167 protein-coding genes, 4 tRNA genes and 11 pseudogenes (2 of these 182 cut by a window edge) are annotated in these 230,686 nt (G+C 42.2%); 82 read left to right on the top strand and 100 right to left on the bottom strand.

All coding sequences use genetic code 11. The features are described 5' to 3' along the window. From traJ to BACINT_RS24245, 10 genes are all read right to left on the bottom strand, one after another. A protein-coding gene (gene traJ / locus BACINT_RS17475; protein ID WP_085930043.1) for a conjugative transposon protein TraJ crosses the window boundary here: on the bottom strand, positions 1-603 show its 5' portion. The gene continues 393 nt to the left of window position 1, outside the view; only the first 603 of its 996 coding nucleotides appear in the window; the start codon lies at positions 601-603; the stop codon falls past the left edge of the window. Positions 604-624: 21 nt separating this feature from the next. After that, positions 625-1,254, bottom strand: coding sequence for a DUF4141 domain-containing protein (locus BACINT_RS17470; protein ID WP_007665449.1), 630 nt, complete (start codon positions 1,252-1,254; stop codon positions 625-627). Between the two features lie 4 nt (positions 1,255-1,258). After that, positions 1,259-1,612, bottom strand: coding sequence for a DUF3876 domain-containing protein (locus BACINT_RS17465; protein ID WP_041505361.1), 354 nt, complete (start codon positions 1,610-1,612; stop codon positions 1,259-1,261). An 11-nt stretch (positions 1,613-1,623) separates the two neighbouring features. Then, positions 1,624-4,137 (bottom strand): TraG family conjugative transposon ATPase, encoded by a 2,514-nt coding sequence (locus BACINT_RS17460; RefSeq protein WP_007665447.1) that lies wholly within the window; start codon positions 4,135-4,137, stop codon positions 1,624-1,626. Next, a complete protein-coding gene (locus tag BACINT_RS17455) occupies positions 4,134-4,460 on the bottom strand; it encodes a DUF4133 domain-containing protein (RefSeq protein WP_005800979.1) in 327 nt (108 codons plus the stop codon). The genes BACINT_RS17460 and BACINT_RS17455 overlap by 4 nt, the downstream gene beginning before the upstream one ends. A gap of 11 nt (positions 4,461-4,471) precedes the next feature. Further along, on the bottom strand, positions 4,472-4,768 hold the full coding sequence (locus BACINT_RS17450) for a DUF4134 domain-containing protein (protein WP_005800977.1): 297 nt from the start codon (positions 4,766-4,768) through the stop codon (positions 4,472-4,474). Between the two features lie 162 nt (positions 4,769-4,930). Then, positions 4,931-5,557, bottom strand: coding sequence for a hypothetical protein (locus BACINT_RS17445; RefSeq protein ID WP_007665445.1), 627 nt, complete (start codon positions 5,555-5,557; stop codon positions 4,931-4,933). A 3-nt stretch (positions 5,558-5,560) separates the two neighbouring features. Then, positions 5,561-6,004 (bottom strand): DUF3408 domain-containing protein, encoded by a 444-nt coding sequence (locus BACINT_RS17440; protein WP_007665444.1) that lies wholly within the window; start codon positions 6,002-6,004, stop codon positions 5,561-5,563. A 1-nt stretch (position 6,005) separates the two neighbouring features. Beyond that, positions 6,006-6,776, bottom strand: coding sequence for a ParA family protein (locus BACINT_RS17435; RefSeq protein WP_005800973.1), 771 nt, complete (start codon positions 6,774-6,776; stop codon positions 6,006-6,008). A gap of 14 nt (positions 6,777-6,790) precedes the next feature. Beyond that, positions 6,791-6,967: a hypothetical protein gene (locus BACINT_RS24245; protein ID WP_157448664.1), complete on the bottom strand. Its 177-nt coding sequence runs from the start codon at positions 6,965-6,967 to the stop codon at positions 6,791-6,793. Positions 6,968-7,379: 412 nt separating this feature from the next. On the opposite strand from BACINT_RS24245, the gene mobA reads away from it, so the two are divergent. The 8 genes and pseudogenes from mobA to BACINT_RS17400 all read left to right on the top strand — a co-directional run bounded on the left by mobA (position 7,380) and on the right by BACINT_RS17400 (position 16,710). After that, on the top strand, positions 7,380-7,802 hold the full coding sequence (mobA, locus tag BACINT_RS17430; protein ID WP_005800972.1) for a conjugal transfer protein MobA: 423 nt from the start codon (positions 7,380-7,382) through the stop codon (positions 7,800-7,802). Then, a complete protein-coding gene (gene mobB, locus BACINT_RS17425; RefSeq protein ID WP_007665440.1) occupies positions 7,787-9,022 on the top strand; it encodes a conjugal transfer protein MobB in 1,236 nt (411 codons plus the stop codon). Before mobA ends, mobB begins: the two co-directional genes overlap by 16 nt. A gap of 17 nt (positions 9,023-9,039) precedes the next feature. Further along, positions 9,040-11,052, top strand: coding sequence for a conjugal transfer protein MobC (gene mobC, locus BACINT_RS17420; RefSeq protein ID WP_007665437.1), 2,013 nt, complete (start codon positions 9,040-9,042; stop codon positions 11,050-11,052). Positions 11,053-11,171: 119 nt separating this feature from the next. Then, positions 11,172-12,227: a hypothetical protein gene (locus tag BACINT_RS17415; protein WP_007665435.1), complete on the top strand. Its 1,056-nt coding sequence runs from the start codon at positions 11,172-11,174 to the stop codon at positions 12,225-12,227. A 3-nt stretch (positions 12,228-12,230) separates the two neighbouring features. After that, complete coding sequence (locus tag BACINT_RS17410) at positions 12,231-12,797, top strand: hypothetical protein (RefSeq protein WP_005800967.1); 567 nt, start codon at positions 12,231-12,233, stop codon at positions 12,795-12,797. A 177-nt stretch (positions 12,798-12,974) separates the two neighbouring features. After that, positions 12,975-14,432: a DUF3945 domain-containing protein gene (locus BACINT_RS17405; protein WP_007665431.1), complete on the top strand. Its 1,458-nt coding sequence runs from the start codon at positions 12,975-12,977 to the stop codon at positions 14,430-14,432. Between the two features lie 4 nt (positions 14,433-14,436). Continuing rightward, positions 14,437-14,632 (top strand): annotated as a pseudogene (locus BACINT_RS24850) (hypothetical protein). Further along, positions 14,629-16,710, top strand: a complete 2,082-nt coding sequence (locus BACINT_RS17400) for a type IA DNA topoisomerase (protein WP_007665430.1) — start codon at positions 14,629-14,631, stop codon at positions 16,708-16,710. Before BACINT_RS24850 ends, BACINT_RS17400 begins: the two are co-directional and overlap by 4 nt. Positions 16,711-16,823: 113 nt before the next feature. Here the strand turns inward: BACINT_RS17400 and BACINT_RS17395 are convergent. From BACINT_RS17395 to BACINT_RS17320, 15 genes and pseudogenes are all read right to left on the bottom strand, one after another. Continuing rightward, positions 16,824-17,343: pseudogene (locus BACINT_RS17395) on the bottom strand (dihydrofolate reductase family protein). A 399-nt stretch (positions 17,344-17,742) separates the two neighbouring features. After that, positions 17,743-18,021, bottom strand: a complete 279-nt coding sequence (locus BACINT_RS17390) for a helix-turn-helix domain-containing protein (RefSeq protein ID WP_007665427.1) — start codon at positions 18,019-18,021, stop codon at positions 17,743-17,745. 12 nt (positions 18,022-18,033) lie between these two features. Further along, the gene (locus tag BACINT_RS17385) at positions 18,034-20,076 is read right to left on the bottom strand and encodes a bifunctional DNA primase/helicase (protein ID WP_007665426.1); all 2,043 of its coding nucleotides are present in this window, start codon (positions 20,074-20,076) and stop codon (positions 18,034-18,036) included. Then, complete coding sequence (locus tag BACINT_RS17380; RefSeq protein ID WP_044155343.1) at positions 20,039-20,398, bottom strand: helix-turn-helix domain-containing protein; 360 nt, start codon at positions 20,396-20,398, stop codon at positions 20,039-20,041. Before BACINT_RS17380 ends, BACINT_RS17385 begins: the two co-directional genes overlap by 38 nt. A gap of 210 nt (positions 20,399-20,608) precedes the next feature. Further along, positions 20,609-21,469 carry an RteC domain-containing protein gene (locus BACINT_RS17375; protein WP_007665424.1) on the bottom strand — a complete coding sequence of 287 codons (861 nt, stop codon included), beginning with the start codon at positions 21,467-21,469 and terminating at the stop codon, positions 20,609-20,611. A gap of 142 nt (positions 21,470-21,611) precedes the next feature. Beyond that, positions 21,612-22,658, bottom strand: a complete 1,047-nt coding sequence (arsB, locus tag BACINT_RS17370) for an ACR3 family arsenite efflux transporter (RefSeq protein ID WP_007216076.1) — start codon at positions 22,656-22,658, stop codon at positions 21,612-21,614. Positions 22,659-22,670: 12 nt separating this feature from the next. Then, entirely contained in the window at positions 22,671-23,099 is a 429-nt protein-coding gene (locus BACINT_RS17365) for an arsenate reductase ArsC (RefSeq protein ID WP_041505344.1), read from the bottom strand. Positions 23,100-23,103: 4 nt separating this feature from the next. Beyond that, positions 23,104-24,816 (bottom strand): arsenical pump-driving ATPase, encoded by a 1,713-nt coding sequence (gene arsA / locus BACINT_RS17360; protein ID WP_007665419.1) that lies wholly within the window; start codon positions 24,814-24,816, stop codon positions 23,104-23,106. A gap of 25 nt (positions 24,817-24,841) precedes the next feature. After that, on the bottom strand, positions 24,842-25,168 hold the full coding sequence (gene arsD, locus BACINT_RS17355; RefSeq protein WP_005655270.1) for an arsenite efflux transporter metallochaperone ArsD: 327 nt from the start codon (positions 25,166-25,168) through the stop codon (positions 24,842-24,844). Between the two features lie 34 nt (positions 25,169-25,202). Next, complete coding sequence (locus BACINT_RS17350) at positions 25,203-25,910, bottom strand: aromatic aminobenezylarsenical efflux permease ArsG family transporter (protein ID WP_007665416.1); 708 nt, start codon at positions 25,908-25,910, stop codon at positions 25,203-25,205. Between the two features lies 1 nt (position 25,911). After that, positions 25,912-26,355, bottom strand: a complete 444-nt coding sequence (locus BACINT_RS17345) for a nitrophenyl compound nitroreductase subunit ArsF family protein (RefSeq protein ID WP_007665414.1) — start codon at positions 26,353-26,355, stop codon at positions 25,912-25,914. Positions 26,356-26,364: 9 nt separating this feature from the next. Continuing rightward, on the bottom strand, positions 26,365-26,598 hold the full coding sequence (locus BACINT_RS17340) for a thioredoxin family protein (RefSeq protein ID WP_005800948.1): 234 nt from the start codon (positions 26,596-26,598) through the stop codon (positions 26,365-26,367). Between the two features lie 77 nt (positions 26,599-26,675). Then, complete coding sequence (locus BACINT_RS17335) at positions 26,676-27,002, bottom strand: ArsR/SmtB family transcription factor (protein WP_005800946.1); 327 nt, start codon at positions 27,000-27,002, stop codon at positions 26,676-26,678. Between the two features lie 477 nt (positions 27,003-27,479). Continuing rightward, positions 27,480-28,433, bottom strand: a pseudogene (locus BACINT_RS17325) (ISAon1 family transposase). Between the two features lie 25 nt (positions 28,434-28,458). Beyond that, positions 28,459-28,800, bottom strand: a complete 342-nt coding sequence (locus BACINT_RS17320) for an ISAon1 family transposase N-terminal region protein (protein ID WP_007665404.1) — start codon at positions 28,798-28,800, stop codon at positions 28,459-28,461. A 213-nt stretch (positions 28,801-29,013) separates the two neighbouring features. Here BACINT_RS17320 and BACINT_RS24790 point away from each other — a divergent pair. The 14 genes and pseudogenes from BACINT_RS24790 to BACINT_RS17250 form a co-directional block, all read left to right on the top strand. Next, positions 29,014-29,318: pseudogene (locus BACINT_RS24790) on the top strand (Arm DNA-binding domain-containing protein); the annotation flags it as partial. A gap of 397 nt (positions 29,319-29,715) precedes the next feature. After that, positions 29,716-33,675: a hybrid sensor histidine kinase/response regulator transcription factor gene (locus BACINT_RS17310; protein ID WP_007665395.1), complete on the top strand. Its 3,960-nt coding sequence runs from the start codon at positions 29,716-29,718 to the stop codon at positions 33,673-33,675. Positions 33,676-33,757: 82 nt separating this feature from the next. After that, on the top strand, positions 33,758-36,907 hold the full coding sequence (locus BACINT_RS17305) for a glycosyl hydrolase (RefSeq protein ID WP_021967435.1): 3,150 nt from the start codon (positions 33,758-33,760) through the stop codon (positions 36,905-36,907). Between the two features lie 47 nt (positions 36,908-36,954). Continuing rightward, on the top strand, positions 36,955-37,920 hold the full coding sequence (locus tag BACINT_RS23385) for a hypothetical protein (RefSeq protein ID WP_007665393.1): 966 nt from the start codon (positions 36,955-36,957) through the stop codon (positions 37,918-37,920). 256 nt (positions 37,921-38,176) lie between these two features. Next, entirely contained in the window at positions 38,177-41,374 is a 3,198-nt protein-coding gene (locus tag BACINT_RS17295) for a SusC/RagA family TonB-linked outer membrane protein (protein ID WP_007665392.1), read from the top strand. Positions 41,375-41,423: 49 nt separating this feature from the next. Continuing rightward, on the top strand, positions 41,424-43,238 hold the full coding sequence (locus tag BACINT_RS17290; protein ID WP_232288777.1) for a RagB/SusD family nutrient uptake outer membrane protein: 1,815 nt from the start codon (positions 41,424-41,426) through the stop codon (positions 43,236-43,238). A 51-nt stretch (positions 43,239-43,289) separates the two neighbouring features. Further along, on the top strand, positions 43,290-46,382 hold the full coding sequence (locus tag BACINT_RS17285) for a SusC/RagA family TonB-linked outer membrane protein (RefSeq protein ID WP_007665390.1): 3,093 nt from the start codon (positions 43,290-43,292) through the stop codon (positions 46,380-46,382). A 13-nt stretch (positions 46,383-46,395) separates the two neighbouring features. Beyond that, positions 46,396-48,195 carry a RagB/SusD family nutrient uptake outer membrane protein gene (locus BACINT_RS17280; protein WP_007665387.1) on the top strand — a complete coding sequence of 600 codons (1,800 nt, stop codon included), beginning with the start codon at positions 46,396-46,398 and terminating at the stop codon, positions 48,193-48,195. Between the two features lie 36 nt (positions 48,196-48,231). Then, positions 48,232-49,320, top strand: coding sequence for a DUF4959 domain-containing protein (locus tag BACINT_RS17275; protein WP_007665384.1), 1,089 nt, complete (start codon positions 48,232-48,234; stop codon positions 49,318-49,320). 15 nt (positions 49,321-49,335) lie between these two features. Further along, the gene (locus BACINT_RS17270; RefSeq protein ID WP_007665378.1) at positions 49,336-51,171 is read left to right on the top strand and encodes a beta-L-arabinofuranosidase domain-containing protein; all 1,836 of its coding nucleotides are present in this window, start codon (positions 49,336-49,338) and stop codon (positions 51,169-51,171) included. Between the two features lie 10 nt (positions 51,172-51,181). Beyond that, complete coding sequence (locus tag BACINT_RS17265) at positions 51,182-52,063, top strand: endonuclease/exonuclease/phosphatase family protein (protein WP_007665375.1); 882 nt, start codon at positions 51,182-51,184, stop codon at positions 52,061-52,063. A gap of 7 nt (positions 52,064-52,070) precedes the next feature. Further along, positions 52,071-54,149 (top strand): beta-N-acetylhexosaminidase, encoded by a 2,079-nt coding sequence (locus BACINT_RS17260; RefSeq protein WP_007665369.1) that lies wholly within the window; start codon positions 52,071-52,073, stop codon positions 54,147-54,149. Between the two features lie 27 nt (positions 54,150-54,176). Then, positions 54,177-56,756 (top strand): glycoside hydrolase family 3 C-terminal domain-containing protein, encoded by a 2,580-nt coding sequence (locus BACINT_RS17255; protein ID WP_007665368.1) that lies wholly within the window; start codon positions 54,177-54,179, stop codon positions 56,754-56,756. Positions 56,757-56,912: 156 nt separating this feature from the next. After that, a tRNA-Ser gene (locus BACINT_RS17250) sits at positions 56,913-57,000 on the top strand. Between the two features lie 20 nt (positions 57,001-57,020). Here the strand turns inward: BACINT_RS17250 and BACINT_RS17245 are convergent. After that, complete coding sequence (locus BACINT_RS17245; RefSeq protein WP_021967430.1) at positions 57,021-58,037, bottom strand: LacI family DNA-binding transcriptional regulator; 1,017 nt, start codon at positions 58,035-58,037, stop codon at positions 57,021-57,023. A gap of 177 nt (positions 58,038-58,214) precedes the next feature. On the opposite strand from BACINT_RS17245, the gene BACINT_RS17240 reads away from it, so the two are divergent. The 4 genes from BACINT_RS17240 to BACINT_RS17225 are packed head-to-tail and all read left to right on the top strand — an operon-like array spanning position 58,215 to position 62,403. After that, complete coding sequence (locus tag BACINT_RS17240; RefSeq protein WP_007665362.1) at positions 58,215-59,147, top strand: aldo/keto reductase; 933 nt, start codon at positions 58,215-58,217, stop codon at positions 59,145-59,147. Positions 59,148-59,164: 17 nt separating this feature from the next. Continuing rightward, a complete protein-coding gene (locus BACINT_RS17235; RefSeq protein ID WP_007665359.1) occupies positions 59,165-60,088 on the top strand; it encodes an amidohydrolase family protein in 924 nt (307 codons plus the stop codon). A 15-nt stretch (positions 60,089-60,103) separates the two neighbouring features. Beyond that, positions 60,104-61,363 carry an L-fucose:H+ symporter permease gene (gene fucP / locus BACINT_RS17230; protein WP_007665357.1) on the top strand — a complete coding sequence of 420 codons (1,260 nt, stop codon included), beginning with the start codon at positions 60,104-60,106 and terminating at the stop codon, positions 61,361-61,363. Between the two features lie 23 nt (positions 61,364-61,386). Further along, on the top strand, positions 61,387-62,403 hold the full coding sequence (locus tag BACINT_RS17225) for a zinc-binding alcohol dehydrogenase family protein (RefSeq protein WP_007665355.1): 1,017 nt from the start codon (positions 61,387-61,389) through the stop codon (positions 62,401-62,403). Positions 62,404-62,497: 94 nt separating this feature from the next. Here BACINT_RS17225 and BACINT_RS17220 read toward each other — a convergent pair whose 3' ends face one another. Continuing rightward, complete coding sequence (locus BACINT_RS17220; protein ID WP_044155340.1) at positions 62,498-63,196, bottom strand: NigD1/NigD2 family lipoprotein; 699 nt, start codon at positions 63,194-63,196, stop codon at positions 62,498-62,500. Between the two features lie 176 nt (positions 63,197-63,372). Between BACINT_RS17220 and BACINT_RS17215 the strand changes: the two genes are divergently transcribed. Beyond that, positions 63,373-63,921: an RNA polymerase sigma factor gene (locus BACINT_RS17215; protein WP_007665348.1), complete on the top strand. Its 549-nt coding sequence runs from the start codon at positions 63,373-63,375 to the stop codon at positions 63,919-63,921. A gap of 12 nt (positions 63,922-63,933) precedes the next feature. Continuing rightward, a complete protein-coding gene (locus tag BACINT_RS17210) occupies positions 63,934-65,217 on the top strand; it encodes a porin family protein (RefSeq protein ID WP_007665345.1) in 1,284 nt (427 codons plus the stop codon). Between the two features lie 126 nt (positions 65,218-65,343). On the opposite strand, the gene pflA is transcribed toward BACINT_RS17210, so the two are convergent. Continuing rightward, a complete protein-coding gene (gene pflA / locus BACINT_RS17205) occupies positions 65,344-66,069 on the bottom strand; it encodes a pyruvate formate-lyase-activating protein (RefSeq protein ID WP_044155091.1) in 726 nt (241 codons plus the stop codon). Between the two features lies 1 nt (position 66,070). Then, positions 66,071-68,299 carry a formate C-acetyltransferase gene (gene pflB / locus BACINT_RS17200; RefSeq protein WP_044155339.1) on the bottom strand — a complete coding sequence of 743 codons (2,229 nt, stop codon included), beginning with the start codon at positions 68,297-68,299 and terminating at the stop codon, positions 66,071-66,073. A 589-nt stretch (positions 68,300-68,888) separates the two neighbouring features. Between pflB and BACINT_RS17195 the strand changes: the two genes are divergently transcribed. After that, positions 68,889-68,973: transfer RNA gene (locus BACINT_RS17195), tRNA-Ser, on the top strand. Between the two features lie 122 nt (positions 68,974-69,095). Here the strand turns inward: BACINT_RS17195 and BACINT_RS17190 are convergent. The 12 genes from BACINT_RS17190 to BACINT_RS17135 all read right to left on the bottom strand — a co-directional run bounded on the left by BACINT_RS17190 (position 69,096) and on the right by BACINT_RS17135 (position 86,259). Then, entirely contained in the window at positions 69,096-71,711 is a 2,616-nt protein-coding gene (locus BACINT_RS17190) for a UvrD-helicase domain-containing protein (RefSeq protein WP_007665337.1), read from the bottom strand. A 15-nt stretch (positions 71,712-71,726) separates the two neighbouring features. Further along, positions 71,727-71,960: a hypothetical protein gene (locus BACINT_RS17185; RefSeq protein WP_007665334.1), complete on the bottom strand. Its 234-nt coding sequence runs from the start codon at positions 71,958-71,960 to the stop codon at positions 71,727-71,729. Positions 71,961-71,980: 20 nt separating this feature from the next. Beyond that, complete coding sequence (locus BACINT_RS17180) at positions 71,981-72,565, bottom strand: hypothetical protein (protein WP_157448663.1); 585 nt, start codon at positions 72,563-72,565, stop codon at positions 71,981-71,983. 38 nt (positions 72,566-72,603) lie between these two features. Then, a complete protein-coding gene (locus BACINT_RS17175) occupies positions 72,604-73,329 on the bottom strand; it encodes a hypothetical protein (protein WP_007665328.1) in 726 nt (241 codons plus the stop codon). A 284-nt stretch (positions 73,330-73,613) separates the two neighbouring features. Next, complete coding sequence (locus BACINT_RS17170) at positions 73,614-75,017, bottom strand: hypothetical protein (protein ID WP_044155090.1); 1,404 nt, start codon at positions 75,015-75,017, stop codon at positions 73,614-73,616. 205 nt (positions 75,018-75,222) lie between these two features. Then, positions 75,223-76,179 (bottom strand): toprim domain-containing protein, encoded by a 957-nt coding sequence (locus BACINT_RS17165; protein WP_007665322.1) that lies wholly within the window; start codon positions 76,177-76,179, stop codon positions 75,223-75,225. Between the two features lie 212 nt (positions 76,180-76,391). Then, entirely contained in the window at positions 76,392-77,474 is a 1,083-nt protein-coding gene (locus BACINT_RS17160; protein WP_007665320.1) for an AAA family ATPase, read from the bottom strand. A gap of 8 nt (positions 77,475-77,482) precedes the next feature. Next, positions 77,483-77,791, bottom strand: a complete 309-nt coding sequence (locus tag BACINT_RS17155; protein WP_007665317.1) for a DUF3853 family protein — start codon at positions 77,789-77,791, stop codon at positions 77,483-77,485. 223 nt (positions 77,792-78,014) lie between these two features. Next, positions 78,015-79,040, bottom strand: coding sequence for a hypothetical protein (locus tag BACINT_RS17150; protein WP_007665314.1), 1,026 nt, complete (start codon positions 79,038-79,040; stop codon positions 78,015-78,017). Between the two features lie 11 nt (positions 79,041-79,051). Beyond that, positions 79,052-80,341, bottom strand: a complete 1,290-nt coding sequence (locus tag BACINT_RS17145) for a PDDEXK nuclease domain-containing protein (protein ID WP_007665311.1) — start codon at positions 80,339-80,341, stop codon at positions 79,052-79,054. 65 nt (positions 80,342-80,406) lie between these two features. Beyond that, the gene (locus BACINT_RS17140) at positions 80,407-81,690 is read right to left on the bottom strand and encodes a site-specific integrase (RefSeq protein ID WP_007665309.1); all 1,284 of its coding nucleotides are present in this window, start codon (positions 81,688-81,690) and stop codon (positions 80,407-80,409) included. A gap of 576 nt (positions 81,691-82,266) precedes the next feature. Next, on the bottom strand, positions 82,267-86,259 hold the full coding sequence (locus BACINT_RS17135) for a hybrid sensor histidine kinase/response regulator transcription factor (protein WP_007665307.1): 3,993 nt from the start codon (positions 86,257-86,259) through the stop codon (positions 82,267-82,269). 561 nt (positions 86,260-86,820) lie between these two features. On the opposite strand from BACINT_RS17135, the gene BACINT_RS17130 reads away from it, so the two are divergent. After that, positions 86,821-87,366, top strand: a complete 546-nt coding sequence (locus tag BACINT_RS17130; RefSeq protein ID WP_007665306.1) for a hypothetical protein — start codon at positions 86,821-86,823, stop codon at positions 87,364-87,366. Between the two features lie 97 nt (positions 87,367-87,463). Next, positions 87,464-88,516: a class I fructose-bisphosphate aldolase gene (locus tag BACINT_RS17125; RefSeq protein ID WP_007665305.1), complete on the top strand. Its 1,053-nt coding sequence runs from the start codon at positions 87,464-87,466 to the stop codon at positions 88,514-88,516. Between the two features lie 89 nt (positions 88,517-88,605). Here the strand turns inward: BACINT_RS17125 and BACINT_RS17120 are convergent, their stop codons facing one another. Further along, a complete protein-coding gene (locus BACINT_RS17120; RefSeq protein WP_007665304.1) occupies positions 88,606-89,784 on the bottom strand; it encodes a contractile injection system tape measure protein in 1,179 nt (392 codons plus the stop codon). A gap of 619 nt (positions 89,785-90,403) precedes the next feature. Beyond that, positions 90,404-90,835: a helix-turn-helix domain-containing protein gene (locus tag BACINT_RS24645; RefSeq protein WP_225663012.1), complete on the bottom strand. Its 432-nt coding sequence runs from the start codon at positions 90,833-90,835 to the stop codon at positions 90,404-90,406. 938 nt (positions 90,836-91,773) lie between these two features. On the opposite strand from BACINT_RS24645, the gene BACINT_RS17110 reads away from it, so the two are divergent. From BACINT_RS17110 to BACINT_RS17065, 10 genes are all read left to right on the top strand, one after another. Further along, positions 91,774-94,350: a TonB-dependent receptor plug domain-containing protein gene (locus BACINT_RS17110; RefSeq protein WP_007665302.1), complete on the top strand. Its 2,577-nt coding sequence runs from the start codon at positions 91,774-91,776 to the stop codon at positions 94,348-94,350. Positions 94,351-94,382: 32 nt separating this feature from the next. Continuing rightward, entirely contained in the window at positions 94,383-95,558 is a 1,176-nt protein-coding gene (locus BACINT_RS17105; RefSeq protein WP_007665301.1) for a DUF4876 domain-containing protein, read from the top strand. 91 nt (positions 95,559-95,649) lie between these two features. Then, positions 95,650-97,107 (top strand): DUF6850 family outer membrane beta-barrel protein, encoded by a 1,458-nt coding sequence (locus tag BACINT_RS17100; protein ID WP_007665300.1) that lies wholly within the window; start codon positions 95,650-95,652, stop codon positions 97,105-97,107. Between the two features lie 46 nt (positions 97,108-97,153). Then, positions 97,154-97,381, top strand: a complete 228-nt coding sequence (locus tag BACINT_RS17095) for an ATP-binding protein (RefSeq protein WP_007665299.1) — start codon at positions 97,154-97,156, stop codon at positions 97,379-97,381. An 81-nt stretch (positions 97,382-97,462) separates the two neighbouring features. After that, positions 97,463-99,286 carry a helix-turn-helix domain-containing protein gene (locus tag BACINT_RS17090; protein ID WP_232288776.1) on the top strand — a complete coding sequence of 608 codons (1,824 nt, stop codon included), beginning with the start codon at positions 97,463-97,465 and terminating at the stop codon, positions 99,284-99,286. Positions 99,287-99,339: 53 nt separating this feature from the next. Beyond that, positions 99,340-99,996, top strand: a complete 657-nt coding sequence (locus BACINT_RS17085) for a flavin reductase (protein WP_007665297.1) — start codon at positions 99,340-99,342, stop codon at positions 99,994-99,996. A 172-nt stretch (positions 99,997-100,168) separates the two neighbouring features. Beyond that, a complete protein-coding gene (locus tag BACINT_RS17080; protein ID WP_007665295.1) occupies positions 100,169-101,173 on the top strand; it encodes a beta-ketoacyl-ACP synthase III in 1,005 nt (334 codons plus the stop codon). 210 nt (positions 101,174-101,383) lie between these two features. Then, the gene (locus BACINT_RS17075) at positions 101,384-102,886 is read left to right on the top strand and encodes a glutamine synthetase family protein (RefSeq protein ID WP_007665293.1); all 1,503 of its coding nucleotides are present in this window, start codon (positions 101,384-101,386) and stop codon (positions 102,884-102,886) included. 106 nt (positions 102,887-102,992) lie between these two features. Then, positions 102,993-103,385 carry a VOC family protein gene (locus tag BACINT_RS17070; RefSeq protein WP_007665291.1) on the top strand — a complete coding sequence of 131 codons (393 nt, stop codon included), beginning with the start codon at positions 102,993-102,995 and terminating at the stop codon, positions 103,383-103,385. Positions 103,386-103,422: 37 nt separating this feature from the next. Then, a complete protein-coding gene (locus tag BACINT_RS17065) occupies positions 103,423-104,925 on the top strand; it encodes a MutS-related protein (protein ID WP_007665290.1) in 1,503 nt (500 codons plus the stop codon). A 67-nt stretch (positions 104,926-104,992) separates the two neighbouring features. On the opposite strand, the gene BACINT_RS17060 is transcribed toward BACINT_RS17065, so the two are convergent. Then, complete coding sequence (locus BACINT_RS17060) at positions 104,993-105,289, bottom strand: hypothetical protein (protein WP_007213302.1); 297 nt, start codon at positions 105,287-105,289, stop codon at positions 104,993-104,995. A 309-nt stretch (positions 105,290-105,598) separates the two neighbouring features. Here BACINT_RS17060 and BACINT_RS17055 point away from each other — a divergent pair, with 309 nt between their 5' ends. After that, positions 105,599-106,612 (top strand): tyrosine-type recombinase/integrase, encoded by a 1,014-nt coding sequence (locus BACINT_RS17055; RefSeq protein ID WP_007665289.1) that lies wholly within the window; start codon positions 105,599-105,601, stop codon positions 106,610-106,612. A gap of 351 nt (positions 106,613-106,963) precedes the next feature. Continuing rightward, positions 106,964-107,197 (top strand): hypothetical protein, encoded by a 234-nt coding sequence (locus tag BACINT_RS17045; protein WP_118308124.1) that lies wholly within the window; start codon positions 106,964-106,966, stop codon positions 107,195-107,197. A gap of 86 nt (positions 107,198-107,283) precedes the next feature. Here BACINT_RS17045 and BACINT_RS24845 read toward each other — a convergent pair. From BACINT_RS24845 to BACINT_RS17025, 5 genes and pseudogenes are all read right to left on the bottom strand, one after another. Next, a pseudogene (locus BACINT_RS24845) lies at positions 107,284-107,403 on the bottom strand (cation transporting ATPase C-terminal domain-containing protein); the annotation flags it as partial. A gap of 87 nt (positions 107,404-107,490) precedes the next feature. Then, a pseudogene (locus BACINT_RS17040) lies at positions 107,491-108,095 on the bottom strand (arginase family protein). Between the two features lie 26 nt (positions 108,096-108,121). After that, positions 108,122-108,748, bottom strand: a complete 627-nt coding sequence (locus tag BACINT_RS17035; protein WP_007665283.1) for an NUDIX hydrolase N-terminal domain-containing protein — start codon at positions 108,746-108,748, stop codon at positions 108,122-108,124. Then, positions 108,745-109,650 carry a class A beta-lactamase, subclass A2 gene (gene bla, locus BACINT_RS17030; RefSeq protein ID WP_007665281.1) on the bottom strand — a complete coding sequence of 302 codons (906 nt, stop codon included), beginning with the start codon at positions 109,648-109,650 and terminating at the stop codon, positions 108,745-108,747. Before bla ends, BACINT_RS17035 begins: the two co-directional genes overlap by 4 nt. A 47-nt stretch (positions 109,651-109,697) precedes the next feature. Continuing rightward, on the bottom strand, positions 109,698-110,450 hold the full coding sequence (locus BACINT_RS17025; protein WP_007665279.1) for a response regulator transcription factor: 753 nt from the start codon (positions 110,448-110,450) through the stop codon (positions 109,698-109,700). Positions 110,451-110,563: 113 nt separating this feature from the next. Between BACINT_RS17025 and BACINT_RS17020 the strand changes: the two genes are divergently transcribed. Both BACINT_RS17020 and BACINT_RS17015 read left to right on the top strand, forming a co-directional pair. Then, positions 110,564-111,121: a sugar O-acetyltransferase gene (locus BACINT_RS17020; RefSeq protein ID WP_007665276.1), complete on the top strand. Its 558-nt coding sequence runs from the start codon at positions 110,564-110,566 to the stop codon at positions 111,119-111,121. 30 nt (positions 111,122-111,151) lie between these two features. After that, positions 111,152-111,802 carry a DUF1349 domain-containing protein gene (locus tag BACINT_RS17015; protein ID WP_007665272.1) on the top strand — a complete coding sequence of 217 codons (651 nt, stop codon included), beginning with the start codon at positions 111,152-111,154 and terminating at the stop codon, positions 111,800-111,802. A gap of 103 nt (positions 111,803-111,905) precedes the next feature. Here BACINT_RS17015 and BACINT_RS17010 read toward each other — a convergent pair whose 3' ends face one another. Then, on the bottom strand, positions 111,906-112,163 hold the full coding sequence (locus BACINT_RS17010) for a hypothetical protein (protein WP_007665270.1): 258 nt from the start codon (positions 112,161-112,163) through the stop codon (positions 111,906-111,908). 283 nt (positions 112,164-112,446) lie between these two features. Here BACINT_RS17010 and BACINT_RS17005 point away from each other — a divergent pair, with 283 nt between their 5' ends. From BACINT_RS17005 to BACINT_RS16990, 4 genes are all read left to right on the top strand, one after another. Continuing rightward, the gene (locus BACINT_RS17005) at positions 112,447-114,396 is read left to right on the top strand and encodes a heavy metal translocating P-type ATPase (RefSeq protein ID WP_007665268.1); all 1,950 of its coding nucleotides are present in this window, start codon (positions 112,447-112,449) and stop codon (positions 114,394-114,396) included. A 5-nt stretch (positions 114,397-114,401) separates the two neighbouring features. Continuing rightward, complete coding sequence (locus BACINT_RS17000; RefSeq protein WP_007665262.1) at positions 114,402-114,839, top strand: Fur family transcriptional regulator; 438 nt, start codon at positions 114,402-114,404, stop codon at positions 114,837-114,839. Between the two features lie 4 nt (positions 114,840-114,843). Next, entirely contained in the window at positions 114,844-116,580 is a 1,737-nt protein-coding gene (locus tag BACINT_RS16995; protein ID WP_007665259.1) for a helix-turn-helix domain-containing protein, read from the top strand. A 255-nt stretch (positions 116,581-116,835) separates the two neighbouring features. Then, a complete protein-coding gene (locus BACINT_RS16990; protein WP_227073422.1) occupies positions 116,836-118,332 on the top strand; it encodes a PAS domain-containing sensor histidine kinase in 1,497 nt (498 codons plus the stop codon). Here BACINT_RS16990 and BACINT_RS16985 read toward each other — a convergent pair. The 4 genes from BACINT_RS16985 to BACINT_RS16970 all read right to left on the bottom strand — a co-directional run bounded on the left by BACINT_RS16985 (position 118,309) and on the right by BACINT_RS16970 (position 121,615). Continuing rightward, complete coding sequence (locus BACINT_RS16985) at positions 118,309-118,866, bottom strand: pentapeptide repeat-containing protein (RefSeq protein WP_007665252.1); 558 nt, start codon at positions 118,864-118,866, stop codon at positions 118,309-118,311. The genes BACINT_RS16990 and BACINT_RS16985 overlap by 24 nt on opposite strands. A gap of 44 nt (positions 118,867-118,910) precedes the next feature. After that, positions 118,911-119,327, bottom strand: coding sequence for an HU family DNA-binding protein (locus BACINT_RS16980; protein WP_007665250.1), 417 nt, complete (start codon positions 119,325-119,327; stop codon positions 118,911-118,913). A 240-nt stretch (positions 119,328-119,567) separates the two neighbouring features. Further along, positions 119,568-121,205: a B12-binding domain-containing radical SAM protein gene (locus BACINT_RS16975; protein ID WP_044155085.1), complete on the bottom strand. Its 1,638-nt coding sequence runs from the start codon at positions 121,203-121,205 to the stop codon at positions 119,568-119,570. 113 nt (positions 121,206-121,318) lie between these two features. Next, positions 121,319-121,615 (bottom strand): hypothetical protein, encoded by a 297-nt coding sequence (locus BACINT_RS16970; RefSeq protein WP_115503007.1) that lies wholly within the window; start codon positions 121,613-121,615, stop codon positions 121,319-121,321. 265 nt (positions 121,616-121,880) lie between these two features. On the opposite strand from BACINT_RS16970, the gene BACINT_RS16965 reads away from it, so the two are divergent. The 4 genes from BACINT_RS16965 to BACINT_RS16950 are packed head-to-tail and all read left to right on the top strand — an operon-like array spanning position 121,881 to position 126,863. After that, the gene (locus tag BACINT_RS16965; RefSeq protein ID WP_007665242.1) at positions 121,881-123,206 is read left to right on the top strand and encodes a TolC family protein; all 1,326 of its coding nucleotides are present in this window, start codon (positions 121,881-121,883) and stop codon (positions 123,204-123,206) included. A gap of 24 nt (positions 123,207-123,230) precedes the next feature. Then, positions 123,231-124,322 (top strand): HlyD family secretion protein, encoded by a 1,092-nt coding sequence (locus BACINT_RS16960; RefSeq protein WP_007665241.1) that lies wholly within the window; start codon positions 123,231-123,233, stop codon positions 124,320-124,322. A gap of 4 nt (positions 124,323-124,326) precedes the next feature. Beyond that, positions 124,327-125,967: an MFS transporter gene (locus tag BACINT_RS16955; protein ID WP_007665240.1), complete on the top strand. Its 1,641-nt coding sequence runs from the start codon at positions 124,327-124,329 to the stop codon at positions 125,965-125,967. A gap of 29 nt (positions 125,968-125,996) precedes the next feature. After that, the gene (locus BACINT_RS16950) at positions 125,997-126,863 is read left to right on the top strand and encodes a helix-turn-helix domain-containing protein (protein ID WP_007665237.1); all 867 of its coding nucleotides are present in this window, start codon (positions 125,997-125,999) and stop codon (positions 126,861-126,863) included. 65 nt (positions 126,864-126,928) lie between these two features. Here the strand turns inward: BACINT_RS16950 and BACINT_RS16945 are convergent. From BACINT_RS16945 to rho, 8 genes are all read right to left on the bottom strand, one after another. Next, positions 126,929-127,005, bottom strand: a tRNA-His gene (locus BACINT_RS16945). A gap of 91 nt (positions 127,006-127,096) precedes the next feature. Then, the gene (locus BACINT_RS16940) at positions 127,097-128,233 is read right to left on the bottom strand and encodes a CapA family protein (protein ID WP_007665236.1); all 1,137 of its coding nucleotides are present in this window, start codon (positions 128,231-128,233) and stop codon (positions 127,097-127,099) included. A gap of 6 nt (positions 128,234-128,239) precedes the next feature. Continuing rightward, positions 128,240-129,877, bottom strand: coding sequence for a TlpA disulfide reductase family protein (locus BACINT_RS16935; RefSeq protein WP_007665233.1), 1,638 nt, complete (start codon positions 129,875-129,877; stop codon positions 128,240-128,242). Between the two features lie 71 nt (positions 129,878-129,948). Then, positions 129,949-130,830 carry a bifunctional methylenetetrahydrofolate dehydrogenase/methenyltetrahydrofolate cyclohydrolase FolD gene (folD, locus tag BACINT_RS16930; RefSeq protein ID WP_007665232.1) on the bottom strand — a complete coding sequence of 294 codons (882 nt, stop codon included), beginning with the start codon at positions 130,828-130,830 and terminating at the stop codon, positions 129,949-129,951. Positions 130,831-130,843: 13 nt separating this feature from the next. Further along, positions 130,844-132,163, bottom strand: coding sequence for a signal recognition particle protein (gene ffh / locus BACINT_RS16925; RefSeq protein ID WP_007665231.1), 1,320 nt, complete (start codon positions 132,161-132,163; stop codon positions 130,844-130,846). 96 nt (positions 132,164-132,259) lie between these two features. Next, complete coding sequence (locus BACINT_RS16920) at positions 132,260-134,224, bottom strand: ATP-binding protein (RefSeq protein WP_007665229.1); 1,965 nt, start codon at positions 134,222-134,224, stop codon at positions 132,260-132,262. Beyond that, positions 134,221-136,032: a tetratricopeptide repeat-containing sensor histidine kinase gene (locus BACINT_RS16915; RefSeq protein ID WP_007665227.1), complete on the bottom strand. Its 1,812-nt coding sequence runs from the start codon at positions 136,030-136,032 to the stop codon at positions 134,221-134,223. The genes BACINT_RS16920 and BACINT_RS16915 overlap by 4 nt, the downstream gene beginning before the upstream one ends. A gap of 177 nt (positions 136,033-136,209) precedes the next feature. After that, entirely contained in the window at positions 136,210-138,273 is a 2,064-nt protein-coding gene (gene rho / locus BACINT_RS16910) for a transcription termination factor Rho (RefSeq protein WP_007665225.1), read from the bottom strand. Positions 138,274-138,563: 290 nt separating this feature from the next. Between rho and BACINT_RS16905 the strand changes: the two genes are divergently transcribed. Beyond that, complete coding sequence (locus BACINT_RS16905) at positions 138,564-139,394, top strand: 4Fe-4S binding protein (protein WP_021967008.1); 831 nt, start codon at positions 138,564-138,566, stop codon at positions 139,392-139,394. A gap of 623 nt (positions 139,395-140,017) precedes the next feature. Here BACINT_RS16905 and tilS read toward each other — a convergent pair. Further along, positions 140,018-141,349, bottom strand: coding sequence for a tRNA lysidine(34) synthetase TilS (gene tilS / locus BACINT_RS16900; RefSeq protein WP_007665221.1), 1,332 nt, complete (start codon positions 141,347-141,349; stop codon positions 140,018-140,020). Between the two features lie 162 nt (positions 141,350-141,511). Between tilS and feoB the strand changes: the two genes are divergently transcribed. The 4 genes and pseudogenes from feoB to BACINT_RS16880 form a co-directional block, all read left to right on the top strand. Continuing rightward, positions 141,512-143,983, top strand: coding sequence for a ferrous iron transport protein B (feoB, locus tag BACINT_RS16895; protein WP_007665219.1), 2,472 nt, complete (start codon positions 141,512-141,514; stop codon positions 143,981-143,983). Continuing rightward, positions 143,980-144,195, top strand: coding sequence for a hypothetical protein (locus tag BACINT_RS16890; protein ID WP_007665218.1), 216 nt, complete (start codon positions 143,980-143,982; stop codon positions 144,193-144,195). The genes feoB and BACINT_RS16890 overlap by 4 nt, the downstream gene beginning before the upstream one ends. A 52-nt stretch (positions 144,196-144,247) precedes the next feature. Further along, positions 144,248-144,319: transfer RNA gene (locus tag BACINT_RS16885), tRNA-Cys, on the top strand. Between the two features lie 256 nt (positions 144,320-144,575). Then, positions 144,576-144,803 (top strand): annotated as a pseudogene (locus tag BACINT_RS16880) (hypothetical protein); the annotation flags it as partial. A gap of 60 nt (positions 144,804-144,863) precedes the next feature. Here BACINT_RS16880 and BACINT_RS16875 read toward each other — a convergent pair. Beyond that, entirely contained in the window at positions 144,864-150,656 is a 5,793-nt protein-coding gene (locus tag BACINT_RS16875; protein ID WP_044155333.1) for a DUF3320 domain-containing protein, read from the bottom strand. Between the two features lie 241 nt (positions 150,657-150,897). On the opposite strand from BACINT_RS16875, the gene BACINT_RS16870 reads away from it, so the two are divergent. Together BACINT_RS16870 and BACINT_RS16865 are read left to right on the top strand one after the other, a co-directional pair. Then, complete coding sequence (locus BACINT_RS16870) at positions 150,898-152,763, top strand: SLC13 family permease (RefSeq protein ID WP_007665215.1); 1,866 nt, start codon at positions 150,898-150,900, stop codon at positions 152,761-152,763. 24 nt (positions 152,764-152,787) lie between these two features. Continuing rightward, on the top strand, positions 152,788-153,327 hold the full coding sequence (locus tag BACINT_RS16865; protein ID WP_007665213.1) for a TlpA family protein disulfide reductase: 540 nt from the start codon (positions 152,788-152,790) through the stop codon (positions 153,325-153,327). Between the two features lie 23 nt (positions 153,328-153,350). Here the strand turns inward: BACINT_RS16865 and BACINT_RS16860 are convergent, their stop codons facing one another. Then, positions 153,351-154,082 carry a class I SAM-dependent methyltransferase gene (locus BACINT_RS16860; protein ID WP_007665211.1) on the bottom strand — a complete coding sequence of 244 codons (732 nt, stop codon included), beginning with the start codon at positions 154,080-154,082 and terminating at the stop codon, positions 153,351-153,353. A 110-nt stretch (positions 154,083-154,192) separates the two neighbouring features. On the opposite strand from BACINT_RS16860, the gene BACINT_RS16855 reads away from it, so the two are divergent. Continuing rightward, positions 154,193-154,375, top strand: coding sequence for a hypothetical protein (locus tag BACINT_RS16855; RefSeq protein ID WP_044155084.1), 183 nt, complete (start codon positions 154,193-154,195; stop codon positions 154,373-154,375). A gap of 85 nt (positions 154,376-154,460) precedes the next feature. Here BACINT_RS16855 and BACINT_RS16850 read toward each other — a convergent pair whose 3' ends face one another. From BACINT_RS16850 to BACINT_RS16830, 5 genes are all read right to left on the bottom strand, one after another. Beyond that, positions 154,461-154,838: a VOC family protein gene (locus BACINT_RS16850; protein ID WP_007665209.1), complete on the bottom strand. Its 378-nt coding sequence runs from the start codon at positions 154,836-154,838 to the stop codon at positions 154,461-154,463. Between the two features lie 19 nt (positions 154,839-154,857). After that, entirely contained in the window at positions 154,858-155,988 is a 1,131-nt protein-coding gene (locus BACINT_RS16845) for a DUF4468 domain-containing protein (RefSeq protein WP_007665208.1), read from the bottom strand. 12 nt (positions 155,989-156,000) lie between these two features. Next, positions 156,001-156,732, bottom strand: coding sequence for an MBL fold metallo-hydrolase (locus tag BACINT_RS16840; protein WP_007665207.1), 732 nt, complete (start codon positions 156,730-156,732; stop codon positions 156,001-156,003). A gap of 81 nt (positions 156,733-156,813) precedes the next feature. Continuing rightward, complete coding sequence (locus tag BACINT_RS16835; protein WP_007665206.1) at positions 156,814-157,518, bottom strand: pirin family protein; 705 nt, start codon at positions 157,516-157,518, stop codon at positions 156,814-156,816. A 103-nt stretch (positions 157,519-157,621) separates the two neighbouring features. Further along, positions 157,622-158,629 carry a 2-hydroxyacid dehydrogenase gene (locus BACINT_RS16830; protein WP_007665205.1) on the bottom strand — a complete coding sequence of 336 codons (1,008 nt, stop codon included), beginning with the start codon at positions 158,627-158,629 and terminating at the stop codon, positions 157,622-157,624. A 606-nt stretch (positions 158,630-159,235) separates the two neighbouring features. Here BACINT_RS16830 and BACINT_RS16825 point away from each other — a divergent pair. Beyond that, complete coding sequence (locus tag BACINT_RS16825; RefSeq protein ID WP_007665204.1) at positions 159,236-160,567, top strand: OmpP1/FadL family transporter; 1,332 nt, start codon at positions 159,236-159,238, stop codon at positions 160,565-160,567. 79 nt (positions 160,568-160,646) lie between these two features. On the opposite strand, the gene BACINT_RS16820 is transcribed toward BACINT_RS16825, so the two are convergent. From BACINT_RS16820 to BACINT_RS16785, 8 genes are all read right to left on the bottom strand, one after another. After that, positions 160,647-161,927, bottom strand: a complete 1,281-nt coding sequence (locus tag BACINT_RS16820) for a DcaP family trimeric outer membrane transporter (protein WP_007665203.1) — start codon at positions 161,925-161,927, stop codon at positions 160,647-160,649. A gap of 76 nt (positions 161,928-162,003) precedes the next feature. Then, positions 162,004-163,467 carry a TolB family protein gene (locus BACINT_RS16815; protein ID WP_007665202.1) on the bottom strand — a complete coding sequence of 488 codons (1,464 nt, stop codon included), beginning with the start codon at positions 163,465-163,467 and terminating at the stop codon, positions 162,004-162,006. Continuing rightward, positions 163,464-165,194 carry a DUF6057 family protein gene (locus BACINT_RS16810; protein ID WP_007665201.1) on the bottom strand — a complete coding sequence of 577 codons (1,731 nt, stop codon included), beginning with the start codon at positions 165,192-165,194 and terminating at the stop codon, positions 163,464-163,466. The genes BACINT_RS16815 and BACINT_RS16810 overlap by 4 nt, the downstream gene beginning before the upstream one ends. Next, on the bottom strand, positions 165,191-165,820 hold the full coding sequence (locus tag BACINT_RS16805) for a DUF4369 domain-containing protein (protein WP_007665200.1): 630 nt from the start codon (positions 165,818-165,820) through the stop codon (positions 165,191-165,193). The genes BACINT_RS16810 and BACINT_RS16805 overlap by 4 nt, the downstream gene beginning before the upstream one ends. A gap of 132 nt (positions 165,821-165,952) precedes the next feature. After that, positions 165,953-167,824 carry a glycoside hydrolase family 18 protein gene (locus BACINT_RS16800; protein WP_007665199.1) on the bottom strand — a complete coding sequence of 624 codons (1,872 nt, stop codon included), beginning with the start codon at positions 167,822-167,824 and terminating at the stop codon, positions 165,953-165,955. A gap of 6 nt (positions 167,825-167,830) precedes the next feature. After that, positions 167,831-168,733 carry a hypothetical protein gene (locus BACINT_RS16795; RefSeq protein WP_007665197.1) on the bottom strand — a complete coding sequence of 301 codons (903 nt, stop codon included), beginning with the start codon at positions 168,731-168,733 and terminating at the stop codon, positions 167,831-167,833. 22 nt (positions 168,734-168,755) lie between these two features. Then, the gene (locus BACINT_RS16790) at positions 168,756-170,561 is read right to left on the bottom strand and encodes a RagB/SusD family nutrient uptake outer membrane protein (RefSeq protein ID WP_007665195.1); all 1,806 of its coding nucleotides are present in this window, start codon (positions 170,559-170,561) and stop codon (positions 168,756-168,758) included. 12 nt (positions 170,562-170,573) lie between these two features. Further along, on the bottom strand, positions 170,574-173,792 hold the full coding sequence (locus BACINT_RS16785) for a SusC/RagA family TonB-linked outer membrane protein (protein WP_007665193.1): 3,219 nt from the start codon (positions 173,790-173,792) through the stop codon (positions 170,574-170,576). An 842-nt stretch (positions 173,793-174,634) separates the two neighbouring features. Between BACINT_RS16785 and BACINT_RS16780 the strand changes: the two genes are divergently transcribed. The 3 genes from BACINT_RS16780 to queF are packed head-to-tail and all read left to right on the top strand — an operon-like array spanning position 174,635 to position 176,445. Beyond that, entirely contained in the window at positions 174,635-175,315 is a 681-nt protein-coding gene (locus BACINT_RS16780; protein WP_007665191.1) for a queuosine precursor transporter, read from the top strand. A gap of 6 nt (positions 175,316-175,321) precedes the next feature. After that, positions 175,322-175,978, top strand: coding sequence for a 7-cyano-7-deazaguanine synthase QueC (gene queC, locus BACINT_RS16775; protein ID WP_007665189.1), 657 nt, complete (start codon positions 175,322-175,324; stop codon positions 175,976-175,978). An 11-nt stretch (positions 175,979-175,989) separates the two neighbouring features. After that, the gene (gene queF, locus BACINT_RS16770; RefSeq protein ID WP_044155082.1) at positions 175,990-176,445 is read left to right on the top strand and encodes a preQ(1) synthase; all 456 of its coding nucleotides are present in this window, start codon (positions 175,990-175,992) and stop codon (positions 176,443-176,445) included. 47 nt (positions 176,446-176,492) lie between these two features. Here the strand turns inward: queF and BACINT_RS24635 are convergent, their stop codons facing one another. Further along, positions 176,493-176,675, bottom strand: a complete 183-nt coding sequence (locus BACINT_RS24635; protein WP_225663021.1) for a hypothetical protein — start codon at positions 176,673-176,675, stop codon at positions 176,493-176,495. A gap of 250 nt (positions 176,676-176,925) precedes the next feature. Here BACINT_RS24635 and BACINT_RS16760 point away from each other — a divergent pair, with 250 nt between their 5' ends. After that, complete coding sequence (locus tag BACINT_RS16760; protein ID WP_021967185.1) at positions 176,926-179,253, top strand: sensor histidine kinase; 2,328 nt, start codon at positions 176,926-176,928, stop codon at positions 179,251-179,253. Between the two features lie 18 nt (positions 179,254-179,271). Here the strand turns inward: BACINT_RS16760 and BACINT_RS16755 are convergent, their stop codons facing one another. The 5 genes and pseudogenes from BACINT_RS16755 to BACINT_RS24630 form a co-directional block, all read right to left on the bottom strand. Then, positions 179,272-180,495 (bottom strand): glycoside hydrolase family 88 protein, encoded by a 1,224-nt coding sequence (locus tag BACINT_RS16755; protein ID WP_007665184.1) that lies wholly within the window; start codon positions 180,493-180,495, stop codon positions 179,272-179,274. 13 nt (positions 180,496-180,508) lie between these two features. Further along, a complete protein-coding gene (locus BACINT_RS16750; protein WP_007665175.1) occupies positions 180,509-182,158 on the bottom strand; it encodes a glycoside hydrolase family 43 protein in 1,650 nt (549 codons plus the stop codon). A gap of 145 nt (positions 182,159-182,303) precedes the next feature. Beyond that, positions 182,304-184,247 (bottom strand): glycoside hydrolase family 97 protein, encoded by a 1,944-nt coding sequence (locus BACINT_RS16745; RefSeq protein ID WP_007665174.1) that lies wholly within the window; start codon positions 184,245-184,247, stop codon positions 182,304-182,306. Positions 184,248-184,308: 61 nt separating this feature from the next. After that, a pseudogene (locus BACINT_RS24395) lies at positions 184,309-185,207 on the bottom strand (serine hydrolase domain-containing protein). Then, positions 185,205-187,118, bottom strand: a pseudogene (locus BACINT_RS24630) (beta-L-arabinofuranosidase domain-containing protein); the annotation flags it as partial. The pseudogenes BACINT_RS24630 and BACINT_RS24395, both read right to left, overlap by 3 nt. A gap of 206 nt (positions 187,119-187,324) precedes the next feature. On the opposite strand from BACINT_RS24630, the pseudogene BACINT_RS23820 reads away from it, so the two are divergent. Then, a pseudogene (locus tag BACINT_RS23820) lies at positions 187,325-187,770 on the top strand (glycoside hydrolase family 97 C-terminal domain-containing protein); the annotation flags it as partial. 50 nt (positions 187,771-187,820) lie between these two features. On the opposite strand, the gene BACINT_RS16730 reads toward BACINT_RS23820, so the two are convergent. From BACINT_RS16730 to BACINT_RS24625, 4 genes and pseudogenes are all read right to left on the bottom strand, one after another. Further along, positions 187,821-189,434 carry a hypothetical protein gene (locus BACINT_RS16730; RefSeq protein WP_007665169.1) on the bottom strand — a complete coding sequence of 538 codons (1,614 nt, stop codon included), beginning with the start codon at positions 189,432-189,434 and terminating at the stop codon, positions 187,821-187,823. Positions 189,435-189,544: 110 nt separating this feature from the next. Further along, a complete protein-coding gene (locus BACINT_RS16725) occupies positions 189,545-190,987 on the bottom strand; it encodes a redoxin family protein (protein ID WP_007665165.1) in 1,443 nt (480 codons plus the stop codon). Positions 190,988-191,080: 93 nt separating this feature from the next. Further along, positions 191,081-191,884, bottom strand: a pseudogene (locus BACINT_RS16720) (glycosyl hydrolase family 28 protein); the annotation flags it as partial. Positions 191,885-192,159: 275 nt separating this feature from the next. Further along, on the bottom strand, positions 192,160-194,505 hold the full coding sequence (locus tag BACINT_RS24625; RefSeq protein ID WP_044155081.1) for an alpha-L-arabinofuranosidase C-terminal domain-containing protein: 2,346 nt from the start codon (positions 194,503-194,505) through the stop codon (positions 192,160-192,162). A gap of 525 nt (positions 194,506-195,030) precedes the next feature. On the opposite strand from BACINT_RS24625, the gene BACINT_RS23380 reads away from it, so the two are divergent. Next, positions 195,031-195,276 carry a GNAT family N-acetyltransferase gene (locus BACINT_RS23380; protein WP_007665160.1) on the top strand — a complete coding sequence of 82 codons (246 nt, stop codon included), beginning with the start codon at positions 195,031-195,033 and terminating at the stop codon, positions 195,274-195,276. A gap of 155 nt (positions 195,277-195,431) precedes the next feature. Further along, complete coding sequence (locus BACINT_RS16705) at positions 195,432-196,367, top strand: hypothetical protein (RefSeq protein ID WP_007665159.1); 936 nt, start codon at positions 195,432-195,434, stop codon at positions 196,365-196,367. Positions 196,368-196,548: 181 nt separating this feature from the next. On the opposite strand, the gene BACINT_RS16700 is transcribed toward BACINT_RS16705, so the two are convergent. Then, on the bottom strand, positions 196,549-198,642 hold the full coding sequence (locus BACINT_RS16700; RefSeq protein WP_007665158.1) for a BT4734/BF3469 family protein: 2,094 nt from the start codon (positions 198,640-198,642) through the stop codon (positions 196,549-196,551). 445 nt (positions 198,643-199,087) lie between these two features. Here BACINT_RS16700 and BACINT_RS16695 point away from each other — a divergent pair, with 445 nt between their 5' ends. Then, positions 199,088-199,711, top strand: coding sequence for an HU family DNA-binding protein (locus BACINT_RS16695; protein ID WP_007665156.1), 624 nt, complete (start codon positions 199,088-199,090; stop codon positions 199,709-199,711). 542 nt (positions 199,712-200,253) lie between these two features. Continuing rightward, positions 200,254-200,589, top strand: coding sequence for a Spy/CpxP family protein refolding chaperone (locus BACINT_RS16690; protein ID WP_007665152.1), 336 nt, complete (start codon positions 200,254-200,256; stop codon positions 200,587-200,589). 147 nt (positions 200,590-200,736) lie between these two features. Here BACINT_RS16690 and BACINT_RS16685 read toward each other — a convergent pair whose 3' ends face one another. The 8 genes from BACINT_RS16685 to BACINT_RS16650 all read right to left on the bottom strand — a co-directional run bounded on the left by BACINT_RS16685 (position 200,737) and on the right by BACINT_RS16650 (position 216,175). Further along, positions 200,737-202,167: a glycosyl hydrolase family 28 protein gene (locus BACINT_RS16685; RefSeq protein ID WP_007665149.1), complete on the bottom strand. Its 1,431-nt coding sequence runs from the start codon at positions 202,165-202,167 to the stop codon at positions 200,737-200,739. A 152-nt stretch (positions 202,168-202,319) separates the two neighbouring features. Continuing rightward, positions 202,320-202,706 carry a hypothetical protein gene (locus BACINT_RS16680; protein ID WP_007665144.1) on the bottom strand — a complete coding sequence of 129 codons (387 nt, stop codon included), beginning with the start codon at positions 202,704-202,706 and terminating at the stop codon, positions 202,320-202,322. Positions 202,707-202,754: 48 nt separating this feature from the next. After that, complete coding sequence (locus BACINT_RS16675; RefSeq protein WP_007665143.1) at positions 202,755-204,758, bottom strand: RagB/SusD family nutrient uptake outer membrane protein; 2,004 nt, start codon at positions 204,756-204,758, stop codon at positions 202,755-202,757. Positions 204,759-204,781: 23 nt separating this feature from the next. Further along, positions 204,782-208,144, bottom strand: coding sequence for a SusC/RagA family TonB-linked outer membrane protein (locus BACINT_RS16670; protein ID WP_007665140.1), 3,363 nt, complete (start codon positions 208,142-208,144; stop codon positions 204,782-204,784). A 38-nt stretch (positions 208,145-208,182) separates the two neighbouring features. Continuing rightward, a complete protein-coding gene (locus tag BACINT_RS16665; protein ID WP_007665132.1) occupies positions 208,183-209,418 on the bottom strand; it encodes a DUF4959 domain-containing protein in 1,236 nt (411 codons plus the stop codon). Positions 209,419-209,457: 39 nt separating this feature from the next. After that, positions 209,458-209,973 (bottom strand): sigma-70 family RNA polymerase sigma factor, encoded by a 516-nt coding sequence (locus BACINT_RS16660; protein WP_007665129.1) that lies wholly within the window; start codon positions 209,971-209,973, stop codon positions 209,458-209,460. Positions 209,974-210,331: 358 nt separating this feature from the next. Continuing rightward, positions 210,332-213,118, bottom strand: a complete 2,787-nt coding sequence (locus tag BACINT_RS16655) for a two-component regulator propeller domain-containing protein (RefSeq protein ID WP_007665128.1) — start codon at positions 213,116-213,118, stop codon at positions 210,332-210,334. A 306-nt stretch (positions 213,119-213,424) separates the two neighbouring features. Further along, complete coding sequence (locus BACINT_RS16650) at positions 213,425-216,175, bottom strand: heparinase II/III domain-containing protein (RefSeq protein ID WP_007665127.1); 2,751 nt, start codon at positions 216,173-216,175, stop codon at positions 213,425-213,427. A gap of 161 nt (positions 216,176-216,336) precedes the next feature. On the opposite strand from BACINT_RS16650, the gene nrfH reads away from it, so the two are divergent. From nrfH to BACINT_RS16625, 5 genes are read left to right on the top strand one after another with little or no spacing between them, the layout of a single operon-like run. After that, positions 216,337-216,927 (top strand): cytochrome c nitrite reductase small subunit, encoded by a 591-nt coding sequence (gene nrfH / locus BACINT_RS16645; RefSeq protein ID WP_007665126.1) that lies wholly within the window; start codon positions 216,337-216,339, stop codon positions 216,925-216,927. 21 nt (positions 216,928-216,948) lie between these two features. Continuing rightward, complete coding sequence (nrfA, locus tag BACINT_RS16640) at positions 216,949-218,430, top strand: ammonia-forming cytochrome c nitrite reductase (RefSeq protein ID WP_007665125.1); 1,482 nt, start codon at positions 216,949-216,951, stop codon at positions 218,428-218,430. Positions 218,431-218,439: 9 nt separating this feature from the next. Next, positions 218,440-219,672, top strand: a complete 1,233-nt coding sequence (locus tag BACINT_RS16635) for a cytochrome c biogenesis protein ResB (RefSeq protein WP_007665124.1) — start codon at positions 218,440-218,442, stop codon at positions 219,670-219,672. Next, positions 219,669-220,460, top strand: a complete 792-nt coding sequence (ccsA, locus tag BACINT_RS16630; RefSeq protein ID WP_007665123.1) for a cytochrome c biogenesis protein CcsA — start codon at positions 219,669-219,671, stop codon at positions 220,458-220,460. Before BACINT_RS16635 ends, ccsA begins: the two co-directional genes overlap by 4 nt. An 8-nt stretch (positions 220,461-220,468) precedes the next feature. After that, positions 220,469-221,758 carry an alginate export family protein gene (locus tag BACINT_RS16625; protein WP_007665122.1) on the top strand — a complete coding sequence of 430 codons (1,290 nt, stop codon included), beginning with the start codon at positions 220,469-220,471 and terminating at the stop codon, positions 221,756-221,758. Positions 221,759-221,809: 51 nt separating this feature from the next. On the opposite strand, the gene BACINT_RS16620 is transcribed toward BACINT_RS16625, so the two are convergent. Continuing rightward, complete coding sequence (locus tag BACINT_RS16620; RefSeq protein ID WP_007665121.1) at positions 221,810-222,499, bottom strand: Crp/Fnr family transcriptional regulator; 690 nt, start codon at positions 222,497-222,499, stop codon at positions 221,810-221,812. A 45-nt stretch (positions 222,500-222,544) separates the two neighbouring features. Continuing rightward, the gene (locus BACINT_RS16615) at positions 222,545-223,183 is read right to left on the bottom strand and encodes a Crp/Fnr family transcriptional regulator (RefSeq protein WP_007665120.1); all 639 of its coding nucleotides are present in this window, start codon (positions 223,181-223,183) and stop codon (positions 222,545-222,547) included. Between the two features lie 197 nt (positions 223,184-223,380). Between BACINT_RS16615 and hcp the strand changes: the two genes are divergently transcribed. The 6 genes from hcp (at position 223,381) to BACINT_RS16590 (ending at position 230,473) form a co-directional block, all read left to right on the top strand. Further along, positions 223,381-225,033, top strand: coding sequence for a hydroxylamine reductase (gene hcp, locus BACINT_RS16610; RefSeq protein WP_181982181.1), 1,653 nt, complete (start codon positions 223,381-223,383; stop codon positions 225,031-225,033). Positions 225,034-225,101: 68 nt separating this feature from the next. Further along, on the top strand, positions 225,102-226,106 hold the full coding sequence (locus BACINT_RS16605; RefSeq protein ID WP_007665118.1) for a tyrosine-type recombinase/integrase: 1,005 nt from the start codon (positions 225,102-225,104) through the stop codon (positions 226,104-226,106). Positions 226,107-226,677: 571 nt separating this feature from the next. Beyond that, the gene (locus BACINT_RS16600; protein ID WP_007665117.1) at positions 226,678-227,460 is read left to right on the top strand and encodes a DNA-binding domain-containing protein; all 783 of its coding nucleotides are present in this window, start codon (positions 226,678-226,680) and stop codon (positions 227,458-227,460) included. Positions 227,461-227,647: 187 nt separating this feature from the next. After that, entirely contained in the window at positions 227,648-227,773 is a 126-nt protein-coding gene (locus BACINT_RS24730; protein WP_007665116.1) for a hypothetical protein, read from the top strand. A 55-nt stretch (positions 227,774-227,828) separates the two neighbouring features. Continuing rightward, positions 227,829-228,572, top strand: coding sequence for an LruC domain-containing protein (locus tag BACINT_RS16595; RefSeq protein ID WP_007665115.1), 744 nt, complete (start codon positions 227,829-227,831; stop codon positions 228,570-228,572). Positions 228,573-228,745: 173 nt separating this feature from the next. Further along, complete coding sequence (locus tag BACINT_RS16590) at positions 228,746-230,473, top strand: ATP-binding protein (RefSeq protein ID WP_007665114.1); 1,728 nt, start codon at positions 228,746-228,748, stop codon at positions 230,471-230,473. A 36-nt stretch (positions 230,474-230,509) separates the two neighbouring features. On the opposite strand, the gene BACINT_RS16585 is transcribed toward BACINT_RS16590, so the two are convergent. Continuing rightward, on the bottom strand, positions 230,510-230,686 hold the end of the coding sequence (locus tag BACINT_RS16585; protein WP_044155328.1) for a TetR/AcrR family transcriptional regulator. Its footprint extends 435 nt past the window's final position; 177 of the gene's 612 nt are visible here — the last part of the coding sequence; its start codon lies beyond the right edge, outside the window — the gene reads right to left on this strand; its stop codon occupies positions 230,510-230,512.

Genomic DNA, 230,686 nt, shown 5'->3' with positions numbered 1-230,686 from the left:
AGACAACACGATTAAAAAGAACGTGCGTAGCGTGTCGATAATCAAAGCCGCCGCCTGAAACATCAGTTCCAGCAGTTCCCTGAACCAGTCCCGGACTGATTTTTTTATATCGTATGCCGCCCTATCCATATACATTCCCGTCATGGTAATCATGTCGGAGGGCGACCACCCCAGTTCTTCCAGTTGTCGGTCAAATTCTTCATCCGAAGCAAGGTAAGCCGTTTCCGGGTTTCGCATCAGGGCTTCATATTCCAGTTTGTCTTTCTGCTGTCGATATTCGTTCATATCGAATGTCTGCGTTTGGAGCAGGTCGTTACAGCCCCGGACAACCGGGGAAAGCACGGTGTTGATAGTCCCCAGCACGAAAGTCGGGAAAAACATGATACACAGCCCCAGCGCAAAGGGACGCAGAAGCGGGTACACGTCTATAGGTTCGGCACGTGCGAGCGACTGCCACACTTTTGCCGCCACGTAAAACAAAGCCCCCAATCCGGCAATACCTTTCGCAACCCCGGTCATGTTGCTGCACAAGGGCATCATTTCATCATACAACGCCCTTAAAATCTGGTGCAGGTTGTCAAATTCGATAGCTGCTAATAACATAGGCATTTCTTTATCTTTATGTTACCAATAGCGTTCATTCGCCGAGCCGTAAAGAGCCATTACCCGGTCTGTATCGTTCTTCTTTTTTGCCCGCAGGTAGGAAACGGAAATATTTTTGCGGGTATAGTAGTTCACAAGATTGCGGTAATTCAGCAGGCTGGTATATGCCCGGTCAATCAGGGCGAGCCGTTCGGCATCGGTCATTGACATACCGCTGATGTTTACCACGTTTTTTAAATCCTGCAATACGTCTGCACTTTCTTCCAGTAATTTGGCATATCCGAAAGATATAGCGGTAAGTTCCTGCGGCGTATAATTTTTGTCGGACATCATTTTCTGAAAGTTGGTAACATAGATTTCCGATATTTCCGCTACCATCAGGATGCTTTTCTGTACTTTCTTTCCGCCCTTGACAATATCGTGTACTTTTTTCAGGGCATCGTAGTATTCTTTTCCCTGCTGGAAAATCTTCTGCGTTTCCTTGAAATTGCTCATTACATTGTTTGCCGTAGTGGACGTTTGTACTATCTGTTTGGCGGTATTGATGATACCTTGCGCCAAATTAGACGGGTCTGTAACGACCCATTGGGCGGAAGCCCTGCCGAAGCAGGACAGGCATACCGCCATCAGGATAAATAATTTTGTTTTCATACATTTACTGTTTTAATGATTTGTCACTTCTTTGGTATTCTCCACCGGGAGAAAGGGTAATCCGGTCGGTTTTGCCGTCATAGGTCAACACTACCGCAAAGCCCGTGTCGATGTACAGGCATCCGTCCGTTTGCCGGACGGCGTAGGTGTTTGTCAGTTCCCTGCCCCGGACTTTTACCGTGCGGGTGACCTTATATTGCCCGTTATCGTTCCAAAGGGCAAAAACGGTATTTCCGCTTTTGCTTACCCATTCGCCCCGCATCCGTTCCAGTTCTTTTTGCGTGTTGTCCTTGCAGGCTGCCATCGACAGCAGGCAGGCGCACAGCAATACCGGAAACAATCTTTTGAACCGTTTCATCTTGTTATCTTTTAGGTGGTTGTTTTATCGGGGTTTCTTTTACTTTCAGCAAGGCGTTTTATCGCCAGTTCGAGATTTCCGCCCAGCTTATCGGCGAGGGTGAACAGTTCCATTTTTTCGCTTTCTTCCGTTGTGTACGTGTAGTATTCTTCCAAACTAACTTCTGTTGCGTACACTGCCGACTGCGTGCCGCCCAGCGAAAAGAAAACTTCCTTGTACTTTCGTCCGGGATGGTTTGCCATGTTGATGGAAAGTATTTGCGCACGTTCCTTATCCGTCAGTCCCAGCAGGTTTTGGATGCTGTCGAATTTATTCAGGTATTTGCGCTGGTCTAACAAGATTTTACAATCGCTGTTGTTAATGATACTTTCTTTGACAACGGGCGAAGAAATTATATCTTCGACTTCTTGGGTGACTACAATCGCTTCCCCGAAATATTTGCGGACGGTTTTGTATAAATATTTTATGTAGTCCGCCATATTTGCACTTGCAATCGCTTTCCACGCTTCCTCGATTAATATCAACTTTCGGATGCCTTTTAACCTGCGCATTTTGTTTATGAAGGCTTCCATTATGATAATGGTTGTAATCGGGAATAAGATTTTGTGGTCTTTGATATTGTCCAACTCAAAGACTATAAAGCGTTTGTGCAGCAAATCCAGTTCTTGGTCGGAGTTTAGCAGGTAATCATATTCGCCACCCCGGTAGTAGGGTTCGAGGACATTCAGGAAACCGTCTATATCGAAGTCCTTTTCCCGAACGTTCTTTTCTGCCAGCTTTTGGCGGTATTCGTCCCGTACATACTCATAAAAGGTGTTAAAACAGGGCTTAACCGTCCGGTTGCTGGTAATCCGTTCGATATAGGCACTTACAGCGTTGGACAGGGCGACTTCTTCCGAACGTGTCGGTGCTTCATCGTTCCTTTTCCACAGGGTAAGTATTAACGTCTTGATGCTTTCCTTTTTCTCGATGTCGAAAATGCCATCTTCCACGTAAAACGGGTTAAAGGCTATCGGGTTTTCGTTGGTATAGGTGAAGTAAACCCCATCTTCCCCGTGTGTGCGGTTGTGTATCAACTGGCACAACCCCAAATAACTGTTACCCGTGTCCACCAAAAGCACGTGCGCCCCTTGCTCGTAATATTGCCTTACCATGTGATTGGTGAAGAAACTTTTGCCGCTACCACTCGGCCCCAAAATAAATTTGTTGCGATTGGTCGTAATACCTTTTTTCATGGGCAGGTCTGAAATGTCGATGTGCAGCGGCTTTCCGCTTACCCTGTCCACCATCTTGATGCCGAACGGCGACAACGAACTTTTGTAATTTGTTTCTTCGGTGAAGAAACATAGAGCCTGCCCCAAAAAAGTGTAGAAACTTTCTTCCGCCGGGAAGTCCGCTTCGTTTCCGGGTATTCCCGCCCAAAACAATGTCGGTGTGTCGGTGGTATTGTGGCGTGGTTTACATTCCATCAGTGCCAACTGGCTGCCTACATCGTTCCTGATACGCTTTAGTTCGTCCCGGTCGTCCGACCATGCCATAACATTGCAGTGGCAGCGCACAGAGATAAGCCCTTTGCTATGTGCTTCGTTTAGGTATTCTTCTATCCACTGTTTATTCACCTGATTGGCACGGGAGTAGCGGGAAAGCGAGTGCATATTCCTTGCGGTTTGCTCGAAGTTTTTCAGGTTTTCGGTGTGGTCGTCCAAAAAAATAAACTGGTTGTACACGTGATTGCAGGAGAGCAACACGCCAACGGGTGCGGCAAATGACAGGCGGCAGTCCGAACGGTCGGTGGACAGTTTTTCATAACGGCTGTCCGTACCGACCTTTCCCGGCAAATCTTCCACGTCCGAAAGGGTATGCAGGCATAGTATATCATCCCCGATACGCATATCTTCCGGGTTAAGCTGCATATCTTTCAGGGTGGTGGTGTCCGTTTGTGAAAGCGAGAAATATTTTTCAATAATTCCCGCTTGCCCGTTCTGTCCGGTGATTTCCGGCGTTTCCAGCCGTGTAAGGGTGATAAATCCGCTGTCGTTCATAATCTTTTCAAACTGTCCGACCGCTTCGAGGAACTTATTTACCGTTTCCTTATCTTCTATCTCTTTAGGTATAATCCTACCCCGGCAAAGGGTGGAAAAGTCGCTTTGTCGGCGGCTTTTCTCCTTTGTCGTTTTTGTAAGGAACAGGTAACAGTAATGGTTCAGGAACGGGCGTTCGTTAAAATGACGTTCAAACGAACGGCTTAAAAAACTAAGTTCATCCTTTTGTATATCCGGCTGGTAGTTCTCTTTGATGAAAAAATCCTGTTTGTGGATGATGGAGAAGTCCGGCAATACCTTGATAGCCTTGTACCAAGCCGAATGTATCGCTTCATATTCCGTACTGGTGACGGTGAACAGTTCCGGTAGTTCTACCGAGAAAGCGACCGTAATATCCGCATCTTTGGACACGATGCAGCCGTTTTCCACCGCCAAAAGCGGGAACTTCCGTTCCAATGTGGTAGCCTTTAATGTATTTCTCATTCTTTCTTGCTTTTATAGGTAAATAGTCGGGGAATAGTCCTGCGGTTGATGATAAAGCGGGGATGCCGTTTGCGGGCTGCAATTTTCATCAGCCCGTGTGTGCCGTAGCGTTCATTTAACCGAAAAGTCTGCCATACGAGCAGCAGGGCGGCAGTAACGCCGAACCCGATGCACACCCACTGGTTTACACCTGCCATGAACAGGATAATGAACACTACGAACACGGCAAGCAAGCCGCCCGCAAAGATGAAAAGGTACTGGCTTTTCAATCCTTTAAACTCCACAGGTTTTCCGATACCCCGGTTTACTGGATATTCAGACATAATACATTCTTTTATAAGAAGAAAGAACGTAGGATAGTGGCTGCCACGATAAGGAATATACAAGCCCCAAACCAGCTTGCGGCGACCTTGCTGGTGTCGGGGTCGCCTGATGAAAATTTGTTATAGACTTTTACGCCACCAATCAATCCGCAAACCGCACCCACGGCATACACCAACTTTGTTCCGGGGTCAAAGTAGCTGGTTATCATGTTGGTAGCTTCTGTTATACCCGCTTGTCCGTTTCCTTGCGCATACGCACCCATAACAGCGGCAAGGAGAGCCGCCGAAAGAAAGATTTTCTTTTTCATTTCAATTTTGTTTTTAAGCACCGGGCTGGCAGGTGGATAGTCCGCCATGCCCGGCAAGATGAATAAATAAGAATTTTAGTGGTTGGGATAAATCCCGTTTTTTTGCTGTTGGCTGCCAATCAACCGTAATCCCGTTCTTTCATGCTGTTGTACATTTAGAGGTTATAAAAACTCGTTCATATCGAATTTCCGGTATTCTTCGTTTGTCCCGGCTGTTTGCGTGTCGGTGGTCGGTATTGCCGCCGCTTCGTTCCGTTTCAGGAGTTCCGCTACCTTTTCCAATTCGCCGTTGATGTTTGCCACCACTGCATCGTAAAGGTTTGTTCCGGTTATTTGTCCGAGTGTTTCGGCTGCCTGCTGTTTGTCTGCTTCGGCAGGGTTCGGAGTATTTACCGTGCGTACAGCTTCGACCAGTTTTTCAAACTCTACACCCGTAGCCTGTCCCGTTTCATCGTCTGCCATGTACCCGGCGATTTCCTCGTCCTCGTAGTCCGGTTCTTCCGCCGCTTCAAAGGTCATTTCAAAGTCGGTTTCTTCGTTTTCTCCGCCAGCATCGGGCGCAAATGTAGTATCATTTTCAACCGCTTGCGGGAAGTGTCCCAAGATGTCCCCGTTTGTCCTCATTAGTCCACTGCGGAAATGGCTTTCACCCACCAGCGAAGCGGTATTTTCCCGCTTTTTCCTTTCCGGCTGGGGAGCTGTCCGGTTGTTTACAGCCACACGGCGATACCATCCCCACAGGGCAAGGTAATAAACCGCCAGTCCGATGATGATGCAGTATAAGACCATATGCTAAAAAGGTTTGTGAAAATGACTTTCGTACAAGGTGTTTATTTCATCCTGAAATTGCTCGAAATGGCGCAGCAGAATATTTTCCACGTAGCTGCTGGCAGTCGCTTTGCGCCCGCCGATAACCGTTACAATACGCATCAGCTTTTCATGCGTGGTGCGGCTGACGTACAAAGGCTGTCGGTCGGACAATTCCACTTTTTGGAAATAGGTTTCCCGATAGTCACCCGTTCCATTTTTCCGTTTGCGGGCGGCTGGTTTTTCCGTTTGCGGTTGTTCTGTCACCTGTACGACTTCTGCCTGCCTTGTTTCTTTCTCCACTTCCGGCGCATCTTCCTTTGGTGTTGCATCCGGCTGGTCATCCCGTTTAGCGGGTATGCCTTGCGAGATAATTTCTTTCATGAAATTTTCGTCTATCTGCGGTTTTCCGCTGTTCTGTTTTGCCATATCATTTCAATTTGATGTAATACGCTATTTCTGTTACCAGTTCTTCCAAGTTGCTGCCCCTTACCAGCATCCGGCTGGCAGGAAAGAGCGTGGAACGGAACACTGCTTTTTTATCCGTCACCAGTTCTTTTTTGTATCTTTTGGTATCGGGTATAAAAGTTTTCATCAGGGGCAGTTCCAATTCCCGTATAGTGTTGTCATACACGGTGTACAGGTCTGTTTTTTCCCTACCGTCCACCATGTTCCAAAAGAGGTACAGCCCGGCAAGGCGGCAGGCTTCGTTCCGTACCAGCAGCTTGTTGATAGCCACCGCAAACGACAGGCTGCTTTCCAGCACCACTTTGTCGGCGGCTATGGGGGTGAAAATGTAGTCCATACCGGACAGGGAGTTTATTACACCCTCACTGTTTACCGTTCCGGGCAGGTCGAAAAAGACAATATCCGGCACGTTTGCGGCAGCGGTTATATATTCGTCTGCCGTGGCTATCGCTTTTTCGGGGGAACTGCATAGCACGGGATAGGCTTTCTTTCCCAACCGGGTAAATTGTTCATACGCCATGCGCTTGTAATCTTCATCTTCGCCCACCATTTCAGCATCCCGTTTGCGCATCCCGGCGATGGAGTGCTGCGGGTAGTCGCAATCCACGACCACCACGTCATACCCTTTCAGGTAATACAGGTAACTTGCAGCCAGCACGGTAAAAGTGGTTTTGCCTACTCCGCCCTTTTGGGTGGAAAAGGCTACATAAAGGGGTGTTTTCTCGTTTTCCATAATGCTTTCACTTGTTAATGACTGATTATTATATTGTTTTCATTTTTCCTTTCCTGATTGACAGCTTTCTTTCTTGTGTTCACGCTTTCTTGCCATCCATCTTGCTTTGCAGCCATTGGGAAAGATTGTTTTCTTGCTTTCATTCTTTCCTGAAATCCTGCTATCCTGATGTCTTGAAATCTTGTTGCCAACCTTTTTTCCTATCCGGCTTCAAAGGCTGCTTTCTGTCTTTCAATCCAGCTTTCAATCTTGAAATCTGCTACAAATAAAAGAAGAAAAAACACCCGTTTCGAGAAGTGTCCGCAGATGTCCCCATTTGTCCTTATTTGTCCAACAATATGCTATTTTACAGCATTTTAAATCACCGTTACTTTGCAACGGAGTAACAAACCGGAAAGGGCAGGCAGGTGAAAACGGGCGTGTGTGCCGCAGGGTTTACCGTTGCACGCTAACCCCAATCCGTCCGTGACGGATTTTGATTTTCGCAGAGAAAATAGCAAGGTGTGTTTCGTGGCACACGAAACCGTTTTTCGTGCCTCAAAACGCCTTGCCCCTGTCGGGGATAAAAATTACTCCGAAGTCGTAATTTTTAAAGAAAGAAGTATGGAAACAAAGAAGCAAAACAAGGGCGGTCGTCCCACCCTTGATGACCCGGCGAAGCATCGCCATGTGTTGTACCTGAACGACCGGGAGAATGCCCGGTTTCTCTCCCAGTGGGAGCAGTCCGGCGTGACGAGTAAGTCCCGTTTTATTGCCGCCCGTCTTTTCGGCGAACCGTTCAGGGTGGTGAAAGTGGACAAGTCGGCAGTCGAATATTGCGCCCGGCTGACTGAATTTTACGCCCAGTTCCGGGCGGTGGCTGTCAATTACAACCAAGTGGTAAAGGCATTGCACAGCAATTTTTCCGAGAAAAAGGCACTGGCTTTTCTCTATAAATTGGAGAAAGCGACTACTGAACTGGCAGTGTTGAACCGCCAAGTGATTGAACTTACCAACGAGTGTAAAGAACTATGGTTGCCAAAATAAGCACGGGCAGTTCCATGTTCGGCGCACTTGCGTACAACCAAAACAAGGTGGATAACGAGGATGCCAAAGTGCTTTTTTCCAATCGTATGTTACTGAACGAAGATGGAAATTTCAGTATCGGCGAGTGTATGCACAGCTTTGAAATGCAGATGCCCGTTCAGCTTTCTACCAAGAAACCAATCGTTCATATCTCTATCAACCCGCACCCGGAAGATGTACTTTCCGACCAGCAACTTACAGACATTGCACAAGAGTATATGCAGAAATTGGGTTACGGCAATCAGCCTTATTTGGTGTATAAACATGAAGACATCGACCGCCACCATATACACATCGTAGGCTTACGGGTGGACGAGAACGGCAAACCGCTGAATGACAAATTCGAGCATCGGCGCAGCAAACAAATCACCCGTGAACTGGAAAAGAAATATGACCTGCATCCGGCAGAGCGAAAAGAGCGAACCGAACGCCCCGAACTTAAAAAGGTGGATTATGCAGCCGGGGACGTGAAGCACCAAATCGGTAACGCCGTGAAAGGTGCTTGTTACGGCTACCGTTTCCAGTCGTTCGGGGAATATAAAGCCCTGCTTGCCTGCTATAATGTTTATGCCGAGGAAGTCAAAGGGGAAATAAGCGGAAAGCCTTATCAGGGCATTGTTTATTCCGCCATGAATGACAAGGGCGAAAAGGTCGGTAACCCGGTGAAAGCATCCCGTATCGGTAAATCGGTGGGTTATGAAGCACTGGAAAGGCGTATGCAGAAATCCGGTGAAGTGATAAAGGACAAGAACCTGAAAGAGCGTACCCGCCGCACGGTCGCAGCCGTGATGAAAACTGCCGATAACCGTAAGGAACTGGAACGGCAGCTAAAGCAGCAAGGCATAGACGTTCTGTTCCGGCAGAATGACAGCGGACGTATTTACGGTGTTACGTTCATAGACCATGATAATCGGGTAGTGCTGAACGGTTCACGCTTGGGTAAGGAATTTTCGGCGAACGTGTTTAATGAAACGTATTCCGCCGATACCCATTCGCAAAAACCGGAACTTACCTTGCCGCAGGAACGGCAACCGTTTGCCCCCAAAGAGCAACCGACACCCGGTTTTTCCTCTGTCGGCATAGGTGGACTTTTAGGCGGAGCATCCGGCGGGGACGAGCCGCAAGATACCACCAGCCAAAAGAGAAAGAAGAAAAAGAAACGCAACAGACGAATTTACTAATTTAAAAAATTATAATTATGCAACAAGAAGATGATTTGCGGGGACTTGCCCGTGTGATGGACTTTATGCGTGCCATCAGTATTCTGTTTACCGTGATAAATGTTTACTGGTTTTGTTATTCCAGTTTGAAAGACTGGGGTATCACCATCGGCGTGGTCGATAAAATCCTGTTGAACTTCCAGCGGACAACCGGGTTATTCTCCACTATCCTTTGGACGAAACTTTTTGCAGTGGTGTTCCTTGCCCTTTCCTGCATCGGTACAAAGGGAGTGAAAGAGGCAAAAATAACGTGGACGAAGATTTATTGTTTTCTTTCGGTCGGTTTTATCCTGTTCTTCCTGAACTGGTGGTTGCTTGACCTGCCACTGCCACCAGTGGCAAACACAGCTTTTTATATCGCCACGCTTGCAGCAGGTTTTCTTTGTTTATTGGTTGCAGGAATATGGATGTCCCGTTTGCTCAAAAGCAACCTGATGGAAGATGTTTTCAATACCGAGAATGAAAGTTTTATGCAGGAAACAAGATTGATAACCAACGAATATTCGGTAAACCTACCGACACGTTTCTATTATAAAAAGAAATGGAATAACGGGTGGATAAACATTGTAAATCCATTCCGGGCAAGCCTTGTATTGGGTACGCCCGGTTCGGGAAAATCGTATGCCGTGGTAAACTCGTACATAAAACAGCAAATAGAAAAAGGCTTTGCACTCTATCTCTATGACTACAAATTTCCCGATTTGTCGGAGATAGCTTACAATCACCTGCTTAACCATTTAGACGGGTATAAGGTGAAACCGAAATTTTATATTATCAATTTTGACGACCCACGGAAAAGCCACCGATGTAACCCGATAAATGCGGCTTTCATGTCGGATATAGCGGATGCCTACGAAGCCAGTTATACTATCATGTTAAATTTGAATAGAAGCTGGATTGCCAAACAGGGCGACTTTTTTGTAGAAAGTCCCATCATCCTGCTTGCCGCTATTATATGGTATTTGCGTATTTACAAGAACGGGAAGTATTGTACATTCCCGCACGCAATCGAGTTTCTGAACAAGAAATATGCCGATATTTTTACTATCCTGCGCAGTTATCCCGAACTGGAAAACTATTTAAGTCCGTTCGTAGATGCTTGGGAATCAGATGCACAAGAGCAGTTGCAGGGGCAAATTGCATCGGCGAAAATTCCGCTTTCCCGTATGATAAGCCCTGCCCTGTATTGGGTAATGACAGGTGATGATTTTTCGCTGGATATAAACAACCCGGCAGAACCCAAAGTGCTGGTAGTGGGTAACAACCCCGACCGTCAGAATATCTATTCCGCCGCTTTGGGATTGTACAATAGCCGTATTGTGAAGCTGATAAACAAGAAAGGACAGCTTAAAAGTTCCGTAATCATAGACGAGTTGCCGACCATCTATTTTCGGGGATTGGACAATCTGATAGCCACCGCAAGGTCGAACAAGGTTGCCGTACTTTTGGGCTTTCAGGATTATAGCCAATTAACAAGGGACTACGGCGACAAGGAAAGCCGGGTAATCCAAAATACAGTCGGTAACGTTTTCAGCGGTCAGACAGTAGGCGAAACGGCGAAAATACTTAGTGAACGTTTCGGAAAGGTACTTCAAAAACGGCAAAGTATGACTATTAACCAGCGGGAGAAATCAACGTCCATCAGCACACAGATGGACAGCCTGATACCAGCCAGTAAAATAGCCAATTTGACACAGGGAATGTTCGTGGGTGCAGTGGCGGATAATTTCGATGAACGCATTGAGCAAAAGATTTTCCATTGTGAAATCGTGGTGGATAATGAAAAAGTGAAACGTGAAACCGCCCGTTACGTGAAATTGCCGCAGATAATCGACTTCACGGACAAGGACGGCAACGACCGGATGCAGGAAGAAATACAAGCCAATTACGACCGCATCCGGCAAGAAGTCCGACAGATTGTAGAGGATGAAATCACCCGTATAAAGAATGACCCCGATTTATGCCACTTGATTAAAGACTGTGAGGAATAATATACTGATTTAGTTGATTTTGTACTTATATACCTTATTATCAACAAAAAACAAATACAAAAAAATGATAATGACAGAAATATGCCTACTTTTGTATTATAAATTTATAGATATATACTATGGGCTTTGAAAATAAAGAGGAATTTAGACCAATTCTTACTACTGCTAAAGAATTATTAATAGCCAGTGGTGAAGTGGAGCTTGTGAAAATATTGAATAGTGCAGAATTATCGGTAATACAGACAAGTTATGATAATTGGAATGGTGGTATATATTACTATACCATGTATGTAAATGTTAGTGTTCCTGATTTTGTAAGATTGCAATCTTGTAATATTGAAGATATAGAGAAACGCATTTTAGAAGCTATAAACACTGCTTCTCGTTCTATTGATGATGAAGTGGTGGGGCAAGTTTTGATAACACCAAAATCTGTTGCTAAAGTGGATTGGAGTTTATTAGATGGTATATCAAAAAAAGATTTAGAAAATAAAATTGAATATTTAAGAAATGTAATGGTTTCTGTTGCAACAGGTGGGCAGAGAATACAAGATGTTGAAAAAGAATACTCTCAAATATACAATCAGGTTGCTATTTCTCTTAAAAAAATAGATGTTGAAAATCCTAATCCATTTAAAAGTTTATGGGACTGGTATGGAAAATGGCGTAATGATTTTCCTAAATACCAAGAAAGAAGAGATTATATTAGAAAAATGTACGAACCTGTTGTGTCTTTATTTTCAGAAAATGAAGATAGCAGAATAGTCGATATAAAAATTGATTTATCAGACTGGGATAAAATAAAGCGTAATATCATAGAAATTAAGAAAAGAGAAGCACAAGCGGTTGTTGAAGAACAATATCAGGCGGTTGGAATGCTATGTCGAGAGGTGATAATTTCATTAGCGCAAGCAGTATATATTCCCGAAAAACATATTTCTTTAGATGGGGTAGAAATAAGTAAAACGGATGCAAAAAGAATGTTAGACGCATATATTGCTGTAACTCTTGCAGGAAAAGAAAGTGAAGAATTGCGTTCTTATGCAAAAGTTACCAATAAATTGGCTAATGTATTAACACATAAAAGGACAGCGACTAAGCAGGAAATGTTATTATGTACTTCTGCCACATTAGCATTGATTAATTTAATAGGTGTTCTTGAAGAAAAATTTTAAGTTATGGGATTATATGTACAATCTTTAAATAATATTCCGCAATCAGCACATAGAGATTATTATATCTATTTGTTAGATTATGGGTGGAGCGAACCATTAGGAAATGCTTTAATGAATAACTACGAAAAAATGGCTCAATTAGCGGCTGAAAATGATGCAGTTGTTATTCGTGGAACTCATAGAGTTCATTTTGAAGATGAAGTTTTATCGTGGCATCATATTAATGGAGAAAATGCAGAAGATTTACTTCCAGCTATACTTATTACTAATAGACATCCTTATCTGTTTAAAGAAAGCTATGGAAATACAAATTCATGTATTGAAGATGATTTAAAGATGATATTAGTTCCTTTGAAGAAATTTTGTTCGACAACAACTGATGTAATATCGTTGGTAGAAAAAATGTTTAATGATATAAAAGCACATAAAGACCTTAAAGATTTTAGGGTATATAAAGAAATGAAAAAAGGGTTGGGTCATGCCCTTGCTGATGCTATTATTCTTGAACCAAATTTTGGTGGTATAGGTTTTAGCTTTTCTAAAATGATTAATTATTTTAGAAAAAAATAAATTTTTCAAATGTTTATTAGAAAAGCAGCTTGATACATTCAGGCTGCTTTTTTTGTGGACTTCTGCGGACAAGTAAAGACTAATGCGGACACCTGCCGCCTGTTTCTCAAATATAGCATATTTAGTCCTTACTTTTGACCGGGACTTTTCCCGTAAACCACTAAAATTCCTGTAATTATGGATGAAAACAGAATGAAACCGTCCGTTTCGGACGGACAAAAAAACGATGTCCTGCTTGTACATGACAAGCGGGCAGGTACGGTGAACGTTGTTAAAGGAGTAGATACGGACGGCAATTTACAGACCGTCCCACCTACGCAAAAACACGCCAGCGAGTTTATGCGGGTAGATAACAATTCCGACCCGTTTACCAATTTCTTTTCCAATTTTTACCGAAAAATCAACGACACCGAGGGACTGGGCTTTTTCCGGTGTAACTTTTCGGTGGTGGAACAGAACGCCGAAGCCATCCGGCAAGGCAACAAACAAGGTGAAATGCTTCGTGTCCCGAAACCCGATTTCCACGAGTTCCCCAAGAACCAGTACCGCATCGACCCAGCAAAAATTGACTGGGAGAGCCTGAAAAAAATCGGCATTACCGAAGAAACCCTGAAAAAAACAAAGAACCTTGACCGGATGCTGCGGGGATATAAGTCCCGTAATTTATTCTGGGTATCAGGTCAGGCAGGCGATTTCTACCTGACACCTACCGATGCAAAAATTTCATTGTACACGGCACAGGACGGTACGGTCAAATTCAAACTGCACGGCATCCAAAATGATGAAAAGCAACTGCAACGCCCGTTCCATGAATACAAGTTCAATGACAAGGAACAGAAAAATTTACAGGAAACGGGTAATTTGGGCGAAGTCGTAAAAATCAAAGACCCGAAAAGTGGAGAACAAATTCCGGTATTCATCAGCCGGGACAGGGAAACGCACGAACTGGAATATATGCGTGCGGATAAACTGCGCATCCCGGACGAGATTTGTAAAGCTAAAATTACCGACCAGCAAAAAGAAGATTTTGCAGCAGGTCGCCCCGTAAAAGTGGACGGTATGACAGACAAGGACGGTAAGACATTCTCTGCCACCTTACAGGTCAGTGCCGTGGAACGTGGCATTGAATTTTTGCCGAAAGGGTTTCATCAAAACCAGCAGCAACAGCAGGGACAAAACCGCAAACCTTATCAATGGGTGGATGAAAACGGGAATATCCGTGCGCCGAAAACCATTGGCGGCGTTCCTCTTACTGAAGAACAACAGAAGAAATTCGCCGCTGAAGAAGCCATTTATGTAAAAGGGATGGAAAAAGACGGGCAAGACCAGCCTTATAACGCTTATATCAAATTCAATCGGGAGAAAGGCAAACCGGACTTTTCCCGTGCCAACCCGGATAAGGCACAAGCAAAAGAAATCGTTCCGGCAACAGAGAGCCGCACGCAGGTAGCCGTCAATTCAGACGGTAAAACCAACGAAGCGACTAAGCACCAAAAAGAGCCGCTAAAGCAGGGACAACAGAAACCTACTGCCGGGCAAAAACAGAACCGGGTGAAGAAAGAGCAGCAGGAACAGAAAGCGGACAAATCGCTGAAAGCCGACAAGCCCAAGAAGTCCAAAGGAATAAAATTATAAAGGTATGCAGCTAATCTATATTATAGCTATTCTGTTTGTCGTTCCTGATTTTCTTTATAGTCTTTTCTCTGAAAATCGACTGGAAAGAAATTGACAGGAACAACCGACAGTATTACGTGAATGGCTATCATATTTATTATGACCGTAAAATTTTACGGAAAATCAATTCAGTAACAAACCATAAAAAAGAAACGATATGATTGCATTGATAGCAGAAAAACCGAGTGTTGCCAAAGATATAGCCCGTATAATCGGTGCTACGCAGAAAAATGACGGCTACCTTTCAGGTAACGGGTATCTCGTTACCTGGGCGTTCGGTCATTTAATCCAGCTTGCCATGCCGGAAGCCTACGGCGTTGCCAACTTCCGCAGGGAAAGCCTGCCGATTATCCCGCCAGAGTTCCGGCTAATTCCCCGGCAGGTGAAAGCCGATAAAGGCTATAAAGCAGACCCCGGTGTATTGAAACAACTGAAAGTAATAAAAGAGGTGTTCGACCAATGCGACAAGATAGTTGTTGCCACTGATGCAGGGCGAGAGGGAGAACTTATCTTCCGGTATATTTACCTACATTTGGGTTGCCGTAAACCTTTTGTACGCCTATGGATTAGCAGCCTAACCGACAAAGCCATCCGGGAGGGCATGGAGAAACTGCAACCGGGCAGCCAGTACGATAACCTTTACCGTTCTGCACAGGCACGCAGCGAAGCCGATTGGCTGATAGGTATAAACGCCACCCAAGCGTTAAGTGTTGCAGCCGGGCAGGGCGTGTTTTCACTGGGACGTGTACAGACCCCTACGCTGGTAATGATATGTAACCGTTTTTTGGAGAATAAGGATTTTGTACCGACCAAATTTTGGCAACTAAAAGCCGCCACTGCCAACGGCGGGGTCAGTTTTTCCGCCCAGTCGTGTGCCAAGTGGGAGCAACAGCCGGAAGCCATTGCAGCATTGCAAAGGGTAAAAGCTGCCGGACAGCTTACGGTAAAATCCGTTGAAAGAAAAGAAACGAGCCAAGAACCGCCGCTTTTGTATGACCTTACCACTTTACAAAAGGAAGCCAACAGTAAACTGAACTTTTCGGCAGATAAAACGCTTTCCATAGCGCAAAGCCTTTATGAAAAGAAAGTGATGTCCTACCCAAGAACCGGAAGCCGTTATATATCGGAAGATGTGTTCGAGCAGATGCCGCAACGTGTCGCCCTGTTGGAACAATACACCCGGTTTGCCGGGTATGCTGCCAGCCTGAACGGTTGCGCCCTTAACCGCCATAGTGTTAATGATAGAAAAGTGACCGACCACCACGCTTTAATTGTCACCGAGAACTTGCCGGGTGACCTTTCCACGGACGAACGAGCCATTTACGAACTGGTTGCAGGGCGTATGCTGGAAGCCTTTTCAGGCAAATGCGTAAAAGATGTTACTTCCGTCCTGCTTTCAGCGGATGATACCGATTTTACCGTTAAAGGGTCAGTGATGAAAATTCCCGGTTGGCGTGGAATATTCAGCGAGCCGGAAACGGCAGAAGATGGTGAAAACGCCATGCTGCCGGAACTCCAAGAGGGTAACATATTACCGCTTTCCGGCGTGGACTTGTTGGAAAAACAAACCAAACCCAAACCGCTGCACACAGAGAGTTCACTATTGGCGGCTATGGAGAATGCAGGCAAGGAACTGGAAGATACCGAATTGAAAGCCAGCATGAAAGATGCCGGGATAGGCACGCCAGCAACAAGGGCGGCTATAATTGAAACATTGTTCGCCCGGCAGTACATCGTTCGGGAAAAGAAAAGCCTTGTTCCCACAGATAAGGGACTTGCTGTTTATAAAATAGTAAAGGACAAAAAAATAGCTGACGTAGAAATGACGGGTATGTGGGAAAACGCCCTTTCCAAGATTGAAACAGGCGAAACCGATGCTGCCACATTTCATAAGGGCATAGAAGTGTACGCCCGGCAAATCACAGCGGAACTGTTAGACGTGCAGCTATCCTTTGCCAGTGGCGAAACCTGCCCTTGTCCTAAATGTGGAAACGGTCGTATTCTTTTTTACCCTAAAGTTGCCAAATGTTCAAATGTAGATTGTACGCTTACCATTTTCCGGAACAAATGCGAAAAGGTACTGACGGATAAACAAATTACCGAACTGGTATTAAAGCGGAAAACCGGAATAATCAAAGGTTTCAAAGGCAGGAACGGGAAACCGTTTGATGCTTCGCTGATGCTGGACGAACAGTTTAATATAGGTTTTGTGTTCCCTGACAAGAAAGGGAAGAAATAACTAAAAAACACTATCTTTGCCACTGAAGTTCCGTTACCAATAGGTTTTTAAGCTATGAATAACAGGAATTTTAGTGGTTGCGCCCGGAGGGAAACCGGGCGCATTTTTTTTTATTACAAATTTTTATCAAACTGATATGTCGAGCAAACCACACCGCCATCCAGTACCTTGCTTTCTGACAGCTTCCATTCTGAACCGAATGTTTCTCCCAAAAATCCAATGCCTTTTCCCAACATAACAGGAACAGTGTACACCGTTAGACTATCCAACAATCCCGCTTTTATCAGCGAGGTAAGCAATTTTCCGCCACCTATCACTAATATATCACTATCCTGTTTTAGTTCATCTATTTTAAAAAAAAGGATTGTCTAACAGAAATTCCACATTGTAATTTCGGGTAACATTATTGTGGTAGTGGGACACCACAAAAGACCGTTGGCTTTTGTACGGCCAACCACCCCAATGTTTGAAAAGATATAGATAAGTATTTGCCCCCATCAGCAAATTATCCGCCATTTCATATTCTTTATTCAATAAAAATTTGACCTCTTGGGGTATCCAATCCAATTCTTTGTCGGGCGGTGCAATAAATCCATCGAGAGATACGGCAATATAGCTTTTTATCTGCTTCATATAATAAGGTATTAAACAGTTGATAATCTTTATCCAAACTGCCCGCCAATACCTCAAAAAAGAAGCGTGAACTTACACTGCTCCAAAGTAGAGGTACTGGCAATACCTTTGAAACGGGACAGGCAAGCCCACGCTATGACAAAGCATAGCATAAGCATTGCGCTGAAATCTCGTTTCATTTTGAAAAGTGCCAGTTTTCTACTTTGAGATATTCGGCGAACGAATATGTTATATATAAAGACGACTTCCCAGTTATTTGTTCAATCGCCGTTATTCTCTTATGTTACTTTTGCAAAGTTAAGGAAAAGCCCTGATATTCGCAGTATAAAATAAAGAAATCCTGCCTTAATCGTTATATAAAGCAGGATTGGAATATAACAAAACAATCTGTCAGAAAGCCTAATCCGTTCGTTCACGGATTAGCTGGTGTACATCACTTTCACGGTAATAACATCGTCCGTCCAGTGTCAGATAGGGCAATATCCCTTTCTTGCGGTAACGTTGCAAAGTTTTAGCACTCACTTTCAACAGTAGGCATAAATCCTGATTGTCCAGTAAGCGTTCGCCGTCTAAATAATTATGTCCGCCTACCAAGCGGTCTATCTTTTTGTCCTGCATATCGAACCTATCCATGATACGTTCCATCCATGCTACGAAATCTTCTCTATTTATATACATAGGGCTGCCGGATTAAATTAAACCAATCATGTAATAACTTTGGTTGGACGGGTCTTTAATGATAATGTCCCGTTCCCGCATAAAGCGGATATAACTTTTTGCGGTACGTTCTTTTACGTCCAAAACCTGCTGCAACTGTTCGCAAAGGTCTATATAGGTGATATGGGTTTGCCGCCCGAAAATATCACGGGCAACGCTTACCAACTCCTTTTCTTTGCGTTTTTCCTTTTCTTCACGTGGCTTTTCTCCTTTGTAAACGTGCATCCCGGCTACCTTGTCCCAAGCAAAGAGCATCAGGGGAACGTCCAACGGGCTGCCGTCCCTTACTTTCAGTGCTTTCACCACCGACTGCGTGGGTTCTTCGTCCTTTTCTATCGACAAAATGGTAGCTGCTTTGCGCTGTAATTCACTACCCAAGTGTCCACGTAGTTTTAATCCGTTTGGAACGAAGTGCAGCACGCAAAGAATACAGGTATTATAAATTCCAGCTAATCGGTATAATTCATCTATTACTGCTACACTTTCCGCTTCATCATTCGCACTTTTTACAAGGTCGGCGATGCCGTCAATAACTACCAACTGGATGCCGCCGTACTGGTAATAAAATTTATCCATACTTTGAACAATAGCGTGCAGGCGTTCTTTACGGGACATACCCGTCAGGCAGAATGCTTTCAGTTCTTCCGGCTTATCCGGTTGCTTGGCACGGGCTAACAAGTTGCTTACGTTCTTGAATAGTTGCACTTCCGACTGTTCCGTATCATATAACAAAACCGCCTTATGTTTGCCGTTAGTTGCTATCTGTATGCCGAGTGTGTCCACTTCTGCCCCTGCCGGACAGATACACCCTGCCACCATTGCAGCAACATAATTACTTTTTCCTGTACCTTCGCCGCCAGTGATGCCGAACAGGTTGCCTTGTGTTCCCAGCGGAACGTCCCCGGCGGAGATTATCACCTGCGCTTTTGCCGGTGGATTATTAAAGTCTATTTCGCACGATTTAAGCATAATCAATGTATCACTATAAAGGTTGTCTAAAAAATCAATGAACAGTTTAAGGAAATTTTCACGGGTATTTCCCGCTTTGAAATAATCGGAAATATCCTTTTCCTCTTTCGTGCCGGGAAGTGGCAAAAGCAGCCGTTTTACCCCAAATTCTTCCAACTGTTTTTCCTGCTTTCGTGCGCTTTCCTTGCCCCTCTTATCGGTATCATATAGCAAGATTATATGTTTGAAGCGGAACGTTAGTTTATAAATCAGGGTAGGCGGGATAGTCACCGTTTCACTGTTAAAGCAGATAGCGTGAAAACCGTGTGCTGCCATTGCCATGACATCTTTTTCACCACCCGTGATAAATAATGTATCACCTTTTGCGGGTAGTTGTTCCAGCCCGAAACAATAATTTTCACCGAAGCTGCCGCCATACAGAAAGCGGGTTTTCGAGAATGGACGATATAGTTTTATATATCGTTTACTTTTATACCCGTACATCGGTTCTGCCACGGACGAAGTATAAGTAAACGGTGTACCATCCGCCGTTTCACTTTGAAAATCCCGCAGAGAACAAACCTTATACAGTTCTAAAATCTCCGGGGTGATGCCGTATTGTTGCCAGTACATCAATTCGGCAAGCGGAAATTTTTGTTCTCTGAACTGATAGGGTTTACTTTCCTTTTCGGGTGTTTCTTTCGATATTAGTTTCTCCGTCCGGTAAGAAGTACGGGTAACAGGTATCGGGTTGCCTGCTACCAGCCCAAGCCCCAAATCCCGGTCGATGGTTTCCAATATTTCCACAAAGTCCACCGGATTGTTACAATCCAGTCCTTTGAGTTGCCCCACGAAAAAGAAACAGTCACCGCTATAACTGTCGTTGCCGAAGTCTTTCATTTTATAGTTACCATTCCGGCGGTCGAAATAGATATTGCACGATGCCTTGTTATCCTCATAAAGAGGGTTCAGGAAATTGCGACCTATCCGCCAGTTACCCGGTATATAGTGCTTGAACACGGATAGCCCGTTATTTGTCCTTTCTAAGATTTCTTCTTTCCTTAACATATAGCTGATGGTTGGTTATCAGGTCTTGAATGTTCTCTTTGTTACTTCTTATCAGGCGTTCTTCCAGCATCCGTTTTACTTCGCTGATTTTGTAGAAGTAACGCCCTCGGATATTGGAATACGCAATAGTTCCAGCCACCCGCAGGCGTTGAAGTGTCTTTTCGCTGATTTTCAGGAAAGTGCAGACTTCGTAACTGTCCACCCAAATTTCATCCTCATTAGTGCTTTCCGCTTCCATGTGGTTGAAAATGTAATCCGCAATAGCGGTAATTTTGTTGTCTAATTCCTTATAGGCTTTTGACTCGAATGTTATTATCTCCATATTGCTAACTAATTGATTTGCCGCAAAGTTGGAGCGTTTGAAAAAATAAATCTTCCAACCTTTTTCCAAGTTGGAAGATTTATTTTTCGGAGTAATTACAGGTAAAACAAGGAAAAAATCACCTGTTTTTCGCAATAATAAAGAAAAAATAGAGTATGGAGCGAGTGAAAACAAAAACAACCAAGTTGGCAGGAACTTGGTTGTTTTTATTTATAGGTTATCATCTTCATCCATCTTTTTAAGCAGGCTTTTTATTAAGCTGTTTAGAAATGAAGTCCGGTCTTTTTTTCTGTCTTTCATGGTTATGTAAGTTCGGTAATAGTCGCCTAAGTCGATTTGAAACGATGCTTCCATAAAAGTCATAATTTCTTTTATATCCGCTTGTCCGTTATTCAGAATACCCGCCGCATATATAGCGTAGCCTAATTCTACGGCTGCTATTTTTGTTGCAGTCCACCGGAAAGGGTGTTCCGGCAAGAAAGACCGACTTTTTGCGATGATTACTTGCTTATCAACTCCATGTAACTTTTTATTCAGATAAATACAAAGCATATCATTCGCTAATATTTGTGCTGCTTTGTGGTCGTAACAAGTGGAAAATTCCGGGTCACGGTCATAAGGTACACAATTCGGACATAGCTTAAAATCAATATGCCCCCGTACAAAATAATGACTATCTAAGTGGGTCGCTTTAGAACGGTAATATTGGTAAAAATCCAAATTACTTTCAAAATAGGAAGTCAATTCATCCAATCTGTCGTTATAATACTTTTTTAAGACTTCAATGCTTCCATGCGGTTTTCGCATTTCGGTATTGTAAATCTCTGTAAAATATAATAATCTACTCAATACTTCCGGTTTGATGTGTTTGAAGAAATAAATTTCTTCTTCCTTGTTACTGAAAGGATGATTGACAATACAAGTTCTCATATCTTCGAGTGACCGTTGCAGAAACTCTACGACATCGAGAACTACCTCTATTGAAATATTCCAGTTATCAACATCTATTTTTTCATAGATAGTACAGTCTATGTTTTTTATAAATTCTTCAAAATTAATTTCATTGTTCATGTTATTACGGTTGTCTTAATGCCGAAAAATGTATCTTTATTCTGACTTTTGTAAAAGGCAGAATGCCGGAAACGTTAGGAACAAACATTTCCAGCACCAAGCCTTTTTACGATAAAGTTAGATTAGGACTTTTGCCCTATTGTTATTTTGTAGCCGGAAACCAGCTTCGTGTGTTATTGGCAATCCTTACTAACATCAACATCACCGGAACTTCGACCAGCACGCCCACCACCGTAGCCAATGCAGCCCCGGATTGTAAACCAAAAAGAGAAATAGCCACAGCAACCGCCAATTCAAAGAAATTACTTGCCCCAATCATTCCGGCAGGTGCGGCAACATCATGGGGTAATTTCCACCATTTCGCCCAACCGTAAGCAACGAAGAATATCAGAACCGTTTGCAACACAAGCGGAACTGCAATCAATAAGATATGCAGGGGATTGTTCAGTATCGTTTCTCCTTGAAATGAAAACAGGATAATAAGCGTTAATAGCAATCCACCTACCGTATAATTATTAAATTTCTTAATAAATACGTTATTGAAATATTCCACACCTTTGCGGCGGATAACCATTATTCGGGTAATGACCCCGGCAGCAAGTGGTATCACAACAAACAGCCCCACGGATAGCAACAGAGTGTCCCACGGGATAGATACGCCACCAACTCCCAGCAGGAAAGCAACGATAGGGGCAAACGCTACCAATATGATTAAATCGTTCACTGCCACTTGTACCAGCGTATAAGCGGCATCCCCTTTAGTAAGGTAACTCCACACGAACACCATAGCTGTACAAGGTGCAGCCCCCAATAATACCGCCCCGGCTAAATATTCTTCGGCTAATCCGGCAGGTATAAAGGCTTTGAAAACCACATAGAAGAACAAATAAGCTATTCCGAACATGGTAAATGGCTTTATCAGCCAATTTGTAACGCAAGTGACTATTATTCCTTTCGGACGCTTGCCAACATTCTTAACACTTTGAAAATCCACTTTTAGCATCATCGGATAAATCATTAACCAAATCAGGATTGCCACGGGTATAGACACGTTGGCATATTCAAATTTGCTTAATGTTTGCGGAATTGCCGGAAGCCATTGTCCCACGGCAATTCCAATAATGATGCACAAGGCAACCCAGATAGTCAGGTATTTTTCAAAAAATCCAATTCCTTGTTTCTTTTCCATAACAACAACTATTTAGCTTAATTGTGGTCTTAATTCTTTCAGGTAGAAGTCATAGAAACGGGCTTTTATCTCATCCCGTACCCGATGAAATTCACTGTTTATAAACTCCGGCGTTCCGGTTGCTTCCGAGGGGTCGTCAAATCCTATATGCAGCCTATTTCTTACTTCACCCGTAAACATCGGGCAGCTTTCGTTTGCCCCACCGCAGACCGTAATAACATAGTCCCATTCCTGCCCTATATATAGGTTTACACTTTTAGGGGTATGGTGGGCTAAATCTATACCCATTTCATCCATAACCTTTACCGCCATCGGATTAACCTTTTCAGCAGGTTTTGTTCCTGCTGAAAAGACATCCAGTTTATTGTCAAATGATTGTAAAAAGCCATGTGCCATTTGGCTGCGGCAGCTATTCCCTGTACAAAGAATTAAAATCTTCATGTTTTTAGTTATTTTTCCAAGCTATCAGGGCAGCATTTCCCTTTGACAATTCTTCTACTTTCTTAATCCAAACCAATTCATTTTGCGCCTTTGCCCGCAAGAAAGAATTTTCGGTGTCAGTTAATGACAAGCAAGCATTCACGACCCACCATTTATTATTAATCCCGGCACGTTGTAAATCCATTTGCAAACGTTCGGCTTCAAATACGGGTGTTGCTTCGGGCAGGGTCACAATAACGACTTCTGTTTCCTGCTGGTTTCTCAAACGTGGTAACAGCTTTCTTACGGAAGCGGGAGTGTCGCCATGTGTACGTTGTACTTCTTTATGGTAACTTTCCGTTGCATCCAGCAATAACAAAGTGTGTCCGGTGGGTGCGGTGTCAATTACTACGACTTCATTTTCTGCTTTATCGACAATTTCAGCGAAAGCCCGGAATACTGCAATTTCTTGCGTACACGGTGAACGTAAATCTTCCTCTATATATTCCATATCTTCGGCAGTCATTGTTTCCGCAGCTTTACTGCGAACCTCGTTTTTATAGGCTTCCAACACTTCCGCTTCGTCAATCCGGCTTACCGTAATGCCAGCCTGAACAGCAAGGTTATAATTCAGATGGTTTGCCGGGTCAGTGGTGGTAAGATGCACCTTTGCACCCAGTTTTGTTAATTTCAGGGCTATTTCAGTGGCTAAAGTGGTTTTTCCCACGCCGCCTTTTCCCATAGTAAAAACAACCCTTTTTCCTGATTGATAGAGGTCGTTTACCAGTTCATCCATCCCTTTGGCATCGGTAATCCGCTGATAGTTCGCATCATTTGTTAAATTATCATTGTAAAGCATCCGGCGGATATTCGCAATATTAGATAAATTGTATGACCGTAAAGGAACATAATAAGACGGATATTCCAGCAGTTCCGCAGGGGTCTGTTTCAGGGCATTTTGCTGCCTGTCATATATCTGTTTCGATACGTTATCGGCTTCATCTAATTGCAGCAAAAGCCCGTTGATTACCAATAGCTGGTTTTTAATTCCCAGTAATTGCAATTCATGTGAAGAACGGGCGGCTTCTTTTAATGGTGCGATTTCAGGACGGCTAACCAATACTAAGCGGGTTGCGTTTGCATCCGAAAGTGTTTCAACTGCCTGCTTATAGATACCTTTCCGTTCTTCCAAACCGGATAATTGACCTAAGCAAGATGCACCGTGCGTACTCTCACTAATAAATGTACTCCACGCTGATGGTAGTTGTAACATTCGTAACGTGTGTCCCGTGGGGGCTGTATCAAAGATAATATGGTCGTATTCTTTTGCTTTATCGGCATCCGTGATAAAATCGGAAAACTGGTTGAAAGCCGCAATTTCTACCGTACAAGAGCCTGAAAGTTGTTCTTCCATATTCTGAATTACACTTTCGGGCAGTTGTCCCCGGAAAGGAGCAATAACGCTTTCCCTGTATTCGGCTGCGGCTTGTTCCGGGTCGAGATTAACGACCGTTAAGCCGGGTACTTCTTGAATATCCGTGCCGTGTCCGTTCAGTGTTTGATTAAACACATCTTGCAGGTTTGAAGCCGGGTCTGTACTGATAAGAAGTATTTTCTTTCCATTATCTGCCAAGCCTACCGCAGTAGCACAAGCAATCGAAGTTTTTCCTACACCGCCCTTTCCGGTGAAGAAAAGGTATTTCGTCAAATCTATATCTGATAAATTAAATGTTTTCATTTTTATATAATTAGCTGGTGAATACTCATTTTACTGGCATAAAATCCAAATTGATACCCGTCCATTCACTCATTTGTTTGGTGGTAGGATAGGTTTTTGAAACAGCGATTTCGCCGTCCACTAAAGTAATAGGCAGTGCATCCGCCCCATGTTTTTGCAGATGCTCGTTTACTGTTTTATTACTTACATACACTTGCGGTTCGTCACGTAAATTGTGACGGGTAACGATGATACCCTGTTTCTTCAATGTTTCAATAACAACCGCAATACGCATTAATTCAGGGTCAATATTTGTTCCACAAAGACCCGTAGGGCAACACATTGCCGGGTCGAAAATTTCTATCTTTTTCATACTGTTTTTATTTAAAATGATACTCTATGTTTATTTATAGATAAAAGACTACTGCATAATAAATTCCTACCGCAATAAAGAGGATGGCAACTATTTTACGAAACCATTTCTCGAATATTTGCATCCGGTTATAAAACTTACCCAGTCCGGCAACACTGTACGCTAAAATCCATGCAACAAGGATTACGGGTAATCCCGTAGCAATAGCGTAAATTACAGGTAAGAGATACCCACCCGTTTCCGCTGCTGACAAAGGCATAAGCATACCGAAATAAAATACTCCACTGGTAGGACAAAAAGCAAGGGCGAATAAAATACCCAATAGCATAGCCCCCCAACCGCCTTTCGTCCTCTTTTTCAAACTTTCACCGCCGATATTGATTTTCGGTAGATTGAGTTTTATTATATCGAGCATAAATATTCCAATGATAATTAACGCCGGAGCAATCAGCATTTCCCCGTACTTGCTTACGGCTTTTTGAACCATAAACATACTTGCTCCCTCACGGAGAATAGGGATAAGGATAAAGCCAAGAACCGTATAGCTTACTATTCTGCCGAAAGTATAAAGCAATCCGTTTATAAATATCCGGTGATGGTTTTCTATGTCCTTACTAATAAATCCTATTGCCGTTATGTTGGTCGCTAACGGACACGGGCTGACCGCCGTTAAAATCCCCAATATAAAAGCTGTAATAGCAGGAATAGAACTGTTATCTAATAGCGATTGAAGAAAATCCATCTTACAACTGTTTTAACAATTCGTCAATCTTGCTTTTAATTCCCTCTTTAAACTTGTCCGGTGCATTTTTCGCATTGGAAAAACTAAACTCGGTCATGTTGTTTACATTCTCTTTGCCGTCTTTCCAGCCGTTTACAAACAAAGACGACCATGTAACTTCGTACTTGTCTGCAATCGCTTCATTTTCTTTCTTTGAAATATCTATCACTTTATAGATAATTTTACCGTCTGCTTTTTCTTTTGAATAAAGGCTATCCAAAAGGGCTACTGTATTTGTTTCTATCGCCCGGCAAGTGATACACCGTTGCGCTCCATGAAAATAAAGAACCTCTATGCGGTTAGACTGTATTTCTTCCGCTTGATTTTCTCCGGTCTTTTTCTTTGAACCGTTACCACAGGAAACTAAGACCAGCGTTGCAATCAGTAGATAAAATAATTTTCTCATAGTTCATTTTTATTTGGTTATCAACTCTTTTACTTCTGCAAGGGATAACTTTTTCCCGGCTGATACGACTTTCTCGTCAATCACCAAAGCCGGAAGCCCTAAAATGTTATACTCCATGATTTTCAATAAATCTTCCTCTTTGATAAGGGTTGCATCGCAACCTAATTCTGAAATAGCTTGTTTGGTAGTTTCGTACAAGGCTTTACAGCTTGAACACCCAGTTCCTAATACTTTAATTTCCATTGTCATTCTACTTTAAAGTTAATATAATAATCGTAGTTCGTAGAACTACGAACAATTATTCCAAAAAAAAGGTACTGCTATTCACAGCACGATGTACCTTTACATTTACAGTCCCCTAAAAAAGCTGCAAACAATTTTCGGGCAAGTTCCCAGTTCTCCCGGTTTATACAATACCGGACTTTGGGCGTTTCTATTTCCCCCTGAATTAAGCCAGCTTCTTTCAATTCTTTCAAATGCTGCGAAACGGTTGCTTTAGCAATAGGTAGTTCTTCGTGAATATCACCGAAGAAGCAACTATCTTGTTTTGCCAAGAAAGCAAGAATAGCCATCCGTGCCGGATGTCCCATTGCTTTGGCAAACCGAGCAATCTGTTCCTGCTCTGTTGTGTACTGTTTCTCTTTCACTCCAATTCTCCTTTCTTCTTTGTTGTTCGCAAAACTACGAACAATATTTTGAATAGCCAAATAATACGGCATATTTTTTCGGATAGGTGCAAGGTGCAAGTATATATCTATATATATAGCTTGCACCTTGCACCTAAGCTGAAACATTTATATACAGAGATTTGCGTAATTAAAAAATGTGTTGTATCTTTGAACCCGTGAGATAGGCAGACAAACAGCGGACAAAGCCGGACAAATAACCCTGCAAAAATCGTTACTGTTTCGTTACCTATTTGAAATTTTGGAAAATAAAAAGCTGATTTATAGGCGATTAGATGTTTGGGTTCAATACCCTCTCTCTCCGCTGGAAAGAATTGCAAAATAAAGAAAATCCCTGTAAATTAATACTTTACGGGGATTTTTTATTTTTGGCACATAGTAAAAATAAGTATATCAAAGCATTCTTGGACCAACGTAAAAACCTGAGGGATTTTATTTCTATGCATATAATTTAGCTAGTCTGTATAAGAAAAATGCTTTATCTTTTACCCCTCTGAACTGTGCCCTGAACGCTTTGATTTTAGCATTGAATGACTCTGCTGCAGCATTGGTTGCTCTCCTTTCAAAGAAGTTGATAATATTCAGATAGTGCGTTTGTATAGAGCGCGCTACCCTTCCAAAGGTGAGGAACCCCGATTTGTCTACTTCATCATACCACCTTGCAAGCCTTGTCAAAGCCATATCTTTAAACTTACACTGATGATAGATTGATCCTAACCGCATGGCCATATAATATCCTTTCTTTATATCGGGATATTCTTTAAATAGAATCTCGGCCCGTATCCTTTGAGACTGAGTCCATAGCGATTCTTTTTTGTAAAGCAGATAAATACTCCTTGCCAGCAACTGTTTTCTTGTATCTCCATTAGCGAAAACGGGCGCATGATACATCTTTCCGCAGGCCTTTGCGTAAGCTATCTGTATGGACTCTTCGTCTAAAGCCTCCCAGCGAGCTTGCACGCGCATCTCCTGAACAGCTTCATAAGCTAATTTCTGTACATGGAAACGATCTGTAACGCGTTTGGCGGCAGGGAAGCAAGTCCGGGCAATTTGTTCCATATTGGGAGCCATATCCAATGTTATCTCACGCACCTAGTAGCGGCGACGACGCGAAAGTTTAAGCAGGACAGAGGTAACCGTACAAACATCCGTACCTTTAATGATACCAATAATACTGCCTTTACCACCGTGAGCCGCTTTATTAATCAACACAGTATAGAGTTCTCCACAGGACAGAGCCACTTTGTCAATGCAGACGTAGGCACCAATGTTCTTCTCAAACAGGAGCCAGTTCTCTGCGTGAGAAAGCTGATCCCAGTGTAGGTAATCACTTAAATGGTTTCGGTATTGACGTTCCAGTAAGTCTCCGTCAACTCCATATAAAACACCCAATGGCTTGCAACTAATCGGATAATTATCAATATAGTTCTTTTAAAAAAGACGCAAAGTCGTGCGTCAAACGAGTACCCTGAGCCACCATACGCCAGTTGCGGGAAATATACTCATTGCTGCTCTTCAAAATCCAACGACGAAGAAGAAGGTTCAAAAAGACTTTCTTGCCACGAAGAGGAAAGTCTTGAACAATGACAGGCTCATAAAAAAACTTGCCCTCTGTTTCTTGACCGGCATACTTCTCGGGAGTCTGATTCTTCTCCTCAAGGTAAATGACAACCTCATTCAAGCTTTCTTTCACATCAACAAGATCAAAGTAATCCAAAGTGCCTTCAGGAAGAAGAAGGCGATAACCATTTAGCTCCATAAGCAATTAATTTGGACACAAAGATAACAATTTATTAATTTACCTCTCAGGTTTATTCATTGATCCGCATTCTTTCGGTGTACTATTCGGTGTGCCTGATTGCCTTTAATATTAGGTATACCTATTTGATGTGTAATTAATTGTTTATCAGTATTTTTGTGCCTAGACTTGTTGCTCTTGGAAATTTAGTTTTGTGATTAAAAAACAAGTAAGATGGAAAGAACAACATTTTGTCTATTATTCTACATTCGTAGGACGAAATTGAATTGGAACGGTGAGGCTTCAATAATGATGAGAATTACAGTAAACGGAGTCCGTGGTGATGCTTCAATGAAAAAAATCTTCCGGAGTTCTGGAGTGCGGCAAAAGGAAAGGCTCTGGAAAAGAAGTGTGAGTACAAGGAACTGAATCTGTATCTTGACTCTATCCGTTTTACCAGCAGTGTCCTGAACTGTTTCCAGAGTAAGAATGCTCCCGTACACAGTGCTCTGTTTGAGTTTTTCCGTGAGCATAATGAATATTTGAAGAATTTTAAAAAGATTATTCGTATTGTGAAATACAAATAAATAAAAATGAGAAAACATGAACATTAAAAAAATGAAAGTGTGAAAAATTGAAAATTCAAATATGGCGATACAGCGGGAGATTTATTGTAGTAACAGGAATAATCCATAGCGCATACTCTGAATAGGACTGTTGTTGGGGAAATATTTCAGATATAAGATAATTTCATAATGATGATTTAATGATGGAGATATTGAAATTGGCATAAGATGATAAAGTACGGTGTCAAAAACTTACTAGAAATCATCTTCAATGACGAAATTTTCTGTAACTTTGTCTTTGCTTGACTTATGTTAAGATGGGATAATACTGCTTTTGTTAATTCAAGTTTGAAACTGTTGATCTAATATTATGAATTCAATTAAAATGAAGTTCCTGTCATTAATTCTTCTATGTGTATGGGGAATGGAGATAGATGCATACGATGTTACTGTTACAGAATTTCCATTGTTGAATCAGTTACCTACCAAACGTATTATGAATATTTTTCAAGATAGTGAAGGGTATATATGGTATGGTACTGAAGATGGACTATGTTGTGATGATGGTTATGCAATACATACTTATCGTTCAGATTTTCGTTCTCCTAATTTAATGAGTAGTAACCAAGTAACTTGTATTACAGAAGATAAGCATGGGCGTATTTGGTTCGGTACGGAAAGGGGAGCATATATTTTAGATAAGTGGACTCAACAGATTATCCCTATTGAAAGTGATTGTGTTAACAACGTACAGATAAAGACGCTGGATGCAACGAGTGATGGTTCAATATGGCTGAGTATATCCGGTACACTATTCCGTTATAATACGGATATTAAGATAGAGAAAAGCTATCCCATACAATGGAATAATGAACCATCACACATGAATAGTTTGTATGAAGATCGCGAACATCGTATTTGGATTACAATATGGGGAGGAGGAATTTGTAGGCTTAATGAAGATGCGGATCAGTTTATTTATTATCCTTGGCCTTACAAGGAGGGGGTAATGAGAATGATTCAGGATAAGGAACATGCTTATTTCTGGGTCGGTACTTGGAGAGGCGGCATTATCAAGTTTAATCCGTCGTGTAAAGAAGAGGAAATGTTTACTGTTCCTCAACAATGGAACTCTGGTGATGAGCGTGATTGTGCCATACTTTACATGGTTCAGGACGATGTAAAAGGTTATTTGTGGGCGACTACAGTGAATGGGTTACTAGTTTATAAATACGAAAATGATGCTCTGATCTCTGTTGAACAAGATTTAATGGGAGTCAAAAAAAATCAAATGTTGGATCAGTTGATTAAAGATCGTAGTGGAAATATTTGGGTAGCTGGATGTAATGTACCCAGTTTTATAGTATCATTCAGTAAGGGAATTGTTACACATACAGTTCAGCCTGTGCAGCAAAGTAGTAGACATATTGCTACATTTTTGGCTGTGTGTCATGACGATGAGCCTAATGTTTTTTGGTTGTTCCAGGAGCGACATCGTTTATATTTGTATAATCTACAAACGGAGCAGTTAGAATATAATATTCACTCTTCTTTGCAACTTACTAATAATAATTTAGGGGCTGTGTTTTTGATGAAGAAGTCTCGTCAACGAGGGTGTTGGGTGGCTTGTCATGATTCCGAACGGATTTATTTGATGCAGCAGGAGCATATGAAGATGTTTGTGGCGGATTATGTGGATTTGCCGGAATCCTCTACCCCGAAGTCCTTTTATGAGGATGAGGATCATGTCTTATGGATTGGGAGCGAAAAAGATTTATATTTGTATGATATGAAAAGCCGGACACTTAAAATCATGGTGAAAGGGATAGGGTTAGTTACTAACATTGAAAAAGGGGAGGGGAACTCAGTAATTTTGAGTGTGAGAAAAACGACTAATGAATCTGTTATTTACAAGTTTAAGAATGGTCGGGAAGTATGGAAATACGATTTTAAATATGATTGCACAGCAATAGCTACTATAGAAAATTCCTCAATTTGGCTGGGGACACGGCAAGGACAACTCTTTCATTTGGATAATGAAGGGCGGATAGAAGAAATGACGAATACTTGTGGATTGAATGGTGATGCCATAAACGGACTGCTTGTGGACAAATATAATCATCTTTGGATACAGACTAAGCAAAAATTAATAGAACTGGATGTAAATAGCCTTTCATTTGGTTCTTATTACGCTAATGAAAGTGCAGTTCGTCTATTTTATTTTTTTCCTCATTCATACTCCCAATTGCCTTCAGGTGATTTAATATTTGGTGGAACTGGTGGTTTTTGTCAGATTTCTCCTTCTCAGGAATTTGGAAAGAAAACTGGTACAGATATTCCTTGTATAACAAATGTTAAGGTTGATGGAAAAAATTATCCGTTACAGGATGGTAAAGTACTGGAGATTGATGCCGATAAACGTAATATAGAAATAAATTTTTCATCATTAAATCATCTGTATGCTCATAAAGTATCTTACGCTTATAGATTAAATGGAGAGGGGGATACTTGGACAAAACTTTCGCCAGGTAGGAATGTGGCTTATCTCAATCAGTTGAACAAAGGCAAATATTTGTTTGAAGTGAGATGTACTGATGCTGAAGGAGCTTGGAGCAAGTCTGTTGTTACTTTGCAGATTGTGCGATTGCCTGCTTTTTATGAAACTTGGTGGGCTAATATGCTCTATTTGCTGATACTTGGATTGAGCGCTTTTTTCTTTATTCATCGTTATCGCAACCGGTTGATGCAGAAGCAACACAAGAAAATGGAGGAGAAATTGGTGGATTTGAAATTTCGTTTCTTTACTAATATTAGTCATGAGTTACGTACTCCTTTGACATTAATTATTACACCGTTGGATGCTTTGCTGCGTAAAGTGACTGATGAAAAAATACATAAGCAATTGGTGTCTGTAAACCGTAATGCACAAGATTTATTAGGCTTGATTAATCAACTATTGGATTTCAGGAAATTGGAAATGGGAGGTGAAAAACTGATATTGGCGAAAGGGGATATTGTAGAATATCTTTCGTTTATTTATAACAATTTCCAATTAATGGCATCAGACAAGCATTTGGATTTCAGCTTTCATAGTGATTACACTAGTTGTTATATGTATTTTGATATAGAGAAACTACATAAGATAATAAATAACTTATTGTCTAATGCATTTAAGTTTACTCCTGAAGGAGGACACATCTCTTTGAGTATTCAAAAGCAAGAGGCAGACGGGAATAAATACGTTGTTATAAAAGTGGCAGATACAGGAATAGGAGTTTCTTCTCTCCAGTTACCTCATATTTTTGAAAGATTCTATCAAGTGGAAAATTCTGCGAAAGAAGGAAATGCAGGAAATGGTATAGGGTTGCATTTAGTGAAAGAATATACAGAATTGCACAATGGAAAGATTGAGGTGACAAGTGTGGAACAGCAAGGTACTAATTTCTCAGTTTTTATTCCTACGAATCTTGTGCCTAATGAAAATCTTCAGAAATTGCAAGAAAACGAGTCAGAGGATGAGATAATGGTTTTGAAGGGTGAAGCGCCTTTAGCTGAGAAGGCTCGTAAGAAAATATTGTTGGTTGAAGATAACAAAGAATTCCGTGAATTCCTTAGGGATGAGATGAATGAGAGGTTTGATATTATAGAGGCTGCGGATGGTGAAGAAGGAGAGCTGTTGGCAATGAAGGAAAATCCGGATATTATTATCAGTGATATTATGATGCCTAAACGGAATGGTTTTGAATTGTGCAAAGCTATTAAAAGTAATATTAATATGTCTAATATTCCTGTCATATTACTTACTGCTCGTATTAGCAAATCAGCAGAGATGACCGGATATGAAATGGGAGCCGATGCTTATATAGCTAAACCTTTTAGTTTGGCATTGTTGTTTAATAGGGTGGAGCATCTTTTGGCTTTACAATTGCAACGTCAGAAAGAATTTCAGCAGAACATAGAGGTAAATCCTCAAAAACTGACAATTACTCCTTTGGATGAAGACTTATTGAATCGTATATTGGCATGTATAGAAAAAAATCTAAGTAATTCCGAATATAGTATTGCCGATTTGAGTAAGGATGTAATGATGAGCCGTATGAATTTATATAGAAAGCTGCAGGCCATAACCGGACAATCACCCACGGACTTTGTAAAAACTATACGTTTGAAAAAAGCAGCTCAGTTGTTGCTTGAGAATCGCTATACGATTGTTGAGGTGGCTTATACTGTAGGGTTCAATACCCCCAGTTATTTCACCCGTGTCTTTAAGGAACAATTTGGCATTACTCCTACACAATATCTAGAGAAAAGTGGTCAGAATGTTACTTGAGTATTATTTGATGTTACTAGTGTGACATCTTTCTATACGAGCATCATCTACCTTTGTGCCTGAAATAAAAAAAATAACAGGCATGAAGTTAAAGAATCTGTTTGGACTATTGCTAATTTGGGCGGTAGTTTTTTTAAGGGCTGTTCCAGGTGAGGCCCAAGAGTGGTCTATGATAGAAAAGGGATTTAAACTAGTTCCCGATTCTGTACAGTTGGCGGTTTATTGGTATTGGATATCAGACAATCTTTCAGAGGAAGGAGTTGTGCATGATTTGCAGGCGATGCATGAAGTGGGTATTAACCGTGCTTATATCGGATTTATTGGAGTCGATGGAGTACCGGTAGGAAATGTAAAATTTCTTTCGGAGGAATGGTGGAAGGTACTTCATGTAGCATTAAAGAAAGCCGGTGAATTAGGAATACAGATAGGTATTTTTAATAGTCCAGGTTGGAGCCAATCAGGGGGACCTTGGGTAAAACCGGAAGAGGCGATGCGTAATCTGGTTTCTATGGAAATGGAGATATCGGGCCCTGGTAGAAAAGTTCTTGATTTGCCCAAACTCGGAAAAGATATGCAGGATGTGCGTGTAATAGCATATCCGGCATTTCGGAAAGAAGAATATCAGAAGAGTTGGGTATTGGATAAAAAGGAGAATGCCAGTCTTGCTGCTGACTTGAAGCTTGAGCAGAGGAGTATGATTAGGAGCATAAGTTTTGAAATAAATACTCCGGTTAAGACACATGGAACTCTTTACGTTAAAGAACAAAATTCCTATAAACTACTGAAAACTTTTGAGATAGACAGGAGTAATCCTGCCTTACATGTAGGGTTTGAACCCTATGCACCTATTGTATTGAGTCTTCCTGAAACAGAAGCTTCAGAATACCACATAAGCTTGGATAAAGAAGGAGAAGGGCAGATTACGATAATATTGTCCGAAAGGCCCATGGTAGAACGATTTGCCGAGAAATCTTTAAGTAAAATGTTTCAGGAACCATTACCAATGTGGGGTGAGTATATGTGGAGTACGCAGCCGGAATCAACATCGGATATTTGGACCTTGAATTCTCAGAATGTACTGGATATTACAGCTTGTCTGAATGGAGAAGGGAAACTTGTTTGGGATGTTCCTGAAGGAAAATGGATTATTTCGCGGATAGCAATGAAACCTACCGGAGTAACCAACAGCCCGGCCACATTGGAAGCTACGGGACTGGAAGTAGATAAAATGAGCCGAAAGCATATTTACAAACACTTGGATGCATTTATCGGTGAAATTTTGAAACGTATTCCACCAGATGACAGAAATACATTTAATATTATTGTGGAAGACAGTTATGAAACCGGTTCGCAGAATTGGACGGATGAATTTATTGAGTTGTTCACAAAACGTTATGGTTATTCACCGCTTCCTTATCTACCTGTAATGAAAGGAGTTGTTGTAGATAATAAAGATTGTTCAGACCGTTTCTTGTGGGATCTGCGCAGATTTGTAGCAGATTGTGTAGCTTATGATTATGTAGGTGGATTGCGGGACTGGGCTCACAGACATGGATTAACGACATGGCTTGAAAATTATGGTCATTGGGGATTCCCGGCAGAATTTCTGCAATATGGCGGACAGTCGGATGAGATATCAGGAGAATTCTGGAGTGAAGGTTCCTTGGGGGATATTGAAAACAGAGCGGCATCTTCGTGTGGCCATATTTATGGTAAACGGAAGATTTGGGCGGAATCGTGTACTAGTGGAGGACCGGTATTCAGTCGCTATCCTCAAATTATGAAACAACGAGTTGACCGTTTTTTTACTGAAGGGATTAATGCAACTTTGCTTCATCTTTATATACATCAGGCTTATGAAGACAAAGAACCGGGTTTAGCGGCATGGTTTGGGAATGAATTTAATCGAAAAAACACTTGGTTTTATCAAATGGATGTTTTTGCGGATTATTTGAAGAGGTGTAACTTTATGCTTCAACAAGGACGTTATGTCGCAGATGTGGCTTATTTCATAGGAGAAGATGTTCCGAAGATGACAGGAGTTTGCGATCCGCCCCTTCCTAAAGGTTACTCTTTTGATTATATAAATGCAGAGGTTTTAATGAAATATGCTACTGTCCGGGAGGGTAAATTAGTACTAGACAGTGGTATGGAATATCGTGTGTTAGTATTACCTAAACAAGAAACGATGCGACCAGAATTATTAGTTAAGCTGAAAGAAATGGTTATGGAAGGGTTAACTATTTTAGGACCTGCTCCAAGACGGTCACCAAGTATGGAAGGATACCCTGAAGCAGACAAAAAATTGGAAGAAATAGCTTTGCAGATGTGGAGACCTACAGAAAAAACGCAAGCCTATATGTTGGGGAAAGGAATTGTATATGAAGATGGGTGCAGCTTAGCAGAAATCTTTGAAAATATGCAACTTACTCCGGACTTTAAGGTCTCTGAAGCTGATTCATCATTGTTGTTCATCCATCGTACTTTGGAGGATGCGGATATTTATTTTCTGTCCAATTCTTCGGAAGAGAAAATTACAGTAGCTCCTATATTCAGGATCTATGATAAGCAGCCGGAGGCCTGGAATCCGCAAACTTCGGAAATTCGAGTTTTACCAGAATTCAGTCAAGTTGCGGAAGGGATAAAGGTTCCTCTTGTCTTGGAACCGCTAGAAAGCATATTTGTGATTTTTAAGGAAAAGCCTTGTTGCGAAGTAGGGAATAATTATCCGAAGAAAGTTTGTCTTCGGACATTAGAAGGTCCTTGGAATTTAGCATTCAATTCTGAAAAGCGTGGGCCTTCTGAGATTATAGTTTTAGATAAACTGGAAGATTGGAGTAAAAATGAGGATGAAAGAATCAAATATTATTCGGGAAGTGTGATGTATACTCATACTTTTGATTTGGAACGAATGCCGGCAGATGAAGTCTATATTGATTTAGGTAAAGTAATGGTAATGGCCCGTGTTTGGTTGAATGGAGAGTATGTTGGCGGTGTTTGGACATACCCTCACCGTTTGAATATAAAGAAATATTTGAGAAAAGGTGAGAATGAGCTTCAGATAGAGGTGGTAAATAATTGGAAGAACCGTCTTATAGGTGACTTTTCTCTACCAAAAGAAGATCGCAGAACTTGGACAAACCAGTCAATATGGACAGAAAATTCTCCTTTGCAGCCATCTGGATTATTGGGACCAGTAGAGATTCAGAGTTATAAATATAGATTAAAGTAGCCATTGTGTAAATAAGAGGTGCTAACAAATAAAAAATCAATAAAAATATGAAAAAAAATAAATTAATAATTGTTTGTCTATTAGTCTTTTGTCTACTTTCTTGCAGATGGACTCCAGGTAATAATACGAAAGAAAAAGAAGGGGCAGAACATGAAGAATTTGGATTGAGTAATGATGAAATATGTATTAAGCAGGATTTAATGAGAGGAGGAGCTATATATTATATTTCTCGGGCGACAGAAACGCGAAATTTGGTGAATATTCATGATGAAGGGCGTTATATTCAGCAGGCTTATTATGCAGGACGGGATTTAAATCGACAAAAGGATGGACAATCTCCGATGTGGTCACCTTGGCCTTGGAATCCTATTCAAGTTGGAGATTATGCGTGTAACAGAGCGCAAATATTAGACTATAAAAAGACTGGTAATAGTTTATACATCAAATGCGTTCCTATGCTGTGGGATATGGCCGATTGTCCTGCAGAAGCAGTAATGGAACAATGGACTACTTTGAAAGGGAATGTTATAAAGGTGAGAAACAAACTCGTATGTCAACGCACTGATTCTATTTATGGAGAGGGAGTGAAGAGGGATCAGGAGATTCCAGCCGTATATCTTATTTCTGCTTTAAAGAATTTGTATTCTTATTTTGGTAGTGCTCCGTTTACAAATGCATCTGTCAGACAAACCGAGGTGAAGCAATTGATATTAAATGATCCAGAACACTTCTGGGGAGCTTATGATGATGCCTCTGAATGCTGGATGGCTTTTGTGGATGATTCTTTGTGGGGGGTAGGTGTTTATACTCCTTCTGCTACCCGTTTTTTGGCTGGTAGGTATGGAAATGATTTAGAAGGAGATGCATTGAGCAGTGCAACTTCTTATATTGCTCCTTTACGCGTGGAAAGACTGAAGAAAAATTCGGTGATGGATTATGAATATTATCTTATTATCGGTTCTTTGGATATTATAAGAAAAAAAGTCTATGAAATAAGGGAAAATAAGTGGTAATATGAACAGAAATATGCTTGTAGTTACCTTATTGCTATATAATGTTACAAGAGTGAAACGATATTTTATATGCTAAGTCTACTTTTGTCGTGTCTTAAGACTTAGTATAAACTTAAATAAAATGTATTATGGAACACATGATTTTTTCTAAAGAAACTATGAATTTATTTGTGGATGTCGGAAGCATAATCAGATCATGACATCTTGAATTTCTCTCTCTAAAAAAAACTATAAAGAACGCACAAGTATTACTCTTATGGATAAAAAGAAAAATGTAAAATTTGTTAGGTATGGAAGCAGCTTTATTTTATTGATTGCTGCCCTCTCTCTGTTTTCCAACTATGGCTATGCAAACAATTCTACTTTAATAGAAAGGATTGATATGCTTCAGCAACAAAATTCGCCTTTGAAAGGACGTGTTGTTGATAAGGATGGAATTCCCTTGATCGGGGTTAATATTGTTGTTGATTCAGCCACTGGAACAATAACTGATGTAGACGGAAATTTTTCTGTGAACGTTTTGGCTCCTGTAGAATTGAAAGTCTCTTATATAGGATATATCACCCAAAATGTGATAGTGAAAAATACGGATAAAGAATTGCACATAGTGCTGATAGAAGATGCACAAACGTTAGAAGAAGTGGTGGTTGTCGGTTATGGTTCACAAAAGAAAGTGACTGTTACGGGGGCTGTAGCTTCAGTACAAACAGCTGAACTTACCCAAAATTCCGCTGCCAATCTTTCTACTGCTTTAGCAGGAAGGCTACCTGGTCTGACTGCTTTGCAGACATCCGGGCAACCTGGTGTAGATGATGTAGCTATTTATTTGCGTGGGGTGAGTACCACCAATGGTCAATCACCCTTAATTTTGATAGACGGGGTACCTCGCGAAGATATTGGTATGCTGGATCCTAATGAAATTCAGTCTGTATCTATCTTGAAAGATGCTTCTGCGACGGCTGTATTCGGAGTGCGTGGTGCTAATGGCGTGATAATGGTAACTACACGCCGTGGAGAAGCCGGAAAGTCACAGCTCAGTGTATCGGTCAATTATAGTTTGCAGAGGTTTATTACTACTCCTACACGTGTGCATTCTTGGGAATTTGCAGAGTTGCGTAATCAGGCTTTCTTGAACGATGGAACCAGTGCGGATAATCTTCCTTTTACAGATTATATGATAGACATGTATCGCAATGGAAAGGATCGCGTGTTTTATCCTGATCGTGATGTACAGAGCGAGTTCTTTCGTAAGTGGGCACCACAAACAAAAGTAAACATAAATCTAAGTGGTGGTAATGACAAACTAACCTATTTTCTGAATGCAGCTTATATGGGACAAGGAGGACAATTAAAAACTGAGTCTACGGAACGGTTGAGTTATGATCCTGCATTCAGCAATGACCGATATAATTTCCGTGCTAATGTAGATTATAAGATTGCCAAGAACTTGAAACTCTCTTTAAACTTGGCTTCTTATTTAGAAAAAGTGAATAGTCCGCAGACCAAAGACCTTTTTGGCAGTAATACCAGTACAACAAGTATGGTGGCACAGTCTATGTCATACATTTGGTCCATACCATCTACACAGCCTGGTTCATTAACAGCAGAAGGCTATACGTTAGAAGATGGCACACCGGTACCAGGTGGTGAGGTCATTGCGCAGCCGGGTACAGGTGGGCGTAATATTTATGGTGACTTGAATCGTCGTGGATACCGTCAGCAGACTAATTCTAATCTGAATTCATCTGTTACTTTGGATTGGGGGTTGGATTTCATTACGAAAGGTCTGAGTACCAAAATTATGGCTGCTTTTGATACTAAAAGTCGTACTATTCGTCAAGGAGTACGTTTGTATGATCAATACGATGTACACGTGGCCACCACTCCAGATGATAGATGTTACTATACCGAAATTCAGTCCAATCAGAACGATGCCCTTAATTTGTCCAAGACTGCAAGTACCAACTATTATCTGAATCTTCAATATTCAATTAATTATGAACGTGATTTTGGATTACATCGTGTGACTGGTATGGCATTGGTGCAGCGTGACAGTTGGCAACAATATGCTGCTGATCTACCTTACAATATGTTGGGAATTTCTGCACGTGCTACTTACGCCTATAATATGAAATATCTAATGGAAGTAAATCTGGGGTATAACGGTTCTGAACAGTTTGCCAAAAAGAAACGTTTCGGTTTCTTCCCTGCGTTCTCTGCCGGATGGGTCGTTAGTAATGAACGTTTTTTGGAAAAAAACAAGACTATTACTAATCTGAAATTACGTGCTTCTTATGGGAAAGTAGGTAATGACCAATTGGGAAGTAATCGTTTTCTTTATTTGGATGATATACAAATGGCGAGTGGCGTTATACCTTCTTTAGGACGTGGACAGTCTATTAGTATCAATAAAAAGGGAAATCCGGATGTAGGCTGGGAAATAGCTTATAAACAGAATTATGGGGTAGATATTCAATTGTTTAATGAGCTCTCTTTTTCTTTTGATTATTTTCGTGAAAGAAGAGAAGATATCTTGATTCAACGCAGTACGGTTCCGGAATTACAAGGATTACCGTTAAGTGCATTACCTAAAGTGAATATGGGAATGGTTCACAACAGTGGATTTGAATTGGAGGTAGGTTATAATAGGAAACTTAATAAAGATTTCTCATTTGGAGTAAAAGGAAATTTTTCTTATAATAAAAATAAAATTGACTACATTGATGAAACCTGTTTGCCAGAGGAATATGCTTATCCTTATCGTAAAACAGGATATAGTATAGGGCAGATTTTCGGTTATAAGATAGATTACTCTAACGGTAATGGATACATCAATACTGTAGAAGAATTGGAGTGGGCAAAGAAAACATATAAGATTGGTACTCCCCGTATGGGTGATCTTCTTTATAAAGATGTGAATGGTGACGGAGACATTGATCCGGAAGATATATCACCAATTAAATATAGTAATATTCCACGTATAACTTATGGCTTTTCAGGAAACTTGTCTTGGCGAAATTTAGACTTCTCCTTTCTTTTTTCAGGTGTGGCTAAAGTTTCTAAGTATTATTCAAATTTCGGTGTGACAGAGATCGGTTTGGTTGGATTTTATACAGGTTATCATCTGAATGCATGGACGGCAGAACGCTATAATAGTGGGAGAAAAATTGAGTATCCTGCACTGAGTGCTAATACAACTACCAGTATGACAGCAAATGATTTTTTTGTCATGGATCGTTCATTCTTGCGATTGAAAAATATAGAGTTGGGGTATACATTACCTAAGCTGCTCTTGGAAAAGATAAAAATTCAGAAATTGCGAATATATGTTAGTGGAAATAATTTACTGACCTTTAAAAAGATGAAACTTAATTCCATTGATCCGGAACAAAGCAGTGAGACTGCATATCCTGTGACTAAGATGGTGAGTTTTGGTGCCAATGTAACATTTTAAGTATAATGAAAAATAGAACAGTATGAAATTAAATGTAATTATATTGTCTTTGTTTACCACGATTGGATTGTTTTCTTCTTGTGTAGATGTGCTAGATATAGCTCCTGATGGTTCATTGACGATGGAAGAGATTGTGGCAGATCCGAATAAAGTGGGAGCTTTGCTGAACTCTTGTTATAATAATGTTCCACTAAAAGGATATACCAGTCATCACTTTGAAACGTTGCTCGTTGCTGCTAGTGATGATGGATGGAGTTCTGATGATGGGCAGAATACTCGAATAGCCAAAATATATAACGGAGTAGGAAATGCAAGTTCTCATCCGGTACGTGATATGAGTGGCGAATCGTCAAGTAATAATGGGGCTTATTGGGCTAAATCATGGAATCAAATATACTTATGCAATCAATTCTTGGAAATTATTGATAATGCAGCTGTTAATAGTGAACAAGAACGCGAACGTTATAGAGCAGAAGCACGTGTGTTGCGCGCTTTCTTCTATTCAGAACTAGTTCGTTGGTTTGGAAAGATTCCGGTATTGGAAACTACTGCTGCTTTTGATGCAGACTTTTCTGGCTTAAAACGTTTACCCGTTCATGAGGTAGTTGAATTTATCATAAAGGATTGTGATGCAGGCATTGCTTGCGCTGAGTTGCCGTGGAGAGTAACTACCAAATCTGAAGCAATGCGCACTACTAAAGCTTTGGCTTGGGCTATTAAATCGCGTATGAGTCTGGTAGCGGCAAGTCCTCTTTTCAATGAAGGAAATGATTATTGGGAAGAAGCATACCAAATAAATGCAGCAGCTTTAAAGGCGTTGACAGAGAATGGTTATGAACTTTTTACGACATGTACTGATATCAATACATATGGTGATGGAAAAGGAGCGGCATTCAGACAAATCGTAGCTTCTGCTGCCGATTATGCTGTTACACCACGTGATAAAGAAACCATTTGGCAGCATGCTAAAACTGGAACTATGGGATCTATACAGCATCATATCTGGCACATTGGTTATATTGGCTGTGGCATGGATAATACGTTTAAATGTGCAACGTGCCCCACACAGGAACTAGTCGATGCATTTGAAACACTAGATGGACAACCAGTATTGAATTTGAATAAACCTTATTTGGATGAACGACATTTACAACCTAATTATAATATCAACAATACATTATATGATCCTAATAATCCATATGTGAATCGTGATCCGCGTTTACACGAAACAGCTTTGTGTAATGGTGATCAGATTGTTTGGGATAATGGAAAAATATGGAACGTGGATATTTATGAAGGTGGTAGGCATCATATAAGCTTAGACCCAAGTGATCGTACTCGTTCACGTACAGGATATTATCATTGTAAAACGGTGGTTCCTAAAATGAGTGCCACTAATCAGGGAAGTTTGATACCATGGAAGTTTTTCCGTTTAGCTGAAATTTACCTGAATTTAGCCGAAGCTGCGGCTGAGAGTGGACATATGGCTGAAGCAAAAGCTGCGGCTGATGTTGTGCGTGATAGAGTAGGAATGCCAGCTTTACCGGTAGGTTTGAATAAAGATGAACTATTGCTTCGTATAAAGAACGAGCGTCGTGTAGAATTAGCTTGGGAAGAAATACGTTATTTTGATTTGCGTCGGTGGCAGAAAACAGATGGAGATTTACGTGAGACTTGTACATGGCTCACCGGTATGAAGATCACCCCAAAAGAGGATGGAACATTTGCTTATGAGCGTTACAATATTTGGACCAAAGAGCGCGGAGGTGCTCAGAATAGAGATTTGCTACTGCCACTTCCCCAAGATGAGGTAAATCGTATGGAAGCAGTGACCGGAGATAAATGGCAAAATCCCGGATGGTAATATAATAAGGAAAAGTATAATAACCTTGAAAAGTATTAAATAATGATTTGCATGAAAAATAAAATTGCAATATGGCTGGCTTGCGGATATTTAGGTCTTTGTATTCCTCAACTTGCAGCACACGAGATAATTGTACCGGTACAATTAAAAGGAGTTGTATTGGATGAGACAGGTAATCCTTTACCTGGAGTACAGATAAAATCAGAAAAAGACGGGGATGAATTCTTAACAGATCAAAATGGTGCTTATAATATTGAACTTAAAGATGGAAGTAAATATCTCACAGTTTCGTATGTAGGGTTTGTAAATAGAAAGATTTCCGTAGAAAGAGCTGCTCGTGAAAAAAATATAGTTTTACAAGGGAGTTCTGAAATTTTGGATGAAAAAATAGATTTAGGATATCTTACTGTTTCCCGGCGTGCATTGACTGGTGCAGTGTCCACCGTTAGTGGAGAAGTATTGGACAAATCTCCCGAATCGAACTTGGGAAAAACTTTTGCTGGACGATTCTCCGGGATGATTACTATGGAAAAAGATGCTGAGTTGGGACAGGGTACCAAGAGTTCTACCTCTAATGCTATTACTTTGTTGGTACGGGGGCTTTCTACCATTAACGGAGTTAAGCCGTTGATTCTTATAGATGGTGTAATTAGTCCTAATGTGAACTATGTTTATATTACACCGGATGAAATAGAATCTGTTACTGTTTTGAAAGATGCTTCCACTACTGCGATTTATGGAATACAAGGTGCTAATGGAGTGATTTCTATTAAGACTAAGCGAGGCCTGGTAGGAAAAGCAAAAGTTAATGTGAGTTTTGACCAATCATTACAGCAGACTACACGTAAACCTCTTTTTGTGAATGCAGCCAACTATACCCGGATGAGAAATGAGGCTGGAGTAAACGATGGACTTGGTTCGTATTCACAGTTTACGAAAGAACAGATGGAGCATTATGAACGAGGGGACAATGTTGCATATCCTGATAATAATTGGTATGATCAATTCATACGACCTGTAACGTGGATGACTAGAGCTGGAGTAAGTGTGCGAGGAGGAAACGAACGGGTATGCTACTACTCTAACATAAACTATATGCATCAATCATTGCCTTTCAAGACTGCTGATGAAGCGACTACTAAGTATGACCCGACTCCCAAGAATGACCGCTTTAATTTCCGATCTAATATAGATGTGAAGATTAATGATTATTTGAGTGGTTTTATGCGTTTGAGTGGTAATATTAACTTAAATAAAACTACTGGTTATGCGAATGCAGATATTTATAATCATATTTTTAATCTCCCGCCAACGATGTATGGTCCTTTAACGCCTAGTATTGATGCTGATGGTAATCTTCTGGAGAATGGTGGTCAGGTTGTTACTCATGATAGTGAAAAGACACCGGTTTACGGAATGTTGAACAGATCGGGATATATAAAGAATCTTGTAACAAATATTAATGCTCAGGCAGGACTGACAGCCGATTTAGGAATGTTAGTGAAAGGTCTTAGTGTGACAGGACTGATGGCATATCAGACTAATTCAGCCAATCAGACAAAAACTACACAGGATTTTGAACGTTATGTGATGAATGGTGATCCGACTGACTTGAATTTTATATTGAAAGGTACCAATACAAATTCGGCTTTGCAATATGCTAAAAATTCTACATCCTACTATAATTTGAATCTTTATGCTAATGCCAATTATAATCATATGTTTGGTGCACATAGTATTTCTGCTTTGGCTTATATTTTTTATCAGCAACTGGAGACCGAAAGTTTACAAGGTGCACAGATGCTGCCTTATAAACGCAGAAGTATAGGTGGAAGTGCTACTTACGGGTATAAAGAACGTTATTTTGTGAAAGCGGATTTGGGCTATTCCGGTTCCGAGCAGTTTCATCCGAATCATCGCTACATGGTTACTCCGTCCATTTCTGTTTCATGGATTGTATCGGATGAAAAATTTTTGAAACATTTGCGATGGCTAGACCTTTTGAAACTGCGTATTTCTTATGGAGTGACAGCTAATGACCAATTGGGAAATGCACGAATGCTCTATGAAGATTATATGGACGTAAAAGGTAATGAAGGTTTGAAAGGAAATCCTTTGCTTTCAGCCGAGAAGATGAAAAAACAAAACTATGGTTTTGATTTAGGGTTTTTCAAGGGGCTTACTGTATCTTTTGACTGGTATAAATCCATTTGTGACAATATGCTTGTCAGCAGTGGGGAATTAGTACCCGAATATCAAGGTATTGCTTTGGAGAATTACCCAAAACTGAACAAAGGGCGTATGGAAAATCAAGGATTTGAACTTTCTGCCATGTATAGTAAGTTGTTAAACAAGCACTGGTCATTCTATCTGGGAGGAGCTTTCAGTTATAACAAAAATAAAGTGATTGACGTAATGGAAGCCGAAAACGTAGGCTATACTTATCCTTATAAGACACAAGGTTATAGTCGTGGACAATATTGGGGATATATTATAGATTATAGTAACGGTAATGGTATGTTTAACTTTAGGGACGAGTTGGAAAAAAGTGGCTTGAGCTATGCTTTTGGAACCCCTCGTGTGGGCGATTTTATTTATAAAGACTTGAACGGAGATAAAGTAATTGATGAAAAGGATAAAGCTCCTGTTGGATATAGTAAATATCCTCGTCAATATTACAACCTTTCCGGTGGATTGAGGTTTAAAAACTGGGAATTAAACTTTATGTTCCAGGGAGCAGGTAAAGTTACTACTGTCATTGAAGGAGTAGGAGCTTACGAATCGGCCTATCAGGGTGTTTTTAATGATATACATTTGAATGCCTGGACTGAAGAACGCTGGAACAATGGAGAAACAATAACTTATCCTGCACTTTCATTAAAGGAATCCACGAATCATCAGCCTAATAGCTTCTTTATTATGGATGCCTCTTATTTACGGCTAAAGAATGCTGAAATTGCTTATACTTTACCTGTGCATATCTCACAGAAAGTAATGGCACAGAGAATCCGTATTTCTCTTTCCGGACAGAACCTTTTTACAATTGACAATATGCGTTCCAAGTATATTGATCCGGAAATTGCAAATTTGGGAACCTTTCAGCAATACAGAGTTTTTAATTTTGGAGTAAATCTTACTTTTTAATCAGCTATAGAATATGAAAAAAATAGCGAAATTATTTACGGCGATTGCTGTAGTATTTACAGCTTTTTCGTGTGCCGACCTTGATATTGACAATGACGGACGTGTGGCTATGCAAGACATTTTCGGACGTTATGAGCGAACAGTCAGCTACTATAGTAACTGTATTAACTATATGCCCAAAGTTTCTTTGGATTATGGGACAAGTGTGATGCCTTTTTTAGCATCTTTTTGTGATGAAGCTCATGATGCTTCCGACGCACAAAGTGGCATTGTTTCCGATTGGTATAAAGGATATACCACTCCGGAGTATAACCCTATGACTTCTTATTGTATGGATCCATGGAGTCATTATTTTGAGGGAATACGCCGGTGCAATACATTCTTGATCAATATTAATGATCCTAAAGTAGCTACCTATCACTTTGATGTTGTAGAGAAAAATGGATGGATTGCTCAGGTGCGTGTAGCACGTGCTTTTTATTATTTACAACTTGTTAAGCTCTACGGTGGAGTACCTTTGATGGATACACCTTATGAAGTAACCCATGATTTTTCATCTGATAGGCGTGCCACATTTGAGGAATGTGCTGATTTTATCATCTCAGAATGTGAGGAGGCTCTGAAAACTGCAGAGTCTGAGGGATCTACTGTCGGTTTTCGTTGGCAGATAGATGATGGACAACGTGGGCAATTGACACGTGCCGTAGCTTATGCTATAGAGTCAGAGACTGCTCTTTATGCCGCAAGTCCTTTATTTAATGGTGGAGGAAATAGTTCATATACATGGGAGAAGGCAGCACAGATAACTAAAAATGCACTTGATCAATGTTTATCCCATGGCTTGGAACTTTATTCCATTGTGCCTGATCCGACATTGGCACAAAATGTTTATGAAAATTATTTCATTACCCGTTCTGATCCTAGTCGTTCTATGGATAAAGAGACTATTTTGGAATCTACCAAGCGGCTTGCTATTTGGAAATATGCCGGTACTCCTATGCAAGAAGGTATGGAATTGGCAGGCTCTTGTCCCTCACAAGAATTGGTGGACTGTTACGAGATGATAGATGGTACACAGCCTATCTTGGGTTATCAGGATGCTGAACATTTGCGTCCTATTCTTAATACGGCATCTTCTTATGATCCAGAGTATCCGTATGAAAATAGGGACCCACGTTTTTATGCTTCCATTTACTATAATGGTGCTACTCGCTATTTGGATAATACAGCCAAGAAAGTGGAAACTTACGTAGGTGGTAATTGTGGCATTTCTGAAAAAGTAACTGATGTACGTTACACTCGTACAGGATATTATCTGCGGAAATACAATAATTATAAATCAAATACTTCTACTAGTGCCGATGGTTTTGTACGTATTTTCCGTTTGGCCGAACTTTATTTAAATTTTGCTGAAGCGGCTTACCAGAGTGCTGGTCTTGACGTTGAGGTTTCAGGTATGACAGCTCGGGAAGCGGTGAATAAAGTGAGAGAACGTGTAGGTATGCCTGCTTTGCCAGAGGGATTGACTAAAGATCAGTTTGAAATACGCTACCGTAACGAGCGCCGTGTAGAGCTGGCTTTTGAGGGACATCGTTATTTTGATGTACGTCGTTGGAAGATACTTTCTGAGACAGATGGTTTTGTTACTGGTATGAAAATTACACGTTCTGGCAATGGCTTTTCTTATGAACGCATTAAGTTACCTTCTCGAAGTACGAGTGCTGAGAAATATCTGCTTTATCCTATTAAACAGTCTGAAGTTTCTAAAATGCAGAAATTTACCGGTGAAAACTGGCAGAATCCAAATTGGTAAAAACTTATTGTATAATTTAAAAATGAAATATTTTGTATGAAAAAACATATATTGTTTCTGATATTCATATCTTTTGGGGTATGGGGATGTGATGATGCTCATGAGAATCTTATTTCTTTAGAACCTATCCGCAATGCCCAGTGCGAGCCTTTTGTTGCTTCTGTCATTTTTAGTTGGGACAAACCGGAAAATGATAATTATTACTATACGTTAGTATCTTACCAAACCAAAGAAGGCAAGGTGCTGAAAAAGAAAATAAGTAAGTTTAGTACTGCTCCTGAGGACCCCAAGAGAGTGAGAGCTATTGTTGGAGGTTTTACTGACATTGATGAATATGAGTTTACACTGGTTGCTTGTGGGTATGATGGTACTGTTTCAGAACCGATAACTGTGAAGGGAATACCCAAAGATAAGAGTGAAGCGAAGGATTATGTAATTAGTACTGTGAATGTGGAGCCCATTAGTGAAGGTGCTACTGTTAGTTGGACTAATGAGACGAATGTAGGGGTGGAATTGGTGTTGAATTATATTGATAAAACTCATAAAGAACAGGAAGTCAGATTTGATGCAACGGAAACAAAATCGGAAAACATTACCAATTTGGCTATTGAGAAACCCGTTGACATTACGATTTATGCTGTAAATAAGGAGGATGGTAACCAATCTGCTTCTCAAACAGTGACAATTACTCCATTACTAACGCAGGAAGATCAAGTTATACCGGGTGCTGAATATATACTTTCTTCTTATTATGGAACTCTCAATATGATGACATTGACTTATAATACTCCGATGAAGAACGAGTATACAATAATGACGTCAGGCAATGATCCTTATGTCTATACAAAACTGGCACAGCAACCGAGAGGTACTACGCTCGTATTTCGTTATAAATCTACTAAGAAGATGAGTTTTCAGATTTTCTTTATGCCCCGTGGACAAGCACCCGGACCTTATCAGCAAGTAGTAACGGTACCTGCCGCTAAAGAATGGACTACATTTTCTTATGATTATTCGGCTATAATTAAAAAGGCCGGTTGGGGCAATGCGGGAGATCATTTGAGACTAGATTTCGGAAGTGTTGCCAATGTGCAAATGGAAGTGAGAAATATGATTTTTAAATAATGATATGTTTTTTATATGAAGAAACTGATAATATTGTTTTTTTTATTCACTTCGTCACTTTATGCTCAGACAAAGTTGAAGATGGAGAGTGTGCAGATTGGAGGATATGTAGGGGGGCGCATAGAGGATTGTATAAGGACTCGTGTACAGTTGCAGGATGTTGATCATTTGACTGCTCCTTTTCGGACGAAAAATGATACGGCATCGTGGCAGACGGAATTTTGGGGTAAGTGGGTGCAAGGAGCGATTGCTTCCTATCGTTATAATCATAGTGTGGCGCTATATGCCAAGATTAAAAAGAGTGTGGATGACATAATAAGTACTCAACAACCAGATGGATATATAGGAAATTATCGCCTGGATGCCCAACTTAAAAGTTGGGACATTTGGGGACGGAAATATACTACATTGGGATTGCTTTCTTGGTATGAAATTTCAGGAGAAAAACAAGCGCTGAATGCAGCATGCAGAGTTATAGACCATTTGATGACCCAAGTTGGAGAAGGTGGAACGAATATTGTAACCACAGGCAATTACTATGGAATGGCAAGCAGTTCCATTCTCGAGCCGGTAATGTATTTATATAAGTATACCGGCGACTATAAATATTTGCAGTTTGCTAAATATATCGTTGCTCAATGGGAAACACCTGAAGGACCACAGCTTATAACGAAAGCAATTAACGGAGTACCTGTTGCAGCTCGTTTTCCACATCCTTTCGACTGGTTCTCGCCTGAAAATGGACAAAAGGCTTATGAAATGATGTCCTGTTATATTGGTTTGCTTGAACTTTACAAGGTGACGCACAATGCCGCATATTTGGATGCTGTGCAGAAAACGGTGAATGATATAGCAAATACTGAAATTAACGTAGCCGGTTCGGGGAGTGCTTTTGAATCTTGGTATAGCGGACGAAAATATCAAACTTCCCCTACGTATCATACGATGGAAACCTGTGTTACGTTTACTTGGATACAATTGTGTGACAAATTGCTGGCGCTGACCGGAAATCCTTTTTATGCGGACCAGATTGAGAAAAGCCTTTATAATGCATTAATGGCTGCCCTGAAGGATGATGCTTCTCAAATTGCAAAGTACAGTCCCATGGAAGGGCATCGTTGCGAAGGAGAAGAACAGTGTGGTATGCATATTAATTGTTGTAATGCCAATGGTCCGAGAGCTTTTGCACTGATACCCGATTTTGCAGTAAAAAAAATGGGAAATGAAGTTTATGTAAACTATTATGGAGACATGTCCGCTTCTTTGGAAAATGGACATAATAAGGTTCTTGTCAAACAACATACTACATATCCTGTGTCAAATGTGATAGATATTACGATAGATGTTACAAAGGAGAATGTTTTTGGTTTACACTTGCGTGTACCGGTTTGGAGTGCACAGACCGTAATTACTTTGAACGGAGAAGAATTGAAAGATATTTGTCCCGGAACTTATCATGCTATTACTCGCAAATGGAAGAAAGGAGATCATATTCAAATTATTCTGGATATGCCTGCCAGGTTATTGGAACAAAATCAGATGCAAGCTATAGTCAGGGGGCCGATTGTGTTGGCACGTGACAGTCGATTCAATGACGGTTTTGTGGATGAGACTTTAGTTGTTGACAGTGAAGACGGCATTGTGAAGGCGGAGGTGGATTCGGTTCCTGGCTTTGCATGGATGCGTTTGAAGGTGCCGGTAACCGTCGGTACAGATTTGGAAGGAGTTGGCATGTACCGCAACATTTCTTTTTGCGATTTTGCATCAGCAGGCAACACTTGGGATAAGCAAGTGAGGTATCGTGTGTGGATTCCTCGAACTTTGGATGTGAAAAAAGGACACTTAAAATAGAATATATATTATGAAACAAATAAGATTACCGAAGTTTTTATTATTATTTTTATTTTGGGGTATTTCCCTTTCGGTAAGTGGGCAAGAGACCAAAATTACGTCTTATAATATTTGGGACGGTTTTGATAAAGACTCCTTACGATATGAAAGATTTGTGGAGTGGGCTAAGGAAAATGAGGCTGATATCTTGGTGCTTACAGAATTAGTGGGATTTAAAGCTCATGATTTGGAGATTTTAGGAAATCTATGTGGTTATATGCATACAGCTTTACAGAAAGAGGATGGGTATCCGTTGGGGGTTATGTCTAAAACACCTATTGAAGTAGTATGCAGGCGTATGGAAGGATTCTGGCATGGAATGTTGCATGTACGTACAGCAGGGATTGATGTGATAGCCACTCATCTGAGTCCTTTCGACTGGAAATTTCGTCAAAAGGAGGCTAAAATGATTATTAGCTATGTGGATAGCTTGAAACTGGAAGATTATTTTGTGGCAGGAGATTTCAATGCAATATCTCCATTGGATGCTGACGAGATAATAACTCATAAAACATGGATTAGAAATATTAAACGGGGGGATGCTTCTCGACCAGCTTATAATAATTTGAATGATGGAAAATTCGACTTGTCTGTTATTTCATCATTTTTGGCTGCTGGAATGGATGATCCGATTGGACGTTTGGTACGTCCGGCTGAAAAACGGATGACACATCCTTCTGCTTTCCGTTATCGTTGGAAAGTGGAAGATGAGCGACTACCAGATTTGCGTTCGCGTTTGGACTATATTTTGGTTTCTCCCTCATTGATGCATCGGTGTATATTGGGGGTAGTCGAACGTTTGGAAGGAATTTCCGACCATTATCCAGTTAGTATTGTATTGACAAATAAATAGTTATTTTATGAGAATATTCCTCTTTATTTTTACTTTGTTGTTTGCTGAACATTTGTTTTCGAAGAATACTATAGAGATATTTCAGAAAGAGCAGAAAGAAGCATTTCAGATTATTCCCAAACCCCAAGACGTAAAATTGAAAGGTGGGAAAGGGTTGGATTATAGAGAACTAACTTATATAAAGACTGAAAATGGAGCATCTGTTCCGGTTGTGGGGACTTTATTGAATGGTTTGCCATATGCAGCTAAAGAGGGGACTCCTCTTATCCTAAGGATTTCGCTGGAAAATGTCCCAGATTCTGAGGAAGGATATTTGTTGGAAGTCTTTGCAAATAAGGTTGTTATATCTGCTAAAACAATGAAGGGGCTTTTTTATGGTTGCCAGACACTTGAACAACTAATGGAAGATAGTAGGGATTTTCGTATACCTATTCCAGAGATGACGATAACGGATTATCCGGCTATATCCTATCGTGCTGTTCATTTTGATGTCAAACATCATTTAGACCGAACGGAATATTATTATCGTGCCATTGATCGCTTGGCACGATATAAAATAAATGCTGTTATTTGGGAACTTGAGGATAAACTGAGGTATACTCGTCGACCTGAGGTGGCTGCTGGGAATGCTATCAGTAAACAAGAAATGCAGGCTATCTGCCGTTATGCTCAAGAAAGGAATGTAGAAATATCCCCTTTGGTACAAGGATTAGGACATGCAGGCTTCATCTTGAAACATCATTGGGAATTACGTGAGAATCCGTCCAGTGATTGGGAGTTTTGTCCTACTAATCCCAAAACTTATGAATTCCAATTTGATCTTTATCGTGATGCGCTAGAGGCTATGCCTTATGGACGTTTTCTACATGTCGGTGGTGACGAAACAATGGCTATCGGAATTGATGAGCGTTGTAAAGCAACTGATAAAAGTGCTTTTGAACTTCAAATGGGATGGTTGCGTAAGGTCTGTGATTTTGCTAAGAGTAATGGGCGTATTCCTATCTTTTGGGATGATATGCCTTTGAAATATGGTGGTCTGTGGGATATGGCTCATGGGGATAATGATACGGATGATCTCCACTGGGATACTCAGAAATTGGATAGTGTGATAGACCTGTTTCCTAAAGATTGCGTTTATATGCGTTGGAATTATCGTGATGCTACCAGGCCAGGACATCAACGTATATTAAAGTGGTATCATGATAAGGGGCTTCGTGTGATGGCTGCAACGGCTGCTTCTTCGGGTAACTCACCTGTATTGCCTCGTGAAGATACCAAAGCTGGCTATATTAAGGGATTTAGTCGTTTGGTAGCACAGAATCAATTAGAAGGAATTTTGGCTACAAGTTGGGATGATGGCTCTCCACATTTGGAAACTGTATGGCGTGGTTATATTGCACAAGGAGAGTTTGGCTGGAATCCAGAAGGACGTACAGTAGAAGAGTTTAAAAAGGCACATGCACAACGTGAATTTGGTTTTCGCTCTACCGATCGGCGTATGCAGTTTCTAGATGAACTGGAAGAAGCTCTTTATTTTTATGATGGGGCACTAGCCGTGGCTGGATGTCGTAACCCTGCATCGGGTGTTCCTCATACACTGATTAGTCTAATTGAACTTCCTGACAGTGGTAAACCTGGGGAGTGGAGTCGTATGTATAAGGAAAAGATTGATAAAGCATTTCAGGAGGCTAAAAGGTTTATAAGGATAGATAGAGGGGTGAAGTCTGCAAAAATATATGCTTTGCGTGGTCGTTATACACTGGATGTCTATGAACAAATCAATTATCTGCAGAATTATTCTACACGTCTGTTGCTAGCATTGCATAGATATGATACCGCCGATAGTGAAACAGACAGAAAAGCTGCCTTACAAAGAGTTTGTGATGAGTGTACTTACTTTAGAGTGATGCGCAAATGCTTGGAGGAAGTGTATTCCAAAACACGTTTTATGCAGAATCCTGATGGATATGTTTTAGATATGAACGGACATAATCATTTAGCAGCCAAAACAAACAATAGCGACTGGATGTATTATTATGAGATCCCGATGGTGGCTAAAGTGGAGAAATGGTTAAAAAAACAATAAACATCTATCTTTAATAAGAATATTTATATGCAAAGAAAACAATTGATTTTTAATATCATTGTTATGGTTTTCCTACTTGGCAGAGTAAGTTTGGTACCTCTGCAGGCGCAACCTTATAAAAATGCGAAACTTTCTCCTGAACTTAGGGCAGTCGATTTACTGCAAAGAATGAATTTGGAAGAAAAGGTAGCTCAGATACGTCATATTCATTCTGGACATATATTTGACGGACAAATGCTGAATGAGGAAAAGTTGAAAGATTTTGTTCAGGACAAGTGTTGGGGATTTGTTGAAGGTTTTCCTCTTACGGGTGAAAGCTGCCATCAGCATTTACACCGGATTCAGGAATATATGTTGAAGCATACTCGGCTCGGTATACCGATTTTCACGATAGGAGAGTCTTTACATGGCTCTGTCCATGAGGGTTCTGTGATTTATCCTCAGAATATAGCTCTGGCAGCCACCTTTAATCCTTCATTAGCTTATCAGAAGTCAGCTGGAATATCTGCTGAGTTACATTATCAAGGCATACGGCAAGTACTGGGGCCTTGCATTGATGTGGTTCGGGATATGCGTTGGGGCAGAGTGGAAGAGAGTTACGGAGAAGACCCGTTTTTGAATGCAATTTTAGCTTGTGAAGAGGTAAGGGGATATTTGGATAATGGAATTTCGCCCATGTTGAAACATTATGGTCCGCATGGCAATCCGACGGGAGGTTTGAATTTGGCTTCTGTTCATTGTGGTATAGGCGAGTTACATGATGTTTATTTGTATCCGTTCAAGCGAGTTATAACGACTTTACCGATACAAGCTGTTATGTCTACTTATAATTCTTGGAATAGAATTCCTAATTCAGCTTCTTATTATTTGCTGACGGAAGTTTTGCGTCGCCGTTGGGGATTTGGGGGGTATGTATATTCCGATTGGGGAGCTATTGATATGTTACATACTTTTCATCATACTGCATCAACTTTATCAGAAGCTGCCGTGCAAGCACTTACTGCAGGACTAGATGTGGAGGCATCCAGTGAATGCTATCCTTATCTGGTTCCTTTGATAGAACAAGGAAAAGTAGATGAGGCATTAGTCGATACGGCTGTATATAGAGTATTACTTGCAAAATTTCGGATTGGCCTTTTTGAGAATCCTTATGGAAAAGTGGTACAGGCGGACCAGTTACATGTTTCTGAAAACAGGCAATTGGCACGTCGTATTGCAGATGAATCGGTTGTGCTGTTGAAAAATGACGGGGATTTACTGCCACTTGTTCCTTCTAAGTTGAAGTCGATAGCAGTTATAGGGCCTAATGCGGACCAGGTACAGTTTGGAGATTATACATGGAGCCGTGACAATAAAGACGGGGTTACCCCTCTTGCAGGGATACGTTCATTGCTTGCAGGTACTGGTGTACAAGTTCGTTATGCCAAAGGGTGTAGCATTATGTCATTAGATACCACTAATATTGCTGCTGCAGTAGCTGCTGCACGAGCTAGCGATGTGGCAGTGTTGTTTTGTGGCAGTGCTAGTGCCTCGTTGGCTAGGAACTACAGGGAAGTGAATTGTGGTGAAGGTTTTGACTTGACCGATTTATCTCTTTCAGGAGCTCAGGAGAAATTGATTCGGGATGTTCATGCTACTGGTAAGCCTTTGATCTTGGTAATGGTTACCGGTAAGCCTTTTTCCATTCCTTGGGAAAAGAAACATGTACCAACTATTCTTGTCCAGTGGTATGCCGGAGAACAAGGAGGGAATGCTGTGGCAGATATTCTTTTTGGAAAAACAGTCCCATCAGGTCGTCTTCCCGTTTCTTTTCCTCAAAGTGCGGGTCATCTTCCAGCTCATTACAATTATCTTCCTACTGATCATGGTTACTACCGTCAACCGGGAAGTTATGAAGTGCCGGGAAGAGATTACGTTTTTTCTTCTCCAGAACCATTATGGGCTTTTGGACATGGATTGAGCTATACGGTTTTTGATTATGAGGATATGAAGATTGAGCAACGCGAAGATTCGATAATGTTGTCTGTATGTATAAGAAATATCGGCGAGAGAGCGGGACAGGTGGTTCCGCAACTTTATGTACGCGATCTTTATAGTTCTGTAGTAACTCCTGTAAAACAGTTGAAAGCTTTTGCCAAGGTTTTTCTAAAACCTAAGGAAACAATAGAGGTTTCTTTGAATGTTGCGATTCAAGATTTGGCTTTTACTAATAATCAAGGAAAAATGGTTCTAGAGTCTGGAGATTTTGAATTACAAGTGGGAGATTCTTCGGATAAAATATTCTTGAGAGATACAGTTCAGATTGGATTTCAGGATACAACTTACCAGGTCAAAGAAACGGTTTTGGATACAATGAACAGTTGCGGAGAAGCAGTTATTACTGTTAAAGGCATTGTTCGCGATACACAAGCAACTCCGATACAAGGAGTAAATATTTTCTCAACACTACAAAAGAAAATACTTGTTGTTACGGATAAAGATGGAAAATATGAAATAAAAGTTCAAAGTAATGATATACTCATTTTTCACAAAAAGAATTATTTGGAGGAGAAGATTTTTGTTAATGGTAAGCCGTCTATACAAATAACTATAAGAAACGGTATTTAATGGAAGGCTGATATGTAAAGTTTTGAAATAGATATTGCGAAAAACTCGTGGGATGTGCGACTAAAATGATCAGGTAACACAACTGTAATCTTGAAATAAAGTTGGTTTGGAATTTTGTTATTCCGAAAACTTCCTCTATCTTCGCGCTCCGAATAAGGAGAGGTGCTCGAGTGGTTGAAGAGGCACGCCTGGAAAGCGTGTATACCCCTAAAGGGTATCCGGGGTTCGAATCCCCGTCTCTCCGCAGGTTGAGAAGCCATTTTCTCATTTCTTTCTACTACTTTCCCTGATTTGCAAATTTGTCGGAATAATCACTTGTCTGACTGTTTTATCCCCTTTGATTTGATCTATAAGTAATTGACAAGCCGTTTCTCCCATTTTATAAGTCTGATGTGATACAGCTGATAATTTCGGTTCTACATAATTGGCATGTTGTTCATCTGTATATCCGATGATGGCTATATCTTCGGGGATACGAAGTCTATGTTCTTTAATAACCTCTATGGCGGCAAAAGCTAATGTATCATTCATGGCAAGGATGGCATCAGGTGGTTGCGGGAGAGATAATAAAGTTTCCGTAGCTATTTTGCCTTCCTCATAATCTATCTTCCGGCAGATTACCAGTTCTTTTTCGATAGGAATGTGATTGTCGCGCAGAGCTTCCAGATAGCCATGCTTTCGTTTGGTTACGATATCCAAATGATTGGCTCCTCCGATAAAAGCTACCCGCTTGCTGCCGGTATCCAATAAATGTTGGGTAGCCATTTGTGCGGATTGTACACCATCTGCTACTACCGACGAAAACTGGTCGGTCAGGCAAACACGGTCGAACAAGATAAGTGGCATATTAATGTCCTTTAAGGCGGCAAGATGTGAATAGTCTCTTGTTTCCTGAGATAGGCAGGCGATAATGCCTTCTACTCGCATATTTACCAGATTTTCGATATTCCTTTTCTCGTATTCGTATGCTTCATGTGAAGTGGTAATAATAACGAAATATCCGTTAGCTACTGCCATGTTTTCTATTCCGTTCAGGATGGATGCGAAGAAATGGGTAACGATATCCGGCACAACGACTCCGATGATACGCGGAGTGTTTTTTCGCAGACTCATGGCAAAAGGATTGGGACGGTAATTCATCTCTTTTGCCAGTTTTTTGACTTTAGTACGAAGTTCACTGCTGATTTCCGGACTGTCTTTTAGTGCCCTGGATACAGTGGGAATGGATACGCCCAATGCTTTGGCGAGATCTTTGAGTGAAGTATGTTTCTGGTATTCCATTTTAAAGTCTGCTATTAGATTCACTTACAAAGAAAGCATATTCCCTGATAAAAGATGGTATGAAAGGATATTTTTTTTACGTAAACCATTACGTGTTGTTTTTGTACCTTGCATGCTGTCCTGAAGTTATTCTTGCCCTATTTTTGCCCTATCTAAAAACTTTTAAATTTAATTGATATGCAATACCATGAAATCGGAAAGACAGGGATGAAAGTGTCATCTCTCAGTTTTGGAGCTTCTTCTTTGGGAGGAGTTTTCCATGATATTAAAGAGAAAGAAGGAATTGAGTCTGTATTTACTGCCATCGAAGCAGGCATGAATTTTATAGATGTTTCTCCCTATTATGGGCACTATAAAGCTGAAACTGTTTTAGGGAAAGCTTTGAAAGATGTTCCGCGTGACCGATACTATCTCTCTACTAAAGTGGGACGTTATGGAAAAGATGGGGTCAATACCTGGGATTATTCTGCAAAACGCGCAGTAGAGAGTGTGTATGAGAGTATAGAGCGTCTGAATATTGACTTTATCGATTTGATAAATGTACATGATATTGAGTTTGCCGATCTGAATCAGATTGTAAATGAAACATTACCGGCCTTAGTCGGCTTGCGCGAGAAAGGTATTGTTGGGCATGTGGGGATCACCGACTTACAACTCGAAAATCTGAAATGGGTGATTGATCATTCGCCGAGTGGTACGGTAGAATCGATCCTTAATTTCTGCCATTATTGTTTGTGCGATGATAAACTGATTGATTTTCTCGATTATTTTGAGTCGAAAGGAATAGGAGTGATCAACGCTTCTCCGCTTTCAATGGGATTATTGAGCGAGCGTGGCGTTCCTGAATGGCATCCGGCTCCTGAATCACTGGTGGAGGCTTGTCGTAAAGCAATGGAACACTGTAAGGCAAAGAACTATCCTATAGAAAAACTGGCTATGCAATTTTCTGTAAGTAATCCACGAATTGCGACCACTTTGTTCAGTACGGCTAATCCGCTGAATGTAAAGAAGAACGTATCCTTTATAGAAGAACCGATTGACTGGGAATTGGTACGTGAAGTACGGGAGATTATTGGAGAACAGCAACGTGTAAGTTGGGCTAACTCTTAAAAAAAATAGCTGTCTATATGGACTATACAATAATTGATGCGCATGCTCATTTATGGTTACGGCAAGATACAGTGGTAGATGACCTACCCATTTGTACGCTGGATAACGGACGTTCGTTGTTTATGGGAGAAATCCGTCAGATGGTTCCTCCCTTTATGGTGGACGGGGTGAACAGTGCAGAAGTTTTCCTGTCGAACATGGACTATGCGCAAGTATCTGCTGCCGTCATTACGCAAGAATTTATAGACGGTATTCAGAATGAATATCTGGCAGAGGTTGTTTCCCGTTATCCCGGTCGTTTCTTTGTTTGCGGAATGTGTGAGTTCCGTAAGCCCGGGTTTCTGGCACAGGCCAAAGAACTGATAGCAACAGGTTTTAAAGCTATTAAGATCCCGGCTCAACGTCTGTTGCTTAGAGAAGGGCGGGTGATGCTGAATAGTGAAGAAATGATGCAGATGTTCCATTATATGGAAGAACGGGATGTGATGCTTTCTATTGACTTGGCGGACGGAGCAACGCAAATTCCCGAGATGCAGGAGGTCATTCAGGAATGTCCCCGGCTGAGAATTGCTATCGGGCATTTCGGAATGGTGACGCGTCCGGATTGGAAAGAACAGATACGGTTAGCCCTTCATCCCAATGTGATGATTGAATCCGGAGGAATCACCTGGCTTTTCAATGATGAATTCTATCCCTTTAGGGGAGCAGTAAAAGCTATACGGGAAGCTGCCGGACTGGTCGGGATGGAGAAACTGATGTGGGGATCGGATTACCCGCGTACCATTACCGCAATCACTTACAAGATGTCATATGATTTTATAGTGAAATCACCCGATTTGCAGGAAGATGAGAAAAGGCTATTCCTCGGAGAGAATGCCCGGAAATTCTATGGATTTACTGATCTTCCCATATTGCCATATATCAAAAACATGTCTGAATAAGAAGATAATAATACCATGAAAAAAAATACTTATACGATACCTTTGACCCTGGTCTTCTGCCTTTTTTTCCTTTGGGCAATTAGCAGTAATCTGCTCCCTACAATGATACGGCAGTTGATGAAAACTTGTGAACTAAACACCTTTGAGGCGTCATTTACAGAAACTGCCTATTGGCTTGCTTATTTCATTTTTCCGATCCCGATAGCTATGTTCATGAAGCGTTATAGCTACAAAGCGGGCATTATTTTCGGTTTATTGTTGGCGGCATTGGGAGGTTTGCTCTTTTTTCCGGCTGCCATGCTGAAAGCCTATTGGGCCTACCTCTGCATATTCTTTATCATTGCTACCGGTATGTGTTTTCTGGAGACTGCTGCCAATCCGTATGTTACCGTTTTGGGTGCGCCCGAAACAGCACCGCGACGGCTAAACCTGGCGCAATCTTTCAACGGACTCGGAGCCTTTATTTCTGCTATGTTTCTGAGTAAACTGATTCTGAGCGGCACGCATTATACACGTGATACATTGCCTGTAGATTATCCGGGTGGCTGGCAGGCTTATATACAGGTAGAGACGGATGCCATGAAGTTTCCTTATCTGATGCTGGCTTTATTGCTGATTATCATAGCTGTGGTATTCGTATTTTCTAAATTGCCACAGATAGGAGATGAAAGTAAAACTCCTTCTTCAGGTTCAAAGAAAGAAAAGCTGATTGATTTTGGTGTGCTGAAACATTCACACTTGCGTTGGGGGGTAATTGCGCAGTTCTTTTATAATGGCGGACAGACGGCGATTAATAGTTTGTTTCTTGTCTATTGCTGTTCTTATGCAGGACTTCTGGAAGAAACCGCAACAACTTTCTTCGGACTTTATATGCTTGCTTTCCTTGTAGGACGCTGGATTGGTACAGGATTGATGGTGAAGTTCCGTCCACAGGATATGTTATTGGTTTATTCCTTAATGAATATTCTTTTGTGCGGAGTGGTAATGGTTTGGGGAGGTATGGTAGGATTATATGCTATGCTGGCTATCTCTTTCTTCATGTCTATTATGTATCCCACACAGTTCTCTCTGGCTTTGAAGGGATTGGGCGACCAGACAAAAAGTGGTTCGGCTTTTCTCGTGATGGCTATTGTCGGCAATGCATGTCTCCCTCAACTGACGGCTTATTTCATGCATGCCAATGAGCATATCTATTATGCAGCTTACTGTGTGCCGATGATTTGCTTTATTTTCTGTGCCTACTATGGCTGGAAAGGTTATAAAGTTATTGATTAAACAATTAATTTCAAATATATAAAATGAAAGCAGTTCAAATAGTCAATCCCTCTGAAATGAAGGTGGTTGAACTTGAAAAACCGGTGGTTGGTGCCGGTGAGGTGTTGGTGAGAATTAAATATGTAGGTTTTTGTGGTTCTGATTTGAACACCTTCCTGGGACGTAATCCGATGGTGAAATTACCTGTAGTGCCGGGACATGAAGTGGGCGCGATAATTGAAGAAATAGGTCCGGATGTTCCGGCTGGTTTCGAGAAAGGAATGAATGTGACTCTGAATCCATATACTAATTGTGGTAAGTGTGCTTCGTGCCGTAATGGTCGTGTCAATGCCTGCGAACATAATGAAACATTGGGAGTGCAGCGAAATGGTGTGATGTGTGAGTATGCTGTATTGCCTTGGACTAAAATAATTCCGGCAGGTGACATCTCTCCTCGTGATTGTGCTCTGATTGAGCCGATGAGTGTGGGATTTCATGCTGTCTCACGCGGTCAGGTGATTGATAATGAATATGTGATGGTCATCGGGTGTGGTATGATTGGTATAGGTGCTATTGTACGTGCTGCGCTTAGAGGTGCCGTTGTTATTGCTGTGGATCTGGATGATGAGAAGTTGGAGTTGGCTCGGAGAATGGGAGCCTCTTATACAGTAAATTCTAAGACAGAAAATATACATAGCCGGATACAAGAAATTACGGAAGGCTTTGGGGCTGATGTTGTGATTGAAGCAGTCGGTAGTCCTGTGACTTATGTAATGGCTGTCGATGAAGTAGCTTTCTCAGGCCGTGTAGTCTGCATTGGCTATGCAAAAAGTGAAGTCGCTTTTCAGACCAAGTATTTTGTTCAGAAAGAATTGGATATACGAGGCTCCAGAAATGCGTTGCCGGCCGATTTCCGCGCGGTAATTAACTATATGAAGGCAGGTACTTGTCCGGTAGAAGAATTAATAACGAAAGTTGCAGTACCCGAAAATGCATTGGAAGCAATGACGGAGTGGGTAGCTAATCCGGGAAAGGTATTCCGTATCCTGGTACAGCTATAAATGTAAAAGAGGGTACATTCCTAAAGTGGATGTACCCTCTTCGTCTTCAATAGGTCATAGTTTAGGTTGATATCTTTTCGTTTAACTTGATCTGTTATTTTTTCAAGTCCACCGTATAAGTTTGTTTTCCATCGTAAATCGTATTCACGATAATTTTTAATCCTTTCTTTCCCACCAGTTGATTGGCTATCTCTTTCAATCTGAATGATACAACTCCCCAACCCAGTGTGCGTGGCTCATCATCATAAGCATTGTGGCGGAACTCCAATGTGAGATAATCATCTTCCGAGGCAGATGCTTGCTCTGTTTGATTGATGACCAGATTCAACATGTGTTTTTTACTGCTATTATTGTTGTGGAAGAATTGATGTTCTATGTTTAGATAATTTCCTGTAATCCACAACTCGACGACATTAATATGATCATTACCAATACTGTCGGCAGTCTCCTCAGTCAGCGGAATGATATCCTTTGTCAGAATGTCTTCTATCTGAATCAGTTTTACGTTATACTTATATCCCGGAATACTTTCTTCCAATGGAAGAAAATGAATGAAGACGCGTTGGTCGTCATTTACAGTATAATTATGTATATATGTTGTATCGCTGGGATACATCTTTTCACCGTCATCTAGATTAAAATAGTATTCCTTATCTTCAATAACCTTTATGGTACCGATTGTAAAAAGAGTACCATTAGAAGTGTCATCAGCATCACTCAGACAAGACTGTAACATCGATACTGCTAAAAACGTAAGCAGAAGTATTACCGAATAAAATCTCAGCTTTTTCATCAATTGCATGTTTTTGGAGTTAATCTTATTTTTCCCATGTATTTTAAAAATGCGTGATGAGGGGAAATACTGCACGTCTGACTGTTAAAGAAACAAAAGAATTAATTTCTTGTTCGCTACGTGCAGTATTTCTATCTTTGCTGCATTTATAAGGTAAACGCGTGTCAAAGGAAAGAATGGAAGAACAGGAACTGGCAGGACGATGCAGGCAAGGGGATAACCTTGCCAGGAAAGAACTGTACGAGCGCTATGCTGGGCGAATGCTCAGCGTGTGCCTCCGTTATGCGGGCGACCGTGAAACGGCAGAAGACCTGATGCACGACGGTTTCCTGAAACTTTTCGATTCTTTTGATAAATTCACTTGGCGGGGTGATGGTTCCTTGCGGGCGTGGATGGAGCGTGTTATGGTGAATACGGCGCTGCAATACTTGCGCAAGAATGATGTAATAAACCAGTCGGAAGGATTGGATAACGTACCCGAAACGTACGAAGAACCTGATGCTTCGACAGTGGATACTATTCCTCAGAAGGTGCTGATGCAGTTTATCAGTGAATTGCCTGTTGGTTATCGCACCGTATTCAACTTGTATATATTTGAAGATAAATCTCATAGGGAAATTGCCCAGATGCTGGGAATTAATGAGAAATCATCAGCTTCGCAGCTGACGCGTGCCAAAGCTACTTTGGCTACTAAAGTGCGGGAGTGGATGAAAAACAATGCTTAAAGGAAAGGACGTATGATGAAAGATGATGAATTGTGGTTGAAAAAGATAAAGGAACGGTTGGATGATTACTCCGAGCCGCTACCTGATGCCGGCTGGGAGCGATTGGAGAAGGCGTTGCCGACTTCTGCACCCATGTCTGTTGTCGGGACAAAGAAAAAGATTCTGTTCCGCCGTTGGGCGATGACGGCTGCGGCGGTTGCGCTGGTGGCTGTGTCGTCCGTCAGTCTTTGGTTGCTGCAAAGTCCGGTAGTGGACGATGTGCGTCGTGCGGCCGAACCGGCTTTAGCAGCTATACCTGATGCGCTGCCTGCACCTGCAGAGCCGGATGTGCAGGGAGAAGAACCGGAGTTTGTTATCAGAAGGGTGATTGAGCAGGAAAGCTCTCGTCAAGCTCTTGTGGCACAACATTTGGAAACAGAAAAGAATATATCGGAAATGGGTGCACAGATACAGGAAAAGGACACTGAAGTGCTCACAGAAAAGGCGAATGGAGACGATGTCGTTCCATCAAACTCTTCTTCAACTTCTAAAGGAAAGGAGCGCGAGGTATACCGTCCTTCCAGCAGAGACAAACTGCATTTGCCGACCGAAAAGAAATCTTCTACGAAAAATAAAGGTTGGGCGATTGGTATGTCTGTTGGAAATACAGGAGCACTTGCCATGAATACAATGGGAAATGATATGCAGGCCGATCCTAGCTCCGGTCCGATGTTTAGTGATAAGTTAGACTTGCCGGATGTATCTAACGGTATTCTGAATATTCCTGACGGCCAGGAACTTGTTTTTGAAGGTGGTGTGCCTTATTTGCGGAAAAATTTGCGTCAGGTTAAGGATATCAAGCATAAGCAACCGCTCAGTTTCGGTGTATCGGTGCGGAAAGCATTGCCGAAAAACTTCTCGGTGGAAACCGGTGTGACTTATACGATGCTGTCATCTGAGATAACTTACGAAAACAGTTCGGAAAAGACAGATCAGAAACTGCACTATATCGGTATTCCGGTGCGTGCGAACTGGAGTTTCGTTAATGATAAACGTTTCACGGTGTATGTATCTGCCGGTGGTGCAATAGAGAAGTGTGTTTATGGTAAGGTAGGAAGTGAAAAGGAAACAGTGAAGCCTGTGCAACTTTCGGTAATGGGTGCGGTAGGTGCCCAATATAATATTAGTAACAGAGTGGGCATATATGTAGAGCCAGGTGTTTCCTATTTCTTTGACGATGGCTCTCCGATAGAGACTATACGAAAGGAAAATCCGACGAACTTTACGTTGCAGGCAGGTATCCGTCTGACTTACTAATCAGTATGAATAAAGAGTGGTAGGGTGATAGAGTAATAGAGTGATAAAGTAATAGGGTGATAATGCTCTGTGACATACAGCGCAGCTACTATATCACTCTATCACCTTATCACTCTTTTATTTCTCTTAGTTTACCATCACCGTTTCGAAGTATTCCTTAAATAGCTTTTCTGCACGTTCTAGTTGTTCGGGAGTGTTTTCTTTTACCTCTTTCAATTGGTAATCCCATTCCATAGCTTCGTACTTGTGCACGCCCAGACGATGATAAGGAAGAATTTCTACCCGCTGTATACTTTTATATTGGCCGAGATGTTCGCCTAAACTGCGAATGTCTTCCTCAAAATCACTATATCCCGGTACTAATACATAGCGTAGCCAGAAAGGCCGGTTCTGTTCCTCCAGCCAAGCTGCCGTATGCAAAGTTTTTGTATTGCTGCATCCGGTTAGTTTCTTATGGCGTTCGGGATTGAATTCTTTGAGGTCCAGCAGCACTAAATCCGTCAGGCTCAATAGTTCTTCTACTTTTTCATTCCAGATGCCACCATTGGTATCCAGGCAGATGTGAATGCCGTTTGCTTTCAAATCTTTGAACAAAGGTATAAGCGCTTCGGCCTGTAATGTAGGCTCACCACCCGAGAATGTGATGCCACCCTTTTTTCCGAAAAATGCTTTCTGGCTGATAGCCATTTGCAGAATTTCTTCCGGTGGGGTAGGTGTCCCCCCCTTTGCATCTATCGTATCCGGGTTGGCACAATACAAACAGCGGAACGGACAGCCTTGTAGGAAAACGACGAGCCGGAGACCCGGCCCGTCGAATGTTCCCATACTTTCGTAGGAGTGTACGTTTATCATATTACATTCTTTCGTGGAAACTACGACTAATAACCTCTAACTGATGCTCGCGGCTCAGCTTCACGAAGTTCACAGCATAGCCGGAAACACGAATTGTGAGTTGCGGATACTTCTCCGGATGCTCCATGGCATCTTCCAGCATTTCACGGTTCAGCACGTTTACGTTCAGGTGGTGTGCACCTTTAGTAAAGTAACCGTCCATCATTGTTACCAGGTTTTCAACACGGTCTTCTGGTGTCGGACCGAGAGATTTCGGAACAATAGAGAATGTATTACTAATACCGTCCTGTGAGTCGCGATAACGCAACTTGGCAACGGAACTCAGTGATGCGATGGCACCGTTCTTATCGCGTCCGTGCATCGGGTTGGCACCCGGGGCGAAAGCTACACCCTTGGCACGTCCGTCAGGAGTAGCACCTGTTTTCTTACCGTACATTACATTAGAAGTAATCGTCAGCAATGAAAGGGTAGGACGAGCATTCTTGTAAACGGGCAATTTTTTCAGTTCTTCGCTGAAATAATATACCAAGTCTACACCGAGGTGGTCCACGCGGTCGTCATTGTTTCCGAAACATGGGAATGTGCCTTCAATATCGAAACCTTCCGTCAAGCCGATATCGTTGCGACGGGCCGTAACCTTTGCATGTTTGATGGCTGACAGTGAGTCGATGGCAATGGAAAGACCTGCTACACCATAAGCCAGATTGATTCGTGGATTCGTATCGATAAATGCCATCTGAGCCTTTTCGTAATAATATTTATCGTGCATGAAGTGGATGATGTTCATTGCTTCATTGTAGACACGGGCAATTTCGGTCAGCACTTTCTTGTAGTTCGACATAACTTCCTCGAACTTCAATGTTTCGCCAGTCAATACAGGAATGCCTTTTACCATGACGGTACCGGTGTTTTCGCAACGTCCACCGTTGATGGCAAGCAACAAGGCTTTTGCTAGGTTGGCACGGGCTCCGAAGAACTGTATCTGCTTGCCGATAGCCTGATAGGATACACAACATGCGATACCATAGTCGTCGCAGTTACGTACTTCGCGCATCAGGTTATCATTTTCGTATTGGATGGAGCTGGTATCTACGGATACTTGTGCACAGAATTCCTTGAAGCCTTCAGGGAGTTCAGGTCCCCAAAGTATAGTCAGGTTCGGTTCGGGAGAAGGACCGAGGTTATACAGTGTTTGCAGGAAGCGGAAGGAAGTCTTCGTTACCTTCACACGTCCGTCGTTGAAACGTCCGCCAATGGCTTCTGTTACCCAAGTCGGGTCTCCAGCAAAGATATCGTTGTATGACTGCATACGCAGATGGCGCACCATACGGAGTTTGATAACGAACTGGTCGATCAGCTCCTGGGCAAATGTTTCATTGATTTTACCGTGTGCCAGATCATATTCAATAAAGATGTCGAGGAACGAAGAAACGTTACCCAGAGACATGGCTGCACCGTCTTGTTCTTTTACAGCGGCCAGATAAGCCATGTACACCCATTGTACGGCTTCCTGTGCGGAAGTAGCCGGACGACTGAGATCGAGTCCGTAATATTCGCCCATTATCTTAATATCTTTCAAAGCCTTGATCTGCTCGGCCACTTCTTCACGCAGGCGAATACGGTCATCAGTCATCGGACCGGTCAGATTGTGTAAATCTTCCATTTTGGCTTCGATGAGGCGATCGATGCCGTAAAGGGCCAGACGACGGTAATCACCGATGATACGTCCGCGGGCATAGTTATCGGGAAGTCCGGTGAGGAAACCCAATGAACGGAATGAGCGGATCTCTTCAGTATATACGTCGAATACACCGTCATTGTGTGTCTTGCGATAATGGGTAAAGATATCCTTTACTTTATCATCTATTTCTACACCGTTTTCGCGGCAAGCTTTAGCTACTACATTGATGCCACCAAACGGTTTGATAGCGCGTTTCAATAGCTCATCTGTCTGCAAACCAACGATAAGTTCATTCTCCTTATCTATATAGCCGGCCTGATGTGAAGTAATAGTTGATACAGTGTGAGGGTCGAGAGAACGTACTCCGTTGTTAGCTCTTTCTTCTTCGAGTGCTTTGAGGCAAAGCTCCCAAATATGTTTGGTACGTTCGGTAGGTCCTTGCAGGAAAGAAGCGTCTCCAGTATAAGGCGCGATGTTTTTACTCACGAAATCACTGACATTGATTTCTTTGCTCCAAAGCCCGTCGATAAAGGTTTTGTTCAATTCCATAATATTCATTTTGTTAGTGGGTAATGGTTGTTATCCTAATAAGGACTGCAAAATTACTATCTTTTTTCCACATAGCATTGCATGAATAGTCAGTTTTTATGTTGTACGACATAAAATAACTATTGTTAGGTATGGGAGTTACCAGTTAAGGTTGTTTTTTTGTGCTTATTATCTGCACTCTTTTACTCATTTATTGGTAAATGGCAGGTTAATAGCGGAACTAATATCATTTGCTGATTGAAAATGGAAATGTTTACAAAAATAAATGGGTTGCTATAAAACTTTGTACTGATTATCATATACTTATAAGAAGATGATTTTCTGTAGACAAGAAGTTAAGAGTTTGTTGACAGGAAATTAACTTCTTGTCAGCAGGAAGTTGATTTCTTGTTGACAGCATGTTTTATGCTTTTCTGTTATTTTACAATATATATATGGAGCATTTCAAGTATAGACTCTCCGTAAAATAAATTACGTTTATAAAATATCGTAGAAATAATATTTTTGTGCCGAAATATTTGTGATATCAAAAAAGAATAGTAATTTTGCATCGCTTTAAGAGAAAAGCACTTCTTAAAAGAGGAGTTTTGGAGAGGTGGCAGAGTGGTCGATTGCGGCGGTCTTGAAAACCGTTGTACTGCGAGGTACCCGGGGTTCGAATCCCTGTCTCTCCGCAATAAACGCTGAAAATCAGCAAATTGCAAAACAGGCACCCAATTTTACACCCAAGAATGTAAAATTGGGTGTTTTATATTATATTAACGAGGTGCATTATTCTTATTTTAGAGATTGTGTATTATTGATTAAGTTTATTCAATCGCATAACAATTGAAGTTTGGCTTCTACCCATTTTAGTGGCAATATACCTCACGCTCTTACCCTCGCTATATAGTTTCAACAGAAATTGGTCTGCACCTCTTGTCCATCTTTTATTGGCGTTGGGGTACTTTAGATAATTTTCTTCGGAAACCTTTTCAGGATGCAAAAACTCATCTACAAATACAGATGGAAAACGCTTGTCATAAAGTACGAGTGTTTTCACCTTTGCTCTTGTTATTGCCACATAAAACAATCTACGTTCTTCTCCATAGGGGTATTGGTCACTTTTAGTGAGCACATAATTAAGCACAGGGTCGTCACTCACAAGAGAAGGGAAGCCATAGGTATCCTTATTGCATTGTAAGAGTATAACATAATCAGCTTCAAGACCTTTTGACTTATGTACAGTCAAAAACTCGATTTTTCGTTCTCCTATCACATAAAAGAACTTATTGCCCTCTTTAATGGATTGGTACATAAAAGAGAGGTAATAATCATCAAAAGAATAACGTCCCAATAAAAATATTGATTTATCTGATGGAATAGAAGCCACAAGCTGCCCTATCGTATTGCAATAATCTCGTCTATCGTAAGAATAGAACTCCAACTCTGTCTTCATTTCAGAATTGAATGAGTGTATATCCTTTTGTATTTGAGATTTATTACGCTGTATGAAGTGAGAAGACAACGAAACCAAAGGCTCTCCAAATCTGTATGTGGTTTCAATCTTATTTATCTCTGTTGCTCCAAAGTATTTAGGAAATTGATTAAAAAGAGCCATGTCACTTCCCGAAAAACGATATATGGACTGCCAGTCATCGCCCACACAATACAATTTTGCTGGCGGATTTCCCACTCGCAATACTTTTAAGAAATTGTAACGGTCAACCGATATGTCCTGAAACTCATCCACAATGATATAATCATACTCAACAGGGTGTGAAGTACGGCATATCTCTGTGGCTTGAAGAATCGCATCGGTAAAATCAATTTGGTTACTATCGCTTAATGCGCTTATATAGCGTTCATATACAGGTTGAAATATGTTCTTGATAATAAAAACACTCCGCTCATCATCTACATTCTTTGCTTGTTTAAGAATCTCTTTAACTGATTTACAACTTGATTTTACCAATGTTACAAAAGTAACAACAAGTCGTATAAACGCCTTTTCCTGCTTACTACCTTTGGGCAAAACCAAATCATATAACTCTTCATCCGTTTTCTCTTGAATTGGTACACCTGCATCATCTAATAGTTTACGGAGTTTACCCCTAATATCAGAATAATGGAAATCAGCACTTGATGTTACTAAAAGTTGAGTACCAAATTTCTCGTGAACAGCTTTCTTCCAAGTTATACCATCATTATATTTTTGATTTGCTTCTTCGTATGTAATACCCTTGTCTTTTGCAAACCAAGATGGCACAAGACCGTGTTCATCAACTCCGAAATGTTCAAGATAGATGCGCTTGATTATTCCTCCCTGCTTAAAATATATTGAGAAATCTGGTCGATACTGCGAGTGCATTTCATCTGCTAATTGATGCTCGTATGGCTCTTCATATCTGAATTTTACTCCAAGTGATGATAAAACAAAGCATATCTTTTGCTCCTGTTCACTTCTCACATATATGGTTCGACCGTCCATATCGGGAAATATCGCTTTTAACTGAACATTTTTTTGTTCCGACAACTTTTCTCGCCTTTCATTCTTGCGTTGCTCCCAATCTGCTTCATTGGTTTGATAATCAATAAAGTATTCTACTACACTATTCTTAAAAGCCTTATTCCCTAATAAAGTGTGATAAATATCTACAAATAAAGAATCAGTATTATCACAAATAGATGGCTTTGTGCCTGTTGCTCTTCCAATAATATCAATGGCTAATTTATGAAAAGTATAACCCTTCAAACCATCAGTAGCCATTCTTTCCGTAAGTTCAGCTGCTGCTTTGTTCGTGTAACTAATTAGTAAGATTCTATGAGGTGCAATACCTTTTATTTCTGTTAGATATTTGACTTTTCCAATAATAGAAGAGGTCTTTCCACTACCTGCACTACTAACAACCAAGCAATTATCTTCTTCTGAAACGATTGAACGTCTTTGTTGCTTGTCTAATGGGTATTTTAGGCAATGGTCGAAGAAATCTTTATGCGTGTCAAGCAGAAATGTAATAACGCCCTCATTATGTTGTTTTACAAGTTTATTGATAGCTCCAAAATCATCAACGAATTTGGAAATAGTTTCAGATGGAGTGATATTAAAGGCTTCAAGTTTCTTCAATAGAGAATACGCTTCTTGAAAATGTGGTCTGTAATAATTGATAAAATCTTTTTCCTGCGTTGCAGAAATTATCTTGCCATAAAAACCGTTATTAAGGTCAGTAGGAATATCAATAAATATTCCGTTATTCAATGCGGACAATCTCTCTTTTGCTTGCTCATAATTCGATTGTTCGCTGTATGAAGACAACCCTTTTATCTGTTCTGATAATTCGTTAGACTTTGCTTTAAGGCGTTTTCGGATGGTTGCTATGATAATAATAGAGGCAGCAACGACACAGGCAATTATGGCAAGCAAAAGGTTCATATATCAATTCTAACACTAATTACGATGAAGTTCCTCAATTATATCTTCACGGATTTTCTGTTTGCTGTCACCTAATACAAGCAAAACGATAATTCCCCAAAGTGGAGAAATAATCCAAAAGAGTAAAACCCATCCAATGGCACTACGACCTCTTTTCTTAGCCATTTTTGCAGGGAGAAAGATGTAAAGCCACAGAATTAATATCAATGCAATGATTATCGCTATTATTGAAATGGATTCTTCGGTCATAAAATTGAATCTATTGAAGGTTACAAATCATCCATAGCTGCCGAGCGAACGGTATCAGAGTTTATTTTGTCATAATACTTTAATAAAACGAAGTATTGGCTGTATTCGCCCTTTTGTAAAGACAATTGTATATTGCCATTTTTAGTTTCAAATGTAGTGTACCAAGTACATCTATCCATATATAATTCATGCAATTTTTCATTGTTAGTATCAGGAATTACTCTTCCTTGAAATTTCTCGACAACTTCGGCAGGTTCGCCATATTTTTGGGTGAGCATTGATTTAAGGTGTTCATAGTCACGTTCAAGTGAACTCCAATCTTCACATGCAGGGAAAATAACACCAATTGTACTAACAACATTTACTGCTTTAAGTGTTGAAACTCCGACAATGCAACTCTTAAACCCTGCAAAATCACCTTGTAAAATGACGGTTCCGTCTTGTTCTCCTAAATACTTAAATCCAGCACTCTTCATTTTAGCAACATACTCACTAAGAGTTCCATCAATAGGCACACCCTTAAAAGTCAGATGTTCTGAATTGCTTTGAGCAAATGATATAACACTAATGAACAATGTTGCAAAAAACAATATAAATTTTTTCATATACATAGTATTTTTGGTGTTTATAACTCAATTAGCGGTTATTTATTATTCTTCTTGTTTACATCCAATTCAAAAGAATACACATTGCCATTTATGGGTATGTTGATGGTTAGAATATTTCCTTTCTTCCTTTTTATATTCATATACCCAACAATACCCTCATTAGGGTGGATTGTATTTTTCTTTAAATACCCCTGTTCTTTTGTAATTCTTTCGTCTGCCATCAGTTTTCCATAAGTAGCAATTTGTGCATTCGCTACTAAATTTGCTTGATATGCTGCATTAGGGTTATAATGAGTGGTCATTGTAGTATAAGCATAACCATTGGGAGAATATGTGGTAGAATATGATGTGGAGTACCCTGCACTTCCTGCATTTAATCCTGCTGAAAAACCATATAGTGCCATAGCCCAATTTTGCGTTCTCTTAACTTTCTTTTGGAATTCTTCATTGGTGTAGACCTCAAGTGAAATAGTTTCTCCTTTTTTATTTATGAGATATGCGTTTACTTCATTAGGGTTAAAGGTTACACTTTGAGTGTTTTGGTTGTTAATATATATCCGCATTTGATAATATTTACCATAATCATCCTTTGCTTCATAACAAGTTAATCCGACAACATATCCATTCATATACCGATATGCCCATAATTTCCCATCGTTATATTCAGTTGTAATAGTTGAGTCATTATCACTTATGACAAAGTTTTGAGCATAACCAATAATGGAAAAGCACGATAATATCAACACAAGTACATATCTCATAATTAGACTATATAATGTTCATACTACGAAGAAGCGTGAACCACAATGCCACACTCTTACTTGAAGGTCGTAGGAAACCTCGGATACAGATGTAACAATAGCAGCCCACGCTATAGCGTGAGAACCACTATGCCATCCTTGTATCCTAATTGAAAATTTCCTACGTTTTCAAGTACAAGATAAGCATACCGCTTCTTCTTTTTTCTTATGTCTTGGAAAGAGTTACCCCTATCCGAATGCAAAATTAGTTATTTTATTGATGTTTTGGATTATATAGAGCGGAATTATAGCTTGAATCCTCTATTTTTTCTTGGCTCTTCCGCTGACTGTCGTAAACTTTGCCGAAGTTTCTCCCATTGCTCTTTGAACCATTCGCCTATCGGTTGCCTGTTTATTGTAAGCACCAATTTATTATTATCAACCGAACTTTTCTCAATCTTGAAAATATCGTTCTTTATGTCAAACTTTCGTCTATGCTCTTCGGAATAGATTTTCCCATTGCATCTGATTGCTTCCTTTTTTGTCAAAAGACTGTTTACCATATCTTTGGTAAATCCGATGGCATAGCAGAGTTTTTCCATTCTCAACATCTCTTTGAGTAATGGGAACCAGTTGAACGCTTTTTCAAGAATGGTGTTCAATCGTGATATTTCCTTGTTTTTGGTTTCAAGCTCTTGATTATGTATTCCTTGTAGGTTACGAATCTGCTTGCCGTGCTGTTCCTGCATTTGTTGCATCTTGGCTTTTAATTCATCAATACCCTTGTCACGCTTGGCAATTTCATGACGTAAATTCTCATTGGTTTGTTCCAAATCTTTCAATTTTCCGCTTCCGAAAAGAGAACCGACACCGCTTGCTATGGCTGTGGCTGCATCGGTAGCTGCGCTTTTGAGTTTGTCGGTGCGTATTTCCGATTTTACCTGTTTGAGTTCTTGCTCAGCAAGAGTTACCTGCTGCTCCTTGTGCCTTTGGGTTTCCTCTATACGTTGCAGTTCGGCTTTCTGTTTCTTTATGATGAAATCGTTACGTTCCAGATGTTCCTTGCCTGTAACAGCTTTCGACTGTCCACGTTCCATCAGGAGAATGTCAGATGCCAAACTCTGCATTTCGGTCATATCCTCGTCATTGAGTTTACAGCTCTTTCCTGTATCGTGGTTCATCCAATCGAAAACGATATGAGCGTGATAATTCGGCTTGAACCACTTTCCATCAATTTGGAAACTCTCTCTATCTTCGGCTTCGGGTTGTCCGCTCAGCCAATGTCCTTCATCTTTGTGCAGGAAGATTTGCAGCGGAGTAATACCCCAGCGTTGTTTGCACTCCTCGCCAAATTTATGCACATCTGCCAATGTGGTGTCCGCTCTGATGAGCAACACCCCCTCACGGATAGGTGAACACCCTGCCACCTTGATGATTTTTCCGTTCTTGCCTTTGCGTTCACGTTCTTTCTCCTGCATGGCACGTCCGGTCTTTTCCTTGACCATCCGTTTGATGTTGTCGTAATGTGTTCGCAATTCGGTAGTGCCGAAGTCAGGATTTACCCACTGCTCGTTATCGGTGGAAAGTTTGGAAACTACATAGATTCTGGACTCTCCGATGTTGCGCATGTACTCAGCAGTCCTTCGGTTGTGTGCCTCGCTCGATACGATGTTGCAAGGCTTGATATGTATGCTTGATTTTGTTGCCATAGTTTTTTGTTTATATTAGATTACTTTGTTCGCTTCCGCAGTGGGGTTCTTAGGGGTACAACCCATAAGCGGTGATTGCAAAGAGAGGGTCACTCTTTGCTCGGGGTTCTCAGGGGTGAACGCCCTGAGTGGGTAATTAGGGCAAAGCCCTAATCCCCTCGGGAGAGCCCACAACTACGAAAGCGGAGCGTGTAGTTATAGTGGGCTATAACCGAAAGCCGTTCTTCTTTTTCGGTTGCCGATTGTGCGTCCCTTTTACGGATTGGACTTGCCTGTTTCTTTCAGCCTGTTCCTGTAAGTATTCGTTCAAGTCTTTGCATCCGCTGTAGGTCTGCGAAACGTCACGGATGTATAAGTCCCTATCGTATTCCTTGCGGATTTGTTGGAGGGCTTCCATGCCTGCATGGTCGTTGTCGAAAAAGCAGTGGATGCGTTCGTAATTGCCCAACGGATAGAGAGCCTTGTTTACATTCGATACGGAGTTCAATACAATGTAGTCCTGTCCGTCCAACTCCGGATAATTCGGGCAGCTCTCCTGTCTCAATGTCAGAAAGGAGAGGTAGTCCATGAATCCCTCGAACATATAACAGGTATTCCTTGTTTTCCCCGACTGTCTGATGTGGGAGATTTCCTTTGGGGCGATGCAGCCCTTGAAATAGCGGTTGCGAATTTCATATCCGCCCGATACGTTGGGAAAGGCAATGGCAAAGTACCGTTTACCGTTGTTGGTGAAATGAGCTTCTCGACATTCTCTTTTCGCCAGTTCCGTGTTTATTCCCCTTTCCTGCAAATATGAGAGCAGGGCAGGAGAAGAAAGTGGCACAATCTCCAGTTGTTGGAAACTTGGCTCGGAAGATGCCTGCTTGCCAAAAGAGAAAGATACGTGACGAATACAGGGTGTCTGTTCTTCGATTCTTTGCAGGAGATATGGCACATGGTCGGAACAGTAAAGTTCCTGCGCCAGTGCGATGATATTTCCACCCTTGCCGAGTGCAAAATCATACCATTGGTTGCGCTCGGTATTTACCTTGAACGAGGCTTCGGTTTCTTCCCTTAACGGTGATTTGTACCATAAGTTGATACCCTGTTGCTTGACGGGAGAATATCCCAAACTGTGCAGATAATCTGCTATCCTGATTTGCTTGGCTGTCTGTATATCCATAAAATGATTGTTTTAGTAGTTGGTGAATTAATTTGTTTTTCTTTTCGCCTGTACCATTTTAAGAAGTACGGTCTATATAACCACTTCACTAAATTGTCGTATATATAGAGTACGGCAATAAAGTGAAGCGGTTTATCCATTCCTTGCATCACTTCGCTTTATCCTTAATATATAGACCCACAGAATAAAGTGAAGCGATTACAAGCAACAGGCTAATAGTGGAAGTCGGGCATGAATGTGTATTTTCTGCCGTTCTCCTGCACTATCATCCGTTTGTTGCGAAGCATGGTAATGAGCGGTACCGCCTTTTGATGGTTCAGCTTTACACCTATTGACGTATAGCTTTTGATTAAGGCATCTTCCAGTTCCTTGTAACCGTATTCCTCTTTCAGCCCGAAAACGGCTTCCAATGCGATACGGTGCTGCTGTTCAGTGATATGCCTGTAAGGGTCGAACTTTTCCTCTTCCGGTCTTCCCGGTTTCTTCGCTTCGGGTTTATAGCCATCTATGAGTTCGGGCAGGGCACTATCGTTGATGCGAAAGGCAAAAGGCTCGAAATCCATTGCCCGGATGTGCATGGCTGAAACATTGCTTATATCCCCGTTGCTTTTGTCCTTTTCCACCAGCAATACGGTTTCCGCCTTATTGTTCAACTCCGTGCCGATATGCCCTCTCGCATTCTCATCCCCTTTGTTCTGGTGCAGTATCGTATGGATATGTATCTGCCTGTCGTCCGTCCACTGCATCAGTTTGGATATGATGCGTGTGGATTCGCCGGGGCTGTTGATGTCATATACCATGTCACGGATGCCGTCTATGATTACAAGACCAATGTCGGGCGTATTATAGATAGCCTGTTCGACAATCCTGATACGCTGTTCAGGCGTGTATTTCCTCAAAGCGAGAAATTCAAGGTTTTCGCTGTCCCTGTCATCGGGCAAGCCAGCCATCCGTAAAATGCGTTTCATGACTTTCAGGCAATGATAAGGGCTTTGCTCCGTATCAACATAAAGCACTTTCCGCTTCCCGTCGGAGAGCTCTGCCACATACCGCAACACAGTGCCATTCTTCAATGCAGCGGCTACGATAGCCGATACATTGAACGTCTTTTTACTTTTGGCTTTGCCGATGGATGCGCTGAAGTTGCCCAATGTCCCAATGACAGAACCATGCACTTTGAGGATTTCGGGTGCTTTCTCATAACTTTTCGACAGGCTCAAACGTGAGGCTTGCCAAAGGATTACGGCTTCTTCTGCCGATATGTCCTTAATCTCTTTCATATAGTCCATAGCCATACCACCCGTTATTTCCGTCCTCCGGTTTTCTTTCCTGCCAGTTCAAGGGCAAGTTCCGCATCAACGATAATCTTGCGCCCTATTTGCGTAATGGCTTTGTCTATCTTACCGCTTTTCTTTATACGGTTGGCGGTGGGCAGACTACACCCGAACAGTTTGGCAATGCCCAGTATTCCGTACACATATTTTCTTTCTGTGTCCGTAACGGGTCGTGGTTGCGCTTCCGCTTGACCGGAAGCGTGCTTGCTCAGGAATATGAACTCTTCGCCTGTCATCTGCCAGACGGGTTTTAATAATAACTCTTGAAGATTTGTCATCGTTCAATCTATTTAGCCGTTAAACAATCAGCCCTGCGCACTGGCTGTTATCTCTGTTCTCGAACGATGCAAAATTAGATAGGGGCGTGAGTGGTAAGGATGTGGTTAATGCAAATGGAATATCCTGTTATTTATCTGAATATCAAATAATAAAAATACCACTCAATAATTAATTTGAGTGGTAAAAGTGGTGATTTCGTAAAATGTCAGGGCATATCACGGATTATCGGAATATTGCGTCCATTTCTTTAGCGAACTTTTGGTTACTGTCACTTGGAAAATCCGACACCGGTTCCTTGTACTTTGACTTGTAGTAGTTCTCATCAATATCCAGTTGTTTCAGTATTTCGTTTTTCCATTTATCCCTGTCCTGTTTGGGCAGTCTTTCACTCATCAGGAATATCAGGTAACACACCCGTATTTTTTCTCGTGCCTTGATTTTTAATTCCTTTTTACAGGAGGATAGGTTCATGTTGGCATATAAGTCCTGCGTTGTAATATCTTCAAACTGTTCCCCCACACAGACTTTATGAATAAGCGAAAGTAATTCTGCATCGAAATATTCGGGCTGCTCCTTTGGCGCATCCTGCTGTTTCTCTTGCTTGCTCGTTTCATCCGGCTTGTCTTTTGCTACGGGAATATATTTTGCCAATATTTCCATAAAATGGAAACTCAGTTTATAAATATCTCCGCAACAGTTCTCAATATATTGGAGAGATTCCTTTCTTGCCTGCCTTTCCAATTCATAAAGCCTGTCCAGTTCTTCTTTTTCCTTCTCATATCCAGCCTTGCAGCGTTCATACTCCTTTTCGGCTTGCTTTTCTTCTGCTGCCGTATGTACCCTGTAGCCAATGGAATCATACCTGTTGTATGCTTCATTCAAAGGCTTGCTTAAATTTTGTGTAACTCTCAGCTGTGCTTCTATATCAGCGTCATATCTGCCAGCGAAGTTGTAGCATACACGAGAAATTATCTCATCATCAAACAATGGATGTTTTTCGTAAATCAGTATGTTTTTCTCTATCTCGGTTCTCAGGCTGTTGAGAATCAGAGTATATTGTTCCTTCGGTTTGTCAAGCACCAGTTCAAGGATGGCGGCTTCGAAAGCTTTTGTGTCATTGTATTGCTTGTAGAAGTCCGTGATGAATTTCTGCCTGTCAAAAGAGAAAGTATGGCTGATTAAAAAGTCGTTGTATATCCGGTTGAGTTCGCCATATTGGGGAATCATAATCTGTATTTCTCCTGCCATATACGCTTGGTTTATGGGTTCTTATCTTTATCAAGAAAGGAAGTCAGTTCTTCCTCCACTTCTTCTATACTTGGCAGAGCCGATTTTAAGTTTTCAGGTATAGCCTTGCTCAACTGGTAATCGCTGATGCCTATCGGCTGGTCGTAACCTGTCAATGCGTATTGCGCTACAACTTCGTCTTTCCCCTTGCACAGCAACAACCCGATAGTCTTGTTGTCATTCTCTCCCCTTAATTTGTCATCCACTACATTGATGTAGAAGTTCAGTTGTCCGGCATACTCCGGTTTGAATGGGGTCGCTTTCAATTCCACTACAATGTATGCGTGTAGGGGGATGGAATACAGAATCAAGTCTGCATAGAAATCGCTGTTACCAATTTGAAAATGCTTCTGTCGGGCAACGAAAGCAAAGCCATTGCCCATTTCCAGCAAGTAACGGGTGACATGCTTAACCAGTTGTTCTTCTATGTCCCTTTCGTCTGCCTTTTCCTTAGTTCCAGCCAAGTCAAAGATGTACGGGTCTTTCAATAGGTAATTGGCAAGGTCGCTTTGAGGTGCAGGAAGCGTGGCTGTGAAATTGTTAACCTTGTTGTTGCTGATTTGTCTGCTATATAAGTTGGTCTCAATTTGTATTTTAAGAACATTGCTGCTCCAGCCCATTTCTACGGACTGTTTCATGTACCAATAACTTACACCCAATGGAAGCGAACTGTTAAGCATAATCACATGGCTCGCCCAATTGGTTCTTGCAACAGGTGATGCCATAAATATGTTTTCTATATCCTTAATTTCCACACGGTAAATGTCGGATACGGTTTTGGCAACATTATGAATTTGTGCAAGAGGTTCTTGCGTGATTATAATTTCTTTGTTATCAATAGATTGAATTTGCGCAAGAGGCTCTTGCGTAAATTGCACATCGTTTAAGTAGCGTACTTCGTCTGCAATTTTCTCCACGCTTGGAGCTATCAGCTTTGCATCCGTTTCAATGAAATTCTGTAATGTCCTTAAAGGATATGCCTTTGCAAACTGACACATATAGGTAAGGTTGCGTTCCGAATAGCCTTTCTTTTCAGGGAAATTCAGCCGGATAGCCTTTGCCAACTGTTTGATGGTTTTGCTTCCCCATCCGTGCAGTTGCTGATGATAGAGAATATAGTTGCCCATTTTCCAGTAATGGAACAACATTTGCGCATTGGCTGCGGTAATCAGCCGGACTTGCGCCTGCTGTATTTCTGAACCGACAGCATTTATAAATGCGTCAAAGTTCGTCTTTTCTATGTTATGTCCGTTGTTGCTCATCTTATGATATTTTCAGAATACAAATATACTTCAACGATGGTAATCCATGAAACTAATTGATACTTTTATAGTTGATTAAACTTATTCATGGCATTGGCTTTAATATCATCCGCTATGTCAATGTAGGGCTTCATGGCTTTGTAATCGCTGTGTCCCGTCCATTTCATAACCACTTGTGCAGGGATTCCGAGAGCCAGCGCATTACAGATGAAAGTCCTTCTTCCGGCATGGGTGCTTAACAAAGCGTACTTGGGTGTGACTTCATCTATACGTTCATTCCCCTTGTAGTAGGTTTCCCGTACAGGTTCGTTGATTTCCGCCAGTTCACCAAGTTCTTTCAGATAATCATTCATCTTCTGATTGCTGATGACGGGCAATGCCATGTGATTCTCGAAATGAACATCCTTGTATTTTTCAAGAATGGCTTTGCTGTGGTCGTTCAGTTCGATTATCAGGCTGTCCGCAGTCTTGACTGTGGTGACTTCAATGTGGTCGGGCTTAATATCACTTCTTTTCAAGTTACGGACATCCGAATATCGTAAGCTCGTGAAGCAGCAGAACAGAAAAACATCCCTGACACGTTCCAAATACTGCTTGTCATGCGGTATCTGATAATCTTTCAGCTTGTTCAGTTCATCCCATGTCAGGAATATTACCTTTTTAGAGGTTGTTTTCAATTTGGGCTTGAAAGTGTCGTATGCAATGTTCTGATGATGCCCTTTTTTGAAGCTCCAGCGCAGGAACCATTTGAGAAACCCCATTTGTTTACCGATGGTGCTGTTTCTCATGTCTTTTTTTTCACGCAAGAAATTGACATACTCGTTTAGCCCGAAATCATTGAAGTATTCAAAGGTTACATCTTCCTTGAACTCTTTGAGGTGATTTCTCACCGCTGCAAATTTCTCGTATGTGGATGCCGTCCAATTATTCTGGTTGCCACACTCTTTTACAAACTCATCGAACACCTCCCAAAAACTTATCTGCGCTTCTTCCTGCTGTTCTTCACTGCAGTCTTTCATCCGCAGATTGAACGCATCCTTTAGCTGCTGGGTGGTGGGCATGGTTTCCTGCACCTCAAACTCCTTGAACACGTTTTGCATTTCGGCATAGTATTTCAGCAAGTCCGCATTGATTTCGGATGCGCTTTGTTTCAGCTTGTTGGTGCATCCGTTCTTTACCCGTTGTTTGTCGGCATCCCATTTGGCTACGTCAATCCGGTAGCCTGTTGTAAACTCGATGCGTTGACTTGCATATATGACACGCATACGGATAGGTACGTTCTCCACGATTGGCACACCGTTCTTCTTCCGGCTCTCCAATGCAAAAATGATGTTACGTTTGATATTCATAATTGGGTGCGTTTGAAATTCTACACCCAAATATACACCCAAAAATTAAAATAGCAAAAGGCATTTAGAAAGATTTAGATTTACTCTGCATTGTAGATAGCATATGATTATCAGTGATTTGCAATTTTGTGATATTTTCTAAAAGTATAGGTTCGAGAGCCTGTCTCTCCGCTGGAAAGAATTGCAAAATAAAAAATCCCTGTAAATTATGTTTTACAGGGATTTTTTATTTTTGATGTATAGCATAAGCATATCAAAGCATTCTTTAAAAAATGATCTTTGAGGACTTTTTCATCAATGATACGAACTCTATAATATATTGTATTAATTTAAACATTGAGTGCGTGCTCTGAAATGTATTTTTATATTTCAAGCAATGGGTGAGTGATAAAGAACCTATTGTTGTAATAAACTGTGATCAGATATTTATTACAGTGTCTAAAAAGATGCTGGTAACATCGTTCTTTATCATCGTAATAGTTGGAATCTTTTTCCGGCTATTACGATGATTCTCTTCGGTAGTTAATGCCTTTTTTGTCAGCTGCTCAACAGTTGAGTAATCAACTTTATTGACCATCAGTTTTCTGATTTTGTATTAAATTTGCTTGGACTTACATTGTAATATTTCTTAAATACTTCTCGGAAGTATTTTGCATCCGAGAATCCAACCATGTCAGCAATCTCTGTTACTGTATGTTCGCCTTGTTTTAGCAATTGTGCGGCATGTTGCAAACGTATCATCCGGATATAATCAGCTGGAGCGTAACCGGTCAATGCCTTTAATTGGTTGAAGAAACTTGTACGGCTCATGTGATGCTGACTACTGAGCATGTCTACATTGAAGTCCGAATTTCCCATGTTATTCTCTATGCATTCTTTGACAGAGGCTATGAATTTCCAATCCAAGGTATTGGTGCAATTGACTGGAAGAGTCTGTTCTCTATCTTCAATGCTGTTATAAACCTGACGGAGCAAAGTACGATTTGCAAGTATGTTTTTGACTGTTGCCTTGAGTATCCCCACACTGAAAGGTTTGGTGATGTAGGCATCCGCTCCGATTTCCAGTCCTTCAAGCATATTTTTTTCATCTCCCAGTGCAGTCAGCAAAATGACCGGAATATGAGATATTTCAAGATCACCTTTTATAACTGAGCAGAGTTCATCTCCACCCATTTCGGGCATCATTATATCGGATATGACGAGATCCGGGTCAAACTCCCGTACTATGACAAGTGCCTCCTTTCCATTCGGACAGGACTGGACATTATAACCCGTTTTGAACATATCAATAAGATAATTGCGCAAATCATCATTGTCCTCTACTATCAAGATACGTTGTAGAGAGCCGTTTACTTGGGATATTTCCATGGATAGTAACCCTGGAGTGCCACCAGATACGATAGTCTCCGAACATTCATTCGGTATCTTGGGAGAGATGAATTTTGCTTTATGTAGGTGGCTGTTCCCTTTCGGGAAAGTTACCTGCACGCAAGTGCCTTCATGCTCAGTACTTTGAATATGAATCCTGCCTTTATGTAATTTGACCAGTTTGTATACCAGCATCAGACCGATTCCGCTACCTGTCACTTTCAAGTTAATGACATTACTACCCCGGAAACAATTCCTAAACAATTTCTTCTGTTCGCATGAGGGAATGCCGATTCCGGTATCTTTCACTTCGATGCTCCAGGAGTTTCCTTCCTCACAGGCATAAATGCGTACGCTGCCACCTTCAGGTGTATACTTTAATGCATTTGACAGAATATTCTTCAGAATAGATCCCATCTTGTCACTGTCAAACCACACATTCAGATAATCAAAATTGCTTTCGTAAACAAACCTGACATGTTTCATCTCGGCATATTTGCGGAAAGTAGCACAAACATTATCCATATAGGAATTCAATTCATATTCAGAAACATAAAGGGTGGAAGAGTAGACGTCTACCCGTTCGAAATTTATCAGGTTGGTCGCCAGCTGAAGCAATGCATTCACATTTTTTAGAGCCATATTTATATGCGGCAATGCCTGTTCCTTCACCATACGGTTTTCTATGACTTCCTCCAGCGGAGCTTTTATTAATGTAAGCGGAGTACGTATATCATGGGCCGTATTAATGAAGAATCGTGTTTTTTCATCCGAAACCTTCTTCTGTCTGTGCAGTATGATGATACGGAATATGATAACCATAACCAACACCAGTAGGATTGCATATCCAGCCATGGCCCATACACTGGCCCATGCCGGAGGCGTTATGACAATCTGAATGCTCCTTGTTTCATAGGTCTTGTACTTTTCCTCATTGGATATGGCACGAATCTGTAATGTATAACTGCCGGGAGGCAGATTCCTTACAACAATTCGATTGTCCAGGCTCGGACGGCTCCACTCTTTATGAAAACCGTCAATCTTCCATGAATAAAGAATGTTGGAAGGATAATCATAATTAATGGAAACTACATCAAGAGAAAAGGAGTTTTGTCCGTAGGCCAGTTCCAGTCGGTCGGTCTCGTCAATATCCTTTTCCAACGGAGAACCGTCATCGCCCGGATAAACGGGATGATAGGCTATCATAAAATCGCGTAGTAATAGACGTGAGTAATGTGGCTCTGGTATCTGTATGTCTATCGGAAATCTGACAGCCCCGTCATTTCCACCAAAAACAAGTGTATTATTGCTATAGGTGGTAGCAGAGCCGGTATTGAAATTGACACTCATCAATCCTTGTTCCCGCGTCCAATTGCGGAAGGAGTGTTTTCTAGGTGAATAAATAGTAATTCCGTTTTCCGTACCCATAAGGAGACTCTCGTCCTGACGTGGAAGAATTGTATGGATATTGTCGGAAATCAACGCACAATTGTCTGTACGGTACTGATGGATGAACTTCTTTTTATTAATGTTATATACAAGCAGTCCAGCTCCACGGGTACCGATATATAGGATGCCGTCATCTCTCTGGAACAGAGCGCATATATAGGGAGATTCAATGGGCAGGTCAACATACTGATAAACTCCCGATTCCTTGTCAAGCTGGTAGAGCCCCATTCTTGTACCAATCCACATCTGCCGGGTGTCCTTTTCCTGAATGGTAGTGATAGAGTTTACTCCCGGATATAGACGCACACTTTTTGTCTCAAGATTGATGCGCTTTAAATGATGATATCCGCCGGACCAGATATCACCGCCCGAATCTTTCTTAATGTCAAATATATATTGGTCAGGACGTACTCCTGCAATAGCAGCAGGAGAAAGATGGCTAATCTTAAACCCTTTCCTCTTTTCTATCTTGCAAATGCCTGACATAAAACCGCCGGCCCATATCACTCCGGGAGAGGCTTCACATAGTGCCAAAAAGATGTGATTCTCATCATCCGGTACCGGATCAAAGGAACTGAGGAACGAGTGCCATTCTTTTGTATCGGTCTGATAAAGACTGATACCGTTGCTGGTTGCAAACCAGAGGTCACCGTCACTATCTTCCAATACATCATGAACCTGATCGTTCACCAATGAAAGACTGTTGCCAAGGGAATGCCTTATCAGGTCGTAACTTCCATAGCGGTTGTTACGGATGGTAATACCGGTAGGATAATTGGCAAGCCAGATGCGTTCCTCCTCATCCACATAAATATCATTGATATTGTTTCCGTTCATCCCGTTATAACTATTATAATCAGCAGTTATATAGGGTTCACTCATGCATGTATTCATATCTAGTTTATATACACCTTTTCCACCTGTGGCTACTAGAAGTTCATGGGCATTCAAAGCAACGATCCGGTTTATCTCTACATTGTTGGGTGATTGACAAGGGATGATTTTTCCTGTTTTTCCTACGTCATATATAAGTATTCCCTCTTTATAGTTTCCCACAAACAGTTGTTTTGAAACAGCATGGTAGTAGAGTTCATGTACTGATGTGCCGATACCTTCTACCATTTTATCAGGCATTATATTTAGTTTCCCCTTTTCTATCCCGGCATGAAACAGGCCATTTCCTGTACCGATAAAGAAATGGTTGCTATCCGTCTGTTCAATGGCAGTTATTTCACCGTTGACTGGTGTAGGCATATGCAAAGTCGTTCCGGTACGGATATCATACCAGGTAATACTATCTTTATAACATAGCCATATGCGGTCGTTCTTGTCCAGATAACCGTAATTTAGAAATGCCTGTGGCTTATTTCTGATCAGTTCCGGATGTATGTAGGCCAGTTTGAATTTATCATGCTGTGAATCATATCTGAAAATACGACCTTTCTGACCGATTACCCATAATATATTCCCGCTGTCCATATAGAGCCAGTTCAAAGCAATTCGTGAGTCTAGCTTTATACTATCGTCTGAAAAATTGTAATGCTTGATATATTTTCCGTCATAGCGGTCTACCCCTTCCTGGGTTAGAAACCACATATATCCCCTTCGGTCTTTTTGGATATAATATATTTTCTGGTTGCTCAAGCCGTTTTCCAGTCCTATGTACTTATAAACTTGGCACCTGCTTACGGAACTACTGATGAAAAGAACAGTAAAAAGAAAAATTTGTCTAATGTTTAAAGATATTTTCATATTTCTCGCAGAAGATTCAAAAATACATCTGCAAAATTATAAAATATTGGTTAAATATACACCAAAATGAATGAACTTTATTTCATGAGCAGGCTAATAACATTTGCGTTTCGGAAAGTTTAATAGCAAAAAATGATGAAGGAAAAAATCATATAAATAGCTGGATGTTGAAAGATGGTTAATAGAAGGTTATTTAATATGTTTTCATTAGAGGAACTTATACTGTAGATCTTGCTCTATATTTCGTTCTAAACTATAAGTGACATAAAGGAGTGGTGCAATAACATAACAATCATATTTTGAGATAATGAGAATACTCAAAGATGTTCCAAGGATATTCTTAAATTTATTTTTGTTGTAAAGCTATGGCAGCTAATGGTATTTGTAATTAGATAAATTGCAGATTAAAGTACCATTTTTAAGGCATGAAACAAGCGATTCGTCTATTTCTATTCTTTTATCTGAATAAAAATCTTATATTTGTCATTACAAACAGGCAATATCATTACCCAAACAGGGATATAAAAACTTATTTCAAATATTTTTTTATCGAAACTGATTATGAAAACAATTCATCTTGTGGTGGGAATCGTATTGACATTGATGTGTATCTTTTTTATGGGATTCCGGGAGATAGGCCGTTATCCGGATAAAATCTGGCTGGATATAAAGAATCTGACCCTTGAGAATAGAATAACGGCACTTTCAAGTTTGAATAAGTTAATGGAATATTTTCAGATAAAGAAAGAACGGTTGATTATAGAAGGACAAAATTGGAAAGCTTTGGAAGTCTTTACTCAAAATGGTTACTATACTTCATATTATATACCTTATGATGATCCGGATAATTTAAGCAGAAAAGAACAGAAGTGCTTTATTAAGGGCTTGCAGGAAATTGTAGATAGAAAGGTTGTGAGTGCTCTGTCCTTTCCCGGATGTTGGTATACTGAGATAAAAGAAAGTCTGAACCGTTCCATAGATCTATTGACTTGGGAACATCGTAGCAGTCAGTTACAACTTTTGTTGTCTTCCGTAGGACGCGAGATGCTCTTCGATCCGCAGTTAAAGGTGATACTGGTAAAAGATAAAGGAAAATATCACCGATAATTCATATTATGCTTATGGCTTTCCCGGAAGACTAATAAACAATCGACAAAGGGAAACTGTTTATTTAGTATGATTCTAAATTAAAAACGAATATATTATGAGTAAAACAGTTGATTTGTTGGGACAACAGGCAGAATATTACCTGAACCATACGTGTAAGACAATAGATAAGAAATTAATTCATGTTCCTGGACCTGATGCGATTGATAAAATCTGGGTGGACTCTGACAGAAATGTACGTACCCTCAATAGCTTGCAGGCTTTGTACGGGCATGGACGCTTGGCGAATACCGGGTATGTATCCATTCTGCCGGTCGACCAGGATATAGAACATACAGCCGGAGCATCATTTGCTCCTAATCCGATCTATTTTGATCCTGAAAATATAGTGAAACTGGCAATCGAAGGAGGTTGTAATGCAGTTGCATCCACATTTGGTATATTAGGGGCTGTTGCCCGTAAATATGCCCATAAGATACCTTTCGTTGTAAAACTGAACCATAATGAACTGCTTACTTATCCAAACTCTTATGATCAGGTGATGTTTGGAACCGTAAAAGAAGCATGGAATATGGGTGCGGTAGCTGTTGGTGCTACTATCTATTTCGGTTCGGAGCAAAGTCGTCGTCAGATTATTGAGATATCACAAGCTTTTGAATATGCTCATGAGTTAGGTATGGCAACCATTCTCTGGTGTTATCTCAGAAACAATGATTTTAAGAAAGATGGCACTGATTATCATGCGGCAGCCGACCTTACCGGACAGGCTAACCACATTGGAGTGACCATCAAGGCTGATATTGTAAAGCAAAAACTTCCTTCCAATAATGGTGGATTCACGGCTATCCATTTTGGTAAAACGGATGAAAGAATGTATTCTGAACTCGCAACTTCACATCCTATCGATCTTTGTCGCTACCAGGTTGCTAATGGTTATATGGGGCGTGTCGGTTTGATTAATTCCGGTGGTGAATCTCATGGAGAATCGGATTTGCGTGATGCTGTTGTTACAGCGGTTATCAATAAACGTGCCGGTGGAATGGGATTGATCAGTGGACGGAAAGCATTCCAAAAGCCAATGGAAGAGGGTGTTCAATTATTGAATACCATTCAGGATGTTTATTTGGATTCTTCAATAACGATTGCATAAAATTTTTAATCAGTATAGAAGATAAAGGTCTTCTATACTGATTATTTAAATGTAAAAGTGAATTTCTGAACTGTTGTCAGAGCAGGAGTTTATCTCCAGTTAACCTTGAGTATATTTTCCATCCATGGTAACCGTACAAGTTTGTATGACCAGGGAATGCTATCCAATAATATATCGAATGCACGTTCTTCTACAGTTAGAACCCATTCCCTTTCAGTCTTTTCTATAAATCCTGCTCTTCTCAAAAAAGCTTCTTGAAAACCTCTCATTGAGGTATTCCTCATTTTTTCCCAGTTTGTCTTTGCTGCTTCCAATAGAGAATCTATTGTGTTAAGTTCATCTTGATTTAGTTCCATTCTTTTAGGGAGTGGCTCGTTGAAGGGATAATTTATTAACAAACGGTTGAGGAACAGATCTTTTTCATCATACTCCCTGTCTTCACTTGCCATGAGGTGTTGTAAAATGAATATAGCTCGTACTTTTGATTCGTTACTATTGAAACCCCTGCGATCTTGGCTTAACATATTAAGTCTCATAAAAAGCATTGGTAGAAATGGGAAGAGAATGACCAATCCTGCATTGGATATAGGTATGTGTTTCAAATCTCTATATTGTTCTGTACCTAAATGAGAACCATATACACGCACTCCGGGAGCTATTGCATTCTTATCTACTTTTACACTGCCACAAGTTCCTTCATCGCCCGGACCAATATCCCAGTTTCCTTTGTCGCATTTAGCCATGATTTTTCCTCCTGTAATAGTTATGTTTCCACATTTGCTTTTTCGACCTGCATATTGACCGGCACCGCCTATTCCTGCAGATCCCGCGCGCCAGGAAGTCTCGTGCTGATAACCCGCATAGGCTTCTATCGTTCCACTTTCGATAATAATGTCACCACATTCGGTAGCATATCCGCATCCTATACCAGCTGCACCTTCTCCACCGTACGCAATTAATTTCCCATCACCTTTAATAATCAGGATGGAATTCTTTCTTGATTGGATTGCAGCCATTTCACGGCCACTGTGTAGCATATTGTTTCCTTCAAGAATCACCGTGATATGACAGTCTTCCGCAATATGGAATGCAACACCCATGTTTTCCAGATCACATAAGTTAGCATCTTGTAGAACAATTGTTGCACGTACTCCGGCAGATACTGTTATTCCATGTCTTGAATTGGTACCTGTAATAATATACATTCCTTCTTGGGAGACACGGAAAGTACCCGTTTCCCTACTCATGTCTATTTTTTCATTTTTCATAAGAATAAAAATTAATATTGTATTTGTTGATTATTGTATATTGATTTTCAGTTTGTTTTTAGCTGTTTTATAAAATGGCTAATGCAACCATTCCTTCATAACAATTATCCGGAAATATCCGTTGGTTTATATTATTGTTCCCTCAGATGAACACAGGCAAAAATAGCTGGAAGTTGGGAAATCTAAATGCTAAAATCAGTAAACTAAAATAATAATTTTAAGTGGCTGAAATTCAGAATATTTATTCAGAATAAATCTTTCTGTTTTTACGATTTCAACCTTTTTTTGATGATATGAAGTGTGTGCTAAACAAGATTTATCCATATGTTTTGCGGTAAAAGCTTCAACAGTGATTAGAAAACAAACAAGGGATCATTTGTCTCTTGCCCTGTGTGTGTTGAGTTTTCCAATAAGTCTTATTGGGGGATGACCTTGGCTGACAAGCCTATCAACCAAGGTTAATCGGCTCGTCAACCAAGGTTGATAGGCTTGTTAACCTAGGTCAACACTCGACTGTTCCTAAGGATAAAGAGATATATCTCTGGTCTTCAGTAGAATAATTCCTAATGTGAAATAAATAAATGCATCGTTCTGATACGGATTGACTGCGATTCAACTTTTAAGTGAGACATCTTCTTCTCCATTCCGAGGGAGAGCAACCATATCGGTTTTTAAAAGCTTTGTGAAATGCAGAAGGGCTGTTGAAACCTGTATTATAACAGATGTCTTCTATTTCTGCATTCGAATCTCTTAGCAGCATTTCTGCTTTTTCGATGCGAAGTGACGTAAGGTATTGAAGGAAACTACATCCATATTCTTGATTGAAATATCTATTTAAATAGGTGGAATTGACTGCCACTCTTTGAGCAAACTGCTCCAATTTTATTTTTTGATCATAAATGAATTCCGGTGTTTGTAATAGTTGGTTTATTTCATCGATCTTTTGAGGAGTCAAGTATACTTTGGAGTTCTTCTTGCCATTTATGAGCACCTCTTTTTCTACGACTTCTTTTTCTGATTTGCTTTCTAGTTGTTGATTTAGGTTATTCACAGGGAACTGGGACGATGTTTCCCGATAAATACGTAACTTGAGCTTTTGTTTTACGAATTGGTGTAAGAGAGAATTATAAAAGATATATCCACTTAATATGCCAATACAAAGGTTGTATAAAAGATTGCAGATATATGAAGAAGTGAACATATTCAGTAAGAACATGAAGAAGAACCCTGATATTAGGATGCTTTTTCTTTGAATATCGGAAGCTGATTTTAGGAATATACAGTCTGTTTCATTCATCTTTCGCAAGAGTAATACGTAAATGAAAGTCTGTGTGATCCCTGTTATTATACACGTTAAACGGAAAAGTGTCCACCAAGCCGGGAACGATGATAGAATTTCAGCCCAACTGTAAGTTAAGCGATCTGCCACCGGACTTAAAACTGACATCAATATGTAACAACACGATAAGACCATCGAAGGTAACATATGTTTCCACCATTGTGGCTTTTGGGGAAATATTCCGGTAATACGGAAGCGGATAAAGAAATAGAGTAAAGGAGGGAGAAAAGTCAGTCCCCAACAGTATAGGGTGGGTAAGAGGGATGTTCTTTGAAGCAGGAAGAAATTTTCGTATAATGTGCTATACGACGTTAACCCCCAGTATATTAGTAGGATTGGTGCTAATAATATGGCCAAATCCTTTTTATGCTTGTTTCTCCAAATCAGAGAGATAGAAGCAAGACCTAGTACAGCCCAAGTCAGCAGAAAAGTACAAATAAGTAATGTCTTTAATATGAAAAATGGCATGATATTGTTGTTCTGTTGCTTGCAAATGTACACACAAAAGTCCGAAAAGAGTGATTTTATTCTGCATTTTTTTAAAGTTTGGTAATGAAATGTTGGTAGAAAATTGTTTCCTTTGCCCCCTAATCTGAGGGTTACTATATAACGCTCGTTAGGTATGTAAATTACCATCTTGGGTTGTACAAATGAATAATTGTTACAGGGGCTATATATTAATTGCTTTTTGGGTTTGTTCGCTGGTGGTATATGGACAGACTGAAATGCAGGCTATAGATACTCTTCGCAACATCCGGTTACAGGAGGTGATTGTTACTGCTACTCAATCAAATGCTCCGGGAACACGTTCTGTCATTGGGCAGGATGCTATTCGTCATATACAGGCTACTGATCTTTCTGTTTTATCTCAATTACTACCCGGTGTTCTTGTACGCAATCCGGATCTGAATGCTCCGGCTGCCTTTACCATCCGCAGTGCAACTTCTGAAAATACGACTAATGCTTTAGGGACAGCCATAGAGGTGGATGGACTCCGCATGAATAATAATGCCAATATGCAGCAAATGGGACTTGAAGGTAGGGGCAGCCTTTTTAATAGCACGGTGTTATCCGGTTTCGACGTGCGTTCCTTGTCTCCATCTTCTGTGGAGTCGGTCGAGGTGATACGTGGTGTTCCTTCGGCACGTTATGGAGATGTGACCAGTGGGGTTGTTCTGGTCAAGTCGAAAGCCGGGATACAACCTCTTACCATCGGTATTCGTCTGACAGCTACGGAGAAACTTGCTTCTGTGGGGAAGGGCATTGCGATCAGTAATAATGGGGGAACTCTCTATTTAGGAGCAGATTATGCACTTTCAAATCAATCGCCTCAAGTCTTTGAAGAATCTTTTCAAAGATTTGGAATCCAAGCGGCTTATGCGAAGGATTTCCGGTCTGCTACTTTGCGTCTTAATATGTGTGGTTATTGGATGAAGGATAATGATAAAAGAGGGCAGAATACGGTGGATGGTGAATTTCGGAAATATCAGGATCAAAACATATCCTTTTCTGCTAATGGACAGTGGAAATTGAATCGTTCCTGGATTTCCAATCTTGAATATCAGCTAGGGTTTACGTATGGGAGCCAGAAGAATGAATCCAGTACATATTATTCGGGAACACAGCAAGTCACTACCTATACCGCGCAGGCAGGTGAACATGCCGGAGTGTTCCTGCCTCCCCATTATTTCTCTCAGTTATCCGTTGAAGGCAAGCCGTTGAGCGGAGATGTATCGTTGACTGCCAATCACAGAAAAACGATGGGTGAGAATATCAGTAACCATTTTCAACTGGGGCTTCATGCTGAGGTGGAAGGGAATCGTGGAAAAGGAATCAGTTTCGATCCTCTTTGTCCTCCCTTGGAAATGCTCAGAGTGCGGACAAGGTCTTATCGGGATATACCTTTATTATATAAGTATTCTGCTTTTGCTGAAAATCACTTTATTCTCCGTTATGGGAAGATGCGGACCGAAGTGCAGGCGGGGGTGCGTTTTACTCAGTTGCCGACTAAGCGTCTACAACGGAACTCTTCTGTTGATCCGCGTATCAATCTTTCCCAGATATTTATTGATAGGACGGATGATGTTTTTCTAAGTCGTTTCAGTGTACGTCTGGGGTGGGGATTGATGCATAAGATGCCTGTACTTACTTATTTGTATCCCGATAAATCGTATACGGATATGAATTGTTTTACGTACAATGATGCTGAGAATAATCAGCGTCTGACCGTCATGCATACATTTATAACTGACCGTAATTTTAACTCCGACTTGCGTTTGCCTGTTAATCAGAAGTTTGAAATAGGGGTGAATTTCCGGATAGGAGGTGTTACTGCGGATGTGGTATGGTTTAAGGAACATCTCAAAAATGGCTATTGTACCTCTCAACTTGCCGAACCTTTTTCCTATCGCCGCTATTCCCCTTTGATCAGTAAAGGAGAACAACCGGAATTGACGGATGAGGGTGTCATGAATGATGGTGAACTTCTTCCATATACTTTGAATACTACGTTTGCTACCTATTTATCACCCCAGAATGGTATAGAACAGGAAAAACAAGGTATTGAATATACCATTGGTCCGATTCATTCAAAGGCACTGCGTTCTTCATTTTACATAAGTGGCGGATATCTGGATGTATGCGAAAAGAATACGGCCCTTTCTGCCTTGCATCCCCAGATAGAAGTGAATGGAAAAGCTTACCCTTATGTAGGTATTTACGAAACAGGGCCTTCTGTTGCGAATACTCAAATCTGGCAGCAATTGAATAGCCGGTTTCAGTGTGTTACTCAAATTCCCAGAATCGGTTTGATCACAAGCCTAACGCTTCAGGCGGTGTGGATGGATAAACAACAGCGGGGAATGGAGAGCCGGTTTAATAATCCTGTGTACACGGATAGTAATGATCAGAAGTGCTTGAATCCGGTTTATTATATAGATGGAGAGGGAAACCAACATCCTTTCACGCCGGACATGGCGACGGATGAATGTTTTGCTGATTTAGTGATCAGAGCGAATACTACTACCGCTTTTCTGAAGGACTCGTATAAACCTTATTTCTTATTGAATCTTCGGGTTACTAAAGAGATAGGACGTCATGTTTCGGTTGCTTTTTGTGCTAATAATCTGCTGCAATCCAATCCGAAACGATATCGGCAGAGCATACAGAAATATGCAATTGTGAATCCGGATTTATATTATGGTGCGGAAATTAGTATCCGTTTTTAAAGTTGGTATTAAATTTTAGATATTGAAAGAGGATGAAATATTATGTATTGTTTTTCTTTGTGTTATTTCTCTGTGCTTGTGCCGGGGATGAGAATCGTTCTTCATGTTCAGTGAGTGTCCACCTACTTTCTCCTACGGATGAAGTGACCTTGCCTTTCGAAGAGATGGAGGTGGTATTGACAAATAAGGATCAAGGTACGGTTTATACCTCTTCATGTTCTTCTGATGGAGTAGCTTTGTTTAATGTGGAATATGGATATTATACAGTTGCCGTACATTATCAATCTGCTTCCGGAATTATTTTCAGTGGAAGATTGGAATCTTTGTCGTTATTGCCTGAACAGGGTGAAGAAGTGATGAAAGTTCAGTTGCAACTGGCGCGCTCTAAAATAAACGCATTGGTCATTAAAGAGATTTATTATGTGGGTTGTAAAGGAGAGTTGGGAGCAGATTATCAGGCAGATCAATATGTTACACTCTATAATAACTCTGATGAGACTGTATATCTGGATGGATTGTGTCTGGCTTTGGTGGATCCGATGCCAGGTATTGTATCTCCCTGGGTGAAATATACGGATATGAAACGGATTCCCGTTGCTGATATGACTTGGCAATTTCCGGGTAGCGGTAAGGAGTATCCTTTATTGCCCGGAGCAGAAACTACCATTGCAACGAATGCTGTAGATCATACCGGAGGCGAATATCAGCATGCCAATTCAGTTGATTTATCTAAAGTTGACTGGGGATTCTGGCATGTAAGTTTGAGCAAACAGAACATAGCACCCGGTGTGAAACCATTAAATCTGCTTTTAAATCTTAACTCGACTGCATGGATGTATTCATTTCCGGTAGTTGGCCCCACATTCATGATATTTGGATTTGAAGGTATTAGTGCGGAGGAATATGTAAATAATCCATTGAATAGGGAAAACAGGTCCCAAGCTTCTAATAAGACTAAATTCTATTTGATGATTCCGAAAGAGTGGGTGATTGATTGTGCGGAGTGCGTGGAAAATGAAGCCAAGCTTGCCAATAAGCGTGTGCCTGATGAACTGAACCATGAACCTGTGTATATTCCGGAAGGAGATTATTCCGGGAAATCGTTGATACGTAAAAGTGCAGCATCAACCAACGGGCGTTTCATTTATCAGGATACGAACAATGCGGCGGAGGACTTTATCGTATCCAAACCGTCTTTGAAAAAATAAGCAAGCAACTATGCGGAGTACATTATTTATTTTATGGCTTCTGTCGGCGATTCCCATATATGCGCAGTCTGATTCATTACATATCTATTCTATGCAAGAGATTTATCAGCAGAATAATTGGCTGACAGGAGCTAATCCGGTAGGAATGTCATTCAACCGTTTCCGCTCGTTCTCTGTGGCGGAAGTGGGGTATAGGTTTGAAGATGGAAACTTTGGTAATGTCAGTTTGCCCGCTTCATCCAATAAGTATGCGGTGTTTGGTGAATCCTACCAGACTATAGGTAATGTCTCTTTATATGGAAAAATAGGATATGTGAATAACCGGAAGCAAGAGGTGAACTGGAATGGGATGACCGGTGACTGCTGGCGTGGAATAAATCTTTGTGACTCAGTGAGTGGCGATCAACGTTCGGAACAATATCAACTGTCCGGTGCATTTTCATTACCCGTTTCTTTGCGTTGGCTGATTGGTTCGAGGTTCGATTATTTAGTTGACCTGAATGCCAAGGATACAGATCCCCGGAATGAAAACCAGTGGATGGAGTGGAAAATAACTCCCGGAGTTGGTTATGAGTGTGGAAGTCACCGTTTGGGTGCTTCCATATTTTATGGCAATCGTAAAGAAACGGTGGATTATCAGAATATAGGTACTCATACGACATATCCTTTCTTTGTTTCTTATCCGTTAGGGTACTTTAAAACTTTGCCTAAAGGAGAAAATATAAAATGGTATTATTCTGCACAGGAGTTCGGAGGATTCTTACAAGAAGAGGGAGTTTATGGACGCTTCCGGCTATTTCAACAGATAGGAGGGAGCCTTGTCAGACAAAATACAGTAAGTGACCGTATACAAAACAAGAAAGAAGGTGAAACAGATGGCTGGAAACTGGATTATAAAGGTGTAGGTTCATTAGTCTCTGCGTTTAATCGACACGAATGGAGTTGTAAAGTTTTGTTTGACAAGTCGGATAGTTATGATCTTTTGCAGCTGCAGGAAGAGAACATGGGTACATGGCATTCTTCGGGGAAGGTTCTCCGTTCTACTTTCCGTATTAATGAATATGGGCTGACTTATGGTTACTATCGACTTTATAATGAGTGGAATAGTCGTTATTCTATCGTGTCGGGAATTGACTTTAAGCAGACAAAAAGTCAATTGCTTTTTTATCCGGCTGAATATACGCAAACTGTACGCCGTTTTACTGCATATTCTACATTTACTCGGAATTTCTTATTATCTAATGCCCGAATTGATTTAGCTATTGGGGCAGAGTACGGTAAAGGAGGTGGAACTATGATAGCTGAAAAACAGCTGCAATCAGGACAGAATACGCCCGCAATCAAATTATGGCAGAATATGGATCGATTGGAACAGGAGTACAATTACTTAACAGAGCCCAGATGGGCATTGCATTTATCTCTAACTTATACTTATACAGCTTCTTTTACTTGGTTTGCCCGATTGACGGTGGGATATGAAAATGCTTCTAAAAATCTTTTTAATTCAAATAAGGAAAATATTTCTGTACAAATAGGATTGTTCTTCTAAATAGATTCCGTAGTTTTGAAGCGACTAACTCAAAAACAACAAAGTTATGGAAAAGAAAGAAAATTTGGATGGCCGGAATTTAGGTTCGGGACCTGTCGGTAGATGGATTATTTACATTGACAAATGTACGGGATGTGGTGAGTGTGTGGATGCTTGCAGTTTGGGACTTCTTTACATTGAAAATGAGAAGGTTAAGATGAAAGAAGAAAGATACTGTAGTGAGTGTGAAGATTGTGCTAGTGCTTGTGCATTCAGGGCTATAACCTTTAGATAGTTATACCAAGTGAAGAGTTTCTATCTATTTCTTTTTCTGTTCTTATGCAGTGCTTGTTCTAATTCAGGTAAAAGAGAAGTTTTGGATGAAGAATTATCAAAGATGCCGATATTATCAGTTTCTTTTGATTCTTTATTATCTGAGGTCAAAAAAATGTCAGATCAGGATAGAATAGCATCTATAATTAAAATATCGTATAGAAACGAAGAAGAGATAGATGGAATACAAAAACAGAAACGACTTTTAATAGAGGTTTTACCTTTAAGTTCTGGTGGAAATAGAAAGAAAATTTTACTTCAATTAGTGACGATTTATAGTAATTTGGATAGATTTGGAGTTTCAGGTGCTTATTTAGAGGGGCTTAAATGGATAGAAATGTTAGAAGCCAATCATTCACTTTCACAGAAGGAAGAATGGCAAGTGAATGAAATGAAAGCGTTATTGCTTAACGAACGGGGGAATCAAGATGAATTTCTTCCTATTTGGTATAAATTATTAAAACAGTATCGTGAGGCTGATAGACCGGAAGATGTGGGCAAGTGCCTTCTAACTATAGCGAATCATTTTATAATGTTGGAAGATTATGAAAATGCATTACCACTATACAAGGAGGCATACCAGTTGGCATTAGAACATAAATCCATAGAATTACAACAAGTCTCTGGTATTATGTTGATAAAATATTTATGTGGAGCAAGGTATTATTCGGAATCATTGGAATATTATAACAAAATAAAACCGGAAATAGCGTTTAATCCTTCAATGCAGAATGAAGTTGTAAAAAGTTATATGGAGCTTAATAAGCCTGATAGTGCACGTATTTACTTAGCTGCAAGGTTGTTATCAGAAAGAGGTGATAAGATTGTTTTAAACTGTATGATGGCTGAAACTTATATTACTGAAGAGCTGGAAGATTCTGCTTTTGTGTTTTTGGATAGGCCCATGAAATCTTATAAAGAGAGAGCGAAGAATTATCAAAAAAAGGGTAAAGAACCCATCTTGCCTAATTGTTTTTTATCTCCTTGTTACTCGTTTGCCGATTTATTGTGGAAAAAAGGTAAGATTCAACAAGCAAGTCAATATTATATGATTGTTGAACCTTTAATGAAAGAGAGGGTTAAAACGCCCGTTCGGATGGAGCTCCAAATAAAAGCTCTTACCAATTTCAGTTCTTTCTGCCGTGAAACTAAGCAATATGAAAAAGCTCTTGATTTATTAGCTCGACGAGATTCTGTTTTGCAAACGTATTTGGAATTTAAGGCAAAGAACGATAAAAAGAATTATGCAGAGCGTTTAAAGATTCAGGAATTGAAACATGAATTAAATGAGAGTGAAGATGCCAATAGAGTAAATACACATGTGGCTGCAATCTGTATTTTTCTATTAGTAATTTCTGTAGCAGCTACATTCAAGTCCATATCTATGTACCGTAAGTTGAAGAAACAAGGTGCCGTAAATTATAGACTTCAAGGAATGATTAAGAAATGCGATGAAGGGGATGCGTCTGAATCACATTCTGTATCTATGGATCAATATGAACTTTTATTCTGGCAAGCCTTACATAAAGTTCGTGATGAACAATACTTCCTTAAAAGTGACCTTACGATAGAGACATTGGCTGATGTACTGAATACGAATCGTTCTTATTTATCGGTTAGCATCAATAGATTCTGTGATAAAGGCTTCAGTGTTTGGCTGAATAATTTCCGTATTCAGCATGCCGAACAACTGATGAGAGAAAATCCTTCAATTGCCCTTAAAGATTTGCCGGAGCAGTGTGGTTATGCAACCACTGGTACTTTTGTTCGGAACTTTAAGAGGTGTCATAACATGAGTCCAAGTGAATTTATGAATAAACTTCTTATTGAACAAACACTTCCTAAAGTAGAGAAGGCTTTTCAGTAAATTGATTATCTTTGAGCACACTAAATGATTCATAACTTAATTATCCTATATCAATGAAAACAACTATTTTATTACCAGTAATCAGTCTTTTCTTATTCCTTGCATCTTGCACGAATCCCAGTGATAAGAAGGTAAATGATCAAACTTCCGAATCCTCCGAAAGTGGTGTAACCTCTACTGATTGGCAATCTCGTTACGATAAACTTGAAGCCTCCGATTTGCCCGACAATGTGATTCAGCTGATTGGTAAAGAGTGGATGCTTGTAACGGCAGGCAATGAAAACTCTTTCAATACAATGACTGCCAGTTGGGGTGGTATGGGATACATTTGGGAACGTCCTTCTACCTTTATTTTTATACGCGATACCCGCTATACTTATCAATTCCTCCAACAGCATGAGAGTTTCACCCTCAGCTTCTTTAATGAAAAATATCGCAATGCCCTGCGTATATGCGGTACAATGTCAGGAAGGAATACGGATAAGGTGAAAGAGGCCGGACTTACTTCTCTGGAAACTCCTTTAGGATTAATGAGCTTTGAAGAAGCACGAATGATTATTGAGTGCAAAAAAATGTTTGTTCAAGAGTTGGACTATGCCAACCTGACCGAACCTTATAAATCAAAAATTATGGAAGAAGCTTATAAAAACGAACCTTCCAAACATCAAATGTTTATCTCAGAAATCGTTAATATTTGGATTAAGAAATAATATTCAACGAAATTTTGGTCAATTATTCCTTTTCATTGGTAAAAGACCAAAGTGTTTTTGGCCAATTCTTGGAATTCATAGTCTTTTCTGTATATTTGCGCCCGCATTTTCTTAAGTATCACTTATATATAATTGTCCCTATAATCAGAATTTACTAAACTAGGTAGAGTTTATGGAGAAAATAAACGCAGTAATTACAGGAGTCGGAGGATATGTACCCGATTATATCCTGACCAATGATGAGATTTCCAAAATGGTCGATACCACCGATGAATGGATTATGGGACGTATAGGCATAAAGGAAAGACGTATTTTGCATGAAGAGGGACTGGGAACTTCGTATATGGCCCGCAAGGCTGCCAAACAGTTAATGCAACGTACGAATTCTCAACCGGATGAAATTGATCTGGTGATTGTAGCTACTACCACTCCTGACTATCGTTTACCTTCTACAGCCTCCATTCTGTGTGAGCGACTGGGATTGAAACGTGCTTTTGCTTTCGATGTACAGGCGGTTTGCAGCGGTTTCCTGTATGCACTGGAGACGGGAGCAAACTTTATTCGCTCGGGAAACTACAAGAAGATTATCGTAGTAGGAGCTGAGAAAATGTCTTCAATCATAAATTATACGGATCGTGCCACTTGTCCCATTTTCGGTGATGGTGCGGCAGCCTTTATGCTGGAACCTACTACGGAAGATTTAGGTGTAATGGATTCAGTGCTGAGAACAGATGGTAAGGGACTGCCTTTCCTACATATTAAAGCAGGTGGTTCTGTATGTACTCCTTCGTATTATACGCTGGAAAATCATATGCATTACATTTATCAGGAAGGGCGTACGGTTTTTAAATATGCCGTAGCCAATATGGCTAATGCTTGTGAAGCTGTCATTGAAAGAAACCATTTAAGTAAAGACGATATTGACTGGGTAATTCCACACCAGGCCAACCAGCGCATTATCACTGCTGTAACGCAACGCTTGGAGATTCCAACCGAGAAAGTGATGGTTAATATCGAGCGTTATGGTAATACGAGTGCTGCCACACTTCCGCTTTGTATCTGGGATTTTGAAGATAAGCTAAAGAAAGGCGATAACCTCATCTTTACTGCATTTGGGGCAGGGTTTGCCTGGGGTGCTATTTATGTAAAGTGGGGATATGACGGAAAAAAGGAATAGTAGCCCGGGTTACTATTCCCTATAACTTTTCTTATTATAACAACCCGGATATACAAATAGTTTATCTCATCACCTTTTGCCAAACCTTCATTCTATTTCTTTTTTTGAGTATCATATATATTGAAGTTATTATAAAATATTATCTTTGTGGGGAATCATTGCATGACAACACATTGTTAACCATACAATAACTTAAAAAACAACCAACGTATGAATCATGAACTATCGATGAGTGCCAACCAACTGGTGGCTGCTCTTCAAAAACCGGCTTCCGAATTTACGAAAGCAGACATTATTTCTTATATCAAGGAGAACGATATTCGCATGGTGAACTTCATGTATCCCGCTGCAGACGGGCGACTGAAAACATTGAATTTTGTCATTAACGACGCTGCTTATCTTGATGCCATACTGACTTGTGGTGAGCGTGTAGACGGATCAAGCCTTTTCCCATTTATTGAAGCGGGCAGTAGCGACTTGTATGTAGTGCCGCGTTTTTGCACAGCCTTTATTGATCCTTTTGCTGAAACCACAACACTTTCCATGCTTTGCTCTTACTTCAATAAAGATGGCGAACTTCTGGAAAGCTCACCGGAATATACGTTGCGTAAAGCTTGCAAAGCCTTTACTGATGTAACCGGAATGGAATTCCAGGCTATGGGCGAATTGGAATATTATGTGATATCAGAAGATAGTGGACTGTTCCCTGCCACTGATCAACGTGGCTATCATGAATCTGCTCCTTATGCCAAGTTCAATGATTTCCGTACCGACTGTATGCTGCATATTGCAAAGGCGGGCGGACAGATCAAATACGGGCATTCCGAGGTAGGTAACTTCACGCTTGACGGTAAAATCTATGAGCAAAATGAAATTGAATTCTTACCGGTACGTGCCGACCTGGCTGCCGATCAGTTGATGATTGCGAAATGGGTTATCCGTAATCTGGCCTATCAATATGGGTATGACATTACGTTTGCTCCGAAAATTACTGCTGGAAAGGCCGGTTCAGGATTGCATATCCATATGCGTATTATGAAAGACGGTCAAAACCAGATGTTGAAAGATGGCGTACTTTCTGAAACTGCCCGTAAAGCTATTGCGGGAATGATGGAGCTTGCACCTTCCATTACAGCTTTTGGTAATACGAATCCTACTTCTTATTTCCGTTTGGTGCCGCATCAGGAAGCTCCGACAAATATTTGCTGGGGTGACCGTAACCGTTCCGTATTGGTACGTGTTCCGCTTGGATGGTCGGCAAAGACAGATATGTGTATGCTGGCTAATCCATTGGAAGCTCCCAGCCACTATGATACTACACAGAAACAAACTGTGGAAATGCGCTCTCCGGACGGTTCTGCCGATTTGTACCAACTGATAGCCGGATTGGCCGTAGCATGCCGTCATGGTTTTGAAATTGAAAATGCTTTGGAGATTGCGGAAAAGACCTATGTGAATGTGAATATTCATAAGAAGGAAAATGAGGATAAACTGAAACAATTGGCTCAACTCCCTGATAGCTGTGCCGCTTCTGCCGATTGCCTGGAAAAACAGCGTGCTATTTTCGAACAGTATCATGTATTTAGTTCTGCAATGGTCGATGGAATTATCAGTAAATTGCGTTCCTATGAAGATCGTACTTTACGTAGTGAAGTACGTGACAATCAGGAGGAAATGCTGAAACTGGTTAATAAGTATTTCCATTGCGGATAAAGTAAAACTTGTATTTGTAGATAGGAGTATAGAATAGGGAGGTTCGGATGTAGAAGTCCGGATCTCCCGTTGTTTACTCAATAAATTGATTATAAAACAGGGCTTTATGACATCAAATGTGAAATCTTTAGTCTATAAGATGAATATAGTGGTTGACTGTAAAGATGCAGGAGTTTTAGCAGAGTTTTACAGTAAACTGCTGGGGTGGGAGCTGACACATCAGCGTGCGAATGGTTGGGCGGCTATCACTTCTCCATCCGGTATGGTGATGGCGTTTCAGGAGATTGAAGAGTACCAGCCACCTGTATGGCCTTGGAAAGAAGGTAAGCAGGGACAAATGCTTCATCTTGATTTCTATGTGGAAAATCTGGAGGAGGCTGTGGTTTATGCCATTCAGTTGGGAGCCCGGCAGGCAGATGAACAGTACTTCAGGACTTCACGAACGATGTTTGATCCGGCAGGACATCCTTTCTGCCTTGATACGGAAGAGGCTGAATAAATACACAAAACAGTTACTGAACAATAAAGAATATACCATGTCCGAAATTGCGAACTATTTCCTTTATAGGAATGCCGAAGGCGAAACCGGTTTATCTGCTAACAGCATTGACGACCTGAATCTGGATGACCTGTTTGCCGAAATAGATTATTGTCATTCCAGCATAGGCAGGCAGTATTTGTATTATCTTCTGCTATCGGATAAAACCTCCGGCATGGAAAAGCAGGAAGCACTTCTGTCTTCATTGGCAACTCATACGGGGTTGCGTACTCTTTTAAGCAATACACTGAAAGAACTGGATAAACCGGATGCTTATTCCATCGTATCCATTCTGGAAAATGATAATACAGGAATTGGTGCCAAGGAGATGGCTCTTATTAATATCTGCCGGTTTCTGCCTTTGCTGTTTCTGGCTCTGATGCTGCTCACTCATTCGGGAGTGTTTCTTACTTTATTTGTCTTTTCATTCGTGGCAAATGCAGTGTTGCACTATCGTAATAAGGCAAAAATCCAGAGATACTTTTTCTCCATACCTCACCTTCTGAAGATGATAAGACAGGCGGGAAAGCTGGCGCAGAATAAGGAATTTATCTCTGTAAATCCTTCTATCACGACTGACTTGAAAGCTGTGGAAGGTCTGAAGAAGTATATCTCTTATTTCCGTTTCAACCTCAGTCTGGATAACGACATGGCTATTATGTTTTATATGGTAGCGGAATTAATCCGGGTATTCTTTCTCCACGAGGCGTATGCGGTAGGCAGAACTTTTCATCTGTTGAAGGAGAAGGCGACGGCTATCCACAATGTTTACCGCTTCATCGGTTTTCTGGATTCTATTTTGTCTGTTGCCATCTTGAGGGAGGAGCTACCTTATTACTGTCTGCCGGGAGATAACAGGGCAGGGGAGCGATTGCGTACACAGGCAGTGTATCATCCTCTGATAGAAAACTGTATTCCGAACGATATGGTGCTTCATGAGAAATCGGCATTGATAACCGGTTCGAATATGGCAGGTAAGACCTGTTTCATGCGTACGATAGGAGTGAATCTGTTGGCAGCGAAAACACTTCATACCTGTTTCGCGGAAGTCTTTGAGATAAATACCGGAATTTCTCTTCTGTCTTCCATTCACCAGGGAGATAACCTAATGGAAAATAAGAGTTACTTTATGCAGGAAGTGACGACTATCAAAGATTTCGTAGATGAAAGCGGTCATGGGAATCATCTCTTCCTGCTCGATGAATTGTTTAGAGGAACCAATACCAAGGAGCGGATAGCGATTTCGAAAGCTGTGCTTTCCTGGCTGGTGAAAAGTGATAATCTGGTATTTGTATCTACGCACGATCTGGAACTGGCCGATATGCTGGAAAATGAATACGAATTATACTATTTCAGCGAGTCGGTGAAAGATGGTATCCTGTCTTTCGATTACAAGCTGAAACGCGGAGTTGCGACCGAGCATAATGCAATTAAGATATTGGAAATCTGCGATTATCCGGCTTCGTTGGTGAGTGAGGCCCATTCAATCACAAGTATATAATGAAAAACAGAGAGAGTGTAGGTATGATATCCCGCCTCCCTCTGTTTTGCGATAATGAACAGATTGATTACTTCTTAGCTTCATCAGCCATAGAGTGCACTTTGCCTTTGATATCATTAGCCTTTTCGGCAATGACAGATGTTTCATTGGCCACTCTGTCAGCGACTTTTTCTCCGGCATACAATGCCTTTTCTTTAGCAGATTCAATCAGGCATTCGGTATGTCCTTCAATTCTGTGCAGAGCATCGAATACTTCTGCTTTCATTTTTTTTGCTCTTGCACTGCGGGCAAAGCCATAAGCCAGTGCTCCAAAGATTGAACCTATTCCAAGGCCAATCAAAAAGTGAGAATCTTTACATGTCATAATTAAACAGGTTTAATGGTTAAAAACTAAATTAATGTTCTATTTTGGTCAGAGAACAGAGTGTACAAGGCATTAGTTCAACGGGGAGGGAAAGAATTACTACTATTTCACAATTTATGAGAATCAGGGGTTGAATTAACTCTTTCTTTTCCGTGATAAATCAAATTCAATACCTGATTCGTATAATTTATAAATATTCTCTTGCCGGATTCCTTTAGCTTTATCTTTGGCGCTCATAAACATTACTACTGCACGTACGTTCTGTGGTACAAGCAGTTTTTTGAATCATGTAATTAAAATCAATGCTTTATGAATGTAGAAAGAAAAAATGCGAAAGATGACTTACGGCTCTACATGCCGGAAGTTATCGGGATGCTGAAGCGGGAAGGAAAGTTCCCGGCAATGCATGTTTATGCTTGCACGCTGCGTTCCTATGAGAAGTTTTGTGCAGAGGAAAGATATCCGAAAAATACCACTGCTTCCCTGTCCATGCAGGAGATTTTTACCCCTGAGAGGCTGAAAGAGTATGAGGACTGGCTGGCTGGACAACAGTCCAGTCCGAACACGATCTCCACTTACATGCGTACGTTGCAGGCGGTATACAATCGCTGGATGTCACCGGGCATAGAGGGGTACAATCCGGTGCTGTTCAAGGATGTTTATACGAAAGTGGAGTCGCGTACCAAGAGGGCGCTGACGGCAGAGCAGATGGAGCAGCTCAGGAATACAGACTTTAGTGTGCTGACACTGCGTCAACAGCAAGTGCTTACCTACTTCTTGCTGATGTTCATGTTGCGTGGTATGCCGTTCATTGATCTGGCACACTTGCGGAAGTCGGATTTAAGAAATAGGCGCATCACTTACCGTCGGCACAAGACGGGGAAACTGATGGTGGTGGATGTGCCGCCCGATGCGATGAGGCTGTTGCAGAAGTACAGGGATAAGACGGATTCGGAATATCTGTTCCCGTTGCTGCATGGTGGCTTGTTCATGGAGGAACATCACCACCGTTATCAAGAAACATTACGGCATTTCAACCGGGAGTTGGCGCGGTTGATGAAACAGTTATTGCCTGGTGTTTCCGTAAGTTCGTACACCGCACGCCATACATGGGCTACACTTGCTTATCATAGTGGTGTACCTGTGGGACTGATAAGCCAGTCGTTGGGGCACTCGTCCATTCGGGTGACGATGACTTATCTGAAACCGTTTGATGCGGAGGTGATAGATAGAATAAACAGGCAAGTGATTTCCTTGGTGAAGAAAAGTAAAAAGAAGAAAGATGGCAGATTTAATATGCTGTATGGCACTTCGTTGAGGTGAAATTACTTGCATAGTAACGGCAAATAGCAGCTACAAAGTTGCGTCTTTTTTGACAGAAAAGCAAACAAACCCTAACAAAATATGAATAAATCTTATATCGGACAGCAAAAACAATATTAAAATTAGTCCCTGATACATACAGCTTTCGATTTTTTCCCCCAGCAGGCAAAAGGAATCGTGTTTCCGCTTTATCCTTTGAAAGTGGAATGCTTCTTTACGTACCTTATTATCAGGAAATCTTCTTTTTACCATAAAATGATACCGTCTGAAAACGCCTTTCCGGTCTGCATCAAATGGTAGTTTGCCGTTACTATGCAAGTAATTCCAATAAACGCATTAATTATACTGTTTATGAAGAATATAGAACTTTCCATCAAAAGAGGAGACCGTGTGTGGGTGAAGGTTTATAATGAACGAAATGGCTCATTCACTTCGCGTATGGCGGAGGTCATATCTATATTGCAAATGTATGTTTCCGGGGCAGACGTACCGTATGTAGCATTGCGTTATCTGGACGACCGCAGCTATGGATGTATTCCTTATGAACAAGTCACCGAAGTATGCGACGAGTCTTTTTCTGAATAATGACACTGTAGTTTTGTTGATACTAATAGCCCGGCTTTCTTCATCCGCCAGTATCGTCTGACAAAGAAGAAAAGCAGGGCATTCTTTTATAACCAACCCGAAAACTTTCTGATATACCAGTTCTTTACCAGTTGAGTCAGTACACAATAGGAGAGCAGAATGCCTACCAGCCACGGAAAGTAACTCAATGGAAGCGTTTGTGAACCTTAGGGCAAGCGTGTCTTTCAGGATTTCCCGTTTGGCATATCCATAACCGTCATAAGCAGCAGCGGTAACCCGGAGTTTCTCTTTTCTTACTCTTTTAATAAAGGCAACTGGTTCAGCATATTTCTGATTTTAATAGCGATACGTGGCATTGGTTCGGCTATGGTCAATCCTACCAAGTCATATTCGGAAGCAATGTCGTTAATCACGCGGACTACTTCCTCGGTCTTCATACCGTCCGGTTCTACGCCGACACCTGCTATCATGTCGGCAGGATCTATCACGTCCAGGTCAAAGTGGATGACAACCTTGGAAGCTTCGGTATTTTTCAGCCATTCCATAATGGCGGAACTGTTGTCCGCTGTTTCTTTCGGTGCCAGACCTTTTATGCTCAGTTCCTTTTGTCGTTCCTGCATGCCTTTGTCCCATGAACGCAGTCCTACGATTAATGCTTTGGAAGCGTCAAACTTACCGGGCAGTAAGTTCATAATCTCTTCGTCACCCATTCCCAAGCAGATACCGGAACTTCCACGGTTTTCTGATTGCTGTCCGGAGCCAGCAGGTTCAGTAACTGGGCACCTAAATAATAACCTCTGGAAGAGTCTTCTGCCGGAATATCCGGCATCCAGTGATCTACAATTCCGCCTTGCCATTGCGGATAAATCAGGCGGAGAGGAGTGGTTTCTTTCTTCATATCTTTACTTTTTACGGGTTGTCGTTTTAGTCGAATAGCACCTTCCAGTTTTCATCCTGATAGGCGGCGAAACACATGGCTATCTGTTCTTTGCTGTTCTTTTCTTCGGCTAACTCCGGTATCTCATCCATAGAAAAATATCTGCTTTCAGTTGTTTCTATGTTGCTTTGAAAACTCCCGCCTGTAACTTCGCAAAGAACAAAGGCTTTGCAGACATTGTATGCATAAGGAGGCACGTTGTGCAGGTTTCTATCCTGCAAAGCAATCAGGCGTACGGCCTTTACATCCAGTCCGGCTTCTTCTTTAACTTCTTTCTCTGTATTGGTTTTGATGCTTTGGTTGACGTCTACCCAGCCACCGGGCATAGACCATACACCGGCTTTTTCCTTTACCAGGAGTATTTTCCCGTCTTTAAAGATGGCGGCACGGGTATCCAGTTTAGGTGTTTGGAAACCGGTTTCATTGCAGAATAATTCTTTTACCTTCTCTATCGGCAGATCGCTTTGATGGCTCATGATCTCTGCCGATATTTCCCGGATACGTTCAAAACGCTCGATGTCGAAGGGATCGCGGGAGTAGGTCAGTCCTGCCTGAGCTATGAATTGTAATTCCTTGGCCCATTCGAGCCAGTGGGGATCAGTGTTCTTGTTCATTGGATATCTGAGTTTAAAGTATCATATACAATTTGGGATATACTGGCGATGATAGCTGCATTATCTGCATCGGTTTCCTGCGACTCCATCACGAAGACAGCTATATAATATTTCTGTCCGTTGGGCAGGATAACAAAGCCTGCATCATTATCAGCGATCTTTATCCCTTCCGGAGTCCGGTCGGAAGAACCTGTCTTATGACCTACGATTACGTCAGCGGGTAACTGGCCTTTCAGCTTATCTTTGCCGGTAGAAGTTTCCTGCATGATTGCTTGAAGGAAGTCTTTGTATTGAGTTCCAAATAAGGGTTGCTTGTCGGCTATATTCAATAATCTGACTACTTCTTCCGGAGTACTCCAGTTCAGATAAGCATCTCCGGAGGTATGCATGAGGGTTTCTGTTGCCGCAAGATTACAATCTTTTATTCCTAATGATTTCACATACTCATTTACTTGCTCTATACCGCCGACATATTCTATAAGGATATCACATGTATTGTTATCGCTTTTCGAAATGGTGTATTTTAGCAACTCTCCGAGAGAAATTGTAATATTCTGATCGGGAAATTTATCTCTTAACGGACTGTATGTGTTGGGCGTCAGTTGAGAAGACTTCACTTCAATAAGACTATCTAAAGCAATATGCCCTTTATCCATCTTATCCAGAACAGCCAGTCCCACATGAAACTTGAAGATGCTTAACAGGGGGAAATGGATTTGGTTATTATAAACGGCTACAGTCTCATCATTGGCGAGTACGGCAACGCCTACCGTAGCTTTCTTATCTTTCAGAAGGGAATCTATTTGTTGTTCTATCTTCTGTTTCGGGGTGCGGTTGGTGGTATTGCATGCACTGAACAAGATTGCCAGCGCTATACAGCTTAAAAAGAATTTTGCTTTCATAAATGTACTTTAGTGAGTTAATATTAATCCCGGTTTTACTTCTCTTATCATAACAAGTGCAATTCTTTAGCAATCCGGCAAGCTTCAATAGAATTGTTTACCTGAAGTTTCTCCAGGATATTTTGCCGGTGCCGGTTTACGGTGTTTATACTAATGGATAATGTCTGGGCAATGTCCTTACTCATTTTTCCCTTATTTATCAATTGCAGGATTTCTTTTTCCCGCTCTGACAACAGGTCGTTGCAATTCTGCTTTTCCAGTTCGAGGGTTTGCCCGTCTGCCGAGTTAAGAATGGTGCAACTTAACGATGTATCCATTGAAAAGTTGTAAAGGCATAAGGATAACCATACACTTCCGTTTGAGTGGCTCGCTATATAAAACATCCTGTGCAAGATGTGTACATACCTGCCTGAATGATCGCGCATGCGCATATTGTGTATAAGGTAGTAGTCCGGACGTTTCTTTTCCGGAACACTTTTCAGAAAGTGGAAGAAGCGGAGTTCTTGCAAATGCTTTTCTTGTAAGTCATCCGGATGGATGTGACTGAATATTTCTTCTTCCCATATCGACTGAATGGTCTTGGCGGTATTTCGTTCTGCCAGTCCCAGTTTCTCGGCTACTCCGCCGTAATAAATATAACTAATATTGGCTTTCATATCGCTCAACACCGCTATGGCATTTTCGGTTTGTGCATATATGGAAGCTATATGTTTGCACTCATTCAGGCGTTCCGTCTGTTTCTGTTCTTCGGTGAACGCTTGTTTCAGTAGCTCTTTTTTCAGTTTATTTACGATGTCCATACGGTATGGAGATGGAAAAATGGTTATTAATCAGTATTGCCGACTTATCTGTAAGCCTTTACCTTTGCAAAGGTAATGAAAACTAATGGTTATTTATTTAGGTGCAATAAATTATGGAGAGTGAAAAAGCAAAAGCGAAAGCCGGGAAATTGTATGATGCCAATAATGATATAGAGCTTGTGTCGGAGAGGGAAGCTTGCAAAGAAGTATGTTATGAACTGAATAGCTTGCGCCCTTCACAGAAGAAGGAACGGGAGAGCATTATCCGCCGACTGTTTGGTAAGACCGGAAAATCTTTCCTGATAGAACAGCCGTTTTATTGTGATTACGGATATAATATCGAAATAGGGGAGAACTTCTATTCGAATGTGAATTGCGTCATTCTGGATGGAGCTAAAGTTACATTTGGCGATAATGTTTTTGTGGCTCCGAATTGTGGTTTCTATACTGCCGGACATGCCTTGGATGCGGAACAGAGAATCCAAGGGCTTGAATATGCTTATCCTATCACTATCGGAAATAATGTGTGGATTGGTGCCCAGGTCTGTGTGTTGCCGGGAGTGACGATTGGTGATAATACGATTATTGGTGCCGGAAGTGTGGTTACAAAGAGTATTCCTGCCAATGTGCTGGCTGTCGGTAATCCTTGCCGGGTGGTTCGTCAGATATAAGAATAACGATTAATTAAAATAACACGGAAAATGAAGAAATTACTTTTTGGCCTGTTGATGGCTGTTGTGGCGCAAACTTCTTTTGCGCAGACGTTAGAGAAAATGCAATGGTTTAATGAACCCGAACAGTGGGAGATAAAAGATAAAACCCTTTCGATGTTTGTCACTCCGCAAAGCGATTACTGGCGCATCTCCCATTATGGTTTTACGGTAGATGACGCTCCTTTCTATTATTCGGTTTATGGTGGCGAGTTCGAGGCGAAGGTGAAGATAACAGGTGATTATAAAGAGCGTTTCGACCAGGCGGGACTAATGCTCCGCATCGACCATGAGAACTATATCAAAGCAGGTATAGAGTTTGTGGACGGAAAGTTTAATCTGAGTACAGTAGTCACTCATAAGACAAGTGATTGGAGTGTGATTACTCTGGATAAGCCGGTTCCATATATCTGGATTAAGGCAGTCCGTCGTCTGGATGCGGTTGAAATCTTCTATTCCTTTGATGATAAGACGTATATAATGATGCGCAATGCATGGTTACAAGACAATATTCCCGTTAAGGTGGGGGTGATGGCAGCCTGCCCGGACGGAGATGGATTTAAGGTTAAGTTTGAGAATTTTAAGGTGAAGCATCTGCCTGATATGCGCAGGGTGGATTGGTTGAAGAAGAATGCGGAATAACACGTTGTGTTTATGTCACTTCAGGTAATAGAGCATAGAGTGGCTGTCCGGTCAGGAACAGCTACTCTTTGTGTTTTCTGATGGTATACTCCTTTCAACACCTTCATTTGGCCAAATCCTCCCACATTTTATCAGACTCTTTCTCTATATCCATATCTGCGGGAAGCTCTCCTATCACCATATCCTGCACTTCTTTGGAAATAGGGCGTGTATGTCTGGGCTTGCTTTTAACCGCAGGACCGTTTATGGTCAATAGATCGCCAAGCTTTTTCTTTACCTCTGCTAACAATGAGGCGTTATCAATACTCAGTATGGCGTGTGCCAGGCGAGCTTTATTGGCTTCAAGTTCTAATGTTGTCATAATTCTACCTCCTTATTGTTTAGTATGATGCTACTTCTGCAAAGGTAACAATGTTTTTGGAAAAAGGTTACGCTGTGCGATTGAAATCGTACTTCATTAGCTATAATAAACATATTACACGAAGTTCATAGAACTTATGAAATTTGAGCTATATGAGTATGTATTTGATTGAATTCATCTATACCCGGATGAAGAGACCTATGAATTCCTGTATCACCTTTGCAACCCGGTTGCACTCCCCATCCCTTACCTTTGCACCGGACAAAATAATAAGATTAAGATTATGGAAACAAAATGTCAGTGTGGTTGTGCACATACACATACTTCTCCGCAGAGCAAAGAGAAAGAGCAATCTATGATTCGTAAGATAGGAGCTCCGGTGCTATCAGGTATATTCCTTATCACGGGTATCATCTTCCAGCATCAGGAATGGGTAGGATTCAACCATCCGGTGGTTGAATTCTGCTGGTTCCTGCTGGGCTTCCTGCCCGTGGGACTTCCTGTGATGCGCGAAGCATGGGAGGGCATCTTGCGGAAAGACTGGTTCAATGAATTCTCCCTGATGGCCTTAGCTTCCCTCGGAGCATTCTATATCGGAGAATATCCGGAAGCGCTTGCCGTGATGCTACTCTATACCCTGGGAGAGATGTTGCAGGATAAAGCCGTGAACCAGGCTACCCGCAATATCCGCGGCCTGCTCGATGTGCGCCCCGAACGGGTGGATGTATATCGTGAAAACACGCTCCGCACAGTCTCTCCCCGTGACGTCAATGTGGGAGAAACCATTGAAGTAAAACCCGGAGAACGTGTCCCTCTGGACGGAACTCTGCAAAACCCGCAGGCCGTTTTCGATACTTCGGCGCTGACCGGGGAGAGCATGCCCCGTAATGTTTCCGCAGGCGGTGATGTCCTTGCCGGTATGATTGTCAGCGGACAGGCAGTGCGCATACTGGTGACGAAACCTTACGACCACAGCACGCTGGCACGCATCCTCAACCTTGTGCAGGACGCAGCAGAGCGCAAAGCGCCTGCCGAACTGTTCATCCGGCGGTTTGCCCGCATCTATACACCGATAGTCGTGCTTCTGGCTGTCCTGATAGTAGCCCTTCCCGCACTTGTTGCGGCGGTGCATCCGGGCTTCGACTATGTGTTCAACGATTGGCTCTATCGTGGCTTGGTGTTTCTCGTAATATCCTGCCCGTGCGCACTGATTATCAGCATCCCGTTGGGCTATTTCGGAGGAATAGGGGCGGCTTCCCGTATGGGTATCCTGTTTAAGGGAAGCAATTATCTGGATGCCATCACCCGCGTGAATGCCATCGTCTTCGACAAAACAGGCACGCTGACCACCGGCAGTTTCCGCGTGACGTCCATACAGGCGGCCGGTCTGCCGGAAGATGAATTGCTGCGCCTGGTGCTGTCTGTAGAAAAGAAGAGCACCCATCCTGTGGCACAAGCCGTTGCCCGCTTCGCGGCCGAACGGGGTGTGGAACCTCTGGAAGTAACTACATTGAATGAACTGGCAGGCTATGGTCTGGAGGCCGAAGTAGGGAGCCGCAAAGTCCTTGTCGGCAACATCCGCCTGTTGAAGGACCGCAAGATATCCGTACCCGGAGAACTGATGGACTGTGTAGCCACTGTCGTAGTCTGTGCCATCGACGGGCGATATGCCGGTTGCCTGCTGCTTTCGGACACTCTGAAGGAGGATGCCACGGATGCTATAAAAAAAATAAAGGCTTTAAAAATAGATAATATTCAAATGTTATCTGGTGATAAACAGGAGATTGTTGATATCTTTGCCGCAGAATTGGGCATTGACAAGGCTTACGGTGACCTGCTTCCCGAAGATAAGGCCGTCCATCTGGAACAGCTCAATTCTGCCCCGGACGTGTCCGTAGCCTTTGTGGGCGATGGTATGAATGACGCTCCCGTACTGGCTCTCAGTGATGTGGGGATTGCGATGGGAGGGCTGGGTTCGGATGCCGCTATCGAAAGTGCAGATGTAGTTATCCAGACCGACCAACCGTCGCGGGTGGTGACAGCCATTTCCATCGGACGGGCCACAAGACGGATTGTGATGCAAAATATTATCGGTGCCATCACCGTGAAAATATTGGTTCTGATTGCGGGCGCCTTTGGCTTTGCCACGCTATGGGCGGCGGTGTTTGCCGATGTCGGAGTGGCTTTGCTGGTTGTTCTCAATTCGGTCCGCATATTAGGTAAGAAGTTCTGAGTAGTATGAAAGACGTATATCTACATAAATTGTCCCTTCGGGATATCAAACCTACAGCGATGAGGCTGTTGATTCTCCGCACTATGATGGAGATGAGGCGGGCTGTGTCCATGGCAGATTTGGAAGAGAAACTCGATACGGTTGATAAATCCACTATTTTCCGGACACTGACCCTGTTCCTTTCCCACCACCTGATACATGGTGTGGACGATGGAAGCGGTTCGTTGAAGTATGCCGTTTGCGAAGACTGCTGCATGTGTACGGTGGAAGACCAGCACATGCACTTCTATTGCGAACATTGCCACAAGACCTATTGCATCCGGAGTGTGCACGCCCCGTCAGTCACGCTTCCGGAGGGATTCATGCAGACGGGAATTAATTATGTAATCAAAGGGATTTGCGCCGACTGCGCAGTCCATAAGAGAATAGACACAGACGATTGAGCGTATGAGACATTTCTATATATGTCTCCTCTTGTTAGGCTTTCTGTCGGTATCTGCCCTGGCAAGCGGAGATAAAGGAACAAAGGATATATATACGGAACAGTATATCACGGACATCTATATGGATGAGCCGAAACGCGCGTTGCAACTGCTGGACGAAGCTGAAACAAAGCAAGCGTTGCCCATATACAAGGTTGATGATTTGCGTAGCATGGTCTACTCGTACCTGTATCAGGACAAATCGGCATTCCACTATGCCCGCCGGGCCTATGTACATGATTCTATCTCCGGGAACCACCCTGACCACTTGTTGAAGATGACCATAACCCTGGCCGACATCTCCCATACCCTGAGCGAATATAAGGAGAGCAACCGTTATGCGGTTGAAGGGCTGGAATTGGCACGCAGGCTCGACGACCGGCAGTCGGAATGTAAGTTACTCTTCTGTATGGGCGAGAACAAATGGATGCTGTCATTGAAAGAGGAAGGGTATGAGCTTTTCGATAAGGCAATCGCCCTGCTGGATGGCAGGAAAGATAAACTGAGCAAGTCGATGCTTTCCTATTTCTATGGGGTGAAGATGGGATACCTGATTAACGACAACCGGCTGGAAGACGCCTTGCAGGTAGGTTTGCAGCGTGAGAAGCTGTTGGACGGAATGAAAGGCAATCCGGAAGTGCGTGAGGCTTTCCTCGACCAGCAATACGGATATGTCTATTCCAAATTGTCCCGCATCTGCCATTTGCTGGGAGATGTGGAACGTGGGAAAGAGTACCATAAAAAATACCAGTCTACCCATGTCTATAACACTCCTGCCGGTAAGCGCGATGCCACCCCTTATCTGTTTGTCACCAAACAATATCAGGCTGTAATAGACCATTGCCGCGACTTCAAGGAGCTGATGCGTCAGCAAGATACCTTGAATACCCAGTACGTCGGTGTTCTGCAACGGGAGATAGACGCCTATCTTGCCCTGAAAGACTATGAGAAAGTCGCCGCGTTGCGTGCTTCCATCCTGTCCATAACGGACAGCATCTATCGGCGTGATAAAACCAATGCCGCATTGGAACTGGACAACCTTTACGAAGTGAATGAGAAGGAAGCCCGCATTGCGGAACAGGCTTTCCAACTAACCATACGCACCATTACATTAGTCTTCATCTTCTGTGTTTCCTTGTTATCACTGTTCTTCCTGTGGCGCATGTGGCTGCAAAACCGCAAAATCAAGTGTAAGAACCAAGTGCTGGTGCAGCGCATCAACGAGCAGATGTCCATGCAGACGGAGATGAACCGCCTGCAGGCTGATGCCGAGAGAATGTCGGAAGGCCAGCCTTTCCCGGAAACCGGGCAGACAGAACCGGAAGCATCCGATGGTAACGAAGAGGAAGCCCAGATGAATAAGATGATTTTCGGCAAACTGGATTATATTATCAAACGGGATAACCTGTATCTGTCCGCCGACATATCGAGAGAAGAACTTGCCCGGATGGTCAAGATGAACAATACCCGTTTTGCCCGGATGATAAAAGAGAATACGGACACCAATTTGAACGGATATCTCAATGACCTCCGCTTGAATTATGCCATGCATTTATTGAAGGAACATCCTGAATATACATTACGTGCCATTGCCGAAGCGTCAGGCATCAATAGTATGCCTACTTTCCACCAATTGTTTAAGGCAAGGACGGGAATGACTCCTTCCGAATTTAAGAATGCAGAGAAGGAATTGAAAAAATAATATTCTGTATATCAGTGATATATTACTTTTTTTAATATACTTGAGGACAATTCTTTATATGTATGACAAACTGTATATCAGTTATTTTTGCGATATTTTGTTCCTTTGCAAAATAATAACGACAAAAAATCTGTATATACAATGTCTATATTGTGTCTAGCCATTCAAATTGTTTTTGTTGTTTCAATTGTAGCGGCAGTCTATTATTTCCGATTGTATAAACTTCATGGCATATCAGTAAAAGAGTGGGAAGAAATGAAGGAAGACAATTTCCTGATGCGGGAGTTGCTGAATAATCTTCCTATTCCGACTACAGTGAAGGACATCAAGGATAACTGTAACTATCTCTTTTGGAACAAGAAATCTGAAGATTTATATAGTGTCTCTCAGGACGACCTGATCGGGAAAAATGCAAGTGTTCTGCCTCCCGAAATTTGTTCTGCCTTTCAACAGACAGACCGGGAAACGATACGTTCCGGCCAATCAAACACCTTTCAGCATCTGATATTGGCTGATGGGTGCGAACATGTATTGAGTATGTATAAGCAGTTGTTGTACTACAAGGGCGAGCCCCGCTGGCTGATTAGTGCGGCCGTGGACGTCACGGAAGCAACAGAAAAGCGGTGCCAGTTGGAACAACTGGATCTTCAGCATCGCTTGCTGCTGAAAGCTACCGGTATGAAACTTTGGACATGGGATTTGCGGCGTAAAGAGATCACCTGGAAAAGAGACAATGAAGGTGCAACGGATAGAGTAGTTGATGCTGACGAACATCTGCTGCTTATCCTGCCGGAATACAGGGAGAACATCTATCGGGCATTGGACAGGCTGAATCGAAAGGAAACGGACTTTTTTGATGAGGAATTTCAGCTTCGGAATGAAGACGGTACTCTTTCGTGGAGAGAAATTTACGGCGCCGTATATCAGTATGATGAAAACGGCGAACCGGTTGTCCTGGTGGGGGGAACTCTGATGATTGATAAAAGAAAGGCATTGGAGCAGGACTTACGGGAAGCGAAAGAGAAAGCGGAAGAAGCCAACAGGTTGAAGTCTGCCTTTCTTGCCAATATGAGTCACGAGATACGTACTCCGTTGAATTCTATTGTTGGTTTCTCAAGTATACTGACTATGACGGAGGATATGGAGGAGAAAAAGGAATATAACCAGTTGATACAGCATAACAATACCCTCTTGTTGAAGGTGGTGGATGATGTTCTGGAGCTTTCGAAGTTGGAGGCAGGAGACTTTAAACTGTATCCTGCATGGTTCTGCCTGTCGGACCTCGTTGTGGAAAGTGCCGCCGAGTGCAGGATGAAGGCCGACGGAAAGTTGGATGTCCGTGTGGATAAACCGGAACAGGATTATATGGTGGAACTTGACGCTCAGTATGTCAAACGGATACTGAGCAACTTCCTGTCGAACGCTCTGAAAAACACCCAAAGCGGCCATATCGATATAGCGTACAGCATGGTAGATGGGGGTGTCAAGATTAGTGTGAAAGATACAGGCTGCGGTATTCCGCAGGATAAACTTCCAGTGGTTTTCGACCGTTTCGAGAAAGTGGACTCTTTTGCGCAAGGAGTTGGGTTAGGGTTGCCCATTTGTAAGTCTATAGCAGAGAGCATGGGCGGAACCATTGGGGTGACTTCGGAAGTGGGTGCAGGCACTGCGTTTTGGGTTACATTGCCTTGTGCTACGGCACCCACTCCTCAATTACACAATGAGGCGTTAGTCGACAACCTCTATTCCTAATCCCGTCAGCAGTCCTTCCAGCCCGTAGCGGGAGAACCGGGCTTTCTTCAGGCGGTTGGCGGCAGGGTTCAGGGCATAGTTGCGGGCGGTGCTGAAATCGGCTTTTTCCAGGTTGGTGTGGTGGAAGGAGGCGTAGCAGAGGTCGCACTCGGTGAACTTGGCTTCGGGGAGTTGTGTCTCCATGAAGTCGGCATTTTGCAGGTCGCAACGTGTGAAACGGGTACCTTTCAGCTTCATCTCGGTGAAGAGGGCATAGGAGAGGAGGCAGTTGCGGAACTCTACGGACAGGCCGAAGCGGTTGCTGAGGGTGAAGTTGATGCCTGTCATCTTGCAGTCGGTGAAGAGGACGTCCAGCCAGGAGGTGTTGCTGGCTTTCACCAGTGACAGGTTGCATTCTTTGAAGGTGCATCTCTCAAAGATAACTCTGCCGATGCTTTGGCCGGAGAAGTTGCATTTGTCGAAGGTACATTCGTAGTAGTTGGGTTCCAGTTCGTCGATGGTGAAATCGGCTTTTTCAATGATTTGGTTTTCCATATGGTGGGGTTGGGAGATTGTCTTGTTTGATTTCTGTAAAGGGATTATTTCTTGCCATTGCCCGCTATTTCGTCTAAGTCTATCCATTCCAGATGTGGGTCGATGAGGGTTCGTTGGATTACTTGGCCATTTTGCTGACGGCTATATTCGGGGATAAAGCATACCTTTACATCAGTGATTTGCTGCGAACTTACTTCTTCGGGCGTGTCTACGCCCTGGCTCGATGACTGACAGGAGAGGTAGAATGTTCCTACGCCTTTCAGCCGTACCGACCGGCCTGCACTCATCAGGTTTGCCAAAACTTCACCCAGATTCACGAGCACCGCATACGTGTCTCCCGGACTTACCGTTGACATAAGCGACAGTCGTTTTGCCACATCATCCGTTGTAGCAGGATGACCTTTGGTCACTGCTCTCGGATACCACTTTCCATTCAATTTCTGTTTCTTGTAAAAAGGCATATTAAGTTCTCCTTCCTTTATGATTCAACTACCCTGAGGCCCTGACTAAACAGGGCATATCTATATCTTGGGTATACAATCATTGCCAATGATTCCTATAATCAATGCCAATGATTGCCACAATCAATGCCAATGATTCCTACAATCAATGCCAATGATTGTATGCCAAGTCGCAAAGATAGCATAACTAATCCGTAACCTGTGCATGGCAAAGGTAGTATTTCAGCCTCATACGATAAATTAATTTCTTGCTTTGAACACCGGTTCTATTTTCTGTATCTCCGACTCAAAGCCGAACCAATATCCCCGGTTTTCTTCCTCGCCGATCGGCAGGAAACAAAGCCGGAGGTTCTCCCTGTATTCCCCATACAGCACTTCCCAATGTCCGGGAGGAACCTGCCGCTTGGTCTTTACCCGTTCTGCCGGGAGCTTCTTCAGCGACATGCCCGCCTCTATCCAGGCGATGCTTGCTTCCGACTGATATTCGGGATAATGCCGCTTGCAGAACTCATACAGGATGAGGCCCCGTTTTTCCAGACTCATCGGCTGGTCTATCAATCCTATCCGTATCAGATGTTCCAGAAAATCGTGCAGGAACGTTTCGTTATCCAGAATCAGTCTTCGGGTTATACCTTGCCAGGCAGGAGCATTATAAAATCCATCCAGCAGGCGCGAAAGTTGTCGCGCGGTTTGCAGCTCGTCCACATTGATTTCGCGGGTTTGCAGTACCTCGTAGGGTGGGAACGGGGAATATTGTATGCCCAGTTCTTCCGCCCTGCGGCGCATTTCCGTGCCGGGAAGCAGTTTCAGGGACTCCAGTTGTATTTCTCCGGCGCCATATTCCGCCAATACGCGGATGTCCTCGAATATCTCCGAAAGGTGATAGAGCGGGAGCCCGGCAATCAGGTCGGCATGCGTTTCCATGTTGGGGAGGGCACACAGGAATTTCAGTCCTTCCAGCGCATCCGACAGTCGGCCCATCCGTCGGCTTTGCACAAGCACCGGCTCGCGCAGGCTTTGTATGCCGGCTTCCAGATGCAGCAACCCTTCGGGCAGACGCTTTAACTCCTCTTTCAGCTCTTCGGAAAGTAGGGCAGGGTGCATTTCCAGGTGGAAACGTATATCGGGGGCGAATTCAAGGAACAGTTCCAGCAGCTCCTTTGCCCGGCGGGTATTATAATTGAAAGTACGGTCGAGCACACGCACGTTCTTTATTCCGTGTCGGTGGATGATTTGCAGCCGTTCGCGGATTGCCTCGATAGACAGGGTGCGCACGGGTTTTTCTCCACCGCTGACGCAGAAGGCGCAGGTGTTGAAGCAGCCCCGTGTGGTTTCCAATTGCACGAAAGGTTTGCTCCAGTTGAAGAAACGGCTTTTCTCGGGTGGAATGAGGTGATGGAAGTTCAGCACGCGGGCGATGCCGTTGTCGATGTAATTTCCGTGGGAGTCGAGGTAGCAGAGTCCGGGGATATTCTTCCATTCCGACGAATTGTTGCGGTGGGTTATCCATTGCGGGAATACTTCTTCGCCTTCTCCCCTGAACACGAAACTGACAAACGGGTTGCTGCGCAGGAAGAATTCGTTGTCTCCCAGGAATTCCGGTCCGCCCAATACGATGCAGCATTGGGGCAGCAGGGCTTTTACTCTTGAAATGATGTGCAATAGTTGCTCGTGATTGAACAACCAGACGGTGGCGGCAAGCAGGTCGGGACGGCGGCGGTAGATTTCGCCCGCTACCATGCCCACGTTCTCGTTGATGGTGGCGGATACGATGTCCCATTCGATGGCGTTGTCGTCGGCTATCTGTGCATGCAGTGCGGGGAGTGCCAGTGAGGAGTGGGCGTATGAACTGTTCAGGTCGAGCCAGAGTAACTTCATTTTATATAGGGTTGGGTTTACAAAAACGATTGCAAAGATAGTGAATGTATTTCTATTTGCTCTCTTTCTGTGCCCCCAATCCTTCGTCCCACCTGTATCCGGTGTACTTCTTTTTATTCTTCTTTACCTTCCGCAATCTTTATCCTGACACATTCGCTGGGAACCAGTGTCAGCAATTCATCCAGAAATTCACGGCTGCATTCCAGCAAAGTTTCCTGCGTCATTTCTTCTTTTGAAGCGGCAAAGAAGCGGAACAGATTATCAGAGTCGGGAAGTTTCACCACTGTATAAACTATATCCGTTGACTTTTCATTGTATTGCTGTGCCAGGTCGTCGGCTCTTGCCCAGAATTGAACTGCTTTGTCACCACTAATTTCTACGACTGCGATTAGTTTTTTGTTTGTTTCCATAATCATTTATTTTAGTTATACATGTTGTCATGCTATCTTTAGAGTAACAATTGAAACGTTTTTATGGTTTCCTGCATTTACCTTTTTTTACATAAGTAGATGTTCTTGATTAGCTTGCATTATGAATGATAATTTAGCCCTCTGTTATTATGTGAACTAATATCTCCCTATAAAAAGGGAAAATGTGAACATAAACAGTCGATATATAGACAGCATCCTTTTGCACTAACCCGCTAACTTTGCTTCCAAATATCAAATAATTGTTATGAGAAGGTTACTGTTCATTTTTTCCTTTTTCTGCCTGCCCGTTGCGAGTGCAGGCGCACAAGATACCCTGGCATTGGAAGACTGTCTGAAGATAGGCATTGAGAACAACCTGTCCCTGCAAAGTAAACGGAAAGAGATACAAAAGGGAAGGTATGGCATCTCCGAGAACCGGGCACGATTGTTGCCCCAAATCAATGGTTTTGCCAATTATAATGATAACATCGATCCGCCTGTCTCCGTTACCGACGGCTCAGTTTACGGCAATCCCTACAATGTGACTCATACCCTGCAATACAGTGCCAACGCAGGATTGCAGCTCCAAATGCCACTCTATAACCAAACCCTCTACACCAGCATCTCCATTGCGCGGACGATGGACGAGATGAACCGCCTCACCTACGAAAAGGCGAGGGAAGACCTCATCCTGCAAGTCTGCAAAATGTATTACCTGGGGCAGGTCACCGCCGAGCAAATCGCACTGATAAAAGCCAATATCACCCGTCTTGAAGAATTGCAGAACATCACGCAGGCCTTCTATGACAACGGAATGGCAATGGAAGTCGATGTGAAACGGGTGAACATCAATCTCGAAAACCTGAAAGTACAGTATGACAATGCACAGGCCATGCTGGAACAACAACTGAACCTGCTGAAATACATCATCGATTATCCCGCAGAAAAGCAAATAGCCTTAGTGCCGGTGAATACCGAAACCATCACCCCCGTAGCATTGACCGGACTTTCGGAGAACTTATATGAACTCCAACTGCTGCAATCGCAACGGCAACTGGCCGAGCAGCAAAAGAAGATGATTGGTTACAGATACATCCCTTCCCTGAATCTGACGGGCAACTGGATGTTTTCCGCTTACACCGATAAGGCTTACCACTGGTTTCATTCCGGTCCTTCCGGTCATTGGTACCGTTCCTATGGCCTGGGCCTCTCGCTGCGTGTCCCCATTTTCGATGGTCTGGACAAACGCTATAAAACCCGCAAGGCCGTCATTGATATCGAAAACATCAAACTGGCACAGGAGAACACCCGCAAGAATTTGCAGACCCAATACCTGAATGCCACCAACGACCTGATGAACAACCAGCGGAATTTCAAAAAGCAGAAAGATAATTATTTGCTCGCCGAAGATGTGTATACCGTCACTATGGACCGATACCGCGAAGGCATCACCTCAATGACCGAAGTGCTGCAAGACGAAATGCGGATGAGCGAAGCCCAGAACAACTACATCAGCGCCCACTACAATTATCGGGTGACCAACCTTATGTTGCTGAAACTGACCGGGCAAATAGAATCATTAGTCAAATAACAAGTTAATCAATAACATCCGAATATGGAAACAGTAGAAAACAATAGCGCATCCAGTACGCATCAGGAGAAAGCAAAGAAGTTGAGAAAATTACGCCGTTGGCAAGTCGTAATCAGCCTGTTGGGAATAGGTGTCATGATTTGGGGAGTCATACAGGTGGTCTGTCTCTTCCTGGATTACAAGCAGACCGAAACCAGCAACGATGCCCAAATAGAACAGTATATATCTCCTGTCAACCTGCGTGCCTCGGGTTATATCAGGAAGATTTATTTTACCGAACACCAGGAAGTTCGCAAGGGAGACACCTTGCTTGTATTGGACGACCGTGAATATAAAATCCGCGTTATGGAAGCCGAAGCCGCCCTGAAGGATGCACAGGCAGGCGCCACCGTCATTGGAGCCACCTTGCAGACTACGCAAACCACCGCATCCGTTTACGATGCTTCCATTTCTGAAATAGAAATCCGCTTGGCCAAACTGGAGAAGGACCGCCAGCGTTATGAAAATCTGGTGAAACGGAACGCTGCAACTCCCATTCAGTTGGAGCAGATAGAAACAGAATATGAAGCCACACACAAGAAACTGGAAGCTGTGAAGCGTCAACGGAAGGCGGCTCTCTCGGGAGTGAACGAAGTGTCTCATCGCCGTGAGAGTACCGAGGCTGCCATCCAACGGGCAACGGCTGCCTTGGAAATGGCTAAGCTGAACCTGTCTTATACAGTGGTCGTAGCCCCTTGCGACGGAAAGTTGGGACGCCGTGCCTTGGAGGAAGGTCAATTCATCTCGGCAGGGCAGACCATCACTTACATCTTGCCCGATACGCAGAAGTGGATTGTTGCCAATTATAAAGAAACCCAGATTGAGAATCTGCATCTTGGGCAGGAGGTGGTTATCACGGTGGATGCCATCAGCGACAGAGAATTCACAGGAACTGTTACGGCTATTTCGGGGGCTACGGGTTCTAAATATTCGTTGGTTCCCACCGATAATTCTGCCGGAAACTTTGTGAAGATACAACAGCGCATACCGGTTCGTATCGATTTCACCAATCTCTCCAAAGAAGATAATGGGAAACTGGCGGCAGGTATGATGGTAGTTGTGAAAGCTAAACTCTGACGCCATGCCCTCGTACCCTAAAAACTATCCCTTCTACAACTGGGTGCCTAAACCGGTAGGCATCATCATCATGTTGTTGCTCTTTATCCCCATCCTTACGGTGGGTGGCGTTTACTCTGTCAACAGCACCGAGATGATGAGTGGACTGGGCATCATCTCCGAGCATATTCAGTTCACTAATTTCGTCACTTCTATCGGAATGGCGGCTTTCGCTCCTTTCCTGTATCGCTTGATGCGTATCCGCCGGGAGAAGATGATGTGTCTGGCGGGGTTCTCGCTCATGTATGTCTTTAGCTATATCTGTGCGGAGACGGACAGTATATTTATTCTGGCGCTTTGCAGTCTGCTCATGGGCTTCTTGCGGATGGTGTTGATGATGGTCAATCTGTTTACGCTTATCAAGTACGCTGCCGGAATGGAAGCTACCCGTAACATCACTCCGGGACTGGAACCTGATGATGATAAGGGTTGGAATAAACTGGATATTGACCGATGCGTCAGCCAACCGGGTATTTACCTGTTCTTTATGATTTTAGGGCAATTGGGCACATCGCTAACGGCATGGCTGGCTTTTGAGTATGAATGGCAGTATGTGTATTATTTTATGATGGGTACTGTGTTGCTTTCCATTTTGGTTATCTTTATCACAATGCCTTATCATAAGTTTGCTACGCGCCGTTTTCCTATCAACTTCAGGCAGTTCGGCAATGTGGCGGTGTTCTGCATTACATTGGTGTGCATCACTTATGTGCTGGTTTATGGCAAGGTCCTGGATTGGTATGATGATGCGTCCATCCGCACTGCCACATTGGTTGCGGCTGTATCTGCCTGTATCTTTTTCTATATGGAGAAGAACCGCCATTCACATTACTTCCTGTTGGATGTCTTTAAGTTACGTACCATTCGTATGGGTATTTTGCTTTATCTGTTACTGATGATATTCAATTCGAGTGCTATGTTTGTCAATGTGTTTACGGGCATCGGGATGAAACTGGATAATTACCAGAATGCGACATTGGGCAACTGGTGTATGGCAGGTTATGCGATTGGTGCTATCTCTTCTATGATATTGGGTTCCAAGGGAGTGCATTTCAAGTATCTGTTTGCAGCCGGTTTCCTGTTTCTCGGATTGTCGGCAGTATTCATGTATTTCGAAGTGCAGAGTGCCGGATTATACGAGCGGATGAAGTATCCGGTCATTATCCGTGCCACCGGCATGATGTTCCTTTATGCCTTGACTGCTGCCTATGCTACGCAACGCATGCCCTATAAGTACCTTTCTACTTGGATTTGCGTCATGCTTACCGTGCGTATGGTGTTGGGACCCGGCATCGGAGGTGCTCTTTACTCGAATATATTGCAGGAGCGTCAGCAGCATTATGTCACCCGCTATGCACAAAATGTGGATATGCTTCATCCCGAGGCTTCCGCTTCGTTTATCCAGACTGTTCAAGGCATGCAATATCAGGGAAAGAGTAAGCAGGATGCAATCAATATGGCGGCAATGTCTACCAAAGGGCGGATTCAGGTGCAGGCTACCCTGTCTGCCGTAAAGGAAATGGCGGGCTGGACTGTATACGGCTGCCTTATTTGTATGATATTTGTACTGATTATTCCTTATCCTAAGCGGAAATTATTAACTTAGCACTGTTTTTCAATATAGCTTGTGATATTATGGATACTCATCAGGAACGTTTGTCTCGTCTTAACCATGCATTGTTAAGTGGAAAGGATGTTTGTAGTTCGGAAGGTATGCTTCGTGATTTCCCTGAGTCACTGAAGAAACCGTTTCAAGTGAATGGAGTGGGGTTGGTGGTTTGCCGTCAGGGAAGTTTTATGTTTACTCTGAATCAGAAGGATTTTTCGGCCAAAGCGAATGAAACTCTTTTTATCCCCGGTGGTTCTGTCTTTCAGGTATGCCGTCAGTCGGAAGATGCGGAAGTATTTATTCTTGTCTACCAGACAGAGCCGATACGTGATATTATAGGCAATTGTGTGACTTCCATGCATCTTTATTCGCAACTTGCTACGGAGCCGTGTTACGTATGGAGCACAGGTGAAGAGAATGAAGTCCTGAAATATATGTCTCTTCTGGACAACACTTTACGGATAGAGGAAAATACATTCAATCACTATGAACAGAAGTTGTTATTGTTGGGATTGACGTATCGGCTTTGCTCCATTTATAATCGTAAACTTATCACTCAAAGAGCCTCGGTAGGACATAAGCACGATATTTTCATACGGTTGATTCAGTTGATTGAAATGCATTACATGGAGCAGCGTGGCGTGGAGTTTTATGCAGATAAACTTTGTTTGTCGCCTAAGTATCTCTCTGTACTGTCCAAGTCGATTTGTGGATATACGGTGCAGGAGCTGGTGTTCAAAGCCATTATCCGCAAAAGCATTTCATTGCTTAAGAACACGCAGAAGAGCATACAGGAAATATCTGATTACTTCAACTTTCCTAATGCTTCCTACTTCGGTACGTTTTTCAGGAAACAGACAGGGACATCTCCGCAGCAGTATCGGAGAAAATAATCCTCTAAAAAAAACTGATATATAGCAAAAAAAAGGAAAATCATTACTGAAATTCCTCTTTCTTTTGGGGTGACTGATGGGACTCGAACCCACGACATTCAGAACCACAATCTGACGCTCTAACCAACTGAACTACAGTCACCATGTTTGCGTCATTTCTCAAACGCGGTGCAAAGATAGGTATTATCTTTGATACTGCAAATATTTGGCGGAATATTTTATTGAAATCTGCATTATTTTTTATTCTCCTTAATTCCTACATTGTGCTGTTGGAGGAGCTTTCGGGAGTTTTTGACGAAGATATTCAGATGGTTACGTGCAGCTTCCGGGAGCTTTGAAACTGATGTGGAATCAGTTGGATAGATGATATAATTCTTTTCTTTGGTGAGAGTAGGACGTGCCGTCCATACTAAATTATATCCGCAATGGCGGGTGCGAATATTGGGAATAGATGGAGTAACTGTGTCTTTTTCCAACTCTAATGTAAATACGAGACCACCGTCAGTATTTACATTACTCATATTAGATATGAAATTCCCTAAAGAATAGACTATGGCATGTTGCGTTCCGGTAAGAGTATCGGTACGTAACTCCATTGGCTGTATGACATGGGGGTGTGAGCCGATGATATGCGTTACTCCTTGTTCCAATAACCAATCTGCCAACTGCCGCTGTTCCCGGCTGGGGAGTGACTGGTATTCGTTTCCCCAATGCATGCAGGCAATGATAGCATCGGGCTGCCATGTCCGCGCGGTATCAATGTCCTGTTGCATGATTTTCTTATCTATATAGTTCACTATATTGGGAGAGGTGGGCTTGACCCCGTTTGTGTCATAAGTATAATTGAGAAAGACGATACGAAATCCGTTTTTATGAATAAGCAGGGGATAGTGTTGGCGACGTTCCTCTTTATTCCGATAAGTGCCTATATATGGAATATGTAAAGAATCCAACATCAGGATAGTACGTTCCAGCCCCTTCTTTCCGCGATCCAGACAATGATTGTTTGCAGTTAATAGTATGTCGAATCCAACATCTCGAATAGCATATAAAAACTCATCTGGTGCCGAAAAAGCAGGATAGCCTGCATATGGCTTTCCGCCGAGGGTGACTTCAAGATTTCCAATAGCGATGTCTGCTCTACTTATCTGCTCTTTCACAAGAGAGAAACAAAGAGAGTAATCATGAGTCCCCTGACTTGTACGCGCAGCTTCAAGTTGTGCATTGTGTTGCATCAAGTCACCGACAAATAATAATGTGACTTTAGCAGAAGGAATGGTGTCAGATGCTCCTGATACTACTTGTTCTTGTGCCGCACTGTTGCATGACACAAGAAAGAAAAGTAGTGTGAGGGGAGATATTCTTCTCATAAATGTTTAAGGAGTTAAAAGTTCCTTTTGAAGAATACTTTCTATTTCTTCAACTGTGGGATTTATAGCAAGAATGATTCCCTCAGCATTCACAAGAAAAGTACCTCCGGCAGCATTCGGTATCCGGTATTTCGTCCATATCTGATTGGTGTCATTGAGCTCAATAAGATTTAACCAAGGATAGCCATCTTTTTTGATAGCTTCTTTCATGCGGGCATCACTTCCTTGTTCACGTGCCACACCGATGACAGTGAATCCCTTATTCTTATATTTTTCATATATGGGAATAACTTGCTTGGAGTTTATACGACATGGACCGCACCAAGATGCCCATAAATCAATTAACGCTACCTTTCCCTGAATATATTTTGATATTTGTACTTTGTTTCCATCTAGGTCAGGAGCTGAGAAATCGACATATGGTTTTCCAATTTCCGGTTGTCCGTTTTTAATGAGCATTTGCATTTGCTGACTATAAGGGTGCTCCGGATAGAGAGAGGCAAAAGTTTCCTGATAGGCATTCAGAAATGGAGTAACGTCTTCGCCTTTGCGTGCCATTTCTGTCTTACTTGTCAGAACATATAGTCCGGGTAAGGAAGGATTCTGTTTAATATGCTTTATAGTCCATTGATTCATTTCTTCGTTTAATTGCTTAATTTTTACCAAAAGAGCTTTTCCTTCTTCCGTGTATGCTTCTCCGCTCTCCTCAAGACGGTCTCTTTCTCTGTAGATATTATTTCGTTCTTCATTGTTGTCCTTAACTTGCTCGATTCTTTTCCAAAGAGTTTGCAGTGCTTCACTTTCGAAACGGTTTTCTTCGTATAATTTATTCATTTGAGCGTATAAAGAGTCAAAATTGAATTTGGCTTTTCTTTCACTCTCCAATTGTTGTAACTCACAGGTTAATGGGTTACTTGTGCTCACTAGTCCCGGTTTTCTGGTACTGGCCGGGTATAGGGTGAAAGAAACAGGACCATTTTCTGCAAAGAAGAGAGAAGGGAGCCAGCTACCGGTAAGCATATCATTCCAGATAAAGACTTCGTATACTTCTTCATGATCAGCGTAGAAATCATATTGAAATTCTCCATTGCGTATAGGTATTGATAGCCATGGGCTGCTACTGGGATTTTTATGGGCTTTCATCAATACGAGTCGGCTGGATTGCGGACTATCGATTACTTTGCCTGAAATGTGACAATGAATCTTTCCTTTCTTTTCTTGCTCGTTGAGGCTTATGCTTTTAATTTGAAAATCTCCTTTATTGGCTCCCTCTATGAAATCAATCATCTTTTCTTGGGGGGCAAGAGGAGCAAATTGAAGGCTGAAAGTTACATTTCCCGAGGCAGGCATATAGACTTCTTTGTCCAACTCGAAACCTTGTGAACGGATGATAGGATAGTTCTTTCCGGTTTGATTTCCATGGAGTGATAGACCCGAAGCCAGACGTATCCAATAGTTAGGGCGCGAATAGGCATCCATATATAAAATAGTGGCTGTATCATTACGGACGATCCGGCTGATTTCAAGTGCATCGCTATTTCTGTTTTGATAGGATGGATAGTCGATTGAAAAGTTCTGCGCAGTTCCCCGTAGGGTACAGACAAGAAAAAGGAAAACAAAAATAGTTTTTAGCTGTGTGTTCATGAGTATTATAGATTAAACAAAATACCGGAAGAAGCCTAATGGAGATAATTGTCTTCTTCCGGTATTCGAGGTTATTGGTAAATTGCTTTCTTACCAGCCAGTAATGTATTCTTCATTAAAGAAACGATAGTCATCGGTCCTACGCCGCCCGGTACGGGAGTGATGAATGAACACTTAGAAGCAACTTCGTCAAACTTTACGTCACCGGTCAGTTTAAATCCTGATTTCTTTCTGGCATCCGGTACGCGAGTAGTACCTACATCAATAACTACGGCACCTTCTTTCACCATCTTGGCTTTTACAAAATTGGGTTGCCCCAATGCAGCAATGATAATATCAGCTTCCTGACACTCTTTCACCAAGTCTTTACTGCGGCTGTGGCATACGGTTACGGTTGCGTCTCCCGGATAAGCCTTTTGCATCATGAGCGCTGCCATCGGTTTGCCGACGATATTGCTACGTCCCAATACTACGCACTTCTTTCCGGAAGTCTCTATCTGATAGCGTTTCAATAATTCTAGGATTCCGTTGGGAGTTGCCGATACATAGCAAGGCAATCCTATGGACATGCGTCCTACATTGATGGGATGGAAACCATCTACATCTTTGCGATAATCAATGGTCTCGATCACTTTCTGTTCGGAGATGTGCTTGGGTAATGGAAGCTGTACTATGAACCCGTCTATGTCTGCATCTTCGTTTAGCTCACGTACTTTAGCAAGAAGTTCTTCTTCCGTCACATCTGCCTCGTAACGGATGAGGCTGGATTTGAACCCGCAAACTTCGCATGCTTTTACTTTTGCAGCAACATACGTTTCACTACCACCATCGTGGCCTACGAGAATTGCTGCAAGATGAGGACGTTTACCACCTTTCGCCACCATTTCTGCTACTTCTGCAGCAATCTCCTGTTTTACTTGTTCCGAAATTGCTTTTCCGTCAATTAGTGTCATATCAGTATTTTTTTTATTTCATCTTAGGCATCATTTTACCCATCTTGCTACCTGTTACCATCTTCATCATCTTACGAGTTTGATCGAATTGTTTTAACAAGCGGTTTACTTCCTGAATATTCGTACCACTACCTTTAGCAATACGTTGTCTGCGTGAACCGTTCAGAAGGGCCGGATTACTACGTTCTGCAGGGGTCATAGAATAAATAATAGCTTCAATACTCTTGAAAGCATTGTCGTCAATATCGATGTCCTTTATAGCCTTACCTACACCCGGAATCATAGAAGCCAGGTCTTTCAGGTTACCCATCTTTTTGATTTGCGCTATCTGACTCAAGAAGTCGTTGAAGTCGAACTGGTTCTTAGCAATCTTCTTTTGTAGGCGTTTGGCCTCTTCCTCGTCATATTGCTCTTGGGCACGTTCCACCAATGAAACAATATCACCCATACCGAGGATACGGTCTGACATACGCGAAGGGTGGAATTGGTCGATGGCATCCAGTTTCTCACCTGTACCTACAAATTTGATCGGCTTGTTTACTACTGAACGGATAGAAAGAGCGGCACCACCCCGGGTATCACCATCCAACTTAGTCAGTACAACACCATTAAAGTCAAGACGTTCGTTAAACTCTTTTGCTGTGTTTACAGCATCCTGACCGGTCATAGAGTCTACAACGAAAAGAATCTCATTCGGATTGATTGCTTTTTTAATAGCAGCAATCTCATTCATCATCTCTTCATCCACAGCCAGACGTCCGGCGGTATCGACGATTACAACATCATATCCTTTGGCTTTTGCTTCCTGAATTGCATTTTCTGCAATTTTCACCGGATTCTTACTATCCGGTTCAGAGTACATTGGAACTCCTATTTGCTCTGCTAATACGCGCAACTGTTCGACAGCGGCAGGGCGGTATACGTCACAAGCCACCAACAACGGTTTCTTGTTCTTTTTCGTTTTTAGCATTCGTGCCAACTTACCGGAGAAAGTAGTCTTACCGGAACCTTGCAGACCAGACATTAAGATGACAGCAGGTTTTCCTTCCAAATCAATTTCTGCAGTTTCGCCACCCATTAATTGAGTTAGCTCGTCGTGCACGATCTTCACCATTAATTGGCTGGGCTTTACGGCTGTCAATACGTTTTGTCCCAATGCCTTTTCCTTAACCGTATCTGTAAAAGTTTTGGCTACTTTGTAGTTAACGTCGGCGTCTAACAGTGCTTTGCGCACATCTTTCAGGGTTTCCGCAACATTGATCTCGGTGATTTTTCCTTCACCTTTCAGAATTTTAAACGACCTTTCCAGTCTTTCGCTTAAATTATCGAACATGATGATATAATTACTATTTATAAATTACAAATTACTCTTATTGAGGCGCAAAAGTACAAAAAATCCCTGTATCTACCTTCTTTTGAGGCAAGAATATTATTCAGTTGAGGTAGCAGGATAAGTGAAAAGAATAGTCGGTCCTTCCTTACCGTCATGAATTACCTGATAAGTACCGCCGAAGTGTTTCAGTAATAAAAGGTTGACATCGTTACGCAAAGCAGAGTCCTGATTAGCATAATTGAGGTCTGCCAATGGAGAGTTCGTAACTTTGAAGCATAATATTTCTCCATTTTTATCTAAAGTGAATTGGAGATCACGTTCTTCTTTGAAAGATGGAGAGGGGCAAGTAAGAATACTGACGATGAGTTGCATCATCCGGTTTGTATCAGTATAAACAATATACTCGTCAATGTCACTGTAGAAATGAATATGCAAGGTTGGATTCTGCATTTGTGCCATTCCTACGGCATCTTTGCAAAGTTGTACAATGTCATAGTCACTTAATTGGAACCTCATCATACCAGCCTCCAAACGGGATAGATCAAGGACATTGTTTACCAGGCGCATTAATTGTTCAGTGTTTTGTTGAATGATGTCTGCATACTCTTTGCGAGTAGGTTCGTCAATTTCCACTTCGTTTGCTATGATTTGTGAGAAACCTAATACTCCGTTCAGAGGAACCCGGATGGCATGACTCATGTTGGACAAGAAACGGTTTTTCATTTCATTGGCCCGCTCTGTTTGACGAGTAGCTTTCTGGGTCTCTTTTTTTGAAATTTTCAATGCTTTTCGTATCCGGTTGATGCGAAGCATATAAGTGATACATAGCACTAGTATGATTCCAAGGCTCAGGAGAATACTGGTTTGTACACGATTCCTGAGTTTCCCGCGTTCCCATACTAGCTGATTAAGATGGTATATTTCTTTGATTTCTTCCAATTGTTTGGCTGATATGGCAGCAGTCAATGAATCTTGAATGTGATTAGATTTTTCGTATAATGGTAATGCTTCTGCATATTGACCAATTTCCAGCAGGATGTCAGCTTTGCGGGATAATTGTTTGGCGTACTCCGTTAATGCTGACTTAGATTGTTGCATATATATCAGGGCAGAATCCATGTGTACTAATGCATTTTGATAATTTTTAGTGTGGTGATAGTATTTGGCATAGGCATCATGATACATGGTTATGTAAGGGAGATAGCTTTGAGGAGTTATGAAATCTTGTGCCTTCTTTATATAATATTGTGCAGAGTCAGTTTTTCCTATACCTGTATAGTAGTAGGACTGGAATACTGTTGAAAATAGGTAGAGGTTGAAATAAGACTCATACATGTCAGGGTCCCAGGCTAACATTTCCTCTATTAGCTGCTTATTTTCATCTAAATATACTTTCAGGTTTTTATAATCATTTTGGTCATTGCTGAACATGATCAGTTGTTCCAAAACATTGATTTGCGTACTGCTTGTCTTTTGCTCGGAAGCATATTCATGGGCCTTACGTAGCGCTTCTCCTTCTTCTTTCTTGCGATTGGTTTCATGATAGGCACTTGCCAGGCATGAATATGCAGCTATGCATCCATCTACATTATCCAACTCTTCTGCTATCTTGAGCATTTCCAATGCTTCATTGATGGCATATTCATATTTTTCGCTATAAATATAGGTATATATGAGCAGTTTTTGTACGTTGAAGTACAAACGGTAGTATTTCATGCGTTCAGCAATGGGTTTTACATAATCGACCAATTTACTGACGCTGTCTATTTTTTCTTTATTATAGTAATATAGAATTTTAAAATAGGTACTGCTGCAGATGTATTTAGCATTTTTTTGACGCTGAGCTTCGTTGAACATTTCTTCTGCATATTCTATGTAATGCGGAGAATTCTGCTCCGTAAGCACAAGCTTTTCGAGTAGTTTTAGTCTGGTGGTGTCATGTGGAAGTGTTTGCAACTCTGTTATAAGACTATCGGTAACAGGTGACCGTTTGATGGGTCTGTTTGCAAATATGAAAAAGATTTGAAGTAAAAGAACTACTATAAATAAGAGACGTTTCATTCTGATACCTCCTTTCTGCTAGTTGAGACAATAGGATGGGTAAACAGGAAACGGGAACCATTCTTGTATTCGGGGTCAATCCATATTTTTCCACCGAAACGTTCCACAATCAGTTGGCAAATGGAAAGTCCCAATCCACTACCTTGTGCATTTTCATTCAGCTTTTCGAAACGATTGAATATTGCACCCTGCTTTTCTGGGGCTATGCCACAACCTGTATCTGATACAGCAAACAGAGCAACTCCTTCTGGCTGTTTTTCTAATGAAAGAGTAATACTTCCTTCTGTGGTAAATTTAGTGGCATTAATCAGTAAGTTAATTAGTAATTGTTGAAGACGTGCTTCATCTGTATAGATTTCCAAGTTCTCTAAAGAAGTTTGGAACAGTACAGAAGCGGATGTTTGTTTTATCTTTTCTACCGTATCCACTACATTCCGGCATATAGCCACAGCATTATTGTTAGCGAAAAGAAATTGCATTTTGCCGATTTCCAGACTAGAAAGATCTACGACATCATCTATGAGTTTCAACAGTAAATCTGAATTCTGCTGAATGATTTCATTGCATTGTTGCCGGGTGCTGATATCAATATTTGCATCCGTCAGAATAGTAGAGAAACCGGACAAGGCATTTAGAGGCGTGCGTATTTCATGACTCATATTCGATAGAAAAATGCTCTTGGTACGGATGGAATTTTCTGCAATTTGCCGTGCTTTTTCCAGTTTTAGCCTGGATGCTATCAGTCGTTTATTGATCTTACGGATATAGAGTACCGATGCAATGGATATGCTTAAAATAAGGATGCACCCCATGATAGAATAAAACAATAATCGGTTACGTTCATTTTGATTATCCATTTCAAGGCGGTCTACCTGATATATGGTTCGCAGCAGATTAATTTGCGAGGAGTAGTTGCGTGCATTGATAGAATCTCGTGCAGCATTGATATCTTGAAATATTTCGCATGCCTCTTTGGCTCTTCCACGTTTGGTATACAGCCGTGCCAATGAATTCTTCATTTTCAGATATCTATTGTAGACATTGGCGCTACTGGTGCTAACGGTCAGTTCATTATATAATTTTATGGCTTGCTCGTCATCTTCGACTTGCTTGGCATATTCGGCTTGGATATATTTCAAAATAGAACTGTGAAAAAAGAAAGGATAATACTCATACCATTCTTCTGCTTCCTGAATATATTCCCGGGCTTGTTCCAGGTTATTAGTATGAAGATAATAGTAGGCTTGAAAGATATTTTCTATGAAGCGGCTATGTCGATAGTCTTTTACTTGTTCTATCTGTTCCAAATAGTCTTTAGCTTCATTTAATCGTCCCAGTCTGATAAGTGTGGGGATTAATTGGATAAGTACTTTTTCCTGTAATTTTTCGGAGTCTGCAATTTTATATAGCTTCTGCATGGCTATTTCATATTCCTCGATAGCTTCATTAGTCATGTTGGCATTGAGGTAAGTATCGCCAATGGCATAGTGTGATATGGCTATTCCTATATCATATCTCATTAAGGTAGCTTGCTGTAGCATGGCATTTGCTTTTTCCAATGCTTCATTGATGTGTCCATCAGATACAAGTGCATAAGCAGCCATTTGCTGCATGAGGAACATGTGTTTATAATCCTTCTTGTTACGAAATGCGTCAACAAGCTCATCTTCCCACTGGGCGATATCATGTAATCTGACTTCTTGAGAATAGGCCAGATTGTTATCCATCAGGTACTCCATCAGGTGTATACGCTCATTTACCAAATCCAGATTTGTCGATTGGATGTAGGAAGTACTGTAAAATAGCATCAACAAAAATAGTATGATCGTTTTACTGAGCCTCACCTGATTAATTAAATGTTTATATAATGAAATCTGATTACTTGCGACAAAAATAAATAAAAAGGGCGAGATATCCGAAAATGTCCCGCCCTTTTTGTATATATAATCCTATTTATTGTTGATTTTGTCTTTTTAGCTATGGTTTTAGCTATTCATGCTCATTAGGAACTCATCGTTATCTTTGGTTTTTTCCATGCGGTCTTTCACAAAATCCATAGCTTCAATCGGATTCATGTCAGCCAGATATTTGCGGAGTATCCACATACGATCCAAAGTTTGCTTGTCTTGCAGCAAGTCGTCACGACGGGTGCTGGAAGCAACAATATTGACAGCTGGGAAGATACGTTTGTTAGACAGGTTGCGGTCGAGCTGCAATTCCATGTTACCTGTACCCTTGAATTCTTCGAAGATAACTTCATCCATCTTGGAACCTGTATCAATCAAGGCAGTAGCAAGAATAGTGAGCGAACCACCGTTTTCAATATTACGGGCAGCTCCGAAGAAACGTTTGGGCTTATGAAGTGCATTGGCGTCCACACCACCGGAAAGTACTTTACCGGAAGCCGGAGATACTGTATTGTAAGCACGTGCCAAACGTGTAATTGAATCCAGGAAGATCACTACGTCATGACCGCATTCTACCAGTCTTTTGGCTTTTTCCAGCACAATACCGGCGATTTTCACGTGGCGTTCGGCAGGTTCGTCAAAAGTGGAAGCAATGACTTCGGCATTTACGGTGCGTGCCATGTCGGTTACTTCTTCCGGGCGTTCGTCGATAAGTAACATAATCATGTAGACTTCCGGATGATTTGCTGCGATAGCATTGGCTATATCTTTCATCAAGATGGTCTTACCGGTTTTAGGTTGTGCCACGATCAATGCACGCTGGCCTTTACCGATAGGAGCAAAGAGATCTACTACACGAGCAGACATAGAGTCTGAATAGCCACCTTTGCACAATCTGAATTTTTCGTCGGGGAATAATGGTGTGAGATGTTCAAATGGTACGCGGTCACGTACGAAAGCCGGGTCACGTCCATTGATTTTTCCCACTTTTACTAATGGGAAATATTTCTCACCTTCTTTAGGAGGACGGATTACACCCTCTACAACATCACCGGTTTTCAGACCAAACAGTTTAATTTGAGATTGAGATACATAAATATCATCCGGTGAAGAAAGGTAATTATAGTCGGAAGAACGAAGGAATCCGTAACCATCCTGCATGATTTCCAGTACGCCTGTACCGGTTAGGATATCGTCGAATTCGTATACTTTTTCACGTTCAACTACAGGTCTGCGTTCGGGGACAGGAGAATAATTTTCGTTGTTGGCATTCGGTTGTGCCGGACGCTGCTGTTGTATGGGACGTGGATTGTTGTTCCGGTTGTTATTATTGTTATTATTGTAAGGGGTATTATTATTGTTGTCTCGGGGACGAAGGCGTGGACGTTGATTGGTAGGAACAGATTCAACTACAGGAACTGCGGGTGTTTCAGCTTTAGTTGCTTCAAACTTACCGAGAAGTTCAGAAGGCAGTTCTACTTTTTCGGTCGGAAGGTCTTCGATAGGAATGAAGTCATCTTCGGGTTCTGACAGGATAGGGCTGTCTTCCACTACGACTTTCTTGATAACTTTAGGCGCTTCTGTTTCAAAATTCAATTCGGGCTCAGCTTTCTTAGGCTCTTCCTTCTTTGCAACAGGTACAGGTGCGGGTATGGGAGCTTTTTCTTCTACCTTAGCTTTACGCGGACGTCCCGGTTTACGCTTCGTTGAGTTAGGCGTTTCAGCTTTTTCAGGAGCTTCTGTAGCTGTTACAGCTACTTCTTTTTCCGTTACCGGCGCTTTAGGTGCCTCTGTTACCGGTGCTTTTACTGCTTCTGCTACCGGTTGTACTTTAGCGGCTGCTACTGAAGCTTCAGCTTTTGCCTTAGTGAGATCGCCATTTTTGTTGGCGGTAAAGACTTTGTCAGTACTCTCTTTTTTTACGGTTACGCGGGTACGTTTCTGTTGTCTGTCCACTTTACGCTCTTCTTTCAGCTTTTCAGCAGCAACCTTTTTGGTAGCACCTGCGATGGCTTGTTCATCAAGTATCTTGTAAACAAGTTCTTCTTTTTTTAGTGAGTCTGTCTTTTTAATACCCAGTTCTTGGGCAATAGATTGAAGTTCCGACAAATTTTTGTCGTTCAATTGAATGATATTATACATACAGTATATATGTGAATGGTTTAAAATTTCTTTTGTTATTGGACAGATATGTTCACACGGCTGCGGTTGTCGTCACAAGCAACGTGGCAAATATACCTTTATTTAATATAATGATTATGGGATATTTATTATTGAACCGGAAAACTGTTAGCTACCCGCACTTAGGAGTTTACAGAATGTTTCAACGGCGCAAAGGTAATAAATATTTTTGGTTTCATAAACAATTCGTCTTTTTTTTAATTTTAAAACTTTATCTTTGCTTGATAAACCAAGAAAAAGCGCATATATTTATGGATATAAACGAAGTTCATTTCATCTATTTTTCGCCTACTCGTACTTCTAAACAAGTTGGTGAGGCAATTGTTCGCGGAACAGGACTAACAAATGTTGTTGCTACGAATTTAACACTGCATGCTGCTGAGGTAGATATTCCGGAGAATACACTGACTCTTATTGCTGTGCCGGTGTATGGCGGCAAGGTAGCTCCTTTGGCTATGGAGCGGTTGCAGGGTATTTGTGCATCGGGATCTCCGGTTGTGCTGGTAGTAGTTTATGGTAACCGTGCATATGAAAAGGCTTTGATAGAATTGGATGCATTTGCTTCTGCCCAAGGTTTCAAAGTTATTGCCGGGGCTACTTTTGTGGGAGAACATTCGTATAGTACGGAACAAAATCCAATAGCCCTAGGGCGTCCGGATGCAAATGATTTGCAATATGCGGAGGAATTTGGTGCGAAGATACGGACGAAAATAAATGCCGCCGTTGATATGGAACACTTGTATCCGGTGGATGTGAACCGTATTCAGCGCCCGCGCCAGCCTTTTCTGCCTTTGTTCAAGTTTCTGCGCCGGGTGATAAAGTTGCGTAAAAGTGGTGCTCTTTTGCCACGTGTACCGGAAGTGAATGCGGAACTTTGCACGCATTGTGGCGTTTGCGCTGTACATTGTCCTTCGGGAGCTATCCTGAAAGGTGACGAATGTAATACGATTGCCGAAAAGTGCATAAAGTGTTGTGCATGCGTCAAAGGATGTTCGTTCAAGGCGCGGACGTATGATACTCCGTTTGCTTCATTGCTTTCAGACTGCTTTGTGCGGCAGAAAGAGGACCGGATTATTTTATAGCTTTAATCCTACATGCAATAAACTCCTTTCATTCAGAATTTCTACAGAATTCTCCGATACATTTGTGTCTGTATATATTATCAAGGCAGTACCTCAAAATTCGTCAGTAATGCTTAAAAGACAATACATATGGTATAAATGGGCGTTTTATTTTCCCAACTGGAAAAATATTTTTTCCTAACTGGAGAAAAATAGCTTAGTAATAGCTGATTGTAGCGCAACCCTTAATTCGCGTAATTTTTGTTCTATTCATAACGGAAAAAAAAGAATAAATCTATGTTTTTTATATGTAATTTTTATCTCTTTTCTTTCTTGTCTTGTCACTTTCCCCACCCTCTCTCAGATACCTTCTGGATGGGGGGGACAATGAGTCAGGGACTGAAAGGCATTCACTCAACGAGTCGGAGGAGTAGCTGAAGGAAAGGAAGAAATTTACGAGTTTTTTGTAAGTATAATTACCAACTGATGAAATATACAATGAATCATCATCTAACTCATATCGGAAAAGAAAGGAATACAAGAGTGATAAGGTGGTAAGGTGATAGGGCGATAAGGCGATAAGGTAGCTGCGCTATATACCACAGAGCGTTATCCCGCTATCACTTTATCACCCTACCACTTTATCACATTTTGTTCATAACCGTATAATTAGGAATAAACTTCAGAATAATAACTTTCTGTGTTTGGTCGTCTATTCTGAAACGGTTATCAGTACGTTCGCCTATCAACCAAATGATATGGGAATCACTGCAAAGCACCCATTGTTGTTCTTTGCGGGAAAGGGAGAATTTCCGATCAGTAAGGTAGTCACTGACCTTTTTTTGTCCGGTCATACCAAAGGGAACGAATGTGTCGCCTTGTCGGCAGCGTCTGACTGTGAGAGGTTGTTTTAGTTTGTCTGCATCGAAGCAAGCAGTGTTTCGGTCGCGGGGAATGATGAAATCATCCGTGACTTCTAATTCTTCCATTGTTAGACGGAAGGGCAGGGCAGGGTCATCCGGAGAAAAGACTGTTGAAGCATCTTCTGAATAGACCGGTTCTATCAGCAGAAGCTCCCGGTCTTTAATCACACGCCATTCTCTGCTAAGGAATATCTTTCCCGGTTGTCCGTTCAGGGAGGTGAAAATATCTTTGATCTGTGCGCTGTTAAATCCTAATGGAGATAAGATCTCAAATAATAAAGTTTCCGGTGCAGGTTCTTGGAGCAAAGCACTGATTAGGATACCTTGTTCGGTTTGCACTTTCTGCTTACCTTCTTCTATACCTTTCTTATATAAGAGAGCTGCATCATTCAGATGTTCTGAGGTGCGGAGAAGGCTTTCTTTTACGGAGGGATTGATTTCCTGCATAAGAGGCAATAGGTTGAGGCGTATCTTGTTGCGTGTATATTCGTCTTGCAGGTTGGTGCTGTCCGTTACGTAAGATTGCCCGATTTCTTGTAGGTATTCGGTTATTTCTTTCCGGTCGAGGCATAACAAAGGACGGACAATGTTTCCGTTTTTGGGGCGGATACCCAATAGCCCGTTGATGCCTGTTCCGCGGATAAGGTTGAGCAGGAGAGTTTCTACACTATCATCTTTATGATGGGCCACGGCGATAACGTCGGCCCCTTGTTGTAGACGGAGCTGTTCAAACCAGGCATAACGTAATTCCCGCGCTGCCATTTCAATGGATATGTGGCGCTTTTCCGCTTCTTCCATAGTTTGGAAATGTTGGACATGTAACGGAACTACCAGTTGCAAGCATAGTTCGCGGACAAACATTTCATCTCGAACCGACTCATCTCCCCGCAGATGGAAATTGCAATGTGCCGCCTCGCAGGTGTACCCCATATCAAGAAGTAGACGCAACAAAGCTACTGAGTCCGCTCCGCCACTCAGCGTTACCAGTATTTTGTCTTCTCGTGTGAAAAGCTTTTCCTGATCAATGTATTGCTCTATTTTCTTTTTATTCATAGTGGTGCAAAGATAATATTAACGAATTGAATTCTTTCTAATTCTTCGGAACAAAGTGGAGAATGGAGAATATTCCTCCTTATTTAAAAACAATCTAAATAATTTGTGGGCTAAATACAAATCATTTATCTTTGCATCCAAATTAAAGAAAGAGAGAAGACTATGCGTTTATCCGAATTAAAAACTGGAGAAAAAGGTGTAATCGTTAAAGTACTGGGACATGGCGGTTTCCGCAAACGAATTGTAGAAATGGGATTTATTAAAGGCAAGACTGTAGAAGTTTTGCTGAATGCCCCGCTGAAAGATCCAATAAAATACAAAGTAATGGGGTATGAAATTTCCTTGCGCCGCCAGGAGGCAGGGATGATTGAAATACTCAGCGAACATGAGGCGAAAGAGCAGGTGACAAAACCGAATTATCATCCGGGAATGAGTGAAGATATTTATCCGGGGGAAGAAGAACTGAAACGTATCGCTCTTGGTAAACGTCGTACCATTAATGTTGCATTAGTGGGTAATCCAAACTGTGGGAAAACTTCTCTGTTTAATATTGCTTCCGGTTCACACGAACACGTTGGTAACTACAGCGGGGTTACAGTGGATGCCAAGGAAGGCTACTTTAATTTTCAAGGTTATCATTTCCGCATAGTCGATTTGCCCGGTACATATTCGCTATCAGCATATAGTCCTGAAGAAATGTATGTCCGTCATCATATTATTGATGAAACACCGGACATTGTTATCAATGTGGTAGATTCGTCCAATCTGGAACGTAATCTGTACCTCACTACCCAGTTGATTGACATGAATGTGCGTATGGTGATGGCTCTCAATATGTACGATGAACTGGAAGCCAGTGGTAACACGCTGGATTACATGAAACTGAGTGAACTCTTTGGTGTTCCTATGGTTCCTACTGTTTCACGTACGGGTAAAGGCATCGAAGATCTTTTTCACGTTGTTATCAGTATTTATGAAGGTGCCGACTTCCTCGATCAGAAAGGCAAAGTACGTACCGAAGTGTTGAATGACCTGCGCGAATGGCATCGCGAATATGTGCCCGGCTATACCGGTGGGGCTCATAAAGAGGAAGAAGTGCGTCATCATGGATTCTATCGTCATATTCACATTAATCACGGTCCCGAACTGGAACGTAGCATTGAAGAGGTGAAACGGGTGATTAGTGAGAATGAGGATATCCGTCATAAGTATTCTACCCGCTTTCTTGCCATCAAACTTCTGGAGAATGATCCGGATTTGGAAATGCTGATTAAAACTTTACCCAACGGCAAAGAAATCATAGATGTCCGTGATCAGGAAAGCCGCCGTATCCGAGACGTGCTGAATGAGGATTGCGATCAGGCAATTACCGATGCAAAATACGGTTTTATATCCGGTGCACTGAAAGAAACCTTTGTGGATAATCACTTGGATAAAGAACATACTACCCGTGTGATAGACTCCATTGTAACGCACCGTGTGTGGGGATTCCCCATTTTCTTCCTGTTCATGTATCTCATGTTCGAAGGTACATTCGTGCTCGGTGAATACCCGATGATGGGTATCGAATGGCTGGTAGAAACCCTCGGCAACTTTATACATGCCAATATGGCTGACGGACCGTTGAAAGATCTATTGGTAGATGGTATTGTAGGTGGTGTTGGTGGTGTGATTGTTTTCCTGCCGAACATCCTTATTCTTTATTTCTGCATATCGCTGATGGAAGACTCCGGTTACATGGCACGCGCTGCATTTATCATGGATAAGATTATGCATAAGATGGGGCTGCATGGTAAATCCTTCATTCCTTTGATTATGGGCTTCGGATGTAACGTACCTGCTATTATGGCTTCGCGCACTATTGAGAATCGTAAAAGCCGACTTATTACCATGCTCGTCAATCCGTTGATGTCATGTAGTGCCCGCCTGCCCATTTATTTGTTGCTGGTAGGTGCATTTTTTCCGAACAATGGTAGCTTGATACTGTTATTAATATATTCAATAGGTATCCTATTGGCGGTGTTGATGGCGCGTTTGTTCAGCCGTTTTTTGGTGAAGGGAGATGATACTCCGTTCGTTATGGAACTTCCACCTTACCGTTTACCGACGGCAAAAGTCATTTTCCGACATACGTGGGAGAAAGGTGCACAATATCTGCGTAAAATGGGAGGTATTATCATGATAGCTTCCATCGTGATATGGGCATTGGGATATTATCCTGACCATGATGCATATGAAACGGTTGCCGAACAGCAGGAGAATTCCTACATCGGGCAGATAGGAAAGGCTATGGAGCCGGTGATTGAACCTTTGGGGTTTGACTGGAAACTTGGTATCGGTATACTTTCAGGTGTGGGTGCTAAGGAATTAGTGGTAAGTACACTAGGCGTGCTTTATACAAATGATGCTGAAGCAGATGCCGTAAGTCTTGCCGAACGTATTCCGATTACACCGTTGGTAGCTTTCTGTTATATGGTGTTTGTATTGATTTATTTCCCATGTATAGCTACGATTGTAGCAATCAAGCAAGAATCCGGTAGCTGGAAATGGGCGTTATTTACGGCAGTGTATACCACGCTGCTCGCTTGGATAATGGCATTTGCTATTTATAGAATAGGAGGATTATTTGTATGATGAATTGGCAACAATGGGCGGTTGCAATCCTGTTACTGTTGTGTATTGTCCGGATCGGATGGGGAATTTATGCTTTTTTTCGCCGGACAAAAGAAAATGGTAATCCATGTGCAAATTGCGTAACCGGTTGTGACTTAAAGCGATTGATGGATGAGAAGCATGTAGAGTGTAGCGCCACGAAAAAAGAAAAGAAGAAAAAATGCTGCGGATAGTTGGTGTTTTCAAAAAATGTGCTACCTTTGCAACCGCAAATGAGAAAAGACTGGTTCCTTGGATGAGTGGCTTAGTCAGCGGTCTGCAAAACCGTGTACGGCGGTTCGAATCCGCCAGGAACCTCTAAATAAACAAAATGCCCTGAGTAGAAATACTCGGGGCATTTGTTGTTTATTGACCTTCAGTAATTTAGCTCCCCTGCCATTTGGATGGAAAATCGTGCAAGTGTAGACCGCATGTAGCCCGAGCTTTCTAAAACGATACGATTGTAGCACATGAAAAATATTAATTTTAGTTTTTTTCCTATCAATAATTATAGAATTCACCAGTTGTTATTATTTTCCCATATTACTTTTGTTACAAACCCAAAAAATACGCCATGAAAAAGGTTCTATTTATCCTATTTGCAGTTCAGTTTGTTTTAGCTCCCCATATAACGAAGAGCTATAGTGTTAATTTTATCGAGGATAGTTACGAATATTCGATAGTCAATCAAGAAAAGAAGACAGTCAAAAAAGACATTTTAGGCAATACGATTATTGAAGATGATAATGGTAATAAGATTACAATCAAAAAAGATATATTCGGAAATTCTACTATCGAAGACTATTAGGTAGATATTATTTTTCATTCTGTTTTTCCTTTCGGAAGAAAGTATCCATGAACCCTAATTATTCATGGATACCATTCCGTTCGCATGGCTGAATATTCCTTTATTAATCAGCAATTGTATGGTCTGTTCCGTTACCATATCTAGATTGTTTCCTTTCCTGCTAAAACCAAGAAGTTGGGAAGTCAACCGTTTCAGGTCTTCTATTGGCATGGATATCTGTTGCTCTATGGCATAACGGGCGGCACTCATAACTTCTAGGATTGGAATATCCAGAATGTCGCGTTTAGAATTGATGCGGTAAAAGTCGCACTCTTTAGCCTTCTCTTTATTCTCCCAGTAAATTATGGTATCTCCCGATAGGGGGTCTTTATATGCATCTTCAAGAAGGCTGTCTATAAATACCTGTAAACGGGTGGTAACCCTTGTTAGATTCCAAATTCGTAATATTCTTTTATATAGCAGAGTATTTGTTATGGGTTGTTCAATCTTGACTATTTGTTGAAGTTGTTTTTTAACCTGATAGGAGGAAGCCATTACGGTATCGATATCTGTACTGTAGCCTATATCGGGCAAGTCAGCAAATATATATTCTCTTTCTCGATTGTTCACTAACTCTACAACAGGTTCATTCTCTATACTGAATGTTTTCAGAACATTATTCTCTGTCGGAAGAAGAGGCTGTTTTTCTACTTTTGTATTTTTTAAATCTTCCAGCTTTTTGATGATGCGCTCCACGACGTTCTCCTTATGTTCAAACCAGTCGACGGACCATACACGCATTACATTCCAGTGGAGCATCTGCAAAACATTCGGTTGTACTATTTCACGGTCCCTTGTAGTCTTGGTTTCATAATAGTTTCTGCCGTCACACAATATCCCTAGAATATATGTATCCGGTTGCAATGGATTGACAATCGCTAAATCCACCTTAAAGTTTGACCGCCCTACCAGAGTATCCACTTTATAACCACGCTGAGTAAGTTCCTGTGCAATTAAAGTAATAAGATTACTTTGTTGCAGGTTCTGTAGTTGGATGGCCGGAATAGGTGAGGTACCGCGTTCTGCAAATTCAAGAAACCTCTTTAAGCCTTCCACACCTTTGGACTTTGTACGTTTCAAATCTATTTGTTCGGAGCGTAAGGTTGAGAAGATAATCATTTCATAACGTGCACGCGATACGGCTACATTCAGACGACGCTCGCCACCTTGATTATTCAATGGTCCGAAATTCATAGATACATAACCATTCCTGTCCGGGCCGTATCCTATAGAGAAAAGAATAATATCCCGTTCATCACCTTGCACATTTTCCAGATTCTTGATGAAAATAGGTTCATTACTTTGGAAAGCTTTTTCTTCCAATTCAGGATATTTGTTCAGCTCCTCAATGAGCATATCTTCTATCAGGTTTTGCTGTACCTGGCTGAAAGACACGACACCTATGCTTTTTTCAGGAACTTCAGATGTACGTAGCCGGTTCAGTATTTCTTTCACAATGGCTTCCGCTTCGGCATGATTGCTGCGTGTACGTCCTTTATCATACGTACCATCTACCTGAACTAAGCGTACTTTTGAAACTCTGTCATCCACAGAAGGAAAAGTATATAGCTTTCCATTGTAATACTGGGAATTACTGAAAGCAATCAGACTTTCGTGTTTGCTCCGATAGTGCCAGGTCAGGTAGCGGGATGGAATGGATAACGAGATGCAATCATCCAGAATGCTTTCCATATCGTCAAATTCAGCTTCTTCCTCATCTACTTGTGAAGAGGCGAAGAAACTTGTCGGAGGCATTTGCTTGGGATCGCCTACTACGACTAATGCGTTGCCGCGGGCTATTGCACCGACTGCCTCGCTGGTAGGCATCTGTGATGCTTCGTCGAAGATAACAAGATCGAACTTCTCTGCATCCAGATCGATATACTGAGCCACTGATATCGGACTCATTAGCATGCATGGGCATAGCTTGGGCAGCAGAGTTGGTATCTGGTCTATAATTCTCCGGATAGATGTGCCGCGTCCTCCGTTTGAAATGTTCCTTTTTAGAATTCCGATTTCGGAACTAGAGGCAGCTTCCATTGTCAGTGATGGTATTTTGGCTGCTAATCTACAGTATAGTTCCTTTTTACTCAACTCTTGAAAATCTACAGTCAACTGTTTGTATTTGCTGATCATTTCCTCAAATAGCAATCCGTTGAAAAGACGTAAAGTTTCGTCTGCATCAACGGTTTTTAGAGCTAATTGGTGATAAACGCCCTTCATATACGCATCAGAAGCTTCCGATCCGCTTTTATGCTTATCTGTTATATAGTTGATAATTACGGTTAAATGTAGGGATTCCAATTCTCTCTTACGGATGCACCATTGTCCCCAGTCTTTAATTTTATTGAAGTGAGTCAACCAAGTGTTCAGTAGAACCGGTAGTTTCATTTCAAGATTATTATCCGGCAGTTGTATGTAGCATAAACCTTTTATTTCATTGAGGACCGTATTCAATTCGTTGGATGTATCGATTAGTTGCCTGAATGTATTTTCATTAGACTGCTGGAATGCGTTCCAGTCAATACTGATTTTATTTGCAAATTGATTCAGAACTTCTGCAAATGGTTGTTGAACGATTACTGCATATTCCGATAAAGTGTTGTAAATCGTCGGAAGACTCTTAAGTATAGAATCAATATCATCCCATTTCTCTTTATTTTTCCTTCCTAAGAAGCCGAAAGAAGATGATAATTCGGAAGCTTGCTCTTGAATGATCTTATTATTCTTTTGATAAGCATTTAACTTTTCTAACAGGCTTGGTATTTGTGCTGCCTGCAAACTCGTATTGTAAAGTCTGAGCTTTTTCAGATAAGAACGTTTGGCAAAGAATTTAGGTAAGAACCATTTCAATTCGATAGCTTTCCATTCTTGCTGGAGGGCAAATGCATTTTCTTCCAGAATTTGGGGTGCATAGTCTTTACCCAGTTCAGCTTGTAACTGATCTCGCTTACGACCGGACAGGATAGTATCTTTCCATTCTTCTATCAAGTCGGTATTACCACCCATTTCCAATAACGTTTTATTCAGATATGGGATGGATAGAAGCTGGGTACACATCTTTCCCATCCAACTGATCCCATCCCAATTATCAGGTATCGAGATTCCCAGACTATTTGAAAGCAACTTTCTGTTAGCGGTAATCGAAGTGAATAAATTTATAAAGCGCCTGATTCCGGCCTGTAGTTTCTGAGAGCTTTCTATGGAAGTATCGTATGGTTCCAGTCCCTTTAACGGGTGGTCTTGCGGATGCCCTGTTATCTGAAAAACTGTATCCAGTTCCTGGATCTTTTCGCAAAAATCTGTCAGTTGATTCTTAGTGATGGAGGGTAATAGAGAAAAGTCGATGGACAATTCATCTCCCTGTATCGACAAATAATTTGTTATACAATCGTACAGAGAGAAGCCGGAAGCATGGGGATGATGCAACGCTTCCATATAATCGATTAATTTCTTTCTACGCTCGAATAATTGCTTTGAAGTACTTTCAAACTCAGCTGGAGACTGAATGTGAATGACTTCTATAGCTTTCTGAAGCTGAGCCAGAAAATGAGATTTAGTGACCTTGTTAGAATGTAGTTCCAGACAGAACGGATCTAATCCTATCTTAGTCAGACGGTTTTGTACTACAGAAAGTGCTGCCATCTTTTCTGCTACAAACAGCACACGTTTTCCTTTGTACAGGGCATTGGCTATCATATTGGTAATGGTCTGTGATTTACCGGTTCCCGGAGGACCATGCAATATGAAGCTCTTTCCTTCTCCTGATTCAATGACAGCTTCCAGCTGCGAAGAATCAACATCAACAGGAATGGCAAAATGGATAGGTTCAAGATTTCTATCTATTTCTCTGGCGTCAATCTCCGGAGTCGTATCCTGCCATTGAATACGATTTTCCATCAGACTGGCTATAATGGCGTTCTTTTTCAATTTGTCTGCATTGGTATGAATATCGTTCCACATGACAAACTTGTTGAATGAGAATAGCCCCAACATGGATTCTTCCACTACATCCCAACCTTTCATATTGCGGATGCAGGTACGAATCGTAGCGAATATCTTTTTCACGTCTACACCGCTGTCGTCTTTTGGCAACGGATTCAACCCGGAAAGATTAACACTGAACTGTTGTTTCAATAGTTCGACGAGCGTTATGTTCAATATAATTTCTTCGTCTCTGGTGCGAATGATATATCCACTTGAGCCTCCACGACGCACAATATCTACCGGTAATAGCAAGATAGGAGCAAAGCGTGGTTTTACACTCTTAGGAGACTCGTACCACTTCAAGATTCCTAAAACGAGGAACAGTGAATTGGCTCCATTTTCTTCAATGGCGGTTCGCGATGTACGGTATACAAATTTGAGTGAGTTCTGAAGTTCGCTTTCTGTCAGATAAGAACGGAGTTTTTTGTTTCTCAGCTCGCTGATTACTAATTCTTCCAAATTCTCTTTCCATAAAGAAGAATCATAGAGCCCTGTCTCACCCGGTTCTATTTTACTTTTAGCAGGACTGGATAATATCTGGTAGTTTTCTCCGGCTTGCAGATGATCTTCCAGATGATCAATTTCGAAAGATATGAATGGTATAACTCTTCTGCCAAGCCGGATGTTGATCAGATTATTGCGTAAAGAAAAGTCCAGTAGTTTTCTTTCCCAAATAATCTGCTTGGTTATTTCATCCTTGCTGTCCTCCAGCTTTATTTCATACCGGTCCAGTTGGTGTATTCTTTGGGTTACATTCTCATGTTCTATTCCACTGTTTTCTATTTGCCATTCACCGTTATGGTTTATGCGTTGCGGCAATGGGCGGATTTTATCCAGTCTGCACCTATATACATCGATAAACAGCTTGAATCTGTTTTCTTCTTTGAGCTCTTTCTGAGCCATTGCAGCAGCTTCTTCAAATGAAATATTTTGTGAAGATGCCAGTGCGGTTGTCTCTACTAATACAATGTCGCTGATACCATTTGCACTTCCTTTGAGTAGAAAGGAGGCATCATCGCCTACGGTTTGATGATAAATATCTTCTGTAAGCCATGCACCTACCAATATATGTCCTTTCAACAAGACTAAAAGAGGATGAATGCCATTGGCCTCCAGACAGGAAGCATAGAGTAAAGTCAGGTCTATACATGTACCCAGCTTACTGGTGAGTACATTATCTACCAAGCGGACACGCTGCCCCGAAGTTTCAAAGCTGGCCGGAACCGTAGAATATATTAAAGACTCAGACCGGAGAGCTTCATAAATAGCAGCTACCTGCGCACGCACTCGGTTGGGATCCTGTGTCTGATACTCGTCTAAGGCAGAGTTTCCGGTCCACTTTTCAAGGAATTGTGAGGCTTTTACACTAATTCTTGAAAGTATAGGGTGATTGGGAGTCACAAATGTCGCTAAGAGTTCGGGCATGATCCTGGAACCAGTCCACTGATCGTATGTCATCAGTTTGATGGGAAATGTTTGCTGATGGGCTATCTCACCGGAAATCGTAATAGTCAGATGAAAATTAGTTTCGATACCTTCTGTGAGTTCGATTAGCTTTTCACTTTCAGGTGATATTTCCAGATTGTTGATTTGTATGTTCTGTCCGGGTGGAATTATTTCAAGAATGCTTTCTGAGTATTTAATAAGTTCTCCGTCTATGGATACTTTGATGTTATTCCAGTCGACTTCATCACTATTCATGAGTTCGCAGAAATTGCATGAAGGCACATGATTGTGTATCATTGCATAATTAATACATGGTAGGTATTCCAGATGGACTGTTCCATTGAAGGTGCCTGTAATTGTGTTGTCGTTTCCCATTGCTGTTATAGAATTTAACTGATAAAAGGGGGGATCCCATACTATCATTTCCGGATTCAAAGTTATAAATATAATGCTAATAATCTATACTTTATTTATAATTTAGTGAGATATTTGTCGCTTATTTAGTTCAAAAAGGATTTACCCTATTGTCCATCGTGCTGATTTTTGTGATATTTGCAACGCCTTAGAACAAAAATCACTGTTGAATTGTTTAATAACTGATAAATTTTATATCTTTATGTATATTACTCTCATTATTTTATTCCTATCTGCGATATTCTTTATGAGTGGCAAAGTGCGTTCGGATTTAGTTGCGCTTTGTGCTCTGGTGTTACTAATTATATTCGGTATCCTGACCCCGGAAGAAGCATTGACAGGCTTCTCTAACTCCGTTGTTATAATGATGATAGGATTGTTCGTTGTGGGCGGTGCTATCTTTCAGACGGGATTGGCAAAGATGATAAGTAGTCGTATCCTGAAGTTGGCTGGTGACAGTGAGTTGAAACTTTTCGTTCTTATTGTATTGGTGACTGCCTTTATCGGTGCTTTTGTCAGCAATACCGGAACAGTAGCTTTGATGCTTCCCATTGTAGTCAGTATGGCTATGGGGACGCAGATCAATGTCAGCCGACTGTTGATGCCGCTTGCGTTTGCCAGTAGCATGGGAGGTATGATGACGCTTATCGGTACACCGCCGAACCTTGTAATTCAAGAAGCATTGACCTCTGCAGGATATACACCTCTTACATTTTTTTCGTTTACTCCTGTAGGATTGGTTTGTGTGGCTGTCGGATTGATAATCTTAATTCCATTGAGTAAAATTTTCCTGACTAAGAAAGGTGACAAGGATCGTAAGGGTAAAAAGAACAAATCGCTGAAAGAACTGGCGGGAGAGTACCAACTATTTCAGAATTTGTGTCGGGTGCAGGTCGAAAGTAAATCGCCTTTAACTGGAAAGACCATACAGGAATTAAGTATTCCACAACGCTATAATGTAGGTATAATGGAAGTTCGGCGTCAGTCATCCTCTTCTCGTCGTCACTTTTTTAAGACGATGAGCCAGGAAATGGCTGCTGCTGATACAGTTATTCAAGAGAATGATATTCTGTATGTATTGGGTGATTTTACGAATGTAGAACATTTTGCCGAAGAAAATACATTAAAGTTGTTGGATACCCATGCAGCGGAAGGTACGGTAGAAGCAAAAAGTGAAGAACTGGAATTTACAGAAATCGGTATTGCTGAAATAGTATTGATGCCTGCCTCCAATCTGGTAAATAAGCCGGTAAAAGATTCAGGTTTCAGGGAAAAATATGGTGTGAATATCTTGGGTATCCAACGCAAGCGCCAGTATATTCTGAAGAATCTAAAAGATGAAAAGATGCATTCGGGAGATGTGCTGTTGGTGCAGGGAACATGGGAGAATATAGCGCGTTTGAGTGAAGATCCCTCCGATTGGGTAGTACTTGGACAACCGCTTGCTGAGGCTGCTAAAGTAACATTGAATCATAAAGCACCTGTTGCTGCCATAATCATGTTGGGAATGGTGGTAATGATGATGTTCGACTTCATCCCTATTGCTCCGGTAACGGCAGTAATGATTGCAGGTCTGCTGATGGTGCTCACCGGCTGCTTCCGGAATGTAGAAGCAGCATATAAAACCATTAATTGGGAAAGTATCGTATTGATTGCCGCAATGATGCCCATGTCACTGGCATTGGAAAAGACCGGAGCATCCAATTTGGTATCTCAATCATTAGTCAACGGATTAGGTAGTTACGGACCTTATATATTGTTGGCGGGTATCTATTTCACCACTTCGCTGATGACTATGTTTATTAGTAATACGGCTACGGCGGTACTTTTGGCTCCGATTGCCCTCCAGGCCGCCATACAGTTGGATTTGAGTCCATATCCATTCCTGTTTGCCGTAACCGTGGCAGCCAGCATGTGTTTTGCTTCTCCGTTTTCTACTCCGCCCAACGCGTTGGTGATGCCTGCGGGACGTTATACATTCATGGATTATGTTAAAGTTGGTTTGCCTTTACAGATAATTATGGGAATTGTGATGATCTTTATGCTTCCGTTATTGTTCCCGTTTTAAGAATAACTTAAAAGTATAAGATTGATGAAAGTAGTAAAGAGTTTGATGTTTATCCTGTTTGTCCTTTGTGGTTTATCGGGCAAAGCGCAGGAAGTAGCTGCCGATAGCACCGGTTACATTGTAAGAGTAGGGGAGATGGCTCCCAACTTTACCATTACCCTGACAGATGGTAAGAAAGTTACCCTTTCCGAACTCCGTGGAAAAGTGGTGATGTTACAATTCACTGCCAGTTGGTGTGGCGTATGCCGCAAAGAAATGCCTTTTATAGAAAAGGATATCTGGTTGAAACACAAAGATAATTCTGCATTTGCCCTTATCGGTATAGACCGTGATGAACCGTTGGACAAAGTGATTGCATTCGGTAAGTCGACTGGCATTACTTATCCCTTGGGCTTAGATCCAGGTGCAGATATTTTTGCCAAATATGCGCTTCGCAATGCCGGAATTACCCGCAATGTACTGATTGATAAAGACGGACGCATCGTAATGCTGACCCGCCTGTACAATGAGAAGGAATTTGCTGCATTAACGAAGAAGATTGACGAAATGCTGTTAAAGAAATAATAACCAGAAAGTCCGGGTTGACCTTATTTTAAGGTCAACTTGGCTAAATAATTGTAGTGCTTTCCTTCTTTTATCAACTCCGCTTGGAAACCATTTTCGGCTGCATAAAGACTGAGTGTCTGGAAATCAATGTAAAGCCAGTCGAATGACTCTCCCAAGATATCCTTATATTGCATCTGGAAGTCTACTTCTCCATAATAGTCACCTGCCAGGTCGATCACAAAACTTCCGTCTTCTTCCTCAAACAGATAGCGCAGATCACTGGAATCCATAAAGATACAGCCACCGGGTTGTAGCAATTGCTTCATCCTTTTGAAGAAGGCAGGCAGATTTTCCAGTTTGCCGATGATTCCCGAACCGTTCATCAACATTAATATCGTGTCGTATGTCTCACGGAAATGCTCATCGAACAGATTGAGCAATGTGGCATGCCGTACGCCGCGTTGTTGCATAACTTCTACTGAAAGCGGCGAAATATCAATGGCATGTACCTCTTTGCCTGCTTCCTGCAAGGTAAGGCTGTGGCAACCGCTTCCGGCTCCCACATCCAGAATCTTTCCCGTAGCCAGTTGCAGGGCGGTACGTTCCAGAAGAGGCATCTGCTTTTCCGTACGAAAAAGTTCCTTTACCGGAATTTCATCCTCATCGAACTGTGAGGAGAAAACCCGTAGCCGTTCGGCCTTGTGTCGTTTATAATAATCGGCAATAGCAGCACCCATCGGGTCTTTATCAGCAGTAAGCAGCGTAGTGTTCATTCTATTCAATCTCTAAAAGTTGTCCGCAAAGATACGAAAAATGCAGTCTATTGGTAGAAAAAACTATCTTTGTGTCGGCTTATAAATATATATAGTAATAGAAACCGAATATGAGTATAGAAGATGCAATAATGGGCGGTATCGTCTTTAAAGGAAAAAAAGACAAGCCCAAGGAAGATGGAAAGGTAAAGACTAAAGCCAAGAAGAAATCGTATATTACCGGGAAACATGGTTCCGGTGCTGCCAAGATGAAGGCGGATATACGGAAGAAAAGGGCGAATCGTCATAAATAGAAAGTGATAAGGTGATAAGATGATAGGGGAATGTATGCTCATCACTTTATCACCCTATCACCTTATCACTCTATCATTTTATACTCTATTTTGCTGGAAGTACTTCTATCCAGTAATCGTCCGGATCATGGATGAAGTATAATCCCATAGCTGTATTTTCAAAGCATACCCAACCCATTTCTTTATGGTATTGGTGAATAGCCTCATAATCACCGGCAACACGGAAGCATAAATGGCTTTCGTTCTCTCCAAGTTCATAGGCTTGAGGATGATCTTTCAGACAAGTCAGTTCCAGAAGGAAACCTGTGCTGTTGTCTGTCAGGTAAACCAGCGTGAAAGAGCCGTTCAAGGCTTCTTTACGGTGATGTTCTTTCAATCCCAATGCTTTTTCATAGAAAGCAATACTACGTTCCAGATCGGTGACGTTGATATTAAAATGATCGAATTTAGCTTTTATTTCCACGTAATTAAGTAATTAGTTGTTATTTTACGAATGCCTTTAGAATTTCGCCTACATACATGCGTGGCTGACCTTCCATAGGAGCCTGTGAAGGCATCTTCTTACATTCCAGAACAACTGAAGGTTCTGTCTGGTTTGCCGGATAGAAGCGAACGGTGTAAGTTTCAGCAGCTTCCATCTGTTCGTAAGGTTGATCAGGTGAAAGGAAACTGAAGATAACAGGCTTACCTGAGGATTTTCCCAATGAACCACCTGCATTAGCTGTCATCATGGTCATATTGAAAGCATCTGTACCAATTACAAGTACTAATTTGCCTGCACCCATTTGGATAGCATTTGTCGGCAGTTGATCCGGAGCTACTTCTTTATAGCCGGGCATTGTACCAGAAGCAACAGGAGTGGCCGGAGTAAGCGGGGTAGCAGGTACAACGGTTACTTTGGTTGTTTCAGCCGGAGTTTTTACTTCTACTTCTGTCTTAGGAGTAATCACTATCGGACCTGAGCTAACAGCACTCTTTTCCTCTTTCTTAGCTTCCGGTTGTTCTGTTTCGGCTGCTTTCTTGGCAGTACTTGCACTAAGGGCTTTTGCTGCTCCAAGAGCGAGGTCATCTACAAAGTTGACTGTTTTTCTGCGCCATTTAGCAAGTCCGCGCACCAATTTGGTTTGAGCCTTATTCAGTGCATATTTGTCTACGATCCATTCCTCTGCTGTATACTTCTCTTTTCCTTCACGGTAATTGAAACGAATCTTTTCAACTTCCATTGTACACTTCTCGGGTGCACAAACCACGGACAGTTGGTAGAGTATCTTTGTACGGTCCAGTGAGAGTGCACTTGAGCTGAATACAATCCATTCTTCTCCCGTACCTACTATTTGCCCTTCTTCCGGGTTCGTATAGACTACGCGGCTGTTATTCTCATTCTTTTTCAGCCGTGCTTCCATCCATTTCTGCATGCGGTTGAAGATCTCTTCCTGAGACATGCCAGGAATACTGAATTCTTTGGTAAATACAACTTTTCCATCTACTTCGGGTACTGCTCCTGCCAGGTACTTGCTGTCGTCATCGTCTTTGTCCTTGTCTTTTTGAGCATGTACTGCAACAGGCAGGCAAATACATAAGAGTACAAAAAGGAGGTGTGTCAAATTTTTCATAATGCGTATGTTTTATTGATTAATATCAAAACTTTCACCCCGGTGGGTTATGGACAAGAAACGGCAACCTTTGCTTTCGGCAAACTCCCGGAAAGCATTTCCGCCTTTGTATTCCTCGCTGAAGTGCATAGGTACAAAGATAGTAGTTTTTATCCGTTCCACGAATTGTTCCGCACCTCTCATATAATCTTTTCCGATGCGGTTGTCCACTGGAAACATGGCTACATCTACCGATGGGGCGGTTTGCTGAAGGCATTTCACTTCGGCAAGGAAGTCACCTTCCGCTTTCCGGATTTCCTGCGGAGTGGATTCTTCGCTCCAATGCCAGTTATTCAAGTCTCCGGCATGGAAGAGCCGGACACCTTGCAGGTCAATGAGAAAAGAGATACCTACATCCGTGGAACCGAATGCTTCGATACGGATATTCGGGTCTTCGTACACATCCCCTTTATTTATATAGGTGGCATCCTCGCGCGTGGCACGACGATGTTTCAGGATGTCCTTGGAGAAGATATAGTGAATATCCGGGCGCTCGGCTTTCCATAAAAGAACTTCGCGATTAAAGTGGTCAGGGTGAAAATGAGAAGAGATCACATATAGTTCTCCGGGTCTTCCCAACAGATAGTCATGAACGATACCTTTATTATATTCCGTTTCAGAGGAATCTTTGTAGTAATCGATAATGACCGTCACTCCGTCCGCTTCAATTGCGAAGCCGCTATGGTAAATGTAATCAAGTTTCATGCACGGGTTAATTTATAGTGCAATATTACGAAAAACGCTACACAAACCTTTGGTTTTTGCTGTTATTTTTATCTAAAAGACTTACATCGGTACTTCCATCAGCAGAATGTGCGAGTCTTTTAGGGTTTCCAGCTCAAAGCTGTGGGTATCGTATACGCCCATGCCGTCACGGCGTGAAAGTACAGTGTCATCCACCTTCACTTCACCTTCAATCACGAAGATATACACGCCTGCGTGGGATTGGTGCATGTGATAGCCGATCTTCTTTCCCGCCTCTATTTCTCCGATGGAGAACCATGTTTGTTGCAACATCTTGGCAGGGGCATCGCCATCCGGCGAAACGATCAGTGCCAGTTCATTCTTCCGCAAGAACGGACGGATGTCGTAATCCCGATAGGCGGGCGGTGTATTCAACTTCTCCGGCATTACCCAGATTTGCAGGAATTCTACCGGTTCGGTATCGCTGCCGTTCATTTCACTGTGATAAATACCGGTACCGGCACTCATGGTTTGTATGTCTCCTATGGTGATGGTGCGGCTGTTTTTATTACTGTCACCATGTTTCAGCTTTCCTTTCAGGGGGATGGAGATAATTTCCATGTTTTTATGTGGGTGGATACCGAAGCCTTTACCTGCTTCTACACGGTCGTCGTTCAATACGCGCAATGCACCGAAATTCATGCGGCGGGGATTGTAATATGTATCGAAACTGAATGTATGGTGGCTGTCGAGCCAATCATATAGAGCACGTCCACGGCTTTCCGCTTTGTCTATTACTTTTTTCATAATTTATTCCTTTCTTTAAATGTTTGATATACATAAATAACAAACTGACTATGAAAATGTTTATAGTCGAATGTTAGCATTTATTTATTGAATATCTTTATTGCTAATTCTGAATTTTTACTTCATTCTCCGATACCTTTCCACTTTTGAAGTCTTTGATGTTCTGCAGGGTGGTGGTGGCAATGTTCTCCAGTGCTTCGCGGGTGAAGAAGGCTTGGTGCGAAGTTACAATCACGTTGTTGAAAGTGAGCAGGCGTGCCAGTACATCATCATCAATGATGCGGTCGGACTGATCTTCATAGAAATATTCGCTTTCTTCTTCGTATACATCCAGTCCGGCGGAACCGATTTTCTTGTTCTTCAGTCCTTCTATCAAAGCATTGGTATGTATCAGTTGTCCGCGTCCGGTATTGATAATCATTACGCCGTCTTTCATCTTGCTGATGGAGTAGTCGTTAATGAGGTATTTGGTTTGTTCCGTAAGCGGACAGTGCAGAGAAATGATATCCGAACTATGATAGAGTTCATCGAGTGTGGTATATACCACCTGGTGTTCGCGGGCAAAGTTATAGTCAGGATATAGGTCATATGCCAGTATGTTCATGCCGAAACCTCGCAAAATCATAATCAGTTTCTTGGCAATCTTTCCGGTACCGATAATGCCGGCTGTCTTTCCATACATGTCAAAGCCGAGCAATCCGTGGAGAGAGAAATTACCGTCACGGGTACGCCAGGTAGCACGGGGTATTTTCCGGTTCAGCGATAGCATAAGGGCAACGGTGTATTCTGCTACGGCATACGGAGAGTAGGCAGGTACGCGTACTACTGTTATGCCACATTCTGCGGCAGCTTTCAGGTCTACATTATTATATCCGGCACAACGCAGTGCCAATAGTTTAACACCATTATCAGCCATCATGCGGAGTACTTCCGCGTCTGCGGTGTCGTTTACAAATATGCAGACAGCGTCTACACCTTGTGTCAGTATCACGTTGTGTTTGTTCAGATGACCTTTATAATAACGAAGTTCAAAACCATACTCTTTGTTCTTGTCATTGAATGAAGCTTCGTCATAGGGCTTACTGCCGAAAAAAGCAATTGTATATGCCATAGTTTATGGAGTTTTTAGAATGTTCTTGATTACTTAAAAATAACATGTGTACGGCTGATAAAGTTCAAAAAGAAAGATGCTTTACGGATCTTATCCGTTGAATAGCCTTTTCTAACGTCGGAATATGACTTATACCTGTTGGCGGAATTAATTCATTCCGCTAACGGGTAACTTATATTCCCTTTGAGTATAACTCATCTATAGTGTCTTTGGGAGACAGTATATCATCAATGCCAATGATGATAGGAATCAATGGCATTGATGATAGGAATCATTGGCATTGATGATATACCCGGTTACTGACTCATCTCTATTATCTTCCGGACTGAAGGTAGATGCATCCTAAAGAAAGGAGAATTATCCCTGAATATACCCGTGAGTAGAGCAGACAAGTGGTTAAGCGTACGCTCAGTCCATCCGATTTGTCAATGGGTGAATACAGATGAAACGGCAGAATGATTATTATTTTTTTTTAGGTTCGTTTCATTAGAAACAGTTTTTGTTTTCAATTAATTGTAGAAGCAATCTGATATTTTTGCACAAAATACTTTCTGATGTGCAATATTATTGTAACTTTGCGCCCGATAACAATTAAAAAAGATTTAGATGAGAAAATTTTCGTTGATTAGCTTTATGATGCTAATCGTTTCAACTTCAACTTTTGCAGGAGGTCTTCTTACGAATACAAATCAGCATGCAGCTTTTCTTCGTATGCTATCTCGCGGTGCTACCACTGAAATAGACGGTGCGTTGTCCAACCCCGCAGGTTTAGCCTTTTTGCCGAATGACGGTTTTCATATGTCTTTGAGTATTCAGAGTGCTTTCCAAACAAGGAATATCGATGCTTCGTGCGAAGGTCTGGGGCTGAATAAGTATTATGAGGGTAAGGCATCTGCGCCTGTCATCCCCAGTTTGTTTGCTGCTTATAAGATGGGTGACTGGACGATCTCCGGCTTTTTCGGTATTACCGGTGGCGGAGGAAAGGCTTCGTTTGACGACGGTCTTCCTATGTTCGATGCTATGGTGATAGGCGGATTGGGAGCCCAAAAAATTCCAAGCAATGCCTATTCGCTGAAAAGCTACATGGATGGCAAGCAGTACATCTATTCTGTACAGTTGGGTTTGACTTATAAGATAACGGAATGGCTTTCTGCTTTTGCGGGTGGTCGGATGAACTACTTTACGGGTGGTTACCAAGGTGCATTGAAAGCCAGTGCTGCCGTAGATTTGCCTTCTCCTGCCGGAGGAACGATACCTGTTGGTACGGAGCTTATCGGCATAGACTTGGATTGTGACCAGACCGGATGGGGATTTACTCCGGTTATCGGCTTGGATGCCAAGTGGGGCAAGCTGAACATTGGTGCAAAGTATGAGTTCATGACTAACCTGAACATTGAAAATTCCACTAAAGCGAACTCGCTTCGCATGATTGGTGCCGCTGAAACTGAATTGGCGGATTACAAGCATGGTGTGAATACTCCGAATGATATCCCTTCCATGCTTTCTATAGCTGCTTCATATGAGTTTCTTCCGGTATTGCGTGCATCTGTAGAATACCACTTCTTTGATGATAAAAGTGCAGGAATGGCTGGTGGCAAGCAGGAGTTTCTGACAAAAGGAACAAACGAATATCTGGCCGGTATTGAGTGGGATGTAACCAAACATCTGACTTTGAGTTGTGGAGGTCAGATCACAGACTATGGATTGTCTGACAATTACCAGAGCGACACCAGTTTCTCTTGTGATTCTTATACTCTGGGTTTTGGTGCCAAGTTGAATTTAACTGAAAGAGCTGCCCTGAACGTTGGGTACATGTGGACTACTTATGATGATTATACTAAAAAATCTCAGAACTATAATAATACCGGATTGAGTGGTACAAATATCTACAGCCGTACAAACAAGGTGTTTGGCGCTAGTATCAACTACAGATTCTGATTTCATAATTACTTTATATATAGCAGAAGCCGTCTCGAAACATTGTTTTGAGGCGGCTTCCTTGATTTATGTATCTGATTTAGAAAGAATATTGTACCAACAAATTCATCCGGTTGGCATGGTGCGTTGAATTATTGAAATCTGTACGCCAGCCGCGAAGGTATTCAGCACCTACTTGCATATTCGGAGTAACATTCCAGAATACATTGGTTACGAGATATTGTCCGTAACGGTAACTACTGGGTTGATCGTTGGGATAACCGTTCTCCGAATACAATCTGGACATACTGTAAGTAGTGGACACAAACACTTTCGGGCAGATGTTATACTGTGCCCCGGCAAACCAGCCCAGCATAGGCAATGCCTGCATCTTTCCTTCTTTTTCGGGATTGGGAACGATGTCTACATTCAGATTGCTTATGTCATTCAGATACTGTCCGATACCTTTTCCATAAGTAGCCTGCCCGAAGATTTCCCATTTCTTACTGAGATTGAATGAGGTAGATGCCTGTATACCCCATCCGGTAACGTCGGATGCATGATCGCTGAGCGTACTGGTGTATGTCATGCTGCGAACGAGGCCACCTACACGAAGATGACTGTTGGCTCCCCAACCATATTGGGCGTAAGCGGTGAAGTCCGGCATACGTTGTTGGGCTACGCTGAGTTGATCGTTTGTAGTACCATCTACACTGGGCACCTCTATGGATGCATGGAAACGCCAGTTCTTCAGGCCTTTGTAAGTGTAAGCCAGTTGAGTGGCGCGATAGAAAGTAGCACCGTTAGGACCTTGGAAGTCGATAGTAGAAGGTAATGCTGCTAAATCCATGAAACCTCCGTAGGTATAACCTACTGTCACATTGCGGAATGACATATACGCATTTCGCAACTGGAATACTTTGTCTCCGCCACGGAAGTTACCGGCAGTGTACACTACGAAATCACCCAGTAGTTTTGTGTGTCCTACCAGTTTCAGGAAGATGGTGGAAGTACTTGCATCCATCTGGAACTGGTTCTTTACTTTACTGGCATTCGGAATGTAGGCCGGGATGAAATCCATGTTATCTACAATGCCACCGAAGTCATACTCGGCAGTGGCACGTACATATCCTCCGATACCAAGGGCGAATTTTCCTTTTTTATCCATCAACAGGAAGCGGGGGGCCTGTGGATCGTGGATGTACCTGAACTGTGATTCGTTCATGATACGGACGATCTCGTCGCCTGCTTTGTCGATGGTAACCATGACGATGCCATTAGATGCTTCGTCGTCAATAATCACTTTTTCTTGTGCTTTAGCCACAGACGGAACAAGGCCGATGGTACACAACAGAAACATTACTTTAAAGATTGTCTTCATTATTAAGTTAGGTTTTGGTGAATGCCCATTGAACAACCTAAATGAAAAAAGGTTGAGTAGAAGAATGACGGATATGTTATTTTTTGATTGATTTGTAGCGGAGGTTCTCCGTTTCTTTACCGAAATAGGCTTTTTGCAATTCATGGGCATCATACGTCTCGGCTGTATTGTAAAGTTCTGGTATATTATAAGACTTGAACGTATTCAGATAAACTTCCGGATTTTCTTGTGGAAGAAGAAACGCTTTACTTACGCTTCCATCTTGGGATACATGGGCAAAGTAAGGACGCCCATATACCCGGTCGTCTCGTTTGGAGGCGAAAGCTATCCATTGGGAATTACTGCTCCAGGAATGATAGGAATCAGAGTACCGTCCGTTTGTTTCTTCCATTTTATCAATCTTTCCGGTAGAAAGCTCCAGCATCCAAAGGTCTGTTTCCGGATGCCAGATGGGGAAAGTACCATAATCGGATACGGAGAACAGCAGGTATTTGCCGTCCGGTGAGCATTTGGGAAAACTTACGGATTTCCCTTCGGATGAAGCTCGGAAGACTTCGTGAATACTATCACCCAATTGTCCGGTTTGAGGATTAAAGGAGATGGAGTAGAGGTCATAGCGCATATGACGGGTACTGTCCGGCTGAGGGATATAGGGTGCCCGGCAGAAATAGATAGTATGGTTATTAGCAGAGAAACAAGGGAAGGTTTCCTGATATTCCGTTCCGCTGATACCGGGGTTATCGGTAACCGTTCCCTGTTCAAAATCTATCAGGATAAGATCACTACATTTATCGAAAACTTCCAGACGTTCGGTGCGATAGCTGTGCAGAATAGGGATAATTTCGGCTGTGGTGAATATGCCGAAACGCCCGTCCTGGGAAATCTCTCCATAGACAGCACCGGCTGTATGATCTGTTTTAGTATTGATTTTCCGTAATTGCCCGTCACGACTATAAATTGTACCTCCCTTACTGCCACGCATATGCATAAATGTAGTGGGATTGGCTGCACGGTTGGATGTATGGCAATTGATACAGCTATGATCTGTAATATTGTTATCGGCCAGAAGGCGGGTATCGAAATTCTCAAGGTTACGTTCGCAAACTTGCAGCATGTTCCATATCTCATAAGCCGGCTCTATCAGGCGGTAGCTGAGATATCGGTCTATGCTGTCGGGTGAGATGTACCAGTAGAAATCTTTGTAATGTATCTTTTGTTGCGAGATATGGGCATAGACAGACACAGACAGTGTATCCCCTTTTTCATCCGCAAGCATCTTTTTCCATTTCTTTATGGGGAACTGGAGCCTGTAGGACTGGCTGTCGAATTGATACTCTTTCTTTCCCTGGATAATAACGGAGAGGTTTGCCGCACCTTCCAGTTGGAAGTTCAGCGGAGCGATGTTGCAGGGTACGGTGATATCTGTATAGTCAGGAAACAGGAGCGGCTGTTCGGGACAGTCGGTGTAATCCTGAAGTAAACGTTTTCCACAGGAGAAAAGCGTCAGGGTTGCAATGAACAGGATGATAGCTCTTTTCATGGTTTCAGTTGTGCATAATAGTAATAGAACCAATATGTTTTTCCGAATAACTTTTCCAAAGCCCGCCCGTCTCCTTTGGCATCTTCGTATATGGAGAGGTATTGCAGACAGTCTTTGTAAACTTTAGCAGAGATGCGATAATGCTTCAGTTGTTCCTGCGGGTTTTCTTTCTCATTCATACATGCTATCAATGCTTCTTGATAGAGACGGGATGGAAACGAACCGAATGCCGGATAATAGTAACGGTCATAATCCTTCTTGAAAAGCTGCAGATCTTTATTCAATAGGTGGAAGCATAAGAGGTAGTCGGCAGCCATTTTGTTTTGAGGATTGCTTTCGATTAAATTAGCCAGTGAAGTACGCCATTGATTGGCGGAGAACAACGTATCTTGTTGTGGAAGCATCCGACGTTTATGAATCCAGTAAGGGATGGAATCACATTGGCCGGATTTAATAAGTTCCAATCGCTCCTTTGCCCAGCTCCGGTGCAAGGAAGTATGGGACAACATGCGTAGATACTTTTGGGCAACTGAATAATCTTCGTTGATAATGGCAATTTCCGCCAGTTTCCGTACCATGCGTGAAGAACGCTGATGCGGGGTAAATGTCATAGCAAGCATGGCAGAGTGCTGGGCTTGTGCCATGTCACCGCATTCCATGAGGGCATCGGGACTTGCCATGGCGTATATATAGCCTGTTGATTCGTTGATTTGTAGTAGAAGCCCATGGAAAGCTGGCTGATAATGTAGCATTAATTCATCGCAGAGCTTGTCTTGGCGGGCATAAGCGAGATTTGTATAGTAGGCACTGAGATAGGTCGGGTAGGAGTTATCCTTGTTGAGCCGGATTACCTTATCCCAGTGTCCGAAGTAGGCTTCGGATGAAAAGGCGAGTGTTTTTTCTTCGGAGGCGTTGTGTGCCTTGGTTATGGTAATTGTACCCAGGGTAAGGATTGTAAATAGTGCAATCCATTGCTTACACTGCCGGGAAATAAAAACCGGCAGGAGGGAGAGTAGCAGAAAAACTTCTGTCAGGAGGAATACAAAAGGCTGACGCAGCATGTATCCGCTTATCAATGGATAGAAGTATGATTGGCGGGGAGTTAAAAAATAGAAATAACTACCTCCGATAGGTATGAGGAGGGAGATGAGTAGCAGAAAGAAGGATAACTTGTAATTGTTGAAGTGCTTGCACTCATAAATTGTGGCTAAAATGACATATGCAAAGAAGTGTGCCCCTACGGCGCAATAGAGGATGATAAGCATAACTACGTGGAGTATTCCCCTCGTATGTGTTGATGTGCTCAATGTTGACAGTGAGAATGCCCAGACGCTGCACATTAGTCCAAGTGACATGGAAAGGGGATATTCTAAATGGCAGGATAACGCCCATTCGGCAACTATGGGCAGTAATGCCCAGAGGGATACATGGCTGGTGATGCCGGTTTTACGTAATGCTATCCGGAGTCCCAGCCAGGTGAACACAAAAGTGAGGGTTAATATACTGCTTCCACCACCTGTCCACAGGAAAAACTGAGTAAGATAATCGCCACAGATTTCGGTCAGGAATGCCGGTTTCTGTAAGTACGTTTGTAGAAAGTCCGGTTGGAGTACGCATAGTGTTATCTGTTCTTTATAATGCAGATGATATGGATAGAAGTAAAAGAAGAATATCCAGCAGGCTATAAAGAATAGGTAGACAAAGATACTGTTTATTTGTTTTCTCATGGTTCGGGTTTCCATTTTTCTATTCCAAGTCTTTTTAAATCATTGGCTTGCTGTTCATTGAACATGTGCTCAAGCGTCATGAATAAGTATCCTCCTAACGGATTCAGATTCTGTTTAATGAAACAGAACGTAGAGTCACCAAAACTTTCGTAGATGCTATCCCTTTGTTTCTTCAGGATTGCTGTAATGGTACTGTCTTTCTTATTTTTATTGATTTTCTGCGATAGTAAGGCTGCTTTTTCACCGGCAGATTCCATTTGTTCTTTCCAGTGTTGCAGTTGGTTATTGAGTGGAGTGCCGATACCGGAACTATTCATACCCATGTTGGCATGCAGCGTTCCTTCTTCTGCCACAACGAGCAGACGTTGTATAGGTGCATTTGCCCGCCTGCTGATAACAATATCGTAAATAGCGGAATCTGCCGGAATGGAAAAGGAGAAAGTTCCGTTTACAATATAGGCAGAATCTACTGTTTCCGGAGTGGGATGGGGGCGTGGAACCAAATATATGATTTGCCCGTTGTATTCCGAAGATACCACTCCTTCGATATTCATCAGTTTCTTTGCTATCGGCTGACAACTGCTGATGCAAAATAGTAAGATAAGATAAAAGAAATGTTTATTCATATCGGCTTGTCTTTTCTGTTATCTTTAGAAAAAGGAGGCTGCTCCATTTATATATTTTTTCACTCATGAATGAAGATCGCAAAATCATCCAGTGGGTGGAACAACCTCCTGTATCCGTGTTAAGTTAGAGTATTATAAGTTTGCTTTGGCCCATGCTGTAATCAGTTTGTTTTCATTGGAGTTCCAAGCTTCCTTATAAAGGTCGCGTACCACATCGAGCCACTTAATGCTGCGGGTCTCTTTAGAATCACTTGTTCCTACATCAACGGCGCCGCCGTATGCTTTATAATCTTCACGCAGGGTACCACAAATACGAGCATAGGTCCCGGTATATGTGTTCAGGTCATTGTTGGTTACCTTAACATCGTAGTTGAGTTGATCGTCCGTGCAACTGTAATTTCCCGGATGGGCAGGATTTTCGGTAGCCCACTTGGAACGGTCTGCTGCATACACGGTGACTCCGTCCTTGAAGAGATAAGGATAATATCCTGAGTTGTCCATGTCTTCATATACAATGCCGCATACTGGGAACTGAGCTCCCGATTGCAATTGTATATGCTTCAATACAGCTGCCATCGCATCCGTATCGGTGTCACCTTTTGCTTTCCATACGGCAGTTGCAATCCAGGTTGCAAGTTTTTCGGCTGTAGGATTGAGCATGTATACCTTGCCTTTTTTCTGAACGCCGGTTTGCACGTCCTTGCCGGTTGAATATTCGTAAAGCCTAACCGGGTATCCTTCATAATTAGGATAGGTGGTCGTTTCCTCTATCAGTGTTCCCGCCATGTATTGACCGGTGCTGATTATCTTGTCGCAACTGGTGACGAGTGTTTTGTAACCATCCGAATTGTTTATGAAGTCATGTAATTGGGCGTCTTTGTCTTCCTGCATTACGGCATTCCAGAGTGCATTGCGTAGTGTTCCCTGGTTATCATCACCATCGTAATCCCAGAACATCATACCTTTCATGCCTAATCCTAAAAGCCATGTACCTTTTGCGGCAATGCTTCGGGGATTGTCATAACCACAATAGAATACTCCGTTCTTGGTAACGTACGGAACGCTGCCCTCTTCATCCCAATTATCAATGACATAGCCTTCGCCTGCGCTTAAGTCGACAATGTCTCTGTAATTGATAGAACCACCGGAGTTGAAATGTGCTCTTCCATAGAATGGAATACCCAGGACTAATTTATTGGCAGGTACACCGGCACTCAGATATTCGTTGACTGAACGCTGGCAATCCCAAGTAGCACTTGGTTTGTTCAATGGTGATTGATGGCCGGGGGCACCTACTAAGTCGTACGTCATAATGTTGACGAAGTCCACATAGGGGTCTACAGCTTTCACATCGATATACTTCCATCCTGCTCCTTGCGGTTGCTTGTTCTTGCAATACCCGGCGTAGGTCAGTAAAGTGGAACTTGATAGTGTTTCGCGCAGATCTTTCATTAACAGAGTGAAATTCTCTACGTCAACCAACGGATCGTAGGCGTTACTGCCGAAAGTCATGCCGGGAAATTCCCAGTCGATATCAATGCCGTCTATGCCTTCCTGCTGAACGAACTTTTTGCAATCTTGTGCGAATTGTTTACGCATCTCGGGACTTTTTGCCAGGGCGGAGAAACCACCGTCTTGGGAATTACCGGTATTAGAGACACTATTTGTAAAAGAGAGTAATATCTTTAAATTGCTATTTCTTTCTTTTAACTTCTTCACTTGATTGAAACGTTCCTTGTCACCTTGCAAGTCAAACTTCTGATAGACATTGTTCTTAACATAAAGTTCGGCGAAAGCATAATTGATATGCGTCATGTAAGTGGGGTCGGGAAGCATTTTGCCATAGTAGGTCACATAACCTAATGCGACGCGTCCGTTAACTCTCTCTGCCATGTTGTTCACTTCCGGAGGCCCGAAACTGGGTACACCGGTGATGTAGTCGTCATCGTGACAGGAACTCAGTCCTAATATAATAGCTATTACAATAAATATAATCTTTTTCATAAGGCATTATTCTTTGGATTCATAATATACATACCAACCATAGTCGTCCCAGTCGCCCCCACCTGTGTATTTTTGTGGGTGATACAGAGTGATATATTCATCAGTCAATGTAAGTATCCAGAAAACATTGTCTTTTCCTTTGCTCTGGCCGAGGTCATCATAATTGCTGCCGATAACAGGAATATTGGTAGTCAGTCTGCCCTGAACCAAGTCTTCCGGTTGGTCACGGTCGAATCCGAAAGTTCCTTCATTCATCAGATTGCCGCTCTTGTCATAAGTCTTCACTTTGGTTCCCTGAATTTCGAATACTATCTTCTGATCTCCTGCCTGTGCAAGGTTTACTGATCCCCACCATGCAAAATTAGATTCCGGAGTATATCCTGAACTGGTATATTTCCATCCACCATGTGCTCCCATGTTGCAGACCGATCCCCATTTTACTTCGCGGAATCCCCATGCTTTGGTTGCATCGGCATCAGCTTTGTCTTTGGCTCCGGTAAATAGCCCCATCCATTCATCAAACACATTGGTGACTGTCACGGTAAAGATATCACTGGTTACAATTTTACCATTAGAAATAGCTTCATAATATATCTCATAAGTTCCGTTGGCACCATATATGATCGTATCATTATCGCTGCCGGTAATCTTTGTGCCGACTCCATAGTGCCAGATACCTCCCAATTCAGGACGGTTGTTTTTGAGTACTACATATTGATCTCCTTCTACAGCGTCATCTTGGTTGGGAATAGGCTGGGTGACGGATAATATGTTGTTCAGTTCTTCCTTGCTGATAGGGTCTCCGGCATTAGTAATGTATTTATCGCGTAAGGATTCATCTTCCATAGGGTCGCAGGCTGTGACTATAGCCATTGCTGCGAATAATAGTATTGCTTTTAATGTTTTCATATCATTGAGATTTTAAATGGCATTACATTTTTGTCCAATCACTGAATTGCGCATCAGGTCCCCAACCCGGATTTTGCTCGAGCACACCATTGGAACGGTCTATTTCTATTTGAGGTATAGGCCAGTAACCCTGGGTTTGCTGTAGACGTTTCTTATAATCATACTTGACCATAGGCGTAAGAGCGGCGGCATTGATAACCTCAAAGCCTGTCTGGCGGTTTAGTGCATTTCCTGCTTCTTCCAGACTTGGACCGGACCAGCGGAGCAGATCCCACCAACGGATGGATTCGAAAGCAAACTCCCAACGGCGTTCCTGTTTAAGTGCATCCAATGTGTATGAGATAGGGGCTAAGTGGGAACGTTGGCGTACTCTGTTCAAACCGGTTGCATCTCCTTTTAGTTCGGAATGCATCAGCAGTACATCGGCAAAGCGGATGTGGATAAGATCGGTAATATTCAGTAACTGCGGGGAAGTCTGGCTGGATATGCCCGGATGTAATGTTTTACCGAAAGCTTCAAGTACTCCGTTGCTATTATATGCATTGATATTGATGTATTTCTTGTTGAAATATCCGGTCTGCTCGTAATAGCGGTAAGAAACGGTATATGCGGGTTCTGAATCATCTAAACGGAAGTCTGCCAAAACATTTCCTTCATTGTTGGGGTCCATAGCCTTGTACGACCAAATAGAACCGGAAATACGCGGGTCTTCAGTGTATCCATCCAAGAATGTTTGTTGTTTAGACCACTCTTTCCAGTCCTGAACCATACTGGGAGATACCGGGCCTGCACCCCAACCAAAGTTGAATGGATAACTTTCTTCTTTCCAGTCGGCATCGTCACCGGAAGGGGAGTAGAACATTGCACATGTATTGGCAAACCATGTGTAGGTCCATGTGGAGGTCAGGTTGTGCTTGTTGGCAAAGAGTGTTTCGATAGAAGAATTGCCATCCCAAGCGAGTTTATGCTTCACTGCGTATGCGTATTGCTTCTTGGAACTGGTACTGTTAGTGGCAGAGTTTGTATAACCCCATAGATTGCGTTGATCGGAAATTAGGTTGTGTCCGGAATGATCTATGCAGTCTTCCAACCAACTGATAACTTGTTCTTTTGTGATTTCGCCTTCGGGAGTCAGAGGTAAAGTCTTCTTGTCATAACGTCCGGTATAGAATAGAAATACTCGCGCTGCAAGTGCTTCGGCTGCATACTTGGTAGCATGACCTGCCATGGCATTCCCGGCCGGATATATCTGGTTAGGCATCATCTCAATTGCATTCTTTATATCAGAAGCAATCAAGGCATATACTTCATCAACGGACGCCCGCGGGAGGTTTACAGCTTCAATCGTGGTACGAAGGGGAACGCCGCCGAATATCTTTACTAATTCATAGTAGGTCCATGCCCGGAGGAAATAAGCTTCGCCGAAGTGACGTAAACGTTCAGATTCACTTGACCAGCTTTTTACGTTATCGAGCGTGTTAATCGTATTGTTGGCACGATTTATGAGTTGATAACAACGGTCCCAGATACCAAGTCTACTGTTCAGGCTTCCTTGATAAAGCAAGAAGTTTGTGGCGCAATTGCCGGAATAAGAGAGGTTGCCGCCTAAGCAATCATCACTGGCCAATTGGGCTGTATAGTATTCTGAAGATGTTTCAGGATCTTCAAACAATAACTTGGCATAGATAGACGTCAACATTTGGTTGGCATCTTTCTCCGTTTCCGGAAAGTTCTCTGTTGTTTTATCTGTAAGTAACTCAGTGTCAAGGAAACTTTCACATGACGTGAGTATGAAAAGTGCAGATAGTATATATATTAGTTTTTTCATATTTTCATATTATTAGAATTTGACATTTAAACCAAGCATACATGTGCGGGCTTCCGGATAGTATCCTAAATCTATGCCCTGTACCCAACCAAAATCACTACCATAACCGATTTCGGGGTCCATACCTGAATATCCGGTAAAGGTGTATAAGTTCTGGACTGTAGCATAAAGTCTGAGCTGTTGCAGAGGGATTTTCTTGAAAATCTTCTTGATATCAACTCCGATCGTAATATTCTTGATTTTGAGATAATCTCCATTCTCTACATAAATATCGGAAACTTTAGACCAATTGCTTCCACCAGTGCTTGCTAGGCGTGGTAACTTGTTGGAAGTTCCTTCTCCGTGCCAACGTTCTAGGATGTCTGTGGTAAAGTTCTGCAATGGAGAACTGGCATAATCCCGGTAGCATTTAAGTATTTGCTGGCCGAAGGCTCCATAAGTAGTAACCGATAGGTCAATCATTTTCCAGCTGACATTGAAAGAGAATCCAAGTGTCATATCCGGGTGAGGATTACCAATTTCTGTACGGTCATTCGAGTCAATGATTCCATTCTTATCAATATCTGCCCAGATCACATCTCCCGGTTGTGTTTGAGCACCATTTTCTTTAGCACCTTTATATTCGTCTATTTGTTTTTGGTTCTGGAAAATACCGAGACTCTTGTAGCCATAAAAATATCCTAAAGGTTTTCCAATTTCTCCGCGTGCACACTCGTCGGATGCATTCCATAAATTGCCCGACGGTCCATGGAGGATACCATCTTCATTGGGAAGTTCGGTAATTCTGTTTTTATTGAATGCAGGAGCTAGATTGATACCATAATTCCAGTCCTTACCTATGTTATCGTTCCAGTGGAGACCGATTTCAAATCCGGTATTCCGAATAACTCCACCATTGATGGCAGCCGGACTTGAACCGAATGAATAGAGTACGGGTGGGGTAATAAGCCAGTCTTTGGTTAACCTTCTATACCAATCGAATTCGAGTGCCAGGCGACCATTGAAGAATCGTGCATCGAGACCTATGTTGAGCTGTTCCTGGGTTTCCCATGAAAGATCCGGATTAGTCAGCTTATATGCGTAGGAACCAATAGAAACCTGATCCATGGAGTCGCCGAATGAATAACCTCCATTACCGTTGTTGGCAGTGATACGTGAAATGTATTCAAAGGTGTTTACGGCGTTATTACCATTCTGTCCCCAAGATGCACGCAGTTTTAAGAAATCCAGCCAATTGAGTTCCGGCATGAAACTTTCGTTTGTAACGACCCAACCTGCCGAGAAAGACGGGAAATATCCCCATCGATGACCACGGGCAAAAATAGAAGAACCATCCGCACGCATAATGGCGGTTGCCATGTACTTTTCTTTATAGTTGTAGTTTATACGACCAAAGAAGGAAGCCATTTGCCCTGCTGCGCCGGGAGCTCCTGTTAAAGTTTTAATTTTATTTTTATCATCGTACTTTATGTTGCTCAGATATGCATGTTTAAAGTCTGAGAATTCAGAACCTTCTGCATTGGCACTCATGGAATCACCCATTCCGTATTTTTCAAGACTCTGCCCGATTACCGCGTCAAAATGATGGTCTTTAAGAGTGAAATTATAACTGGCTGTATTTTCCCAGGACCAGCGGTGGTTGAGTGACATGGACTGAGTTACCCTGTCTTCTTGTGTCGTCAGGCTTTGACTTAGCTGGCGATAACTGGGGATATATGAACGATAACTTGAAGCTGACAAGATGTATCCGAATTGTGACTTGATTCGTAAATTCTTGATTGGTTGCAGCTCTGCATAAAAACTGGATTGTAAGTAATGGCTTTTGCTTAAGGCATGACTTGTGTAGTAATCCATATAAGCTATTGGATTTGTGGTGTTTTCCCCATATCCTTCTTCTTGTGCATCATCATATAAGTAGTACTCTCCTTTGCTATTATAGGCATGCATCAATGGGGGAGTAGTTAACATATCACGTGTACCATTCCAGTAAATGCCAGTGGTGGCGAAAGAACCTGCAGTCTGCTGGTACTTGTAATTAAGAGTCTGCCCAATTTTGAGTACATCAAGGTTCCCTATCTTTTTGACAATATGATTAGAGTTGATACGTGCATTGTATCTGTCCATACTGGCAATGCGACCTGGGGCTCCCATAGTAGCTTCCTGATTGAAGTAAGTAAAACCAATAGAGAAGTTGGAACGTTCCGTACCTCCGGTGAAGTTCAATGAATGGCTTTGGATGGGAGCATCATTATTTAAGATCTCTTTTATCCAGTTGGTACCATTCCAGGTTCCTTCTTGGATAGCTTTATAATCAGCTGCCGGTAACCATTTCTCCCAGTTCAGAAGCGAAGTACCATCCATCATGTGCATTTCATCTTCTATCATCATATATTCCTTAGCATTCAGCAGGGTGGCGATTTTAGGAAGGTTCTGAATACCATAGTAACCATCGTAAGTAACCTCAAAGTTACCTGTTTTGCCTTGCTTGGTAGTGATGAGAATAACGCCATTGGCGGCACGTGAACCATAGATCGCAGCAGATGCGGCATCTTTTAATACATCGATAGATTCAACGTCGGCAGGGCTTAGACCATCTATACTGCCGTTGACCACTCCATCTACTACATATAAAGGAGAAAAATTACCATTGGTTCCGAGACCACGGATATTGACTTTAAATCCCTGTCCGAGGAAACCGCCGTTTGATGTGATATTTATACCAGGTGCCTGGCTTTGCAGACCGCCCAGAACATCTGTTGTATTTAGCTTTGCGATATCAGTACCTTTCACTTGTACGGTAGCTCCGGTAACCAATTTTTTTTTCTGAACTCCATAGCCAACTACTACTACCTCTTCCAGTAATTCGGAATCTTCTGTCAGCGTGATTTCCATCTTGGGGGTTGCTTTTACTTCCAGTGTCTTATATCCGACGAAAGAGATTACCAAAGTAGCACCTCTTTTCACGGTAAGAGAGAATTTACCATCTATATTGGTAATAATACCATTGTTTGTTCCTTTTTCCAGAACACTTGCTCCGATAACAGGTTCGCCTGTCTGATCTATTATCGTGCCATTGACGACTTGCGATTGTAGCTGTTCTGCAATTTCAGATAAACCTTCTGAATTAGTACCGATTGCTAGGGCGGTATTGCTTCCTATTAGTAAAGCTACAATGGCAATAGTGGTGAGGAATTTGTAATGTAGTGTTCCTCGTTCGCGATTTTCATTCATGATTTGATGATTTTTGTTTAAAGCTAAATTGGAATATAAAATAAACTAGATAGAAAATGAGATGGACAATAGAATGTCTGGGTGCATTGTTTCCTTTTTCATAAGCATTTGTTTTTCTTAGGTTGATATTATAAATTAAGGAGTTGCAGCATTCTGAATCAGAAGTTATTTTATGTCTTGTCTGATCTTGCTACTTCAAATATAATTCGTATTTTCGTTACTTAAAATAAATGGTGAACTATATTAATAACTGTTATATGTCGTTTTATTTACTTAAGAAATTTGCGTGAATAAAATATTGATTTAGATGCAACTTGCTTGCATATTTGAAAAATGTGTTATTTTGATATTATATGATTTATAATCATGTTGTTATGTTGGATGTTGCGCTGTTTTATGTTCGTATATTTCTTTGTTTTAGTTTTATTTTTAAAGTTCGTTAACTATTTTTGCCCTTCAAATTGAAATGAATGATGGGATGAATGGGCTATGCTTTTCTCTACTTTTAGTTAAAAAGTATAATGTCTACTCATTGGAGGAGTTAGCGGATCAGTGATTCTTTTCGCTTAATTATTAGAGGTGTTACTGTTTCATCTTAATAGTACCCGGTCTATACCAAGTCCGTACCAAGCCGTACCAACTCCGTGTCTGGTCCGTCTGTATAGATACGAAGCAAACACGGACTTGGCACGGTTCGAATATTAAAGTGAATGTATTTATTCCGGAAATAAGGAATGTTTGTCTGTTTTAGAAACTTATCGTATCTTTGCACCCGGATTAAAATGTAAGATGCCGTGAATAGCGGTCGTGTATTCTAGGACACCACGTAAAAAACAGGATTTATGAAGCAAAAAGTATCTGTACCTTTTATGCTGCTGGGTATTTTATTTAATGTTTGCCTGATTGCAGCTAATCTTCTTGAAACCAAGGTTATTCAGGTTTTTGGTATAACCGTTACAGCCGGATTATTGGTTTTCCCTATTTCTTATATTATAAACGATTGCATTGCTGAGGTGTGGGGCTTCCGTAAAGCACGTCTTATTATCTGGAGTGGTTTTGCCATGAACTTCTTTGTGGTAATGCTTGGCTTGATAGCCGTTGCACTACCGGCTGCACCGTTTTGGGAAGGAGAAGCCCATTTCAATTTTGTTTTTGGGATGGCACCGCGTATTGTTGTAGCAAGTCTGACCGCATTTTTGGTAGGTTCATTTCTCAACGCTTATGTCATGAGCCGTATGAAAGTGACAAGTGGTGGACGAAATTTTTCTGCCCGTGCTATTTGGTCGACAATAGTAGGGGAGACGGCAGATTCTATTATATTCTTCCCTGTAGCTTTTGGTGGTATTATTGCTTGGCGTGAATTGCTTGTAATGATGTGTATTCAGATCGTATTGAAATCCTTGTATGAAGTATTGATTCTTCCGGTCACTATCCGTGTGGTAGTAGCTATTAAACGGATAGACGGTAGCGATGTGTATGATGAGGATATTTCCTATAATATATTGAAAATCAAAGATATTTAAAATAGCGTGAATAGAGAAGTTGCATTAGTAGTATTTAGTGGTGGACAAGATTCTACTACTTGTCTGTTTTGGGCGAAACGTAAATTCAGAGAAGTGGTTGCCCTGAGCTTTTTGTACGGACAGAAACATGAGAAGGAAGTGGAACTGGCACGGGAAATAGCTCGTGATGCCGATGTGAAGTTTGAAGTAATGGATGTATCGTTCATCGGTAAGTTGGGACATAATTCTTTGACGGACAATACCATGGTAATGGATCAGGAAAAGCCGACGGATAGTTTTCCTAATACGTTTGTACCGGGGCGCAATTTATTCTTCTTAAGTATTGCTGCCGTGTATGCTCGTGAACATGGCATCAATCATATTGTGACGGGAGTGTCACAAACAGACTTTAGTGGATATCCCGATTGCCGGGATGCCTTTATCAAATCGCTCAATGTGACCTTGAATCTGGCTATGGATGAACAGTTTGTAATTCATACTCCGCTGATGTGGATCGATAAAGCTGAAACCTGGGCTTTGGCAGACGAATTGGGAGTACTTGACTTGATACGCAATAAGACCCTGACTTGTTATAATGGTATTCCGGGGGATGGCTGCGGGCATTGTCCGGCATGTAAGTTACGCCGTGAAGGATTAGAGAAGTATTTAAGTCGTAAATGCTAAAACTTTATATTATGAGTGAATTGAAAGACCAATTATCCCTTTTGGGAAGAAAGACTGAATATAAACAGGATTATGCACCTGAAGTATTGGAAGCTTTTGAAAATAAGCATCCGGGAAATGATTACTGGGTACGTTTCAATTGCCCGGAGTTTACCAGCTTGTGTCCCATAACAGGGCAGCCGGATTTTGCGGAGATCCGTATTAGCTATATTCCTGATATTAAGATGGTGGAAAGCAAGAGTCTGAAGCTTTACCTTTTCAGCTTTCGCAATCATGGTGCTTTCCACGAAGATTGTGTGAATATTATAATGAAAGACTTGATTCGACTAATGGCTCCTAAATATATTGAGGTTACAGGTGTTTTTACCCCACGCGGTGGTATTTCTATTTATCCTTATGCTAATTATGGGCGTCCGGATACGAAGTATGAACACATGGCGGAACATCGGTTGATGAATAGAGAATAAAACAGCAATGGGGGTGATAAGAAACACTCCCATTGCCGTTTATTGAATTATTTTTTGATGATTGTCAGTTCAGCAGCTTTTAAGATTTCTTTTCCTTCCATCTTTTCTTTGATACAAACCACTTCTACACTGTCTTCCAATAGTACCCCGCATACTTTATCTCTATTGGCATCCATTGTACTGATATTGACAGTGTCTCCTTTGCCGGTTATCAGAGTAATATTATTCATAGTAGCATCGTATACTATTCCATTGATAATTTGGAATTTAGATTCTTGTTTACAGGCGACAATGCTTCCTATTGCAAGTGAGCAAACAAATAAATAGGTTAACCTTTTCATAATATATAATTTTGTGATTATTATTGAATACAAATATAAATGTTTTTCTTACATGAATTTGATTTCCTAAGGAAAAAATTGCCATTTTTGAACAAAAGCGATTCTTGACTTGTTAATCTAAAAGACTAATTGCGAAATCATGAGAATACTTCTGCATATAAAGTGTCTTTTGTGTATTTTCTTATTATATTTCTCTTCTTCGGTATCGGCTGAAGCCAAGAAGGTAAGTTCCGGTACGGATTTGCTGATTATCAGCAGTTATGTATCAGGTGCTCCGTGGAGTCAGACTATCATTTCGCATATCATGCAAAAGGAATATGACCGGAAAGATGTGAGCATGAATGTAGAGTATATGAATATTCTGACGATAGAGACTCCTGAAATACTGAATCAATATAAAAATAATCTTTTTTCAACTTATGGAAACAATCCTCCTAAAGCTGTGTTGATGCTGGGTAATGCTCCTCTGATATTGCGGGATGAAATGCGTGAACATTGGGGGGATATACCTTTGATAGTATGTGCTGAGAGTAGCTATATAGGACCTGATTCCACCTATATGTACAATCAGGTTGTTCCACAAAAGGATCGTATCTATCTGAATGATCTGCGTGACGAGTACAATATGACTTTTCTGAATGCACGTGCTTTTATCCCCGAGAGTGTTCAACTGATGCGCCGTATGATTCCGAAGATGAAAAGTCTGTTGCTGATTGGTGACCAGACTGACCGCGATATCGATTATGATCAGCAATTTTCTGAATTGATCAAGATGGAGCATTCAGATCTTACTTATAAATACCTGTCAGCTAGTACTTGGAGTCCGGACCAGTTGTTAGATACATTGCGGCAGGTAGTTCCGGAGGAAACCGGTATTTTGTTTGCTTCATGGTTTCATAAACGAATGTTTGCCGGTAATATGCTTATGATGGCCAATTCTTATAAAGTGATTGCTAACTCCACATTGCCTTGCCCGTTCTTTGCGTTATCTTCTTCCATTTCAAGTATTGAAGAAGATGGGACTATTATTGGTGGGTGCGTATATGACATGAATCTGTATTGTGAGGAAATCGTGAAAACTATTAATGCAATAGCTGATGGTAAACAGGCACGGAGTATCCTACCTTATAATCCGGACCCCATTGTTCTTTTTAACTATCCTTATATGGTGGATTTTGGTTTATCTCCTAAAAATTGTCCTCCGGGAACAGTTTATTTAAATGCTCCTCCTACTTTCCTTGAAAAATATCAGTCTGCCTTGGTAGTAGGCAGCATTGTCTTACTGTTGGTAATCCTCTTTTTTCAGCTTCGCAGGAATAAGATACTGGAACGTCTTCAGTTGGTGGAACAGAATCAGCGCTTCACCCATTCTAAAATGGCAATGGCATTAGAAGTCGTTGATTTGCTTCCCTGGCAATGGGATATACGTACGGATGAAATCACGTATAGTTCTTACAAGCCAATAGAACAAGGCAAAAAGGAAGTCTCAGAAATGACTTATGCTACCCATGTAAACAACTACCTCACCTTTGTCAGTGAGGAGGATAGGGAGCGTATCCGGCAAGTCTTTAAGGATGTGCGTGCCAATAAAGTCGATAAAATTAAAGAAGAATATCGGGTTCATCGTCCGGGTAAACCAGACGATTCGGAAGACTGGATGGAGGCTCGTGCTTTCGTGGAACAATATGATGAAAAAGGAAATCCTTTAATCGTGGTGGGCTCATCGCTGTTTATTACAGAACGTAAAGTGGCGGAACGTGAACTCATTGCCGCCAAAGAACGTGCGGAAGAGTCCAACCGTTTGAAATCTGCCTTCCTTGCTAATATCAGCCATGAAATCCGTACTCCGTTGAATGCTATTATTGGCTTTTCCAGCATATTGACCATGACTGAAGATGAAGAAGAAAAGAAAGAGTATGTCAGCATCATAGAGAAAAATAACGGAATTTTGTTGCAGCTTATCAATGATGTTCTTGATTTGTCTAAGATAGAAGCCGGAGTTCTTGATTTGTATTACTCGGAATTTGCACTAAATGGAGTACTAATGACTTTGAAAGGAGTTGTTGAGTCACGTTTACAGAGTAGTGTTGAGCTGATTTTTGAGCCTGGAATGCCAGATTATTATGTTGTTTGTTCAGAGAAAAACAGACTTCAGCAACTGGTTTTGAATTTCCTGACCAATGCCTGTAAATTCACTTCAACCGGGAGTATTCGTTATGGATATGAAGTTCGTGAGAAAGAGATTTATTATTATGTGACCGATACAGGGACAGGTATTCCGGAAGATAAGCTCCATCTTATATTCGAACGTTTCATCAAGTTGGATAGTTTCAAGCAAGGCACTGGTTTAGGGCTGCCTATTTGCCAACTTATTATTCAGAATATGGGAGGAGAGATTGGAGTAAATTCAAAATTGGGAGAAGGATCTACATTTTGGTTTACGCTTCCCCTCAAACCGAAGCAGTAAGCGGGGAAAGCGTTGTTCCTATATGACAGCTTTATCTTCAATCAAGTTCTTCAATCGAATCAGGGCTTCGATATAATAATAGTCTGCATAAATGATGGCAGCATCTATTTCTGAATTGTTCGGTAAGTGTCCGGTGGAGTGGAGGAGGAATGCCGGTTTGCTTTTGCCGCATTGATATTTGTCTGAACTCAAACTTGTTAACATTCTTATGGCGGCATTCTTATATTCATCTCCTTTCTTATCCGGTAGGTATGTAGATAGTTCCAGTAAAGCGGATGCGGTTACACTTGCAGCAGAGGCGTCACGTGGCGCATTCGGAATACTGGGGTCATCAAAGTCCCAGTAAGGTATATAGTCTTCCGGCAGTCTTTCCAGATATACATCGGCTACTTTCTGTACGAAATCCAGATAGCGGGGATCTAACGTTTCCCGATAAACTACCGTATAACCATAGATAGCCCATGCCTGTCCACGTGCCCACATAGTGTTGTCGGCATATCCCTGATGTGTAACTCCTTTTATGAAGTCGCCCGTCAAAGTATCATAAACAGCGACGTGATAGGAAGTGTAGTCGGGCCGGAACTGATATTTCATAGTCTTGTCGGCATGCGACACGGCTATATCTGCCAGATATGGGTTTCCTCCATTCTTGGCAGCCCAGAAAAGCATTTCCAAGTTTATCATATTATCCATGATCGTATTGTGTCCACCGAACATTTCTATATTACGTGGCCATGAAAGTATGGTACCTACACGAGGTCTGAACAAAGTTGCCAGTGAATCTGCTGTATCTAGAATCACTTGTTTGTATTCCGGATTATGCGTCAACCGATATCCATTGCCGTAGCTGCAAAAGATCAGAAAACCCAGATCATGGTCGTATGCCGGAATTTGTGACAGGAACTTCAACGGTTCGGTGAATTTCTCTGCTTCTTCCTTTATGGTTGTTTTACCGGTATATTCGTAATCATACCATAAAACTCCTGGCCAGAAACCACTGCACCATTCATCCTTTGTCGCTTTTCGGCAATGCCAAGTGTTGAGGCTGTCCATGATGTTACGGGGCATCATCGAGTAGTCGATAGTACCTTCTGCAGCTTTTAATTCTGTTAAAGTGCGTTGTACTTGGGCGTCACAGTAATCCAGCGCCTCATATACATCCACATCCATTCCTTTCTCGGGCATGTTGCAAGCCGTAAACATGCACAGGCATGCACCGAACAGTAGTTCTTTTGTTTTCATATAATCAGTCTTTTTATTTATCTATGTGAAACCAGTCGGCATCTACCCATCCCCGTTCCTTACCATAAGGAGTGGTACTGAATAGCCCTACTTTGGCACCTATCCATTTTCCCTGACGGGCTGTGAAAGGTATACCTATTGCTTTATATTTTTTACCATCCAGGCTGTAATAGAAGTGGCAGATACCGCCTTTCTCTATTTTTACCCGTAGATAGATATCTCTTTCGTAGTTGGGAAACAAACCGGCTTCGTACTTTCTGCTGGCAGGTAATTCTGCCAGGCGATTGACTGTTTCGGGTGTCTTTTGCTCTGCATCCTTGCAGGTCACTTGTTTCAATATAAATTTATCACCTTCTTTCTCTACTCCGAGGTAACAATAGTCCCAGCCCATTACAATCAATCCGGATTGCTGTCCGTCCATTTTGGCGGAAACTTTTAGTTTGGTAGTTGCTGTGAACTCTTCTGCCATGAATTTCTGCAATAAAAGGTTCGGTACTTCCCAGAAATTTACAAAGTTCTCGGAGAGAATATGTCCGTAAATACGGATGAATCCCAAGTCAGAAGTATATCCGAATGTATCCTGATAATTGGCATGCCATTCCCACTGCATTCCCAATTGACGGGTATTGAACTCGTCACTGTCCGCAGGTGTTTCTACCGGGTAATTCTTGCCTATATTGGGCTTTTTATAACGGGTTACTGGTTCGCCACAACCATCGCCGTCCTTATCTTTTCCAATTACAGGCCAGTCGTTTACCCACTTCATCGGGTTCAGGTGAACGACACGCCCATACATGGCTTTATCCTGAAAGTGAACGAACCAGGATTCCCCTGTCTGCGTGTCAACCCATGCGCCTTGGTGGGGACCATTGATGTCGGTAGAACCTTGCGCCATGACAATCTTCTTTTCATAAGGACCGTATATATTCCGCGAACGCAATACTAACTGCCATCCGGTTGCTACTCCGCCTGCCGGGGCAAAAATATAGTAGTAGCCATTCCGCTTATAGAGTTTGGGGCCTTCAATTGTATGGTTGATTCCATCATTACCATCAAAGACCAGTACCGGATCACTGATCACTTTTGTTCCTTCTGCATTCATCTCACAAATTGTGATAACACTGTTCAGTGCGGCACGACTTCCTGCCCATGCGTGTACCAGATATACTTTTCCATCTTCATCCCATAATGGAGCAGGGTCTATCATGCCACGACCGGCTTTTACCAATATCGGTTTCTCCCATTCTCCGGCCGGGTCTTTGGTCTTTACCATGAAGATGCCATGATCCGGATCTCCCCAATAGATATAAAACTCTCCATTATGATGGCGGATGGATGGTGCCCAAACACCTTTTCCATGCTGGGGAGCATTGAAGAACTCGATGGGTTCTATCTGTTTCAGCGCATAGCCTGCATATTTCCAGTTAACCAGATCTTTGGAATGGAGAATGGGCAAACCGGGAGCACATCCGAAGCTGGAAGCCGTCATATAAAAATCTTCTCCTACCGCACAGACATCCGGATCGGAATAATCGGCATACAGCACCGGATTGATGTATGTGCCATCCTTCTGGTCAGATACCCAGGCTTTGGATACATATTGGGCTTCCGCCTGCCAACAGGCAGTGCATAGCAATGTAGTAAGCAGAAATATCTTTTTCATCTTTTTATTTACCTTTAAAAATATCCTGAAAACAAAGATTTTACCTAAACAAACTCTTACCTTTATCTACTGAAAATAACCTTAATGTGTTATTTGCCTATTAATACGAGCGAATCTGTTTATTCACTCAATGGCATATCATATTTTATAATCTTTCTCCTTTGTACTTTTTATATTTCTTCATTTTCTGCCTGTCTATAGGTACCAGTCTTATGGCAGCTCCACCACTGGGTTTCAGCTGGAACTTCATAGTTTGTGAAGCGTTGACAAGCAGATAAGTACATTTCACCTGTGTACTTGTTTTTATCTTTTCTCCCCCATCCGTATAGATGCAGGCGAGGTAATTCTTTTCTTTATCGAGGAACGTGAGAGGTATTTCTTCTTCAGAACCTTCATTGTTGGTCATTGCTGCAACAAACCATTCCTGACCTTTTCGGCGTGCCATTGTTATGTTTTTGCCGGGAGCACCATCCAATACTTTCGTATCGTCGAATACAGTTTGCAAGTTCTCAAACCATTCCATTTCCGGTTCTCCGTGATAGAACGATGGTTTGTCATACCAGAAGATAGTTTGCAGAGGGCTGTAGAACACGAGTGATGCTGCCAGTTGGTGAGCATGAGTCGTTTTCAGCCGTTTGTCGAAATAACAGATCGTATAGTCGGCTGCACCGTTTATCATACGAGTGAAGGGGAGCGTGACATTATGAGTTGCATCGGGAAATTCTTCGTTTCCACAAATGCCTTCCTGAGTTAATAAATTCGGATAAGTACGGCTGAAGCCTGAGGGGCGATATTCATCATGGATATTCATCAGCAGATGATTCTCTGCCGCCAAGCGAACCATGTCGTGCATCCAAGTTGCCCAGCGATGGCTGGCGTATTGTACGAAACCGGATTTCACTCCGACAATTCCCCATTCGCGGAGCAATGGGAAAAGTTCACGCATTTGCTTCATGAGTGCATGCTGGTTTACGTACACCCAGATACCAACTCCTTTTTCCTTACCATAAGCTATAACACGGGGCATATCCAGTTTGGCAACCACTTTTGTGGCATCCCCGTCATGTGAAGTACAGGGCATATACCATTGCCAGTCGAAAAGCATATACGGGATATTATGTGTTGCACAGAAGTCGATGGTTGCAATAGCTCCTTCGGTTGTGATAGTTGTTTCGCGCATAATCTTGCCTAGTTTCACCCATGCGGCGGCATCGGCAATTTCACACGGCGGATTCAGATTCTGGATGATATCATTGTGTTCCAGCAATTCACCCGGTTTGTCGGCTGCCATGACTATCTTCCAGGGAGTGGCATAATAAGTCACTACATCCACGGGGCTATACATTACAGAAGTCAGTGTATTCTTCTTGTCTGTGGAGGCAAGGTATTTGGTCAGACACCAGTCGTCTACATCAGCATCTGCCAATGCCGCCCATTTACCATTCGGGAGTTCCAGCGTAAGGGCACGTTCTACCGGATGTTTGATATCATCAATGTTCAGGTACTCAAAGAAAGCCTGTGCCCATTGTTCGGTCCATGCTTTTGTACCTGCCGGTAAGGCGTATTCTGTGAGATCACCTACTACTTTATGAAAGATAGCCTTTGGGTGTTCCGGGAAGAAATAGCGGAAAGCTACTCCTTCATTATAGGCACGCACCTCAATGTTGAGCCGGTAGCCGGAGTTATCTTTCTTGGAGAGATAAAGGGTGCCGGCCCGGTAATGATCGCGTACACTGCTACGTTCACCGTAAAGTGGCTGCCAGGTGATGTCTGTTTCGGGTTGGTAAGTCACGGAGTCCACTTCCAGATTGTCCATCCAGCAGGCAGGTTGTTTCAAGTTTCGTGCTCCCAGAGCCATTTCCCATATCCGGTTGTCCAGTTCCAGTCCGGCACGCGATTCATTGACTACAGGTTGTGATTTGTAATCTACCCGATAACAAAGTTCGTTTACCGCAGGTGAAACCTGCTTCTGGTAAAATGCTATTTCATGTGTTCCGTCAGGAGATGCCAGCTTCAGTTCCCTGCTATTGTCCGCAAAGAGGGAAGGAACGAGAGCTAACATAATAATTGTTGAGCCGATAGTCTTCATATCTTCGTATTTATTGTTTTTATATAAATACGATTTGAGATATGAGGATACTCAATGTGTTCTATCTTTTTTGGGAAATAATGTTCGAGACAGTTTGTGAAATGACAGGACTTCCAAAAAATGACGAGAAGCCATCTTCCTTTTGTGAACTTCCCTGTACATGGGCTATGAAGAATCCATATACCCGGTCCTGTTTATTGATCCATGGATAGGCGCCGGCTCAACCCGGTGAACTGATCTGATAGGCTTCTCCTGTTGCTTTTCTTCAAATACGCCATTGTGGTAGATCATATCAAGAAAACGCATGTAGTCGTGCAAAGTGGTACAGAGACCTCCACCCAACATGGGAGCGTGTCCGCCATCTGTATTCACGGGCGTGAAGTGGGAGTTTTTCATTCTTAAAGGTCGGGCTATTAATTCCTGGAATAATTCCTCGAATTCTTTATTCATTGCTTTTTCTGCCATCCGGCCGGCTATCTGCATGGCAAGTCCACCATATTCAAAGCGGGTACCGGGAGTGAAAACCGTGTCAAGCGGAAGAATCTCCATGACTGCAGAATCCAGATGATTGTAATTGTCTACGCGTGGTTCCGGCAGATAAGGGCGGACGCCCGATGTGTGCGAAAGCAACTGACGTAAAGTAATCATTCCTTTTATGTCGTTTTTAAATTCAGGAATCCATTTCTTTACACTGTCATTCCAGTCCAGTTCGGTGCAGTCTACCACTGCTCCGATTACTGCGGCGGCTACCCATTTTCCGGCAGAGGCTACATAGACTTTGGTGTCAGGGGTAAAGTTTTTGTAGTTTTTCTGAAAGATAACGCTATCGTCTCTGACTACACAGATTGAGGCTCCCGGATAGTATCCTTTATTCATCCATGAGGTGACAATGGAGTCAAGTGGCGTAAAATCATAAGCCGCCTGCCGGTTATCAGCAGGACGGCATGATGTGAATGACAGATCCCAGTATACAACGTAACGTTGGTGATGTAAGTCATACAGTGGCCTTAAAACATTGCCCTGTGATGTCTTAAATATCAGTTCCTCGCCTGTACGCTGTAAACTGTGTCCGGGGTGTTTCCGGTCTATTTGTAAGGTGGTATTCAGCTCAGCCGGAATATGATAATTGTAAGTATAGTAATCATTATATAATGCCGGATCAGAGAATGGTGCCGGAGATTGCATACCTTCTGTTCCCGATTCACCGGCCAATACCAGCGGTCCGTATAGCAGGGCTCCCTTTTGTGGATTGTCCGGCGTTGTTTCCAGTTGCAGGCTCATCGGATAATTGGCTTCAATGCGATCACCGTCTTTCCATTGGCGGGTTACGGGAATGTATGATCCCGGTTTCTGTTTTACCGATACTTTTTTCCCGTTGACGTTTACTTTCACATTTTTACTCCATGATGGATAGCGCAGATAAATCGTAGTGGTGACAGGTTTGTCCGTTTGGATGGTCAATGCAGTGTTCTCTTCTGCGGGGAAAGCTGTTTCCTGGCGCAGAGTTATTCCTTTCGCTTTCCAGTTTACCTCTGACGGGATAAAGAGGTTTACGTAGATTCCCTGGTCATTGTGATAATAGATAGCTTCTCCATATTTAGCATGGTTTTCGAAGCCGCTGCCTACGCAGCACCAGAAGGAATTCTCCCGGGTACTATAAACTTTGTGCGAGCCGGAGAGCAAAGGCAAGAAATAGGATACCATTCCCGTTTCAGGGTCTTGTTGCCCGAGGATATGATTATAGAGTGCACGTTCGTAGTAGTCGGCAACTTTGGCATCTCCTGTCCAGCAAAACAGGTGGCGACTGAGTTTCAGCATATTGTATGTACAACAAGTCTCACCGGTATATCCGGTCAGATGTTTGGATAATTGTTGTGGATCAAAATAATGCTCTTTATCACTGCTGCATCCCGGTGCAAAGGTATGATGGTCTATCATGGTATGCCAGAAAAAATCAGTCAGTTTCCGACTGTCATTATCCTGCGTCAGCTCGTAGTTGCGTGCTTCGGTAAGAACTTTTGGGATAAAGGTATTCGTGTGCTTGGTTCCTAAATCATCGCGTTGTTCTTTCAGCGGATCGATAACGTCATTGTGATAGAAGAACTCTGCGAGCCATTGATAACGTTCGTCACCGGTGATGGCGTAGAGATTATAGAAAGATTCGTTCACACCACCGAATTCATTCCGTATCATTCTTTTCCGGGTGGATTCATCCAGTGGTTTAAGTTTATTATAAGTCCAGTTGCCCATGCGGGTAACGACTTCCAATGCCTGTTTGTTATCTGCATAGAGGTATTGGTAGATCAATCCGGAGAAGAGTTTGTGCAATGTATACCAGGGTGCCTATACACTTGTCCCACGTATGTTCCGGTTGATCAATTCTTCCGGATATGCACTGAGATACCCGTTTCCCAAAGCTGCCTGTACTTCTGCCAGACCTGTAACAAGGCTGTCACCTTTCAGCTTGAATATTTCGCTTCCGGTAGATGCGTACATGAGCGCATAGGCTGATAGTAAATGCCCTGTTGTATGTCCGCGCAGTTCGCAGTCTAGTGATTCCCAGCCGCCCAGTTTCTTTACGGTCATATCCCCACCTTCACGTCCGGCAAATACTCCGGCGTTGTCGCGGAAACTGTGTAGCAAACGATTGGTTGCTATGGAAGTCATCCAAACAGAATCACGCATCATATTGTCGCGAAAGCGGCTTGGTAATAAACGCACGTCTTTTAAGTCGAAACTCTCTACCTGTATCGGCGCTGTTGTCACTTTTTTCATTTTTCCGGCATGCTGTCCGGGATAAATGGATTGAGCGGAAAGATCGGTTGATAGAACTGCACAGATTGTCATTAGGATCAAACTCTTATTTCTCATAATTCTTTTGTTAGTTCTTTCTTTATATATACGAAGTAGAGGGATATATTACTCAAATATCTTCCAGCTTTTCAAATGAGCGGATCCATTCCACAATTACCGGTTCATTGCCGATATTCCCAAAATTGAGAATAAGAGTAATGTTTGTTGGCCTTTCTGTGAAGTGCGTTCCATTATTTGACAGATAGTCTGTAATCTTGAATACAGCTGTCTATTACAATCCCCTGCAATATATGTATTGGTATGACAAACTTTCGGATTCGCAGGACGAACCGGAATTAAAGTTCTTTGATGATGTGTACACCACCTGGGATGATACGAAGGTTTTATAAGGTGAAGTCGGTGAGTTTATTACTGTGGCTCGCCGGAAAGGAGAGGAATGGTTCATAGGTTCAATTACAAATAATGATGCACGGACATTACCGGTTGATTTGAGTTTTCTGCCTGCTGGAAAAGATTATGTAGCTGAAATTTATACGGATGGCGACAAATCTATTCCTACACGAACGAAAGTCAGAGTCTCAAAATTCCGTGTCAATGCTAAGACTGTATTGCATTTTAATCTGAGGGCTTCGGGAGGTTCGCCATTCGTTTAGTGCCCGAACTGACTAAGGATAAATCTTTGAAAACCTATAAACAACAGAAGTTGTGATGAAATATGTAAAAGTGACAGATAGAATAAAAGTTACTTGGTAGTTGCTGTTATTTCAGGATATAAAAACTACGTTCCACCGGTTCGGCCGTCTGTACTTTACCAGCAATACCATATTGCCAGGCAACTACCGTTACTTTTACCGGAAATTTACTGCGGGGTGGGATAGGAGTGAATACAATTTGGTCTCCTTCTATTTCAGCCGGACCTTCTTTGATATAGTAAGAGACGGGCAGTTCGCAATCACTTGTGGCTTTTAAAGATAAAGAACCGCTTTCCGCTTTCACATCGGGCAATCCTGGAAATAATATATACTGCCTTTGCCCTTCCGTATTCCGGTAAGGGATGCGGATACTGACTTCCTGAACAGCACTTTTATACTTCTGGTCTCCTGTTTGGCTTGCCAACAGACATATATCACCGGTACGGCGCAGATTATTCATACCCATCCGATAGAAAGATACCATAAATGTGGTGTCATTTACCTTTTTTACTGGTCCACAGATGCGACTGATTATCGGTGTCGCATCTGTATGTTCATCAGATAGTTTGGTTCTCAGGGAATCCGTACATACGGCTTTCAGGTGGAAAGTGATTCCATCGGCTTCCGGATTGAAGCGGGGCTGTACACGTACATGATGTTTCTTGTCGTATGTCAGTAAACTGTCGTTTTGCTCAAAACCCAGATACTGTTCTTTCTTTCCGCGGCTTTGCGTATACCGTACTTCAGTCGCTTCCGCTATTTCACGGTCAAAATACCAGAAAGCATCATGAGGATCACCTTTATATTGTGAATAGGGGGCGGCTTTGACTCGCTTCTTCTGATCGGGATGCCAGCGTTCTGCCAGCCAGCCTTTGGTTGGGTTTACCGGATTCAGTTTTACTTTACCGTCTTTCGTTACTTCATCCGTCAGCCGTTGATTGATAGCTTTTTCCAGAAATAGAGCAATGTATGCGGCTGTTTCGTCTGCCACATCGAAATGTCCCCGTCCTGCGTCACACAGAAATGAGATACAACTTTCAGGATACATCATGCGGAAGGCCAGTGCCGGATTTACCCGGGCTTCCCACCATTCATATTCTCCTTCAATCATCAGTCCGGGTATTCCATCGATATTACGGGTACGTCCCCATTCCAGATTCTCACGCCCGTAGCCGGTAAGATTCGTACGCGGAGCATCGCCATGTAGGGAAATGATAGCCAAAGTACGTTCCGGATTCCATGCGGCAAAATTCCAGGGATAAGTAGCCATAGCCGAATGGCCTATGGGAACGATGGGGACATTTTTCAGTTCACTATATCCGCTGACGTCTGCCAGGGAGAACATCATTTTCTCAAATATCTGTTGTGTGCCTTTCGATACATCCCATTGCTGATCGATACCGGGAGTTATCCATACAAAGCCGATTCCCAGCTTCTGCATCTTTTCGCGGAAAAGGGGATTATCAAAAAGAGTTTCTTCGCTCATATTGTGTTGTCCTACAATAATTGCTTTTACCTGCATACAGTCAGCGGGTATCCACAAGAAAGCTGTAGGATTCCGGTTCGTTTCATTAGAGACAAACCCATCAAGAGTCACAGACCATTGCCATTCCCCTGCCCGCAAACAGGGAGAGAGGAATAGCAAGAGGATAATTGAAAAAAGCAGTCTATATCTATTCATGGTTCTTTGTTTTTATATAATTAATACGAACGAAGAATAGAGTTTACTCAAAGATAAGGGAACCTGTTTTTGCTGTATTTCGATGAGTCTTAGCATTCGTTAATAATCGTTCATTTAGAGGCTTCTTTCAGTTGTTCCATCAGCTTATCCATATTTTCCGGGCTGGCTGCCGATGGGAATTGCAGCGTTCCTTCTTTATTGACAATGGCATAATGCGGGATTGACAGTATGCCGTTCCGCCCGAACTTCTCATAAATTTCCATTTTGAAAGCCTCGTTGATGATGACATGCTCTCCTTTTAAGTTATAGTGCCCTGTCATCTTTTTCCAGAGTTCAGCTTTCTGGGGAGTATCGATGGAAACATACAATAACACGATATCATTTTCAGCAGCATATTTCTGCAAAGGTTTGATGTGTGCAAACGAAGCACGGCAAGGACCGCACCAGGTAGCCCATACGTCGATGAAGATCACTTTACCCGGGTATAAGTCAGTAATTTCCTTAAAGGTGCGTACACTGTCCGTATTCAATATATGAATGTCTTTCGGAAGTTCGGTTTCATTGAACGCTTTGTTCTTCTGTATCGCTGTTTCTAATTTCGGCATTAGCACGCTTTGGGGATATAATGTCTTGAATTCCTCATACAATGAAGGAATACCGGTTGCAAAATACTCACGGCTTTCGTCTTCCAGAATGAGAAGTCCCATTGCAGCCTCCTGTACCCGGCCTTGCAGATTTGTTTTATACCAATAGAATAACAGCTGATTGCGTTCATTGTCATCATTCGTGCGCCTTTCATGTTGCATGAAAATATCTATGCCTGCCATATTCGATATGACATCTGCAAATGCAGGAGAGAACACGCTTTCAGCCTGACCGACGTTTGCAAAATCCAACATCTGGGCGTAAGCGTCGTCCCATTCCTTCTTGACCGTTTCGGAACCTCTCCGGTAGTTACCGAAATATTGATTCATATATGCCATCAAAGCCTGTAAGCGTATATCCTGTATGGCTCTCTGCCTGAACTGATCGTCCACCCCTGCCACTTCTTTTTCTAATGTAGTGGCGTAGTCTGTCAGCTTCTGATATACGGATGAGGCAACCGTATCCTTACCGACGTTAAAGATATCTCCCCGGCGTGCACGCAGATTAAATACGTTTTCATTCAGATCAGCCAACTTCTTGAGGATTTCATTTTCTTTCGTCAAACCGTCAACCGGGTTTAGTTCATTAAATTTGGAAGCATCGATATCAAGCGTCTGTTTTCCCGGAGCAAGATAGATACTACCTAAGTTTCGCTCACCATATAGAAAAAGAGACAGCTTTTCGTTACCGTTTACAGGTAAGGTAATCTGATACGTACTGTCTGCATTTAAACGTAAAGTATCAATCTTGTTCGGTAAGTAAATGCCATCAGTAGTGATGTTATATACAATGGGAGCGCCGGATGTATTCGTTACTTTGCCTTCTAAAGTAATGCTCTTCTGGGTACATCCGCTCAAGAGCATAGTGGTTACTATGCCGCCAAGGCATAAAGTTTTGATAAATTTCATTATTTGTTTTTCATTTGGTTCATAATCTGAGACGCTAAAATAGTGATAAGGTTACACCGGGACAATTATTTCCTGCTATTTCTCCGTGATTGTTCATTTTATCCTAATCCCTTTTATAAAATCATTGGTTACTACTCTTTTCAGGTCTTTCATCCGTTCTCCATTGATTACTACATTTTCAAATGTCACGTTTTTACGGTTCGTTCTTTGTCCAGTCCTTCGATGACAGAGGGATTTTCGCCGATTCCCGTATAAGTGATGTTGCGGAAGGTTATTCCGTCGATGCTGTTACCCGGTACTTTGTCGTACTTCCCGTTGAAACGCACTTTCACCTAGAACAGTCGTCCTTTCTGAATGCTTTCTACCCGGATGTTCTCAAACAGAATGTTGCGAACGTGGTTCTTGTCACCGCAGTCTATCGCCATGCAACCTTGGTAGGGAGGGGCGTCTTCATCGTGTTCCAGAATATCTATGTTACGGAAAATCAGGTTCTCAATCACCTCTCCCGTAGGAGAGTCCGGGTCGCCATGACCACCTACGTTGATAGGATGCGCTACATCTGCCCAAAGTATGGAGTTCTGCACAGTGATGTCGCCCGAGCCGCCCCACCAGTTCCAGCGGTGGTTATAAAGGGCTATGCAGTCATCCGAGTTACGCATAAAGAAGTACATTGCGGCAACACATCAGATCGATACCATCACTCCAACCCTTGCAACTGAAAGATTTCAGGTTCCTGATTGTTATGCCTGTAGCTCCACCGCCGAAAACGGTGTAATGGTCAGGATTAACTACCGTGATACTGTCTATCAATACATTCCGGAAATCTGTAATCTCGATACCGCGGATGGGGTGATCTAATATTCCCTGCCCGATGATGCGGACGCGAACTATGTAATCGTCATTGTGTGGCATGCCCGGGCGCAGGCTTGCGGGGAAGGTGACTAATTGGGCATGTGTTACACTCGTTGCAGCAAATAATAATGCTACGGCTATTTTCAATATCTGTTTCATAAATCTTTGATTTTCTGACTTTATATCATACGAATGAAAAGCGAAGTCTACTCAATCCTTCCTTAGTATCTGTTGTGAGAATGATAGTTATCAGGAAAACAACAACGGTTACCCTATACATAGAATAACCGTTGTCTGTTCCATCACAAGCAAGTCGAAACCTACTTCTTCAGTGTAATAACCGTATACGAATATTTAGGGAATACATACTTGGCATTCTTGCGGGCAATAGAAGCCTTTGAAGACTTAAACACTACATTGTCCTTATTCTCATACGTATTATACTCCGTCAGTTCACAATTACCGATGGTCTGCACCTCTGCGCGGCTACCGAAACGGAAGTTCTCAATATTCAGGATTGCTGCCTGAGGTTGGTCGGACATATTGGCTACATAGATGGTCATTTCCGTCTTTGCATCATTTATCTTAGCTGTTACGTCCAGGCTTTGGTCGCTGCTCGATGATTGTACCACATTTGGTTTCCAGGTCTTCATCATCATCTCATCGATGTGAGCGGAAGGTTGGAACCATATAGCATCGGGCGTGTAATGAATGCGTCCCTGATCCCACATATATTGTAGTCCGTGTGGTTGGAAGGTATTTGCGGTACCCAGCATCTGGAAGCAATCTCCGTAACGTTGCAGGGTATTCCAGTTGTGCGCATGTGCCAATCCGCGATCCCAGTCACAACGGCTGCCGTTCTCTTCCATCGGATGCAGGTTTAGCTTGAAACCGGGATAATCCTTAGCCAGTTCCCGTTGCAGGTTGATACCCATTTCATTCAGGAAGGCATCTCCTCTGTCGGCAAACTCGCGAGCTCCCGAGTAGTGAGGGTCCCAAGCCAGCTTGTCGCCTTTACCTTGAGCAACGAACCATCCTGCCAATTCGGAAGAAAGCTCGTATTGTCTACCCAGGTTCTCTTCCTGCTGACGAATCTGTTGTTGTATCCGGCGTATTTCTCTCTCTTTACCTGAAGGTGCCTGTTCGAGTTCAGTCAATTGTGTACGTAGGCGTGCAATCTCCTGCTTCTGCTGCTCCGTGCCACCTCGCTTATATCCATTGCCTCCAATATTCAGCGAAGTCATAATCGACATATTGGGATCAGCTTCCCACGCAGCCTTTGCAAACTTCTTCATGCACTCTACATACCCTCTGGAGATGCCACGTTCATTATCTACCTGAATATATTTAAGACTATAGGGCTGAGGGTGTCCGTCTGCTGCACGCAAGGCTCCCCACTTCGAGCTTATCGGTCCGTTGACATACTCTACGAAGTCGCGGATATCCTCGTAACTCTCGTTCATGCTCATACCGATGATGGCTGTTGCATTAATGACTTCGGCTGCCTGAAGCATCTCAATGAACCCAAAGCTATGGGTAGCATAAGGATTAAAACCACTACGGAAGGTAATCCGGCGTTCGTCTATCGGTCCACGCATCAGTTTCCAACGATAGAGATAGGTGTCCGCACCAACGTCTACCATAGAGCCATTATAGCGGAAGGCGGTGATGCCTTGCTTCTTCAGTGCATCAGTGAATTTAGTTTGAATAGGCCATCCACCTTCAATGCGTCCCCATGTGCCCGGTTGCAAGAAGGCAAATCCGAGGTCAACGGTGCCGGGAGCTTTGAGTGAGATGCCGAAGCTGCCATTAATAGTAGCCCCGTTCGGTGTCAGTTCATAAACAACCTTTTCATAAGAACCGTCACCTTTCAATTGATAAGGCTTTTCAGCTAGGATATTGTTGTTCTCATCACGAAGGGATACATAGATGGTAGTCGGTTTATCAGCTTTTATCCGCAGGATGCCATCATAAGACTTCCCGTTTTCGAACATAATCCCCGAGCGATAAAGGCCATGATTGGTAATACCGACCTCACCGTTTCCGGCGGCGAAAGAGATGCGTTGTGTCTGGCGTCCCATATAAGCCTTTCCGTCACGTATCAATTCGTATTTATATTGAGGATTTCCGGAAGTCAGCTTCGACCAGTATTTTGAAACCTGTTCGTTGCCATTGATCCGTGTCATCATAATCTTCTGAATGTTTTCGGGAAGAGAATCATAGACCAGAAAACGACCGGGGAACATCCATCCCGAAAGATTCTCAGGTGCGCCATATCTTCCGGCAGAATAAATGTCATTAGAGTTGAAATCATATTTCTCACCAAGATTATTCCAGTTGATCCTACTGTACACATTAGATTGATTCAAGAGATGCGGAATACGTCTTTCATCCAGCACGACGTAGATTTTAGAATAGTCTTTCCGCTCGAGGTTTAGGAAATCCACATCAATGTTTTCTTCAAAAGCTTCCCCATGAATCAGCTGGCTGAACATTCCTCCATTAGTCTGATTGTTGAGGTCTTCGATATTAGTACCGTTAAAACGTTTGGTAACGGTTGCGATCTGCTTTCCTGCATTGATGTCAATGCGAATAGGAGTCTCTGGTTGGGCAGATAAATTGCCTGCTGCCAACAAGGCCATTAAAGCGATAAATGTGTGTCTCATATGGTATAATTATTAGTGGGATAAAGTCAATCCTCAGTGTATCAAATAGATTTCGCCTCTAAATATACGATTATTGTTTGAAATACACTCAATAAATTGGTGGAATTGTTTGTTAATCTTCGCAATTGAAGTCAGATTTAGTATTACTTGCTTTGGATTTGGTCCCCAAAAATCATTTTTTCCTTTGGCTCTGGTTTAAAAAATACTTGTTTTTGTTTTGAACTTTTTTGTTGTATTCGTACTGATTATTAATGGCTTAGCGATGTTTCTTATTTGTTTCTGAATATATAAGGATTTTTTTCTATTCTTGGAAAAGAGGCATGAAAAGCGTCTCTTTCCTTTGGATAAGTGGCGTAATTATTGTAGTTTTGTTTCTACAACTTCATAGATAATCCTGAAGCCGTAGAAGTCTTTAGAGGTGCAAGGGGGGTGCGGATATACACCCTATTATTATAACAATAAGAAGCGAGGTGAATTAGAGTTTGTCGTCATAAATAGGCATAGTGAGAAAATAAATGTATTGATATGGTAGAATTACGTAAAATTGAACATGTGTCACCTCATATAATATGTGAATTAGCAAATAGCTATAAAGATGTTTTAGGTATCTATGCTGAAAATGAGTTTGTCGGTTGTTGTAGTTTAATCCCTCAAAGTGATGTTTATAGAATTGATGCAGAAATAGGATACTGGATTGGCGAACAATATTGGAGAAATGGATATGCAACAGAAGCTGTTAAACAATTAGTTGCTATAGCTTTTAATCAATGAGGCATCAATAGAGTATATATAAATATTTTTGAATATAATGTCGCATCAATGAGGGTATTAGAGAAAATTGGATTTGAGAAAGAGGCAATTATTAAATTGTCCGTCATAAAAGAAGGACGAATATTTAATGAATACATATATAGCATTATGAATATATGAAAGATGAAGCAATAAAACATATAATTAGCAGGTGTAATCTAAATGAAATAGTTGATATACTGTCCGATAAATTGAGTGGTTCAGAGTTAAACTCTTTGCTATTAGAGGTGTTTGACAGGCGTATCACAAAAGAAACACCATCTTCCTTATTGAGTAAATACAGTAAAAACAAATTGGCTAAACCTGCACAATTAGATTTTCTGGAATTTAAAGAGGAAGAATTGGAATGCTGTAAAATAATTGCGAATAATAACTATGAATTAATTGAGTTATCCCCTGTTGCTCAATTAGGTACAAGCAGTGTAATGGCAACAGTAAATCAAAAAAAAGTTCTTACAGCACTAAGAAACACGGAAGTTCAGTCCGACCCGACAAATGCAATAGCTTTGCATTATGCTTCATTAAAGAAAAGTAATGAACTGTCTGAGAAAACATATAATTTTGGTAATGTATCAAGAGTTATAAGAACTCAGGTTTTCTCAAACCCCAATTTTACGCCTCATTTTCCTCTTTTGTGCCTAATCTCGTGCGGTATGGATACGGGTAGTTTTGAATTTGAAAGAACTGAATTACATAAACATTTAGCCATAACACAGAAGGTCTGCAAAGAAGTCTTTGGGTTTGAAAATATATTCTTTGAAATTATACCCTGCAAAGGATATGATGAAAAAAGTCAATTGGTATCAGATACATTATTTTATATTAAAAATAGCGGTTTGGATATTCGTATTGCCAAATCAGATTCACATAATAATTATTACTACGGCATTAGAATTAAAGCTAAGATTATTATTGATGGGGTAGAACATGAAATAGGTGATGGAGGATTACTTAACTGGACTCAAAACTTATTGGCAAATAAAAAAGAACGTATGCTCACAATGGGGATAGGGATACAATTGTTGCACTTATTTAAGAAACAAAAATGCTGAAATCTAAAATCATATACGAAAGCGAAATACGAACATGTTAAAGTTATATACACCTATAAAGATACTTATCAATAATTATTAGGGGTGTAGTGGACAACTGGAAGTTTTTTTTTCAATAATAGGTTTGCATAGTTTGTCAGCACTTCAGCACAACTCCATTTAATCTATTGAAAATAAATTATTATAACTTTTCTACCCGGTATACAATGCCTTTGCAAGTTCGTTTATATTCCAGATTATTCTTCCGCAATATCCTTCCGAAGTGATTTACATTGCTTGCTGTCAGCTTTATATCCCTGTTCTTGCTCCGTAGATGTTCCAGTATTTGCATGGGAGATAAGTATTCGCCTTCTTCTCCCTCTTCCGGTGAACGAAAGTAACAGTGGAATAACTGCTCAACCGGGCTCATTTGCTCGAATTCCCGGTTTGTTTCGCGCAAAATAGCCTCATCGGCATCATCAAACCAATAACGTTCGCCCTTTACGATGGCTTCCATCGCCTGTGCATAGAGTTGGCGGTAGTTGATGGTTACGTTGGTATCGATCGGTGCAGTCACTTCTATGCAGATGAAACGGCGGCTACCGCTCGGATCGGTCAGCAAGTCTTTCTGATTGCTTGTCCCGATGAACGAGGCATAGCGCCGCATTTCCTGTATACTGCTGCCATACGGTTTGCGCAGGTTGGCAACAGGCTTTTGCAATAAATGCTTCAGAAAACCCTGTTGATTGATACTGACCTGGTCGAATTCATCGATGTTGATCAGCATAAAGCGTCCCAGGTATAGTTCTGCATCCCGTTTGCTCTTGAAGTCCAGGCTGTCGGTGTAACCGAAACGGAGTTCGGGTGGAAGGATGATGCGGCAATAGGTCGATTTCCGAAAACCCTGCGCACCCACCAATAGGGGAGATGTACTGTTGGAATGCAACTTATCGAGCCCCCTCCAATGCGCCACCATATTCAGGAACCAGCGGTAGAAAAGTTCCCTCCAATGAGGATTGTTGCAGGGCACAAGGTCGGCCAGCGCGCGGACACGGTCTTTTCCGTCCCAACGGCCCAGGTTGCAGAGATAGTCTTCCACCGGATTATAAAGCGGTACGCGATTGGAGGATAAATACCTGTTTACATCCCTGTCCCACACACGGATGCCTTCTTGCAGGGCATCCATGGCTATGCTGTTTTTTACGCGTTGGTCTACGGGTTTGAAATAAAAATGAATGGAGTCCCGTTGCCGGTATTCCAGGTCGTTCGTCAAAGCGTTGAAGCGGAATTCGTACCTGCGTTCCATAAATTCATTTAGTCGGAAAGCAGTATCTTGTTCCGGTGTCAGCGATTTTCTTTTGCCAAATCCTTTGCATTCCTGATAGAGGTTGTGGACAGTTGTCCGCACGGTTGGTTCGTCCGCCTGCTTGAAATAATGTATCATGACTTGGCGTACAGTCTCTTCCTCCGGTATGCCTGCCTTGAAACAGTGTTCTGCCAGGCACACCAGCAGTTGCTGCAAGTCGTCGCCCCGTTTCCATTCTTCCATTTCATTCAGTGCTTTGCTGAGGGTTGTTTCAAACAATAATGTGAAGGTCTGCGAGGTTTCGTAACCCGGTTTCAGTCTTGACAATGGGTTCTTTTCCGTCAGTTGGCGTTGCCGGAAAGTTTCTTCGCCGGGCATACCGAAGGGCTGCTCAAGGCAGAAAGGAATGGCTTGCCGGTTGAAGTAGGGATATGCATCAAGCGTCATGCGGCAGCTTTGCGTCATAGAAGGCTCTCGCAGCGTGATGGGAAACGGCAATATGGGCTGGTAGCATTGCACGGCCATGCGGTAGGCATGTGCGTGAAAAGACTCTATGTTTTCTTCTTTCACCGGCAAATTTCCGTCCGGCAGGGCGAATTTCACCCAGATTTTCACACTCCGTCCACTGCTTCCGGCAAAAGCCGCCCAAGTTTGCGGTAACAAAGCCGCCTGCCGTTTCACCAGTTCCACTTCGGACAATCCGGCCAAATGGTTTACTTCCAACATCACTACGCCGTTGTAGTGTTTCAGTTTTCGCCCGTTGTCTCTGCTTCTTCCGAATTCCACGGAGGGATAAATGCGCGGCAACTTGTCGATGTGTTCATAGTATCCTCCGCTGTCAGGATTCGTGTAAAGGAGCATGGAGCGCAATCTTGTGACGTGTTCCTCTTTGGTTTCTGTTTTTATCCGGTCTATCCATGCGTCAGCTTCGCAGGTGCTGAGGGTTTCTTTTCCACTCTCCCGGTCTTCTCTGATAAGAGTTATTTTCATCCGTATATGTGTTTTGAAATAATTGAGCAATAAGGGTTATTCCTTAGCGACCGCAAGGTACGCATAATATGCGCTGAAAGCAAATTATAAATGCCTTTTATGATTCTATTTATCCTTAAAGACTGTCGTCCTAAATGCATGAGAAAAATTAACGAATACTTAAGGGAAAACTTGCTTTTGCCCTATTGATTTCGTATCTTTGCTTACTCTAAAACTTCGTCCTGCAATTGCGGGCCCGACGGTTTCGATATGGGAACCGGACAGCCTGCAACTGCCCACCGGACAGCCCGCAATTGCAGGACGAAGTTTTGGAATAAGTATAAGAACATTTATCCTAAGCCAAAAGCACAAAAACGACAGACTATCTGCACATTTCTCTGCCTTGTTTTGGCTTTCAATCACTTAAGAAGAACAGTATTAACCCTTTAAACAGAAACAAAAAACAATGGCAGCACAGTATGACTTCCAAAGAAGACCTAACCCGAAGGGTGACGGCGAATTACAACCCTTGTATCCCCGCATCGTGAACAAGGGTACGATTGACACAGAGCGTTTGGTTAGTGACATTTCCCGAATGTCCAGTTTCAGCCCCGGTGATATTCATGGTTTGTTGGCGGCGATAGAGGATCGGGTTTCATATTATTTATCCGAAGGACACCACGTTCAGCTGGGCGACATGGGATATTTTTCGGCAGGCCTGCAAGGCCGTCCGGTGATGGACCCGAAAGAAATCCATGCGCAGACTATCTTCTTCAGTAAAGTACACTTTCGTGTATCGCCCGATTTCCGCAAACGGTGTGCCGGTTTTGTGGAGCGCGCCAAGTATGGTTTTCGTAAAAGTGCGGAACTTAGCGGTGCCGAACGTTACCGTCGTTTACTGGTGTTTTTGGAGACGCATCCATTCATCACTCGCAAAGATTACAGCAGTGTTACGGGACTTTTGAAAAATAAAGCACTGAATGACCTCAATTTGCTTGTGGAAAAGGGATATTTGAGCACAATTGGGCAAGGTTCGCATAAAGTATATGTACGTGCTGAACCACAGGAGGTTAAATCGGGAAATCCGTAAATATATCGAAAAAAACAGTGCTGATAAACAGTTTGTCAGCACTGGTCGCAACGGTTGCCAGCATAAGGCAACCGTTTGTTTTATTGTATATTAGCTGTCTTAGTGCTGGAGTGCTGACAACTATCGAAAAACTTTCATTGTGTAGAAATCCGGCATTAAGATTGAATCGTGCTCTATCGGGCACGTTTCCAATATAAAAGTGTCTTTTCCGATAATGATGAGATCGGATATCTGTCCGGTTGCTTGGGCTGAAAGGAGGCAACAGAAGACAGGAGGTGGAGGAGGAAAAGCTTTCGTGTCATAGTAGAAAAAGTTATATCTGCAAAAATAATTGTTTTTGTGTATAAGAAGGGATTTTTATATAAGAAATTTGTTTTCATCCCCTTGACTTGGGGAGAGAATAGTTTCTGTTTCATCTATAAAAACTTCCTCTTAGTCGATTTTCTTGCTGGCGGGATTAAACTGTTTCATGTGAGAAGAGTCATAGATACATATTGGTGAATTCAATGAAAATATAACTCACTTTTAAATGCATTAGAATTATGAAGAAGCAAATTTTAGGTTTGGCCGTTGTTCTGTTTATGGGCTCGGCAGTATGTATGGCTCAGGATAACAGAGGTGGACGTCCTGACATGTCAAAGCGTATTGAACAGATGGTGACGGATCTGGGACTGAATGAAACTCAGGCTAAAGAATTTAAGGCGGTAATGGAGGAAATGAGACCAAACAGAAATGCTTCGGGCGAAAGACCTTCACGCGAAGAAATGGAGAAAAAACGTAATGAGGCAGATGCGAAACTCAAAAAGATTCTGACGGACGAACAGTATAAAAAGTATCAGAGCATGAGACCTCAGAGAGGACAGAGAAGAGGGAAATAAGAAACTGCTTTGCAATGATAAATTAGTTGATGAGGGGAGAGGGGTAAGGCAGGGTATCTGTCATGCTGAGCGTAGTCGAAGCATCTCTTCCCTTTTTGCATGAAGAAAAGATGCTTCGACTACGCTCAGCATGATAGAATGATAGCATTATTTCCGGAATGTAACCTCTTCTGTATGTTCGCCTACAAAGATGCGTGCCATATCTCCGGTCTTATACCATTTGGGTTTATCGGGCATGTCATCATAAATCACTTCACCGTTTATTTGCAAGTTTTCAAAACGAATGTTTTTCACTTTCCGTTCTTTGTCATAACCGATAATCATGGAAACTTCTGCATTCTCTCCCGTGTAGGAGATGTCCTTGAACAATACATTCTCAATGCCTCTGCCCGGTGCTTTGCAATATTTCTCATTGTAGAAGATGCGCAAATTGACTAACTGTCCTTGTCTGAAATCTTCTATCCGGATATTCTCGAAACGCACATTGCGGATCAGATTATTATCGCCTGCATTGATGGCGAGGCAGCCTTGATAATCCAATTGCTTCTCTTTATGGTCCAGAATGTCGATATTGATATAATTCAGGTTTTCCAGAATTTCAGGGTTTTCAACGTCTCCGTGAATACCGATAAAGATGGGGTGCGCTACATCCGCCCAAAGGGTAGAGTTTTGCATGGTGATATTTTTGCAACCGCCGGTAAATCCCAGACGAGTTCCGTAGACGGTGGTGCAATCGTCGGAGTTACGGCAAAATACGCCGTCGAACAATACATTGTTACTGGCAAATACATTCATGCCGTCGCCCCAACCGTAAGAACTGATGGATTTTACATTGCGTATCGTTATGCTGTCCGATCCTCCTGTGGGGCATTGGGTAGTGATAACTCCTTCTACTAATACATTTTTGGAATTGACGATACGTAGCCCTGCCCAGCGTTCGGGAATAACGATACCTCTTCCCAGAATCTTCACATTCTGAGCATTTACCACCTGGATGCATCCTTTTACGAGAGCTCCTCCCGCTATATAAACCGTCTTTCCGGACGGAACATTCAGTGTGTCTCCGGGAAAAGTGTGTATGCCCGGACCGAAGTAAATCAGATTCTTATCCTTCAGTTTTTTGGGTTTCTTCTCATCTATCGGATTGGCAAAAAGATGAAGATTATGGAAAATATCTCCGTTTACTTCTACCGACAAGTTACGCGGACGGTCCAGCTTGAAAGTCATGGTGTTGCCGTCTATGTAAGGAGTTATTCCGTAAGATAGCGGGCGGACGCGACCTGTCCGGACAGTTCCATGATTGAAGGTTACCGATACCTCCACTTCGCCCGAGAAGTCGAAATAACTCATGGAGGCTTTTTTCACATTATGCTTGGTATTCTGCACTTCATCTACTTTGACCATGTAAGTATCTACAGGTCTCCAATCTTTTCCGGCTTCCCTCACCTGGACGGTGAAGTCGCTCATCAATTCTGCCCCTTCCGGTGCAGGGTAGGTAACTAACTGGTTCTGTGAATTGGCACTGTGAGTAACGCCTAATATTGTACCTACAATTAATAGTATACTTTTTAATTTCATTTTATGATATTATATATATGTGACTTATATAATACGAGTAATGGAAGATATTTACTCAAAAAAAGAAGTCCGCAATTCATTGCTTTGGTAACAAACTGCGGACTCTTGAAACTTTGCAATTCTACCACGCTTTATATTTCTGCAAAGAACAATTATTCATCTTTCTTTGCAGAAATATTATTCAGCAGTATCAGGTAGCATTTCTTATTGGTTGTTGCACCTGCAGGACGGTAATCCGTTTTCATGCCTGTACCGCCAAAAACGACATCTGTTACATTCCCTAAGGCTTTTACTTTGTCCTGATCTACCTTGCGGTCTACCATGAAGATGCAGGTTTCATAATTAAGCGTATCGGCTTTTACATATTCATCCAATACATACATGCCGGATGCATCGTCTAAAGAAACGCGTGCTGTACGGTTGCTGACTGTTACAAAATCCTGAGGACTAACATTGGGATTACCCACTTCATCATCGTCGCAAGATGCCAGAAACGGCAACATAAGCATTAATGCCAGAATATATTTTAAAATTTTCATAAAGCTATTCTTTTTAATAAATATACTATTCAAGTTTAATTCACACTATCACCACCCCGGGTTCTGCTTCAGATTTGTATTCAGACGCATCTGATCCAGAGGAAGAGGGGTTAGATAATCACGCTGTATAAAGTTCAAAGTAGTCGGGTCATTGGCTATTGAACGACCATAATCAGGGTCATTTTTACCGGTTCCTTCGTAAATACCATATCTCAAAGGATATTTCTCGGGATAGTAGCAAGGCTCACCGAAATATTGAGCGCTATTAGCTTTTTCTGTTTCGTAAGCGGTGCCTAATACATAATGTCCCAGTTTCTGACCAACCAGATTGATATGCGCAATACCCCAACGCTTCAAGTCGTCCATACGATGACCTTCACCGAAGAGTTCGCAAGCACGTTCGCGGCGGATCTCGTCCAACATATTCATCTTTTTGCAGACTGTCTTATTCTGTTCGTAATCCCAATAGCCTGCATCCCATACATTGGCAATCAAGGCATTGGTCAACGGTGCTACACGGGCACGGGCGCGATTCTTGTTGATAGAGAAATCCAAATCTTCATCGGAAATATTTCCTCCGTTCAGTTCGCAAGTAGCTTCGGCATAGATGCAATGTACTTCGGCCAGACGGAGATTGGGGTAGTCGGCAGACTCTGTATTACTTGGACGGTTGGCACCTTCGATTAAATATTTACGGCTGCCATAGCCGCTGGCGGTACTGTTATTGCGAAGAGTCGGCTTAAAAACACCGCAAGAACTACTGTAAGCAGGATCCCCCGGATTATAAACTTCATCATTTTGGGGAAAGACCGGATCCGGATAAGGTTTTCCGGTAGCGGTTAATTGACGCCCGTCTTCTACACGACTACTCCAGAAAGTGCGGTCGGGTATATAGGTGCAGCTTATAAAACGGTAATCACGATTGCGGTATTCTCCAACAAAGGTTTTGTAACCTTCAAACTGCGGATTGTTTTGCGCGTTTGCCATGTTACCGGTATAGCAGATGCGGATAGGCAAACCGTTACGGCATAAGAAGGATTCGCCAAACTGCTGGCTGATGGACGTTGCCAAACCAACAATGACAGTATGCGATATGTTCTTATTGGGCTTAGCAATGTTGAAATCGTACTTTCTATAAATGATGAATTCCTTGTTGGTGGCTTTTCCTTTGCCCTTAAAGTTAGGAATATTACCTTCTGCATCATCAATATTGAAGAGGTAGTAGTAACTCAACGAATCGCATTCATTCCAGAGCTTAAAAGTTCCGGTTTCAGCTTCGGTAATGACGTCTTTGGACATTGTTTTCGCCAATGTCAACAGTTCTGTTACCGAAGGGTAACCTTCCGGTTTTGCAGTACCGGCTCCCGAATTTGTGCCATCGCCATCCAAGTCATACCCTATGCTTGGAACATATTTCTCCCATGTTCCTTCATAAAGAGCTACTCGTGCCAGGAAAGATTGGGCGGCTTCTTTACTTATCTTGCCTTTATCGGCATCCGGAATATCTTTTTCTTTCGTAAGCAGCTTTACTGCTTCCTTTAAGTCGTTGATAATAAAATTGGCAACTTCATAGCGACTGTTGCGTGGAGCCTGCAATGTGGGATCGGTCAAATCCAATGAATGGTCTGCAATAGGTACTCCGCCGTAAGTTTTTAAAAGTTTGAAATACTGCCAGGCGCGGAAGAAGTGGGCGGTTCCTACAGCGTGGGATATTGCATTCTTATCTCCCGCATATTCTTCAGCCTTTTCCAGCAGGATGTTGCAATCGCGGATTTGCCCATAAGGGCCACCCCAGCTACCGCTACTTTCGGGAGCAGTACCACCACCGTTGCTTCCCAGACCGGAAATATCAAGATTGCGGTCCATTGCATTGTAGTCCCATCCATACAGATCGTACAAGTAGTAGGCAGCCTGTTCAAAATGCTCGGGAGTTTTGAAGACAATCGCCTCCGTGCCTTGTGACAAAGGTTCTTTATTAAGAAAGTCACTGCAAGCCGACAAAGAAAAAGTCAATGCCGATGCTATAAATATTCTGTTTATTATACTTTTCATTTCTTTCGTATTTAAAGGTTAATTTAGAATGTTACGTCTACGCCAAATGAAAGCAAACGGCTGAATGGGAAAGAGTTATTGGTTTCTTCGCCAAACTCAGGATCGTATCCGTCTTTCACCTTGGTCCATTCCCACAAATCGTCTCCTGAGAAATAGAGCCTCACTTTGTTCAGTCCGGCCTTTGCCGTCCATTGTTTTGGAAGTGTATAACCTACTACCAACGATTTCAGACGGATGTATCTGTTCTTCTGCAAGCTGACGTCTTTATATTGATAATTCCAAGCGTTGAAATTTTGATCACGTGAGGCAATGGTATATTCAGCACCCGTATTCTCCGGTGTCCACGTTTTACCCATATAGGTCTTGTTTTGCATCACATAGTTTGTTCTCCAAAGGTACGGTATCTGGCCCTGACGTAAAACTACCTGATTTCCCACTCCTTGGAAGAAGGCACTGACATCAATTCCTTTCCATTCCAATCCGGCTTTGATGGTGAACGTAAGATGCGGGTCTCTGTCGCCGGCATAATAGATATCATCCTTTGTAATGACACCGTCACCATCCAAATCGACTACCTTACGAGCGCCCGGACGAAGGCGGCCGGTACCTGAGTCAGCCGGAGCAGGAATGATGTTACCTGCCTTTGGTGCGGTGTGGTCTGCATTCCAATAATACATTTCATAATATGCATCTACTTCTTCCTGGGTTTGGAAAATACCGTCTGTCTGGAAGACGTAGACCGGCGAAAGCGATTTGCCTACCAGATAGTAATTCTTAGCGTTGCCATTCCAATTTTCAATACGGTCACCGCGACCCAAATTTCCCGGGAATGGGACGTTGGTCATATCCGTAAATTGCAATACCTTTGATTTGTAATCTGCCAGAGAGAAACCTAAATTGTACTTTACACCACCAATTTGATCTCTCCAGTTCACTGTTGCTTCCCAACCTTTCGTCCGGAATTTACCATCGTTACTTTTCGGTGCACCGGCTCCCAAGATAGAAGGATAGGTAACTCCAATAAACATACCTGTATTGGTCTTCACAAAGTAATCGAATGAGCCGTTCAGTCTATGGTCCAGAAAAGCGATATCTATACCGGCATTGTGGCTCTCAATCGTTTCCCAGCTACGCTCGCCCGAACGCATACCATCCAGCTTGAATGAAGTATGGGAAGAAGGACTGACTCCCAGTACAGTACCTCCGGTTTTAATCAGTGCATAGGATTCATAGTTACCGATACCGTTTACACTACCCATCTTACCATAGTTGTAGCGCAACTTCAAATTACTTAACCAAGTAAAACTTTTCATGAAATCCTCATTAGAGATAATCCAACCACCGGAAACCGAATAGAAATTTTTCCAACGTTGTTCTTTTACCAATTTGGACGAACCGTCACGACGCCCCAAAAATTCTACCAGATATTTGCCGGCATAGTCATAATTCAAACGGGTAAGATAAGATACAAAGCCCCATGAATATTGTCCGCCATAAGCCTCATTGTTAGTACCGCTAATCCAGACATCCAGGTCAACCAAGTCGGAACCGGGATAAAGAGGCCCCATGCTGCGTTTCGCTCCGATCTGCTTATAGGTTTCTTGCTCAGCAGTCATACCCAACATAGCTTTTACATGGTGAACATTCATAAACATACGGTCATAATTAGCAAATGCTCCTAAAGTAACATTCTCCCATTTCTTGTTTTGTTCTTTTAGCGAACCGGGGCCTTGCTTGTTTCCGGTTTCTGTTCCTGCCCAGTCATAATATTGTACTTTGTTTATCTGCTCCGTATAGTCTTCACGAACCATTTTATAGGCGCCGGTAGCCGAAAGGTCGAATCCTTTTACCCACTTATTTAAATCGAGCGTCACTTTCCCTGTGGCACGGAAAGTAGTAAGTGAAGTTGTGTTTTGACCGCCTTGCAGCAAGCCTCCGTATGGATTACGGTTTCCACTGAAAGTATCATAGGCATCACCATTTTCATTCAAAAGGGCCCAGAACCAAGGATCAAAATATCCTCCACCCACATCTGTGCTGGGTGTTCTTTTGTCTTTTTTCTCATAAGACATGCCGGTTTCAAATTTCAAGATATCAATAGGCTGATAGTCTGCATTCAAGCGGGCTCCATATTTCCTTTCACCGTCTTCGGCTACTTTCAGTTGTGAATTGGCATCACTGTAGCTCAAAGAAGCTCTATATGCAAATTTTTCATCAGCTCCTGAGATACTGACTGAGTGTTTCTGTGATGTTGCCTGTCCATAAAATGCATCTAACATGTAGTTTGAAGGCATCCAACTTTCAATCTTATTCCCATTCTGTGCAAAGATGGATCTTCCTGCCCGCAAAGCATTGAACAGTTTGTCACCTTTATACATCATAGGAGCACCGGTATCCGGATCAATATCCTTGTAGTTCGGTGCCCATTTACCTTTACTATTTTTTGCTACTGATTGTCCACCAAAACTATTGAATATCCACCAATTTAAATTCTGATAAATTTCCCGTGGGTCCGTCAGCTTCGGATTACTGGCAGCCGTATCATAGTATTGTGCCTCAAAGAACATGTCCAGCCACTCCTGATTGTTTGTAAGAGGTGCCTGAATACCATCAATGGTACGGCTGATTGTGCCGCTGTAAGATACTTGAGCCTTACCTTTCCTACCGCGTTTGGTAGTCACCAAGATGACACCCGATGCTGAACGTGCGCCATAAATTGCAGCCGAAGCATCTTTCAGAACAGAAATATTTTCAATATCGTTACCATCCATAGAGTTCAACTCACTCAGTGAACCGGCAACCCCATCAATTATAATTAGCGGATCATTGCCATTCATGGAAACATCACCACGAATCTTAATCGCTGCTCCTTCGCTACCCGGGCGGGTAGAACTGCGTGTTACTACCAATCCCGGAACCTCGCCTTGTAAAGCCAGAGTAGTATTGGCAATACCTCTGTTCTTGAACACGTCATCACCCTTAACTTGGGAAATGGCACTGGTCAAGGAAGCCTTTTTGGCCACACCATAACCGGTTACCACAACTTCGCTCAGCAGTTCGGAGTCTTCCACTAGCTTTACGTTGAAGTTCGTCTTGTCACCGATGGGGAGTTCAACTGTTTTATAACCGATGTAAGAGATAACCAATGTGCCTTTTGCATTATTCAGGACGAAATTACCGTCTATATCCGTAATCACACCGTTAGTTGTACCTTTCACCATGACATTAGCGCCTATAACCGGTTCTCCGTTGTTGTCAACAACCTTACCTCGAATGGTTCGGGCTTGTTGCACTTCCTGAGCCACTTCCGTTGCAGCATTTGCGTTATATGCAGGATAGATTACCGTCAGGCATAAAGCCGCTGCGAATATTATTCTTTTTCTCATGATATAAACTATTTGCTTAAATTATAGTATTAGATTTTTTATTCAGCGCCATAAACATTCAGGTCTGCAAGCATTGCCTGGCCTCCTGTACCTTTATGTTCTGTTCCGAAGTAGACTTTGATATATCTGGCTCTCGGGGTCGTTGATAAACCGAAGGATTGCGGAGCATTATTGTTGGGATCGAAAGCAAATGAACCATGATCTATCCAACTCCAACTATTCGGATTGCCGGGATCTGCTGCACCGGCTTCGGTACAAGTGTAAATCTTCTGTCCTTTTTGGCCTCTGGCATCACCTTGGCGACGGGTCAGTTCAACGCTTGCTACAGTGATTTCCTTACCCATATCAAGGATGAACCAATGTGGATAACTTGTAGAAGGAGTTTTCCAAGAAGCATGCCAGTAAGTTTTCAGGCTGCTATCTATCATAGAAGTTACACGGCCATTTTTCAAACCGTCCTGGTTTCCTTCGCCTATAGCTTCTTGCGAGCTGTAACCTATAGTGCCGTCACTGGAATTTTCATTATATCCCGGGAAAGTCCAGTTGCTGCGGTCTATCTTCATAGCTGGGATGGGAGTAGCTTTTAGTGCTTTAGGCTCCGAAGCGTTTTCATATTCGTCTTCAGCACTGACATTAACGATGCATTCGCCTGCGAGAAATTCGTTGTTGGCATCGGTAAGCATCACAAGTTGAGGTCCTTTGGATTTAGCGGGAGCTTGAAATTTAGCTGAACCTGCTTTGTTTGGGTCACTTGCTGCATGAAAATCTAATGCTATTACAACCGTCGTGTTGTAGTTATTTTCATAATCTACAAGCACTCCACCCAGTACCGGTGCAAGAGTGACGGTCTTGACAACTTCCAGAAACGCGGGGGAGTCCGGTGCTTGTGAGACATCAACGGCTCCGGAGTTATTCCCTCTTACAGAGCAGGCAAACAATGAAAAAGACTGGACATCAGTGTTTGCAAAACCTTTGATTGTGGCCGTTGAACCTCTTTCTTTGGAAATCAATTCATATTTCTTTTCACCTTTTGCATTCGTGTACTCAATCTTTGTGTACATGAAACTGGAACTGGCAGGGTTGGTCCAACTTAACGTAACTTCACCCGGCCCCGCTTTAGTCGTTACATTGGTAACCTTTTCCGGTGCCGCATCATTAACTGAAATTCTGCCTTCTTCTTCTCCGCAGGAGCTGATTATGGCAGATAGAGAACACAAAATCACCGTAGAGAGAAGAACTCTCTTTAACGGGAACTTTAGCAAATCTTTCTTCATAAACTATAAATTTAAAATTAACACTATTATTTAATCTAATTAGATGCATTGTTTGATGAACTCCCGTATCTCTTTACGGCTGGCGAACAAATGGTTCTCAACCGTACGATGGGAGATATTCAGACTCATGGAAATTTCTGAGACGGATTTATCTTGAAAGCGATTCAGTACATAGACTTTTCTGCGTTGGTCGGAAAGCATTTGTAGTTTACGCTTTTCTAAGGATAGTAAATCCTTTGCAATAATCTGACTTTCGGTTTCATTCGTGTAGGTTACTGCATGCTCATACATATAAGAGGTTATTTCCTGTTTCTTATAGTGGCGGCGTAAGTAGTCGTTCACCAGGTTGCGGGCTATGGTGTGAATGAAATATTTCACGGTGTCCGGACGAAGCATTTTCTTGTAGTCCATCAGACGCAGAAATACGTCTTGAGATAAATCTTCGGCTTCCTCTTTACTATTTATTCTATAATAGATATAGAGATAAACAGAGCGATGATAACTCGCGTAAGAGTCAGCTACTAATTGAGTGGATGTCATCGTTGGGTTTTCCATGTTTCAGACTTTGATTACGTTTTACATTAGCGTTACGATTGCAAATATAAAAGGTAAAAAATGGAAAACATTTCCTTAGAGTGCTTAACAAATCTCACTTCATTAAGTTGGACTAAAAATAAATTAAGTCACTAATAAATAGCAACTTAATAATTTGAGACTCATAGTATCAACTAATAATTTGAGACTCTTTGAAGAGTATTAACTGAAAACTTTCACATTATTATTCTATTATCAAACTTTTAATGATTCTTTTTCTATATTCCTTCCATTTACTGTAATAAAAACCGCAATAATCTTTCAATATACAGTAAGATTATTGCGGAAAATAATAGAATATGCTTTAATACTATATAGATTACTCGTTATTCTTTCCGATGTTCCGGATATATTCATTGGGAGTGATACCGGTAGCTTTCTTGAAGTAGCGGAAGAAAGAGGCGCGTGAACTGAAACCGCAAAGTTCGGCAAGCGCTCCCAGCGTATATTTGGAATACTCATCTTCATTGATAAGACGTTTGAATTCTTCAATGCGGTAATCATTGATATAATCGTAATAATTACGATTCAAATGTTGATTGAATAGATAAGATAGGGTATGGGCCGATCTGCCGAGCATAGTTGCCAGGTCAGCTATTTTCAAATCGGGGTTGGTGTAGGGCTTATCACGGTGCATCAGGGCCTCTAGTTTCTCTGTCAGGTGCTGACATTCCTCTACACTTATCTTGTTGGTTTTGTATTTTACTTCAGCTGTCTTTTCTTGCTTCTCAGCTTCCTGTATTCCTTCCGATAACTGAGGTTGAATGACTTTGATTTGCTTCGTTTTTCTCTTTCGCTGATAATATATGTAGCCGATAAAAGCTAAAGCTATGGAAACGGCAATAATGCTCCATGTTTCTACAGGATAGGCAATGTGGACGGCTGTACATACTTCAGAATCAGTGTTCCCGATATAACGTAACTTGAAGAGATAGTTTCCGGATGACAAATCATAATAAGTAATATCGGACTTTCCGGTCAATATCTGCCAGTCCTCATCTTCACCTTCCAATTTATATTCATAAGTCATATAAGCCGGTTCGGTATAGGTAAAGCCGGAGAAATGAAAAGTCAGGTTGTTTTGGGAAGATTCAAGTTGTATTTCAGGAACTTTTCCACTTTCAATAACAGGATGAAGCGATTTCTTTCCGTTGACGTAAATATCTGTAATAGTCAGCGGATAAGTGTATCTTTTCATCTGATTATTTTCCTTGAAATTCATATAAATCAGACCTTTGGAATTTCCCATCCATATATTTCCCTGCTGGTCCTGTATGGGAGGGCACAATGTGAAAATAGAACTGGGAATACCATCTATGAAATTATAGGGAATAAAAGTTTCTTTCTTGTCGTAGCGGTAGAGTCCGTTATTGGTTCCTATCCAGAGCCATTTTTCGTCATCTTCCAATATAAACATACCATCTTTTCCTTCCAGTTGTGTATCAGGTTGCAACCTTCTGAAACGGCTCATGGAGAGATCGGATATACACATACTGCCTTTGTCCGGCAGGAAATAAAGATTATGGTCGGAGTCTTCATATACAACTCTGATCTTTTCTTTATGAATAAAGTTTTCCGGGAAGATGTCGGTTTTTAGACTTTCGGAAGAGGGGTCCCAGATACACATGCCATTTTCCGTACAAATCCATCCTTTATGGGTGGAGTCGAAATAGATTTCATAAACATTCCCTTCAGGTAGTTTGGAGTTGGCACTGGTGTAGTGCTTGATTCTTTTTCCATCCTTATAGCAATAGAGCCCCATTGAGGTACCTATCCACAATTGGTCTTTGGCATCCGCTTTTATACTGAAAATCTGTCCCCGCATGAAAGGTTGTGGTTCATTGGGTTCGAAGTCGTGGATAGTAAGATCAGCAGGATTGAATATGTACATGCCGCCGCCGTATGTTCCGATATAGTATTTATCCTGAAATTTGTAGATACAGAAGATCATACTGGAACGCAATTCGGGAGATTTAAAGTTTTTGAAACGCCGTTGCTCTTCGTTTATGTAGAATAAACCGTCGCGGGAGCCGACTAACTTTTCATGTTCAGTGATTGCGATACTACGGACGGGCATATCTTTGGAGTCAAAATACGGGAGATAACTGTAAGTAGAGAAAAGTCCGCTCTGGTATAAGCTGTAGTCTAGTCCCAGCTGATAGAAGCCTATCCAGATGAGGCCGTCACGATCTACCAAAAGTGAGTACACGGAGTTGGAACGGATACTTTCTTCTTTTCCCGGTTCATGGCGGAAAGAGCGTAGAAGTTTCATTTGTTGGGTCGAAATGAAATGAACCCCGTTTCCATCGGTACCCACATACAACATATCTTTACCATCACTGGATAAGGAAGATATCACATTACAGCCTACGTCGACAAAATGCTTAAACTTATGCGTCTGTATGTCGAAACAGATGATGCCTTGCCCCATTGTACCCAGGTAAATTACGTTGCCAATGCGGGTGATGTTATTGTAAGAGCAAAAATGTTTGTCCTCTACTATATTATGATACGGAGTAATTTTCTTGTCAGCCAATGTTAGGGAATAAAGTCCGTCGTTGGTGGATATCCAGAGAAGACCTTCTTCACCCAGAGTGAGTCCGGTGATGACATTAGAGACCGAAAGGACATTGGGGTCTATAAGTATCTGGTCCAGATTCCCGTTTTTATAGATAAACAGACCAGCTTCGCTACCTATATATAAAGTACCTTTCCCATCAGGTAGAAGTGTGCGGACACCGTAGTGTAATGTTTCGGCGGCAATCGGTTCGAGAATATCTTTTTCGGTATTCACCCGCCAAAGTCCCATGCCGTTTCCCATCCATATCTGGTTGCCTTCCATTTCGGCAATGGCATTGACTCGCTTGATCTTTTCATTTGCTCCCGAAATCAAAAAATGTTTCAGGCGTGTGCCGTCAAAACGCTCCAGAGAATTGCCGGTACCTATCCAAACATAACCAATGGAATCTTTATAAAGTGCATTCACTACTAAGTCGGAAAGCCCTTCGGTGACGGACAATCCCCGGAATACAGAGGGGAGGGAATAGCCCGGCAAGAAGCTAAACAGTAGGAATAATAGGATGATATATTTTGATATGTTTTTCACAATATATTATATTTCGTTTCTATGTATTATGTTTCTGCAAGCAAATATAAGGAAAAAGAACGAAAACGTTTAGGTTTAGAATGATAATTCAGAGGACGGGAATCCTCTGCTGATCTGTTGGTTTATGACCAAGTCCATACCAAGTCCGTACCAACTCCCTGTTAAGTCCGTACCTTCTCCTTGGCTATAGACACGGAGATGATACGGACTTGACAAGGTTTCGATAGGAAGTTGATATAACCTTGATACTTTTGCTATTTCTTTTTCTAATTATATAATACAATCAATTAATCATTAAATAAAATTCTACTTCAATGTCTTTTCCTCCGTATTGGCTTTTAGCTTGTACGTTTTCTTTTGAATACTGACAGTGCAATCAGTCGATGCAGTGTAGTACCATGTCCCTTTTTTGAATTCCAGTAATACATCTGCGGGAGTTTCCGCCTTGATAACTACATTTGGGGTGCTTAGCAAAGTGCCATATCCTAAAAAGAAGGTACAATCATCGCCCTTTTTATTTCCCCATAAAGCATAGGTGGCTTGTGCACTCATTTTTCCACTGGTGCAGATATCCGTGGGGTTATCAGATGACAGAATATAATCTGTGCGTCCATTTTTCTGTACCACACAGATACCGGTGGCACTGTTTTCCGTTTTGCTTTTTACTTCGGGGAAGCTTACTTCGGTAATGCAGCCGGGTTCTTTTACGGATGAGGGTTCATAGATAGCGACGAACGGCCGGTTCCAGGCTTCTCCTTTCTGGCGGGCTACAAATGTCAGGGTAGGCTGTTCTTTTATATTATATGGCATCCCCGGGGTACGGCTTAAACCTTCCGTCATGGGAGACAGGGCGGTGAAAACTTCCCGGTCCGTTTCTCCTTTCATCCACAAGTTCATTGAAATGTCATCCTTGTCGGGCATGGCAATGGTAAATGTAGCTTTTATGTCTTTGTCGGTAGTAGCCGACTTCTTATCATAGATATAAGAATAAGCATAAAGGTGAGCACCGGCAAAGGCCAGTTCTTCGGTAGGTTGCAAATTCAGGTCTGCACCGTCTGTGCCTGTCAGTGTTAGGGTTTGCCCCAGGTTATGGTAGAAATAATCATGCATTTTATCACCACCGCGTTCTTTCCGGCTGCGGAAGATATCTACATAGTAACCGGTTTCCGGACCGGTAGTGACGATACTCATCATACGGGTCTGGTCGGCACGGCTTTCCGGTTCACGGAAAGAAACATCGCTATAGGTTACGGAAGTGAAAGCTTTTCCCGGTTCGGAAGAAACTGGAAAACTGGATTTAAGATCGAAGGAGTGATTACTTTTCATAACCGGATAACTGGAAATGCCATCTACGCAAACCGTGTTATGACTGGGAAATTGAGAGTAATATTCCAGATAGTCCAGTCCGCTGTATAAGTAAAGGCCGATTCCGGCATCGGGAGCCAAAACATATCCCTTACCATAAAGCTCCATGGATATGCCATTGGCATGCATGTGGTTTCCTTCACTGGCATTCAGGGATATCATGAGGCTGTTACGGGGATTCATGCCGTTTCGTTGTACCAGCCAGGAAACGTTCGGTGCATAGAAGAGGGGAGAGACATATTGCTCTATTTTTCCGGCTTCGATATTTGGATTCAGTTCCAATGGCTTTTCATCAAAGAAAGAATTGATAGAGACGAGGACGCTTTTTTTATTGTCTTTGGTTTTTCCCGCATCAGGATGGAAGCATTTCAGCATGGCAGTGAAATATTCTTCCTGCTCTTTCTTGCCGTTGTGTTGTGCATTTCGTATCATGCGGGATATAGGATGGGTGTTCAGATATCCTGGGTGGGTGTCGCCGAAACCACAGATCATCCGGTTGGGGAACAAATATTGCGGAGTAGCGGCTACCGCTTTAGAGAGAACCGGCATTGCTTCCACCAGGTCATAATTCAGATTCCGGTCGAAGAGGGTAGTAAAGCTGGTGTAGTCATTCAGTACTACATTGCTGTATCCGGGACATTCGGCCCAGATACCTGTCTTCGGATCGAAGCCATAATCGGCTAATTTATTCAGACTCCATTGGCGGATACTGGAACGGTTGAGTACATAATCAATGTAATATTCGCGCCCTTTACCGTCGGCATATTGCTTATTGTTTTCCAGTATCATACCAATATTCATGACATAGCGAGCCTGCATCAGGTTCCAGTTGTTGTGAGGAACACCGTTTGCAATGATATTGTCCGCCCATTTCTTGAAAGCTCCTGCGTATATATCCATTTTGTCGGTATGCCAGGCATTCAGATAGTCATACAGGAAATCGTAAAGGGGAACGATGTCATAAAGAATATCTTCGTGAATAACCTCAAAAGAACTCATGCCTACCAGAGTTTGCTGATGACCGTGGTTGAGGTCGATGGGAACATTCCGATAATAGATACCTGTCATATAGGTATCGAATACTCCGGCAGCGAGTTTTGCATATCTTTCTTCTCCGGTAAGCCAGTAAAGGAAGGCGGCATCACGGGCGATACCCATGATTTCACGGTTCAGGCTCTCGATGTTGCGTCCGGTTTTAGAAGGATGTACACTCTCCATAGGGCAGCCGGGCAAGGCGTTGTTACAGAAAGTCACATTTCCTTCCACATCGTCATCGTATGGCACTACGTCTTCCAGACGGGGGCGTCCGTGGGTGGCAAATGTGCCGCGCGTACCGGTATAGCGAACGGTGGGTACCGATGCTTTTTCGCCTCCGGCATGGTCGAAGGTTTCGCCTTTTATATATACATCCGTAGCATGAGACTTCCAATACATGGCAAGGCGTGAAAGTAACCAGTCCGGTTGGGCATCTGTCAGGTTAGCATAAAGATCGGTACGCCTTTTCAGTTTCTCAAATACGTCTTTTGCCCAATCTTCTTTTTCTATCAGATTCAGGGTTTCACTCTTACCGTTGCTGTTTGTCAGATAACGCGGATGGCTGTCCGGCAACTGCTGCCGGAAGGCGATTTCTACCTCTTGGGCTTGTAATATCCCTGAAAAGAGAAGGCATATCAATAAACTAAGTGCTTTCATATTCTATCAATAACATTAGGTGTTTAAAGAATATACGGATGAGGGCGGATAATTACTCAACGGAACACGACAAAGATAGCGCAAGACTATGCAAAATATGTAATCATTATTACACTTTTTTAAAAATAAAGCCCCTACTTTTGTGAAAAATACTATTTCCTATGAAGAAATTGTCATTTATAAACAGGTTTTTACCTTCGTACAAATGGAAAGTGGCTGCGATAGTTATCTGCGGTATCGTTGTGGGCGGGGGAGGCTTGTTCATGTACTTGCTGCGGGCGCATACCTACTTGGGGGATGAGCCGTCGGCATGCGTGAACTGTCATATTATGGCACCTTACTACGCTACATGGTTTCACAGTTCACATAGTCGGGATGCCACTTGTAATGATTGTCATGTTCCTCATGAGAATGCCGTAAAGAAATGGACATTCAAGGGGATGGACGGTATGAAACATGTGGCTGCTTTCCTGACAAAGAGCGAGCCGCAGGTTATCAGGGCGCATGAAGCCAGTTCAGAGGTGATTATGAACAACTGTATCCGTTGCCATACGCAGTTGAATACGGAGTTTGTGAAAACCGGGAAAATAGATTATATGATGTCTCAGGTAGGTGAGGGTAAGGCTTGTTGGGATTGTCACCGGGATGTGCCGCATGGCGGAAGCAACTCGTTGTCATCCACTCCCAATGCACTGGTACCTTATCCCGAATCGCCCGTTCCGGGCTGGCTGCAAAAGATGCTTAAGAAATAATGAAATAAAATCAATATACTTATGGAAAAGAAATTGAAATCATGGCAAGGCTGGCTGCTGTTCGGTGGTTCGATGGTAGTTGTGTTTGTATTAGGATTATGTGTTTCCGCGCTGATGGAGAGGCGGGCGGAATTAGAAAGCGTGTTCAATAACCGCAGGACTGTCATTACAGGCATTGAAGCCCGTAATGAAGTGTTCAAAAGTGATTTCCCCCGTGAATATCAGACCTGGACGGAAACAGCGAAGACGGATTTCCAGAGTGAGTTCAACGGAAATATTGCGGTCGATGTATTGGAACAACGTCCCGAAATGGTGGTTCTGTGGGCAGGATATGCTTTCTCAAAGGACTATTCGACTCCACGTGGGCACATGCATGCGATAGAGGATATTACGGCAAGCCTTCGTACGGGGGCGCCTGCTACTCCCGAAGATGGTCCGCAACCGTCTACCTGTTGGACTTGTAAGAGCCCGGATGTTCCCCGTATGATGGAGGCTATCGGTGTGGATGCGTTCTATAATAATAAGTGGGGAGCAATGGGTGATGAGATTGTAAATCCTATCGGATGCGCCGATTGCCACGAACCGGAAAATATGAATCTGCACATCAGCCGTCCGGCTTTGATCGAGGCTTTTGCACGCCAGGGCAGAGATATAACAAAAGCTACTCCGCAGGAAATGCGTTCGCTGGTTTGTGCGCAGTGCCACGTGGAATATTACTTCAAGGGTGATGGCAAGTACCTGACTTTCCCTTGGGATAAAGGCTTTACTGTGGAAGATATGGAGGCTTATTATGATAATGAAGGTTTCTATGATTATATTCATAAACTGAGCCGTGCTCCGATATTGAAAGCGCAGCATCCTGATTATGAAATCTGTCAGATGGGTATTCACGGTCAGAGAGGTGTGTCATGTGCAGATTGCCACATGCCTTATAAGAGCGAAGGTGGTGTGAAATTCAGCGATCATCATATTCAAAGCCCGCTGGCGATGATAGACCGCACTTGTCAGACTTGCCACCGCGAAAGTGAAGAAACATTGCGTAACAATGTGTACGAACGCCAACGTAAGGCTAACGAAATACGTAACCGTTTGGAACAGGAACTTGCCAAGGCTCATATCGAGGCTAAGTTTGCATGGGACAAGGGGGCTACGGAAGATCAGATGAAAAACGTACTTGCCCTGATCCGTCAGGCGCAGTGGCGTTGGGATTTCGGTGTGGCTTCTCACGGTGGTTCTTTCCATGCTCCGCAGGAAATCCAACGTATCCTTTCACATGGATTGGACAAGGCTATGCAGGCTCGTCTGGCTGTATCAAGAGTATTGGCTAAGCATGGCTTTACAGATGATGTGCCGATGCCGGATATTTCAACCAAAGAGAAAGCACAACAATACATTGGTCTCGACATGGATGCGGAAAGAGCTGCTAAAGAGAAATTCTTGAAAACAACTGTACCTGCGTGGCTGGAAAAAGCGAAAGCTAACGGTCGTCTGGCTCAGAAATAAAACAAAAATATGTGGATCAGACCGTGGGGATTTAAAGAAGGATGCCTGATAGGCGCAGGACTGTTGGTGACAGGATGGCTGCTACAGATTACAATCGGTGAAATAGATTGGAGTCTGTTTGCCTGTCCGGTGAACATCATAGTTCTGGTTTTATATATAGCCGGAATAGTTGCCATGCATTGCCTGCGCAAGCGTGTTTATATCTTTGGTTGGATGAGTCATTATACATCGGCTGTCTCTTCTCTTTTATGGGTGGCGGGCATTACGGTGGTGATGGGACTTATCCGTCAGGTCCCTTCCGGTCATCCGGCAGATATGCTTGGCTTTTCACGAATGCTTTCGGCATGGCCTTTTGTATTGCTTTATATCTGGATGATGACTGTACTGGGGTTGACTACGCTTCGTGCCGGATTTCCATTCAGATGGAAGAAGCTTGCTTTCCTTTTGAACCATGCCGGGCTGTTCATTGCCCTGATTACGGCAACTTTGGGAAATGCCGATATGCAGCGGCTGAAAATGACCACCCGGATAGATAATGCCGAATGGCGTGCAATGAATGAGCACGGTAAATTGATAGAACTTTCGCTGGCCATTGAACTGAAAGACTTCACGATTGACGAGTATCCTCCGAAACTGATGTTGATTGATAATGAAACTGGACGTACATTGCCAGAGAAAGCACCGGAACATTTGTTGCTGGAAGAAGGTGTTACGGATGGACGACTGGTCGATTGGTTGGTGACTATCCGGCAAACGATTCCCTGGGCGGCTTCTGTGGCTACGGAAGATACGGTGAAGTTTACCGAATTCCATTCGATGGGAGCCACGTACGCCGTTTATTTGCAGGCTATCAATCAAAAGACGAAAACTGCAAAGGAGGGGTGGGTAAGTTGCGGTAGTTTTATTTTCCCATATAAAGCATTGCGTCTGGATTCGTTGACAAGCCTTATTATGCCGGAACGCGAACCGCAGCGTTTTGCATCTACAGTGAAAGTTTACACGGAAGACGGCAAACAGGTGGAAGATACGATTGCAGTGAACCATCCCCTGAATGTGGCGGGATGGAATATTTATCAATTGAGTTATGATGATACGAAAGGGCGTTGGAGCGATATCAGTGTGTTCGAACTGGTACGTGATCCGTGGCTGCCTGCTGTCTATACAGGTATTATCATGATGGTTCTGGGAGCTATCTGTCTGTTTGTTAATGCACAAAAAAGAAAAGAGGAGGACGCTGAATGACGTGGGATTATTTTGTACCGTTTTCAATTGCCGCCCTGCACTTCTGGGGATTCGGTGCCTTTGCCGCTTGGCGCGGAAGAAAACCGTATGTTGTTGGTGGGCTTACCTTGATAGGGCTTGCTATCTTCTTCTGCTTTATTGTGGGAATATGGATTTCCCTGGAACGTCCGCCTATGCGGACGATGGGAGAGACGCGCCTGTGGTACTCTTTCTTTCTTCCACTGGCAGGACTCATCACATACAGTCGTTGGAGGTATAAGTGGATACTCAGTTTCAGTTTTATCCTGTCACTGGTATTTATCTGTATCAATATCTTCAAACCGGAAATACATAACAAAACTTTGATGCCGGCTTTGCAAAGTCCGTGGTTTACGCCGCATGTCATCGTATATATGTTTGCCTATGCTATGCTGGGTGCGGCTACCGTGATGGCTATTTACCTGCTCTGGTTCAAGAAGAAGCCGATTGACAGCCGGGAGATGGACCTATGCGATAATCTGACTTATGTAGGATTGGCATTCATGACATTAGGCATGCTTTCGGGGGCTGTATGGGCAAAAGAGGCGTGGGGACATTACTGGTCGTGGGACCCGAAAGAGACATGGGCGGCAGCTACGTGGTTTTCCTATCTGATTTATATACATTTCCGTCTTGGAAAACCTATGTTATACCGTAAGGCCTTAATTTTACTTCTGATATCATTTGTTTTGCTGCAAATGTGTTGGTATGGCATCAACTATCTGCCTTCTGCACAGGGAGTCAGCATTCATACGTATAATTTAAACTGATAATCATTATGAAAACTACTTATTGGGCAATGCTTCTCATGCTTTTGCCAAGCATGGCGTATACGCAAACTACAGAAAAAGAGAATGAATTTACAATGTCCATCCAGATCAGACCTCGTGCGGAATACCGTAACGGTGCTCTGATGCCCCGTAATGAAGGAGAGGAACCTGCGGGATTCATCAATAGCCGTGCACGCCTTTCTATGGAGTACAAGCGTTCTGATTTGCAAATGAAAATCTCGGCTCAGCATGTGGGGGTATGGGGACAAGATCCGCAGATTGACAAGAACGGCCGTTTCATCATGAATGAGGCATGGGCTAAACTGAATTTCGGTAAAAACTTCTTTGCACAATTAGGCCGTCAGACCCTTTCGTATGATGACGAACGCATTCTGGGCGGACTGGATTGGAATGTAGCCGGACGCTACCATGATGCATTGAAACTGGGTTATGCCGACCCCAACAACCAACTGCATCTGATTCTTGCTTTCAACCAGAATGACGAGACTAAGATAGGCGGTACCTATTACGTGCAGGCCGGAGCGCAGCCTTACAAGAATATGCAGACTCTCTGGTATCACTATAAATCCGATTATACTCCCTTTGATGCATCCTTACTGTTCATGAATCTGGGATTGGAAACCGGAGATGCGGCAACTAAAGAGTCTCACACCCGTTATCTGCAAACAATGGGAACTTATATCACCTACAGGGAAAATGGGTGGAATGTAGACGGTGCCTTCTATTATCAGACGGGCAAGAACCAAAATGTGCAGAAGGTATCTGCTTTCATGGCCAGCCTGCAAGTGGCTTATGCTTTCCCATACAACCTTAAACCTACTTGGACGATAGTGGCAAGCGCCGATTATCTAAGTGGAGACAGCGGTGACAGTGACAAGTACAAGGCATTCAATGTTCTATATGGTACACATCATAAGTTTTACGGAGCTATGGATTATTTTTATGCGTCCGACTTTAAACCCGGATATGCTCCCGGCTTGTTTGACAAACGTCTGGGTTTACGTTTCCGTGCTTCCGATAAGGTGGATATGGATTTGAACTATCATCATTTCTCAACTGCGGTGAAGTTGTCGGGATTGAAAAAGGCATTAGGTTCGGAAGTCGATTATCAAATAAACTGGTCGGTGATGAAGGATGTGAAACTCTCCGCCGGATACTCCATTATGCGCGGAACGGAGACGATGGACGTTGTGAAAGGCGGCAATCATAAAAGCTGGCAAGACTGGGGATGGGTGTCTGTCAATATCAATCCCAGAGTGCTGTTTGTGAAGTGGTAAAACTGTAAGTAAGAGAGAACATAAATGAAGGTACGTATCAGGAGAAAGCTCCTATACGTACCTTTCTAATATAGTTTCATTGAGTATCTGCACTGTCTTTCCGTCCATATCGATAATACCTTCCTTTATCATCTTATTAATCTCTTTCGATAGTGCAGGGCGGGTTACATTCAGATATTCGGCAAGGGTTGCCTGATTGTGGATGATGTTGACTATTGGAGAATTCTTTTTCTTGTGTTCCAGCAAGTAGACAACGAAACGTTCGCGCACTGTTTTCCGTGATAGGGTTTTCAGGCGGGATACTGTGCAGACATTGCAATTGCCCGTAATGCAAAGAAAGTTGTGTAATATTTTAGGTTCCTCGCTGATAAGCTTAAACATGGACTCTTTGCTGGCGGTGAGTAGGGTACTGTCTTCCATGGCGGTAAAGGTTGCCGGCAGTACTCCGTCTGAACTGAATAAATGAGGAGTGGCGAATGCACGTGCCGCAACGATATATTCTATCATGACTTCATTTCCCAATCCGTCGATAATATCTACCCGTAGTTTTCCTTCCAATAATACATATAATTTCTTGCAGAGTGTTCCCTGGGTGGCAATGATATCTTTTTTGTCGACCGAGTACAGGGAGATATCTAACCTGTTGAGCAACGAATGCTTGATGTTAAGGGGAAGGTCACGAAACAGCGGAATCTGGAAAAGTAATTCCTGATGTTTGTCGGTTAATGTTATTTTCCTCATTATATTAGGTAGTTGGTTGTACAAAGATACGATGAAAAAGTAGAATTAAAAGTATTTCTTCGAATTCTCCTCGTCAATAAACATTTCTTTTCCTTCTATTTGTATGCAGCCCTCATTGCTCAGTTCAGATATGGCACGTGCCAGTGACGGACGGGCCACTCCAAGTATATGTGCCACTTCCTGTTGGGAACCGATGCTTCCATGCATCTTTACATAATTGAGCAATCTGGATTTCAGGCTTTGTAAAGCAAACTCGTTCAGTTTCTTGGATAGAAACAAGCTCCGGTCGGAAATCAACTTCAGGAAATTCTGCATGACGACCGGGTACTGGTGCATGAATTCCAGAAAAGCATCCTTATTCAGAATCAATACTTCCGAGGTTTCCAGGGTTTCGATATTCACCGGGAAACGGTTTTCGGAAGCGAAGATGAAAGCCGGTGCAAGGAGTTTCGGAGCACGGAGGGTCTCTATGGTGAGTTGTTTTCCTTCTGCACTGACCATTTGCGTACGCACTGTTCCATTGCACAGAATATATAGAGAACGGTAAATGTCTCCCTGCATGGCGATAAACTCTCCCGGTTTATAAGATTTAAGGGTATGTTGGTGCAACAGAACGAACTTTAACAGCACTTCTTCTGTTATGCCTTGAAATAATGGCATCTGTAATAATATATGTGGTTCCATTCTTTTTTAAGTTTTTTGTGATTAGGTGTAACATACGTGACAATTTACTTGCCATAAACTCTCCATCTTTGCACAAAGATAATGCAAATCGAATGCAGAACTTTCATGCTTGCATGAAAAAGTTATGCTGAGATGCAGCTTGTCTTCTTTAAAGAGAAGGAATATATATTTTATAACTAAATAAAAAGAATAAGATGATGGAAGCTAAAATGTTTTGTTATCAGTGCCAGGAGACAATGAAAGGCACCGGTTGTATCTTGAAAGGTGTGTGTGGAAAAGAAAGTCATACGGCAAAGGCAATGGATTTGCTGATGTTCGTGGTACGTGGAATATCAGTCGTTACTGATGAATTCCGTAACGCCGGACATTCTGTAGCTGCCGAAGTGAACCGTTTTGTTGTGGATGCCTTATTCTGTACCATTACAAATGCCAATTTCGATGATGAAAGCATTCTGAACAGGGTGGATAAAGGTATGGCATTGCGTAACCGTTTGATAGAAGAAGCCAAAGAAAAAGGTATTTCCCTGCCTGAAATCGACGAATTGCAATGGCAGGGCGGACGTGATGAGTATGCTGCCAAGGCGGAAAGCGTGGGTGTCTTGCGTGAGTCCGACACAGACCTGCGTTCCCTGAAAGAATTGATGACCTATGGTCTGAAGGGTATGGCGGCATATCTGGAACATGCCATGCGTCTGGGATATGACGATGCTTCTATCCATACTTTTATGCAACATGCTTTGGCTGCCACTGCCACAAAATCACTTCCGGCAGGCGAGTGGGTGAAGATGGTACTCCAGACCGGAGAATACGGTGTGAAGACTATGGCTTTACTGGATAAAGCGAATACCGAACGCTATGGCAATCCGGAAATGACAAAAGTAAATATCGGAGTAGGGAAGCGTCCGGGTATCTTGATAAGCGGCCACGACCTGAAAGATATGGAAGAACTATTGAAGCAAACCGAAGGTACGGGAGTCGACGTGTACACACATAGCGAAATGCTTCCTGCTCACTATTATCCTGCTTTCAAGAAGTATTCCCACTTCGTAGGCAACTATGGAAATGCCTGGTGGAAGCAGCGTGAAGAGTTCACCACCTTCAATGGACCTATCCTGTTTACAACAAACTGTATCGTCCCCCCGTTGGCAAATGCTGAATATAAGGAACGTATGTTTACAACAAATTCCACCGGATATCCCGGTTGCAAGTACATTCAGGCAGATGCCGAAGGCAGAAAAGACTTCTCCGAAATTATTGAGATAGCCAAGCAATGCCAGCCGCCTACGGAAATAGAACGTGGAGAAATCATCGGTGGTTTTGCCCATAATCAGGTGTTGCAACTGGCAGATAAAGTAGTGGATGCCGTGAAGAGCGGTGCTATTCGTCGCTTTGTAGTTATGGCAGGTTGCGACGGACGTATGAAGGGACGTGATTATTATACCGAGTTTGCCAAGGCATTGCCTAAAGATACAGTCATCCTGACAGCAGGTTGTGCCAAGTATCGTTACAATAAGTTGCCTCTGGGAGATATCAACGGCATTCCACGTGTACTGGATGCAGGACAGTGCAACGACAGCTATTCACTGGCAGTCATTGCAATGAAACTGAAAGAAGTGTTCGAGCTGAATGATATCAACGAACTCCCGATTGTGTATAACATTGCCTGGTACGAGCAGAAAGCCGTTATCGTACTGCTGGCCTTGTTGAGTCTGGGTGTGAAGAAAATCCATTTAGGGCCTACGCTGCCTGCCTTCCTGTCGCCCAATGTGGCAAAGGTCTTGGTAGATACTTTCCAGATAGATACCATCAGTGATGTGGAAGATGACTTGAAGATGTTCCAATTATCATAAGACTGAAAAAACTCCGGTAATAGCTACTGCTGTGCCGGAGTTTTTATTATTAATAAATAGTGAGATTTATGAAAACAAAAGATGTAGAAACGGATGTGGGAAGTACGGATTTGGCTTCCTACATACTTGCTGTGACCGAACAGCTGAAACGTGAACGAAAGTTTGCGGCGGCGCATGGTTATGTGTCTGTGCTGCATTCCTTCCAAGATTTTGCGGGTGGTAGGGGCATACCACTGCCTATGGATGAAGTGTTCACCCCTATGCGGTTGAAAGCCTATGAGGAGTGGCTGATGCAGACGAAAAAGAGACCCTTGAAGATGAACAGCGTGACCAGTTACATGAGCTCACTGCGGGCTGTGTACAACCGCTGGATGCCCGTAGGCACACCGGGATACAACCCACAGCTGTTTGTCGGTGTACATACACGGGTGGTGTCTCAAACCAAACGTGCACTGCGTGGATGGCAGATGGAAAAGTTGTTGAGAGCAGAGAACGATGACCTGACCAGAGAAGAAAGAAGGGCTTTGGCATATTTCCGCCTGATGTTTCTGTGCAGGGGTATACCGTTTATCGACCTTGCCCATCTGCGCAGGCAGGATTTGCAGGGGGAATATCTGGTCTATCTCCGTCATAAGACTCAGAAACCGATGCGGGTGAAACTGTCTCCCGAAGCCTTGCGCCTACTACGAGGGCTCGGACAGAAGACTACCCCCTCATCTCCTTACCTGTTGCCAATCCTGGATGCAGAGATACAGGACGGTTGGGAACAATATCTTTCTTACCAGATTGCTTTACGTAACTTCAACCGGACATTAAAGCAAGCCGTAAAACGGATGCTTCCAGGCGTGCCGGTAAGTTCCTACACTGCCCGGCATACTTGGGCTACGCTGGCTTACCACATGGGGCAGTCCATTGGTATTATCAGCCAATCACTGGGACACTCGTCCATCCGGGTAACGGAAACTTACCTCAAACCTTTTGAAAATGAACGTATCGATGAAGTAAACAGACAACTCATCGCAGCTGTGAAAAAAGGTAAATGGAAGGGGAGTATGCTTTACAGTATATTGTAAGACACGAAGTTGAGACTAAATTACTTACCAAGTAACGGCACTAATCGCTTGCAAATATTCACATATTTTCACAAATAAGCAAGGGGATATTAATAAAACTTTAAATATAATTCTTTCAAGACAGAATCACAATGATCTAAAATAGAAAAAACACATATTATCTTCTTATTTCTACTACGGCAGGTATACGAATTGCGCCCTCCACTTTCAGCTTAGAAGCGGAACCATCAACTATTTTACTTTTAGCTCAGAAAAGTCTTTTTTTCATCCTAAGCGATGCGCTTGGAAATCGCTTTTTCCGCATGCATCGGATAGTAGTTTGAAATTACTTGGTAAGTAATTTCAGAAACCCAGTTTTTTTATTCCGATAAATGATAATTAATGAATGTATATATAGTGTAGCGCGCTTTAGTCAATATGTTGTTGTGCTGTTTGTGGGATTACGGTGTTAGGTTGTAGCGACAGCTATAACACCGTAATTTACAAAACGGAGCGAATGGTTCTAAATCATTTGTGACTCGTCACCCATATAGTTTATCATACATATATTAACCCTAAAATAAAAGAGATTATGTCAGAAGAAATCAGGTATCAAATCAACGGTCAACTGGCGGATAACACCGTGACTGTGGACAACAAAGAGGATATGATCCTCGTCCCCGTCTCCAACGGCAGTGCCGACGAGGAACGTATCATTGCCGAAATGAAAGCGGAAGACTCCGGCCTGCGGGAAGAAACCATCCGCCACGTCTTCGACCTGGAGAAGCGCGTGATCAAACGTTTGCTGATGAGTGGCGTCAGTGTGAACACAGGCTTATATTATGCCTCGGTCAATTTTCATGGTGTCATCGAGAACTCTGCTTGGAATCCGGCAAAGAACTCTATCGTGGTAAACTTCAACGTGGGTGCCGACCTTCGCGAAGCCATCAAAAATACGGTGGTGAACATTATCGGTGCAAAGGGCAGTGCCATGTACATTGCAGGCGTTCAGGATACATCCACCCGTGCGCTGGATTCCAGTGCCACAGCCGGACGTGCTTTCACCCTGAAGGGTGCAATGCTGAAAGTGACCGGTACTGACGACTCTGTAGGCATCATCTTGACTGACTCAAAAGGTACGATAACAAAAATCACCGAAGACTTGTGGGTATTGAACGAACCTTCGCGTCTCAGTTTCATCATCCCCAGCGGATTGGATAAAGGTACGTATGAATTGAAGGTGACGACACAATACGGTCAAGGCCATCTGCTGAAAACACCTCGCAGTGTCATAAAAACGATATATATCGGCATGGCACCTACCGGCGGTGGAAGTGGAGGTGACGGAGGGATAGAGGATGATCCGCTCGGTTAATTAGGAGACACAACTGGCAATGCTACCTTGCCCGACCGAGCAACGGTGTCTTGCCTGACCGAGCAATGGTACTTTGTCTGAGCAGGCAACGGTGCTTTGCCGGATTTACATCTCAATCAATTGTGATAATGATTACTTAGGAGAGAGAACATACATTTTACACATCATAATAAAAAACGAACGCAACATGAAAAGAAAATTGATTTTCATCTTGTCTTTATTGCTGGGCACGTTAGCCTTTACATCATGCGAGAAAAGTGTGTATGATGCAGACAAACAACCGCAAAAAGAAAAAACTGGCAAGGGCGGATAACGCAAACTGAGGAAGTGGCAGTATCAACTATCCCAAAAATGGATGGGGAACTGTCATGTTCGAAGATATGTTTCCGAGTTTAGGGGATTACGATTTCAATGATTTTGTTCTTGGTTACAGGGTACAAATTCCATTTCGTTCCGGTAGAAGAGGTAAGAGCGTGATTGATGAGGCCATACAGTTCGGTATTGAGTTGAGAGCTATGGGAGGCTCTTTTCCTTATGCTCCATGCGTAAGATTGAAGGACCTTAAGGCAGCAGACGTTGATGAGATTGAAGTCGTTCAGCGCTTTAATACATCCGTTGAAACTGTAGTTTGGTCCGTCGGTCCTGATGGCGAAGTTATTATGGACTTCCGTAATTTGGTTGCGGCAACTTCAAAGCCTTCCGGTAGCACCTTCTTTAATACGGACAAAGAATATCTTGTTACGGAACTTCCGCAATTGAATATCGCCATTTACATGAACAAGGAGGTAAATGTAAATTCAGTTGATTTTGAAAGCTTCGACTTCTATTTGGCAAAGGCCGATCATGGCCCCGAAATCCATTTAGGAGGATACAAACCGGTATACGATACATATCCCAGTGACAATTCCGGTTTGGGATGGGATTATTATTATAACAAAAAAGGACTGATTTGGGGCTTGAATGTCCCGGTTCCTATGGCTCATGTAATTGAGAAAGGAAATTTCCTCGATGCTTATAAAGACTTTGCGGCTTGGGCAATGAGTGGTGGCCAGGATAAAGCATATTGGTATAACGGAGAGAAGAATAACGAACTCTTAATAAAAGCTCAATAAAATTAGAACCAGTTTTTAGATTTAGAACGGCACATATCCTGTATGGTAACTGAGGGATATGTGCCGTTCGTTAATTCGTAGTTACAACTTTCCCTTTCTTCTTTTGTTCATTCGAAAGGAATAGACTACATTTGCATGGAGTCCCCGTTTATGAATTCAAATATGCGAGTGATATGGAAGCAGTGAAAAGAATACCTTATGGAGTATCAGACTTCGTGGCAGTGGTGGAGCAAAACCAGTACTACGTGGATAAAACGATGTATCTTCCTTTGTTAGAGCAGCAGCCCAGCAATTTATTTCTCATCCGTCCCCGCCGTTTCGGAAAGAGTATTTTCCTGAACATGCTTCGTGCTTATTATGACAGTTCACAGAAAGCGAAATTTGAAAAACGTTTTGGGAACCTTTGGATTGGGCAGAATCCTACACCGCTGCAAGGGCGCTATCAGGTACTTTTCCTTGATTTCTCTAAAGCGGGCGTCGGGATAGAGAATTTGGAAGCTAACTTTAACCTTTATTGTCGTCGTCAGTTGGATGGATTTATGGCGACTTATGAGGATGCTTATCCAGAGCGTACGGTCGAAGAATTCTATGCTTCGACCTCGGCTGCCGATAAACTGAGTATGATTGAAGTGGAAGCCCAGCGTCACGGCTATCCGCTCTATCTCATTATCGATGAGTACGACAATTTCACTAACGTGGTGCTTAATGAGCAGGGCAATGATATATATCATGCCATTACTCATGCCAGTGGTTTTTATCGGGAGATATTCAAGAAGTTCAAGGGCATGTTCGAGCGTATTTTTATGATGGGGGTAAGTCCTGTTACATTGGATGACTTGACCAGTGGCTTCAATATAGGTTGGAATATCAGCACCGATTATCAATTCAATATGATGCTGGGTTTCAGCGAAAGTGATGTCCGTGAGATGTTTCAGTATTATAAGGATGCCGGACAACTAAAGGGAGATGTCGAGGCGATGATAACTGAGATGAAGCCGTGGTATGACAATTATTGTTTTGCAAAAGAGAGCTTGACGCGTGATCCGAAGATGTTCAACTGTGATATGGTGTTTTATTATTTGCGTAACTATATGAATCTGGATAAAGTACCCGAACAGATGATTGACCCTAATACCCGTACCGATTACAACAAGATGAAGAAGCTCATTCAGTTGGATCATCTGGATGGTGACCGTAAAGGGGTACTCCGGAAGATTACTGAAGAGGGGGAAATTGTAACGACCTTGGCTACTACTTTTCCAGCCAGCCAGATTACTGACCCGGAACTTTTTCCCAGTCTGCTGTTCTATTATGGAATGTTGACCATAACCGCTACACGGGGGAATTATCTGGTACTGAGTATTCCTAATAATAATGTGCGTAAACAATATTACGAATATCTGCTGGAGGAATATCAACGTCAAAATAAGAAGTATATCAATCTGAATGATTTAGGATTGATGTTCTATGACATGTCTTATGACGGTAAATGGCGCGAAGCCCTTGAATTCATTGCTCATGCCTACAAGGACAATTCTTCTGTACGCAGTATGATTGAGGGCGAACGAAATATACAAGGCTTCTTTACTGCCTATCTTAGTGTGAGTGCCTATTATCTGGTTGCTCCTGAAGTGGAATTGAACCATGGCTTTTGCGATATGTTTTTGATGCCCGACCTGCAACGCTATAGCGGGGTGGCGCACAGTTATATTCTGGAACTGAAATATCTGCCATCGAAAGAGTATGAAACAAAAGCTCCTGCCCAGTGGCAGGAAGCTGTTGATCAGATACATCGTTATGCTGAGGCCCCGAGGGTACAACAACTCATTCAAGGCACAAGATTGCATTGCATAGTAATGCAATTCAGCGGATGGGAACTGGCAAGGATGGAGGAGGTATAGAAAAAATATTCAGATTCATTCAAAAAAAGAGAGAGCTTATATTTTCATAAGTTCTCTCCAACCAGTTACTTCGAATGTGATGTATTCTGTGACTATCTGTTCCAAATCTTCTATCCCGACTCGGTGCATGATTAATTCCTCAAACATGGTGAACATCCATGCCGTGTGCAGGTGGATAGAAAAGTCGGTTACATTGATATTCATTTGCGGATG

Source organism: Bacteroides intestinalis DSM 17393 (assembly GCF_000172175.1).
In the GTDB taxonomy this organism is placed as follows: domain Bacteria; phylum Bacteroidota; class Bacteroidia; order Bacteroidales; family Bacteroidaceae; genus Bacteroides; species Bacteroides intestinalis.
The sequence above is the reverse complement of the archived record's forward strand: the minus strand, read 5'-3'. Positions and strand labels throughout refer to the sequence as shown.

Excerpts from the sequence above, each read along its gene's own strand:
- BACINT_RS17470 (WP_007665449.1), bottom strand. The coding sequence starts at position 1,254 with ATGAAAACAAAATTATTTATCCTGATGGCGGTATGCCTGTCCTGCTTC.
- BACINT_RS17465 (WP_041505361.1), bottom strand. The coding sequence starts at position 1,612 with ATGAAACGGTTCAAAAGATTGTTTCCGGTATTGCTGTGCGCCTGCCTG.
- BACINT_RS17460 (WP_007665447.1), bottom strand. The coding sequence starts at position 4,137 with ATGAGAAATACATTAAAGGCTACCACATTGGAACGGAAGTTCCCGCTT.
- BACINT_RS17455 (WP_005800979.1), bottom strand. The coding sequence starts at position 4,460 with ATGTCTGAATATCCAGTAAACCGGGGTATCGGAAAACCTGTGGAGTTT.
- BACINT_RS17450 (WP_005800977.1), bottom strand. The coding sequence starts at position 4,768 with ATGAAAAAGAAAATCTTTCTTTCGGCGGCTCTCCTTGCCGCTGTTATG.
- BACINT_RS17445 (WP_007665445.1), bottom strand. The coding sequence starts at position 5,557 with ATGGTCTTATACTGCATCATCATCGGACTGGCGGTTTATTACCTTGCC.
- BACINT_RS17440 (WP_007665444.1), bottom strand. The coding sequence starts at position 6,004 with ATGGCAAAACAGAACAGCGGAAAACCGCAGATAGACGAAAATTTCATG.
- BACINT_RS17435 (WP_005800973.1), bottom strand. The coding sequence starts at position 6,776 with ATGGAAAACGAGAAAACACCCCTTTATGTAGCCTTTTCCACCCAAAAG.
- mobA (WP_005800972.1), top strand. The coding sequence starts at position 7,380 with ATGGAAACAAAGAAGCAAAACAAGGGCGGTCGTCCCACCCTTGATGAC.
- mobB (WP_007665440.1), top strand. The coding sequence starts at position 7,787 with ATGGTTGCCAAAATAAGCACGGGCAGTTCCATGTTCGGCGCACTTGCG.
- mobC (WP_007665437.1), top strand. The coding sequence starts at position 9,040 with ATGCAACAAGAAGATGATTTGCGGGGACTTGCCCGTGTGATGGACTTT.
- BACINT_RS17415 (WP_007665435.1), top strand. The coding sequence starts at position 11,172 with ATGGGCTTTGAAAATAAAGAGGAATTTAGACCAATTCTTACTACTGCT.
- BACINT_RS17410 (WP_005800967.1), top strand. The coding sequence starts at position 12,231 with ATGGGATTATATGTACAATCTTTAAATAATATTCCGCAATCAGCACAT.
- BACINT_RS17405 (WP_007665431.1), top strand. The coding sequence starts at position 12,975 with ATGGATGAAAACAGAATGAAACCGTCCGTTTCGGACGGACAAAAAAAC.
- BACINT_RS17400 (WP_007665430.1), top strand. The coding sequence starts at position 14,629 with ATGATTGCATTGATAGCAGAAAAACCGAGTGTTGCCAAAGATATAGCC.
- BACINT_RS17390 (WP_007665427.1), bottom strand. The coding sequence starts at position 18,021 with ATGTATATAAATAGAGAAGATTTCGTAGCATGGATGGAACGTATCATG.
- BACINT_RS17385 (WP_007665426.1), bottom strand. The coding sequence starts at position 20,076 with ATGTTAAGGAAAGAAGAAATCTTAGAAAGGACAAATAACGGGCTATCC.
- BACINT_RS17380 (WP_044155343.1), bottom strand. The coding sequence starts at position 20,398 with ATGGAGATAATAACATTCGAGTCAAAAGCCTATAAGGAATTAGACAAC.
- BACINT_RS17375 (WP_007665424.1), bottom strand. The coding sequence starts at position 21,469 with ATGAACAATGAAATTAATTTTGAAGAATTTATAAAAAACATAGACTGT.
- arsB (WP_007216076.1), bottom strand. The coding sequence starts at position 22,658 with ATGGAAAAGAAACAAGGAATTGGATTTTTTGAAAAATACCTGACTATC.
- BACINT_RS17365 (WP_041505344.1), bottom strand. The coding sequence starts at position 23,099 with ATGAAGATTTTAATTCTTTGTACAGGGAATAGCTGCCGCAGCCAAATG.
- arsA (WP_007665419.1), bottom strand. The coding sequence starts at position 24,816 with ATGAAAACATTTAATTTATCAGATATAGATTTGACGAAATACCTTTTC.
- arsD (WP_005655270.1), bottom strand. The coding sequence starts at position 25,168 with ATGAAAAAGATAGAAATTTTCGACCCGGCAATGTGTTGCCCTACGGGT.
- BACINT_RS17350 (WP_007665416.1), bottom strand. The coding sequence starts at position 25,910 with ATGGATTTTCTTCAATCGCTATTAGATAACAGTTCTATTCCTGCTATT.
- BACINT_RS17345 (WP_007665414.1), bottom strand. The coding sequence starts at position 26,355 with ATGAGAAAATTATTTTATCTACTGATTGCAACGCTGGTCTTAGTTTCC.
- BACINT_RS17340 (WP_005800948.1), bottom strand. The coding sequence starts at position 26,598 with ATGGAAATTAAAGTATTAGGAACTGGGTGTTCAAGCTGTAAAGCCTTG.
- BACINT_RS17320 (WP_007665404.1), bottom strand. The coding sequence starts at position 28,800 with ATGGAGCTAAATGGTTATCGCCTTCTTCTTCCTGAAGGCACTTTGGAT.
- BACINT_RS17310 (WP_007665395.1), top strand. The coding sequence starts at position 29,716 with ATGAATTCAATTAAAATGAAGTTCCTGTCATTAATTCTTCTATGTGTA.
- BACINT_RS17305 (WP_021967435.1), top strand. The coding sequence starts at position 33,758 with ATGAAGTTAAAGAATCTGTTTGGACTATTGCTAATTTGGGCGGTAGTT.
- BACINT_RS23385 (WP_007665393.1), top strand. The coding sequence starts at position 36,955 with ATGAAAAAAAATAAATTAATAATTGTTTGTCTATTAGTCTTTTGTCTA.
- BACINT_RS17295 (WP_007665392.1), top strand. The coding sequence starts at position 38,177 with ATGGATAAAAAGAAAAATGTAAAATTTGTTAGGTATGGAAGCAGCTTT.
- BACINT_RS17285 (WP_007665390.1), top strand. The coding sequence starts at position 43,290 with ATGAAAAATAAAATTGCAATATGGCTGGCTTGCGGATATTTAGGTCTT.
- BACINT_RS17280 (WP_007665387.1), top strand. The coding sequence starts at position 46,396 with ATGAAAAAAATAGCGAAATTATTTACGGCGATTGCTGTAGTATTTACA.
- BACINT_RS17275 (WP_007665384.1), top strand. The coding sequence starts at position 48,232 with ATGAAAAAACATATATTGTTTCTGATATTCATATCTTTTGGGGTATGG.
- BACINT_RS17270 (WP_007665378.1), top strand. The coding sequence starts at position 49,336 with ATGAAGAAACTGATAATATTGTTTTTTTTATTCACTTCGTCACTTTAT.
- BACINT_RS17265 (WP_007665375.1), top strand. The coding sequence starts at position 51,182 with ATGAAACAAATAAGATTACCGAAGTTTTTATTATTATTTTTATTTTGG.
- BACINT_RS17260 (WP_007665369.1), top strand. The coding sequence starts at position 52,071 with ATGAGAATATTCCTCTTTATTTTTACTTTGTTGTTTGCTGAACATTTG.
- BACINT_RS17255 (WP_007665368.1), top strand. The coding sequence starts at position 54,177 with ATGCAAAGAAAACAATTGATTTTTAATATCATTGTTATGGTTTTCCTA.
- BACINT_RS17245 (WP_021967430.1), bottom strand. The coding sequence starts at position 58,037 with ATGGAATACCAGAAACATACTTCACTCAAAGATCTCGCCAAAGCATTG.
- BACINT_RS17240 (WP_007665362.1), top strand. The coding sequence starts at position 58,215 with ATGCAATACCATGAAATCGGAAAGACAGGGATGAAAGTGTCATCTCTC.
- BACINT_RS17235 (WP_007665359.1), top strand. The coding sequence starts at position 59,165 with ATGGACTATACAATAATTGATGCGCATGCTCATTTATGGTTACGGCAA.
- fucP (WP_007665357.1), top strand. The coding sequence starts at position 60,104 with ATGAAAAAAAATACTTATACGATACCTTTGACCCTGGTCTTCTGCCTT.
- BACINT_RS17225 (WP_007665355.1), top strand. The coding sequence starts at position 61,387 with ATGAAAGCAGTTCAAATAGTCAATCCCTCTGAAATGAAGGTGGTTGAA.
- BACINT_RS17220 (WP_044155340.1), bottom strand. The coding sequence starts at position 63,196 with ATGAAAAAGCTGAGATTTTATTCGGTAATACTTCTGCTTACGTTTTTA.
- BACINT_RS17215 (WP_007665348.1), top strand. The coding sequence starts at position 63,373 with ATGGAAGAACAGGAACTGGCAGGACGATGCAGGCAAGGGGATAACCTT.
- BACINT_RS17210 (WP_007665345.1), top strand. The coding sequence starts at position 63,934 with ATGATGAAAGATGATGAATTGTGGTTGAAAAAGATAAAGGAACGGTTG.
- pflA (WP_044155091.1), bottom strand. The coding sequence starts at position 66,069 with ATGATAAACGTACACTCCTACGAAAGTATGGGAACATTCGACGGGCCG.
- pflB (WP_044155339.1), bottom strand. The coding sequence starts at position 68,299 with ATGGAATTGAACAAAACCTTTATCGACGGGCTTTGGAGCAAAGAAATC.
- BACINT_RS17190 (WP_007665337.1), bottom strand. The coding sequence starts at position 71,711 with ATGAACCTTTTGCTTGCCATAATTGCCTGTGTCGTTGCTGCCTCTATT.
- BACINT_RS17185 (WP_007665334.1), bottom strand. The coding sequence starts at position 71,960 with ATGACCGAAGAATCCATTTCAATAATAGCGATAATCATTGCATTGATA.
- BACINT_RS17180 (WP_157448663.1), bottom strand. The coding sequence starts at position 72,565 with ATGAAAAAATTTATATTGTTTTTTGCAACATTGTTCATTAGTGTTATA.
- BACINT_RS17175 (WP_007665328.1), bottom strand. The coding sequence starts at position 73,329 with ATGAGATATGTACTTGTGTTGATATTATCGTGCTTTTCCATTATTGGT.
- BACINT_RS17170 (WP_044155090.1), bottom strand. The coding sequence starts at position 75,017 with ATGGCAACAAAATCAAGCATACATATCAAGCCTTGCAACATCGTATCG.
- BACINT_RS17165 (WP_007665322.1), bottom strand. The coding sequence starts at position 76,179 with ATGGATATACAGACAGCCAAGCAAATCAGGATAGCAGATTATCTGCAC.
- BACINT_RS17160 (WP_007665320.1), bottom strand. The coding sequence starts at position 77,474 with ATGGCTATGGACTATATGAAAGAGATTAAGGACATATCGGCAGAAGAA.
- BACINT_RS17155 (WP_007665317.1), bottom strand. The coding sequence starts at position 77,791 with ATGACAAATCTTCAAGAGTTATTATTAAAACCCGTCTGGCAGATGACA.
- BACINT_RS17150 (WP_007665314.1), bottom strand. The coding sequence starts at position 79,040 with ATGGCAGGAGAAATACAGATTATGATTCCCCAATATGGCGAACTCAAC.
- BACINT_RS17145 (WP_007665311.1), bottom strand. The coding sequence starts at position 80,341 with ATGAGCAACAACGGACATAACATAGAAAAGACGAACTTTGACGCATTT.
- BACINT_RS17140 (WP_007665309.1), bottom strand. The coding sequence starts at position 81,690 with ATGAATATCAAACGTAACATCATTTTTGCATTGGAGAGCCGGAAGAAG.
- BACINT_RS17135 (WP_007665307.1), bottom strand. The coding sequence starts at position 86,259 with ATGAAAATATCTTTAAACATTAGACAAATTTTTCTTTTTACTGTTCTT.
- BACINT_RS17130 (WP_007665306.1), top strand. The coding sequence starts at position 86,821 with ATGAAAACAATTCATCTTGTGGTGGGAATCGTATTGACATTGATGTGT.
- BACINT_RS17125 (WP_007665305.1), top strand. The coding sequence starts at position 87,464 with ATGAGTAAAACAGTTGATTTGTTGGGACAACAGGCAGAATATTACCTG.
- BACINT_RS17120 (WP_007665304.1), bottom strand. The coding sequence starts at position 89,784 with ATGAAAAATGAAAAAATAGACATGAGTAGGGAAACGGGTACTTTCCGT.
- BACINT_RS17110 (WP_007665302.1), top strand. The coding sequence starts at position 91,774 with ATGAATAATTGTTACAGGGGCTATATATTAATTGCTTTTTGGGTTTGT.
- BACINT_RS17105 (WP_007665301.1), top strand. The coding sequence starts at position 94,383 with ATGAAATATTATGTATTGTTTTTCTTTGTGTTATTTCTCTGTGCTTGT.
- BACINT_RS17100 (WP_007665300.1), top strand. The coding sequence starts at position 95,650 with ATGCAAGAGATTTATCAGCAGAATAATTGGCTGACAGGAGCTAATCCG.
- BACINT_RS17095 (WP_007665299.1), top strand. The coding sequence starts at position 97,154 with ATGGAAAAGAAAGAAAATTTGGATGGCCGGAATTTAGGTTCGGGACCT.
- BACINT_RS17085 (WP_007665297.1), top strand. The coding sequence starts at position 99,340 with ATGAAAACAACTATTTTATTACCAGTAATCAGTCTTTTCTTATTCCTT.
- BACINT_RS17080 (WP_007665295.1), top strand. The coding sequence starts at position 100,169 with ATGGAGAAAATAAACGCAGTAATTACAGGAGTCGGAGGATATGTACCC.
- BACINT_RS17075 (WP_007665293.1), top strand. The coding sequence starts at position 101,384 with ATGAATCATGAACTATCGATGAGTGCCAACCAACTGGTGGCTGCTCTT.
- BACINT_RS17070 (WP_007665291.1), top strand. The coding sequence starts at position 102,993 with ATGACATCAAATGTGAAATCTTTAGTCTATAAGATGAATATAGTGGTT.
- BACINT_RS17065 (WP_007665290.1), top strand. The coding sequence starts at position 103,423 with ATGTCCGAAATTGCGAACTATTTCCTTTATAGGAATGCCGAAGGCGAA.
- BACINT_RS17060 (WP_007213302.1), bottom strand. The coding sequence starts at position 105,289 with ATGACATGTAAAGATTCTCACTTTTTGATTGGCCTTGGAATAGGTTCA.
- BACINT_RS17055 (WP_007665289.1), top strand. The coding sequence starts at position 105,599 with ATGAATGTAGAAAGAAAAAATGCGAAAGATGACTTACGGCTCTACATG.
- BACINT_RS17045 (WP_118308124.1), top strand. The coding sequence starts at position 106,964 with ATGAAGAATATAGAACTTTCCATCAAAAGAGGAGACCGTGTGTGGGTG.
- BACINT_RS17035 (WP_007665283.1), bottom strand. The coding sequence starts at position 108,748 with ATGAACAAGAACACTGATCCCCACTGGCTCGAATGGGCCAAGGAATTA.
- bla (WP_007665281.1), bottom strand. The coding sequence starts at position 109,650 with ATGAAAGCAAAATTCTTTTTAAGCTGTATAGCGCTGGCAATCTTGTTC.
- BACINT_RS17025 (WP_007665279.1), bottom strand. The coding sequence starts at position 110,450 with ATGGACATCGTAAATAAACTGAAAAAAGAGCTACTGAAACAAGCGTTC.
- BACINT_RS17020 (WP_007665276.1), top strand. The coding sequence starts at position 110,564 with ATGGAGAGTGAAAAAGCAAAAGCGAAAGCCGGGAAATTGTATGATGCC.
- BACINT_RS17015 (WP_007665272.1), top strand. The coding sequence starts at position 111,152 with ATGAAGAAATTACTTTTTGGCCTGTTGATGGCTGTTGTGGCGCAAACT.
- BACINT_RS17010 (WP_007665270.1), bottom strand. The coding sequence starts at position 112,163 with ATGACAACATTAGAACTTGAAGCCAATAAAGCTCGCCTGGCACACGCC.
- BACINT_RS17005 (WP_007665268.1), top strand. The coding sequence starts at position 112,447 with ATGGAAACAAAATGTCAGTGTGGTTGTGCACATACACATACTTCTCCG.
- BACINT_RS17000 (WP_007665262.1), top strand. The coding sequence starts at position 114,402 with ATGAAAGACGTATATCTACATAAATTGTCCCTTCGGGATATCAAACCT.
- BACINT_RS16995 (WP_007665259.1), top strand. The coding sequence starts at position 114,844 with ATGAGACATTTCTATATATGTCTCCTCTTGTTAGGCTTTCTGTCGGTA.
- BACINT_RS16990 (WP_227073422.1), top strand. The coding sequence starts at position 116,836 with ATGAAGGAAGACAATTTCCTGATGCGGGAGTTGCTGAATAATCTTCCT.
- BACINT_RS16985 (WP_007665252.1), bottom strand. The coding sequence starts at position 118,866 with ATGGAAAACCAAATCATTGAAAAAGCCGATTTCACCATCGACGAACTG.
- BACINT_RS16980 (WP_007665250.1), bottom strand. The coding sequence starts at position 119,327 with ATGCCTTTTTACAAGAAACAGAAATTGAATGGAAAGTGGTATCCGAGA.
- BACINT_RS16975 (WP_044155085.1), bottom strand. The coding sequence starts at position 121,205 with ATGAAGTTACTCTGGCTCGACCTGAACAGTTCATACGCCCACTCCTCA.
- BACINT_RS16970 (WP_115503007.1), bottom strand. The coding sequence starts at position 121,615 with ATGGAAACAAACAAAAAACTAATCGCAGTCGTAGAAATTAGTGGTGAC.
- BACINT_RS16965 (WP_007665242.1), top strand. The coding sequence starts at position 121,881 with ATGAGAAGGTTACTGTTCATTTTTTCCTTTTTCTGCCTGCCCGTTGCG.
- BACINT_RS16960 (WP_007665241.1), top strand. The coding sequence starts at position 123,231 with ATGGAAACAGTAGAAAACAATAGCGCATCCAGTACGCATCAGGAGAAA.
- BACINT_RS16955 (WP_007665240.1), top strand. The coding sequence starts at position 124,327 with ATGCCCTCGTACCCTAAAAACTATCCCTTCTACAACTGGGTGCCTAAA.
- BACINT_RS16950 (WP_007665237.1), top strand. The coding sequence starts at position 125,997 with ATGGATACTCATCAGGAACGTTTGTCTCGTCTTAACCATGCATTGTTA.
- BACINT_RS16940 (WP_007665236.1), bottom strand. The coding sequence starts at position 128,233 with ATGAGAAGAATATCTCCCCTCACACTACTTTTCTTTCTTGTGTCATGC.
- BACINT_RS16935 (WP_007665233.1), bottom strand. The coding sequence starts at position 129,877 with ATGAACACACAGCTAAAAACTATTTTTGTTTTCCTTTTTCTTGTCTGT.
- folD (WP_007665232.1), bottom strand. The coding sequence starts at position 130,830 with ATGACACTAATTGACGGAAAAGCAATTTCGGAACAAGTAAAACAGGAG.
- ffh (WP_007665231.1), bottom strand. The coding sequence starts at position 132,163 with ATGTTCGATAATTTAAGCGAAAGACTGGAAAGGTCGTTTAAAATTCTG.
- BACINT_RS16920 (WP_007665229.1), bottom strand. The coding sequence starts at position 134,224 with ATGAAACGTCTCTTATTTATAGTAGTTCTTTTACTTCAAATCTTTTTC.
- BACINT_RS16915 (WP_007665227.1), bottom strand. The coding sequence starts at position 136,032 with ATGCTATTTTACAGTACTTCCTACATCCAATCGACAAATCTGGATTTG.
- rho (WP_007665225.1), bottom strand. The coding sequence starts at position 138,273 with ATGTATAATATCATTCAATTGAACGACAAAAATTTGTCGGAACTTCAA.
- BACINT_RS16905 (WP_021967008.1), top strand. The coding sequence starts at position 138,564 with ATGGATATAAACGAAGTTCATTTCATCTATTTTTCGCCTACTCGTACT.
- tilS (WP_007665221.1), bottom strand. The coding sequence starts at position 141,349 with ATGAATAAAAAGAAAATAGAGCAATACATTGATCAGGAAAAGCTTTTC.
- feoB (WP_007665219.1), top strand. The coding sequence starts at position 141,512 with ATGCGTTTATCCGAATTAAAAACTGGAGAAAAAGGTGTAATCGTTAAA.
- BACINT_RS16890 (WP_007665218.1), top strand. The coding sequence starts at position 143,980 with ATGATGAATTGGCAACAATGGGCGGTTGCAATCCTGTTACTGTTGTGT.
- BACINT_RS16875 (WP_044155333.1), bottom strand. The coding sequence starts at position 150,656 with ATGGGAAACGACAACACAATTACAGGCACCTTCAATGGAACAGTCCAT.
- BACINT_RS16870 (WP_007665215.1), top strand. The coding sequence starts at position 150,898 with ATGTATATTACTCTCATTATTTTATTCCTATCTGCGATATTCTTTATG.
- BACINT_RS16865 (WP_007665213.1), top strand. The coding sequence starts at position 152,788 with ATGAAAGTAGTAAAGAGTTTGATGTTTATCCTGTTTGTCCTTTGTGGT.
- BACINT_RS16860 (WP_007665211.1), bottom strand. The coding sequence starts at position 154,082 with ATGAACACTACGCTGCTTACTGCTGATAAAGACCCGATGGGTGCTGCT.
- BACINT_RS16855 (WP_044155084.1), top strand. The coding sequence starts at position 154,193 with ATGAGTATAGAAGATGCAATAATGGGCGGTATCGTCTTTAAAGGAAAA.
- BACINT_RS16845 (WP_007665208.1), bottom strand. The coding sequence starts at position 155,988 with ATGAAAAATTTGACACACCTCCTTTTTGTACTCTTATGTATTTGCCTG.
- BACINT_RS16840 (WP_007665207.1), bottom strand. The coding sequence starts at position 156,732 with ATGAAACTTGATTACATTTACCATAGCGGCTTCGCAATTGAAGCGGAC.
- BACINT_RS16835 (WP_007665206.1), bottom strand. The coding sequence starts at position 157,518 with ATGAAAAAAGTAATAGACAAAGCGGAAAGCCGTGGACGTGCTCTATAT.
- BACINT_RS16830 (WP_007665205.1), bottom strand. The coding sequence starts at position 158,629 with ATGGCATATACAATTGCTTTTTTCGGCAGTAAGCCCTATGACGAAGCT.
- BACINT_RS16825 (WP_007665204.1), top strand. The coding sequence starts at position 159,236 with ATGAGAAAATTTTCGTTGATTAGCTTTATGATGCTAATCGTTTCAACT.
- BACINT_RS16820 (WP_007665203.1), bottom strand. The coding sequence starts at position 161,927 with ATGAAGACAATCTTTAAAGTAATGTTTCTGTTGTGTACCATCGGCCTT.
- BACINT_RS16815 (WP_007665202.1), bottom strand. The coding sequence starts at position 163,467 with ATGAAAAGAGCTATCATCCTGTTCATTGCAACCCTGACGCTTTTCTCC.
- BACINT_RS16810 (WP_007665201.1), bottom strand. The coding sequence starts at position 165,194 with ATGAGAAAACAAATAAACAGTATCTTTGTCTACCTATTCTTTATAGCC.
- BACINT_RS16805 (WP_007665200.1), bottom strand. The coding sequence starts at position 165,820 with ATGAATAAACATTTCTTTTATCTTATCTTACTATTTTGCATCAGCAGT.
- BACINT_RS16800 (WP_007665199.1), bottom strand. The coding sequence starts at position 167,824 with ATGAAAAAGATTATATTTATTGTAATAGCTATTATATTAGGACTGAGT.
- BACINT_RS16795 (WP_007665197.1), bottom strand. The coding sequence starts at position 168,733 with ATGAAAACATTAAAAGCAATACTATTATTCGCAGCAATGGCTATAGTC.
- BACINT_RS16790 (WP_007665195.1), bottom strand. The coding sequence starts at position 170,561 with ATGAAAAAACTAATATATATACTATCTGCACTTTTCATACTCACGTCA.
- BACINT_RS16785 (WP_007665193.1), bottom strand. The coding sequence starts at position 173,792 with ATGAATGAAAATCGCGAACGAGGAACACTACATTACAAATTCCTCACC.
- BACINT_RS16780 (WP_007665191.1), top strand. The coding sequence starts at position 174,635 with ATGAAGCAAAAAGTATCTGTACCTTTTATGCTGCTGGGTATTTTATTT.
- queF (WP_044155082.1), top strand. The coding sequence starts at position 175,990 with ATGAGTGAATTGAAAGACCAATTATCCCTTTTGGGAAGAAAGACTGAA.
- BACINT_RS24635 (WP_225663021.1), bottom strand. The coding sequence starts at position 176,675 with ATGAATAATATTACTCTGATAACCGGCAAAGGAGACACTGTCAATATC.
- BACINT_RS16760 (WP_021967185.1), top strand. The coding sequence starts at position 176,926 with ATGAGAATACTTCTGCATATAAAGTGTCTTTTGTGTATTTTCTTATTA.
- BACINT_RS16755 (WP_007665184.1), bottom strand. The coding sequence starts at position 180,495 with ATGAAAACAAAAGAACTACTGTTCGGTGCATGCCTGTGCATGTTTACG.
- BACINT_RS16750 (WP_007665175.1), bottom strand. The coding sequence starts at position 182,158 with ATGAAAAAGATATTTCTGCTTACTACATTGCTATGCACTGCCTGTTGG.
- BACINT_RS16745 (WP_007665174.1), bottom strand. The coding sequence starts at position 184,247 with ATGAAGACTATCGGCTCAACAATTATTATGTTAGCTCTCGTTCCTTCC.
- BACINT_RS16730 (WP_007665169.1), bottom strand. The coding sequence starts at position 189,434 with ATGAATAGATATAGACTGCTTTTTTCAATTATCCTCTTGCTATTCCTC.
- BACINT_RS16725 (WP_007665165.1), bottom strand. The coding sequence starts at position 190,987 with ATGAAATTTATCAAAACTTTATGCCTTGGCGGCATAGTAACCACTATG.
- BACINT_RS24625 (WP_044155081.1), bottom strand. The coding sequence starts at position 194,505 with ATGAGACACACATTTATCGCTTTAATGGCCTTGTTGGCAGCAGGCAAT.
- BACINT_RS23380 (WP_007665160.1), top strand. The coding sequence starts at position 195,031 with ATGGTAGAATTACGTAAAATTGAACATGTGTCACCTCATATAATATGT.
- BACINT_RS16705 (WP_007665159.1), top strand. The coding sequence starts at position 195,432 with ATGAAAGATGAAGCAATAAAACATATAATTAGCAGGTGTAATCTAAAT.
- BACINT_RS16700 (WP_007665158.1), bottom strand. The coding sequence starts at position 198,642 with ATGAAAATAACTCTTATCAGAGAAGACCGGGAGAGTGGAAAAGAAACC.
- BACINT_RS16695 (WP_007665156.1), top strand. The coding sequence starts at position 199,088 with ATGGCAGCACAGTATGACTTCCAAAGAAGACCTAACCCGAAGGGTGAC.
- BACINT_RS16690 (WP_007665152.1), top strand. The coding sequence starts at position 200,254 with ATGAAGAAGCAAATTTTAGGTTTGGCCGTTGTTCTGTTTATGGGCTCG.
- BACINT_RS16685 (WP_007665149.1), bottom strand. The coding sequence starts at position 202,167 with ATGAAATTAAAAAGTATACTATTAATTGTAGGTACAATATTAGGCGTT.
- BACINT_RS16680 (WP_007665144.1), bottom strand. The coding sequence starts at position 202,706 with ATGAAAATTTTAAAATATATTCTGGCATTAATGCTTATGTTGCCGTTT.
- BACINT_RS16675 (WP_007665143.1), bottom strand. The coding sequence starts at position 204,758 with ATGAAAAGTATAATAAACAGAATATTTATAGCATCGGCATTGACTTTT.
- BACINT_RS16670 (WP_007665140.1), bottom strand. The coding sequence starts at position 208,144 with ATGAGAAAAAGAATAATATTCGCAGCGGCTTTATGCCTGACGGTAATC.
- BACINT_RS16665 (WP_007665132.1), bottom strand. The coding sequence starts at position 209,418 with ATGAAGAAAGATTTGCTAAAGTTCCCGTTAAAGAGAGTTCTTCTCTCT.
- BACINT_RS16660 (WP_007665129.1), bottom strand. The coding sequence starts at position 209,973 with ATGGAAAACCCAACGATGACATCCACTCAATTAGTAGCTGACTCTTAC.
- BACINT_RS16650 (WP_007665127.1), bottom strand. The coding sequence starts at position 216,175 with ATGAAAGCACTTAGTTTATTGATATGCCTTCTCTTTTCAGGGATATTA.
- nrfH (WP_007665126.1), top strand. The coding sequence starts at position 216,337 with ATGAAGAAATTGTCATTTATAAACAGGTTTTTACCTTCGTACAAATGG.
- nrfA (WP_007665125.1), top strand. The coding sequence starts at position 216,949 with ATGGAAAAGAAATTGAAATCATGGCAAGGCTGGCTGCTGTTCGGTGGT.
- BACINT_RS16635 (WP_007665124.1), top strand. The coding sequence starts at position 218,440 with ATGTGGATCAGACCGTGGGGATTTAAAGAAGGATGCCTGATAGGCGCA.
- ccsA (WP_007665123.1), top strand. The coding sequence starts at position 219,669 with ATGACGTGGGATTATTTTGTACCGTTTTCAATTGCCGCCCTGCACTTC.
- BACINT_RS16625 (WP_007665122.1), top strand. The coding sequence starts at position 220,469 with ATGAAAACTACTTATTGGGCAATGCTTCTCATGCTTTTGCCAAGCATG.
- BACINT_RS16620 (WP_007665121.1), bottom strand. The coding sequence starts at position 222,499 with ATGAGGAAAATAACATTAACCGACAAACATCAGGAATTACTTTTCCAG.
- BACINT_RS16615 (WP_007665120.1), bottom strand. The coding sequence starts at position 223,183 with ATGGAACCACATATATTATTACAGATGCCATTATTTCAAGGCATAACA.
- hcp (WP_181982181.1), top strand. The coding sequence starts at position 223,381 with ATGGAAGCTAAAATGTTTTGTTATCAGTGCCAGGAGACAATGAAAGGC.
- BACINT_RS16605 (WP_007665118.1), top strand. The coding sequence starts at position 225,102 with ATGAAAACAAAAGATGTAGAAACGGATGTGGGAAGTACGGATTTGGCT.
- BACINT_RS16600 (WP_007665117.1), top strand. The coding sequence starts at position 226,678 with ATGTCAGAAGAAATCAGGTATCAAATCAACGGTCAACTGGCGGATAAC.
- BACINT_RS24730 (WP_007665116.1), top strand. The coding sequence starts at position 227,648 with ATGAAAAGAAAATTGATTTTCATCTTGTCTTTATTGCTGGGCACGTTA.
- BACINT_RS16595 (WP_007665115.1), top strand. The coding sequence starts at position 227,829 with ATGTTCGAAGATATGTTTCCGAGTTTAGGGGATTACGATTTCAATGAT.
- BACINT_RS16590 (WP_007665114.1), top strand. The coding sequence starts at position 228,746 with ATGGAAGCAGTGAAAAGAATACCTTATGGAGTATCAGACTTCGTGGCA.